The organism is Leclercia sp. UBA5958, assembly GCF_002430365.1.
In the GTDB taxonomy this organism is placed as follows: Bacteria; Pseudomonadota; Gammaproteobacteria; order Enterobacterales; family Enterobacteriaceae; genus Enterobacter; species Enterobacter pneumoniae.
This window is the reverse complement of record NZ_DJCE01000001.1, coordinates 510,409-694,844: the sequence shown is the minus strand read 5'-3', so window position 1 is coordinate 694,844 and position 184,436 is coordinate 510,409. Positions and strand designations below refer to the sequence as shown.

Sequence of the window (184,436 nt, the reverse complement as noted above, 5' to 3'; positions counted from 1 at the left end):
ACAGAGCCTGTACAATCTGACCCAGCGTACGGTTGAGCTGGAGGTCATTCCGGCGCTGCGTCATTACGGCATTGGCCTGATCCCATGGAGCCCGGTCGGGATGGGGATGCTGGGTGGCGTTCTGAAAAAAATTGCCGGTGGCCGCCGGGCAACACCGCAGCTGCAGGCACAAATCAACCGCCTGCGGCCGCAACTGGAGGCCTGGGAAACACTGTGTGATGAGCTGGGGGAAACGCCATCAGACGTCGCGCTGGCATGGCTGCTGCAGAACCCTGTGGTTAGCGCCGTGCTCAGTGGTCCGCGTACAGTTGAACAGCTCCGTCAGAATCTCAATGCCCTGACGCTTTCTCTTTCAGACGATACGCTAAAAAGGCTTGATACCATCTGGCCGGGACCAGGCGGAGAGGCACCTGAAGCTTACGCGTGGTAAACGGTTATCAGTGTTAACAATTACCGGCCTTCGGGTCGGTAATTACATTATTTCGGCGAAGTTTATTACCTGAAGATGATGTACTTTTCATCAATTCTTAGATGTCCTCTTTTCGCTCAAAGCGGACCTTCCATTTCCACCTGCCTTTTGCTTTTAATTCCTTCCTGCCGTATCTCATTCGCCCTTCCATACGATTAATAAGTCCAGATCCGAGTTTAGCTTTTTTCGGATCTCCTGAGAGGAGAAGAAGGATTGCTGCTGCATAATCACAAATTCAGGTTGATTATTGCGATTTGGGGATTATTGTCTTTCAGGAAGGTAAGGGCGCTGATTATTGCCCTGAGTGGATAAGTGATCCTAACGGCGGATCAGCGACGAAGCGATACTTATCATTTTCACCCTCAACGTCCAGCCTGGCATCAGGCATCGTGTCTGGTAAGTAAAGTCCGCTTTGTGCCAAAAGCGGACATCTGAACAGAACTAAACTTCAAGTCCCGTATGCATTCTATCAACCCTGTTGAAAATGACCGGCAACATCCGGTAAAAGGAAGCGAAACGGAGCCGATTTAAACCGATGACAGCGTGCTTTGCGGGCATTTTTCATCCTCCGCGCATTGACCCCATTTACGCTTCGTGTACAGTAAAAAGGCTTTTTGCTGGGACAGTTCTGACTGTGATCTGCCCTGCGGGCATTCGTGACCAGCGCTGAAAGCCTGTACAGCCGGTCTTTCTGGTTCCTTAAGGTGCATAAATGCCTGTAAAGGAGTTAAAAAAATTATCATGCGTATTACGCCACCCTGAGTCGTACCCCTCTCTGTCGCACTGAGTAACCTCAGTCGCGCACTCAAAAACATCCCATCTGCGGATGTGCTTTTTCGTACATAAATTTTGCCCTCACGGGCTGACTGCATTCAAAAACTGAGAAACTACTATGTTGCTGTCCTCGACGCGTAAGGACTGGCTGGGTAACGTCCGTGGTGACGTCCTCGCCGGTATTGTGGTCGCGCTCGCGCTTATTCCTGAAGCGATCGCCTTTTCCATCATCGCTGGCGTAGATCCGCAGGTCGGTCTCTATTCCGCTTTCTGTATCCCCATCGTTATAGCCTTCTTTGGTGGCCGCACGGCGATGATTTCCTCCTCCACCGGTGCGATGGCGCTGCTGATGGTCACGCTGGTGAAAGACCACGGGTTGCAGTATTTACTCGCCGCCTCCGTGCTGACCGGCGTGTTCCAGCTGATTGCTGGCTACCTGAAGCTCGGCAGCCTGATGCGCTATGTGTCACGCTCGGTGGTAACCGGCTTCGTGAATGCGCTGGCGATACTGATATTCATGGCGCAGCTGCCGGAACTCACCAACGTCACCTGGCACGTATATGCTCTTACCGCTGCCGGCCTTGGTATCATATATCTCTTCCCGTACCTGAATAAAACCATCCCCTCACCCCTGGTCTGCATCATCGTGCTGACCGCCATTTCCATTTGGCTGCACCTTGACGTGCGCACCGTGGGCGATATGGGCAAATTGCCGGACAGCCTACCGGTATTCCTCATTCCTGACATCCCGCTTAACCTCGACACGCTGCTGATTATTTTGCCGTATTCCGCCGGGCTTGCCGTGGTGGGGCTGCTGGAGTCGATGATGACCGCTACCATCGTGGACGACATGACCGACACGCCGAGCGACAAGAACCGCGAGTGTAAGGCGCAGGGTATTGCCAATATCTGCACCTCGTTCATCGGCGGCATGGCGGGTTGCGCCATGATTGGCCAGTCGGTGATTAACGTGAAGTCCGGCGGACGCGGGCGTCTTTCCACGCTGACCGCCGGCGTGGTGCTGCTCTGTCTCATTATCTTCCTGCGCCAGTGGGTTTCGCAGATACCGATGGCGGCGCTGGTTGCGGTGATGATTATGGTCTCCATAGGTACCTTCTCCTGGCGCTCCATCAGCAACCTGCGATCCCATCCTCTGTCAACCAGTGTGGTGATGCTGGCAACCGTGGTGGTGGTGGTGGCCACGCATAACCTGGCATTTGGCGTGCTGACCGGCGTGCTGATTGCCTCGCTGAACTTCGCCACCAAGGTCGCCCGCTTCATGGCAGTTTCCTCTGAGCTGAAGGGCGATACTCGTACTTACACCGTGACCGGCCAGGTCTTCTTTGCGTCGTCTGACCGGTTTACCAGCCACTTCGACTTCCGCGAGGCGCTGGATCGCGTGGTGATCGACGTGACGCACGCCCACTTCTGGGACATTACGTCGGTCAGCGCGCTGGACCGCATCGTGATCAAGTTCCGCCGCGAGGGCACGGAGGTGGAAATCAGGGGTATGAACGACGCAACCCGGACCCTCGTTGACCGCTTTGGCGTGCATGACAAACCCGAAGAAGTTGAGAAGCTGATGGGCGGCCATTAATTCACAGGAGAATTCAACATGAATAACACCGTTATTGCCTGCGTGGACGGCTCGCCGTCAACCCGCCCGGTCTGTGAGTATGCGGCTTGGGCGGCCGGTAAGCTGGACGTGCCGCTTGCCCTGATGCACGTGCTGGAAAAAAATGATCCTCCCGCCGTGTCCGACCTGACCGGCACCATTGGCATCGACAGCCGGGAGCAACTGACTGAAGAGCTAGTCCGCCTCGAAGGCGAGCGCAGTCGCCTGCTGATGGCACAGGGAAAGGCCTTGCTGACTGATTGTGCGGCGCTGCTGAAGCAGGCCGGACAGCCGGAGACCCGGCTGATGCAAAAGCACGGCGCGCTGGATGAGATCCTGGCAGAGCTGGGCGATATCCGCCTGATGGTGCTGGGCCGCAGAGGCTCCCGGAATCCGGTTGGCAGTCACCTGGAAAGCGTCATCCGGTTGCAGAAGCGGCCGGTGCTGGTCGTGCCGGAAACCTTTTCGACGCCGTCACGGGTCATGTTTGCGTATGACGGCAGTGAGGCGAGCCGGGAAAACCTGATGCGCCTGACCGTTAGCCCGCTGCTGAGCGGCCTGACCTGTCATCTGGTCATGGTTAACGGCGAAGCGTCGACGCTGCAGGATGCGCAAGCGATCCTGCAGGATGCTGGGATCGTCACGGCAGCCCAGCTACTGAAGGATAAATCTGTCACCGGCGCGTTATGCCGGTATGCCGATGAGAATGGCATCGACCTGACGGTGATGGGGGCTTATGGCCATTCACAGCTGCGCCGGTTCTTTATCGGCAGCCACACCACAGAGATGCTGTCAGAAAGTCGTCAGGCTCTGCTGATGCTGCGATGAAGCGCACGGGCCTGGCTTTCAGGCCCGTTATCCGAACGTCCGCTTTTCGCTCATAGCGGACCTTGGGTCCCACCGGCATTTTGCGCTGAACCACCCCCTGTAATTGAATTTCATTTCTCTCAGAGAAGATAATAAACAAAAATGAATTTCACATATGTTTAACTTATTTTGATTGCCCGTTGTTGCAATAGTCGCTTACTTAAAAATTCATTTCTTGTAACAAAACACCATGGATATAATTAACTGGTTGTTTTTAAACATAATCTTTCCCATTGCGAACTTTTCTTTGTAAAGAAAAAGCACATCCTGTGTAAATTTAATATTGTGTTTGTGATAGTTTTGTAAATTACAATGTGAGTTCTATTGTTTTATTTGGCTTAAGGGTTTGAGAGATTGTGTTTAATAAACCAACAACCAGGCGTAAGTTTTTATTAGGCGCTCTGGTAGCACTACCAGTTACGACACTAATTGCAAAAGGTCTTACGGCAGCACAGGCGGCTGAAATGGCAGCTCCTGAACTATCAGACTATAACCCCATCTTTTTTTCAGCAAATGAATGGCAATTTATTCTTGCTGCGACAGACCGGCTAATTCCAGCGGGTGGAGCAGGCAAAGCGCCAGGCGCGCTTGAGACCAATGTTCCTATCTTTATCGATCAGCAGTTGCACGGCGATTTTGGTCGAGAAATTTATATGCAGGGTCCCTTCAGCCCGAATGCCCCGGCGTCTATGGGGTATCAGATTCCGTTCTATCCGCAGAATATCTACCATCGCGGCATTGAGCTGACCGAGCAGTGGTGTCAGCAACATTTCAATAAACCCTTCCATGCGTTAACGACGGAACAAAAAGACGACGTCCTGACGAAACTGCAAAAGAATGAGGTTGATTTTGCTGGCCTTGGCGAAAGCAATATGCACGCCTCCCACTTCTTCAGTCAGCTGCTCTCCGATACCAAACACGGTTACCTCGCCGACCCTATGTATGGCGGGAACAAAGGAATGAAGGCCTGGATAGCCATCGGCTTCCCCGGGGCCCGCGCCAGCTATCTGGAGTGGGTTAAACAGCACAACATTCCTTATCCTCTCGGTCCCGTGAGCATCAAAGGCGAACGCGCCTGAAGGGCAAAAATCAAACGTATCTGAGACAGAGTTATCATGGCACAAATCACAAAAAAAGAAGTTGACGTCGTCGTCTGCGGCCTCGGCTGGGCCGGTTCGTTGATGAGTATTGAACTGGCGATGGCGGGTCTGACCGTCAGAGCGCTTGAGAAGGGGCCCGATCGTAGCTATGACGAGTTCGCCTACCCAAAGCCTGCAGATGAATATGCCTACGCGGTGCGTAACCGTGTAATGACCACCCCTGCGGAGTCGGCGGTCACCGTCCGTTACACCATGAATGATACCGCGCTGCCGACGCGAAAGTGGGGTGCATTCGTCCCGGGCGGCGGCGTGGGAGGTTCTGGTCTGCACTGGACGGGAGTACTGATTCGCCCTACACCTACTGATATCAAGCTGAAAACCTACGCCGATCAAGCCTATCCGCCTGGCGTGCTTCAGAATGATATGCGGGTCATGGACTTCCCCTTCAGCTGGGACGAAATAGAGCCTTATTTCGACAAGTTTGAGCGCATTTGCGGTCAGTCCGGCAACACCGGTAACCTGCGTGGCCAGATCCTTGAAGGGGGGGACCCGTTTGAAGGTCCGCGCTCCGCGCCTTACCCTCTGCCAGCACTGGAAGACACGCTTAATAACGTGATGTTTGCAGAAGCGGCTAAAAAGCTTGGCTATCATCCCTTCCCGAACCCCTCTGCAGCGGTCTCCCGCGCCTGGAAGAACCCCTACGGTAACCAGATTGCGCCGTGCAACTACTGCGGCTACTGCAGTAAGTATCCCTGCCTGAACTACTCAAAAGCGTCACCGCAAACCGCCGTGATGGACGCGCTCAAGCGCATGGAAAACTTCTCCTATGAAGTGAATGCCAATGTCCTCAAAGTGGTGCTGCACGACGATAAAAAGACGGCGAAAGGGGTCATTTATATTGATGAGCAGGGCAACGAATGCTTCCAGCCTGCAAAAATTGTGGTGCTGAGCAGCTTCCAGCTCTACAACGTACACCTGATGCTGCTCTCCGGTATCGGTAAACCTTATAACCCGATCACCGAAGAGGGGGTGGTTGGCCGTAACTACGCCTTCCTGTCAAACGGCGGTGCCACGCTGTTCTTTAAGGATAAGCACTTTAACCCGTTTGTGGCCGCAGGCCCGACAGGCCAGATGTTTAATGACATCTCTCCGGGTAACTTCGACGGTCCGGGGCTCGGTATCCTTGGCGGAGCGAAAATTCACAGTTCGCAGGCAACCGGCACACCAATTGGTACCGCGTTGCCGAAAGGCACGCCGAGCTGGGGCACAGGCTGGAAAGAGGGGCTTGAGGAGTGGTATGGACACTCCATGAAGGTCAGCATTACCACAACCTGTATGTCCTATCGCGATGTCTATCTGGATCTCGATCCCACCTATACCAATGAACACGGGCAACCACTGCTGCGCCTCACCTTTAACTGGAAACAGAATGAGCTGAAGCTTCAGCAGTACCTGAAAGGCATCGTTGGCGATCTGGTTAACGAACTGAAACCGGACAGCTCCAGCATGAGCTTCCTGCCGATGGATGCCAATTTCGATCTGACCAAATATGTCTCTACCCATAACGTGGGCGGTGCCGTAATGGGGGACGATCCTAAAACCTCTGCCCTGAATAAATATCTGCAGAGCTGGGACGTGCATAACGTGTTCGTGCCCGGAGGAAATGCCTTCCCGCAGAACTTCCAGGCTAACCCGACGGATACCATTGGCGCGATTACGCTGATGTCCGCTCAGGCGATTAAAGAACAGTATCTGAAAAACCCAGGCCCATTGGTACAGGTATAAGTTATGAAGCTCTTGAACAAAAAACGCGTTTTCTTCCTTAATGCTGCACTGGCGTTCAGCGCGCTCTCCTTCCAGGCACAGGCCCAGGACGATGTTTCGCTGATCAAAAAAGGGGAATATCTGGCGCGTCTCGGCGACTGCATGGCCTGCCATACCGTGAAAGGTAAGCCGGACTACGCCGGCGGGCTGGCAATCGAGTCTGATTTAGGCACGATTTATTCAACCAATATCACCCCGGATAAAGAGCACGGTATCGGTAACTACACCGAGGAACAGTTTGCCAACGCGGTGCGTAAAGGCGTTTTGCCTGATGGCACCCGTCTGTACCCGGCGATGCCGTATCCGGATTATGCAAAAATCACCGACGAGGATATTCACGCCCTTTATGCCTATTTTATGCAGGGCGTTAAGGCCAGCAGCGAACAACCTGCGGAAACGGATCTCTCTTTTCCGTTTAACCAGCGCTGGGGAATGCGTTTCTGGAACCTGTTCTTTACGTCGGACAAACCCTTCCAGCCCATTGGCGGCGCCTCTGAACAGGTTAACCGCGGGGCCTATATTGTGGAGAGTCTGGGACATTGCGGCAGCTGCCATACCCCGCGCGGCATTGGCATGCAGGAAAAAGCCCTCGACAGCAGCGAAGCGAAGTTCCTGGCGGGCGGAAATCTGAACGGTTGGGAAGTGCCTTCACTGCGCGGACTGCCGCGCTGGAGCAACGAGGAAATTGTCGACTACCTCGAGACCGGGCGTAACGACAAAGCCGCGGTGGGTGGCGAGATGACCGCCGTTATCGAGCACAGCACTTCCCATATGACCCGTGACGATTTGCAGGCGGTGGCGGCCTATCTCAAGTTCCTCGGCGGAAACCCGGGGCTGCAGAAAGGCGATGAGCAAGCCCGGCAGAAAACCGAGGCGAAGCTGACTGCGGGACGCAATCTGACCGAAGGGGAGCGCCTCTATATCGACAACTGCGGCGCCTGCCATTTTGTCAGCGGTAAGGGCGCGCCGGGGGCTTTCCCCGAGCTGGATCAGGCTACCATTGTTAATGCTGAAGATCCTGGCGCGCTGATCCACACTATCCTTGCGGGCGCGCAGCTCCCGTCAACCGCGAAGGCGCCGTCAGAGCTGGCCATGCCTGGCTTTGCAAACCGCCTCAGCGATGACGAAGTCGCTAAGCTGGCAACCTTTATTCGTCAGGGCTGGAGTAACAATGCTTCCGCCGTCAGCGAAAAACAGGTTTCAGAGGTGCGTGAAAAGCTGCCTACCGATAAGTAAACACCCTGCTGATAGCCTTTGCTATCAGCATTTTTTTTGTGGTGTATCACCCCCGATCGCAGCAGATAACTTCAGTCTGTTCCGATCGGGTGTGCGCTTCAGTTTTGATCTTTTCAGGAATACAAAAATACTATGATCGAAGCAGATTCTCTCGCTTTTAGCTTTGATGACAGAGTGCTGTTTCATGCATTTTCTCTCCGGCTGAAAAAGGGCGAATTCGTTCAGATTGCCGGGGAGAATGGAGCGGGAAAAACCACGCTGCTGCGTATCCTCTGCGGCCTCGCGCGGCCAGAAAGCGGAGGGGTTTTCTGGGACGGTCAGCCCATAACCCGGGTGCGGGATGCCTATCATCGCCAGCTGTTATGGCTCGGCCACAAGCCGGGCATCAAGCAGGCGCTAACCGCCGATGAAAATCTTGGCTTCTTTTTTCCTCGCCTCTCGCAGCAAGAGCGTGCGGCGGCGCTGGCCGAAGTCGGCCTGGCTGGCTATGAAGATATTCCCCTGGGTCAGCTTTCGGCCGGGCAACAGCGTCGGGTCGCCCTGACGCGCCTGTGGCTCACGTCCGCCAGCCTCTGGATCCTCGATGAACCTTTTACCGCGCTTGATGCTTCGGCGATTGAGGTATTAACCCGCCGGCTTGAAGAGCATGTCCTGACGGGCGGGAGCGTTATCCTCACGACACACCAGCCCCTGCGAACGCTGCGCTGTCCACAAAGAGTAATACGGCTGGCAGATGACGCGGAGGTAGTGCCGTGATGCCCTTACTGATACGCGAGCTGCGGCTGGCCTGGCGCAACGGCGCTGAGATCCTCAATCCGCTTTGGTTCTTTTTAATCGTCATTACGCTGTTCCCGTTTGGCGTGGGCACCGATCCGCAAATGCTGGCGCAGATCGCGCCGGGAGTGGTATGGGTTGCAGCGCTGCTGGCGGCCTTGCTGGTGATGGATCGGATGTTCCGCGACGACTGGCTAGATGGTTCGCTGGAGCAGATGCTACTGCTGCCGACGCCGCTGGTTGCCGTGGTGCTGGTTAAAATTATTGCCCACTGGTTGATGACCGGATTACCGCTGATGATCGTGTCGCCGCTGGCCGCGCTGCTGCTGGGGATGAACATTCATGATGCGGTCGTGCTGGCGTTAACCCTGCTGCTGGGCACGCCGACGCTGAGCTTTCTTGGGGCGATCGGCGTCGGGCTGACGGTGGGCCTTAAGCGTGGCGGGGTATTGCTGAGCCTGCTGGTGCTGCCGCTGGCGGTGCCGGTACTTATTTTTGGCACGGCGGCGGTGCAGGCTGCCGCTCAGGGGCTACCGGTCTCCGGTTACATGGCGATTCTGGGGGCTTTCCTGACGGCCAGCGCCACCCTGTGCCCCTTCGCAACGGCCGCCGCGCTGCGGTTAACGGTTCAATAATTTCCGCGCCTTCTGGCGCTGCTGTAAGAAGAGTGTGAGCAAGTTTATGTGGAAATGGTTACATCAGCTGGCGATACCCGAGCGTCTGTACGGACTGTGCGGCCAGCTTATTCCCTGGCTGGCGGCGTTGAGCACGCTATTGCTGGCGGTTGGGCTGGTCTGGGGCTTCGTCTATGCGCCAGCCGATTATCAGCAGGGCGAAAGCTACCGGATTATGTATCTGCACGTACCGGCCGCAATGTGGTCGATGGGTCTCTATTTCGCGATGGCGGTGGCGGCTTTCGCCAGCCTTGTCTGGCAACTCAAAATGGCCGAACTCGCGATTAGCGCTATGGCACCGGTGGGTGCGGTGTTTACCTTTATCGCGCTGATCAGTGGCTCGGCATGGGGAAAACCGATGTGGGGTACCTGGTGGATCTGGGATGCCAGGCTGACCTCGGAATTGGTGCTGCTGTTCCTTTATGTCGGAATTATCGCGCTATGGCACGCCTTTGACGATCGCCGCCTCGCCGGGCGTGCAACGGCGATTCTGGTTCTGGTCGGGGTCGTTAATCTGCCCGTCATCCACTATTCAGTCTATTGGTGGAATACCCTTCATCAGGGGTCTACCAATATGCAGCAGACCATCGATCCCTCAATGCGAATGCCGCTGCGCATCTGTATCTTCGGTGTTATGAGCCTGGCGGCTACCCTGACCCTGATGCGCCTGCGTAATCTGATCCTGCGTCAGGAACGCAAACGCCCCTGGGTGGTCGCGCTGATCAGAGGAGCTACCCAATGACGCCAGCGTTCTCTTCGTTTGCCGCATTCCTGGCGATGGGCGGTTACGCCTTTTATGTTTGGCTTGCCTGCGCCGTGTCACTGGCCGCGCTGGGCATGCTGACGCTGCATACGATCTGGCAGCGCCGGGTACTGTTCAGGGAGGTGCGGCGTCAGCAGGCACGCGAGTTGCGTATGGCCGCCGCCCGTCTTAAAAAGGAGAGTGCTGATGCAAACGCGTCGTAAAACTCGCCTCTATATTGTGCTGGCGGTGCTTGGCGGCCTTGGGCTAACCATCAGCCTGACGCTTTATGCCCTCAGTTCTAACATCGATCTCTTCTATACGCCGGGAGAGATTATCTACGGCAAAACCGAGTCCCTGGCGAAACCGCACGTGGGTCAGCGTCTGCGTATCGGGGGCTACGTCCAGCCGGGTAGCGTGATCCGCGATAAGCACACCCTTGATGTGCGCTTTAAACTCTATGACGCGCGCGGCGTTATTGAGGTTAGTTACAGAGGCATATTGCCGGATCTGTTCCGCGAAGGGCAGGGCGTGGTCGCCCAGGGCGTGCTGGATAACAGCCGACATATTACCGCCCGGCAGGTGCTGGCGAAGCATGATGAAAATTACACCCCCCCTGAAGTGAAAAACGCAATGCAAGCCGCGCAGAAGGAGGCACAGCCATGATGCCGCTCCTGGGAAATTACCTCCTTTCGCTGGCTGCGGGGCTGGCCTTGCTGCTGAGTATCTACCCTATGTGGGGCGCCGTCAGGCAGGATGCGCGGCTGATGGCGCTTGCCAGACCTCTGGCCTGGGCGCTCTTTGCCGCTATTTTGGGGGCGTTTCTGCTGCTGGTCTGTGCCTTTGTCGGAAACGATTTTACCGTGCGCTACGTGGCAGACAATTCCAACAGCGCACTGCCGGTCTGGTACCGGGTTGCTGCCACCTGGGGCGGCCACGAGGGATCGTTACTATTGTGGGTGCTGTTGTTAAGCGGCTGGATGTTTGCGGTGGCGCTCTTTAGCCGACGTATGCCTCTTGATGCCGTGGCGCGGGTGCTGGCCGTTATGGGCATGATTGCCGCAGGTTTCTTACTTTTCCTGCTCTTTACCTCCAATCCCTTTGCCCTGGGGCTGCCGAACTATCCTGTTGATGGGCGCGATCTCAATCCCCTGTTGCAGGACATTGGCATGATTTTCCATCCGCCGATTCTCTATATGGGCTACGTGGGTTTGTCCGTCGCCTACGCCTTTGCCATTGCCTCCCTGCTGGCAGGACGGCTGGATACCGCGTGGGCGCGCTGGTCGCGCCCCTGGACGCAGGCCGCGTGGATGTTCCTTACCCTGGGTATCGTTCTGGGTTCCGCATGGGCCTATTACGAACTGGGATGGGGCGGCTGGTGGTTCTGGGATCCGGTTGAAAATGCCTCTTTTATGCCATGGCTTGCCGCAACGGCGCTTATGCACTCGCTGGCGGTTACGGAAAAACGCGGCAGCTTCCGCTCATGGACGGTGCTGTTGGCTATAGTCGCCTTCTCCCTCAGCCTGTTGGGAACGTTTCTGGTTCGTTCCGGCGTTCTGGTTTCGGTGCACTCATTTGCCTCCGATCCCTCCCGCGGGATCTTTATTCTTCTGCTGTTGACCCTGGCGATTGGCGGTTCACTGATCCTTTACGCGATCAAAGGCGGGCAGGTTAAAGCCCGTGTGGAACATAGTCTATGGTCGCGGGAAAGCTTTTTACTGGGCAATAATATTTTCCTGATCGCCGCCATGCTGGTGGTGCTGCTGGGGACTCTGCTGCCGCTTGCGCATAAAGCGCTGGGGCTTGGCAGCATCTCCGTCGGCGAGCCTTTTTTCAACACCATGTTCACTCTGCTGATGGCGCCTTTTGCGCTGCTGCTTGGGCTGGGGCCGCTGATTCGCTGGCGGCGGGATAATGCGGGGCGGCAGATCAAACGCCTGATGTTCTCGCTTCTGCTGACGCTTTTGTTGTCCGCGGTGCTGCCGTGGCTGCTGCAGGACAGTATCACGGCCATGTCCTTTATCGGCCTGATGATGGCGATTTGGGTATTTATCTTCGCTCTGCTCGAACTCCATGAGCGAGCCACCCACCGGCATGGCTTCTGGCGCGGGCTGCGCTCACTGTCGCGTAGCCAGTGGGGGATGGTGCTTGGTCACGTTGGCGTCGCGGTGACGGTAACCGGCATCGCCTTTAGCCAGAACTTCAGCCTGGAGCGGGATGTAAGAATGAAGGCGGGCGACAGCCTCGATATTCATCACTACCACTTTGTCTTTGAAGGCGTGCGTGATGCCATTGGCCCAAACTGGAGCGGTGGCGAAGGGATCATCAGGGTAACACGCGACGGCAAGCCTGAAGCCACGCTGCATGCCCAGAAGCGATTTTATCCCGCCAGCCGGACAATGATGACCGAAGCGGCGATCGACGGTGGGCTGACACGCGATCTCTACGCCGCGCTGGGCGAAGAGATGGATGACGGCAGCTGGGCGCTGCGCCTTTACTACAAACCCTTTGTTCGCTGGATCTGGTACGGCGGGGTGCTGATGGCGCTCGGCGGGTTATGCTGCATGCTCGACCCGCGCTACCGGATGCGTAAGAAGTTGCAGGAGTCCTCATGAAACGAAAGTTACTTTTTATCCCGTTGGCTCTTTTTTTAATGCTGTTTGCGCTGCTTTTCTGGCAGCTGATGCGCAATGCCGATGGCGAAGACCCCACTGCGCTTGAGTCGGCACTGGTGGGTAAACCAGCGCCTGCGTTTCGCCTGGAGTCGCTGACAAATCCTGGAAAAATCTATGACCGCTCTGTTTTGCTAAGCGGTAAGCCGCTATTACTAAATGTCTGGGCCACCTGGTGTCCGACCTGCCGGGCCGAGCATCAGTATCTCAAAGGGCTGGCGGAGCAAGGTGTACGCATCGTCGGTATGAACTATAAAGACGATCGCCAGAAGGCGGTGAACTGGCTGGACAGCCTCGGCAACCCCTATGCCCTAAGCCTCTTCGACGGTAGTGGCATGCTTGGCCTTGATCTTGGCGTCTATGGCGCACCGGAGACATTTTTAATTGATGGGCACGGCATTATCCGCTGGCGTCATGCCGGAGAGCTAAATGAAAAAGTCTGGCGCGAGCAGTTACAGCCTTTGTGGAAAAAATATTCGCAAGAGGCAACATCATGAGGCGCCTGGTAATGGCGCTGATGTGCCTGTTGCTGGTAGGCCACGCGCAGGCGGCAATAGAAGCGTGGCATTTCCGAAACGAGACGCAGGAGCAGCAATTCCGCGATATCACCTCAGGACTGCGCTGCCCCAAATGCCAGAACACGAGTATTGCAGATTCTGACGCGATGATTGCCGCGGATATGCGGCAAAAAGTCTTTGAACTGTTGCAGCAGGGGCAATCTCCCTCGCAAATTACCGCTTACATGGTTTCCCGCTATGGCAATTTTGTCAGCTATCGGCCACCGGTCACTGCCAGTACTCTGCCGCTCTGGCTGGTACCAGGGCTGTTTATCCTCGCGGGCATCGCATTTCTGGTGCTGCGCGTCCGGCGGCGGGAGGCGGGAGACGAAAGGCTGAGCGACGATGAACGTGCACGGCTGAATGAATTACTGGAAAAAGGATCGGAACAATGACGCTTTTTTGGGTACTGGCCGTCGCGATACTGGTCGCGGCGTTGGTCGTTTTCTGTTTTCCCTGGCAGGCTAACGGGGAAGTAGATCGTAATACTCTCAACAGAATCTTTTACCAGTCGCGGTTGCAGGAACTGGAGCGCGAGGCAAGCGGTCGCGACGAACTGATGGTGGAGCTTCAGCGTAAACTGCTGGCCGATATCCCGTCGCAAAACGTCCATGCCTCGCGTCCGCTAAGCCGTGGATGGCTGCTGCCCGGCGTGTTGGGACTGGTGATTCTGAGCACGGGTATATTTATGAAGACCAGCGGTATCCAGCAGGTCAGCCAGCTGGAGCAAGCTGAACGCCAGTTTCCGGCGCTGTACCAGCGGGCTGAAACTGCTAACGCAAAACCTCTTAGCCTGTCAGAAATGGCAACGCTCAGCATGGGGTTGCGTGCGCATTTACAGACACACGCCGATTTTATTGCCGGCTGGCAGATGCTTGGACGGCTTGGCATGGTATTGAACGATGCGGCAACGGCGAAAGGTGCATTTGAGCGCGCCTATCAACTCTCGCCAGAGGACAGAAAAATAGCCTTCGACTATGCCAGCGTCTTGATCCGTCTGGGTGATCGGGAGCAGGTGCGCCAGGGAGAGTTGCTTACGGAGGATATGCTCAAATCACAGCCTTCAAGCCCGGCGTTGCTGGAATTACAGGCTTTGAGCGCGTGGCGGCAGGAAAGATACTCACATGCTGCTGAACTCTGGCAGCGCGTATTGAACGTCTTACCCGCAGACTCGCCTCTGCGCAAGTCGATTCAGCTGAACATAGATGAAGCACACAGGCACATGGCAAGTGGTCCAGATCGCTAGCAAAGGGGTAGCGGGGCAGGATTTACCCAAGGCTTTCATCCCCAATCCATTGCGTGAGCAGTCGTAAAAAAACGGGCAGAACTGGATTGGTATTCACACGCGAATACACCAAAAAATTATGTGCCTGTATATCCACGTCATCCAGAGCCATATAAGTCACGTTCGGAAAGCCCAGCGTTCTGGCTGACGCCGGAACAATGGCACAACCTAAACCTGCGTTTACCAGTCCGAGTATGGTGTGAGTCTGCGCCAGTTGATACTTATAATCTGGCACGATGTTATGGAACGCGAAAAGATCGGTGATGCGGTCAAAAAAATAACGCGCCTCATCCGGGCTGTACAAAAAGAAGGGCTGTCCGGCAAAAGCGCTGAGCTGAATTTTACGTTTTCTGGCCAGCTCATGATCGATATGGAAAGCGCCCACCAGTGCTTCACTTTTTAATGGGAGGTAGTCAAGTGAAGGATTTAGTGGGACTTTGCGCACAAATCCCACATCAATAGACTCATTTTCAATCGCGATGATTTGTTTGTTAGACACATTCTCGTGCAGCTGAATATTCAGTCCAGGCAACGCGGCATGTAAATTCTTGAGCAATGCAGGGATAAATGCCCACGAGAAAACTGCTGTAAATCCAATAGATAAGGTCCCACTTTCGCCATTCAAACATGACTGCGCAGTAAACGTGAATTGCTCAGCCTGCTGCAAAAGCTGATTCGCTCTTCCCAGCAATTGTTCGCCAAGAAATGTCAGTCTGACGTGACGGTTGTCACGTTCAAAAAGCGCGCCTCCCAGGCTTTTTTCTAACAGCTGTATCTGTCGGCTAAAAGGGGGTTGCGTCATGTTAAGACGCCTGGCAGCGCGCCCAAAATGCAATTCTTCCGCGAGTACTACAAAGCAGCGAAGCTGGTGAAGATCCATGATTTAATTTTTGAATTAAAGTATGCCGTATTTATATTATACAGGTATTACTGGTCTGTTCATGCTCAATGTTAATTCACCTCACAAAGAGATATTTCATGACAGACTACATCGACCCTCCTCATATTCTCCTGACACAGCCTGTTCCTGAGGAAACCGACAGGGTTCTCACCCGGGATTATATTGTTCACCGTTTATACCTGGACGCTGACCCTGAATCACTGCTGGAGCAGGTCGGGCCGTACATTTCTGGTGTCATCACCGGTGGCGCAAAAGGATTGTCCCGCAACATGATGGAAAAGCTGCCGCAGCTTAAAATTGTCGCCATTAGCGGCATTGGCACGGATGCGGTGGACTTGAATTATGCTGCGCAGCGGGGCATCAGCGTGACGACCACGCCGGGCGTACTCACGGACGACGTAGCGGATATGGCCTTTGGTTTACTGATTTCCACGCTGCGTCAGATGGGAGAAGCGGAGCAGGTCGTCCGTAACGGTCTGTGGCCACAGACCAACCTGCCTCTTGCCAGAAAAGTCACCGGCATAACCCTGGGGATCGTCGGTATGGGACGAGTGGGGCAGGCGATTGCCCGCCGGGCTGAGGCCTTTAATATGACGGTCCTTTATAACAGCAATAATCCTGTCCCCGGCCTCGCGTACCGTTTTATAAGTGATATCAATCAGCTCGCGCGCGACGCTGATGTTCTTATACTGGCCGCATCTGCAGACGGCGGGCAACTCATTATCACCGATGCGGTTCTTGATGCTTTAGGCCGGGACGGTTATTTCATCAATATTGCCCGCGGCAAGCTGGTGGATGAAGACGCACTGCTTGCCGCTCTCACGCAAGGGCGTATCGCCGGTGCAGGACTGGATGTTTTCGCTCACGAACCTCATGTTCCTGAGGGTTTTTTAGCTTTAAAAAATGTCACTTTGCAGCCACATCGGGCCAGCGCCACCTTACAGACCCGAATTGCAATGGGCGAGATCGTGCTGGAAAACCTGGCTGCCTGCTTTAACGGTAAGCAACCACCGCATCAGGTTTAAGTTCATGTCTACCTCTTTCCCTACATCTATATAAAAGAGAGCCATCATGACAAGTAAAGACGCTGATCTCACCGGGGCGGTAACGTACAGCGTTCCGCGTTACCGTTACCGGGTATTAGGGCTGATTTTTATTATCACCGTAATCAATTATGCCGATCGTGCCACGATGTCGATTGCCGGTACGTCAGTGGTAAAAGCGCTTCAGTTGGATCCTCTCATGCTGGGTATGATTTTTTCAGCATTTGCATGGGCGTATGCGCTGGGGCAGATTCCTGGAGGGTGGTTGCTGGACCGCTTCGGTGCTAAACGGGTTTATGGCACAAGTCTGGTGTTATGGTCACTTTTTACGGCGCTACAGGGTACTGTCGGCTGGATGGGAATGACAGGGGCAGCCGCCGCCATGACGCTTTTCATCATGAGATTCATGCTCGGATTGGTAGAATCGCCTGCGTTTCCGGCTAATTCACGTATCGTTTCAAGCTGGTTTCCAACAAGTGAACGTGGGCTCGCCTCTGCATTGTTCAACTCGGGTCAATATATGGCTGTGGTTGTATTCGCCCCCATTATGGCCTGGCTGACGCATGCGTGGGGATGGGAACACGTTTTTCTGTGGATGGGGGGCGTTGGCTTCGTCCTGGCAGTCTACTGGTTCATCTTTTATCAGGAACCGCATAAGGATCCGCGCCTGAGCGACGAGGAGAAGGCGTTTATGAAATCAGGCGGGGCCCTGATTGATTTGGATGCCGAGCGTGGAAAAAGCAAAAAAGGGGTGACCTGGCATGAAGCGAAACAACTCTTTATGCATCGTAATTTATGGGCTGTTTATCTTGGACAATATTGTATCACCGCCTTGACCTATTTCTTTATCACATGGTTCCCGGTGTATTTAATTCAGGGTCGCGGCATGACCATCATGGAGGCTGGATGGGTGGCCGCTTTACCGGCAATTTGTGGTTTCAGTGGCGGTATTCTGGGCGGTTTTCTCTCCGACAGGCTCATTGCCAGAGGCGTCCATCCCTCCAGAGCGCGTAAGATTCCATTTATTATCGGGATGATGCTTTCAACAATGCTGGTGTTCGCCAATTTTGTCGATGCCAATAGTGCCGTTATTTTTCTGATGGCAATGGCGTTCTTCGGCAAAGGCTTTGCCGCTGTTGGATGGGCCGTATTATCTGATATCGCACCCAAAAATATGATTGGTTTGTGTGGCGGGGTATTTAACGGTATCGGAAATATTGCCGGTATTATAACGCCTGTTGTTATCGGCTATGTCGTTGCAGTCACTGGATCTTTCAATAACGCACTCTGGTTTGTTGCTGCGCACGGTATTTTGGCGGTGATCAGCTATCTAATTGTGGCGCGTCAATTTGAACGCGTTCAGGTATCAACGTCTTAATTGTTGGCCCCTCGCTGCGCTACCGATAATAGCGCAGAATAATTTCAATGCTGACATCGATCGCATATTAAGCGCGGTTTAGTCTGTACCCGAAAGGAAATTATTATGAATATCTTTAATTCAACGCCTGTAGTGACCGAAATGAAAGTCATCCCCGTAGCGGGCTATGACAGTATGCTGATGAATCTGAGTGGCGCTCATGCGCCATTCTTCACGCGGAACATCGTCATTATTAAAGATAACTCAGGTCATGCTGGCGTGGGCGAAGTTCCGGGTGGCCAAAAGATCCGTCAGACCCTGGAAGAGGCGGCTACGCTGGTGATAGGCAAGAGCATAGGTGAATATAAAAATGTGCTGAAGGCCGCGCGCAGTCATTTTTCTGGCCTTGATGCAGATGGCCGTGGTTTGCAGACCTTTGACCTGCGCACCGCTATCCATGTTGTTACGGCGATGGAGGCGGCATTGCTGGATTTGTTAGGCCAACACCTGGGGGTTAACGTCGCGTCGCTGTTAGGTGAGGGTCAGCAGCGCAACGAAGTGGAAATACTGGGGTATCTTTTCTTTGTTGGCGATCGCAAGCGTACGCCGCTGCCTTATCAGAGTCAGCCAGACGATGCTTGCGATTGGTACAGGTTACGCCACGATGAAGCCATGACGCCACAAACGGTTGTACGACTGGCGGAAGCAGCGTATGAAAAATACGGCTTCAACGATTTTAAGCTCAAAGGGGGTGTCCTTGCAGGTGAAGAAGAAGCAGAGACAATTGTGGCGTTGGCAAAACGCTTCCCACAGGCCCGCGTGACGCTGGATCCGAACGGCGCATGGTCACTGGATGAAGCTATTAGCATTGGTAAATACCTGAAAGACACCCTGGCCTATGCGGAAGATCCGTGTGGCGCAGAGCAGGGCTATTCCGGGCGTGAAGTCATGGCGGAGTTTCGACGTGCCACCGGCCTGCAAACCGCGACCAATATGATCGCCACCGACTGGCGTCAGATGGGCCATACCCTTTCGCTGCAATCCGTAGATATACCGCTGGCGGATCCGCACTTCTGGACTATGCAGGGCTCGGTGCGCGTGGCGCAGATGTGTCATGACTTCGGTCTTACCTGGGGCTCGCACTCTAACAACCACTTTGATATCTCGCTTGCCATGTTCACCCACGTGGCCGCCGCCGCACCGGGAAACATTACGGCCATTGATACACACTGGATCTGGCAGGAAGGCAACCAGCGCCTGACCAAAGAGCCGTTTGAAATTAAAGGGGGCATGGTACAAGTGCCCACAGCCCCGGGCCTGGGGATTGAGCTGGATATGGATCAGGTAATCAAAGCCAATGAGCTCTATCAAAAACACGGTCTCGGTGCGCGGAATGACGCTATGGGTATGCAGTTTCTGATCCCCGACTGGACGTTTAATAACAAACGCCCGTGTATGGTGCGTTAATCTTCAAACAGAGACGATTCAGGTCCCTGAATCTGACTTATTGATCCGGTCATGGTTCTTTTATTACCGACCAGACGATGAGACACATCTTCCTGTTACTGCAAGATTCGGCACCCCGGCAGGGTTTACGCTCGCCAGGGTGTCGATGATTTCCATACCCGTTGAAACGCTATCAATTCCCAGGCTTTCAAAGCCGGGGCGTATTCCTGGGTTACATACCCTGATCTCCGCTGCGTGCCAAAAGCGGACATAGGGGAGCCTCTTCTTCAATGTTCGTAATGCGTATTCTCTCCTTTAATTGCATCTATTTTTAAGACGGCCCTAACATAATTCTCATCAATATCATAGAGTTAATAAGGCGTTTTATCTGTGGGAGGGATAAAGAAAGCTGATGCCTTATGAAACATTTTAATAATCACCTAATCCCATGCACTTCGTAATGACCTTTATTTAGGGATGAGATATAACGAGCTTCGAAAATAATTAACATTCTCATAACGTTGTTGAGGTTAAGCATATGAAGCAAGTTGGCATTGTGGGTTGGCGAGGAATGGTCGGTTCTGTTTTGCTGCAGCGGATGCTGGAAGAAAATGATTTTAAGGACATTTCTGCGCATTTTTACAGTACCTCCAGCGTAGGGGCTGCGGGACCTGTCATTGATGGCATAAGCTATACGCTTAAAGATGCGTACTCCATTGATGCGCTTGCGGAAATGGACATCATCATAACGTGTCAGGGCGGCGATTATACTAAAGCGGTTTACCAGGCCTTGATGGCTCATGGTTGGGAGGGCTACTGGATTGATGCGGCCTCAGCGCTGCGGATGGATGAAAGAGCCTGCATTATTCTCGATCCCGTGAATCGCACCCATATCGATCGTGCCGTCAAAGAAGGTATCAAGCTCTTTGTCGGTGGCAATTGTTCGATCACGCTTAGTCTGATGGGGCTCGCCGGGCTGATAAAGGCAGATCTCATTGAATGGATGAGCGTGATGACCTATCAGTCCGCATCGGGTGCCGGTGCTCAGTATGTACGGGAATTAATCACGCAATGCGCCTATATAAGCAGCCATTTGTCCGCCGATGAACTGGCATCGTCAGGTTCAGTACTTCCGTTAGTTAATAAGGTCAGTGAACTGATTAATAGCGCTGAAATGCCGACTCAGAACTTCGGCGCGCCTCTAATGGGTAGCATCATTCCATGGATTGATAGCGATTTAGGCGATGGCAACAGCCGTGAAGAGTGGAAGGGTGAGGCAGAAACGAACAAAATCCTTGGCCTGTGTCCCGGAACGATCCCGGTAAACGGTTTGTGTATACGGGTCGGCGTGATCCGCTGCCACAGTGCTGCCATAACCCTGAAGCTCAAGCGAGAAGTTAGCGAAGCGGAATTTGCAGATTTAGTGGCGCATGCTCATCCCTGGGTTAACTATGTGCCTAATAACAAGGAAAAGAGTGTCAGCAAATTGACTCCTGCCTATATCAGCGGTTCGCTCCAGGTGGGCATTGGCCGTTACAAGAAAATGTCGCTGAACAATGACCCGATTTATTCGGTTTTCACGGTAGGTGATCAGCTCTTGTGGGGCGCGGCCGAACCTTTGCGCCGCATGTTAAATATTCTGCTCGGCAGAGTTTGATTCATTTTATTAAGACCAAAGCACCTACCCGGCAGGTGCTATTGTTGTGTGGCGTCGCGTTATAGTCTGCTCCGCCGCAAAATTGATGAGCATAGATGGCTTACGTCATCGTCCGCTTTTGCCAGAAGCGATAACCGACAGCTTCATGATGGCTTGCCGATAACATCTTTTGAAGCAGGAGGGTGTTTAATGGCGATTTGGGCGCGTTGCCAGGAAGACCACCGCGGCTCCGAGAGCAACGATGAGCGTATCTTCAATCAGACCGCTTCTGGTCTGACCTATCCCGGCGATGGCCTTTTTACGCGCCGCAAGTGTGGCATAGGCGAGTGGCACAGCGGCAGAAATCGCGACGGCTGCGCCGGTTTTCTCTTTTCCGCGGGGTGCCAATGCGGCGCCTGCAATCCCGGCACTCGCTACGCGTGCTGACAAACCCAAAAACACAGTGCGGTCTGGCGCTGACTTCATCTTGTCGCCAAAGAGTTCACCTATACCCATCGCTAACGCGCCGAATTTGAATAGCGGACGATCCAGCAGTAAAAGACGGCCCGACGTGTTGCGCCCGACAATGCGTGCTGCAGCGATGGATGCCATCGGCGTCATGGAACGGCAGCTGGCAACAATGCCGATTAAGGCAGAATAGACAAACTCAGTGACTTTCATTAATTATCTCCCGGAGAAATAGACGCTTTGCAATTTTAAGCCTGATGAGTGTGTAGACCAGGGACCCGCTGTTTAATTAACGCATCGATACGATCACCTGATTTAAGCGTTTTCTGTTGAGCACGGGTAGGCCAATGATCGCTGCAATAGTCAGTATAGATGAACGGCACGAGAGAGCAGCCATGGCGCAAGCGGGAGGGGCTGTGCACTGCTTGCCTTGAGTTGTAGGGGTGTCTTCGCTTGCTCTCGATTTCCGCTTTGTGCCAGAGGTCGGCATTGGTTGAAATTAGTCTGCGAAATGGCTTTTCTTTTAATTAACTGAATGTGCTGCGCGACTTGCGAGTGAACAAGGATTGCGTAAAAATGAATGAACGATCATTCATTTTGAGTCGTAACTTTACTCTAATCAGTCCGTTGACAAGGCATGCAGAGACACATTATGACCAGTAAAACGCTCAGACTTCTATTCCCTCAATGGCAAGGTGGCAATAATCCACCCTATCATCTTGGCTCACAACTTCTCTCGTATCTTTCCCCCGAATCAGACGGGCCTGTTGAATCTGTTCCGGTGGTTGAGCCCACAACGGAGCCACAAACTGATGTGGATGGCATTACCGCTAAACCGCAAATTATCAGGCAGCTCAACGATGCTGCCAATCTGATTGAGAAACATAATCCCGATGCAATTGTCGTTTTTGGTGGTGATTGCCTGGTATCGCTGGCTCCTTTTTCACACCTGCTCAATAAATACGGTGATAAACTGGGTGTGCTCTGGATTGACTCACACCCTGACGTGCAGACTGCAAAGCAATATGCGAACGCCCACGCCCATGTTCTGGGTGCGCTAATTGGAACGGGTGATAAAGATTTAGTGGCTCACGTAGCCACCAGGCTTCATCCCTCGAAAGTAATGATTGCAGGTATTCACGATCCACTGACCTATGAAGCTGAATACCTTAATCGTCATAACATTGCGACTATCAGTCCCGAACAAGTCAAAAATGATGGCAAAGATGTTTTGCAGTGGATTGAAAGGGAAAGTATTGAGTATCTGGCGATACACCTGGATCTGGACGTTCTCGATCCATTACTTTTCCGTTCTGTTCTTTTCGCCAAACCTGGCAGGGGAGAGCACGATTTTGGCGACGTGGCAGAAGGTAAACTGACTATTCAGGATGTACTCAACTTGATCGCTCAGGCATCTTCAAAAGCGCAACCTGTCGGCCTTACTATTGCAGAGCATCTACCCTGGGATATGTTGAACCTAAAGAATATGCTCAGTGAGTTGCCGCTTATAAGGTAATATCCGATTCTGGAGCCAGAGTTCAACATTGGCTCCAGGAATAAAAGCGCGCTAATGGCTTGTTACCGGATTAAATCTAATAGTCAATATGTTAAAGAAAACAGAAACCTACCATAAGTTAATTGCCGCAGCGGCTGCCTGCTTCGCAGAGAAAGGCTTTAGTGCGACGAGCGTACGTGAAATTTCTTCCCGGGCAGGGATCAGTCAGGGAGCGATGTACACATATTTCAAAAGTAAGGATGAACTCATTAAGGCAATCGTTCTGGAAGAGCAAAATTCAGCGTTGACCGCCCATAATGCGTCGTGTAACGGTACTTACTTCGACCGCCTTTGCACGCAGGTTACTTCGTGTATAAGTGATGTAGGGTACCCAGTTACGCATAAACTATGGATTGAAATCATGGCGGAGTCTGCGCGGAACCCGGAATTACAAAAAACGTATATATCCAGTGACATCATCATGCGGCAAAGTATTGCAGGAATCATCGCGGAAGGTATTGCGGCGGGAGAATTTCGTCGGGATATTAATCTTGAGGAAATCACGATTATACTTTTTGCATTTATTGACGGTTTAATTACACGCAAGGCTATAAATGCGTCCTTCTCTTTCACCCGTGATCTGCCAATGTTTTTTGAATTTATGGCTAAACTATTGAAGTAAAGTTAGGTAGGGGGGTAAAAAAATATATCACGAATCATAAATACGATATCCCGTCTCCCGAATGGAGTGATTGCGCATGCAGGAGCGCAATTCATCCCCAATGTAACGATGTAGATTAACTATAATAAAATCAAAGTGATGTTAGTTAATCTTTCACCCAAATATCCCATGGTATCGCCCTTTGCTTGCCAAAATTGGTAAAACCTGCTGATTTAAAAAGCCTGCTGGAAGAATAATTTTCAGGCTTAATTGCAGCGGTTAAAACATGGGTTGTATTGTTTTCAATTAACCAGTTCAGGACTCTTTTCCCGATGCCTTGATGAGCGTGATTTGCTGAAACACCTATTCCTAAAACATGCACCGAACCGGGAATTTCGCTTATGGTGTTATAGGATATCGAGCACCACGCTACAGGCTCAGAAAACGCTGCTACATGCACAAACCAGGCTTTACCTTCTTCGTTGGCAATCATTTCTCTCAGTTCATCAGCAGAAACAAAATCTTCCGGATCCATGATGTTGACCGCAAAGGATTCATAATATTTGAAATCACTCTCTGCTTTAATTTCCACAAAATTTAGCTGCATTTAATCTCCTTTGGTTAAGCTTTTGATAGTTGAATTATGTGTGTGTTGAGAATCCAGGGTGAATTTTATTGTCTATATTAAGGCCCTGGAGTTCAGGGTCTCAAAAATAGAATTTCAATTATCCCTGGAAGCTCTTTTCACAAGTGATACGATCGTCACGTAAAATACAGGAACGAAGTAAATAGCCAGTAAAGTCCCGCTTATCATCCCGCCAAAAACGCCTGTTCCTATTGCATTTTGAGTACCTTCACTCGCGCCGGAAGCAAGCATCAGCGGAACTACCCCCAGCGTAAAAGCAAGAGAAGTCATGATAATTGGCCTGAGGCGTAAACGCGCAGCTTCGGCTGTGGCTTCAAGTAATGTTGCGCCCTGGGCATAAAGCTGACGAGCAAACTCAACAATCAGAATCGCATTCTTAGTCGACAGACCAATTAACGTTATCAGCCCTACTTTGAAGAAAACATCATTTGGCATCCCGGCGATATATACGGCCAGAAGTCCCCCTGCAATACCCAGCGGTACAACCAGCATTACCGACAACGGAACCGTCCAGCTCTCATAAAGTGCAGCCAGAACCAGAAATACAACCAGGACCGACAGGGTCATCAGCATGGGCATCTGAGCTGCAGTGTCTCTTTCCTGTAAAGATGAACCTGTCCATTCAGCAAGATACCCGGACGGCAACTGGGATGCTAACTGCTCCATTTCATCCATTGCCGCGCCACTCGAATACCCAGGCGCTGTACTTCCCGTTATTTTGATAGCCGGGTAACCCTGATAGCGGATCAATTGTTGGGGAGCTTGTGTCCAGCTTGCAGAGACAAATTCGGAGAGGGGAACCATACCCCCTTCAGCGTTTTTGACATACAGCTTCATCAGATCGCTGAGCTGCATACGAAAGGGGATATCAGCCTGCACGATCACCTGCTGGACCCTGCCTTTGTCTACGTAATCATTCACGTAATTGGAGCCCGTCGCTGCTGATAGCGTCTGATTTATTTCCTCAAAAGTGACGCCCATAGCCTGTGCTTTCTCTCTGTCTATACTGAGATCGGCACTGACGCCTGCAGGTAGTCCATCAATATAGACATCACTTACAATTTCACTGGCGTTGGCGAGGTCAGTTAGCTCCGATGCAGCCTGAAGTAAAGATGCGTAATCGCGCCCTGCGCGATCTTCCAGATATAAGGTGAAACCGGATGAGGTGCCCATATCTGAGATAGCAGGAGGCATCAGACTCATCACGTTCGCCTCAGGAATTCCCTCCATTTCAGCCTGAACAAAGTCAGCTTCACCCGATGCCGTGGCGCCATTCCTCTCCCCCCAGTCTTTCAGGGTCGTGAACGCCATGGCAGTGTTAGGTCCTGAACCGGAAAAACCAAAGCCAAAAATCGAAATGTTGCTGTTAACAGAAGGTCTGCCGGCAATGACGCTTTCAAGCCGACTAACAACATCCCGGGTACGCTCCTGCGTCGCTTCTGAGGGCAACTGTATTGAAGTCATAAAGTAGCCCTGATCCTCATCAGGCAGAAAAGAAGATGGCAAAGCGCGGTAAGCAAGAAATATGGCTCCACAAAGGGCTGCATAGATAATCAGGACGCGGACTCCACGACGAAGTGTGTATCTCAACCCTTTTTCATACCCAGTGGACAATCTGTTAAATTTGTTGTTGAACCACCCAAAAAAACCTGCCTTAGAGTTTTCGTGCTGCGTTACAGGCTTGAGCATGGAAGCACATAACGCTGGCGTCAGTGTGAGGGCCAGGAACGCTGAGAATAATATTGATACCGCCATTGAGAGAGTAAATTGCCGGTAAATAACGCCTACGGAGCCACTCGCGAATCCCATCGGTATGAATACAGCTGTTAATACCAGCGTAATACCGATAATAGCGGGTGTAATTTCTCGCATGGCTTCCCGGGTTGCATCTTTCGGCGAAAGCCTTTTTTCAGCCATCAGGCGTTCAACGTTTTCCACCACCACAATCGCGTCATCAACGATGATTCCTATGGCAAGCACCATGCCAAACATTGTCAAAACGTTGACTGAAAAGCCGCTGATGAGCATGACCGTAAATGTACCCAGCAGTGCTACAGGGGCCACAATAGCAGGAATGAAGGTATAGCGAAGATTCTGCAAGAACAGATACATGACCAGAAAGACCAGTATCATCGCTTCGATAAAGGTATGGAGTACTTTCTCAATGGATAGTTTCACAAAGGGGGCTGTATCGAACGGGACTGAGAAAGCCATACCTTCCGGCAAGACTGTTGATAACTCGTCTAGCCTTGCGCGTATCCCTTCTGCAGTGCTGACTGCATTAGCCCCAGGCTCAAGCTGAATTGCCGCTGCGGTAGCAGGTTGACCATTTTCACGAATGGCAAACGCATAACTTTGTAAACCTTGCTCAATCCGCGCAACATCGGCGAGCTTAACGCGTGAACCGTCTGTCTGCGCTTTCAGCGTTATATTGCGAAATTCTTCCAGTGAGTTTAACTGCCCCCGAACGATCAGGGGGTAGGTTACACTCTGTCCCTTACGAGTTGGCTCGTCGCCAATTCTACCCGGAGAAACCTGGGCATTCTGCTGGCTTAGTGCGTTAACAACGTCCGTTACTGACAGCTTGTAGTTATACAGTTTGACGGGATCAAGCCATATTCTCATCGCTTTTTCAGCACCAAAAAGCTGTACTTTTCCAACCCCCGGAACGCGTCGTAGTTCTTCTGAAACGTTACGGGCAAAGTAATCACTCAGATCCTGATCGGTATACTGACCACCGGGCGAGCGCAATCCCACTATCATCAAGAATCCTGAGCTGGCGGCTTCAACATCAAGGCCATTTTGCCTGACAGTCTGCGGCAGACGTGATTCAACCACTTTGATTTTATTCTGAACGTCAACCTGTGCCAGTTTGATATCTGTGCCGGGTCTGAAGGTGATGGTGATACTGGCTGTTCCCGAAGTGTCACTCGACGATTCGAAATAAAGAAGATCATCGACACTCGATATCTCTCGCTCTATCAACGAAATGACGGATTCATTCATTGTCTCCGGTGTAGCGCCAGGATAGCTGACCGAGATACTTACACTCGGCGGCGCAACAGAAGGATACTGAGCGACCGGAAGTTGCGGGATAGCTATCAGACCGCCCAGCACAATAAATAGAGCAATAACCCAGGCGAAAACAGGCCTGTCGATAAAAAACTGAGGCATATTGAATAAATCCGATGTCGGGTAAATTAAGAACGGGTAGTCATGTTGGGAGATTGTTCAGCCCAGACGTTGTAAGGTTCATGAGGTAGATACGCGCGAACCGATATCTTTGAGCTGCGAATACTTTTCCAGCAGTTGAGGGCCATCATCCAGGCTCATGGCAAACATCCATAAATAGGTCATAACTGCATAGATATGACCAGCATCTTGAACACCGTTCTTGGCCATAAAGAATATCGTCGTTCCGAACAGGAGTGAGACGGCTAAACCTATTATCAGGTAACCGCAGGCTTCACGATCTGACAGACGCACACGTAATGCTGCGAGAACGCCATAATGTTTGAGCAATGCCGCACTTCTGGCGTGGCTGACAATAGTAATTTCTTTCTCGAGGCGGTTATTCAGACGGAAAAAAAGAGACTCGTTTTTCCGGGAAAAACCGGGCAAAAAGCAGGCGAAAACAATAAGCACGGCGATACATCCTATCCCTGACCAGAACTGGATCATCATAAGCATGAAAGCTGCTCCGACGATTGAAGCCGCTGAAGTGATCAGTACCGGCAGATGTAACTCAAAAAAATCGACAAATTCACGGGACAACATAACGCGAGCGGCAATCACCGAAGCCTCTTCTTTTTTTTCGCGCTGCGCCAATATCACCGGTACTGCGAGCTGTGCGTAAATGCGTGTAAAAACGCGAGTATCTACACTCCGACGTGCCGCACCTACTGTCCACATCAAAAAAACTATCGCCCCGTAAAACAGTGCATGCAGCGCTTCTCCATTCACAATTGCATTGATAGCAATACCAGCTAGCAGGGGATAAAGAAGGTAGATAGCGTTCTCTACAGCAACCAGCAAGAAAGTAAAAGCCAGTTTTTTGAAATGAAGGCGACCAAGCAGGCTAAGCGTCTGATATGCGCCACGGTTTCTGGTAGCCGGTTCTGGTAATCTAATAAATTGCATGTTTAACTTTATCTCAGGAGCTTGAGCATTTGCTCAAGGTTGATTTTTAGTCTATTTGAGCGGTTGCTCAAAGTCAAGGCAGGGCAAATATGAAAGCTGCGCCAGTTGAAGGCACGCGTTTAAAGATACTGGAGAGTGCAATCTCGCTCTTCCTCGCTAGAGGGTTCAATAATGTCAAGACAAGAGATCTGACTGATCATATGGGTATTTCCCGTAGCCATATCTATCATTATTTTGCTGACTGGCACACTCTTCGTCATGAAGCAATCGCGCTGTTTATGCGAAGGGATATCGAAAATTTCAGTAATGAAGCTATAGGCAAAAGTCCAATAGAAGCCTTGCAGTTCTATATTGAACAACACTTGCCTGACAAAATTGATGATGAATGGCAGTTGTATAACAGCGTCTGGATAGCTGCGGCACATGAAGAAACGTATTCTTCTTTGGCAACCCATATTATGAATGAGTGGGCTGAATTGATAGAAAGTTTCATCAGGGCTGGAGTCATCCAGGGCATGTTTCATGATATCGATACTGCTCGCGTAGCCCGTTTGATTGGAGGCGCTGTAAACGGTTATGCGGATATCCTCACTGTGAGTCCCACTCAAGAACTCAGAATTCAGGCCCGCGAGGATCTTAACTTTCTTATCCATAATTTACTCAACAAAGAATAAACCCTGACATCAAAACGGTATAAAATAATATTTCTGAGCACTAAGGATATATCTGACGGTCGATACCGTCAGATATATCCATGTGATTAGAAACTATAGAATGCGCCTATCGTGAAGGTGAAAAAATTATCCTTATCTACAATTGGACTTTTGCTTATTCTGTCTGCCAGAACGGTATAGTTGAGGTCAGCATAACCAGTCCACGCGTCCGAAAAAGAATGTTGCCAGTTAATTCCGTAGTTAGTGTTATTTAATCCAGAACCAGATTTGTATTGTTTGTAGCCAGACTGGACGCTTTGACTTTCATTAACGCCATACCAGGTGTTATTATACCGGGCGTCACCGTAATTTCTTTCCACATTGAAGGTCACCGTATCATTGTGACCTTCGAACATAATGAGATTCAGTTTTAAATTATACTGCATCCCCTGACTATCGGTAAGAGGTGCTATTACATCACCCTCAAACCCTATCCAGTGCGCCATCCACCAACCCACTTTTGAAGTTGACGTCATGGCCATCTTTATTTTACCCATCCCCTTTAATTTCCGGGAGCCATCCTGAAGCCAGGTTTCATTATCATCAGAACGCCCAAGGGAATAACCAAGAGTTTGCCCGAGGTAGATACCATCGTTGAATTCTTTGCTATAACTGATACCATTTACAACATCAATTTGAAATGTTTGGTTGCGCCACGAAAAATAAGGCGCCATATCAGCGTCATATTTATCCGAACCAGCGTACTCAGGCGCATACTGTCCAGCCAGGCCTATAACATACTCTGATTCAGCAGGCTTCAAGGACGCCATTGCGAATAATGGTGCAACAATCAACGGTAAAAGACACAGACTTGATTTATTCATAATCATCCCAGAAAATACTACACATAGCATAGGCTCTGAGTTTGAATTCATTGCATCAATTTATTCACAAGAATCCGTCAAGATTCTGTCAAGGCGCAAAAATGAAACGTGTATTAATTATTGAAGATGATCTGGATGCCGCCAATGTTCTTGAGGCATATCTCAAGCGAGATCAGTTTCATACCTCTATAGCGTCAGACGGCAAAAGGGGGCTGGATCTTGCATCCAGCTGGAAACCGGACATTATTCTCCTGGATGTTATGCTTCCCTTAATGAACGGTACTGATGTTCTTCTTGCCTTGCGCCGGCGCAGCGACACTCCTGTTATCATGATCACGGCGATTGGTGATGGCAGTGATAAAATCAGTGCACTACGTTTCGGTGCTGATGATTACATTGTTAAACCCTATAACCCCGCTGAAGTCGTTGCGCGCGTACACGCGGTACTCAGACGTTCTAACAGTAGTCATAATATTGTTCTACTTGAATATAATGGGATTATCGCCGATACCGAGTCGATGCAGGTCACGGTTAAAACGCCAGCGGGTAGCCGTGAAACACTTGATCTTACGCCTACTGAATTAACCTTACTGATAACGTTCCTAAAATCACCGACAAAAGCTTTCTCTCGACAGGCACTGCTGGAAGCATGTCTGCCTGAAAGCGACGCCCTGGAACGTGTTGTGGATACGCATATCTATAACCTGAGAAAGAAACTCGAGTCGCTTGGGCAGGACGGTATATTAATAAATGTCAGAGGCATCGGTTACAGGTTCGCCAACGTATGAATTCAAATAAAAACGCCAGTCTTCCGGCTTCCGAATCTCTTTGGCGGTGGATTTGCATCAGGCTCATTTCACTTGCAGTTGGCAGTATTATCTTAATCTGTTTTTTTATGTGGCTAAGATTTTACGCTGAAAATTTATGGCATGAATATAAAATGCCAGAATCTGTTCGCAATGAGTTATCAGTGTTAATTGAAAATCCTGAAAAAAACCTGATGCGATATCATGAAATTATAGATACGTGGTATGGACTGTCATATTCAGATCCGACTATGGGTTTAGCTGACTGGTTTATCGTTGCGGTCCTTGTTCTAATATTTATACCTATTATACTTTTTCTTACCCTGAGAACGGTGAGGCCCATTTCGCAGCATATAAGTTTTATTACCAGGGCGGCTCGCTCCGTTTCCGAAGGTGGGTTCGGCACACAAGTACCAGTACCGCAAAATTTTCCGTCTGAACTGAAGAGTTTAAGCAAAAATTTTAATGTAATGTCCCAACAGTTGTCGAAATATGAAAGTGAGATGCGAAAATCACATGTTATACTCGCCCACGAACTCAGGTCGCCGCTGACCGCAGCAATTGGCAGATTACAGGGGATTTTAGACGGTGTCTTTGAACCGAATCAGAACCAGCTCAGCATGATAATGCGACAAATGGAAGATCTAAATCGGCTTATTAACGATCTGCATATGCTTAAACTTGCCGAGGCCGGCCAATTAAATCTGATGAAGGTGCCAACTGATCTTGGGGTAATTATTAAGGAGAAAATTGCCTGGACATACCTTAACGCGAAAAAGGCCGGAATTAATATTGTTCAGACTTCATCTGAATCAGTGACCGCCCTGGTAGACCCTTATCGTATAGGCCAGGTTTTTCTTATTCTTATTGATAATGCTATACGTTATGCTGCAGAAGGAGGTGTTCTTGAAATATCTTTTAATCTCAGTCGGCAGAATATTTGCATCAGCTTTATAGATAAAGGACCCGGCGTACGAGACGAGTTTCTAAAGGACATTTTTTCACCCTTCATTCGGGAAGAACAGTCCAGGTCGAGGCATTCGGGCGGCTCTGGCCTTGGGTTATCAATCGCGCGGGCTATATGTCACGCGCATGACGGAACGATAGAAGTTAACAAAAATTTCGACACTGGGCTGAGTTTTACGGTAATTCTTCCCCGTTTACTGGTTTGAAAAATCGTTGCGATTAAAAGCCGCATTTTTTCGGACTGGTTAAGCACTGTGTGCGGGTCACAGTGCTTAATCAAATCTCTTAAAATTGGCTGTGAACTGATGACCTTAGATGAAAGGTTTTCCGGTTTTAAATGGATCTGCCCATCTGAGCTTATACTTCCATCGCGGACGTAATGCTCCGATTGAAAAACGCATAATCTTCTCTTTTTCTTCACATAATTCACGTGCTTTTTTTATATTGAGCCACATAAGAACACTGCCCGGACTCCATACTGAGTGATGAGGGTCAACTCCACCATTGGGGACGTCAAAATAGATGAAATTATTGCACTCATTGAACAGGATTAGATCGATGGCGCATGGAGTGTTGTTTATATAGAGAACGTAGCCAAAAATCATCTTACGTAGATGATTGATAAAGCTAAAAATACGGTCAAAGCTATAGCATGGTACGCTCTCACCGAATCTGGCTTTAAAGAGAGTAATGTAGATATTACTTAATTCTTCAGCACTCAAGTTCACTTGATCCACATAACTTCCTCCGGCTTTAATGAATCGGTTAAATTCATGCCTCCTGTTTTTCTCTGTTTTGACGGAGAAAGTATCTTTCACAATACATATCTCATTTTTTCTGGCGATAATGAAATTACTATTGAATGTGTTGGTCCTGTGCAGTGGGGAAAGTCTGTTTGTCCTCTCTGGGATAAAGAGCCTTTTATCATCACGTGTCGGCAATAGCACTTCATCATATGAAAGCGGATATTTTTTGTTTATCTTCAAACCAAGCGCACCGTATAAAACCCCATTTCGAGAGTTCTCATAATATTTTACATCGGCACCTGTTTGAGTCGAAATAAAGTTAATAACATCAGGATGTGTGTTAATACTACCACCATGTAATTGATAGCATTCCCTATAGGTTTCGCTATTACTAACAGACCAACCAAACAATCTACGCTTTAGATTCCGCATAACCCTTACCCTCTATTAAACTGAGGATTAAATAGCCTGGAAAAATCAAGTTTTTGTCAAAAAATTGTTCATGTACCTATAAGTTTTCGAGAAATATGAGGTTAAAGTCATTTCTTCCCTGTCTTGACAATAAATTGACATGATATTGATTCAATATTGATACCGGGGGAGCATGATGGACAAACCTCATGCACCGAAATTTTTTTCGGGGTAATGACTGAGGGCGATACTATCGACATTAAATGATGTTATACGTAGGGAGTTTAAATGGCTCAGATAAGTAACGAAAGGGCACTGAGTAAAATACCGTCCTCACCATTGGGGCTTTATTTCGCGCTTTCTCTGGGTAATTATGTTCCTCATGAGCTATGGAATCGCGCAAATTTCCGTAAAAAGTTCTGTCTCAGGGCGCTGGTAATGCCAGTATTGACATATCGCTTATTAAAAATGCTGACTGCACATCCGTATTATGAAGCTCTTCTGTATTGCCAGCCAAGAATTCCCTGTCGTATACACCGACCCTATCTTAGTATCAGGTTGAGCAGGCGTGAGAACGTTGATGCCCTTAATGTGCATTATAACAAGATCACCGCATTCCTGAGTAAAGAAGATTTTCTTACTCACCTGAGTCCATCCGGCCTGAAGCTCGCTTATCTTACTGGTAAGGATGGAAGTCTTTATCGGTTAAGCCTTAAATCGACGCACAAACTGGATCAAGAAGGAGAGATGAGTGTGATCCTTACTGATTCACTGGGCAATATGTTATCCGAAATGACATTTACGGTTTGCCAGCGCTTCGAGGAAGACTGCTTTATCATCGGTGGGGTCCAGGGGCCTAATACTGATGATGCGCTTGATTCTATTCAGTATGCGACAAAACAGCTGCATGGTCTGTTCCCAAAGCGAATCCTCACCGATGCGGTACTTTTCCTGGGGCATTTGATGAACGTAAGACGTGTATATGCTGTGGCTAATAAAAACCATGTCTATCAGTCGCTGCGTTATACAAACAGAAAAAAACAAATTTTCTCCAATTACGATGAACTGTGGGAAGCATCAGGAGGACTACGTACGCCTGATAACTATTATCAGCTTCCTCCAGTCATTAAGAGAAAAAGGATAGAAGATGTTCCCAGTAAAAAGAGGTCGGAATATCGTAAGCGTTTTGAGCTTCTCGATGCCATCGGTTATGAGATAGCTGCCTCTCTGGGAAAGAGATCAATGTTTCCGTGAGTTAATTTACTGTTCGTCATGGTTTATATCCGCGTGGTGAACACGACCAGTCTAATAATCATTAAGTATTTTTCCATGAAACAAAAAAATATCTTTTCTTCTCTAATTATATCATTTGTATTATCCGGATGTGGGAATGCGACACCTGGTATTGTCTCAAGCCTTAATCAAATGCAAATCCCTGCGGTTCAGCCTGATAGTGATGCGTCCTTCGACAAAATCAGAGCACACGCTATTTACACATCTAATTTTTCCAGGATGGAAAAATTGACTACGCAGCTAAAACACGATTTCTTAAACGATACACGTTCCAGGGATATTTTCGACACCCACAGTGTGGCGCATCAGGTTTACAGGGCATTAACGAACATTGAGCAAGCTCAACTGGTTAATGAACAATATTATCAGGAGGGTAACTTACCAGGTTTGCAAAAGATACAAACCATGCTAAATGAATATAAAACAGACATTGAGTAATGCTAAGATGATATTTTTGAAGTTCCAGTAAAAGATATTATTTCATTATGCTTTGTTTACAACTCAACTTCTGGCTTAAACATCTTAACCGATGCGTAGCTTTGTCTCGAAATGACACTTCTTTTGGGTATGATATATGATTTGGGTTGTCCTGTTTCTTGTTGTGGCAGCAGCTGGGTTTAAGGGATTATCATCACTTTTAACCGCTTTGTTATCTTTATGGTGTGGATTAAATACTTGACAGAAACAATGGATTCACATTCTTCTTTTACTTACCGCTGGGTGGTTTGCTACAGTTGATATTATTGAGCTGAATGGTTGGAGTGCCTTAAGGCGAGTTTTTGGTCAGACTTGGGCTTATGAAATCGGGCTGACCGCAATAGGGAACCGGATCCCTCAAATATATCATTGTCATATAAATGAATACATTTCGTATCAGAGATATTGTTATCCTGCGTTTCATGAGTTTTGTTTTGTTCGTCGGCGACGGCCGCGTTTTCGCAGGGACTGACAAACGGCTACCTGACCATGGATACGATGGCCCAGGGTGGCTGAACGTGGGCAGATAAAAACCTGAATGTCCGCGTTTCGCTTTTAGCAGTCCCCCCGTCTCTTCAAACGGTCTGCTTCGTGCATTGGCGGAATCTGTAATACCACGTGTATGCTACTTGTACGCCTACAATGCCCCTGAACACGTTATTAACTCGGGAGAATGTCATGCAGCGCAAATCAGTCAATGTGAACGGAATAACACTTTCGTATCTCGAAGCAGGTGAAGGGTCGGTTGTACTGTTTTGTCATGGTTTTCCAGAGACGTCGCATTCATGGCATAACCAGATCCCAGCAATGGCAGCGGCAGGCTACCGCGCCATTGCGCCTGACATGCGTGGTTACGGTGATTCATCCACGCATCTCGCGACGGACGAGTACACATTGTTTCATATTGTGGGTGACCTGATTGGCTTAATGGATGCGCTCTCGATTAAACGTGCCGTTATTGTCGGTAGCGATTGGGGCGCTACCATCGCATGGCAGATAGCACTCATGCGGCCGGATCGCGTCAGTGGCGTTGTCGCATTTGGGGTGCCGATGATGGCGCGCCCGCCCATGCCCCCAACGCAGATTTTTCCACGCACGGCCGACGCGCTGTTCTATACGCTGTATTTTCAGGAGCCAGGGGTCGCTGAGGAGGAGTTAGAACAAGACGTGACGACGTCGTTGCGCAAGATATACCATGCTGCGTCAGGGGAGGCAGGTGAACGCCTGCCGGGAGACGGCACCCCAAATCCTTTTGGCATGATCACGCCTGCGCATGGAATGCTGGAAGACCTTCCCGAGCCAGGCAGTCTGCCCGAATGGCTCTCGACAAGTGATTTTCAGTCGTACGTCACCTCATTTACACGCAGTGGTTTTCGTGGCGGCCTGAATTATTACCGAAATTTGGATCGCAACTGGCAACTTCAGGCCAGTCTGCAAGGTATGCGAATCGAAATACCAGCGCTGTTTGCCGTTGGGTCTCGCGATGTCGGGCTTGCGATGCCCGGTATGGATCAAATCATCGCCGATATGCCAGGGCTCGTTCCGCGCCTGCGTGATTCGGTCATCATTGAAGGCGCGGGGCACTGGATACAGCAAGAACGGCCTGAAAAGGTGAATGAGCTTATCCTGGCTTTTGCCTCCACATTGGGCGATCCCGAGGATGCAGTATCACAGACCGGAAGTTAAGTTCGTTTTAATACCGTATGTGATCTAAAAAGAGGGAAAACTAATAAGCCGCCAGTCGGCGGCTTATTAGTTGAAAGGTAAATTTAGTTATATTCAACAATATCAAAACCTTCATCTGCCGTTGGCTCTGAAAAATAACGCGTTATAGTTTCAAATTGTTGATCTGTAGCCGAAAATTCATGCCCACCTTCCGTATTACGCACGCGTAAGCGGGATTTACATACCTCATCTGATACGTTCAGATAGTGCAGCTTATGCCTGGCACCTGACTCCTTAATGATGTGCATCATCCATTCACGATTTGCCTGTGTGTTTGCCGGAAAATCCAGAACAACCGATAACCCTGCTTTGAGAAGTGATACCAGATGAGGCTTCATAGCATTTTTCAGCCTTGAGGAATACTGGACATAATCAGATATGGAGTGCATTTCTTTAGCAAAGAGGGCAGCCAGCCAATGATCCTCACTGACAACGACGGTGCCGGGTGATGCTCCCAGCTTTGCTGACAGTGTGGATTTACCTGATGCAATTTTTCCACATAACAGATGCAAAGTAGGTTGTTCTGATGGGGTTACTGTAGCGGTGTCCATTGTTTACCTCACTGGTTAATTTCCGGTAAGGCCCGCCTTACCGGCGGGAAAATGGCGAACGTTATCCCACCTGAGTCAGACAGGTGATAATAATTGAATTGAATAGAGCGGAGTGTGTTTTCATATTCATTCAAGTTAACAGAGCTTGAAGGGGAAAACAGATTTTTTTCATTTATACACATAACGTGGGTGTTTCACTCTAAGCTGACATTATTCAATTACATTATGCGGACCCTGATAAGGTTCCATGTTCGTTATAACGGAACGGCTAAAGCAAAATCGTCACTCAACTTGCCGCCTTATTAGCTCTACAAGCGGCTCAGGAATCGGGCTGTCGTGCGTGTTGTTAACTGACGGAAGGCCTCAGTTCAAATTGTGTTCTGAAACCTACCAGGGCAGCGGTAGCTGTTGCTCGCCTGAAAATGATGGAAATAGTACGCCGCCCCCCGTAATGTTGAAGGTCACGCAGCTTTGCAATAAAGGAACAGAGATGCCTGAGTTTTTCTTTTTCAGAAAAGGGAATACCGTTAAAGCATTGCCAAAAAGCGATCTTCAGGGCGCGACGCAATTAAAGCAGCAGGGATATCAAAAACTGTTTGAAGAGGTCAATGCGCGGGATGAGAAGAGGGCGCTTGCCCGTCTGGCGGATATTAAAAAAGAAGAAGAGATGACAGTGCATGCTTTTATGACATGGCCCGTCGTCGTCTCGCTTGTGGCGCTAGTGTGCTTTGTTATCGCGTGGTTATCAGAGGGTCTGAAGTAAATCAGGCAGAAAATAAAACCCTCCCACCGGGCGGTGAGAGGGGAGAAACTTAGGCTGCGACAAAGCCGTCGATTGCCGCTTTTGCGTCATTCTGCGCTTTGGTCGCCACTTCCGGACCGTAAGCGATACCTTCAGCGAACACGAAGTTCACGTCGGTGATACCGATAAAGCCCAGGAACACGGTCAGGTACGGAGCAACCAGGTCGGTTGGGGTATCTTTGTGAATACCGCCGCGGCTGGTCAGCACGATCGCACGTTTACCTTTCACCAGACCTTCCGGGCCGCTCTCGGTATAACGGAAGGTTACGCCAGCACGCGCCACCAGATCGAAGTAGTTCTTCAGCTGGGTTGGGATGTTGAAGTTATACATTGGGGCGTTAATCACGATAACATCGTGGGCCTGCAGTTCAGCAATCAGTTCATCAGACAGCGCCAGCGCTTCCTGCTGACGTGGCGTCAGAGGGGCATCGCTCGGACGAAGTGCGCCCACCAGTTCGCCATCCAGCACAGGAATCGGGTTTGCAGCCAGGTCACGCACGGTGATTTCGTCAGCGGTGTGCTGTTCACGCCACTGTTCAACGAAGTAATCAGAAAGCTGACCAGACTGAGAGTACCCTGCCAGAATACTGGATTTCAAAACTAATACTTTACTCATGGGTGATTCCTGTTTTTGTTTGATTGAAGGGGGGTAACCCCGTTGCTTGATGACACTCTATTCACAATCCTGCCATAGGGATAGCGCAATATATCGAAGCCTATGTTCGAATTTTTTGAATAAGGCGCGTAATGCCTCGGTGTGGTACTCTATAACAATCATTAAAATGAGATTTTATCCGGCAGTGCACTGCCCCTTAACGCTATGACAGAACAACAGAAATTGACCTTCCCGATGCTCCAGCAGCAGCTCGACGCTTTAACGTTGCGCGACAAGCAGCGCTTTGCGCGACGCCTGCACGGTGTGAAAAAGGTTAAAAATCCTGATGCACAACAGGCCATCTATCAGGAGATGGCGAAAGAGATTGAACAGGCGGCCGGGAAGGTCGTGCTGCGCGAAGCCGCGCGCCCGACCATCACCTACCCGGAAAATCTGCCGGTCAGCCAGAAGAAACAGGACATTCTCGAGGCCGTACGCGACCACCAGGTGGTGATCGTGGCGGGGGAGACGGGCTCCGGTAAAACCACCCAGTTGCCGAAAATCTGCATGGAGCTGGGGCGCGGGGTAAAAGGGCTGATAGGCCACACCCAGCCGCGCCGTCTGGCGGCACGTACCGTGGCGAACCGTATTGCCGAAGAGCTGCAAACGGAGCCCGGCGGCTGCATCGGTTATAAGGTGCGCTTTAGCGATCACGTCAGCGATAACACCATGGTCAAGCTGATGACCGACGGTATCCTGCTGGCGGAGATCCAGCAGGATCGCCTGCTGATGCAGTACGACACCATCATTATCGATGAAGCCCACGAGCGTAGCCTGAACATTGACTTCCTGCTCGGCTACCTGAAAGAGCTGCTGCCGCGTCGTCCGGATCTCAAAATCATTATTACCTCCGCGACCATCGACCCGGAGCGCTTCTCAAAGCATTTTAACAACGCGCCCATCATCGAAGTGTCGGGCCGCACTTATCCGGTCGAAGTACGCTATCGCCCCATTGTTGAAGAGGCAGACGATACCGAACGCGACCAGCTGCAGGCGATTTTCGACGCCGTTGACGAACTGGGTAACGAAAGCGCGGGCGATATCCTGATCTTTATGAGCGGCGAGCGCGAAATCCGCGACACCGCCGATGCGCTGAGCAAGCGCGACCTGCGCCATACCGAGATTCTGCCCCTGTATGCCCGCCTGTCGAACAGCGAGCAAAACCGCGTGTTTCAGTCGCACAGTGGGCGCCGCATCGTGCTGGCTACCAACGTGGCGGAAACCTCGCTCACCGTGCCGGGCATTAAATACGTTATCGATCCGGGTACGGCGCGCATCAGCCGCTACAGCTACCGCACCAAAGTGCAGCGTCTGCCGATTGAGCCGGTCTCCCAGGCGTCGGCCAACCAGCGTAAGGGCCGCTGCGGCCGTGTGTCGGAAGGGATCTGTATTCGTCTCTATTCGGAAGACGATTTCCTCTCGCGCCCGGAGTTTACCGACCCGGAAATTCTGCGCACCAACCTGGCGTCCGTTATTCTGCAGATGACCGCGCTGGGGCTGGGCGATATCGCCGCGTTTCCGTTCGTTGAAGCGCCGGATAAACGCAACATCCAGGATGGCGTGCGCCTGCTGGAAGAGCTCGGCGCCATTACCACCGATGAGCAGGCAACCGCTTATAAACTGACGCCGCTGGGCCGCCAGCTCAGCCAACTGCCGGTCGACCCGCGTCTGGCGCGTATGGTGCTGGAAGCGCAAAAACATGGCTGCGTGCGTGAGGCAATGATTATTACCTCGGCGCTGTCGATTCAGGATCCGCGCGAACGCCCAATGGATAAGCAGCAGGCGTCCGACGAAAAACATCGCCGCTTCCACGATAAAGAGTCCGATTTCCTCGCCTTCGTGAACCTGTGGAACTACCTGGGTGAGCAGCAAAAAGCGCTCTCCTCGAACCAGTTCCGTCGCCAGTGCCGGGTGGATTTCCTCAACTATCTGCGCGTGCGCGAGTGGCAGGATATCTATACCCAGCTGCGTCAGGTGGTGAAAGAGCTGGGCATTCCGGTGAACAGCGAGCCGGCGGAGTACCGTGAGATTCACATTGCACTGCTGACCGGGCTACTGTCCCACATCGGGATGAAGGATGCGGATAAGCAAGAATTTACCGGTGCACGCAATGCGCGTTTCTCCATCTTCCCGGGTTCTGGTTTATTCAAGAAACCGCCGAAATGGACCATGGTGGCAGAACTGGTCGAAACCAGCCGCCTGTGGGGGCGCATCGCGGCACGCATCGACCCGGAATGGGTTGAGCCAGTCGCTCAGCACCTGCTGAAACGCTCCTACAGTGAGCCGCACTGGGAGCGGGCGCAGGGGGCGGTGATGGCAACCGAAAAGGTCACCGTCTACGGCCTGCCGATTGTCGCTGCACGTAAGGTGAACTACAGCCAGATTGACCCGGCCCTCAGCCGCGAGCTGTTCATCCGTCATGCGCTGGTGGAAGGCGACTGGCAGACGCGCCATGCGTTCTTCCGCGAGAACCTGAAGCTGCGCGCCGAAGTGGAAGAGCTGGAGCATAAATCGCGTCGCCGCGACATTCTGGTGGACGACGAGGCGCTGTTTGAGTTTTACGACCAGCGCATCAGCCACGACGTGATCTCTGCCCGCCACTTCGACAGCTGGTGGAAGAAGGCGAGTAAAGAGACGCCGGACCTGCTCAACTTTGAGAAGAGCATGTTGATCAAAGAGGGGGCGGAGTCGGTCAGCAAGCTCGATTACCCGAACTTCTGGCATCAGGGCAATCTCAAACTGCGTCTCACCTACCAGTTCGAACCGGGCACGGATGCGGATGGTGTCACCGTCCACATTCCGCTGCCGCTGTTAAACCAGGTGGAAGAGAGCGGGTTTGAGTGGCAAATCCCTGGCCTGCGCCGCGAGCTGGTGATTGCCTTGATTAAATCGCTGCCAAAACCGGTACGGCGTAATTTTGTGCCTGCGCCAAACTACGCCGAGGCGTTTTTAGGCCGCGTCACGCCGCTGGAGCTGCCTCTGCTGGATGCCATGGAGCGTGAATTCCGCCGCATGACCGGTACCACCATCGACCGGGAAGACTGGAACTGGGATCAGGTGCCCGATCACCTGAAAATCAGCTTCCGCGTGGTCGACGACAAAAACAAAAAGCTGCAGGAAGGTCGCTCCCTGACGGCGCTGAAAGAGGTGCTGAAAGGCAAGGTCCAGGAGACGCTCTCTGCTGTGGCCGACGACGGTATCGAGCAGAGCGGGCTGCATATCTGGAGCTTTGGTCAGCTTCCGGAAAGCTACGAGCAGAAACGCGGTAACTACAAGGTAAAAGCCTGGCCGGCGCTGGTGGATGAGCGTGACAGCGTGGCCATCAAGCTGTTTGATAATCCGCAGGAACAGCAGCAGCAGATGTGGCGCGGGCTGCGTCGCTTGCTGTTGCTGAACATTCCGTCGCCTATCAAGTACCTGCACGAGAAATTGCCTAACAAGGCCAAGCTGGGGCTCTACTTCAACCCCTACGGCAAAGTGCTGGACCTGATTGATGACTGTATCGCCTGTGGTGTGGATAAGCTTATCGACGAAGCGGGCGGCCCGGTCTGGAGCGAAGAGGGCTTTGCGAAATTGCACGAAAAAGTACGCGCAGAGCTGAACGACACCGTGGTAGAGATCGCGAAACAGGTCGAGCAGATCCTCACCGCGGTCTTTAATATCAACAAACGGCTGAAGGGCCGCGTGGATATGACCATGGCGCTGGGCTTGTCTGACGTGAAAGCGCAAATGGCAGGGCTGGTGTATCGTGGCTTCGTTACCGGCAACGGCTTTAAGCGCCTGGGCGACACGCTGCGGTACCTCAATGCGATTGAAAAGCGCCTGGAGAAGCTGGCCGTCGATCCGCACCGGGATCGCGCCCAGATGCTGAAAGTGGAGAGCGTGCAGCAGGCGTGGCAACAGTGGCTGAACAAGCTGCCGCCAGCGCGCCGCGATGATGAAGACGTGCAGGCGATCCGCTGGATGATTGAAGAGCTACGCGTCAGCTTCTTCGCCCAGCAGTTAGGCACGCCTTATCCCATATCCGATAAGCGTATCCTACAGGCGATGGAGCAAATCACACCTTAAGCATGCGAAGCGAAAAAGGGCATTTCGCCCTTTTTCGCTTTCTTGTGCGCTGCATTATCAGAGCATCTCAACGACGCTATCCAGCCAGTCAGGAAGAGGGGGGTTTGGTCGTTAAACAGCGCTGCCCATCCTTGATAAATCCCCGGCTGACATAGCGGCTCCTTTTTTGTTAATCGACGCTGCTACGCGTTTTTTGATCGGACGCGATCACCATGGCGATGCCTGCCAGCACGATCAGGGTGCAGAGTAAGAGGCGCCCGTCCGGCACTTCCCCCAGAAACAGCACGCCGCCGAGTGCCGCAAGGCATGGGACGCTTAACTGCAGGGTGCTGGCGGTGACAGAAGAGAGGCGGGCCACCAGCTGATACCAGAGTACATAGGCGATACCCGACGCCAGGGCCCCTGAGAGCAGCGCAAGGAAAACACCGTGGCTCTCGATATGAGCGGGTTGCTGTCGAAACAGGCTCAGAATCAAAACGATGGGCACGCTGAGGATGAAATTGCCCGCCGTACTCCCGGCCGCAGAGGTGATATTTTTCCCGCGCACAGAGTATGCCCCCCAGGCCATGCCTGAAACGACCATCGTTAAGGCGGGAATAAGGGGAGGGGCGGTGGCGCCAGGAAGCAGCAGCATAATAAGCCCGCCGATGGCAGTCACGATCCCGACAGATTTGAAATGGCTTAGTTTTTCCCCTTTTAACAGGCTCCAGCCGATCATGCAGACCTGCACCGCGCCAAATAGCAGCAACGCGCCGGTGGCCGTATTGAGCCGGACATAGGCGATGGAGAAAAATAATACGTAGGCGCACAGCAGTAGTGCGTCGGTGATGTTCCAGCGGATCTCTTTGACTCTTCCCAGAACACCATGCCAGAGAGACAACGCAGCTGCCCCCCCGATTAATCTCAGCAGGCTAAAGGTTTCGGGGTCGGCGTAGCCCTGTTTTAAGGCGATACGACAGAGCACCGAGTTGGCCGCAAAGGCGGCCAATACAAAGAGAACCAGCACAATCTTTTTCATTATTCTTCGCTCGGGACAGGTTTTTGGTCTGCGCAAAAATGCTCAGCCAGCGAGTCGATACCGTTCCGCGCCGGACTTCGTCACCTCGTCCAGACAGGCGCCCAGGCTCATTGCCTGAACGCGATCCGCTTCGCGGGCTGCTACGTCAAATCGTGAAGCGCTTTCCCGTTAGGGGGGCCCAGTATGAAATCGCTGAACATCACCTCCAGACCCGCTCTTTCCGGGGTGCAGGCCATTACCCCGACGAACTGTTTTCTACCGCGTGGCCAGGGGCAGAGTCTCAGCAGCGGCCAGGTTTGACCATCGGTAGAGTACTGAATGCGCAGGGCCTCATTCTGTACGGTGGCGCGCATCCAGAATGTCGTTGGATCGCCTGGAAAGAGGCCCGTCGACCAGTCAGAGTTGCCGCGGGTTACGACGCTGCCGATCGCCGGTTGCGCGTCATTAAACTCAATGCCCGCTTTCACCCAACAGGTTTCACTTTCACCGATGAACAGCCCAGCCTGATCGTACAGCCGGGAAAATTCACCCTCTATTTTGACCTGAACCGTGAAATCCTCCGACAGATAAAAGCCGAACGCATGCCCGCTGTGTCGGTGAAAGCCATACCAGGTCCCTTGCCAGAAGTCGGTATTGGCGTCGCTGGTCAGGCGTAATGTCTCACCGTCGAGGTGGTGATCAGCTGGCGGGTTAATCCAGACTCCGCCTGGCGCGCTCAGGGATTCAATGCTCTGCATAAGGGGCTCTCCTCATTAACCGTTCACGAGCGCCAGCGTAAACCCATCCCAGCCTTTAACCCCTACGGTTTGCAGCGCGGTGGCGCTCAGGCGAGGGTTATCGCCCATCATCTCGATAAAGCGCCTCACACCTTGTACGCGCGCGTCGTCGCTTTGGCGGTTAATTACTTCGCCGTCGCGCACCACGTTATCTCCGACGATTAACGTGCCAGGGCGCGAGTAGTGCAACGCCCACTCCAGATAGCCGGGGTTGTTAGGTTTATCGGCATCGATAAAGATCATGTCGAAGGGCGCAACGTCGCCGAAATGTTCCAGGGACCGTAACGCCGGGCCTTCAATGAGCTCAATGCGATCGTCCAGACCGGCCAGGTGGATGTTTTGCCGGGCAATCCGGGCATGGGTCGGGTCGGCCTCCAGCGTTGTCAGCTTGCCGTCAGCGGGCAGGGCGCGCGCCATCCAGATGCTGCTGTACGCCCCCAGCGTGCCAATTTCCAGTATGCGCCGGGCCTGCGTCATGCGCACAAACAGGGCCAGCAGTTGCCCCTGGTTAGCGGCCACATCGTGTTCGGGCAAGCCCGCGCGCTGGTTGTTTTCAAGTACTTTCTCCAGCACCTCATCCTGGGGGATAAGTTCAGAAATCATATAATTATCTACTGCCGACCACTGCTGCTGCATAGACTGACCCCTTAGTTTTTATCAGACCATCCGCCGCCCAACGCTTTATACAAATCGATCTGCGCCAGCAGCAGGTTATTTTTGGCTTGTACCACGCTGGTCTGCACCGAGAACAGCGTGCGCTGGGCATCCAGCTCGTCGAGATAGGAGGAATACCCATTGCGATAGCGGTTCCGGGCAATGCGCAGCGTCTCTTGCGCCACCTCTTGCTGCGCAAGCAGCTCTTGCAGCTGCTCGCGGTAGCGGGTAATGGCGTCCAGGCTGTCATTCACCTCGGCAAAGGCGTTACGGACCACTTTCTCATAGCGATAGAGTGCCTGGTTACGCTGAGACTGGGAGATGTCCACCTGCGCATTTAACGCCTGGCGGTTCAACAGCGGTGCCAGAATGCTGCCGCCGATGCTCCACAGCTGCAGGGGATTATCCAGCAGGCCGGGCAGGGTACGATCCTGTACTGAACCGGTGGCGGTCAGGTTGATGGATGGCAACAGGCTGGCGCGCGACGCGGCCAGCGTTGCGTCAGACGCAATAAGCTGACGCTCGGCCTGCACAATGTCCGGGCGGCGATTTAACAGGGTTGAAGGAAGCTGCGACGGCAGGCGCAGGGGCGTCAACGTGTCGAACTCTGCGCTGCGGGCCACCTCTCCCGGATTTCCCCCCAGCAGCAAACTCAGTGCATTCTCCTGCTGCACTATCTGATGTTGCAACTGCGGGATCTGCGCCCGCGTTGAGCGCAACTCGGAGTCCGACTGCATCAGCTCAAGCCGCGAGCTGTAGCCCGTCTCAAACTGCCGCTTCGCCAGGTTGTACGCCTCTTCACGGGATTTCAGCGTAGATTGCGTCACCCGCAGCTGTTCATCCAGCGCCAGCAGGGTGACATACCCCGACGCGACCGACGAGGCGACCGTCAAATCGGCGGCCGCAGCCGCTGCTTTCTGCGCCGCCAGCGACGCTTCGGCAGCCCGGGCGTTGTTACGGTTCACGCCCCAGATATCCACGTCATAGCTGGCCGTCAGGCTGCCTTTATAGAGCGCGCCGTAAACAGGCTGGCCGGTCGCGGCAGATTGCGACCTCGCCCGCGTGCCGCTGACGCCAGCATCCAGCGACGGGAACAGGCTTCCTTCGGAGGCATACACCTGCGCCTGATACTCATTGATCCGCTCTCTGGCGATCAGCACATCACTATTATTGCGCAGCGCCTGATCCACATACTGGTTGAGATGATTATCATGAAAATTGCGCCACCAGAGCTGCTCTGCCGGGCTGGCGGGGCCAGTCGTGGCGCGCCACTGGGCCGGGATCTGCAGCGAGGGTTTGGCCGGCGTGACGTCCACCGACTGGCAGGCAACAAGGGCCACGGCGATCGTCAGCGCCGCCATTGGACGAAGAGTCATTTCTCCTCCTCCGTATTGATCGTCACCTGGACCGACATTCCCGGGCGCAGCAGGGCAGACGCCTCCGGTTTACCCAGCACCTCGATGCGCACCGGGATCCGCTGAGCAATCTTCACAAAGTTGCCGGTAGCGTTATCCGGCGTGATGGCGCTGAACTCGACTCCTGTCGCCGGGGAGATGCTCTCGACGCGGCCCTCATAGGCCTTGCCGTTCAGGGCATCCACCGTGAACTTCACCGACTGACCCACCCGCAGGTTGGCCAGCTGCGTCTCTTTAATATTGGCAATGACCCAGTGTTGCGGTGGGACAAGGGTAGTGAGGTGGGTGCCGGCCGTCGCGTAGGCGCCCAGCCGCACCGCAATCTGCCCGAGTTGACCATCGCGCGGGGCGACGATACGGGTGTTTTGCAAATCGATTTGCGCCAGTTCCAGCGCCGCTTTAGCGTTTTCGACATCGGCCTCCAGCGAGCCGCGATTCACAATGACCGTCTGCAAATCCTGACGTGACATCTCCAGCGTCGCTTTGGCCTGGTCGATATCGGCGCTGCCCTGTGCCGCGCTCGCCAGGGCAGCATCGCGCTCACGAATCGAGAGCGAGCCGTCGGCAGTCAGATCCTTCACCCGCTTCAGGTCGGCCTGAGTTTTCAGACTCTGCGCCCGGGCGTTTTTCAGCGCCGCGTCGTTACGCAGGATCACCGCTTCGGCACTTTTACGCTGTTGCTGGTTATTTTTCAGCGCCGCGATTTTCATCGCCAGCTGCGCCTCAGCCTGATGTACGCGCTGGCGATAGATGCGGTCATCAATCTGCAGCAAGAGCTGACCTTTTTTCACCCGGTCAAAATCTTGTACATGCACCTCGGTGATATAGCCGTTGACCTGTGGGCTGATAAAGGTGGTCTGCCCGCGCACGTAGGCGTTATCAGTAAACTGCGTATGGCGAGTGAAAGGGGGCAATTGCCACGCGTAGAGAATCACCAGCACGCCAACGATGACGATGGCGGCGGCGGCGAACACGGATACCACGCGCAAATTGTTACGGGTATTGGCCTGCTCTTTGGCGGCATCCTGCTGACTCATAACCACTCCTGAAATAACGCATTGATCATTGTTTTAACATCCATTATTTACTGCCTGTTGCCCTTTTCAGCGCCAGCCTGGCCGTGATACGCAGCCGCAGCAATCGCCATAAAATCCAGAGCAGGGTGACGGTCGCAATTCCCGCCGTCAGAAGATAAGTATCGTTATAAGCCAGAATATTTGCCTGCAGCGTGCTGACAGTTTGTAGCTGGGTGGCGGCCTGGGTGCTCAGCAATGCGCTGTCGCCAATCAGGCTGCGATACATCTGGCTGTAGATCTGCAACCGTTCATTCACCAGCGGATTCAGGGTCGTGAGTTGATCGGCCAGCATGCTGGAGTGGTACTTCTCGCGCCAGGTCTGGAAGGTCCCGAGGATCGCCGAGCCCAGCAAGCCGCCAATGTTCTGGCTCATCCCAAACAGCACCGAAAAGCTCACCAGGTTACGCGGATCGGCAATGACGCCGCCAATGCCGGCCAGCATCGCAGGGGCAAGGAAGAAGGCGCTACCGAAGCCGAGCAGGAACTGGCTCAGCATGAGCTGATCCGGGCGGGTCAGGCTGGTGGACTGGCTATCGAGCAGCGAGGCCACAATCATCAACACCAGCGAGGTAACAATCGGCCAGGCGAGCTTTGTGGGTTTGATGGTCAGGCAACTGACGGTGATGCCGCAGGCGATACCGGCGAAGATCGACCAGGCCAGGTGGGTCATCTGCTCGTTTTGCAGTCCCACATATTGCAGCCAGCCGATCACACCGGTGTTCTGTTCCGCCAGCACAATGCGGATCAGCAGCATAATCAGCCCCAGGCGCACAATGCTGCCGCTGGAGAGCCAGCGCGTGTTCAGCAGCGGATTACTGCGGTTGTGCTCAAAGACAATCGCCGTCACGATCAGCACCAGCGACAGCGCCAGAGACCAGCCGATCCAGGGGGTTTCAAACCACCACTCAAGCCTGCCCAGCGACAGCACCGCACACAGCAGCGCCATACCCGGCGCCAGCAAAATAAAGGTGATGAAATCTTTCTTCTCAAACACTTTTCGCCGATCGCCGGGGGGCAGCTTCAGGGCGATAACGCAGCCCAGCGAAATCAGCGCCAGCCCCAGTTCAAACAGATACAGGCCGCGCCACTCTTCTAGCTGCAACAGCTCGGTAGAGAAGAGGCGGGCGATAGGGATGGCCAGTGACGAACCGGTGATGCCGATGGTCAGGGCTTTTAAGCGGTGTTTGGCGGGCCAGGCCTGAATCTGATAATAGATCCCAAGCGAACTCAGCGCCGCCGCTACCATGCCGTGAGCGGCGCGCACCATCAGCGCAGAGCTAAGATCATTCACAAACAGGTGAAAGAACGTCACCAGCACATAGAGCACCAAAAAACCTTCGGTGAATGCGCGCAAGCCAAATTGCTGGCGAAACTTCACCAGCAGCAAGTTAATCGAGACGTTCGTCATGACGTAAACCGCAGGTAGCCAGGCGATCTCCGTTGACCAGGCGGCAAAGGTGCCCTGCAGGTTTTGCAGGTTCGCCGAAACCATCGCATTGCCCAGCGCCCCGGTCAGGCAGACCAACAGCCCGACAATGCCGTAAGCCACGCGTTTGGGGGTGCTGTGCACGGGGGTTGACGGCGATCCCAGCAGCATCGGTTTTTCATGGGGCTGCCACTCGCGAGGAGCATAGGGGTCGCGTTGAGGCAGGCGCATAAGGGTTGTTACCTATAGTTTTGTTGAATAGTTAGAGGGCTAATGATTCTATGTCTGACGCAATTACAAATTCAAGTGAAGATGATACGAGTCAGTTAATCAAATGTGCTGCAATTTACATGATTAGCGGGCCGGTCTGCCGCTATTTCTCTTCCAGGCACGCTTTTACCCTCATTTTCAGCATATCCTTAATGCAGCGGCGGCAAGCCTCTACCACGCTTATCTTTTTCACTATAAGGATAGCCATAATATGAGACGTATATTCAGCTCCCTCTTTTCCAGTCCGGAATCTTTACTGCAGGTCATGAGCCAACAAGAGATCATCGAAGCCGTCGAAGACGGCGATCGTATTATTATCGATCAAGATGGTAACGCATCGGTTAACTTCAAAAGCAAAGCGGTGCGCGAGGATTTTCTGCGCCATGTGACCGCGCTGAAGAGGGCGTAACGTGGGAACGGCGATATTTATGGTGTTGATGGTCTGTGGATACTGGTACACCAGCCGCGACCTCTCCACCCGATTTAAGATCAAGCGCTCTTTCGGTTGGGATGTCTATTTCCTTGTCGCCCTTTACGGCTGTATCTTCGTGTTGCAAGGGGTTCTGGCGACAGGGCTGCTCTGGTTACTGCTGCTGATGCTCTCCTTCCTCGCCAACAAATTCCACTTCGCACCTGAACGCTATGCCGACTGGCAAGTGGACTTTATGAACTGGAGTTTTCTCGGTATCCAGGCGCCGGTGGTGGTGATGCTGGCTTTTGCCATCCTCTTTTGTCTCTACCGCTCAAACTGGGCCGGTAGCGCCCGGCTCGATGGTGAAGGCAGGAAAATGCTCTATAAACGGCTGGCGCAATCCAGCGGGATTGAGCAGCTGCTTTATCAATGTATGGAGGCGGGGGAGCTGGCACTGGTGACCCTCAAGTCGCGCCGGATTTATGTCGGGATGGTGCATACCGCGAGTCTGGAATATGAAAAAACGGCCAATATCGTTCTGATCCCGATGTTAAGCGGCTACCGCGATGGCAAGACGATGAGTCTGTGTATTGAGCATAACTACAGTCGCTGGTATGCCGATCATGACATTACCCTGGATTCAGAACCCGAAAGCGCGATGGCCTTCAGAAGGGTGATTATGCTCGATCAGGTTGAGAGTCTGGCGCTTTTTGACCCAGCCAGCGCGAGTTCGCTGGAGCTGGCGCAGCGTGCCGACGTCAATAATGAAGAGTCAGAAGGTCCAGCGGAGGAAGAAAAGCCTGATATGGCGGAGAGATGACTAACGAATAAATAAAAAAGGGCCCGAAGGCCCTTAGTCTTACTTACGGCCCAACAGCAGGCCCAGTACGACACCCACTGCACCCGCGGCAATTAAGCCACTCAGTGGATTATTTTTCACGGTATCCGTCACGTCAGTCAGGACATCGCTGGCTTTCGCAGCGTATTTACGACCCGCGCCTTTGAACTCATGCTCAGGGGAGTCGAAAACTTTACCAAATTGCTGCTGCGCAGCGCCGGCTGCTTCATCCAGTTTGTTTTTGGCTTTTTCGCCCGCATACTTTGCGTCATTGTCGATATTTTGGTCTGACATAGCATTCTCCTTTGATGTTCAGGATTAAGCATAGACCCGAATTTAGATCAGCATCGAAGAATGAGAATCATACCTGGAGCAACTCAGGTAAATAAGCCGAGGCTATGCCCGTTCCACTATCCTTATAAGGTAACCCTCGTTTCGGCTTTCAGAGAGATCCTCTATTCATGGCCGACCTGCACGTTACCCTGAGCTAAAGAGATGGAAGGAGGTAACGATGACGCTAACAATCTTCCCGTGTTTGCCGGATAAAACGCTGGCAGCGGTAAATACCCTTGGCGTGTGGCTTGCGGAAGAGCACTTAACGCACTCGGCGGCGCCTCCACAGGCCGATCTGGTGGTGCTGGCAGGGAATGCGGTGATCCCGTCAATCGATGCGGCCTGCCGTCTGGCAGCCGATCTCAACGTTCCGCTGTTGATAAGCGGCGGTATTGGCCACTCCACTACCTTTTTATACGCCGCCATTGCGCAGCACCCGCTTTATAACAGGGTGCGGACCACCGGTAAGGCCGAGGCCGCCATCCTGGCGGAGATCGCTCAGCAGTTCTGGCATATTCCGGCTGAACGGGTGGTGATAGAAGATCAGTCCACCAACTGCGGTGAGAATGCGCGCTTTAGCTGGGCGCTGATGCAGCATCATCCGCTGCCGGCGAGCCGGGTGATTGTGGTGCAGGACCCCACCATGCAGCGCCGCACCATGGCGACCTTCGCTCGCGTCTGTCGGGATGAACCGGCTGCGCCGCAGTGGATCAGCCATCCTGGCCTCGTACCGCAGTTGCAGAACAGTGAAGATGGCCTGGTATTCAGCGGCGGTGGCGAAGGGCTGTGGCCGGTAGAGCGCTATTTATCGCTGGTACTGGGCGAGCTGCCGCGCCTGCGCGACGATATCAATGGCTATGGCCCGGCAGGACACGACTTTATCGCGCACGTTGATATTCCCCGGGATGTGGAGGCGGCCTGGCAGATCCTGCGTAACGACGCCGTTCTCACCGACGCCCTGACCAGTCGCTCACTGTTGTAATTTTCTGCCCGTTTGCGATGGCTTTTTCGCAAACGGGCATTCTTTGTTACCGAGATGTAATGACAATAGGTTGCTGACGCGATTCTTTTTTGAGATGTCTCACAAAAACAGCGCGATACAGTAGGAATGCGGGTCTGTATCTGTAGTTTTTAACAATAATTTTACTTGTTAAAAACAGTGTAATTACAGGAGCAGGTCATGACAGTACCCGTACAACATCCTATGTATATCGATGGACAGTTTGTAGCCTGGCAGGGTGATGCCTGGATTGATGTGATCAACCCGGCTACCGAAGAGGTCATTTCCCGTATTCCCGATGGTAGCGCTGAAGATGCCCGCAAGGCGATCGACGCGGCTGAACGCGCTCAGGCTGGCTGGGAAGCGCTGCCTGCTATCGAACGCGCTGGCTGGTTACGTAAAATTTCAGCGGGCATTCGTGAGCGCGCCAGCGAAATTAGCGCCCTGATTGTCGCTGAGGGCGGCAAGATCCAGCAGCTGGCCGACGTTGAAGTGAACTTCACCGCTGACTATATCGACTATATGGCCGAGTGGGCGCGTCGCTACGAAGGAGAGATCCTGCAAAGCGATCGCCCGGGTGAGAACATTTTGCTGTTCAAACGTGCTCTCGGTGTCACCACCGGCATTCTGCCGTGGAACTTCCCGTTCTTCCTGATTGCCCGCAAACTGGCGCCGGCGCTGCTGACCGGTAATACCATTGTCATCAAGCCGAGCGAGTTCACGCCGAATAACGCCATCGCCTTCGCTAAAATTGTGGATGAGATCGGCCTGCCGAAAGGGGTCTTTAACCTGGTGCTGGGTCGCGGTGAAACCGTGGGTCAGGAGCTGGCGGGCAACCCGAAAGTGGCGATGGTCAGCATGACCGGCAGCGTAGGGGCGGGCGAGAAGATCATGACCGCAGCGGCGAAAAACATCACCAAAGTTTGCCTGGAGCTGGGCGGTAAAGCCCCGGCCATCGTGATGGATGATGCTGACCTGGAGCTGGCGGTGAAGGCTATCGTCGATTCACGGGTGATCAACACCGGGCAGGTCTGTAACTGCGCCGAGCGCGTGTATGTCCAGAAAGGGATTTACGACCGCTTTGTCAATCGCCTGGGCGAGGCGATGAAAGCCGTGCAGTTCGGCAATCCGGCCGAGCGCAACGATATTGCTATGGGGCCGCTGATCAATGCCGCGGCGCTGGAGCGCGTCGAGCAGAAAGTGGCGCGCGCGGTGCAGGAGGGGGCGAAAGTGGTGCTCGGCGGTAAAGCGGTAGAGGGCAAGGGCTATTACTACCCGCCGACGCTGCTGCTGGATGTGCGCCAGGAGATGACCATCATGCACGAAGAGACCTTCGGTCCGGTGCTGCCGGTGGTGGTGTTCGACACCCTGGACGATGCGCTGGCCATGGCGAACGACAGCGACTACGGTCTGACCTCGTCTATCTACACCCAGGATCTCAACGTGGCGATGAAAGCCATCAAAGGGCTGAAGTTCGGCGAAACCTACATCAACCGCGAAAACTTCGAGGCGATGCAGGGCTTCCACGCCGGCTGGCGGAAATCGGGGATCGGCGGGGCGGATGGCAAACATGGTCTGCATGAGTATCTGCAGACGCAGGTGGTCTATTTGCAGTCCTGATAGCAACGGCAACCCGAAGTTAGTTATGCCTGGCAGTTAAGCACGGTGGAAGGGTTCCGTTCACCCCAGAAGAGATGCCTGAGTGAACGGAATCTTTCCACTTGAGTGACGTAGAAACACCGAATTGCTTAACTGACGGGCATGACAACCGCCAGGTGGCCGTTTTACTTATACCTTTGTCGCAATCCAGTTCATCATCAACTCCGGCCAGATGGCCGCCGGCAATCCCTGCGCATCGCGTATGCCGAATCCATGCTTGCCGCGCTCAAACAGATGCATCTCCACCGGTACGCCCAGCCGACGCAGGGCGTTAAACATCACCAGACTGTTCTCCACTTTTACCGCCGGGTCGTCCACGGCATGCAGCAAAAACGTGGGCGGGGCGTCGGCACTGGCGCGATCCTCCAGCGAGTAATGGCGAATCTGTTCCGCGGTTGGCGTATCTCCAATCAGCTCATGGCGCGAACCGGGATGGTCGATATCTGCGTGCATCGTGATCACCGGGTAGACCAGCGCCATAAAGGCCGGGCGGGCGTCATGCTCGTCGATGGCATCCCGCGGTGTGTAGACCGGTTCATCATGCCGCGTACCGAGGCTCGCGGCGACGTGCCCCCCCGCCGAGAAGCCGAGTACGCCGATGCGGCTTGCGTCGAGCTTCCACTCGTCCGCTCTGGCGCGAAGGGTGCGCATGGCGCGTTGCACGTCGGCCAGCGGCGCATTGGCACCCTCCTCGTGGCCGTCGCCGGGCATCCGGTAGGTCATTACAAACAGGGTATAACCGCGCTGATTAAAGAACGAGGCGAGGGCGCTGCCCTCTTTATCCAGCACCACGCGGCGATAAGAGCCACCCGGTGCAACCAGGATCCCCACGCCGTTCGGCCGGGCAGGGGCATAGACGGTGATCTGCGGAGCGCGCACCCCGGTCACAGAACGATCGTAGTCAGAGGTGCCAGTATGTTTCGGTTCGGGGGTAAAGACCGCATCGCTGGCGGCGGCACCCGGCGCTTCGCCTTCGGGCCAGATGTGGAAGGTCGTGGCCTGGCTGACGGCCTGCGCCATCTGGCGTTCGAGTGTTTCGCGGCTGAGTGATTCCATAACAACGCTCCTTCTGAAGTAAGTGGTTGTTATAACAGAGTCACGAAAGAGAAAACTTGCACCTATTCACAAGGCGCGGACAGCAGGGCTGCCCGCGATGCGATTACAGTGCGGCAAATTTATCCAGCGTGCGCACCAGCTGGGTGACAAAGCCATATTCGTTGTCATACCAGGCAACGGTTTTTACCAGTTGCACATCACCGGCGTCGGTCACTTCGGTCTGGGTGGCATCAAATACCGAACCAAAATGCGAGCCGATCACGTCGGAAGAGACAATCTCTTCGTCGGTATAGCCGAAGGACTCATTGCCCTCGGTGGCTTTTTTCAGCGCCTGGTGGATCTCCTCCACGGTCACTTTTTTCTCCAGAATCGAGACCAGTTCAGTCACGGAGCCGGTCTTCACCGGTACGCGCTGGGCGTGACCCTTCAGTTTGCCGCTTAGCGCCGGGATCACCAGCCCAATGGCCTTCGCCGCGCCAGTGGTATGGGGAATAATATTCTCTGCCGCCGCTCGGGAAGCGCGCAGATCCTTACCGCGCGGGCCATCCACCAGCGCCTGGGTGCCGGTATACGCGTGGATGGTGGTCATGGTGCCCACCTTTATGCCGAATGCGTCATGCAGCACTTTGGCCAGCGGCGCCAGGCAGTTGGTGGTGCAGGAGGCGACGGAGATAATGGTGTCGCTGGCGTCGATGGTGTCGTCATTGACGTTAAAGACGATGGTTTTCATCTCCCCGGCCGGCGCAGAGATCAGCACTTTTTTCGCGCCCGCCTCAATATGTGCCTGTGATTTTTCTTGAGAGGTGTAAAAACCGGTGCACTCCACCACCAGATCGACCCCGGCCGCTTTCCACGGAATATGGCTCGCCTCTTTTTCGGCATACACCGAGATCGATTTTCCATCGACAATCAGCGAATCTTCGGTGAAATCCACATTCCAGGGGAAGGGGCCATAGTTTGAATCGTGCTTCAACAGGTAGGCCAGAACTTTGGGGGAGGTTAAATCGTTAATTGCGACTACGGTGTTGCTGTCTTTCGTCTCCAGCAGGCGGCGAAGTACCAGGCGTCCAATGCGTCCAAATCCGTTAATACCAATTTTACTCATGGTGTGCTCCTGAATGAACGTAACGATACGTTGAACCTCTCCAGGATTAGACTATGAATCTTGCCAGGGCAACTGAATATGCTTCATGTGACGGGAAGTTTTTGAAAACGCATAGAGAAAACTTAATGAATTTTTAAGTAAAGGTGGTTATGTTGACGCTTTCGACGTTTCGTTCAGGAAAATGTATGCGCAATAAATATACCGGCCTGCAAATCAGCATTCACTGGCTGGTCTTTCTGCTGGTGATCGTGGCCTACTGCGCCATGGAGTTCCGCGGCCTGTTTCCGCGCTCGGCCCGCCCAGTCATTAACATGGTTCACGTCTCTTGCGGCATCTCTATTCTGGTGCTGATGGTGACGCGCTTGCTGGTGCGCCTGAAATACCCGGCGCCGCCTATCGTGCCGAAGCCGAAATCGATGTATATCGGGCTGTCGCATCTGGGGCATCTCCTCATTTATCTGCTGTTTATTGCGCTGCCGCTGATTGGGCTGGTGATGATGTATAACCGTGGCAATACCTGGTTTGCTTTTGGGCTGGGTATGCCGCACGCGGCAGAGTCCAATTTTGAGGTGGTGGATCTGCTGAAGAGCTGGCATGTTACCCTCGCGAAGGCGGGTTACTTTATTATTGGCATTCACGCCTTTGCCGCGCTACTGCACCACTATTACTGGAAAGACAACACCCTGCTGCGTATGATGCCGAAAAAGCGTTCCTGACCGCACGCCAGGCGCCGTTCAAACCCGCTCCCCGTAGCGGGTTTTTGTTTTTCTCGCGCCAGTTCACATTTTCATCTTTCGCGCTGGGTATTTTACGCTTAAAGGGTATATCTATAATAGAAACACTGTCGCGCGTTCATCCTGTCCGGCATTTGCTGGTATGATCGTCAGGCCGCTTCGCGTTCCACCGCCCGCCAGTCGGCACCCTGCAAAGGAGAGAGTATGAACCCCTCAGCTCAGCCCTCATTAGATCGCGCGGTATCCGAAAAGGAGATCCCCGTGGCCCGCAAACTCCGTAAGGTGCTGCTCGCCACCGGCGTTGGCCATTTTGTCGAATGGTTCGATTTTGGGCTTTACGGTACGCTGGCCGCGATCATTGGCCTGCAGTTCTTTCATGCGGAGAGCCCCGCGGTGGCGCTGCTGTCGTCGTTTGCGGTATTCGGTGCCGGCTTTGTCATGCGCCCGCTTGGGGGACTCTATTTCGGCTCGCTTGGGGATCGCATAGGCCGACGCAAGGTACTGGCGACGGTGATCCTGCTGACCTCTGGCGCGACCTTTGTAATGGGGCTGCTGCCCACGTTTTCGCAGATTGGCATCACCGCCACGGTGCTGCTGGTGATCACCCGCCTGATTCAGGGATTTGCCGCCGGGGGCGAAAGCGCCGGTGCGACCACGTTCCTTGCGGAATATGCGCCTGACGCGCGCCGCGGTTACTTTACCTGCTGGATAGACAACTTTGGATTCATGGCCTTTGTTGCCGGTTCCGGGCTGGTGTTCTTGCTTACCGCAGGGTTGGGTGAGGCGGCAATGAACGACTGGGGCTGGCGCATTCCGTTTTTGATCGCCGGGCCGCTGGGTTGGGTGGGGCTATACCTGCGAAACCAGCTTGAAGACTCCCCCGAATTTCTCGAAACGCTCAAGAGCGGTAAAACCGAAGCCGCACCGCTGCATGCTGCCGTAACCAAAGCCTGGGGCGCGCTCTTCTTCTGCGTCGGTTTTGTGGTGATCAAAGCGGTAGGGCACTGGACGCTGCAAACCTTTATGCCCAGCTATCTCTCTACCGAGATGCACTATTCGAAGCTGGATTCTTATGCCATCACCACCCTCGGGCTGTTTGGCATTGCGGTCATGGTGCCTTTTATGGGGTATCTCTCGGATAAATTTGGCCGTAAGCCGTTAATGCTGGCCGGGTGCGCCGGTTTTATCCTCTTTACTTACCCGGCAATGATGGTAATGGCCAATGGCGATATGCTCTCTGCGGTGCTGGCCATGCTGCTGCTGGGGGCCTTTATCGCCGCCTTCGATGGCGCCTGCAGCGCGGCAATGGCCGAACTGTTTCCTACCCGTATTCGTTACGGTGGGATGGCGATTGCTTACAACCTGGCGGTGGCCTTCTTTGGTGGCATCACGCCGTGGTTCTCTGCCTACCTGATGACCGCGACCGGCAATCCATTCTCGCCAGCGCTGTATGTGATGGGCGCGGCGCTTATCACCTTCCTGACGGTGCTGCGCGCCAGAGAGACGGCAGGGCTGCCGCTGCGCCGCTAAGGCCATAAAAAAAGCCCGGAGTGACGCGCCGGGCTAAGCAAAAAACACAAAACGCATTTCACTACTCAACAGCTGATTACTTGATTTCACGTCTGGCCATGGTGTCTACCAGCCAGTTCTGGAGCGGGTCGAGCTCCAGCGTAGATTCGTGGGTAGGGTCGTCCAGCTTTCTGGCGACCTGCATCCCGGGGCCACTTTCCGGCGAACGGAGCAACTCGCTATCACCCGCCATCATCCAGCCAACATCGTCACCGCAACGATGACTGTTACGCACATTACGAACTCGTCGTCTTAAATGCAGCATAATCAACCTCCGCAAATTCAATCAGGTCTCAGGGCATTTATTTACGCATATTTACGCACGGTGCTTAATTTATTTCTGGCTACCAATAAGAGCGGCCAAAGAATATATTGGAACTGTTATTCTGCAGCTTTACGACCACCGCCGCGGCTATTTTGTCCGCCTTTTTTGCCCGCTTCAGATGCGCGCTGTGGATCGTTTTTAAAGTTGCCACCACTGCGCTGTCCACCTTTGCGCCCGGCCGCGGACGCACGCTCACGGTCTGCTGCAAAATTACCGGAACCGCCTCGATGTGTTGTCATAAACGTTCTCCTGTTTTCAATATAGATATTCCAGTGTAGGGAATGAAACACTCCGCAAGGTTGCAGAAATAAATGTAGACCGAACGGCGAAATGATCAAGTAAGCCAGCCAGGGCATTATTTTAGTGCGCATTAAATATTCTAAGAATATATCGCTGTAGATAAAGGAGTTAGCGCGGGAAATATAAGTTTCGCCTGGTTTACCGCCGTAGGGGAGGAGTGGAAAACCTGACAAAAGTGAAGGTTTTGTGGAAAATTAAGATTTGTCCTGGATGCGCTAACGCCGATTCCGGAGGCACGCAGGGTGACATTTTCTTAGGCTGAACTGTCAATTACGCGCCAGGCCGCGGTGTACAACGCATGGATAAATCTGTCGAAAATCTGAACGGATTGATAAATGCGTAGGGATCAATTTCTCTTTGCTACCCCTTATAGCCGTTTTCTTATTCATTTCAGTGGTCATGATTAGCCTGCTGTTTTTTTATTCTGCCCCGGATTTACAAATTTTAATTTTCTGCAAAGAGAAACAGTTAGCTGCGGCCTGGCGAAAGCATAACCAGCCGCGGCAAAAATGCCGCTTGATCGTCTTCGTCATTGAAACTACTGTATATAAAAACAGTATAAGAGGCGTGTATAATGATGTTGTACAGACCCGCAGAGTTGCGCGAAGTAATAGCGCTCCCCCTTTTTAGTGATTTAGTTCAGTGTGGCTTCCCCAGCCCGGCGCAAGATTATGTCGAGCAGCGTATCGATCTGAATGCACTTTTAATCCAGCACCCCAGCGCGACCTATTTTGTGAAAGCAGCGGGGGATTCGATGATTGACGCCGGGATTGGCGACGGCGATTTGCTGGTGGTTGATAGCGCCAGAAAGGCGGACCACGGAGATATCGTGATTGCCGCCATTGAAGGCGAATTTACGGTGAAGCGCCTGCAGCTGCGCCCCCGGATCCAGCTCAACCCCATGAACAGTGCCTACTCACCGATTGTGATCGGCAGCGAAGCGTCGCTCGATATCTTCGGCGTGGTCACCTATATCATCAAAGCGACCCACTAGCATGTTTGCCCTCTGTGATGTGAATTCATTTTACGCATCATGTGAAACCGTCTTCCGCCCGGATCTTCAGGGACGGCCGGTGGTGGTGCTGTCGAATAATGACGGCTGTGTGATTGCCCGCAGCGCCGAAGCAAAGGGGCTGGTAACAATGGGAGCGCCGTACTTTAAGCAGAAAGAGATTTTTCGCCGGCATAACATTGTGGCCTTCAGCAGCAACTACGAGCTGTATGCCGATATGAGCGCCAGGGTGATGGATACCCTGGAGCTGCTGACGCCGCGCGTAGAGATCTACTCCATCGACGAAGCCTTTTGCGACTTGACGGGGGTACGTAACTGCCGTGACCTCACGGAATTTGGCAAGGAGATCCGCGCCACCGTGAAGCAGCATACTCACCTGACCGTCGGGGTCGGAATTGCACCCACGAAAACGCTCGCCAAGCTGGCGAATCATGCGGCAAAAAAATGGCAGACCCAGACGGGCGGCGTGCTGGATCTGTCGAATATTGATCGTCAGCGCAGGCTGATGGCCGCGCTGCCAGTCGAGGAGGTATGGGGCGTGGGGCGACGCATCGGCAAGCGGCTGGAGGCGATGGGGATCCGCACGGCGCTGGATCTGGCCGATACCCACATTGGGGTGATCCGCAAACATTTCAGCGTGGTGCTGGAGCGTACCGTGCGGGAGCTGCGCGGGGAATCGTGTCTGGGGTTTGAAGAATTTGTTCCCGACAAGCAGGAGATCGTCTGCTCGCGCTCCTTTGGTGAGTGGGTGAGCGACTATGAGTCAATGCGCCAGGCGATATGCAGCTATGCCTTTCGCGCGGCGGAAAAGCTGCGTAAAGAGCATCAGTACTGCCGGTTTATCTCCGCCTTTGTGAAAACTTCGCCCTTTGCCCTGAACGAGCCCTATTACGGGAACAGCGCCTCGGTAAAATTGTTGACGCCCACCCAGGACAGCCGTGACATCATCAACGCGGCGACCCGCTGTCTGGATAAAATCTGGCGAGAAGGGCATCGCTATCAAAAAGCGGGGGTGATGCTGGGCGATTTTTTCAGCGTTGGCGTGGCGCAACTGAATCTCTTTGATGAAGCGCCGCCCCGGCATAACAGCGAAGCGCTAATGACGATAATGGATAAGATGAATGAGAAAGGGCGCGGCACGCTCTATTTTGCCGGGCAGGGGATTCAGCAGCAGTGGCAGATGAAGCGGGAGATGCTCTCACCGCGGTATACCACCCGAATAGGGGATTTGCTGCGCTGTCGTTAAACCGATGAGGGCCATCCAGGTTCGCCGTACAGGCGGACGTAAGAAGACGATACTCAAAGCCCTACGCCCGGTACTGGCGTAGGGCTTATCCATGACGGCGCCGACAGGCCTCAGACTGTCGCCTTTCCGGTTGCCATGCCCGGCACCAGGATGATTTTGCGACACATCTCCTCTTTCTTTTCAAAGATCTCATACCCGCGTGCCGCCTCTTCCAGAGGAAGATGATGGGTAACAATCTCTTCTGGCGTCAGCAAGCCTTGCTCAATCAGATTTAATAAGTCCGGTAAATAGGCATGCACATGCGTCTGCCCCATTTTGAAGGTCAGCCCTTTATCGAACGCATCGCCAAACATAAACGCATGAATGAAACCGGCGTATACGCCCGGCACGCTGACGATCCCGCCCCGGCGAACCGCGGCGATACACTGTCTTATCGCTTTCCCGCTGCTGCCTTCAATTTTCAGGTTACTGAGCACCGTCTCGGTGAGGCTGCCTTTCGCTTCAAAACCAACGGCGTCAATTACGGCATCGACGCCACGATGGCCCGCGGTGTTCTCAATAATCCACTGGGCCGGATCGTCGTTTTTATCGAAATTGACAGGAATGGCACCATAACGCTGTTTCGCAAATTCGAGCCTGTAGTCGTTATGATCGATGATGAAAATCTGCTCTGCGCCACTGAGGCGGGCACAGGCTGCGCTTAAGAGCCCGACAGGCCCGGCCCCATAGATCGCCACGCTTGAACCCTGCGTGACTTCGGCATTCTTAACCGCTTGCCAGGCGGTAGGCAGAATATCTGAAAGGAAAAGCACTTTTTCATCGGACAGGGTGTCAGGGACTTTAAATGGCCCGGTATTAGCCTTCGGCACCCGGACATATTCCGCCTGACCACCGGGGATGCCACCATACATATCGCTATAACCAAACAGCGCGGCGGGCGGGGTAATGCCCTTACGGTTTAGGATTGCGCCCCTGCCGCTGTTGGTACTTTCACATGCCGCGTATTGATGCAGATGGCAGAAGAAGCAATCGCCGCAGGCGATAACAAACGGCACCACCACCCGATCGCCTTTTCGCACCGCAGTGACCTGTGACCCGGTTTCAACGACTTCACCCATAAATTCATGGCCAAAGATATCGCCATGGTGGGTGCCGGGAATTTTTCCGCGATACAAGTGAAGGTCTGAACCGCAGATGGCCGTCGCCGTCACGCGAAGGATAATGTCATCAGCTGCCTGCAGCCCAGGATCGGGCTGATTGTCGACGCTGACATGATGAGGACCATGGTAGGTAAGTGCTTTCATTAATGATACTCCAGTGAATATTCGATAGCGAGTTCAGGAGGAATATTCATTCAGGGATGCTGGCAGAATGAATCTTATTAACTATAAAGCCTAGAGCAAAAGTGACGCATTCACCTAAAAAACCTGACGGGAGAGATTAACCTCTTTGTATTCAATGGCTTTCTGCAGCTTAAATAATCCGTTATTAACGCAGCGGTAATATGGAAGTATTAAGCGAAGCGCAGATTGAGCTTGGGGATATTACTGCCTCCCTTTTAATTTAAGCATTCCAGCCATAAGAGTAATCCTAATATTCTGGCAACGAGCGAACCTCCGTGGCGGCATTTTATTAAAGCGATGCGGTAATGCGAGATATAATAAGAAAAGTCTGGTGCGCCTTAGCGAAATATAGAGTTGACTGTAGATAGATAGGGGCTAAATTTAACTATCGAACGACGAGCGATACAAATAAGCAGGTTTATTTGTATCTACTGACATAAACGAAACGAAAGAGGTTTAAGATATGGCAGAACATCGTGGTGGTTCCGGTAATTTCGCTGAAGACCGTGAAAAGGCATCTGAGGCCGGACGTAAAGGCGGTCAGCACAGCGGCGGGAGTTTCAAGAACGATCCGCAGCGTGCGTCGGAAGCAGGGAAAAAAGGGGGGCAGAACAGCCACAGCGGTGGCCGTAGCTCTGGTAAGTCATAATTCCCTGAACTGATAGTGATATCAGATAAAATACTGCGAGTCTTTCGGCTCGCAGTTTTAATTTGTGCAGGCAGAAACTTTTAATCAAATGAATGAAACTCTTTAAGTCACTTGACCATAGTACCAGCGTTCTCCCGTGAACCACTCATCCCGATCTTCACTTCCATAATAAGCGAGTGAGATGCCTATTTCCTGTACGTTATCTGGCAAAACGAGTCCCCATTCGGCTGCAAGGCTACGATCTTTGATCAAAGCGGAAGCACCATTCTCAGAACGATGTTCAGTTATAAAGCCTTGATAATATTCTTCGGAGCGATAAAGACAGACCTCGCTTGTAAACATATCCGGCAGACATACTACAGCGGTAATTCGAGGCCTATAATTTATACTGGCAGTAGCAGTTATAAGGTTTGAACAAGCATTAATTAAAGCTTGTGCACAAGCTGCTTTAGTTTTAAACGTGCTGTATTTCCCCTCAACGAGATTGATATCCACTGGGATTTTGAAATTCCAGTAATGCTGTTCTTCTGGAAAGACGCTACGTTCAAGGTTATGAAAAGTACCAGCCCAACGATTAAGCGCTTTTATGCGTCGAGGTATATTTCTGACTTTGGTTCTATAATCTCTATTAAGTCGTCTACTCATGAATAATGTACCTATTATCTACCTCAACGATTCACGTTCTGCCTTCTATACAAGATATTGCCTTAACATTTATACCGTCCAGGCGTCACGCCAAATACACGGCGAAATAGGGCAATAAAAGCGCTCACATTGTCATAGCCCAGATCCAGCGCGATTGCCGTTACAGGCTGGCCCGCAGCCAAAAGCTCGAGAGCCCTGAGCAAGCGCACGCGTTGTCGCCATTCAGTGAAATTAAAGCCAGTTTCAGCGCTGAATCGCCGCGTGATCGTCCGTGGCGATGTCCCGGCCCAGGCTGCCCACTCTTCAAGACTGCGGTTATCGTCTGGCCGTTCTGAAAGAGCGCGTGCAATCTTGCGGAGTCGGACATCCTTGGGCATTGGCAGACCGAGATGAGTCAGCGGAAGCGATTGGATCTCGTCAAGAATGACACCGGCCAACCGTGCCTGCGATGCAGTAAAAGCATTTCCTTTCCAGCTCGCCGCCCGCATTACGGCTTCGCGCAGCAGGCCTGTAAAAGAGAAAATACAGGGTTTCTCAGGTAACTCTTTGCAGGCAGAAGCGGCGACATAGACACTCCAGCCTGAGTAGGGGCCATGCGAATATAAACCGTGCGGTAAAGCTGGAGGTATCCAGACTGCATGCGTTGCTGGCACTACCCAGAGACAATTACCGGCATCAACTGTTAGCAGTCCATGTTCGGCTCCCAGTAACTGTCCACGAGCATGGTGATGACGGGGTGTTTCCCTTACCACACCTGACTGGCTTATCACGGCGAAGAGATCCGGTCCTTCATGAGAGGAAGCCAGAGATAATGGAATCATGGGAACAGTCATATTTGGCGCTTTAAGGGTATTGAATGTCTTTTATAACGCATCAAGGCCAGTAATTCGACTGTAAAATGCTCGCAACATTTAGTGAGGAGCACACATGGAAACCATTACTATTGATAAGGTTCTGGATGAACTAATTAACCAGCAGAAGCTGCCCCTTGAAAAGGTCATCGATCGGTACTTTAGCCCCAGCTATCGGCAGCGTACAAATGGCTGCAGGGAAGATCGTGAAGGGTTTGCTCAACATGCACGTAAGCTTCGGGAAATCTGCGCTTTTGCACGGATCGATGTACTTGACGAGCTTCGTGAAAGAAATCTTTACGCCACCAGGCACCGCGTACTGTGCACTAAGCGCGACGGTTCAGAAGTTGTCATGGAAGTCTATATGTTCGCAGAGACAGACGAGTCCGGTCGCTTCCTGCGGATTGAAGAAACCACGCTTATGCTTAAAGGTACAGAAAGCGATCACGATTTAGGGAGTGCCAAATAAGAGCCTTCAAAACAGCAATGAGGTAGGTTTTTCGCTTATAGCGGACCTACAGCTCCGTATGTTCGTCCGCTTTGTGCCAGAAGCGGACATATTAAAGTTAGTGTGATAGCTTTTAAGCAATTACCCTTGTTTCCGGGAATAAATAAATGAAAACAGACTGGCATGGTTCTTCTTTAGATCGCACAACTGTCGTCGATGACAACTACAAAAATACACAAAATGTTCGTCGTTTCATGATTGATGAATGTGGTCCAAATTTTAAATTTGATCGTGCATTTATGGGCTGGATAAGAAATGATATTCCCAAAAATTTAGGTGATGTGGTAGATGAGTGGAAGCGCAGAAATTCACTATAAGAGTAATCCTGTAGGTTGTTCACAGATGCTATAGACCAGCGTACATATCCGCTCCGCGCCGGAAGCGGACTTTACTTAGCTACGGAGCCAGGGTGTTACCGTAAGTCCGGTGAGTAATCCTTCCGGGCTGAGTAAGCGCGTAACTGTTTGCCCCCAGGGTTCTGTGCGTTTAGCTACCAATAAGTGATAACCTTTATCACTCAAGATATGGGTGGCCAAATCAAGATCCTGAACCTCGTATTCAATCCAGCCCTGCGGCTTACTCAGATGAGACGGCCACTGCGGGATACCAAAACACGAGGTAGCAGCCTGTGAAAGTGGCCATATCGCAAAATGTTTAACGCCCTCAAGCTTACCTTCTTCAGATAAAAGATATTCACTGTTGCCATCCATTGCTTTGAGCGGCAGGCCCAGCGTATCGATATAAAACGCGGTGCCCGATTCTGCTGTTACCGAGACGGGACCAAATCCAGCAATAAATAACACTTCGATTCCTGATAAATTCAGCGCCATAACTCTTCCTTTGTTGTCAGAAAACTGATTTAAACGTATACACCAGTTCTGCTGAACTAATTAATATTTAAGTCAAAATCATACGTTCACCATGCATGATTTCCTTTCTGCTTCAAAGCAGGAACCATCCTGTATGGCCTTAAAAGATCGAGCGTTGATAAAGCCGCCAGTTGGCGGCTTATCTGTTGAAAGGAAAATTCAGCTGTATTCAACAATATCAAAACCTTCATCTGCCATCGGCTCTGAGAAATAACGCGTTATAATTTCGAATTGTTGATCTGTAGCCGAAAATTCATGACCACCTTCTGCATTACGTACGCGTAGGCGGGATTTACATACATCATCTGATACGTTCAGATAGTGCAGCTTATTACTGGCACCTGACTCCTTAATAATGCTCATCATCCATTCACGATTTGTTTGTGTGTTTGCCGGAAAATCCAGGACTACCGATAAACCTGCTTTGAGTAGTGATACCAGATGAGGCTTCATAGCACTTCTCAGCCTTGAGGAATACTGGACATAATCAGATATGGAGTGCATTTCTTCAGCAAAGAGGGCAGCCAGCCATAGATCCTCTCTGACAATTACGGTGCCGGGGGATGATCCCAGCGTTGCTGACAGTGTGGATTTACCTGATGCAATTTTTCCACACAACAGATGCAAAGTAGGTTGTTCTGATGTTGTTACTCTAGCAGTGTCCATCGTTTACCTCACTGGATAATTGCCGGTAAGGCCCGCCTTACCGGCGGGAAAATGGCGAACGTTATCCCACCTGAGTCAGACAGGTGACAATAATTGAATGGAATAGAAATGATTGTGTTTTCATTGTCATTCAAGTTATCAGGGCTTGAATGAAAAATCAGCACTTTTTTACTTATACATATAACGTCCGCTTCTCGCTCATAGCGGACCTGCAACGCAGTGAGTTTGTCCGCTTTGTGCCGGGCACAGGCGTCATCCACAGTGGCCTCAGGCATTTCTGCGGGAACACAGCGTAACGGCATTCAACTACACTTATTGATTCGTCCTTAGCAGAAAAGCATTCCACTGCATCAGCCAGTTGTATTTGATATCGCGAAGTCTGGAGTATTTAAACCAACAAGTTGCATGGTCCTTAAACGATGATAGTGATCTTTGTTCGACACGCGGAAACAGAGTGGAATTCGAGAGGAATTATTCAGGGACACAGTGATAGTGCACTGACCCATCGGGGTGTGCGCGAAACATCTGCCTTACTGGCAGCGCTTGCAGCAAGTGATTATCAGATAGAAGGCATTTACGCGTCTCCGCTTGGGCGTGCCTGGCAAATGGGGCAGCGCCTGGCTGAGTGCTTTCACTGCTCGTTGCTGGCAGAAGCAGCCCTTAAAGAACAGGCATTCGGGCAGTTTGAGGGGATGTCAGCAAATCATCTCCTACAAAATCATCCTGACGACGCAGATGCGTTATTCAGGTTTGATGCCGCGTACTGCCCACCTGGTGGAGAGTCTCTTGCGCATGCTTCTCAGCGAGTCATAAGTTTTTTACACAGTCTGGAGGCAAGCTCACATCATCAAACAATATGTATTGTGTCTCACGGGCACGTCAGTCAGGGCGTTATTGCCACCTTCAAAGAAGGTGCTGTCGATAATTTCTCCTGGTACGCTCAACCCAACGCGAGCTACTCCGTTTTCGAGTTGATAAATGGACGATGTATTGCTGTAAGATGGGGGATTGCTACACATTTACTTCATCTCGAACGATAATGCTTTGGGCTTCGATATTCCATAGTGGCGTTGGTGCAGACATCGTGAATAAGATCCTTATCCATTTCTCGCTCATAAAGGATCTTCAATGCCAGTGCATGCCTGCCTTGTACCTGAAATGGACAACAAACACATTTATTATCTTACCTTCTCAAGGATGGCTCTGAACAGTTCGATGGTTCTCCAGATGTCATCATGTGTATCCCCATCCCATTCAGGAACTGTCGCCAATTCAGCTTTGAGCTCCTTTAGCAAGATATGCGCATCGGCAATTTCATCCTTTCTACATTTAGATGCAATACGAGATATCGCACTCGAAGGGAGGCGAGAGTATGGTGAAAAGGTGGTGCGCTCGGCCGCAATTAATTTTTGTAATTTACGCATATGATCGATATACCCAAAGCACTGGTTGGGATAATAAAAAGTTATGCCAGATGCTATTTTTCCTGAATCAGGGAGTTAAGGAAATAGTAGAAACTTAAATTTCTGCTTCTCACTCATTATAGACCTTCAGCTTCAGGCAGTTGTCCCACTGGTACCATTACCTGACGTTATATTCTTTTATGTTAATACCTTTTCTACGCGCAGCCCCATAACGTACTGCAACCCTCTTACCGAACGCCTCTCCACAGAACCCCCTTCCCGCGAGGGATGTTTACATAACGCAAATCGCAATTGTAAATATTCATATTTTCTTTGTAAGGTTATTTGAAGTTCACGGCTTTTAAATCTACTCTTATTTTTCATCGCGAAATTACGCAGGGGCTCATAGAAGCCTTATGACAGGCACAAAAGAGTATCAGAACAGCAATGAAAGGGGTTTTATGGAGTGGAAGATAGTTGAGATTGTTGCCAGCCCGGATACGGGTACGATTTTTGGAAAGGTAGAGACACCCTATGGCCTCAATTATATCCTGTGGTTCAAAGGGGATTATTACGTAAGTACCGGGGAAGTCGTCACGATGACTGAGAAAGGGATCCTGATTAATAATCGACGGAAACGCGTATGGATTGCACATGCAATGCCTTATTCATCAATACGTTGGCTGGGTTTTCGGATGAAGAATGAATGTCCGGGTAACCGCCGGGAAGTGGGTCAGGTATGCGATCGTGAATTGCCGTGCCAGTTTAAACATTGCCCCTTTGGACTCATGAGGGACAACGCAGTGAGTTATTATCCTTTGAAAATTAACAATTCTGGAAGAAATACTCTCTGAGTTACAAACCACGGTACCGTATTCGTCGTCATGTGCCCCGGGCAAAATGGTTAATACGGGATAGCGTGAGCAAGGGAAGTTGGTGACTGTCGAGGGGGCGGGGCTTTCTCAAAAGGGATTCAGCTTATCTTATGAGAAACACCCATTCCCCGCTCAACATCGATCTACTACACAGCTAAACCACGACCTCATCGCCATAGCGGTCGGATTTACACCATGCCATTGTTACCATGCCGCAAAAAGGCCGGACGTTGATTCAGTTTTTCAAACCATACGTCGATAGCGGGAACATCTGGATGGGGGAAGGGCGTCATTTTCCAGCGATTTACCGATAACCCGAGCACAATATCCGCGAGGGTAAAGGTGTCACCCGTGACCCAGGCGCCGGTACGCTGAAGTTGTTGTTCGACGATATCAATACAGTGATTCCATTCGGTAATGCCGTTGGCAATCGCATTTTGATCGTTAAAGGCGGGGTTTTTGCGGGCAAGCGCCGGAAAGGCATAGCGCCAGGCGTTGTTAAACTCTGACGCCTGCCAGTCCATCCAGTGCTCAACATTCGCTGCCGCCTGCGCTTCAAGGGGGAGCAGATCATCGCGGCTGGCTTTGCGCGCCAGATAGCGGCAAATCGAATTGGACTCCCACAGCACGAACCCCTCATCAACAATGACCGGCACCATGGCATTGGGGTTAAGGGCTTTGAACTCAGGCGTTTGGGTTGAGGCAAAACCACTGCCGTAATCTTCCTGAAGATAATCGATGCCCGCCTCTTCACAAGTCCAGAGCACCTTACGCACGTTGATGGATGATTTTTTTCCCAAAATTCTGAGCATGCTGCGAGCCTCCTCGACTATTTTTTCTTGCCAATCATCGCTTTTAAATCGGCAAAGGGATTGTATGTTGCCGCCCCGATATCTTTTTGCGCATCTTAACCCGCCACTACCGTGGAGCCATACTGGTCCGCCTCGGTGTATTTCGAGTGTTCATGATCATGGCAAAACAGGCACAGCAACTCCCAGTTGCTGCCATCGGGCGGGTTATTGGTATGGTCGTGGTCGATATGGTGGACGGTTAATTCGCGCAGGTTGGAGTAGACAAACTCGCGCGAGCAGCGTCCACATACCCAGGGATAAATTTTTAAGGCTTTTTCGCGGTAGCCGCTTTCCAGCTGCGTGTAGTTTTTTGGGATCAGCGCCATGGCAGATGTTACCTGTGGTAATAAATTTGCTGACCACGATAACCGAAAAGGGGGCAGAAGGAGAATGCTGTGCGGTAGAGAAAACCGCTTTTAATTCACCTTTGCCCACGATAGTGGCTAATTATCTTCCGGCTAGCTCAGCGCGTACGATGTCGGCACCTGCGCTTAGGGCATTGAGTTTGCCATTGGCAACCCGGCGGGAGAGGGGCGTCATCCCGCAGTTGGTCGAAGGATAAAGTTTATCGGCATCAACAAACTGCAGCGCTTTTCGCAACGTATCCGCCACCTCTTCCGGCGTTTCGACCGTATTGGTTGCGACGTCGATTGCTCCGACCATCACTTTTTTACCGCGGATCAGTTCGAGCAGATCCATTGGCACGCGCGAGTTATGGCATTCCAGGGAGATAATATCGATGCTGGAGGTTTGCAGTTTAGGGAAGGCCTCTTCGTATTGTCTCCACTCGGAACCCAGCGTCTGTTTCCAGTCGGTGTTGGCTTTAATGCCATAGCCGTAGCAAATATGCACAGCGGTTTCGCACTTCAGCCCTTCAACGGCCCTTTCTAATGCCGCGATACCCCAGTCATTCACTTCGTCAAAGAAAACATTAAAAGCAGGTTCATCGAACTGGATAATATCGACGCCAGCCGCTTCTAACTCTTTCGCTTCCTGATTCAGGATCTTGGCAAATTCCCAGGCCAGCTTTTCGCGGCTTTTATAATGGGCATCGTAAAGCGTATCGATCATGGTCATCGGGCCGGGCAGGGCCCACTTAATGGGCTTATGGGTTAATTGACGTAAAAAACGGGCATCTTCCACGAAAACCGGTTTTTGGCGCGCAACAGCCCCTACCACGGTAGGAACGCTTGCGTCATAGCGGTTACGAATTTTCACGACTTCGCGTTTTTCAAAATCTACGCCGCTCAGGTGTTCAATAAAGGTCGTGACAAAGTGCTGACGCGTCTGCTCACCATCGCTGACGATATCAATCCCGGCACGGAGTTGATCAAACAGGGCCAGGCTCAGCGCATCTTTTTTCCCCTCGATTAACTCTTCATTTTGCAATTTCCAGGGGGACCACAGTTTCTCGGGCTCCGCCAGCCAGGAAGGTTTCGGTAAGCTGCCAGCCGTTGAAGTGGGTAGCAAGATTGTCATAATAAATCGCCTTGTACTTTCGGTTAATTAAAGAGCGTAATGCGCAGACCACTGCTCAAGAACATGCTTATAGGGTTTGATAAAGTGCTCTTCAGTAAATTTGCCTTGCTCAATAGCCAGTTGACTCCGCTCTTCCCGGTCATAAACAATTTTCGTTAATGAGTGATCCTGGTGAGTCAGGCTGGGTTGATAGAGCTGGCCTGCCGCGGAGTTAGCATTGTAAATTTCGGGGCGGTAGATTTTCTGAAAGGTCTCCATCGTACTGATGGTGCCGATCAATTCCGGATTGGTGTAATCACGCAGTAAATCACCGGTAAAATAGAAGGCTAACGGCGCGACGCTATTTTTGGGCATGAAATAGCGAACCTGCAGCCCCATTTTATTGAAGTATTGTTCAGTGAGTGACACGCCATTCTGCGCATATTCATGACCCAGAACCGGATGTTCATTGCCCGTACGGTGATAAATATCTTTACTCGATACACTCAGGCAGATCACCGGCGCCTTTTTGAAGTGCGCTTTATACGCGTCTGAATGGATAAAGTGCTTAAAGATATTGCCGTGCAGATCGCCAAAATTGTCCGGAATGCTGAAGCCGGGCTTGTCTTTGTTGTGATCCAGCAGCACGACGCTGAAGTCATAATCGCGGACATACGAGGAGAAGTTATTCCCCACAATGCCCTCTGTGCGTTCATGCGTTTTATGGTCGAGGATCCAGGTTCTCAAAACTTCGATTGCCGGGAAGCTTTCGCCGTTTGGCCCCAGATTCATCTCAACGGAAATAATATCCAGTTCGATGGAATAGCGATCGCCTTTTGGATTATCCCAGTGCGCCAGAGTATTAAAACGATTATTCATCATCACCAGCGTATTGCGCAGATTCTCCCGACGATTATCCCCTCTGGCGAGATTGGCAAAGTTAGTGGTAATACGCGTATTCTCAGAGGGGTTATAGTTCTCATCGAAACGGCTGCTTTTAATCGTAAAGGTGAAATCAGTATTCATCGCAATTCGGTATCCTGGACGTAATAAGAAAACGACATTGGGAAGAGCCTTGACTGTGCGTGAGTTAGCTCAATGCGATCTTCTTGTTATTAATTGGTTAATAGGGATATTTTATGCCAGAGCCTCGGGAGGAGTGAAAGCGACTAAATTTCACGACAACATGAGTTCTCTTCATGTTCGGGAGAGGTGTAGGGTGGTCTCATCCGGACAATGTTTAGCCTCAAGGAGAACACGCATGCAGATACCCGCGTTAACCACAGAGCGTTTGCTATTAAAACCGCTGGTCGAGGACGATGCCCGGCAAATTCAGCATGCTTTTCCCCGTTGGGAAATTGTGCAGTATCTGGTCTCAACGGTGCCCTGGCCTTACCCCGATAATGGCGCGGAGTATTATGTGAATCAGGTTGCCCTCCCTGATGTGGCAAAGGGTATTGCCTGGTTCTGGTCAATCCGCCGCCGTGAAGATCCCGATACGCTTATCGGGCTGATCTGTTTATATGATGTGGAGGATAATAACCGGGGCTTTTGGCTGGTCCCGGAATGGCAAGGGCAGGGATATATGCGTGAAGCCAGCGAGGCCGCAACGGATTACTGGTTTAATACCTTGAATAAGCCAGTATTACGCGCACCAAAAGCCGTAGGTAATAGCCGCTCAAGGCAAATATCAATTCGAAGCGGTATGCGGCTGATTAAAACCGAAAAGAAACAGTATGTCAGCGGACTTCTGGACTCTGAAATATGGGAGATTACCCGCGATGAGTGGAATGCCAGGCGTCTATATGGATAAAGCGGTAATAAGAAAGTCCCATAACTTCGTTAAATATTCATAATATTTATGATTATGGCCGCGCAATCAGACGATATATCCCTCAAGGCCTGAAATTTACGTTAAGGTAGAGGTTCAATACGCCTGACTGGAGGGGCCTATCCCCAACATCAAGTTTGAATGTCCGGTTTGCACGAGCAAGAGATTCTATTTCACCTCTTTTGGCGGCTCGTTACATAACCAACCTCATGGTGCCGTGTGCTCCATCTGTGGAACCCGACTCACCACGCATTCATGTGTGCCGAAACTCCGCCGCCGGCGGTGGCCAAAACAAGTGTCGTAAATGGAGGCCTCACGAGAGGCCTCTCTGGAACGCCATCTTCCCCCTCATAAATCATCACTCCCACATTAAAACCGGTAAAAAGTTACGGTTTACAGCCGTTCATAACCTATATAGTATACCCCCCTACAGTATATGGAGGGCGTATGCCGCATTCACCCGAAGATAAAAAACGTGTCCTTACCCGCGTTCGCCGCATTCGTGGGCAGGTTGATGCCCTTGAGCGCGCGCTGGAATCCGGGGAGCCCTGCCTGTCCATCCTGCAACAGATTGCCGCGGTGCGCGGTGCTGCGAACGGGCTGATGGGCGAAATGGTCGAAATTCACCTCAAAGATGAGCTGGTCACGGGCGAAACCACCCCGGATCAGCGGGCAGTACGGATGGCAGAAGTCGGCCATTTGCTGCGCTCTTATCTAAAATAAAAATCAGACATCACTAAAAGGAAAGCGTTATGAAATCACGTGCTGCTGTTGCATTTGGCCCTGGTCAGCCGCTGAAAATCGTTGAAATTGATGTCGCACCGCCGAAAAAAGGCGAAGTGCTGATCAAAATCACCCATACCGGCGTTTGCCACACCGATGCGTTCACGCTCTCGGGCGAAGATCCGGAAGGGGTCTTCCCGGCGGTGCTGGGGCATGAAGGCGGCGGCGTGGTGGTGGAAGTAGGCGAAGGGGTGACCAGCCTGAAGCCGGGCGACCATGTTATTCCGTTATACACCGCGGAGTGTGGTGAGTGTAAGTTCTGTAAATCCGGTAAAACTAACCTCTGCCAGGCGGTTCGCGCCACCCAGGGTAAAGGGCTGATGCCGGACGGCACTACCCGTTTCTCTTATAATGGTGAGCCGATTTACCACTACATGGGTACCAGTACCTTCAGCGAATACACCGTGGTGGCTGAAATCTCGCTGGCAAAAGTGAACCCACAAGCACCGCTGGATAAAGTTTGTCTGCTGGGCTGCGGCGTGACCACCGGTATCGGTGCGGTTCACAACACCGCAAAAGTGAAAGAGGGTGATAACGTCGCGGTCTTTGGCCTGGGCGGTATCGGTCTGGCGGTGATTCAGGGTGCAGTCCAGGCGAAAGCGGGGCGCATTATTGCCGTGGACACCAACCCAGAGAAGTTCAAGCTGGCGGGTGAAATGGGCGCGACCGATTTCATCAACCCGAAAGACTACGACAAGCCGGTGCAGGATGTGATCGTAGAACTGACCGACGGCGGCGTGGAGTTTAGCTTCGAATGTATCGGTAACGTCAACGTGATGCGTTCGGCACTGGAATGCTGCCACAAAGGCTGGGGCGAGAGCATCATCATTGGCGTGGCGGGCGCAGGTCAGGAGATCAAAACCCGTCCATTCCAGCTGGTGACCGGTCGCGTCTGGCGCGGTTCCGCTTTCGGTGGGGTAAAAGGCCGTACGCAACTGCCTGGCATGGTTGAAGATGCAATGGTGGGGAAAATCAATCTCGACCCGTTCATCACTCACCGTCTGCCGCTGGAACAGATCAACGAGGCCTTTGATCTGATGCACGAAGGTAAATCCATCCGTACGGTTATCCATTTCGGCGATAACTGATTATTCTGCCAGCGGTTTCCGCCGCTGGCATTTCTTTAATAATCTTTTCTAAAGTGTGACCTGGCTGGCGATTTTAGCCATAAGCTAATTCTCTGCCGTGCCGATGACTCTATTACGGGCGTGTTTTTTGCGCATCTTACTTATAAGAGAGTCGACGGTCATGGATACTTCATCAACGATGCGGGCGCAACACAAGTTGAGCTTCCTGCATCACATCAGGTTGCTTCCGCTGTTTTCCTCCATTCTCGGCGGCATTATTTTGCTGTTTGCCCTGAGCTCAGGTCTGGCTGGTTATTTCCTGTTACAGGCTGATACCGACCAGCAGGACGTGACATCAGAAATCGAAGTGCGCACCGGGTTGTCGAACAGCTCGAACCATCTGCGCACCGCGCGTATTAATATGATCCACGCGGGTGCGGCCAGCCGTATCGCTGAAATGGACGCAATGAAGCAAAACATCGCGGAAGCAGAGCGCCGTATTAAGCAGTCGCAAGATAGCTTTAAAATCTATATGAACCGTGCGGTGCGTACTCCTGCCGACCAGGCGCTGGATAACGACCTCAAAGCACGTTACGAGGCCTATATTAATGGGCTGCAGCCGATGCTGAAATTTGCCAAAAATGGCATGTTTGAAGCTATCATCAATCATGAAAATGAGAGCGCCCGCCCGCTGGATGACGGGTACAACGAAATCTTGCTGAAAGCGATTAAAATCCGTACCGATCGCGCGAATCAGCTTGCCGAACAGGCGCATTCCCGTACGCAGCTTGGGCTGATGTTTATGGTGGGTGCCTTCGCGCTGGCGTTGATCTTAACTGCCATCACCTTCCTGGTGCTGCGCCGCACGGTAATCAATCCGCTGCAGCGCGCCGCTAATCGTATTGCGCATATCGCCAAAGGCGATCTGACGCTGGCCGATGACCTGACCGGGCGCAGCGAGATTGGTCGTCTGACGCAGGATCTGCAAACCATGCAGCACTCCCTGGTGAAAACCGTCGGCACCGTGCGTCAGGGGGCAGAAGAGATTTATCGCGGTACCAGCGAAATCTCCGCCGGCAATACCGATCTCTCCTCCCGTACTGAACAGCAGGCTGCGGCAATCGAAGAGACCGCCGCCAGCATGGAGCAACTGACCGCTACCGTGAAACAGAACGCGGACAACGCCCACCACGCCAGCAAACTGGCGGAAGATGCCTCAGGTAAAGCCAGCCGTGGCGGCCAGATGGTCTCCGGGGTGGTGAAAACCATGGGTAACATCTCCACCAGCTCGAAGAAAATCTCTGAGATCACCGCGGTAATTAACAGCATTGCCTTCCAGACTAACATCCTGGCGCTGAACGCGGCGGTAGAAGCGGCGCGTGCCGGTGAACAGGGGCGCGGCTTTGCCGTAGTAGCAAGCGAAGTCCGTACCCTGGCCAGCCGCAGCGCGAATGCGGCCAAAGAGATTGAAGGGCTGATTAATGAATCCGTTACCCTGATCGATCAGGGCTCGGGTGAAGTCGTTGCTGCAGGCAACACCATGAATGAGATCGTTGAGGCGGTGAAACGCGTCACCGACATCATGCTGGAGATTGCCGCCGCATCCGATGAACAGAGCCGCGGCATTGTGCAGGTAAGCCAGGCCATTTCCGAAATGGATAAAGTCACCCAGCAGAACGCCTCGCTGGTGGAAGAGGCTTCTGCCGCCGCCGCCTCGCTGGAAGAGCAGGGTGCGCGTCTGACCGAAGCCGTAGGGGCATTCCGTCTTAACGGCGCGGCGCAAACGCGCAGCAGCGCGGCCTTCACCCCCAGCGCGCCATCGACGCCGTTACGCCCGGCAGCGGTGAACGCCACTTCCAGCGATAACTGGGAAACGTTCTAATCCCATCGCGGTAAGTCGCCAGAGGGTTCATGCGCCAGCATGAGCCCTTTTTTTTCGCCTGCGGTCAGCAACAGCTATGCTCTGTGTAAGAGATGATGAGGAACGCAAAGATGCAGCTATCAATACAAATTACGCAGGTTGCCTGTATGGCGCTGCTGGTGGCGGGCTGTTCGTCAGGAGGCAGCGTCGGGATCGGCGGCGTTGGCATTGGCGGCGGCAGTAGCGGGGTGGGCGTCGGGCTCTCGTTTCCGGTGGGCGGCAGCACGGCGGATAACGATGCCCTGGCAGATTGCGAGGGAGACGTTTACCGGATCACCCCACGCTATCCGCAGCAGGCCGCGGCGCAGCAGTTTTCGGGCCGGGTCACGGTGTCATTTAACGTCAAGCTGAACGGGCGAGCAGCAGACTACAACGCGGCAGGAGATAAGGCCTTCTTCGAGGAGACGAAACGCGCCGTGCTTCGCAGCTGTTGGCCAGAGGGGGTAAGACAGAATCTGGTGGTGAGCTACAGCAATGGTAAAGAGGTTACCTGGCAGGAGAATTCGCTGTAAAAAAACCGGCCACAAAGGTGGCCGGTTGCGGATTGAAACGGTTTACGACTTATCTGGCAGGGCGTAGGCGATAATGTAATCGCCGCGATCCGGAGACTGACGCGCGCCGCCTGCATTGATAATGATGTACTGTTTGCCGGTCTTCGGCGAAACGTAGGTCATCGGGCCGGACTGGCTGCCCACTGGCAGACGATCTTTCCAGATCTCCTTACCGGTGGCGGTATCAAACGCGCGCAGGTAGAAGTCCTGAGTGCCGGCAAAGAACAGCAGGCCAGACTGGGTTGAGAGCGATGCACCCAGGGTCGGCATCCCGATAGGGATGGGCATATGCATTCGGATACCCAGCGGACCGGTATCCTGCACCGTGCCGACCGGAACCTGCCACACCAGCTTGCCGGACTTCAGATCCACCGCCGACATGGTCCCGAAGGGCGGTTTTTGACACGGGATCCCCAGCGGCGAGAGGAAGCGTTCCCGCATCGCACCGAACGGGGTGCCATCCATCGGCACAATGCCCATCTCAATACCGCTGGCGTCCTTCGCAACGTTGGCGCGCGGCACCATGTAGTTGGCCAGCCCCAGACGCATATCATTCACAAACATCAGGCCGTTGTTCGGGTCAACCGACACGCTGCCCCAGTTCATGCCGCCGAGCGACCCCGGGAACTGCAGGGAGCGATCGAGGCCTGGCGGGGTGTAGACCCCCTGATGGCGCATCTCTTTGAACTGGATACGGCACAGCAGCAAGTCAACCGGTGTTGCGCCCCACATATCGGATTCGGTCAGGGTCTGGTTGCCAATCATCGGCATACCCACGGAGTACGGCTGGGTAGGTGAGTAACGCTCGCCTTCGACGTTGCCCGCCGGAACCGGACGCTCTTCCACTTTCGCCACCGGTTCGCCGGTTTCGCGGTTGAGCATAAAGATCATGCCCTGCTTGCTGGTCTGGACCAGTACCGGCGTGGTCCCGCCCTTGCCGTCAGGCAGATCGTACAACAGCGGCTGAGCAGGCAGGTCAAAGTCCCACAAATCATGGTGCGTGGTCTGGAAATGCCAGCGTACTTTACCGGTGGTGGCATCTACCGCCACCACGGAGGAGCTGTATTTATCGTCCAGCGCGGTGCGGTTACCCGCATAGAAATCGGGGGTGGCATTACCTGTCGGCAGGTAGATCAGGTTCAGCTTCGCGTCGTAAGACATCGCCGACCAGACATTCGGCGTCCCGCGCGTATAGGTCTGGCCTTTCGGCGGCAGGCCGGTGATCTCCGGATTACCCGGATCCCAGGCCCACGCCAGTTGACCCGTATGCACGTCATAGGCCCGCACAACACCCGGCGGCTCACCAGTAGAGAAGTTATCCGCCACGCGGCCGCCTACCACCACGACATTACCCGCAACCAGCGGCGTCGAGGTTTGCTGATAGTAGCCCGGTTTGATCTCACCCATGCCCACGCTCAGGTCAACCACACCGTGCTCGCCAAACTCCTCACACACCTTACCGTTATCGGCATTAAGGGCAATCAGGCGCGCATCGGTCGTGGGCAGGAACAGACGGCGTGAACAGGCGGCCGGCTGCGGCTCGTTCTGTGACGTTGTCACGGAAGAGTTATCTTCAAAGTAACCCAAACCACGGCAACGTTGCCAGTTTGGCGCGGTCGCTTTGGCATCGTAACGCCATTTCTCTTTACCGGAATCCACATCCAGCGCCAGCACCTTGCTGTATGGGGTACACACGTAAAGCGTATCGCCAATCTGTAGCGGGGTGTTCTGGTCCTCGGCACCAGAGCCGTTGCTCTGCGGGATATCCCCGGTATGGGCGACCCAGGCGACTTTCAGCTCACTGATGTTTTGCTTGTTAATCTGGTCGAGCGCCGCAAAACGATCGCCGTGGGTGGTATTGCCCCAGTGCGCCCAGTTTTTCTGTTGTTGCCCTTCGGCGACCGGTTTCACCGGTACCGGCTCGTTGGCCGCGACCAGCGTTTGTGGTTTAAACATCCAGCCGAAACTGAACAGCATCGCCACTGCCAGCACGGCTGCAATCGCAAAAGCCGGGCCTTTACGGCTACCACGCAGGAACGGCCAGACAATCGCCGCGAGGAACGCCAGCACCGTGAAGGTGAACAGGCGTGAGAAGAGCGGCCAGAAGTCCCAGCCCGCATCGCTTACCGCCCAGAACAGCGAGGCGATGAATGCCACAGCGTACAGGATGATGCCGCTGACGCGATGGCGTGCAATTAAGAACGCGGCGATAAGCATCACCACGCCCATAATCAGGAAGTAAAACGTTCCCCCCACGGTGGCGAGCTTTAAGCCCAGCCCCCCTACGGCCAGACCGATAATTACCATCAGTCCGACCAGTAACCACAGCAGGAATCGGGGGATCCCGCGTGGCGTGTTACCTAAAGCCATTTCTATCTCCTGAACAACCTCAACGTCTTTAAACCATTGCCAGTGGCTTGCGTACCAAATGGATAACAGAGGTGGAGGGTTATCATAAATAATGCACTATTAGCCAGCTAGTGGGCCGTGTAATTCACCGTTTTAAAGTGTTAACGAACCATTTGGTGAATTGGCGGCTATGATAAATCTGTTAAATTGTTTTACGCAATTGTTAATGAATGATTTCGCATTATTTGATTAAGGCGAGAAAAAGCCCGTCGACAAGACGGGCCTGAGGTGGGGTGATTAGACCGGCATGGATTTTCGTATCGAGCTTAGTAGCGTTTGTGCGGCGGAAGAGAGAGGGCTATCCACCCGCGTCAGTACACCAATAGGTTCACCCGCGCCGGTGGAGGGGACAGGGAGTGAGACCAGGGTGCCCTGGCGTAAATCTTCTTTAACGGCGCCAGAAGGCACAAACCAGACGTAGTCGAAATCAACCGTAAGCTGACGAGAGAGCGAGGCCGATAGCGTCTCGATACAGCCCGGCGGAAGTTTGCAGCCCTGTGCCTGAAGCAGGGTTTCGGCGGTCTGACGCGGCACCGTACCTTTCGGCGACACCACCACCGGCCACTCCATCACCCGGCTCAGGGTCACGGTATCGTTAAGCAAGGGGTGATTGGGGCGAACCACCAGCTTCAGGGATTCGAGGAACAGCAACTCATAATTCAGACCGCTCATCAATTCGGGGTCTGACATGCGGCCAATGCCCAGATCCAGCTCGCCAGATTTGAGCCCCGCCAGCAGCATGGGGTTATTCATGGTCGCGACCTGCAGCGTAATGTTGCGCTGCTGCTTATGAAACTGACCTATGACCGCAGGTAAAATGCCCAGCGCGGCGGTGGGCAGGGCGCCAATACGCACCACATCCGGGGTGTGTTCATCTTTGCGCGTCAACGACTGCCCGGCGGTGTTCAGGGCGTCCAGCACCTTAACGGCATGGGTCAGAAATTGTTCGCCCATCAACGTAAGCTGCGCCCCCAGCCGCCCGCGCTCAAACAGGCGGGTACCGGTAAGTTGCTCCAGCTCATTGAGCGTTTTTGATAACGCCGGCTGGCTTAAATTAAGCGTTTCAGCCGCTCGCCCCAGCGTTCCCTGTTGAGCGACGGCCACGAATGTATGCAGATGGCGCAAGCGAATGCGCTGACTAAACAGACCATTTTTTTCCATAGGCGATGTTTAAAGCAGAGCGATGAGAGAGACAAGAAAAGTTGTTTAATTTTGATAACCTGCTAGCAAAATATCATTAACATTTACTCATTTTATGCAAAGTGTCAGTTTACCGCCTTGTAAAAAGCGTGTGCCACCAGGCTGTTGTTTCGACAGGATTAAATCTGCGGCAGTAAACGAAAAGAGGATCTTTACCCCGAACCGGCACAGCCGGGAGACGGGGCGAGGGCATAAAGGGAGGTTATGCTTCGCGCATGGCGTGGCGATGTTGCTGACAAATATGACAGCGCTCAGCCTGAGGCGAAAAGGTAGAAAAGGGGTGGCGACAGACGGAACAGACCTTCTGCATCAGCGGAAACCGCTGCGCATGCGCTGCGGCGATCTCTCGCCGGAGAGTGATTGCCCCGGTAAAACAGACCGCCGTACAAGCATGGCATCCGGTGCAGACAGAAGAATTCCACTCCAGTGCGGTCTGGGTGAAGCGCAGCGCTTTTTCCGCGCATGCCCGGGCGCAGGCCCCACAGGCCACACAGCGTGATAGCGAAAAGTCCAGTTCGTAAGGGGTAAAAGGGTGGTAAGCCTGCAGGCGTGTAGGCTGATCTGCCGTGACGCTTGCGGTCTGGTGCGCATCATCGGGAACGCGAAGCCAGTGCCGACGAAAGCCATCCACAGGGCGCGACGGCGGTGGAAAAATCTGCCACTCCGCCTCGTTCAGTTCCCTCAGGATCACATTGAGCGCAGCCACCGCACGCAACCAGGCGGAGTGGGCCGTGTAATCCATCTCCACGCCCACTATCGCGTACTGGCGATGCCATAGCAGCAGCTCTTCTGGGGTAATAGTGGTCGAAAAGGGGCCGACCAGTCGGTTGTTGCGCAGGTTGCGTCTGGGGGGCTGAAGATGAGTCAGCGCATCGGTCGGACAGACGAAGAGACAATTACCGCAGCGCAGGCAAGCGTCAGCGTCGAGATGCGGCCCGTCAGAACCGATGTTGATTGCCGCCACCGGACAGGCAACTGCACAGGCCTGGCAGCGGTGGCGCGAGAACGTTTTACGCAGGCAAGAGGCCCCCACGCCGGGGGGCGGTGAGGGCTTGATGGAGAAAGGACGCATCACAATCAGCCGATGCTAAAGAAAACAAAGCGGAAGAGGATCTCTGCCAGGATCAGCAGCAGCCCTCCGAACAGCACGCCGTTTCTACGGTGACGCCAGGCGCTGAACGCAAACAGGATGGCGCCCAGGACGCTGGCAACCCAGCTAAACAGTCGCAGCCCGCCATGCTGATTGAAAGCCTCAACCGGCTGATGCGGCAGGGTGACGACGCCATTCAGCGGCGCGCTGGCCAGATAGTGCACGTAGGCTGGCTGAGCCAGCAGACGCACCGCCACAATAGCCACAACCAGCATCGCCGCCAGACGCAGAAGCCGCGTGCGGGCCTGCATCACGCCAGGGGTATTCAGTAGGGGCAGCCAGGCCATCGCCACCGCGCCGAGTATGCCCACCGCGCCATAAAACATCAGCCAGGTGTTGAAATGCATCCAGGTTATCACCGTACTGCTGGCGTAGATCGCGCTCATGCACCAGACGTCAATCAACCCTAGCTGCGTGGCAACCGGCAACAACAGCGCCAGCGGTGATTTTCTTACCAGCATGCTGAGCGTGCAAAGACCAAGCACCGCGAGATAGAGACTGGCGAAGACGATTTCACGGCTTAACCACGAGCTGGCTACATGGCGCAGCGCGTTAAACGCATTCAGCGGATAACCCAGGTGCAGCGTCGAGGCCACCAGACCCAGCCCGCCGGCAATGCAGGCCAGCAGCATGGCCGGCAGCAGTTGACGCTGGGCCGCAGGCAATGTTTTCGCCTTTCTGACGGCGAGAGTTAAAAACAGCGTGATACCGACCGAGCCTTGCACCAGCAGGGTGAAAATCAGTAATGGCAACTCATGCATGCGGCGGCTCCTCTTTTTCTGCCCCAGCGTGGGGTTTTATCACCAGGTTCGGCTGCGTAATGGACGAATCCGGCAGCCCCTGAACATCGCAAACCGTACCGTACAGGGCGCGGAGCTCATCGATGGGGCCAAACTTGATGGCCCCCAGCGGACAGGTTGCTACGCAGATGGGCTGCTCGCCTTGCGCCAGTAAATCTACGCACAGGTCGCATTTCGACATCTGTCCCGTCTCCTCATTCATCTGCGGTGCGCCGTACGGGCAGGACCAGGCGCAATAGCCGCAACCCACGCATTTGCGGGTATCGACGCGCACGATGCCGTCGCCGGGCCGTTTGTGCATCGCGGTGGTGGGGCAGTTTTTAGTGCAGATAGGATCGGCACAATGGTTACAGGAGATAGAGAGGGTATAAGCGAATACCGAGTTGCTCACGCCCCCCTGACCGGTCGGGACAAATCCGCCGCCATTCACCTCGTATACCCGACGAAAGCGTCGACCCACCTCAAGGTTATGTTTGTCTTTGCAGGCCACCTGACAGGCTTTACAGCCCGAGCAGCGCGAAGAATCGATGAAAAATCCCAGCTGTTTATCGCTGACTGCGGGGAACTCTTTATACTGCTGACTCATACTTGACGACCTCCACAAGCAGGGTTTGATGCGCGTTACCTTTAGCAAGCGGAGTAATTCGCGCCGAGCTTAGTACGTTTGGACAACCGCCGAGATCGACCCCGTCGGCATCCGGCTGCCACCAGGCACCCGCCTGCATGGCCACAACGCCGGGAATGATGCGCGGCGTCACTTCAGCCGGCACCTGGCAGACGCCACGCGCATTGTGAATGCGCACGAGGTCGCCCTGGCGGATACCCCGTTTTTGCGCATCCAGCGGGTTGATCCACAGTTTTTGGATCTGCACCTCCTGCAGCCAGGGGTTGGCATATTGCGTGGAGTTCGCGCGGTTCTTTCCTTTCCAGGTGATCAGCTGCAGCGGATACTGTTTGACCAGGGGATCTTCCGGGCCTTCCGCCGCCGGGACGTAGTGCGACAGGGCAGGAATGTCGGGATGCTTCATGTCGTACAGCCGTTTGGAGAAAATCTCGATTTTGCCCGACGGCGTGGAGAACGGGTTCGCCTCGGGATCGCGAATGTTGGCTTCAAACGCCACGTAGGGTTCGCTTTTAAACAGATGCTGGCGCGTTTGCTGCAGCTCAGTAAAGGTGGGCAAATGCTCATCCGGCATCGCCAGGCGGGTCTGCTCCCAGATGTGTTCGATCCACTCTTTTTCACTGCGCCCTTCACTGAATTGCGGCTCAACGCCGAGCTTGGCGGCCACTTCGCGCTGCCAGTCGTAATCCGAACGGCGTTCAAATTCCGGCTCAATTAGCTTTTCAGAGAGGATCAGATAGCTGCCGGTCCCCCAGGTTTCGCCGATGTTCCAGCGCTCCATAAAGCTGGTTTCGGGGAGCAGCAGATCGGCGTAGCGTGCGCTGGGGGTCATATAGAGATCGCTGACTAGGATAAACTCTATTTTGGATTCATCCTCCAGCACCTTTACCGCCTGGAGCAGGTCGGGGTTTTGGTTTGCCAGATAGTTACCCGCCAGCGACACCAGCATGCGGATGTTGCTTTTCAGCTGTGTGGCACCGGTGAGGCCGTCCTTCGGCGTAACCTTGCTGGCATCGTCGGCGGCCTGCACCCAGTTCATGATAGAGATTTTCTCTTTTACCGGGTTGTCGGGCATCTCGGGGCCGGTCGTAAACTTACGGTTGCCACAGCCGCCGTAGCCTGCCGCCCAGCCGCCTTTCACGCCGACGTTACCCGTCAGGGTGGCCAGCAGGGTAGAGCCACGGGCGGTACGCTCGCCGCAGATATGGCGTTGAGGACCCCAGCCCTGAATCAGCGCCGCCGGTTTGGTGGTGGCATAGTCACGTGCGAGCTGGCGAATGGTTTGCGCCGGGACGTGGGTGATTTTCTCGGCCCATTCCGGCGTTTTTACGATGCCGTCTTTTTTACCCGTCAGGTAAGCGACCAGCGATTCGTTGGCCGGTACCCCCTCTGGCATGGACGCTTCATCAAAGCCGAGGGTATATCGTTCAATAAAGGCCTTATCATGAAGGTTTTCGCTGACGATGACATACATCATCGCATCCATCAGCGCATTATCCGTTGAGGGCAGAAGCGGCACCCATTCGTCGGCCAGCGATGACACCGTATCGGAATAGCGCGGGTCAACCACAATAAAGCGCGTACCTTTTTGCTTCATTTGCTGGAAATAGTGGTTGCTGTGGCCAAAGATGGTCTCAGTCGGGTTATGTCCCCAGAGAATGACCAGCGGGGTATCGGCCAGCGTATCCAGTGAACTGCCGCTGGCAGCGGTGCCGTAGGTATAAGGGGTGGCGGCGGCCGTATTGCCCATGCTGACGGAGTGATAATATTGAAGATAGCCGCCGGTAAGATTAAATAAACGGCGCATCATTTTATCGCCGGAAAAAGTCCCTCCGCTGACGGCGGTATTATTATGAACAAAACGCGACTCTGGACCGTATTTGGCGGTAATACGTTTGATGTTATCCGCAATAAGGGTGGTGGCTTCGTCCCAGGAGATGCGTTCGAATTTACCTTCGCCGCGTTTTCCTACCCGCTTCATCGGATATTTAAGACGATCGGGATGATAAACGAATTTACGGTAGCTGCGGCCGCGAACGCAGGCGCGCATTACCGGCATTTGCGTATCAAGTGCGCTGTCCGGACGCGTGGTAATTTGGGTCACCACGCCGTCGGCAATGTGGGCCCGAATGTCACATTTACCGCCGCAATCGAAGGTACTGCAGGTTTGCACTACGCGTTCCGCTGCGTGAACCTCGTTGATGACCGTACCGGCATCACTCCCCGTGGCATTTGCTCGTTGGTTGAACAAAAAAGGGAGGGCTACAGCGGCCGAACTCGCTTTCAGGAATCCCCGTCGGGAGACGCCGAGCGGGAGGCTGTCGTCATTGTTTTCAGGTGCAGACATAATTGTTCCTCTTTTAAAGAGCGCGTATTTTGTCTTATAGCCCAAAGGGGGTAATTGATATTAATCAAGCGGCGGGAGGGGAATATAACATACTCATTTAAATGATAATTGTTAGCAATTAAAATGGCGTAAAAAACGGCTGAAAAAGTCTTGTATTATTCAGGTGGGTGATAGCGTAAACCGTTTTTCGCGGGTGCTATGTCGAAATAAAAAATATTACATTTTATATTGTTATGTCATATTTCATTTCTCCCGGAAATATTAAAGGGGAGTCGATTATAAATTCTCCATCCAGCAATCGGGATCACACTTCAGAAATTCTCTCAAACGTCCGCAGCAGCCTTCTCTACACTCCAGGTAATATTCACTGGAGGCATGACATCATGGCGAACACCATCACGGCAGATGATATTCGGGAACACTTTTCGCAAGCTATGTCGGGGATGTACCAGCAGGAAGTTCCGCAGTACGGCACCTTGCTAGAGCTGGTGGCGGATGTGAATCTGGCCGTTCTGGAAAATAACCCACTTTTACATGAACAACTGGCGAATGCCGACGAACTGGCGCGACTGAACGTGGAGCGCCACGGGGCCATCCGCGTGGGCACGGCCCAGGAACTGGCGACCCTGCGCCGGATGTTTGCCATCATGGGGATGTTTCCGGTCAGCTATTACGATCTTTCGCAGGCCGGGGTGCCGGTACACTCAACCGCGTTCCGCCCGGTGGATGACGCCGCATTATGCCGCAACCCGTTTCGGGTCTTTACCTCATTGTTACGCCTGGAGCTGATTGAAAATGTGGCCCTGCGCGAGAAGGCGGCGGCAATTCTGGCCCAGCGCAACATCTTCACCCCGCGCTGCCTGGCATTGATCGATCTGTACGAGACGGCTGGGGGATTTACCGAAGCCCAGGCGCATGAGTTTGTGCAAGAGGCACTGGAAACCTTCCGCTGGCACCGCCATGCCACCGTGGATCAAGAGACTTATATGGCGCTGCACAACGAACACCGTCTGATAGCCGACGTGGTCTGCTTCCCCGGCTGTCATATCAACCATCTGACTCCGCGAACCCTGGATATCGATCGGGCACAGGCGCTCATGCCTGAATACGGTATTGAGCCGAAGATCCTGATCGAAGGGCCGCCACGCCGCGAGATCCCGCTGCTGCTGCGTCAGACCAGCTTTAAAGCGCTGGAGGAGCCCGTCCATTTTGCCGGGGAACATTTGGGCACGCATACTGCCCGTTTTGGCGAAATTGAACAGCGGGGCGTGGCGTTAACGCCGAAAGGGCGTGAACTCTACGATCGCCTGCTGGCTGAAGCGGGTACCGGTAAAGATAACCTTACGCACCAGCTACATCTGCAGGAAGTGTTCCGCGCCTTCCCCGACAGTGAAATGATGTTGCGCCGTCAGGGTCTGGCATGGTTCCGCTATCGTCTGACGCCGAGCGGTGAAGCACATCGCCACGCTTTTGGTCCCGGTGACGATCCGCAGCCGCTGATTGAGCGCGGTTGGGTGGTGGCACAACCTATTACCTACGAGGATTTTCTGCCGGTGAGCGCCGCCGGGATTTTCCAGTCAAATCTGGGCAATGAAACCCAGGCGCGCAGCCATGGCAACGCCAGCCGTGAGGCGTTTGAAACCGCGCTGGGCTGCCCGGTACTGGATGAGTTTGCCCTCTATGAAGAGGCGGAATCACGCAGTAAACGGCGTTGCGGTTTGCTCTGAAACCGTTACTCTGCTGGGGTGTTTTGTTAAGAGAAGGCGTGAATGGAAAACCTCTCCACCCCAATAGTGACGACCCGTCATGGCGCGCTGCTTGGCGCGACGGACGATAATGTTCAGGTCTGGCTCGGCATTCCGTATGCCGCGCCGCCCGTTGGTGCGCTACGCTGGCGGTCGCCGCAGCCTGTTGAGAGCTGGCAGGGCGTACGTCCGGCGCAGGAAATGGCCCCGTCCAGCTGGCAAAACAGTGAATATTGCCAGGAACTGGGGGGCGGCGATCCGGGGCGTTTCTCGGAAGATTGCCTCTATCTGAACGTCTGGGCACCGGTAAAACGTCCTACACCGCTCTCCGTCATGGTCTGGCTGCACGGCGGGGGATTTACCATTGGTGCTGGTGGCTTACCGCCCTATAACGGTAAGGCTCTAGCCCGGCGGGATGTGATTCTGGTGACGCTCAACTACCGCCTCGGCCATCTCGGGTTTTTTGCCCATCCGGCTCTGGAGGGGGAAGAGGGGCAGGTGGTGCACAATTTCGCGCTGTTAGATCAAATAGCGGCGCTGGAATGGGTGCGTGACAACATCGCCGCATTTGGCGGCGATGCGCAAAAGGTAACGTTGTTTGGCGAATCCGCAGGGGCGCGCAGCGTGTTGTCATTAATGGCCTCGCCGCTGGCGAAAGGGCTGTTCCATAAAGCCATTATCCAGAGCGGTTATACCTTGCCCGATACGCCTCGCACGCAGGCGCTGGAAAAAGGCGTCGCGCTGGCGCGCCACTTTGGTCTGGAAAACGCAACGGCAGAGCAGCTGAGGGCCCTCCCGGCCGAAGCCTTCTGGCCGCTCACGGCACCCTTGAATGTCGCGCCTGCGCCTATCGTGGGCGATTGCGTTCTGCCGGAGCCGATGCTGGAGTGCTTCTATGCTGCCCGCCAGCACCCGATGCCGGTGATAATTGGTTCCAACAGCGATGAGGCCAGCGTGATGGGAATCTTTGGCGTCGATCTCGCCGGGCAGATCCAGAAGCTGCGGCAAGAGCGGCGGCTGGGGCTGGGCCTGATTAAACTGCTCTATCCGGGCGTGAAGGGGGATGAAGCCCTGGGGCGCGAGGTCTGTCGTGATATGGCTTTTACTACGCTGGGCTATGTGGTGATGCAGGCGCAGCAGCGGGTCGGCGAGCCCTGCTGGCGCTACTGGTTTGATTACGTGGCGGAAGCAGAGCATGACACCTACGCCAACGGCGCCTGGCACGGTAATGAGGTGCCTTACGTGTTTGATACCCTAACGCTGGCCGAGCCGGCGCGGGAGTATGTTAATGAACGCGATCTCGCTTTTTCGGCCAGGGTCGCGGATTACTGGGTCAATTTCGCCCGCCACGCCGGCCGGGACTGTGCCACGCTGAATGGAGCCATTCGCTGGCCTGCCTGCATTAAAGGGCGGGACGTCTTGCTACGCATTGGTTTGAATAAAAATGCAGGATTTAAGCTTGAGACCCGCTTTATGCGCGCCCGACTGGCGCTATTTAAGCGGGTGATGAAACACCATGTCAGCCTCGATTAAGCAGACAGGCGCGAAACGCCGTCAGCGCCATCGCTTTGTCAGGTGATTCTCGCAATACCAGACGATAACTCGCACCGGTCTTGACGCTGCTGGAGTAGGGCCGCAGCAGCCGTCCGGTGCGGAGATCTTCTGCCACCAGCGTCTCATCGGCAATCGCCACTCCCAGCCCCTGAATCGCGGCGGTAATCGCCAGGTCCATGGTGTCGAAGTGTTGATTTTTGTGCATGGCAGGGGGCGGCATACCCTGTTTTTCCAGCCACAATGACCAGTCGGTGTTATCCCGGGTCGGGTGTAAAAAGGTCAGGTTTTCGACGTCGGTACCCTCTCGCAACGGGCTGACCACCGGCGTTAACGCCTCTTCGAACAGCAGATCGCCTGCGCTCAGCTGGGCACCAAAGACAATCGCTGCGTCATAGGACTCTGTTTTGAAGTTCACGCTGTGATCGATGGTCGTGGTCAGGGCGATTTGCAGCTCAGGCTGCTGGTGCTCCACCTCAATCAGGCGGGGTATGAGCCAGCGCATGGCACAGGTCGGCGCCTTCAGACGCACCACCGTCTGTTGGGCGCGCGCCTGGTCGGCCACCGTCAGGAAGTGCTCGAAGGCGCTGCGCAGATCCGGCAGCAGAGCGCTGCCCTGGGAAGATAGCCGCAGGCCGCGGGCGTGGCGCTCAAAGAGGGGAAAGCCAAACCAGTTTTCCAGGGCGGCAATCTTTCGACTCACCGCCCCCTGGGTCAGACATAACTCTTTCGCCGCATGGGTCAAATTGAGATGCCGGGCGGTGACCAGGAAGGTCTCGACGGCGTTTAGCGGAAAAGTACGACGCGCCATAGCGCCTCCAGGTATGTTTTTTTCTCATGGCTATTATGACAACAATTCGATTGTCGCCGCAATCCGCTTCAGATTGAATAGTTATGCACTCTCCACGAGAAAGGACTACCGATGACTCTACGCACGCCAATCCAGACCCGTTCCAAACTGCCGGATGTGGGCACCACTATCTTTACCGTTATCGGTCAGCTTTCGGCGCAGCATAACGCCATCAACCTCTCTCAGGGCGCCCCGAACTTCTCCTGCGATCCTAAACTGATCGCCGGCGTAACCCGCGCGATGGAGGCCGATCGCAATCAGTATGCGGCGATGACCGGCCTGGCGGCGCTGAAAACCCGCATCGCCGATAAAATCGAAGGTCTGTATGGCACCCGCTACGATGCCGAAAGGGAAGTACTGGTCACCGCCAGCGCCAGCGAAGGGCTTTACTCTGCCATCAGCGGTCTGGTGCATCCCGGGGATGAGGTGATCTATTTCGAGCCCTCGTTTGACAGTTACGCGCCGATTGTCCGTTTGCAGGGGGCGACACCGGTCGCCATCAAGCTGACGGTGCCAGATTTTGCCGTCAACTGGGATGAAGTGCGGGCCGCCATTACGTCCCGCACCCGAATGATCATCATCAATACACCCCACAACCCGAGCGGGCAGGTCTTTTCGGCGGATGACCTGACGCAGCTGGCAACGCTGACGCGCAACACCGATATCATCATTCTTTCCGACGAAGTGTATGAGCATGTGGTCTTTGACGGCGTGCCGCATCATGGCATGGCGACGCATCCGCAGTTGGCGGAGCGGAGCGTCATTATTTCGTCATTTGGCAAGACCTACCACGTCACCGGCTGGCGCGTAGGCTATTGTGTGGCCCCGGCAGAATTGATGGATGAGATCTGCAAGGTCCATCAATTTTTAATGTTTTCTGCCGATACTCCTATGCAGTACGCGTTTGCCGAGCACATGGCCGATCCGCAGACCTGGCTCTCGCTGGCGGCTTTCTATCAGCGTAAGCGCGACCTGCTGGTGAGCCTGCTGGCGGACTCGCCTTTCCGTCTGCTGCCGAGCGCCGGTTCGTTCTTCCTGCTGGCGGATTACAGCCACTTTAGCGATGAACGCGACATCGAGATGGTGAAACGGCTGATTGTCGATTGTGGCGTCGCGACCATTCCCCTGTCGGCGTTTTATACGGATGGTACAGATAACAAACTGATTCGTCTCTCTTTCGCGAAAGATGAGGCCACATTACGGGCAGGTGCGCAGGCGCTATGCCAGGTTAAACCACGCTAAGGAGTACGGGTATGAAAATAAATGCGTTCGTCGTCGGCCTGGGATTGCTCTGTTCTTTCTCCACCTTTGCCGCCACCGAATTACGTTACGGGGTCGAAGCGGAATATCCGCCGTTTGAAAGCCGCAATGCCTCAGGCGAACTGGAAGGGTTTGATATCGATCTGGGTAACGCCATCTGTGCCGCCGCTGCGCTGAAGTGCAGCTGGGTGGAGACGTCGTTTGACGCGCTCATCCCTGGGCTGGTGGCGAAAAAGTTTGATGCCATTAACTCGGCAATGAACATTACTGAAAAGCGTCGTGAAAGCATCGACTTCACGCAGCCCATCTACCGTATTCCCTCCCAGTTGGTGGGCAAATCGGGGATGGCGGTGGATGCCACCCCGGCCGGGCTGAAAGGAAAAACCATTGGCGTACTGCAGGGTTCTATTCAGGAAACCTACGCGAAAGAGCACTGGGAGAAGCACGGTGTCACCGTGGTGTCTTATAAAGATCAGAATATGGCATGGGGTGACCTGCTGAATGGCCGCATTGACGCTTCGTTGGTGATGTCGGCGGCCGGGCAGGCAGGTTTCCTTAGCAAGCCGCAGGGTAAAGGGTTTGGTTTTATTGGCAAACCCGTGTCTGACGACACGATTCTCGGCAGTGGTATCGGCTTTGGGTTGCGAAAAGGGGATGAAGCGTCCAGAAAGCAGCTCGATGCGGCTATCGATAAAGTCCGCGCTGATGGAACGATCGATAAACTGGCCCAGAAGTACTTCCCGGGTATCGATGTCAGCGTAAAATAATAGTGCGCCATACTGGCCCCTGCTGATGATGTCAGGCAGGGGTCCTTTTTATACGTAACTTTACCTCCGATTCAGCCTTTTCCCCTCGACAGAAAATATTTCTCGCTTTGTTCAGATAAACACCGACCAACAATTGGATTATTAACCGTTTTTGTTTAGGCTGTGCCCCTCTAAGGGTGCTCTTTTTTGCCGTCGTTTCGATCAACGCGAAACTCACATCCACGACCATAAGGACGTTTTTCCAGGCATGAATCGCAGACGTTTTTTACAAGGCTCACTGGCGGTCGCCGCGCTTAGCGGCACATCGGGTTTTGCGGCGCTGTTCTCCCGCGCAGCTAACGCAGCTGAATCGGATATTGCCGACGGTCTGAGCCGTCGCTTCGACTTCTCAGTGTTGCAGTCTATGGCCCACGACCTGGCGCAAAAACCCTGGGGAGGCGCACCGCGTGCGCTGCCTGAAACCCTGGCGACCCTCACGCCGCAGGCCTACAACAGCATTCAGTATGATGCAAAACACTCCCTGTGGAATAACATCGATAATCGTGAACTGGACGTGCAGTTTTTCCACGTCGGGATGGGTTTCCGCCGTCGCGTGCGGATGTTCTCTCTGGACTCCGCCACCTCCCAGGCGCGCGAAATCCACTTCCGTCCGGAACTGTTTAACTATCACGACGCGGGCGTGGACACACGGCAGCTGGAAGGGCAGAGCGATTTAGGCTTTGCGGGCTTCCGTGCCTTTAAAGCGCCCGAGCTGGCACGTCGGGATATCGTCTCCTTCCTGGGGGCGAGCTACTTCCGCGCGGTGGATGACACCTATCAGTACGGTTTGTCCGCCCGTGGCCTCGCCATCGATACCTTCACCGATTCGCCGGAAGAGTTCCCGGACTTTACCTCGTTCTGGTTCGAAACGGTCAAACCGGGTGATACCACCTTTACGGTCTATACGCTGCTCGACAGCCCGAGCGTAACCGGCGCTTATAAGTTCGTGATCCACTGCGAGAACGATCGGGTGGTTATGGAGGTGGATAACCATCTCTTCGCCCGCAAAGACATTAAACAGCTCGGTATTTCGCCGATGACCAGTATGTTTGCCTGCGGCAACAATGAGCGCCGCATGTGCGACACCATCCATCCGCAGATCCACGACTCCGACCGTCTGGCCATGTGGCGCGGTAACGGTGAGTGGGTATGCCGTCCGCTGAATAACCCACAAAAGCTGCAGTTCAATGCCTTCCAGGATAAGAACCCAAAAGGTTTTGGTCTGCTGCAGCTGGATCGCGACTTCTCGCATTATCAGGACATTATGGGCTGGTATAACAAGCGTCCAAGTCTGTGGGTGGAGCCGCTGAACAAGTGGGGCAAAGGAGCCGTAGGCCTGATGGAGATCCCCACCACCGGCGAGACCCTGGATAACGTGGTCTGCTTCTGGCAGCCCGAAAAACCGGTGAAGGCGGGGGATGAACTGGAGTTCCAGTATCGTCTGCACTGGAGCGCCAAACCTCCGGTGCGTTCACCACTGGCCAACGTGTTTGCCACCCGTACCGGCATGGGGGGCTTCCCGGAAGGCTGGGCACCCGGTGAGCACTACCCGAAAGTCTGGGCCCGCCGTTTCGCCATCGACTTTATCGGCGGCGACCTGAAAGCGGCCGCGCCAAAGGGGATCGAGCCGGTCATTACCCTCTCTAACGGCGAAGCGAAGCAGGTTGAGATCCTCTACGTCGAGCCCTTCGATGGCTACCGCATTCTGTTCGACTGGTATCCCACCGACGACTCGACCGATCCGGTTGAAATGCGCATGTTCCTGCGCTGCCAGGGGGATGCAATCAGCGAAACCTGGCTGTATCAATACTTCCCGCCGGCGCCGGACAAGCGTAACTACGTGGATGACCGCGTAATGCGCTAAAGGATGAAGCCCCTCTCTGACCGGGAGGGGCCGTAAACCCTCAATCCTGGGCGTAGCCGCCGTGGTCATGGTTCAGTAGACTGACGCCACGTAAATCCACAAAACGTAGGCCCTATGACCGCTATCCCCCCTGAAATTATCCCCATTTCCTCCTCGCTTGAACTGCGCGCGGTAGAGGAAAGTCACGCCGCTGAGCTGTATAACCTGGTGATTAAAAATCGCGACTGGCTGCAGCAGTTTCTGGAGTGGCCGCAATATGTGGGGAGTGCAGAAGATTCGCTAAAAAATATCCAGAGTAACCAGATGCTGCATCAGCGCGGTTACGCCAAAATGTTCCTGATCTTTCTCGATAACGTGCTGGTGGGGGTGCTGTCGTTTAACGCCATCGAGCCACTGAACAAAACCGGGTATATCGGCTACTGGCTGGATGAGGCGCATCAGGGGCAGGGGATCCTCTCGCAGGCGTTGCAGGGCTTTATCCGCTATTACGCTGAACGTAAAGAGATTCGCCGTTTCGTCATCAAATGTCGCGTGGCGAACGCGGCCAGCAATCGCGTGGCGCTGGCCAATGGCTTTGAGCTGGAAGGGTGCCTGAAACAGGCTGAGTTTCTCAACGGGCACTACGACGACCAGAATATCTACGCCCGGATTGTCGAACTATAAGGCCCCCAGCAGCGGTGTGCGGATAATACGCTGCGCGCCGTTAATCACCTTCGCGCCGCGTAGATGAATGGCCTCGCCATCCAGGGCCTCGATCACTGCATCGTCGGTAATATCAATATGATGCTCGATCAGCACTTCGCCACGGATGCGCGCGCGCCCCTGAATCACCACCTTGTCATCAATAAGAATCGGCCCGCCACTTAGCCACGCCTCGCCGCCAATCAGCACATGATGTTTAATGACGCAGTTGCCTTCCACGAGCGCATTTTCCGCCACCTGGGAGCTGTAACGCAGGGTGGGGATGGCATCCTCCTCGCGCCCGGCGCGCAGGCGCGCATTGCCGTAGACTTTGGCGCAGTCACATACCCAGACGTTATTCAGCTCATTGCCTTCCAGCAGCGCATTGTCGAAGACCTCAGCGCGATGCTCAATAAACGCCCAGTTCACAATAGCATTGCCGTAGATCTGCGCCTGATGTACCACGCGCGACTCGCTGACCGTGGCGTTGCCGTAGATTTGCAGAATCAGATCCCGATCCGGAGTTAACCCTTTGGCGGCTATGACGACGCTGTTATGCAGAATGCGCGCATTACCGTAGAGATGACATTCGCCGCGCACTACGGATGCCTGGACCGTGACGTTGTCACACAGGCGGGCACCGTGGCTGACCTCTGCGCTATCAACCCAGACGTTGTCCCCAATGCGGGCGTGATGGCTGATCACACAAGGCTGAGTGATCCGCGCGTTGCCGGTGACTTGTGCCCCGGCAAATACCACGCTGTTCTGGTCGTAGAGCCAGCAATCTCCCTCTTGCGATAAGGCTGACTCGTCCTCAACCCAGCCGCCACGGCTGCCGCAGGGGACGTCGGCAAAATCCCGGGTGGCGATCAGCTGGCGGAGCGTCACGGACGATTTGTGGTCGCCGTCATGCCAATGGTGCAGGCGCGTTTCATGGCTAAGGCGGTATTTATTCATCAGGGTTTCCGCAGTTGTTCTCTTTACTAAACGTAGCAAACTTTACGTTGATCGAAAGAGTGGCATCCACAAATGAAACCCCTTAAAATAGCATTTCAAATATACTTTATAATTTAAAATAAATGTATAAAACTAACAAATCTGAACAAGTTCTTAACTTACCCTCCGGCTATTACGGCATGGTGCTGGGGATCATCGGCATGGGTTTCGCCTGGCGTTATGCCGGAACAATCTGGCCTGTAACGCGCTGGCCGGGGGAGATCCTCGTGGGGCTGGCGATAACCCTCTGGCTGCTGCTGACGGTGGCGTTTATGACCCGTGCGGTGCGCTTCCCGCAAAGCGTGCTGACGGAGATGCGCCATCCGGTGATGAGCAGTTTCGTCAGCCTCTTTCCCGCCACTACGCTACTGGTGTCAATTGGTGTGGTGCCCTGGTATCGCCCGTTGGCGCTGGTGCTGTTTAGCATCGGTGTAGTGGTGCAACTCAGCTACGCCGCCTGGCAGAGCGCCGGGTTGTGGCGCGGACGCCATCCGGAGGAGGCCACCACGCCGGGGCTGTATCTGCCCACGGTGGCCAATAACTTCATCAGCGCGATGGGCTGCGGAGCCCTGGGTTTTCACGATGCCGGGCTGCTGTTTTTGGGGGCAGGTGTCTTCTCGTGGCTGAGTCTTGAGCCGGTCATTTTGCAACGCCTGCGCAGCGCCGGAGAGCTGCCCCAGGCGCTACGCACTTCGCTTGGCATCCAGCTTGCCCCCGCGCTGGTGGCCTGTAGCGCCTGGTTTAGCGTGAACGGCGGCGAAGCGGATACCTTTGCCAAAATGTTGTTCGGCTACGGCCTGCTGCAACTGCTGTTTATGCTGCGCCTGATGCCCTGGTACTTGTCGCAACCCTTTAATGCCTCGTTCTGGAGCTTCTCGTTCGGCGTCTCGGCGCTCGCCACTATCGGCCTGCATCTGGGGCAGAGCAGTAGTACCGGATTGTTCCACGTTATTGCTATTCCGCTGTTTATTTTCACCAACGCGATTATCGCGCTGTTACTGGTACGCACATTTATTCTGCTGATGCAGGGCAAGCTGTTAGTTCGTACAGACAAAGCCTTACTGATGCAGACTGAGGAAAAAAAATGACTGTGATTGATGAGAACTACTTCACCGAAAAATATGGCCTGACCCGCACCCATTCCGAGGTGCTGTACAGCGCCGGGATTGTCAAACCGGGTAAAACACTCGACCTCGGCTGTGGTAACGGACGCAATAGCCTTTACCTGGCTGCGAACGGTTTCGATGTCACCGCCTGGGACAAAAATCCGGCCGGCATTAGCAACATCGAAAGCATTAAAGCCAAAGAGGGCATCACAACGCTGCAGACGGCCATCAAGGATCTCAACACCCTGCGCTTTGACGGCGAATACGATTTTATCCTCTCAACCGTGGTGATGATGTTCCTCGAAGCGAAGACCATACCGGGCTTGATTGCCAACATGCAGGAGTGCACCAAACCGGGTGGGTACAACCTGATCGTGGCCGCGATGGACACCGACGATTACCCCTGCACGGTGGGCTTCCCGTTTGCCTTTAAAAGCGGGGAGCTGAGTGCGTATTATGCGGGCTGGGATCTGCTGAAATATAACGAAGACGTCGGTGAGCTACACCGCACCGACGCCGAGGGGAATCGCATTAAATTGCGTTTTACTACTATGCTGGCGCGCAAACCGGCTTAACGGGCCGCCATCAGGCAGATTTGCAGCGCCGTGTTGTAAGAGGCCTCGAACGACGACAGCGGCAAGAACTCGAACTTCGAGTGGAAGTTATGCGCACCGGTGAAGAAGTTCGGGGTCAGCAGCCCTTTGGCGGAGAGTGCAGCCCCGTCGGTACCGCCCCGCATTGGCGTCGGTTTCGGCGTAATGCCCAGGCTCTCCATCGCCGCAAACATCAAGTCAATGGCGCGACGGTCGTCACCCAACGCATTGCTGATATTGCTGTAGGTCTCTTCGATATGCCAGCTCACCCGTGCGGTGGGGTGTTGAGCCGCAATTTTCTCGGCTACGTCGGCAATCTGCGCCTTACGAGCAGCAAAGCTCTGCTGGTCGAAGTCGCGGATATTCGCCTTCAGAATGGCTTCGTTCTGTCCGGCCTGCATCCCCTGGAACCAGATGTAACCTTCCCGTCCTTCGGTGCACTCTGGCGTTTGCTGGCGATCGAAATGGTTGATGTAATCCATGGCCATCAGCAGCGGGTTCACCAGCACCCCCTTCGCCGACATCGGATGCGCGGTCACGCCGGTAAAGCGGATTTCCGCCGTGGCGGCGTTAAAGTTCTCGTAGACGATCTCGCCGATCTCGCAGCAGTCTATAGTCCAGGCGAAATCCACGTCGAAGCGTTTCAAATCCAGGGCTTTGGCCCCTAATAGTCCAATCTCTTCATCCGGCACGAAGGCGACCACGATATCGCCATGCGCATGTTCAGCGGTAAGGTTCTCCAGCAGAGTCATCACCACGGTGACGGCGGCTTTATTATCTGCCCCCAGCACGCTGGTGCCGTCGCTAAAAATAATCTCTTCATTCGGGTAAGCCCGTATTTCAGGATGCTCATCGACCCGCAGCCAAATATCTTTCTCTTTATTCAGACAGAGATCTTCACCTTTAAAGGTTAATATTTGTGGATGAATATCCGGTGATAATCCGACGTCTACAGTATCAATATGGGTAATAAAACCAATGCGCGGAGCGCCTGGCACATTCCCTTTTTTTACCGCGGTAACGGTAGCAAATTCATCGATCACAATCTCATCCAGACCCAGTGATTCCAGCTCCTTCGCCAGTTCGCGCGCCATGTCATGTTGGCCTGGCGTAGAGGGGAGGGTTTTTATTTGAGCATCGCTCTGGCTGGTGATGGCGAGATAGCGAAAAAAGCGATGGGTTAATTGTCTGGATAGCGTCGAAGCCATAGTGAATCCTTCTTTATTCGTATTATCAGGTGTTTGCATGGTCACTTTAATGTTATTTATGAAATGGCAAAAGAATGATTAGCCGTCGAATTAAAAGACAGGAAAACGTGATGAAAAGCAAGCTCACAACTTTAGCTCTGGCCCTGGCCGCGCTGACGGTCAGTTCCACCGTTGCCGCCAAAACGCTGGTTTACTGTTCTGAAGGCTCTCCTGAGAACTTTAATCCGCAACTCTATACCTCGGGTACCAGCGTGGACGCCAGCGCGGTGCCGGTCTATAACCGTCTGGTCGATTTCAAACCCGGTACCACCGAGCTGGTACCGAGCCTCGCTGAAAGCTGGGACGTGAGCGATGATGGCAAGGTCTACACCTTCCATTTACGCAAAGGGGTGAAATTCCAGAGCAACAAATTCTTTACCCCAACGCGCGACTTTAATGCGGATGACGTGATTTTTTCATTCATGCGGCAAAAAGATGCGAAACATCCCTATCACAACGTCTCTAACGGCAGCTATTCCAACTTTGAAAGTCTGGAATTTGGCACGCTGATTACCGCCATCGATCGCGTTGACGATAACACTGTGCGCTTTACCCTGGCGCACCCGGAAGCGCCGTTTGTAGCCGATCTGGCCTGGTATTTCGCCTCAATCTTGTCGGCAGAGTATGCCGATGCGATGTTAAAAGCCGGTACCCCTGAGAAGGTCGATATGAATCCAATCGGTACCGGGCCGTTTAAACTGGCGCAGTACCAGAAAGACTCCCGCATTCTGTTCACTGCCTTCCCGGAATACTGGCAGGGTAAAGCGAAGCTCGATCGATTGATCTTTAGCATCACTCCGGATGCCTCGGTGCGGTTCGCAAAACTGGAAAAGGGCGAGTGTCAGGTGATGCCTTTCCCGAACCCCGCCGACCTGCCGCGAATGAAAGCCAACAAAGATCTTAACCTGATGAGTAAGGCGGGGCTGAATACCGGCTTCCTGGCCTTCAATACGCAAAAAGCGCCGCTGGATAATCTGAAGGTGCGTCAGGCGCTGGCCATGGCGATCAACAAACCGGCGGTTATCGACGCGGTCTTCCACGGTACCGGCACCGCCGCGAAAAATCTGCTGCCGCCGGGCGTCTGGAGCGCAGATAGTGAACTGAAAGATTACGACTATGACCCTGAAAAAGCGAAGGCGCTTCTGAAAGAGGCTGGCTTTGCTAACGGTGTGACTATCGATTTGTGGGCCATGCCGGTACAGCGCCCCTATAACCCGAATGCGAAACGGATGGCCGAAATGATTCAGGCCGACTGGGCGAAAATTGGCGTGCAGACCAAAATCGTCACTTACGAATGGGGCGAATACCTGAAGCGGGTGAAGAGCGGAGAACATCAGGCGGCGCTGATGGGCTGGACCACCGCGACCGGCGATCCGGATAACTTCTTCGGGCCACTCTTTACCTGTACCTCTGCAAACGGGGGATCGAACTCGGCGAAATGGTGTTATCAGCCCTTTGATAAAATCATTGCTGAAGCAAAATCGATTACCGATCAGGGTAAACGCGCGGCGCTGTATCAAGAGGCGCAACAGATGATGCACGACCAGATGCCTGCGGTCATGATTGCCCACTCAACAATATTCGAACCCGTACGTAAAGAGGTTACAGGTTACGAAATTGATCCTTTCGGCAAACATTTATTCTGGCAAGTAGATATTAAATAACCCAAAAAAGCTGCCTGTTGCCCTGGCGGGCAGTTTTTTTCCGAAATATATTCCGTCCACCTTTTTTGTCACAACGCGTGATTAATAGTTTTGCTATAACTTGAAATGCATATCTACAATCCACAGGGACATACCCATTATGCGTACCAAAACTTTATTCAAAGTTGCAGCGCTCTCTGGCCTGCTCATGTTGGCGGGTTGTGCATCGAAAGTGGCAGAACCTAATCAATATTCAGGCTTTTTAAAAGACTACTCCGGCCTTAAGCAAACCACCTCCGCGTCGGGTAAACCCACCCTGCGCTGGGTCGATCCTGCTTACGACGAATCTAAATATGACAGCATTATCTGGACGCCAATTACCTATTATCCAACGCCAAAACCCACCACGCAGGTAGGTCAACGCACGCTGGATGATATTCTGGCGTATACCAATACCAAAATGAAAACGGCGATTGGACAACGGAAACCTATTGTGACCACCCCCGGGCCGCATAGTCTGATCTTCCGCGGCGCCATTACCGGTGTTAGCTCGCAGAAAGAGGGGCTGCAGTTCTATGAAGTGGTCCCTGTGGCGCTGGTGATTGCCGGTACGCAAATTGCCAGCGGCCACCGCACCATGGATACGCATCTCTTCTTTGAAGGCGAGCTGATTGACGCGCAGACCAATAAACCGGTCATTAAGGTAGTGCGTATGGGCGAGGGTAAAGAGCTCAATAATGAGAAGTCGCCAATGACGCTGGCGACGTTGAAACAGGTGGTGGACGACATGGCGACAGACGCCACCATGTTTGATGTCCACAAAACGATGAAATAATGCCTCTCTTCCGGCCTGCACGCAGGCCGGAATTTTTACGCCAGCCGTGGGCGTCTGAACCAGGTTTCTGGTTTCGCAAACATCACCAGGTTTCCGGTTAAGATCAACAGTAAGCCCGCAATCGCATTGGCATGCCAGACATATCCCTCATAAACCGTTGAAAATGACAATGCCACCAGCGGGAACAGCAAGGTGCTGTAAGCCGCTTTGCCCGCGCCAATACGCCCAACCAGAGTGAAATAGGCACCAAAGGCAATCACCGAGCCAAACAGCGCCAGATAGAGCAGCGCGCCCATATAGCTCAGGGTCCACTCGGGTGCGAAGCTATCCCCGCGAATGAGTGCAATCGCGCCCATAACCAGTGTGCCATACAGCATCGCCCAGGCGTTGGTGGTCATGGTCTCGAGCCCGTTACGCTGATGACGTAAGCTGATCATATTCCCCAGCGAGAAACCGTAGGTACCCAGCGCCGACAAGGCGATACCGAAGAGGAGACCTGCATTCCAGCCGCTGGCGATGAGATCGCTCCAGAAGAGGGTGATAATACCGAGCAGGCCCATCGCCGCCGCCAGGTAAAAGCGTGCAGGCGGGCGCTGACCAAAAAACAAAAAACTATTCAGCGCGTTATAGAGTACCGCCATTGAGAAAATGACCGACTCCAGGCCGGTATTGATATAGGAGGCGGCGGTATAGAAACACCAGAAATTAAAACAAAAGACGCAGCAGCCCTGTAATAGACAGAACAGGTGGTCGCGCAGGTGAATTTTACGCAGGCGTCGCAGCGCCAGCAAAACGAGCATGATGGTAGCGGTCGCGACGGCAAAGCGCCAAAAAATAGAGACGGGTGCCGCAACGGGCCCTTGCTGTAAATAGATCGCAATCCAGGTTGTTCCCCAAATGATGACCACCAGACCGTATAATAGTGCGTTCATATTCTCTCTCCGAGCCTGACATCAATGGCTCTCTTCGTTGTCTGTAATGGCCTGAGTATGCGTCTTGCGGTCCTGGGCGGCTTGCACCGTCTTGCGCAGAACTTGCAAATTCTTGCGCTTTTTTATCGCCATAGCGAAGTGAGGGGTGGCACTGGTACAACGTTCTTTTTAAACTGATGAGCTCTGGTTAACGGGAGTGTTGGGCGATATGGCTGAGATGTACGGTGCCTTTGAAAATCTGCGCAGACATAAAGCGGTGCTGCATAACGCTGTTGCGCTCAATTCGGGGATCCAACTGGCGGCCTGGTCCAACAAACGCGATACCATCACCCAGTATTGCGATCACCACACTCTGAGTTTGTATGTGGCCGACGGCTACGAGAGTTACCATAAAACCTCGGCCGGGTGGAAAAACGGCGGCGGGCCGGACCGCTTTTGCCTGATGCCAAAAGAGAGTGAGTCGAGCTGGGATATTCGCGATGACTTATCTTTTGTGCATCTGTATTGCACCGATGCCCATCTGCGCGAGGTGGGTGAAAAGATCTGGGACAAAAGTCCGTATGGCTTTACCCTGGATGAAAACCTGTTTGGTGACGACGAAAAAATTACCGCGCTCTATCGCCACTTCATTCTGGGCTGCGACTGGGGGCAAAAGGCGAATCAGCTAACCCTGAGCAGCGCCTCCACGCTGTTGCTCACCCATCTGGTACAGCATTACAGCAATGTGCAGTGGCGGCTCCCCACCGTCACCGGGGGGTTATCACCTTTTACGCTGCGCAATGTACTCAGTTATATTGAAGAGAACCTGGCTGCCGCATTAACTCTTGCGGATCTGGCTACCCAGGCGAGCCTGAGTGAGTACCACTTCGCGCGCATGTTCCGCCAGTCGATGCAGATGGCACCGCATCAGTACGTGATGCAGCGCCGGATGGATAAGGCCAGAAGGCTGGTCACTTCTACCCAGCTTCCCCTGACGGAGATTGCGCTGGCCTGCGGTTTTAGCTCTGCAAGCCACTTCAGTAATCGCTTTCGCAGCGTAATGGGAATGACGCCCTCGCAGCTACGCGCGGCGCAGGCGTAACAGCACCAGATAACACACCCCGCCTGCCGCCAGCCCCCAGAACGCCGAACCAATACCGCCCAGCGTGACGCCGCTTGCCGTTAGCAGAAAGGTCACGATAGCCGCATCACGTTCCCGCTCATTGTGCAGGGCCTGATAGAGGCTCCCGCTAATGGTGCCCAGCAGCGCCAGCCCAGCCAGCGTCTGGATCCAGCTTAGCGGCAGCGCCGCCATGACGCCGGTGATCGACCCGCCGAACACTCCCGCCAGCAGATAAAAAACGCCTGCGGCAGCGGCGGCCAGCCAGCGTTTGTCAGGATCGGGATGGGCATCCGGACTTTGACAGATCGCGGCGGTGATCGCGGCAATGCAAATCGAGTAGACTCCCAAGGGTGCGAGCAGCAACGCCAGGCCGCCGGTGGCGATGATGAGCGGCGAGACGGCAACCGGGTATCCTGATGCTTTCAGGGTGGCGAACCCCGGCGCGTTCTGAGAGGCCATGGTCACAAGGAAAAAAGGGATGCCGATGCTGATCAAGGTTGTCAACGTGAAAGAGGGGGCAATGAACTGGGGCATCACCAGCGTCAGGGTTAACTTTTCTGTGACAACGTCACCATTAAGACCTGCCACCGCTGCGCCCACCAGCAGCGTAGCGACAATGGCATAGCGTGGGGCCACCGCCTTTGCCGCCAGCCACGCCAGCAACATGCTGCCACAGAGCACCAGATGCCCGTCCATATTGCTGAACGCCTGCAGGCCAAAGCGCAGCAAGACCCCGGCCAGCATGGCGGCGGCCAGCGAGTGGGGGATGATTTTCATCAGGCGGGCAAATAATCCAGTGACACCGCAGAGTAAGATGAGCGCATTGGCAAAGATAAATATGCCGATGGTTTCCGCTAAAGTCACCCCCTGCAGGCTGGTCGCCAGCAGCGCGGCGCCCGGAGTCGACCAGGCGGTCAGCACCGGGGCTTTATACCACCACGAGAGGAGCAGGGTGCTGATCCCCATCCCCATTCCCAGTGCGGTCATCCAGCCTGCGATTTGTGTTGGCGTTGCCCCCGCCGCCGCAGCTGCCTGCCAGATGATGGCGGCAGAGCTGGCATAGCCGACCAGCACGGCAACGAAGCCGGATAACACCGTGGGAAAAGTGAGGGAAACGGCCCGCATAGCGGCTCCTTGTGCGTTATAGCATACGAGGAATGTATCACTGTGCGCTATAGCATACAAGTGGTACACTCGGGCCAACGGGAGGGGTTATGGACATCACGCAACATCTTGCTACAACACTGAAAACATTACGCCAGGCGCGAGGCTGGAGTCTCTCCAGGCTGGCGGAAGAGACTGGCGTGTCGAAGGCGATGCTCGGTCAGGTGGAGCGCAACGAATCCAGTCCGACGGTCTCGACTTTGTGGAAAATCGCCACCGGCCTGAATGTCCCGTTTTCGACTTTTATTAGCCCGGAGGCCGAAGCGCAGCCGGTATTCGACCCTCAGCAGCAGGCGATGGTGATTAAACCGTTGTTTCCCTGGGATGATGAACTGAAATATGACCACTTTTCCATCACCCTGGCCCCGGGTGCCTGCAGTGAATCCACGCCGCATGAGGCGGGCGTAGTGGAGCATGTTGTGGTGATCAGCGGCGAGCTGGAGATGAAAATCGACGGCGAATGGCGGCGTATTCTCTCGGATACCGGCGTCCGTTTTGCGGGCGATAAACCGCACGCCTACCGCAACAGCAGCGAGCAGCAGGTGCACTTTCACTCGCTTATCCATTATCCCCGCTAAACCTACGCAAAACGATTCCGTTGCCGCAGACTTCTGACTACAATAGCCGCCATTTTGACCATAACGGATAACGACGAAGTATGCGCCTGCAATCCCATCATCTTGAACTTTTGAGCCCGGCTCGTGACGCCGCTATTGCCCGTGAAGCGATTCTTCACGGTGCCGATGCGGTCTATATCGGCGGCCCGGGTTTTGGCGCTCGCCATAATGCCAGCAACAGCCTGCGCGATATCGCCGAGTTGGTGCCATTCGCCCATCGCTACGGGGCGAAGGTGTTTGTGACCCTGAACACCATACTTCATGATGATGAGCTGGAGCCGGCGCAACGCATGATCGCCGACCTGTACCAGACCGGCGTGGATGCGCTGATCGTGCAGGATATGGGCGTAATGGAACTGGATATTCCGCCGATTGAACTGCATGCCAGTACCCAGTGCGACATCCGTAGCGTCGAAAAAGCGAAATTTCTCTCTGATGCCGGCTTTAGCCAGATTGTTCTGGCGCGTGAACTGAACCTGAATCAGATTCGTGAGATCTACCAGGCCACCGACGCCACCATTGAATTCTTTATTCACGGTGCCCTGTGCGTGGCCTATTCGGGTCAGTGCAACATCTCCCACGCGCAGACCGGGCGCAGCGCCAACCGGGGTGACTGCTCGCAAGCCTGCCGCCTGCCGTATACCCTGAAAGACGATCAGGGGCGCGTCGTTGCCTTTGAAAAGCATCTGCTGTCGATGAAAGATAACGACCAGACGGCAAACCTGGCGGCGCTGATCGACGCGGGGGTGCGCTCCTTCAAAATTGAAGGGCGCTACAAAGACATGAGCTACGTTAAGAATATCACCGCGCACTATCGTCAGATGCTCGACGCCATTATTGACGATCGCGGCGATCTGGCGCGCGCCTCGTCCGGCCGTACCGAGCACTTCTTTATTCCTTCTACCGATAAGACGTTCCACCGCGGTAGCACAGACTACTTCGTGAATGCGCGCAAAGGTGATATCGGCGCATTTGACTCGCCGAAATTTATCGGCCTGCCGGTGGGCGAAGTGCTGAAGGTATCGAAACAACACCTGGACGTGGAAGTGACCGAGCCGCTGGCGAACGGTGATGGTCTGAATGTGATGATCAAACGTGAAGTCGTGGGCTTTCGCGCCAATACGGTGGAAAAAACGGGTGAAAACCGCTATCGCGTCTGGCCGAATGAGATGCCCGCCGATCTGCACAAAATCCGCCCGAATACCCCGTTAAACCGCAACCTGGACCATAACTGGCAGCAGGCGCTGCTGAAAACTTCCAGCGAGCGCCGCGTGGCGGTGGATATTGAACTGGGCGGCTGGGAAGAACAGCTGATTCTGACTATGACCAGCGAAGAGGGGGTGACCGTTACCCATACGCTGGACGGACAGTTCGATGTGGCAACCCATCGCGAGAAGGCGCTGAGCAACCTTAAGGATGGCGTGGCGAAACTGGGCCAGACTATCTACTACGCGCGCAATATCGAGATTAACCTGGCGGATGCCCTTTTTGTGCCTAACAGCTTGCTGAACCAGTTCCGCCGTGAGACGGCAGATAAGCTCGACGCGGCGCGTCTGGCAAGCTACCCCCGCGGCAGCCGTAAGCCCGTCTCGGTGCCGCCGCCGGTCTATCCGGATACCCATCTCAGCTTCCTGGCTAACGTCTATAACCACAAGGCGCGGGCATTTTATCAGCGTTATGGCGTTGAGCTAATTGACGCAGCCTATGAGGCGCATGAAGAGAAGGGCGACGTGCCGGTGATGATCACCAAGCACTGCCTGCGTTTTGCCTTTAACCTCTGCCCGAAACAGGCGAAGGGCAATATCAAGAGCTGGAAAGCGACCCCGATGCAGCTGGTGAATGGTGACGAGGTTCTGACCCTGAAGTTCGACTGCCGCCCCTGCGAGATGCACGTGATTGGCAAAATGAAGAATCACATCTTCAAAATGCCGCAGCCGGGCAGCATTGTGGCTTCAGTCAGCGCGGACGAGTTAATGAAAACCCTGCCGAAACGCAAGGGCGTGTAATTAGCGAAAATGGGTGTCGGGTTTGCGTGACTTCTGCCAGTGTTGATGTTCGCGCAGCCCCTCGGCAGACTCTTGTGCCACGGCCCGTAGCTCATCGCTGTCGGCTTCATGACGCAGCTGATGTTCGACACTCTTTACCCAATAATACTCGTGCCCTTTATGCCCGGCCATTAACTGACCGGAGAAGAGGGCGCAGGTCAGCATCACAATTGATAACGTTTTTGTATACATCAGGCCACCATCGGTTTACGTTTCCGGGCTATGATGCCGATAGTTCCTTCAGGTTATTATTCAACTCTTCAAATCCAGGCAAGGATTTGTCAGGATTCGTGCAAAGCCCTCCGCAGAGGGCTTTTTTCAGTGCGATTTGAATCCGGCGGCAGTCATCAGCAGGCGGAAAAACATCCCCACCAGCGCCAGTGCCAGTACGCTGCCACCCCAGATCACGGCCAGCCAGAACAGGCGTTTCCAGACAGATTGCTGCATCAGTGATATCCCTCCCCGGGTTGTACCTTCCCACGAAATACGTAGTAGCTCCAGAAAGTGTAGACAAGGATTATCGGGATAATGAGTAGCGCCCCCACCAGCATAAAGCCCTGGCTTTGCGCCGGCGCGGCGGCCTGCCAGAGGGTGATGGAAGGCGGAATGAGATGTGGCCAGATGCTGATCCCCAGCCCACTGAAGCCGAGAAAGACCAGCCCTAAGGTCAGGACGAACGGCAGCGTATGGCTGCGCGGATTATGCAGGCAGCGCCATTGCCAGAGACTCAGCGCCGCCACCAACACCGGCACGGGCAGCAGGAAGAAAAGATTCGGTAGCGTAAACCAGCGGTCAGCAATGGCCGCGTGTGCCAGCGGGGTCCAGAGACTGATGATAGCGATCACCCCCAGCAGCGCCATCAGCAGGCGTCTGGAGAGCTTCCGCATCCGCTGCTGCAGCGGGTTTTCACTTTTCATCACCAGCCAGCTGGCACCTAACAACGCATACGCCACTATCAGCCCCAGACCGCAGAAAAGATTGAAAGGGGTGAACCAGTCAAAGGGGCCGCCGCTGTAGGCGCGATGGGTAACCGGAAAGCCATTGATTACCGCGCCGACCACAATCCCCTGGGTGAAAGTGGCAAGCAGCGAACCGCCGATAAAGGCTTTATCCCAGAACGGCCGGTGGGCAGGGGTCGCTTTAAACCGAAACTCAAAGGCCACACCGCGAAAAATCAACCCGATCAGCATCAGCGTCAAAGGAATGGTGAGCGCATCGATGATGACCGCGTAGGCCAGCGGGAAAGCGCCAAACAGCGCAGCACCGCCGAGGACCAGCCAGGTTTCATTGCCATCCCAGACCGGGGCGACGGTGTTGACCATCACGTCGCGATCGTCCGGATCGCGCACGGCGGGAAAAAGAATGCCAATCCCCAGGTCAAAGCCATCCATCACGATATACATCAGGGTGGCAAAGACGATAATGACAAACCAGATCAGGGAGAGATCGATACCCATTATGGTGTCTCCTTTGTATCAAATGCTGTACTGGCGGCTGAAAGCGGACGCGCGGGGCGGCCATCGGTTTCGCTCGGGAAGGTTTCGTCATCCTGCGGCCCTTTTTTGATCAGGCGTACCATGTAGCTGTAACCCACGCCAAACACCGAGGTGTAGACGAGGATAAAGGCCAGCAGGCTGACGCTCATATGCAGGTCGCCATGTGCAGAGACCGCATCTTCGGTGCGCTGCAGGCCATACACCACCCAGGGTTGACGGCCAACCTCAGTCGTCACCCAACCGGCCAGGATGGCGATCAGGCCTGACGGCCCCATCAGCAAGGCAAACCACAGGAATGGCCGGGATTGATATAGCCGTTTTCGGTAGCGCAGCCACAGGGCGACGGCACCAAGGGTGAGCATTAACATGCCCAGCCCGGCCATGATGCGAAATGACCAGAACACCAGGGTGGAATTAGGACGATCCGCTTTCGGGAACTCTTTCAGGGCCGGAACTTGCTTATCCAGACTGTGGGTCAGGATCAGGCTGCCCAGGGCTGGGATCGCCAGACCATAGCGGGTGCGCTCCTGCTCCATATCGGGCAGACCAAACAGCAGCAGTGGCGTCGGTTCGCCTGGCAGGTTTTCCCAGTGTCCTTCGATAGCGGCTATTTTCGCAGGCTGATATTTCAGGGTGTTGAGACCGTGCATATCGCCAATCATGGCCTGCAGCGGAGCAACAATGAGCGTCATCCACAGTGCCATGGAGAACATTTTGCGGATCGCCGGCGTGTTATTGCCGCGCAGCAGATGCCAGGCCGCCGAAGCACCCACGAATAGCGCGCTGCTCAGGAAGGCGGCAATCGACATGTGTAGCAGGCGATAGGGGAAAGAGGGGTTAAATACGACGGCGAACCAGTCTACCGGAACGACCACGCCGTTGATGATTTCATGGCCTTGCGGCGTCTGCATCCAGCTGTTGGAGGCGAGGATCCAGAAGGTGGAGATCAGCGTGCCCAGCGCCACCATACAGGTTGAGAAAAAGTGCAGTCCAGGCCCGACTTTCTTCCAGCCAAAGAGCATCACCCCGAGGAAACCGGCTTCGAGGAAGAAGGCGGTCAGCACTTCATAAGTGAGGAGGGGGCCGGTAATACTGCCAGCGAACTGCGAAAAGCCGCTCCAGTTAGTGCCAAACTGATAAGCCATGACCAGGCCGGAGACCACGCCCATGCCAAAATTAACGGCAAAGATCTTCGACCAGAAATGATAAAGCGAGCGCCAGACCGGATTTTTGGTTTTTAGCCATAATCCCTCCAGAACCGCCAGATAGCTGGCGAGCCCGATGGTGATCGCCGGGAAAATAATGTGGAAGGAGACCGTAAAAGCAAACTGGATCCTTGCCAGGTGAAACGCATCTAAACCAAACATGCACAACCTCAAAGTCAATCGTTGTGCAGACAGGGTATAGCGGGATGATGAGAAGTATCAGACGCAGAAAAGGGAAATTTACCTATAACAGTTGAAGTAAAGTGGGGGAATGGGAAAGTCTGTTATGGTATTGCGGCGGGGCGTGTGCCCCGCCAGTTAGCCAGTTTTTATTCTTTTCCAGAAATGGGAGAGTAACCAGACAAGCAATAATGTGAAGAGTAATGACAATATCATCAGAGCGGTGATATAGCGGTCATACCATTCGGTTTCCGTCAGAAAACCAAATTTACTGGTGTAGAGATCATATAAGTAAATATCTGGCATGAATGCGCAGAGTAGCGAGAATAAAATGCTAAGAAGGAATAATGATCCTACCCCTGTCAAAACGCTATCTATAGGCTTCATTAATACACCTGTATCGTACCGAAAGCGCTAAGTTCTGCCGTTATTAATCCAGGCATCGAACTTAATAGAGCATGGTGGAGAATTCGATAATGAGCATGGCTGGGTGATGTAATACATCCTTCACTTATTCCCGAACTTCCCGCCGGATCCAGGCGAAAGGCGCCTCGCTCAACGTTTTCTATAAAAGTTGAGTCGTTAACGTCATTATCATCCCTATAAAGCGCCAACCAGTGATCGCGATTAGAACTACTCTCAAGTTCTTTTATCATATCATGCCAGCGAGTAAGTAAACCTCCACGTGGCCGGGCGACAATATAATATCCTCTCCCTGGGCCAGTTAAATCGGACGTTACTTAATACCGTTTTTTGGCTAATGTCCAGGCAGTGTGTGCTATAAATATTTGAGATATGTCAGTTGGTTTATATCAAACCATATTATTAGAGCCCCTGAACTGATGTATCCTTCAGGGGCTCTAAAATTAAAATATTAATCCCGCCAGCCCATCCCCGGCGCAACATGCTTCAGTATGGACTCAATAACATGCACGTTATACTCCACGCCCAGCTGATTCGGTACGGTCAGTAATAACGTATCCGCTTCAGCGATGGCTTCGTCCTGTTTAAGCTGTTCGATCAGCTTATCCGGCTCAGCGGCGTAGCTGCGTCCGAAAATAGCGCGGGTTTTCTCATCCAGATAGCCCACGCTGTCGCTTTCGTTGCGGCTGGCACCGAAATAGGCGCGATCCTGCTGATTCATCAGGGCAAATATACTGCGGCTAACCGAGACGCGCGGCGTGCGAGTATGGCCGGCCGCAGCCCAGGCCTCGCGGTAGGCACGAATCTGTTTTGCCTGTTGAATATGGAATGGCTCGCCGGTCTCGTCGTCTTTTAACGTCGAACTTTGCAGATTCATTCCCAGCTTCGCTGCCCACTCCGCCGTCGCATTCGATCCTGCGCCCCACCAGATTCGCTCGCGCAACCCTTCGGAATGGGGTTCCAGGCGCAGCAGGCCAGGTGGGTTAGGGAACATCGGCTGCGGATTTGGCTTCGCAAAGCCCTCTCCACGCAGGACATCCAGCAGCACCTCGGTATGACGACGCGCCATGTCTGACTCGTTTTCGCCTTCGGCAGGGACATAGCCAAAGTAGCGCCAGCCATCTATGACCTGTTCCGGTGATCCACGACTAATACCCAACTGAAGCCGCCCACCCGAAATGAGATCGGCCGCACCCGCATCCTCCGCCATATAGAGGGGATTTTCATAGCGCATGTCGATAACGCCGGTACCTATCTCGATTCGCTGGGTCTTTGCGCCAATTGCAGCCAGCAGCGGGAAGGGGGAGGCGAGCTGACGGGCAAAATGATGCACCCGGAAATAGGCGCCATCGGCTCCAAGCTCCTCCGCTGCGACAGCCAGATCGATGGACTGCAACAGCGCGTCGGCGGCAGAGCGGGTACCGGACTGCGGAGAGGGAGTCCAGTGACCAAAAGACAAAAATCCAATCTTTTTCATGACAGGGGTATCCTGGTTAAAGGTGTCATCGACAGGCGACTACCCGCCGGAATTGATCTTTACTTTACCCCTAAGTCGATGAGAATAAATGCCATTTGTTTAACATAACTTTTCAAATAATTTGAATAAGGCCAGGTGGGAGACGATTATCATGACGAGCGTGGCTGCGCTGCTGGAGGGAATTTCTTTAGTTAAAAAAATAGCTTGCAACATTACTGCAACCATGCGTTAATGGCTCTTCGGTTTGAAATCCAAAAGATATCGTAGCAGTTTCTTAAAGCATCTCTCATCACGTTGTGCCTCTCCACAGCCTCTCCTGGGTTTTTTCTTTACGCTCTGATTAGTTTTGTCTCAGACCCTTATTGCCTTAAAGGCCCATTAGTTTATAACGTTTAACGTTCTGGAGATTTTCATGACTAACATTCATTTTCGTTGCCCATGCTGCCATGGTTCGCAATACCGCACGTCGGTTTTCGACGTCTCATCAAAAAACCCGATGGGTGCCAAGTGCATCTTCTGCAAGTCGGCCATGATGACGTTTGACCATATTGCCGTATCACAGCACGCGCAGCGCGTCCCTTTTGAACTGCGTAAGTAATTGCCCGCGGCGCCGTCACGCCCGGCTTTTCCCCCTCTCGTAACCATAACAGTTCATTAATTCTTCCTTTTTTCTCCTGCTGATATAGAGTGTTTCGCAGCAAGGAGAGAACGATGAAAAAATATCAGCGCCTGGCGCAGCAAATCATTTCGCAGATCGAGTTGGGTGTCTGGCAACCCGGCGATAAATTGCCCTCGCTGCGAGAGCAAGTGGTCAGCAGCGGCATGAGCTTTATGACCGTTGGCCATGCCTACCAGATGCTGGAAAGTCAGGGCCGCATCGTTGCCCGTCCGCAATCAGGTTATTACGTCGCCGCACGGCCGATGGGCCAGCAGCCTGCGCCCCCTGCGCAAGTGATGCGCGACGAAGCCGTGGACATTAATACCTATATTTTCGATGTGTTGCAGGCCAGCCGCGACCCGTCCGTCGTTCCCTTCGCCTCTGCCTTTCCCGATCCGCGACTCTTTCCACTGCAACAACTCAACCGCTCGCTGGCGAACGTCAGCAAAACGGCCACCGCCATGAGCGTGATCGAAAACCTTCCCCCCGGAAACAGCGATCTGCGCCATGCCATTGCCCGCCGCTATGCCCAGCAGGGGATGAACATCTCCCCGGAGGAGATAGTGATCACCGCCGGGGCGCTGGAGGCGCTCAACCTCAGTTTGCAGGCCGTGACCGAGCCGGGCGACTGGGTCATTGTTGAAAATCCCTGTTTTTACGGCGCTCTCCAGGCACTGGAGCGGTTAAAACTTAAAGCACTGTCGGTGGCGACGGATGTGCGCGATGGGATAGACCTTCAGGCGCTGGAACAGGCGCTGAACGACTATCCGGTGAAAGCTTGCTGGTTAATGACCAATAGCCAGAATCCGCTGGGATTTACGCTCAGCCCAGAAAAAAAAGCGCGGCTGGTGGCGCTATTAACCCAGCATAACGTCACCCTGATTGAAGACGACGTCTATAGCGAGCTGTACTACGGTCGGGAAAAACCGCTGCCGGCGAAGGCGTGGGACAGCAACGACATGACGCTGCACTGTTCGTCATTTTCGAAATGTCTGGTGGCCGGGTTTCGTCTTGGCTGGGTGGCGGCAGGCAAACATGCCCGCCGCATTCAGCAACTGCAGTTAATGAGCACCTTGTCGACCAGCTCGCCCATGCAGCTGGCGCTGGTAGATTACCTGGCGACCCGGCGTTACGACGCCCATCTGCGCCGGCTTCGCCGCACCCTGGCAGAACGCAAACAGCAGGCCTGGCAATCGCTATTACGTCATCTGCCTGCCGAGGTGGTTATTCACCACAGCGACAGCGGTTACTTTTTATGGCTGGAACTGCCCCCGACGCTGGATGCCGGTAAACTCAGTGAGCAGGCCCTGCACCACCACATCAGCATTGCGCCGGGCAAAATGTTTTCGACCTCCGATGCCTGGACCCCGTTTTTCCGGTTTAACACCTCGTGGGCATGGGGGGAGCGCGAAGAGCAGGCAGTTATTCAACTGGCGAAATTAATCCGCTCCATGCTGTCCCCGAATTAATTCTCTCTCTGCACTGCCGGGTTTATTCATCTTCATCTCTCCTCGCCGCGATAAATTCGCGGCGTTTTTCTTTTCGCTGTCATAGGAAATTTGCATACCGCCCGTCAGCGCTAACTCCTTGTCTATAATCCAGTTAACGGGGAATGCGCCCTCGGTCACAACCTGATGAAATATCTACAGCGTGCCGGGTGCGCCGCATTCGCGCGGTCTACGTTTAATACAGGAGATATTTTAAACGGCACGGCCGCCGCCAGATTGCATTGCGACAGGAGTAACGTGTATGAGCAAAAAATTTGCCCGTAGCAGCCTGTGTGCGCTCGGCATGACGATTCTGACTGCACAAGCGGCCGAGCCACCCAAAGAGATCGGAAAAGGCGAAGGGCGGCTGGATATTATTGCCTGGCCTGGCTATATCGAGCGCGGCCAGACCGATAAAGCCTACGACTGGGTTACTCCGTTTGAACAGGAGACGGGCTGTAAAGTCAACGTGAAGACTGCCGCCACCTCGGATGAGATGGTCAGCCTGATGGCGAAGGGCGGCTATGACCTGGTCACCGCCTCCGGCGACGCCTCCCTGCGCTTAATCATGGGTAAGCGCGTGCAGCCAATAAACCCTGATTTAATCCCCAACTGGAAAACCGTCGATCCGCGTATGGTGAAGGGGGAGTGGTTTAACGTCGGCGGTAAAGTCTACGGCACCCCGTATCAGTGGGGACCAAACCTGCTGATGTATAACACCAAAACCTTCCCGACGCCGCCCGATAGCTGGAGCGTGATCTTCGTTAAGCAAAATCTACCCGACGGCAAAACCAATCAGGGTCGCGTGCAGGCCTATGACGGCCCGATTTACATCGCCGATGCGGCACTGTTCGTCAAAGCCACTCAGCCCGATCTCGGTATTACCGACCCGTATCAACTCACCGAAGCACAGTATGCCGCCGTGCTGAAAGTGCTTCGCGACCAGCATGCCCTGATCCACCGTTACTGGCACGATACCACCGTGCAGATGAGTGATTTCAAAAACGAAGGGGTGGTGGCTTCCAGCGCCTGGCCGTATCAGGCTAACGCCCTGAAAGCCGACAACCAGCCCGTCGCTACCGTCTTTCCAAAGGAGGGGGTGACCGGCTGGGCGGATACCACCATGCTGCACAGCGATGCCAAACATCCAGTGTGCGCCTATAAGTGGATGAACTGGTCGCTCACGCCAAAAGTGCAGGGCGATCTGGCCGCGTGGTTCGGCTCGCTGCCGGTGGTGGCGGAGGGATGCAAAGCCAGCACCCTGCTGGGTGAAAAAGGGTGTGAGACCAACGGCTACACCTACTTCGACAAAATCATGTTCTGGAAAACCCCGATAGCCCAGGGCGGCAAGTTCGTCCCTTACAGCCGCTGGACGCAGGATTACATCGCCATTATGGGCGGCCGTTAATCGCCCGGGAGCAGAAGATGACGTACGCGGTAGAGTTTAACGACGTCTCCCGACGCTATGGTGAAGTGCGCGCGGTGGATCGCGTCACCATGGGGATCCGTGACGGGGAGTTCTTCTCCATGCTGGGGCCTTCGGGCTCCGGCAAAACCACCTGTCTGCGCCTGATTGCCGGGTTTGAACAGCTGAGCGGTGGGGCCATTACCCTGTTCGGTAAAGAGGCTAGCGAACTCCCTCCCTGGGAGCGGGATGTGAATACCGTCTTTCAGGACTATGCGCTCTTCCCCCATATGTCGATTCTCGATAACGTCGCCTACGGGCTGATGGTAAAGGGCATCGACAAAAAAACGCGTCATGCCCGGGCGCATGAGGCGCTGGAAAAGGTCAGTCTGGGCTTCGCTGTGGCCCGGAAACCTTCTCAGCTTTCGGGCGGCCAGCGTCAGCGAGTGGCGATTGCCCGCGCGCTGGTCAATCAGCCCCGGGTATTGCTGCTGGACGAGCCGCTGGGAGCGCTGGATCTAAAACTGCGCGAGCAGATGCAGTTCGAACTTAAAAAGCTCCAGCAAGAACTAGGGATAACCTTTATCTTCGTGACCCACGATCAGGGCGAAGCGCTCTCGATGTCGGACCGGGTCGCGGTATTTAATAACGGCCGCATCGAGCAAATTGACACACCCCAGGCGCTCTATATGCGCCCACGCACGCCTTTTGTCGCCGGATTTGTTGGCACCTCGAACCTGTTTAATGACGAGCAAGCCCAGCGGGTCTGTGGCATGCCGGGCCTCTTCGCTCTGCGCCCGGAGCATATCCGCCTGAACGTGGGCGGTGAAGTCCAGGTGCAGGGGGTGGTGCAGGCGGTACAGTATCAGGGGGCCGCGACCCGCTTTGAGCTGCGGCTGGCCGATGGCGCAAAATTGCTGGTGAGCCAGGCCAATCTCAGCGATGCGTACTTACCCGCCGGGCTGGAGATTGGCCAGCCGGTCACCGCCTCATGGGCGCGGTCGGCGATGGTGCCGCTCCATGGGGAGGGATGAGATGGCGATGAGTACCTCACCGGGAATCGCATCGCAGGGGATGGTCAATCGGCTCTCCGGCCTGTTCTGGCGCAGGCCATCGCTGGGACTTTTCCTGCTGTTGTTAGGGCCGCTGATGTGGTTTGGCATTGTCTATTTAGGGTCGCTGCTCACCCTGTTGTGGCAGGGGTTCTATACCTTCGACGATTTCACCATGTCGGTAACGCCGGATTTGACCCTGGCGAATCTTTACGCGCTCTTTAACCCGGCGAACTACGACATCATCATTCGCACGCTGGTGATGGCGATGGCGGTAACGCTCGCCAGCGCGGTGCTGGCGTTTCCAATGGCGTGGTATATGGCACGCTATACCCGCGGCAAATGGAAAGCGTTTTTCTATATTGCGGTAATGCTGCCGATGTGGGCCAGCTACATTGTTAAAGCCTACGCCTGGACGCTATTGCTGGCCAAAGATGGCGTGGCGCAATGGTTTCTGGGCCATATGGGGCTTGAGCCGCTGCTCACCTCACTGCTGACGTTACCCGCCATTGGCGGCAATACGCTGTCCACCTCCGGGCTGGGGCGTTTCCTGGTCTTCGTCTACATCTGGTTGCCCTTTATGATCCTGCCGGTGCAGGCCGCGCTGGAGCGTCTGCCAGCCTCGCTGTTACAGGCCTCCGGCGATCTCGGGGCCCGCCCGCGTCAGACTTTTCGTTATATCGTGATGCCGCTGGCGATCCCGGGCATTGCTGCCGGGTCAATCTTCACCTTTTCATTGACGCTGGGCGACTTTATCGTGCCGCAGCTAGTGGGGCCACCGGGCTATTTTATTGGTCAGATGGTCTACTCCCTGCAGGGGGCGATTGGCAACATGCCGATGGCGGCCGCGTTTACGCTGGTGCCCATCATTCTGATCGCGGTCTACCTGGCGTTCGTGAAACGCCTGGGAGCCTTTGATGCACTCTGAACGCGCACCGCTATTTCTCAAAATTGCCACCTGGGGCGGGGTGATCTTCCTTCACTTCCCGTTATTGATTATTGCTATCTATGCGTTTAATACCGAGGATGCCGCCTTCAGTTTTCCACCGCAGGGGCTGACGCTGAAGTGGTTTAGCGTCGCGGCAGCGCGGGGCGATATCATTGAATCCGTGACGTTGTCACTAAAAATTGCTGCTCTCTCCACCGTGACTGCGCTGGTGCTGGGTACGCTGGCGGCCGCGGCGCTATGGCGCAGTGACTTCTTTGGCAAAAATGCGATCTCACTGTTGCTGCTACTGCCCATCGCGCTGCCGGGAATCATCACCGGCCTGGCACTGCTCACCGCCTTTAAAACCGTCAATCTTGAACCGGGTTTCTTCACCATTGTGGTTGGCCACGCCACCTTCTGCGTGGTGGTGGTGTTCAATAATGTGATTGCCCGCTTCAGGCGGACTTCATGGAGCCTGGTCGAGGCCTCGATGGATTTAGGGGCCAACGGATGGCAAACCTTCCGCTATGTCGTGCTGCCCAACCTCGGCACGGCGCTGCTGGCCGGCGGAATGCTGGCCTTTGCTCTCTCATTCGATGAGATCATCGTCACCACCTTTACCGCAGGACACGAACGGACATTACCGCTGTGGTTGTTGAATCAGCTGGGTCGCCCGCGCGACGTGCCGGTGACTAACGTGGTGGCACTGCTGGTCATGCTGGTAACAACCATCCCCATTCTGGGAGCCTGGTGGCTCACCCGCGACGGCGATAGCGTGGCCGGTAGCGGAAAATAACGTTTATTCAACGGGACAATGCTATGCAAACTCAATTGTTGATCAAGGGTGAACTGGTAAATGGCGCTGGGGAAAAACAGCCGGTCTACAATCCTGCCACAGGCGAGGTGCTGGTAGAAATTGCCGAAGCCAGCCCGGCGCAGGTCGATGCCGCCGTGCAGGCCGCCGATGCCGCCTTTGCCCTCTGGGGGCAGGCCACGCCGAAAACGCGCGCCGACGCGTTACTGAAACTGGCGGAGGTCATTGAGCAGAATGCCGGGACGTTCGCTGAACTGGAGTCGCTCAACTGCGGCAAACCGCTGCACTGCGTCAAGAGCGATGAGATCCCGGCGGTGGCTGATGTGTTTCGCTTCTTTGCCGGAGCCGCCCGCTGTCTGAACGGGCAGGCCGCAGGCGAATATCTTGAGGGGCATACCTCTATGATTCGCCGCGATCCGGTCGGGGTTGTGGCGTCTATCGCCCCCTGGAACTATCCACTGATGATGGCGGCCTGGAAGCTGGCACCGGCACTGGCGGCGGGCAACTGTGTGGTACTCAAACCCTCTGAAATCACGCCGCTCACGGCTCTGAAGCTCGGCGAACTGGCTAAAACCATCTTCCCGGCAGGCGTCCTTAACGTACTGTTCGGGCGCGGAAAAACGGTGGGTGATCCCCTGACCGGGCACGAAAAAGTACGCATGGTGTCGCTCACGGGCTCCATCGCGACCGGGGAGCATATTATTGGTCATACCGCGTCGTCGATAAAACGCACCCATATGGAACTGGGCGGCAAAGCGCCCGTCATTGTGTTTGACGATGCCGATCTCGACGCCGTCGTGGAAGGGGTACGCACTTTTGGCTTCTACAACGCCGGGCAGGACTGTACCGCCGCCTGCCGTATCTATGCTCAGCAGGGGATCTACGCCGCGCTGGTCGAAAAGCTGGGCGCCGCTGTCGCCAGCCTGAAATTGGGCGCACCGGACGAGGAGACAACCGAGCTGGGGCCGCTCAGTTCACAGGCGCATCTTGACCGCGTAAGCCACGCGGTGGAGGAGGCGAAAGCGCTGGCCCATGTGCAGGTGATTACCGGCGGCAGCAAGCATGATGGCAAGGGTTACTATTTCCAGCCCACGCTGTTGGCGGGAGCAAAACAGGAGGACGCTATCGTCCAGCGCGAAGTTTTTGGCCCGGTGGTCAGCGTCACGGCGTTTGAGGACGAAGCGCAGGTCCTGGCCTGGGCCAACGACTCGCAGTACGGGCTGGCCTCGTCCGTCTGGACGCAGGACGTAGGACGGGCGCATCGCGTCAGCGCACGTTTGCAATACGGCTGCACCTGGGTCAATACCCACTTTATGCTGGTGAGCGAGATGCCGCACGGCGGAATGAAAATGTCGGGCTACGGCAAGGATATGTCGGTCTACGGGCTGGAGGATTATACCGTGGTGCGCCACGTCATGTTTAAACATTAATTTGCCTTGCCGCCAGGAGTGATCCTTCTGGCGGTCGCTTTTTATTATGAATATTTTATATATTCTTTGAAGAATATATCGTCATGCCTTTACAATCCGCGCCCTAAATTAAATTGCGTCCTCGCCGATAATGTCATTAATTACCTTTTCTGCGATCCAACATCATGCTGGCTATTAATCATAATGAAATGACCGGGCTCTTGCTTAAATCCCGGAAAAATAACGAATCATTACTCGCGCAGACGGTAGAGCGACTCTCATCAGGGTTACGTATTAACGGTGCTAAAGATGATGCGGCCGGTCTGTCCATTACTAACCGTATGCTCTCCTCCATCAACGCAGACAGCGCGATCTCGCGGGGCATGGATGATGCGATAAGCCTGGCGCAGACCGCTGAGGGGGCATTGAGCGAAGTGAGCAATATGCTGATTCGGGCCAAAACGCTGGCGGTTCAGGCAGCAACCGATACGCTTTCCGAAACCGATCGCATCAGTATAAATAATGAATACCAACATATTCTTGCCGGTATTACGCATATTACTGAAACGACAGAAATATTTGGTCAATATCCACTGGCGACGGATAACCCCACTTTTCCGCCGCAATTAATCGGCGATGTCAGCCCGTTAAATACAAAATTCCCGATTCAGGGTAATAGTTATGCTTTTTCCTCGGGCATTATTCCCCTGGCCTATATTCCGGCCGGCTCGACTACTATTGCGATAAATATTAACTCGTTAGGACAGGATGACGATCTCCAGCTCTTTACTCGCGACGGTAAACATCTGGTCGGGACGCCACTTGAAGGGGTCGATGCCGATTACACCTGGGTCAGCCGTGGCATCAGCGATGCCGCCACGGCGACCCACGCCTTTATGACGCCTGAAAACGGTTTTATCGCCGGGGCCACCTACGACGGCTCCCAGTTAGTCGAAGGGGGGGCAAGCTGGGATCCTACCGGTGCAACCCTCAACTATAACGGTATGAACATCACCTATAGCGGCGATGGTGACCGCTATGAAGACAGCACCAACGGCGGGTTCAACGACGGTACCAATGGCAGCAATATGGTCGAGCGCATCACGCTTGATAACGTCACGGAAGATCTGCTGGTGGTGGTGGTAGGTAATGGCTCTTTCACCAGCGCCATTACCTGGGGGAATCTGCCGACACCGACCATGCCCCCGACGGTGCCGCCAAAGCAGAGTCGCGCGATCGAAGTGGTGACCAGCGCCAATTTTGGCGAGGAGGTCCAGCAGATGACGATCGAACCCACGCCGACCGACCTTAAAACGCTGAAGCTGGAAAACAGCGAAATGACGACCCAGGCAGGGGCCAGGAGCTGTATGGCGACTCTGGATGCGGCGCTGGAAAAAGTCAGCGGTTACCGCAGCCAGTACGGCGGGCTGATCAACAGCTTTGAATCGCACAAGTCGGTATTATCACAGCAGGGTATTGCGTTGCAGGCCAGCCGGAGCCGTATTCAGGATGCGGACTACGCTGTCGAAGCCAGCCGTTTAGCCCGGGCGCAGACCATCTCTCAGGGGCAGAACGCGGCGCTAAAAATCGCAAATCAGAGCCCACAAACCGTGCTCGACCTGCTTAAATAAAGGCTCACGCAGCGGCGAGGGCGCCGCTGCGCAACGATTACCATCCGCAGACGTTATGCTCATTCTCACTGTCGTAGGCGCGAACGGTGTTAACCAGATCCTTCACCACGTCGGCGGCGACGTCCGGAATCAATAGCTCCATTGGGGCTTCTGTCTCGTAGTCCACCGACACACCGTTGCTGTTGTTGGTCACGGTGACGGTATACGTTGCCTTGCCCATGGCTTACTCCTTATGTGTATTGACCACTTTACCCAGTCCTGCGCCTTCGAGAGTCGCTGCCGGGTCAGCGAAAAAGTCGATATTAAAGTAGGTGTCGTCCGTCAGTAATTCAATGCGATGCCACTTCTGCGGCGGGGAGATACCGAAACTGCCCGCTTCAATCACCAGCTCCAGATCCGGCTCGGTGGCATCGGCATCGGCAAAACCAAAGTAACGCACTGCACCCTGCATCACGGAGAGTCGACCATACACGCCGGCTTTGGTGTTGTGATGGGTAAAGAGCGCTTTAGGGGCGGTTGTCTGGTTCCAGAACGGGGTCGCACGGGTGTGAACATAGTTTTCAGGAATACGTAACATAGTCAGTTCCTTATCAGCGGCAGGGCGCTTAAAGTGATTTCAAAACATCGGGCTCGACGAAGAAATCGATATTGAACAGCGTGTCATCGCTCATCACCTCAATGTGATGCCAGCGCTCCGGCGGAAAGACGCCGAAATGACCGGCTTCAATGATCAGGATGCTGTCGGGCTCGGGGGTGGTTGCATCAGCATAGCCGAGATAGCGTACAGTGCCCTGCATCACGCTCAGGCGAGGATAGACGCCGGGACGGGTGCCCTGGTCAAGATGGCGCTGGAAGATGCCAGCGGGAGCGGTCTCTTTGTTCCAGAACGGCGTGGAACGGGTATGAATACAACTTTGCGGAATAGGTAGCATCGTTTTTTCCCTCTAAAGCCTGAGACCATTACACCACGCTTCAGTAAGGGGTATTTTGCATAAAGTGCATTTAAAATGCAACTTTAAAGTGGTACCTCTCAGGTGGTCTATACTTACCCATTCCGATGGCAATGCAGGAGATGCTTATGCAGTATGTTGAAAAAGACGATCCTCAGAATGCGCCCGAGTCGGGTGATAAACAGCCACAGCCGGTGAAAAAATAACACCGTGTAAAGGTCGCTTCGGCGACCCTTTTTATATAGCGGGTTATACTCATTTGTTATTACCACACAAATTTCATGGATAACTTGTAACAAAAAAACTTGATCTGTATCAACGTATACCGCATATTGCGCGCGGTTATTTTAAACAGATTGGGTGAATGCGATGACGTTGTATCAAAAAATGTTGGTGTTTTACGCAATCATGGCCTCCATCTGCGCGCTGATCACCTGGTTCCTCTCCAAAGATCGTAAGCGTATCCGCTTCCTGAGCGCCTTTCTTGTCGGTTCAACCTGGCCGATGAGCTTCCCGGTGGCGCTACTGATCTCGCTTTTTTAGAGCCCTGTTCCGCGCCGACAAAAGCCGCTCTGCTCTCGGGACGGTGAATGTCCACACGCTGGACGCGCAGTGTCATAAGCGATCTCCTCCGTTCTGGCGAAGGCACTGGCTGACGGCAGGGGTGAAGAGACGACCCGCTGGTGAGCGGGCCGCCGTGAGTGTTACGACAAAATCGCTTTTAACTGCTGGCGTGCCGCTGGCGTCACATCCTGTGGATGCTGGTAGCCGATGTTCTCGCACGCCTGGGTATAAAGCGCGACCAGCCAGTCGTAAACATACGCCGTGGCCGCATGAACCGGTTGTTCGCCAAGACGGCTCAGGCGCGGCGCGGTGCTGTCCACCGTCGGCGTGACGAAAATCGGCTGCCCTTTGCGAATACGGCTGGCCGGGCGTGCTTCGGCAGGGGTCTGCGCATAACCCACCCAGCTTACGAAGTTACCCAGCGCGGCATACAGTTGGGCGGCGCTGCCCTTGTCAGTATCAACGATCTGCTTCAATTGCCCTGTCAGATTCAGTCGGTAGCTGCTGGTGACCAGCACATCAGCAATCTGTTGCAACACCCTGGCTTCCAGTCCCAGACGATGGGCGGCCCCGTCGTCGCGGCTCCACTGGCGAACATGGTTAACCCATAATTTGTGTGCCAGCCGGGCTTTGTCTTGCGGCTCCCAGCGCTCATCGCTCTGCTGGGCGCTGTCGGCAAACAGATCAATGGCATCGGTGAAGAGACCATTGACCTGCTCTTCACGCGGTTGTTGCACGGCCATCAGAGTTTCAAAGGCCTTCAGCGGCGGCAACAGCCCCTCCAGTAACTCACCATGACGACCAGCCATCCCCTGCAGGGCGCGAACTACCTCTTCTGCGGCGCTACGCTGTGCCGCGGGCTCGTGAGTCAGCGGAGCCAGATAACCCTGCATCATCGTCCGCAGTTCGCGGTGCAAGCGCGCGCGCAGCGCCTGTAAGCGCGCCTGACGCTGACCGGCAAGCGTCGCTTGCGACAGCCATTCAATGACGCGCTGCATGCTACTGCTGTCCAGTGCCTGCAGCGTGCCCCAATGCTGACCCGGTTTGCCCAGCAGCTGCTGAACCGACTCGTCGAGATTCGAGCGGGTGGTAAAACGGGCATCCTGCGGCGTAATCGCCCATACCAGCCCTGGCAGCGCGGCCTCTTCGCCGGGTTGGGTATCCTGAACCCAGTTCAGCAGCGCGCGGGCGGTGCTGGCGGTCTGGCTATGCTGGAGAGTAGCGTTACAGATCACCAGCACATCCGGTTGCAACTGCTGGCGGTAGTGCTCCAGCAGCCACTGACGCTTCGCCAGCGCCAGCGGGGCTTCGCTCTGCGCCGCGGGGGCGGGAATATCAATCATCGCCACGCCATCCAGCGCGCTGCTCTCCACCGGGAGCACCACTTCGCGGGTGAGCAGGGCCAGCACGTCCAGAGGGATACTGATGGCGTTCATCAGTTCGCCGTTCTGCACGGGGTGCAGTACCGCCTGTTGAACATCCGGCTGGGCAAGATCGCCCTGAGTGAGAAAACCTTCGGTCGGAAGACCAAAATTATCGACCAGCAGGCTGACCGGTGCTGCCAGCTCCGGAGCATGGCTGGTCTGATGCAGAATATGCGCCAGCGCCAGCCAGGCCTGGGTTAGTTCCTGCTGTTCACCCCACAGCAGCGACCAGACGCTGGCGCGGGTACTGAGATCCAGCGAAGGCAGAAGCAGCGCGAACTGATGCCAGAGGGCGTCGTCCATTTGCTGTACTGCGGCAGGCACGGTGTCACGCCAGTAGCGGGCAATGGATCCCACATCGGCGGCGGAGATCCCCGGCACCGCCTGAGGTTGTCGCAGGGCGCGCCATTTTTCCAGACGCGCTTCAATCACCGCTTTATCCACCGCCGGCACGGTTGCACGGGTGATAAAGAGCTGCACAAGTTCGGCCTCGGTAATCAGGCTCAGACGCAGCGGGAAGGCATCGTCGGCAGGCGCTTCGGCGGTCGGCGTAAAACGGATCGCCATATTGGTCAGGGCATGACCGGGGTTGATATGGGTGAAGTAGTCAAAAGTCCGTGCGCCCACGGTCACGTTCATACGTCCGTTGCCGCTGCCGCACAGGGAGGCCAGCAGATGCGCTTTCGCAGCCTGAGCGTGGCCATACAGCCCGATGGTGCTGCCTGCATGCAGCGCACGTTCGATGGCGCTCTCCTGGGCTTCTGCTGCGGCCAGTCGCGCCAGCAGGGCGTCGGCGTCGTTATCCAGTATCGGAGCGTGCTGGCGGGTCTGATTAATCCAGTCGATGACTGCCTTAGTAATAGATGCACTCATTTCAGGTATACGCTCCCGCTGTCGATCCAGTAGTGGCTACCGCTATGACGGCGATCGGCCAGGGTGTTCAGTTTAAAGGTGAGGGCGTCGGGCGGTACCGGCGTACCGTCCTGGAGCCAGGCATCGCTAAGCTCAAAGGCCTCCGGCCCTTCATGTCGGCTGCCGCCGCGCAGTTGCAGGCGCACATTCAGCACCCCGTCGCCCGCGATGGACTTCGCCAGATCGGCGGAGTTGATGCTCAGGGTATAGAGCGGCGTCGCAGGCCAGCGGGCGTTTGCCAGCTGGCGGAAGCCGAGCGTGACGTTGCCGCGCAGCGGGAAGTGCAGCCGGGTGTCCAGTTTCGCACCGGGCTTATCGAGGTCGATATCCTGATACCAGACGTTCTCTTCGCGCAGGGTATTCACGGTGTTATCCAGCACGCCGAGATAGCGCACGGTCGAGTAAGCGCCGATATCTGCCGCTTTGAAGTTGAAGCGCGGCAGACGCAGATCCAGCGCCAGGCTACAGAGCATGGCGCCGACGGCGGCGGTGGATTTTGGATTGCCGATGCGCCCTTGCTGACTGAAGGGATACCATTCGTGGACGCGGTACTTATCCAGCCACACCATACGGCTAACGGGAACAGGCTGCAGGTGGCGGATCAGCGCCTGGACGCCCGGCAGGCAACCCGGGCGGCCGGTAATCAGCAAAACATCGCAGGCGTAATGGGAGATCGCCTCAGATACCGCGTGCAGCGGGGCGGCGAGGGTGAAATGACCCGCCAGCATCGCCTCCTGCATTTCGCGGAAGTTAACATGCAGCGGCACCGCGAAGAGGTCAAACGGCGCTGAACCAGCCGGCAGTGCATGATCGATAGCCTGTTGAAGATAGTTCATGACGTTGCGCGTCGGTTTGCGACTCAGCAGATCGCCAAAGGTGGCATGCAGTCCGTCCAGCGGGTCGTCGATATCACTGGCTTCCCAGGCGCCAAGAATGGCATGACCGATCGGCATAAAGAGCTGCAGGGCCGTCTGCTGGCGCAGCACCGCCTGGGTATCAATACGCCCGGAGTCGCCAAACAGCGAGGCCATCAGCAGCGAAGCGTCGGCAATGCCTGCTTTTTGCAGCTCTGTCTGCAGGGCCGGCAGTACATAGCGCTGGATCACATCCAGCAGGGTGTCATCACCGGCCACCTTAAAGCCTTCGCGGAACAGCAGTTGCGGGGTGATTTTGACATTGCTACCAGAACCGTCATCCAGCTGATAATGGGTGATGGCCATGTCGGTAGTGCCACCGCCAATATCGATAGAGGCTACCCGCAGCGCCCGCCCTGGCGCACAGCCAGGCTCCGGCTCGCGGTCAGGACGTGCAACGGAGGCAAAGAAGGTTTCGGTCTGGCCAGCGTAATGCGAGATGGCTTCGTTATAGAGCCAGACCAGTTGGCCGCAGCTCGCCTCGTCCCACTCCATCTGGATTTCCGGCACCGGTACCACGCTCTTTTCCTGCTGCTTGCGGCTGGCGAAATCTTCATCCTGTGGATGCCAGCCCATCGCCTTCCAGACAATGGCGATAGCTTCAAACATGCGGCGACGGAAGATCTCACGCTCCTGTTTGGGCATTGCCGACGGCAGGGTAAGGATCAGGGTGCGCAGCTGACGCGGGGAGGCCGGGAAGCCCAGACGCAGACGGGTGGCGACGCTATTGATCTGCCCCAGCGCCTGTGCCAGCAGTTCGCACAGCATGTGGGTCATCAGGGTGCTGCGGCTGTACTGCGGCGAGAAGACCGGCAAGCGCTCGTCCTGCGGCAGGGTAAACAGCGGCTCTCCGTCGTCATTCATCAGGTTCATCAGCGGGAAAGCGGTCGCCAGCGGTTCGCGCTGGGTTTTGGCATTCATCTGACTAAAACGCCAGTCCTGCACCACCGGGGTCTCATCCCACAGATAGCGGCGCGGGCTTGAAATCCCGCTGTTGCCTTCGGTTCCCAGACGCTGGGTCGCCAGTTTACGGGCTTCATCGCCCACGCGCACAATCGACGGCCAGACGAACGCGTCTTCGCGTCCACTCTCTACCGAGAAGTGCTGCTTGCCGAAGCGGGCTTCAGAAAACTCGAGACGGCTGGTAAACAGCGGCTCATTCAGGAACTGGGGTTCGCTCAGGGAACGCACCTGGAGCTCTGCCGTCTGGCGCAGCCCATCGTTGGCGTCGCCATGATCTTCAATGATCACGCCACAGGTATGAGTATTCCCCACATCCAGAATCAGATCCACCGGGATAGCCGGGGTGCTGAGGGTATGAGTGACAAATTTCACTTCCGGTATGGTGAGCTGTTCACCGAGCATGGCCAGCACGTTGAGCCAGTGAGCCTGGTACTCAAAGTTACGCATCGCCAGCTGCAGATCGCGGTCGGCACGGTTCTCTACGCCGGAAGCGTATTGGGTAAAGGCTTCTCGCAGCCAGCCATCAATCCAGGTCTGGTCGAGGAAATCCGCCACTTCGTCATCACGCCAGGCGAGGGAGAAACGGGTCCCGTTCAGGATATCGTTTTCCACCGGTGAGAGTTGGGAGGTAGCATGCGGCGCTATCTGGCTATCCAGAGCCAGCGTCACCCGGTGGGTATGGCCTGCGCTATCCGGCGCTTCCAGCTTACGCACCTGCACTCGCGCCCAGTTGTCCGGGCCTTCTACGAAGGTACGCGGCGGGTTGAAGCGCAGGAAGGGCACTGGCAGCCAGACGCCATCCAGCACCGTCAGGGAGTGCTGCAGCGAAAGGGTGCTTTCGGGTTTAACCACTTCCGGCTGGCCACCACCGCTGGCGGGCAGCGTGTAGCGGTTGTTAATCACGTCAAAATTGAGACGCAGCAAGGGGCCGTTGGCGGTTTTACGCACAAAACGTCCGCTCTGGGCACTGTCCTGCGGCGTCAGGCCAAAATCAAGAAACTGTACGCCACTGTTGGCGATAAGCGTGACGCTCTGTTTATAGTCGCAAAGAGTTACCAGCATGGGATCACGCACCTGCTTTTCTGAATGTCAACGGAACCACGGTCTTGGCGTCGTAACGGGCGGTACATTCCGCCACATCGTTCACCCCGGCTTTGCAGGCGATCTCCGGCATCGGATAGCGAGAACCGTCAGTGCAGCGGGCATTGCCGCGCGTTTTAATCATCAGCTCACCGTTGCTGTGCAGCCCGGAGAAGACCTCCGTACGGCAGACGATATTGTCGCCATGCACCACGCGCGCGGTGCCTTTATTGTTCTGGATTTGGTAGCGCAGTGAGGGCGGTTTACCGGTGATAGGATCTTTCACATCCAGCATGACGCGCCAGCTACCGTTAAGGAAGCGGGTTGAGCCGGCTTTCACCTGACCGGCCTCCATCACCAGCGCCTCTTTCGGGATAGCGGCAATCACTACCGGCTCGGTTGGGGCGGCAGGCTCTGGCGCTTTTTCCTGCGCGGCCACCACTTCCGCCTGGTGCAGAGGCAGCGTTAAGGGCAGGGGCTTCACCGCCGCGACGGGTTTAGGTGCAATCTCTACGGCCGCAACAGGGGCGGGGGCAGGCTGGGCCTCAGCGGTCTCTACCGGGGCGCTATGGGTAGACCACAAGAGTGGCGCAGCCACGGCTACGACGACCAGCGCGGCCACCGGCAGTGGCCACAGCGGGAAGCGGCGTTTTTTCATCACTACAGGCGTGGCAAGCGGCGCTTCGGGCTCGGGTTCAGGCTCTTTAACTAACACCTGCGGGGCGGGTTGGGCGGTGTAGAGATCGTCTGCGGTGATCTGAATCGTGGCCGGGGCTGAAATCAGCGGTTCATCGGCTTTTTCGAAGATGATCTCCTGCACCGGTTCCGGCTCGGGCTCTTCTACCGGGGCGGGGATCTCCACTGGGCGCAGGGATGCGCGCAGGCACTCGAGCACATCGTCCCTGGCGTTTTCGTTAAGATTAACAAAACCCCAGAAAGTGATGACCGGTTTGCCACCCACCAGGAATAAAAAGTTTTCGCCGGGGAACTGGAAGGCTTTGGACAGCAGGGAGCCAAACAGCTGTTGAGCGGTTTTGGGGGACTGCAGCGATTTTTTGCTCAGGGACTCGACGCTGGAGAGGGTGCTTTCCAGCAGGCGCAGGGCGCGATAGCGGGCATCTTCATCGGCGGCCTTCCAGCTACTTACGCTACCCTCAACAGGGGCATACCAGTCAACCCTGTCACCCTCGTCGTTGACTTGCGGAATCGCCAGGCAGTCGACGATGGACTGCTGTTTGCGCAGGCGCAGCGCCTCGCGGATTTGCAATGCAGATTCGAAAACGGCCTGACCGCCGCCGCCAACGGCCTGAAAATCATCCAGATTACCGCTACGTAAAAGTGTTTTTGCCACGATTTGATCCCATAGACTTCTTCACCCTTGTACTTTACGGAATCCGTTGGCAACTAAACGGCAGAAGAGACAACAAAAGGGGCGATTTCTTACCGCATTGCGTGGACGAAAAGTGCTTGACGATGAATGGCACTTAAGGCAAATCACCCTGGAGCAGCGGTGAGAAAACCAGCGAAAATAGCGCCTTTAGAATATCCTGATAGTGTTTCGTTATTTGCCAGTACGAATGTGCTGTGCTGTTATTACGGTTCTTCATAATAAATCCGCAAAGGGTAATAACGATGTCTACAGGGAAAACGCTCCTCGCGCTGGCATTCAGCGCGCTGTTACCGGCAAGCGCGGCATGGGCCGCGAATAACGATACGATTATTTACTGTTCAGAAGCCTCCCCGGAGTCTTTCAACCCGCAAATCGCCAGTTCAGGCCCCACTTTTGTGGCCAGTTCGCAGGTGCTCTATAACCGCCTTATCAACTTCGATCCGGTGAAAAACACCCCGGTTCCGTCGCTGGCGGAGTCCTGGACTATTTCGCCGGATGGTAAAACCTATACCTTTACGCTGCGTAAAGGGGTGAAGTTCAACAGTAATAAATTCTTTAAACCTACCCGCGACTTTAATGCCGATGACGTTATTTTCTCGGTTATGCGTCAGAAAGACCCTAAGCACCCGTATCACAACGTCTCCCAGGGCAACTACGAATACTTTAATGATGTCGGGCTGGATAAGCTGATTCAGGACGTGAAGAAGATTGATGATTATCACGTGCAGTTTGTACTGAGTGAGCCGAATGCCGCCTTCCTGGCCGACTGGGGGATGGATTTCGCCTCTATTCTCTCGGCTGAGTATGGCGACGCAATGCTGAAAAAAGGGACGCCGGAAAACGTAGACAACTGGCCAATTGGCACCGGGCCGTACGTCCTGCAGCAGTATAAAGTCGACTCCCTGATTCGCTATATTGCCAACCCGAACTACTGGGACGGGGCGGTTCCGACTAAGCACCTGATCTTCTCCATCACCCCCAACGTAGAGACCCGTCTGGCTAAGCTGCAGACGAACGAATGCCAGATCATTCCTGCGCCGTCGCCGGTGCAGTTCGACGTCATTAAAAAGAATAAAGATCTGACCCTGCATACGGTCGATGCGCTGAATGTCGGTTATTTGGCATTTAATACCGAGAAAAAGCCGTTTGATAACGTGCTGGTGCGACAGGCGCTGAACTACGCTACCGATAAAAAAGCAATTATCAATGCCGTCTTTATGGGCTCGGGTACGGTAGCAAAATCCCCGATTCCGCCGAATATGATGGGCTTTAACAAAGATCTGAAAGACTACGCGTACGATCCGGAAAAAGCGAAAGCTCTGCTGAAGCAGGCCGGGCTGGAGCAGGGGGCAGAAGTTACTCTCTGGTCTATGCCGGTGCAACGCCCTTATAACCCCAACTCTCGCCGTATCGCCGAGATGATTCAGAGCGACTGGGCGAAAGTGGGCGTGAAAGCAAAAATCGTCTCGTATGAATGGGGCGAATACCTGTCCGGTATGCGCAAAGGGGAACACGACAGCGCCCTGTTCGGCTGGATGTCGGATAACGGTGACCCGGATAACTTTGCCGACGTGCTGCTGGGCTGCGACAGCATTAAAACCGGTTCCAACGCTGCACGCTGGTGTGACAAGGGGTATGATGAGCTGGTCAACAAAGCGAAGCTGACCAGCGACCCGGCTGCACGCGCTAAGCTTTACAGCCAGGCGCAGGAGATCTTCTACCAGCAGGCGCCGTGGATCGCGCTGGCGAATGGCAAGACTTTCTTTGCCACCCGCAGCAACGTGAGCGGTTATAGCGTCAGTCTGATGGGGAGCGATTTCTCGAAAGCGAAGCTCAACTAAGCCTGTGCCGGGTGGCAGGGTGCCACCCGGTGAACCGATAAGGAGTGACAATGTCACATTTAGAGGAAGTGATCGCCCGCGTAGATGCCACCCTTGAAGAGAGCGTGATTACGCATATGAATGAGTTGCTGATTGCGCTCAGCGATGACGCCGCCCTGAGCCGCGAAGATCGCTATACCCAACAGCAACGTCTGCGCACTGCCATTGCCCATCATGGTAAACAGCATAAAGAAGAGATGGAGGCCCGCCACCAGCAGCTGACAAAAGGCGGCACCATTCTCTGAGTCAGAACTGGCGCCTTGCCACCAGCCAGGCGCCAATCACCAGCATGATCGCACCGGATACCGGCCCAATCAGCGCCCGCAGGGGGATCCCCTGACTGCGTACCACATCCATCACCAGCCCCCCGATCAACTGACTGGCAACCAGCACCGCAATGGTGGTGGCGGCACCCACATACTGATAACCGCTGATGCTGGCGAAGACAAAGAACGACCCCAGCAGTCCCGGAATTAAGGTCCACCACTTCAGGGTGTGCACCAGCTCGCTAAATCCCGCCACGCCATTTTTAATCAGCAAGATCGAGACGAACAGCACAATGCCCACCAGCGAATTTAGCAGCATGGCGATCAGGATGGTGCTGGAGGACTGGGTGATCCGCACCATCAGGGTGTTTTGCACGACCAGGCCAATGCCTGCCGCCACCAGAAATACCAGCGTTAATGACTGATTCATCCGATGGCGTCCGGGTCGGTGCGCTCATCAAGCTGCAGCTGCATAAAGGTGAGGTCCAGCCAGCGGCCAAACTTGGTGCCCACCTGCGGCATCTGGCCCGTGGTGATAAAGCCTAAGGTTTCGTGCAGATGAATAGAGCCGCGGTTTTGCGCTTCGATACCGGCGACCATCACATGCTTGCCAATGTTCCGCGCTTCGATAATCAGCTGTTTCATTAACGCCCGACCGATCCCTTTGCCCTGGTGCTCAGGATGAATATAGACAGAGTGCTCCACGGTGTGGCGGAAGCCATCGAAAGCACGCCAGTCGCCAAAGGAGGCATAACCGACAACCCGACCCTCCTGCTCACAGACCAGCACCGGGTAACCCATCAAGGTTCGCGCTTCAAACCAGGCGATACGGTTGTCGGTATCAACGGTTGTATCATTCCAGATCGCGGCGGTATGCAGCACCGCGTGGTTATAAATCTCGCCAATGGCGGCGCAATCTTCTTTAGAGGCGTGACGGATAAGCATGGAGAAACCTCGGCGTGTGTTGTTCACTATAGTAGTACGGTGCGTCACCATATTACACAAGCGGGCGCCGCTCTCGCTACGGTATAAACCATATCTTTTTGTTATCAAAAACGGCGTTGAAATAGATTTTCTAAACTATAGTATTACGCCATGAATACTATGTCAGACAACATCAATCATCGCATCAGCGCGCGTATTCGCCTTGAGCGAGAGTCCCGGGGATGGTCGTTAAGCGAGCTTGCCGAGCGTGCGGGCGTATCGCGGGCGATGATCCACAAAATCGAACGCGCCGACAGTAGCCCAACGGCGACATTGCTGGCGCGTCTGTCCGGTGCGTTTGGCATTAGCATGTCCACCCTGATTGCCCGCGCCGAGATGCAGGAGGGCAAGCTGCTGCGTCTGGAAAATCAACCCGTCTGGCGTGACCCGCAAACGCATTATCTACGACGACATGTTTCGCCGCGCACCGACCTGCCTATCGATCTGGTGCAGGTAGAACTGCCTGCCGGGAGTGATGTGCCGATGCCTGCGTCGTCGTATGCGCTGGCACGCCAGCTGATCTGGTTACAATCGGGGGAACTGATCTTCCAGGAAGGGGATACCCGCCACGAGATGCACGCCGGCGACTGCCTCGAACTGGGGCCGCCAAATGACTGCCGGTTCATCAACGAAAGCGACGCTCCCTGCGTTTACCTGATCGTTCGGCTTAATCAATCCGGCGCATAATGGCCAGGCGAACCTGGGAGGTTAACGCTAGTCTTTAAAGACATTTGCATAAACAGGAGTGATGTATGAGTCTGTCTTCAACACAGAATCGTCAATGGGTTCTGGCCTCCCGTCCCCATGGCGCACCCACCGTAGAGAACTTTCGTCTGGAAAAAAGCTCGGTCCCTCAGCCTGAAGAGGGCCAGCTCTTACTGCGCACCGTTTATCTCTCGTTAGATCCCTATATGCGCGGGCGTATGAGCGATGCCCCCTCCTATTCACCGCCGGTTGAGATCGGGGCGGTCATGGTGGGTGGCACGGTCAGCCGCGTTGAACAATCCCAACACCCTGACTATCCCGTCGGCGAGTGGGTGCTGAGCTACAGCGGCTGGCAAGATTATGCGTTGTCGGACGGTACAGGCCTGGTGAAACTGGGCAGCAACCCGCAGCACCCTTCCTGGGCGCTGGGTATCCTGGGAATGCCGGGCTTTACCGCCTACATGGGCCTGCTGGATATTGGCCAGCCGAAATCAGGCGAAACCCTGGTGGTGGCTGCGGCTACCGGGCCGGTGGGTGCCACCGTCGGGCAGATTGGTAAAATCAAAGGCTGTCATGTGGTCGGGATTGCCGGTGGAGCGGAAAAATGTCGCCATGCCGTCGAGGTCCTGGGCTTTGACCGCTGTATCGATCACCACGCAGACGACTTTGCGCAGCAGCTGAAACAAGCCTGTCCAGAGGGTATCGATATCTATTATGAGAACGTCGGTGGCAAGGTGTTTGATGCGGTACTGCCGCTGCTGAATACCTCGGCCCGCGTTCCGGTCTGTGGTCTGGTTAGCGGGTATAACGCCACCGATTTGCCGCCCGGACCCGATCGTCTGGGACTGCTGATGGGCACCATCCTGAAAAAACGCATTCGCATGCAGGGTTTTATCATCGCTCAGGACTATGGCGATCGCATCGACGAGTTTCAGCAGGAGATGGGGCGCTGGGTGAACGAAGGTAAAATACACTACCGCGAACAGGTAACGGACGACCTAGAAAATGCCCCGCAGGCGTTCATCGGTTTGCTGGAAGGGAAGAACTTCGGCAAAGTGGTTATACGCGTGGCGAAAGATAACTAACTTTTGCAGATATGGCGGATGATTCCGCCATATTAAGTTGTGCAAATTTCCAAATAACGTCTTTAATTATACAAGCAAAGATTACTCCAGTCGTCCCTGTGGATTGAGTTAATTCAATCACTTAGGCAGGTTTGCTGTTATTTATTGTTTCTCTTAGCACGAACCAGGCATGCAGATACAGGACATATCATACCCGCAGTGGCGAATTTCCCGCCGCTGCGGCTAACAAAGGTAAGTGTTAGTTACAGGAATAGAACATGCTGGATTTGGACAACTTAGAAAAAGCTCAACGAATGAGCCTGACGATGCAGGTTGAAATGAGTCTTAAAAGCGCCCTGATTGCAGGCGCGCTGAAACCAGGCGCCCGGCTCGTCACCAAAGAGATTGCGGATAAATTAGGTACCAGTATTACTCCTGTGCGTGAAGCGTTGCTGCGGTTGGTCTCCGCAGGTGCACTGCACGCGACCCCGGCGCAAGCGTTTCTGGTGCCGGAAGTGTCACTCGAGCGTTATAGAGAAGTTAACGCCATTCGTAAGACGCTGGAGGGCATGGCCGCTGAAGAGGCCTGTTTGCAAATGTCCGCCGAGAAACTGACGACGTTGCGAAACCTGTCAGAGAAATTCCATGAAGCGATGCACAACGGTGAAGTTGAGCGAGCGCTACATGCCAACCGGGCCTTTCGCTTTACGCTGTATCACTATGCCGGTATGCCCACGCTGATGTCGCTTATCGAGCAGCTATGGGTACGCATTGGCCCCTGCTTTAATTGCCTCTATGACGAGAATATCGATCTCCCGTCGTCTACGTATCGCTATGATGCACTGCTCCGTGCGCTAGAAAAAGGCGATGTCGAGGGCTGTCGGACCGCCATCGATAAAGTAATAGATGAAGCGAACGACATATTGATTCTGCAATATTTAAGCTAAGTCATTTTTTAAACCGGGCTCGGCGGTAATATCGCTCGATATTGCGCTGTCAATAATTTCCGGCAGACTTTGTGCTGCCGGAAACGTTATTTCATTTCTCGACTGATAAGACCAGACTGACGCTGAAATAACCAATTGTCCTGCCGATAACCTTAAAAGGCACAGTTGCCTTTTAAGGAGCCAGGAATGAGTGTCAGTCAACGATTACGTAATATAAAAATGAGCAAAAAGCTCGCCGCAGGTTTTGGTCTGGTGCTGCTGTTAGTGGCGGTATCAACACTGATGAGCGTATTGCGCTTTAAAGAGATCCGCGATGTCTACCAGCAAACCAATCTGATCTACAACATCAACATCGAGGTTTTCCAGGCCAAGATTAACCGTCTCAAATTCCTCTATACCGCTGACGAGAAGTCGGGTCAGCTGATGGCAAATTATGTCAAACACGCCGCTGAATTAACCACCGAAGCGCAGCAGCTGGAGTGGACCACGCAAGAGAAGGCGATTGTCGATGATGTGGCGGGGCACCTGGCCCGTTTTGGCCGTAGCGTAAGTGAAATGCAGACCGCCATGACGGCCTATACCGCTGACAAGAACGACCCGGCAGCCGTTGCCGCGCTGAAAGCGGCAGAAGATAACGTCAAATCCGCAGGGGATGACAGTAGCGCCTCTCTGCGCGCCATTATCGCCCTGGTGAAAAAGCACAACGATGCGTTGGCTTACAGCTCCAGTACCATCACTGCCATTGTTGGCGTGGTGGCGATTCTGTTCGGGATCATCGTCTCCTGGTGGGTCACCCGCCAGATTACCCATCCGGTGAAACACAACCTGCAGCTGGCAGAACGGATTGCCAGCGGTGACCTCAGCTCCGAAATCCATCCGCAGGGTGAAGATGAGCTGGGTAAACTGACCGGGGCGATGGGCCGGATGAACGAGAAACTGCGCGCCATGATTGGCGAAGTACGCAGCAGCGTGGCGCAGGTGTCGCTGGCGGCTTCCGAAATCGCCGAGGGCAACACCGATCTCTCTTCCCGTACCGAGCAGCAGGCAGCTGCCGTCGTCGAGACCGCCGCCAGTATGGAAGAGCTCACCGCCACGGTAAAAAACAACGCCGACAACGCCCGTCACGCCAGTCAGCTGGCGGCAGAAGCCTCGCAAACCGCTACCCAGGGCGGACGCGTGATGCAGGATGTGGTCAGTACCATGAGCGACATCAATACCAGTTCGCAGAAAATTGCCGATATCACCGCGGTGATTAACAGCATCGCCTTCCAGACCAATATCCTGGCGCTGAACGCCGCCGTCGAGGCCGCCCGCGCGGGTGAGCAAGGGCGCGGCTTTGCCGTTGTGGCGAGCGAAGTGCGCAGCCTTTCGCAGCGTAGCTCGCAGGCGGCGAAGGATATTGAACTGTTAATCAGCGAATCGGTCTCGCGTATTACCACCGGTAGCGACCTGGTGGCGAAAGCCGGGCAGACCATGGAGCAGGTGGTGAACTCGGTCACCCGGGTGAATGACATTATGGGAGAGATCTCCTCGGCATCGGAAGAGCAGAGCCGCGGCATTGAGCAGATTTCGCGTGCGGTGATGGAGCTGGATACCACAACCCAGCAAAACGCCTCGCTGGTGGGCGCCTCGTCAACAGCGGCAGAGGCGCTGGAAGATCAGGCGCGTCTGCTGGAGACGCTGGTCGCCGCGTTCCGCCTGGATCAGAAGGCGCAGCTGGCTTAAAAATAGCACCGGCAGCGCAAGGCTGCCGGTTTTTTATTACTCGAAACGGTACGACACCGACAAGCCGACGCCGTAGTTACGTCCCGGCGCGGGTTCGTAGTAACGCCCATTCGATTCATTGACAATAACCGAACCGGCATACTCTTTGTCGAACAGGTTATCCACGCGACCAAAGAGGTCCATTCCCCAGTTACCGTAGTTAAACTTGTAGCCGGTGTTCAGGCCTACAACGGTATAGGACGGGGCTTTCGCCGTGTTTTCATCGTCCGCCATAATGTCACTCATATAGCGCACATCGGTGCCGGCGTACCAGCCCTCAACAGGCTGCCAGCCAAAGGAGGCAAAGCCCATATTACGGGCGATGCCCGGCATACGGTTACCGTTGCAGTCGCTGTCGGAACAGACGTTCGTGCGGTAGGTGGCATCCAGATAGGTCCACGCCATTTTCAGCTTCCAGTTCTCGGCGAACTGCTGATCCAGGGCCACTTCGACCCCCTGACGGCGGGTTTTCCCGGCATTTTTATAGCTGGTACGGCCGCCGCCGCTGGCATCGACCACAATCTCATCATCGGTATCGGTACGGAACAGCGCGGCGGTCAGCAGACCATTACCAATGCGCGTTTTGCTTCCCACCTCCCAGGTATTGTTGGTCGATGGTTTCAGGCCGAAGTTAAGCCCGCCCTGGCCGTCTGAGCGGTAGGATAGTTCGTTGATGGTCGGGGTTTCGAACCCGCGTCCGGCCGCGGCATACAGATTCCAGCCGTCGGTCACCGCATATTTCAGGGAGCTGGCCGGCAGCCATTTGTGGTAGCTGGCGTCGCCGCTGTCATCGCCATTTTTGCCCTGAATATAGTGGTCGTTGGAGTCAAAGTAGACCGAGCTGTAACGCACGCCCGCGTCCAGGGTCAGCTTCTGGGTTAGCTGCCAGCTAGTCTGCAGATAGGGGTCGACGTTCCACATCAGGTTGCGCTCTTTGCGACGCAGGTTACCTTTTTCACCGAAAGTAGGCACGCCGTTATTGCGCACATAGTTTTCATAGCCGCGGCGATTTTCACTCATGTTCTCGTAATTAAGACCGGTGGTGAAAGTCAATGGCACCAGCAGCTCGCCCCGGTGGGTCCAGCGGGTGTCGATACCCTGATAATGACGCTGCATATCAATCACGCCGCCGGAGTGCGTTGGATTCTGCTGCGGACCAATGGGGATCGACTGGTACTGGGTCATTTCACGCTCACCCGCGTACATCATCACGCTCAGGTCGTCCTGCTGACTCAGTTGACGCTCATAGCGCAAGCCGGCCTGCGTCTGTTTGATGTTTTTGCGGGTATTGTACTGTTCGGCACGCGGCGACTGGGTCGGATTAGCACGCCACTCCTGTTCGGTCAGCCCGCCCGGATCGTCGGCTTTAATATCCACGCTGTTGAACAGCAGGGTCAGCTTACTGACATCGTCAATGCGCACGCCCAGTTTGGCGTTGGCGAGATTTTTACGCGCGCCGCTGTGGTCGCGATAGCCTTTGGTGGTGAAACGGGTGGTAGAAACGGTGTAATCCACGTCGCCCGGCTGGGTGCCGTCGCCCATCGCTCCGGTGGCCTTCATGCCATAACGCCAGCTGCCGAAGCTGCCATAGTAGCTGCTGGCTTCAATGGTATTGGGTTGTTTGCCGGTCTCGGTGGCGACGTTGATCACCCCGCCGGAGGCATTGCCATACAGGGCAGAGAAGGGGCCGCGCAAGACTTCCACGCTCTCGACGCTGCTGAGATCGATATTGGAGGTCTGCCCCTGGCCATCCGGCATCGTCGCGGGGATGCCGTCGACATACATACGGATGCCGCGAACGCCGAAGGTAGAGCGGGCGCCAAAGCCACGCATCGACAACTGCAGATCCTGGGCATAGTTCTGGCGATTCTGAATCTGCAAGCCCGGCACGCTGCCCAGCGACTCCGACAGGTTAATACGCGGCGTAGCCTGACGCATATCTTCGCCGTTCACCACGCTGACGGCGGCGGGGGTGTCCAGTTCTGAAACGGTTTGCGGCGTTGCGCTGACGATCATGGTCTGTTCGTCGGCAGCCATGGCGTTAACGGGGGTAAAGACGACAGGAACCAACAGCAGGGGAAACGTTGCCTTACTGGCAGAAATGATTTTCATGAATAGTTGCCGATAGTGGAATTAAACGTACCAAATGGAACATGTGCGTGTATGTTAAATGTTTTGTAAATGTATTGAAAACCATAAACGCACATTGCGTTAATCGAAGTGTAGATAAAAAAGACGGATCGCGACGGAAGCGGCAAGATTTACTCCACATTCATATAAATAATGATTAGTATTCGCATTCAATAAATGCAAAGCCATGACTTTGCAGCCGGAAGCGATGTCAGCCATTCCACCTATGTTTAAAAGGGAGTTGTTATGAATTTACGTCATCTGTGCTCACCGCGTCTGCGTGGTTCTTTGCTGCTGGGTTCTCTGCTGGTAGCGGGTACGTTCAATGTCCATGCCGCCGAAGAGATGCTGCGTAAAGCGGTGGGAAAAGGCGCTTACGAGATGGCCGTCAGCCAGCAGGAGAACGCGCTGTGGGTTGCCACCACCCAGAGCCGCAAAACAGATAAAGGCGGGGTGGTCTATCGTCTTGATCCCGTCACCCTCGAAGTGACCCAGGCCATTCATAACGATTTGAAACCTTTTGGCGCGACCATCAACAACGCCACGCAAACCCTGTGGTTTGGCAATACCACCAACAGCGCCGTCACCGCGATCGATGCGAAAACGGGTGAAGTAAAAGGGCGCCTGGTGCTGGACGATCGTCAGCGCAGCGAAACAGTTAAACCGCTGCAGCCGCGCGAGCTGGTGGCCGATGACACCACCAACACCGTCTATATTACCGGTATCGGCAAAGAGAGCGTGATCTGGGTTGTGGACGGCGCCACGCTGAAGCTGAAAGAGACCATCGCCAATACCGGTAAGTTCAGTACTGGTCTGGCGCTGGATGCACAGGCAAAACGCCTTTACACCACCAATGCCGACGGTGAACTGCTGACCATTGATACCGCTACCCACAAAATTCTCAGCCGTAAAAAACTGCAGGATGACGGGAAAGAGCACTTCTACCTGAACCTGAGCCTGGACGTGGCGGGCCAGCGCGCTTTCCTTACCGACTCCAAACAGCCGGAAGTGCTGGTTGTCTCGCTGAAAGATGGCAGCGTGATCAAGAAAGTGGCGGCGCCAGAGTCGCTGGCCGTGCTCTTCAACCCGACGCGTAATGAAGCCTACGTGACGCATCGCGAAGCGGGTAAAGTGAGCGTGATCGACACCAAAACCTATAAAGTGACGAAAACCTTCGAGACCCCGACCTTCCCGAACAGCCTGGCACTCTCTGCCGATGGCAAAACCCTGTACGTGACGGTGAAGCAGAAGTCTACCCGTCAGCAGGAAGCGACCCAGCCTGACGATGTGATTCGTATTGCGCTGTAAGGGTAGTTGACCTTACGCAGGCAAATAAAAAGGGAAGGCGCTATGCCTTCCCTTTTTTTAGTGGCTAAGTTTGATTAACGCGAGGTCTCTTCAACCAGCGGACCATCCTGATTTCCCTCTTCAGCATGAACCGGGGCTGTGCTGTGGATTTCATGCACGCGCTTACGCACCCGAACCAGCCGGCAACTAGCAGAATAGCCAGCAGCGGAATGGTCGCGATGGTGTAGGTCCCGTTCGGGTAGTCAAAGGCCATCAGCACCAGCACGCTAAACAGGAACAGCAGAGTGAGCCAGGAGGTCACCGGTGCGCCCGGCAGCTTGAATTTCACCTCGGCGGCTTTACCCTCTTTGATGGCTTTGCGCAGACGCATCTGGCACACCACGATAAAGGCCCAGGAGGCGATAATGCCCAGCGCGGCAACGTTCAGCACAATCTCAAATACCTGAGAAGGCACCAGATAGTTCAGGAACACGCCAAACACATAGACTACCAGCGTGGCGAGGATCCCGGCATAAGGAACCTGCTGCTTGCTCATCTTTGACATGAACTTCGGTGCAGAGCCACCCATCGACATAGAGCGCAGAATACGGCCGGTGGAGTAGAGGCCTGAGTTCAGGCTGGAGAGCGCGGCGGTAAGAACCACGATGTTCATAATGCTGCCCACATACGGCACGCCCAGCTTCGAGAAGAAGGTCACGAACGGACTCTGACCTGCCTGGTACGCATTCCACGGCAGCAGCAGTACCAGCAGCACCACGGAGCCGACATAGAACAGGCCGATACGCCAGATCACGCTATTGATCGCTTTCGGTACCATCGTCTGCGGATCTTTACATTCGCCTGCCGCGGTACCGACCAGCTCAATGGAGGCAAAGGCGAAGACCACGCCCTGAACAAGTACCAGCGCAGGCAGCAGGCCGTGCGGGAAGAGGCCGCCGTTATCAGTGATTAAATGGAAGCCGGTGGCGTTGCCGTCCAGCGGCTTGCCGGTACCGAGAAACACGGTACCCACCACCAGGAAGATCACAATCGCCAGAACTTTTACCAGCGCAAACCAGAACTCCATCTCGGCGAACCACTTCACGCCAATCATGTTCATGGTGCCCACAATCGCCAGCGCGCCCAGCGCGAAGACCCACTGTGGAACATCGCCAAAGGCGCCCCAGTAGTGCATATAGAGCGCCACGGCGGTGATATCGACAATACCGGTCATCGCCCAGTTGACGAAGTACATCCAGCCGGCAACATAGGCGGCTTTTTCACCCAGGAATTCACGGGCATAGGAAACAAAACTGCCGCTGGAGGGGCGGTGTAAAACCAGTTCGCCCAATGCGCGTAAGATGAAGAAAGAGAAGATGCCGCATACCAGATAGACCAGCGCCAGCGCCGGACCCGCCATCTGCAGGCGCGCGCCTGCACCTAAAAACAACCCCGTACCGATTGCGCCGCCAATTGCGATCATCTGCACCTGACGGTTGCCCATCGCCTTGTGATACCCCTCTTCGTGGGCATCCAGCCAGCGACGTTTTGCCGCCTGATGGTCGGCTGCGCTTTTATTGCTTGTTTTCATTGAGTTACCTGTTTACCTGTCTGAATCATCCTCGGATGTCCTCTCTCCGGCCCCGGCGACACAAACGATTGCCTTTGGCCGGAAACATGCTCCCTTTCCAGTTATTCTTCGTGTGGAATAGGCGAAACATGGCGAAGCATCCTACCCGCAATTAATAAGTGACGCAAAATATAACGGGTCGAAAGTGATGGAGCTCGAAAAAATTCGTCTGGTCAGAGCAGGCGCGGGTTACAGAGGGCTGAATCGGTTAAAATTTTGAAACTGTATTTCGCTTAAATGGCGTACAACTCATCAGGTTTGCTTAATTATTGGACAGTGAAATTGATGAATTGAATTCATAACGTTAAGCATATTACTGGCGTGGTATTCATTAAATTTTCCGTTCACACTTGTTGAGGTCATTTAACAACCTCATGAGGCAAACAATGCAGCAGCGACAGTTAGGTTCAAACGGTTTACAGGTATCCGCCCTCGGGCTGGGCTGCATGGGGCTAAGCTATGGCTACGGCCCGGCAACCGATAAAGCGCAGGCCATCTCTCTGATTCGTAACGCCGTAGAAAACGGAGTGACCTTGTTTGATACGGCAGAAATTTACGGCCCGTTCATCAATGAAGAGGTGGTCGGTGAGGCGCTGGCGCCGGTACGTGATCAAGTGGTGATTGCTACCAAGTTCGGCTTCGACTGTACACAGCCGGGCCAGGTATTGAACAGCCGACCGGCGCACATTCGCGCCGCCGTGGAGGGATCGCTGAAACGGCTGAAAACCGAGGTTATCGATCTCTATTATCAGCACCGCGTCGATCCGGATGTGGGCATCGAGGAGGTGGCCGGTACTCTCAGGGATCTGATTGCAGAGGGGAAGGTTAAGTATTTTGGCCTTTCTGAGGCGGGGGTGGAGACTATCCGCCGCGCCCATGCTGTGTGCCCGGTTTCTGCTTTACAGAGCGAATATTCCCTCTGGTGGCGGGAGCCGGAGAAAGCCATTTTACCGCTTCTGGCTGAGCTGAATATCGGCTTTGTCCCCTTCAGCCCGCTCGGGAAAGGTTTTCTGACCGGCGCGATTAACGCACAGACCACGTTTGATGCGCAGGACTTCCGTAATCAGGTGCCGCGTTTTAGCGAAGCCTCGCGGCTAGCGAATCAGCAGCTCATCGATGTGGTGCAACGCCTCGCCAGAGAGCAGGGGGTGACCCCGGCGCAGATTGCCCTGGCGTGGCTGTTGGCGAAAGCGCCATGGATAGTGCCCATTCCCGGTACCACCAAACAGCACCGTCTGCTGGAGAACCTCGGTGCCGCAGAGGTGACGTTGTCACCTGACGCGCTGGCACGAATTAACCAGGCGCTGGAGGGCATTGATGTAGTGGGAGATCGCTATCCGAAACATCTTCAGGCGCGCGTCGGCAAATAAACTATTGCTGACGTAACGCCTCAAGAAACAGGGCAAAGGCCGTGGTGTGCTGACGGCGGCTGGGGTAGTAGAGGTGATAGCCATCGAAAGGCGTGCACCACTCCTCCAGTACCCGAATCAACTGACCTTCGGCGAGTGCCTGCTGGACAGTATCATCCGGCACGTAGGCCAGACCTAACCCGGCCTCGGCGGCATCCAGCCGCTGAGGCAGGTTATTGAGCGTAAGCTGCCCGTCAACCCGCACCCGCAGCTCCCGGCCCTCTTTTTCAAACTCCCAGGCATATAATCCACCGCGCGTCGGTAAACGCATATTGATGCAGCGGTGGTTTTCCAGCTGTTCTGGCGTTTCTGGCACGCCGTAACGGGCAAAATAGGCGGGCGAGCCGACGACTGCCATGCGCATATCCGGGGCGATCCGTACCGCGATCATATCTTTCGCCACCTGCTCACCAAGCCGTATCCCCGCGTCAAAGCGGCCATCAACAATGTCCGTCAACCCGTTGTCGACCGTCACCTCAATATGGATATCGGGATACTGCGCCATAAACGGCTTCAGTACCGGCCACAGCACCGCCGACATGGCATGCTCTCCGGCGGTGATACGAATATTCCCGGCCGGTTTGTCACGCATATCGCGCAGGGCTGTCAGCTCTTGTTCAATCTCCAGCAGATGGGGACGCAAACGGAGAAATAACTGCTCGCCCGCTTCGGTGGGGGCCACGCTGCGGGTGGTGCGGGTCAGCAGGCGCACATCAAGGCGCGCCTCCAGATTACGCATCGCATGGCTAAGCGCCGACTGAGAGACCCCCAGCTGCGCCGCCGCACGGGTAAAGCTGCGCTCGCGTGCCACCACCATAAAGGAGAGCAGATCGTTAAAATTGTCTTTCAGCATGCCGGGCTTCCCATTAATGAATTTGGCTCATGGTTCCTTTCTGATTATGCAGTCTAATCGGCGCAGCAGAGGTGCGCTACTGTTAACGCATCAGCTAAACAGGAGCGAAAATGAAAATTATCCGAAATGGTTCACTGCCCTCCGTGCGCGGCCCCGAAGCATGGTTTACCGGCGCCGTACGCATTGATGCCCCGTTTCAGGCAACCGGGCCCGCCACCGTCGGTGGCGCAACTGTCACCTTTGAACCCGGCGCTCGCACGGCCTGGCACACCCATCCGCTGGGACAAACGCTCATTGTCACCCAGGGGCGCGGCTGGCTGCAGGCATGGGGCGAAGAGGCGCAGCAGCTGAATGCAGGGGATATCGCCTGGATCCCACCCGGCGTAAAACACTGGCACGGGGCGAGCAGCGAAACGGCAATGACCCATATTGCTATTGCGGAATCGGTGGACGGCAGCCCGGTGACGTGGATGGAAAAAGTCAGCGACGAGCAGTATCAGGGCCGCTAACGGCCCGATACCTGGCGAAGGGCGACCGTTTAGCCGCCAAATACCGCAATCGCGTGCTGCAGGCGGGTGGTGCGTTGGGTGAGGTGATTTGCCGCCTGGGTGACGTTATCAACCATGGCGGTATTGTTATGGGTCATCACGCCAATACGTGAAATGGCGGTATTGATAAGGGACAACGCCTGCGTCTGTTCCTGAGTCGCTTGGCCTATCTCTTTAATCAATGTCGACATGGTCAGCACGTTGCCGATCATTGCGCTCAGGTGGGTTTCAGTCTGCTCCACTTTATCCACGCCGGCGTTAACGCTGGCGACGTTTTTCTCAATCAGCGCTTTGATCTCTTTTGCAGCGGAGGCAGAGTGCTGCGCCAGGTGGCGCACCTCGGCTGCCACCACCGCAAAGCCCCGACCGGCGTCCCCGGCGCGCGCGGCCTCAACCGCGGCGTTCAGCGCCAGAATATTGGTCTGAAACGCGATACGATCAATCACCCCGATAATGTCGACAATTTGGCTATTATCCTGTGATACCGCCTGCATCATGCCAATGGTCTGCTTCATGATCGCTTCGCTATGGTCTGCGCTGGTACGGGTCTGGTCGGCCATCAGAATCGCTTCACGGGCTGTTTCGGCGGTCTGTTTTACCGCACTGGCTATCTCTTCTACGGCGGCGGCGGTTTGCTGCAGATCGTCAGCCATCTCCTCCGAACGCGCCTGCAGCGCATCGCCCTCGGTGGCAACCCGCTGACTGATCTCGCGAATACCGGCAATTTGAGTCCCTACGTCGTCAACCAGCGAATTGAGATTCAACCCGGACTGGTTTACCAGGCGCATCATCAACCCAATTTCATCCACGCGGTCAAAATGGTAATAATCGGTTTTTCGGCCCGAAACGACGCGCTGCATCTGTTTAACGATTGTTTTTAGCGGGCGGCAAATCTGGCTATTGAGATAGCACGCCTGCAAGACAAATAACAGGGCCAGCACGGAGGCTTGCCAGAGCGGCTGAGTAAATAAAAAAGGGGTCGTCATTGCCAGCGCGGCGAATACCACCATTGCATAATTGACCCGGCTGGCGGTGCTAATACGCTTAAATAATGATAAGAAGGAGAGAAGACCCCGGCGTATCAGCACTCCTTTGTAAAAGCGATGCCCTTTTAATTCATTATTGCAGACGCGCGCGTATAATTTTTCGCTGGCGGCGATTTCGTCGCGCAGGGGAATATTACGCACCGAAATATAGCCAGTCAGCGTGTCGTTCTGATAAACGGGCGTCACGTTGGCTCGCACCCAGTAGTGATCGCCATTCTGGCGACGGTTTTTCACCAGCCCTGTCCAGCTCTCGCCTTGTTGCAGGGTGTACCACAGATCGCGAAAGGCCTCCGGCGGCATATCCGGATGGCGAATCACATTATGCGGCTCGCCAATAAGTTCTTCTTCTTTATAACCGCTGGCCGCAATAAAAGCCGAGTTGGCGTAAGTAATATGACTTTGCGTATTCGTGGTCGACATTAACGTCGTGCCATCGTTAAGCAAATACTCGTTTTGTGTAACAGGACTGTTACGCCTCATACGTTACTCCAGGGTGGTGTCGTCATAAATAGCGATTACCCGATAAAGTATCAGGCAAGATAAAGTATTTATTTTTTATAAACTAGGCGGCGTATTCTCCACAAAATATCTGGAATTAGAAAGTGCCTAAATTAAATAATTTTTAATACCGTGCCGACGATAATGTAATAAAAATGAAAATAACATCACCATGTTAATAAGCAGGGCGGGTGAATGAGGTGACTTAAGTGAAATAAAAAGCGCGAAATGAATCCGTGGGCAAAACTATTGTTTTGAACTGCCGTTTCATTAACAAGGTGAAAACGCTATTATACGCCCCCGATAATCCCTGACGGAGCCCGTTTGTGAAGATCAATCTTATTGGTACCAGCGGCAGTGGCAAAAGCACCCTGGCGCGACGCCTCGCCGCCGAACTGCATCTCCCTTATATCGAAATGGATACGCTCTACTGGCGGCCAGCGTGGCAAGGTACGCCTGATGAGGAGCTCTTTGCAAAGCTGGAAAACGTCCTCAGCGCTACGCCGGGCTGGGTGCTGGATGGCAACTACAATCGCACGCGTCCCGTAAAGTGGCGCGATGTGGATCTGATTATCTGGGTTGACTACGGGTTTATGCGTACGCTTCGCCAGGCGGTAGTGAGGGCAGCTAAACGCGCCTGGAGCCAGCAAGAGTTATGGCCCGGCACCGGCAATCGCGAGAGCTTTCGCCGTTCCTTCTTCAGCCGCGAATCGGTTCTGCTCTGGACCATTAAAACCTGGCGCAGCAACCGTGCGCGCTATGAAGCCGACATGGCTAACCCGCAATTTTCCCATATTCGCTTTGTGCGGATAACCCGACGCCAGCAGGCCGACGATCTGATTGCCGAGCTGCGCACAATGGCGTAATTCGTTGCGCTATTTCTGATTTCCGGCAAACCAAATGTAAATTAATTGTTTCTCAGCGCTGAAATCGCCCTTTAATAATGACGACATGTTAAGTCAAACGAGAACAAAACATGTCCTGGCGAATCAGCATTCTGGATAAAAGTCCCGTCGCGGAAAACGACACCGCCGCCGATGCGCTGGCGCGTACCTTACAGCTGGCCAGGCAGGCCGAAGCCTGGGGTTACCACCGCTTCTGGATTGCCGAGCACCACAACACCGCGCAGCTGGCCAGTCCATCCCCGGAGTTACTGATTGCCTGGATCCTCGGGCAGACCTCCCGCATCCGCGTCGGCTCTGGCGGCGTAATGCTGCAACACTACAGCCCTTATAAAGTGGCAGAAAACTTCAACGTGCTGGCTAATCTCGCCCCTGGCCGGGTCGATCTCGGCGTCGGCAAAGCCCCGGGCGGGCTGCCGCTCTCGACCCGCGCCCTGCAACAGGGGGTGAATCCGCAGGAGAAGGGCAGTTTCGCCGAACAACTGACCCAACTGGACGGCTGGCTAACCCCCTCTGATAACGAACTGCGTGCCACTCCGCTGCCCGCCATTCCGGCACAGGGGTATCTGCTGGGGGCCAGCATCGAGAGCGCACTGCTGGCGGCGCGCCTTAACTGGAACTTTGTCTTCGCCGCGCACCTGAACGGCGACCCCGATCTGCTACGCGATGTCATTGCCACCTGGCGCGCCAGCAGTGCGCTGGATGTGATAGTGGCCGTGCAGGCCATCGTCGCGCCGACCCAGGCCCAGGCCAATGCCCTGGCGGAAAAGGTCGAGGTGTGGGGCGTGGAGCTGGTGAACGGCCAGCGCGTGTCGGTAGCCAGCGAAGAGCAGGCTTACGCTTTCGCACGCCAGGCGGGTAGCGAACCGCTGCGCATTGCCCGGCGCGCCCAGTCGCTGCTGGCAGGCACCGCAGAGTCAGTGGCGGCGCAATTGCAGGCGCTGCATGACCGCTGGGGCATCGACGAATTTATTATCGATACGCCGATCGCCGACGGGCAGAGCCGGGCGCAGTCCTTACGTCTGCTGGCGCAAACTCGCGAGGTGCTGGCATGAACTTCAATGAACAACTGATCGCCTGGCGGCGCGAGCTGCATCGCTACCCGGAGCTGTCGGGCGAGGAAGTGGAAACCACCGCCCGTATTCGCCGCTGGCTCGATAACGCCGGGATCGCCGTACTCCCTTATGACATCCCGACGGGCGTGATCGCCGAGATCGGCACCGGGCCGAAACAGATCGCCCTGCGGGCCGATATTGATGCCTTACCCATCGACGAGCGCAGCGGTGTTGCGTTTAGCTCGCAGCACGCCGGGGTGATGCACGCCTGCGGTCACGATATTCACACCAGCGTGATCCTCGGCGCGGCCCTGCAGCTAAAAGCCCGTGAAGCCACGCTGCCCGGTCGCGTGCGTATTCTGTTCCAGCCCGCAGAAGAGAACTTTGGCGGCGCGAAAAGCCTGATCCGCGCGGGAGCCCTGCAGGGTGTCAGCGCTATCTTTGGCATGCACAACGAACCCGGTTTGCCGGTGGGCGCCTTTGCCACCCGTGGGGGCCCGTTTTATGCCAACGTCGATCGCTTTGTCTTTCGTATCACCGGTAAAGGTGCCCATGCGGCGCGCCCGCATGAGGGCTCAGACGCTATCGTACTCGCCAGCCAGTTAGTTACGGCCCTGCAGAGCGTGGCCAGCCGTAATGTCAATACGCTGGAGTCGGTGGTGCTCAGCGTAACCCGTATCGAAGGGGGCAATACCTGGAACGTCCTGCCGGAAAGCGTCGAGCTGGAGGGGACCCTGCGCACCCACAGCACCCAGGTGCAGCAGAAGGTAAAGGATCGGGTCAGTGAAATTGCCGCCGGCTTTGCCAGCGCGTTTAACGCCCAGATTGATATCACCTGGTATACCGGCCCGTCGGCGCTGGTTAACGATGCGCACTGGGCTGATTTCGCCACCGCCGTGGCCAGGGAAACCGGCTACGAAACCCACCACGCCGAACTGCATATGGGGGGAGAAGATTTTGCGGTCTACCTGCAGCAGATCCCTGGTGCGTTCGTCAGTATTGGCAGCGCCAGCGCGTTCGGACTGCACCATCCGGCGTTCAATCCGGACGAGGCATTAATCGAGCCCGCCGCCCGATATTTCGCGCAGCTTGCCGAGAAAGCGTTACAACACATTTAATCGTTAAGGGGTGAATATGTCTGCAACACGACAATTGCGACTGGGGACCATACTGCATGGCGCTTCCGGAAATATGTCGGCCTGGCGCCATCCGGCGGCGATTGCCGATGCCAGTATTAATTTTAACTTTGTTAAAGAGACGGCATTAAAGGCGGAAGCGGGCAAGCTGGACTTTATTTTTGTCGCCGACGGTCTTTATATTAATGAGAAGTCGATCCCGCATTTTTTAAATCGCTTCGAACCCCTGACGGTATTATCCGCTCTGGCGACCCTGACCTCACGCCTGGGGCTGGTGGGCACGCTCTCCACCTCCTATAGCGAACCCTTTACCGTGGCCCGGCAGTTTGCCAGCCTCGACCACCTGAGCAAAGGGCGCGCGGGCTGGAACGTGGTGACCTCGCCGCTGGAAGGCTCGGCGAAAAATTTCTCCCGGGATAAACATCCGGAGCACGCGCTACGTTATCGCATCGCCGACGAGTATCTGGAGGTGGTAAAAGGGCTTTGGGACTCCTGGGAGGCAGACGCTTTTATTCGTGATAAAGAGAGCGGTCAGTTCTTTAATCCTGAAAAGCTGCATACCCTCAACCACCGGGGCGATTTCTTCCAGGTAGCAGGGCCGCTGAATATCGGGCGCACGCCGCAGGGGCGACCGATTGTATTTCAGGCCGGGGCGTCAGACGACGGCAAAAAGCTGGCGGCGAAACATGCCGACGCCATTTTTACTCACCACGACAGCCTGCAGGAGGCCCGCGCCTTCTATCAGGATGTTAAACAACAGCTCGAATTACACGGCCGCCGCCCCGAGGAGTTACATATTTTTCAGGGGGTGAGCGTCATCGTGGGCAAAGATGCCGATGACGTAGAGCAACAATATCAAACCACGGCGGCGTTAGTGTCCATTCATAACGCGCTCAACTATCTGGGGCGTTATTTCGAGCATCACGATTTCGCGCAATATCCTCTCGACGACCCCTTCCCGGACATCGGCGATCTGGGGCAGAACAGCTTTCGCAGCACCACCGATGAGATCAAGCGCAATGCCCGCGAACGCAATCTCACACTGCGCCAGGTTGCGCTGGAGGCGGCCTCACCGCGCCCGCGCTTTTCCGGCACTCCGCAAGAGGTGGCAGACGGTCTGCAGCAGTGGTTCGACGCCCGGGGCGCGGACGGTTTTATCATTCAGGGCGGCACGCCAGAGACCTTCCCGCGCTTTGTCGATGAGGTGGTGCCGATCCTGCAGGCCCGCGGCCTGTTCCGCACCGACTATCCCGGCTCCACCCTGCGCGACAGCCTGGGGTTAACGCAACCAGAAAACCAGTTCGTAAAATAATAAAAGAGACATCCGCTATGCAGAAAACATCGCTTGTTCTGGCGCTCGCGCTGGCCTTTACCCCTGCCGTCTGGGCAGAAAATGTCAATATTAACGGCACCGGCGTGAGCCTTGAGGCCAATAAAACCCCGATCCATACCCCGAAAAACGACGAAGCGGTGGCACAGTTGCCAAAAGACTACCGCTTTGCGGTGCCGGGGAAATTTACCGTGGCGGTAGCAGCGCTAAATTCACCGCCGCTGACCGTTTTTTCTGATGACAACAAAACGCTGCTGGGCAGCGAAGTCGACGTTGCACGGCTCGTCGCCGATAGCCTTGGGCTGGCGCTGAACGTGGTGCCAACCTCCTGGGAGGACTGGCCGCTGGGGGTCTCGTCCGGCAAATATGATGCCGCAATCAGCAATATTACCGTGACCAAAGCGCGCAAAGAGAAGTTCGACTTTGCCACCTATCGAAAAGACTCCCTCGGTTTTTACGTTAAATCCTCCAGTCCGATCCACGCTATTGAGAAAGCGGAAGATATCGCCGGGCTGCGCATTATTGTGGGCTCCGGCACCAATCAGGAGGCCATCCTGCTGGCGTGGAATGAGCAGAACCTCAAAAAAGGGCTGAAGCCCTTTATCCCGGTCTATACCAAGGATGACGCGGCGCAAACCCTGGCGATCCAGTCGGGTCGCGCAGATGCCTTTTTTGGCCCGAACGTGATTGGGGCCTGGAAAGCCGCGCTCACCGGTAAAACGAAATTGGTGGGCAGCGTGGATGGCGGCTGGCCGAAGGCGGCGCACATCGCCGTGACGCTGAAAAAAGGCGGTGGCCTGGTCGAGCCGGTGCAGACCGCGCTCAACGGAGCGATCAAAAACGGCGATTACGACAAGGTACTCAATCGCTGGGGCGAGGGTGTGGAGCGTATTCCGCACTCTGAAGTTAATCCGGCCGGACTTGGCGACTAAGGAGGCCCCATGAGCGAGCTATTTCGCGACGTTTCGCCGCAAGATGCCGATCTGCAGCCGATTCTCGAAGGACTGTTCCAGGAGTATGCCGACCGCTACGGCGACTACTTCTCGAAAGATGAGGAAGTCGAACTGACCGAGTGGTATTTACCGCCGCAAGGGCTGTTTATCGTGCTGGAGCGCAACGGGGTGATTATCGCCACCGGCGCATATAAAGCCCTTGATCCCCAAACCGCAGAGATCAAACGGATCTGGACGGACAAAACGCTGCGTCAGCAGGGACTGGCGGCCAGGGTGGTGCAGGAGCTGGAGCGCAGGGCAGTGCGTGCAGGTTACAGCCAGATGTACCTTACTACCGGTTTTCGCCAGCCAGAGGCGGTGCGGCTCTATCTCAGTCAGGGGTATCAGCCGCAGTTCGATCTGAATCGCGATCCGGAAGAGTACAGCCAGCCACCGTTCGATGGCCGTCTGCGCTTCACCAAAACGCTGGTGCGCGAAGCGCTCAGTAAAACCGCATGAGGAAGTGACAATGAACAACGTTGAAACCATCAAAGTGGTCCCGGCGCGTTACCCGCTGCGTACCCTGGGGGCCGTTGTGGCGCTCTTTGTGCTGGCTGTGGTCGTACAATCGGTGGCCTTTAACCCGCGCTGGGAGTGGGCGGTGTTTGCCCACTGGTTCTTCGACCCGGTCATCCTGGAGGGGGTGGGGCAGACGCTGTTACTCACCCTGATTGGCACCGCGCTTAGCGTGGTAATTGGCGGCATGCTGGCGCTGGCGCGTCTGTCGTCGTCGTGGTTGCTCAGTGGCCTCGCGTGGGGCTATATCTGGCTATTCCGCTCGCTACCGCTGATCGTGGTGCTGATTATTCTCTATAACTTCTCGTATCTGTACGACACGCTCTCTCTCGGAGTGCCTTTTACGCATATCACCTGGGGCCGTTTTGAGACCATTAACGTGCTCGGGCAGTTCTCCACCGCGGTAGTGGGGCTGACGCTGGTGCAGAGCGCCTATACCGCCGAGATCATTCGCGGCGGCTTTCTGGGGGTGGATCACGGTCAGTATGAAGCGGCCGCCGCGTTGGGGTTACCCGCCTCGCGTCGTACCCTGCGCATCATATTGCCCCAGGCGCTGCGCACCATTCTGCCGGCCGGGTTTAACGAGATCATCAGCCTCGCCAAAGGGACGGCAATGGTTTACGTGCTGGCGATGCCTGAGCTCTTTTACACCATTCAGATGATCTACAACCGTACCCAGGAGGTGATACCGCTGCTGATGGTGGGTGCCGTCTGGTATCTGGCGATCACGACAGTCCTTTCGGCTATTCAACACCTGGTGGAGCGCGGCCTCGCCCGCAGCGAGCGTCGCTCCGCGGTCAACCAGAACCGCAGCGCCAGCCGCAGCCGTTCCGTTACTACTACCCAGACACAGGAGCCTATCCATGCCAGCCTCTCCTGAAGGACATATTTCGATCACCGGCGTCAGTAAGTATTTTGGTCGCCACAAGGCGCTGGATAACGTCTCGCTGGAGATCCCGCCGGGTTCCGTGACGGTGATCCTCGGCCCCTCCGGCTCGGGCAAATCGACCCTGCTGCGCACCATTAACCACCTGGAGCGGGTGGACGAAGGGTTTATCCAGATAGATGGCGACTACATCGGCTATCGCCGTCAGGGCGACAAGCTCTTTGAACTGAAAGAGAAAGCGATCCTCAAACAGCGGGTGAACGTGGGGTATGTGTTCCAGAACTTCAACCTCTTCCCGCATTTGACGGTGCTGGAAAACCTGATTGAAGCCCCCGTGGCGCACAAAAAGCTGACCCGTAAAGCGGCAATAGAACGCGCTTACGAGCTGCTGGATGTGGTAGGGCTGCGCGATAAGGCCGACGCCTGGTCGCGCCATCTCTCCGGTGGGCAGCAGCAGCGCATTGCCATCGCCCGCGCCCTGGCGCTGCGACCGCGCGTCATGCTGTTTGATGAACCTACCTCGGCGCTTGATCCTGAGCTGGTGGGCGAAGTGCTGGATGTGATTAAAAAGCTGGCCCGCTCGGGCACCACGCTGGTCGTGGTGACTCATGAGATTGGCTTTGCGCGTGAAGTGGCGGACCAGGTGGTGTTTATGGTCGATGGCAAAATTGTGGAGCAGGGTAGCAGCGACGAAGTTTTGAACCGCCCTTCCCATGCGCGTACGCGTCAGTTCCTCTCGAAAGTGTTGTAAGGAGCGTAGATGAAATATGGACTTCTGGCCGGGCTACTCGTATCCACCGCCAGCCACGCCAGCATTGATCTGCAGGCCAATGAACAGCCGCTGAGCGTAACCCTCGATAAACAGGCGGTGGCGAAGATCCCGGCAGATTATCGCTTTATCGAGCCGGGTACTCTGACCGTTGCAATCTCGGCCCTCAATTCGCCCCCGCTGGCGCTCCTGGCCAGCGATAACCGCACCCGTATCGGCAGCGATCCGGATATTGCCCGGCTGGTGGCGGGCAGTCTCGGGTTAAAGCTGAAGCTGGTTCCCGTGGCCTGGGAAGACTGGCCGCTGGGGATCATCGCCGGGCGCTACGACGTGGCGCTGGTGAACATAGCGGTGACGGAGCAGCGTAAGCAGAAGTTCGACTTTGCCACCTATCGCGTGGATTCGCTGGCGTTTTCGGTGAAATCCACCAGCGAAATAGCGTCGATCAACACGGCCGCCGATCTGGCGGGCAAAAAAGTGATTGTCGGCTCGGGGACGAATCAGGAGCGGATCCTGCTGGGCTGGAATGAAGAAAATATTCGGGCGGGGCGCCAGCCGGCGTTGCCGGTCTACCTGACGGACGATGCCTCGGGCAACCTCTATATACAGTCCGGCAGGGCGGATGTCTTCTTCGGGCCGCAGTCGGTCTCAGCTTACAAAGCGGCCCTCACCGGCAAAACCCGCGTGGTCGGGTTAGGGCCGAAGAAGGCCTATGTGGCAACCACCACCAGGAAGGGCAATGGCCTGGTCTATGCCCTGCAGGCGGCCCTGGACGGGGCCATCCAGCGCGGGGAGTATCAGCAGGTGCTGGCGCGCTGGGGCGAGCAGGGCGAAGCGGTGGAACGATCGGAGGTCAATCCGCCGGGGATAACCTACTAATGCTGCTCTACACTTAGGGTTTCTCTTGCGTGGAGGCAGCGTGATTAAAGTCTATGGCGTACCCGGCTGGGGCTCGGCAATCAGTGAGGTGATGCTGACCCTCGCCGATATTCCGTATCAGTTTATCAACGTAGAGGGCTTTGACGCCCCCGGGCCGCAGCGCGAAAGGCTTGAGCGGCTTAACCCGCTGTGCCAGGTGCCCACGCTAGAACTGGAGAATGGCGAGATCATGACGGAGACCGCCGCGATTGCGCTGATGATCCTCGACCGCTGCCCCGAACTGGCGCCGCCGGTAGGGCACAGTGAACGTCAGCAGTTTCAGCGCTTACTCATCTGGCTGGTCGCTAACGTCTATCCCACCTTTACCTACGCCGATTATCCGGAGCGCTGGGCGCCTGATGCACCGCAGCAACTGCAAGAAAACTGTCGGGAGTACCGCAAATCGCTCTATCTGTGGCTGGATAACCATCTTAAGGCCACGCCGTGGGCCCTTGGCGAACAGCTCACCTTACTCGACGCCTACCTTGTGGTGATGCGTAGCTGGGGGCCGCGCGGCGAGTGGTTCGCGGCCAATACCCCCAATATCGTCGCCATCGCCGATAAGGTGAGCCAGCTCGCTAAACTGCACAAGGTGCTAAAAGCTAACGAGATAATCTGATAGCGTGAAAGGCTAACTGATAGAGGAGCCCTGCTTATGCCACACGTTGATATTAAATGTTTCCCGCGCGATCTGAATGACGAACAAAAAACCGCTCTGGCAGAGGAGATCGCCGAGGTGATCGTTCGTCACCTGAACAGTAAAGATCGCGCTGTTTCCGTGGCGCTTAACGAAGTTCAGGAAGCAGACTGGAAAGCGCAGGTCTGGGATACGGAGATTGGCCCGAAGCTCGACGAGCTGATTAAGAAGCCGGGATATTCTCTGTAAGGCAAAGACGGTAACGAAGGTTACCGTTTTTTTTGGCGGAATTGCGGCGCACAGGAGGAGGGCGACATCGGGTCATTCTCTTACGCCATTCACCTGGAAGGTTTGTGAGTTAATACCATCGCCGCTCTCCGCGTACTGTTTCTTTCAGGATAATAATCTTTTAAAACCCCCGGATTTCGCGGCAAAAAGCTCGCTCAGCCAGTCGATAAAGACCCGTACTTTAGGTGTCAGATAGCGTCGGTCCGGAAAGAGAACCGAGACCGGTTTCGATGCTGTGGTGTACTCAGAGAGCACTTCCACCAGTTGGCCGGCGGCGAGATGAGGGGCCATAACCGCATGGATACCCTGGATTATCCCCAGCCCCGACAGCCCGCAGGAGAGCATAATATCGGTGTTGTCGACCAGCATGTGTCTGGCCGGGTGTACCGTCACCGGCGTACCTTCTTTTATAAATCGCCACTTCATCACAACCCGATTGTGCCCGCTGAAAAACATCACGGTCTGGTGTCTGGCGAGATCCTCCGGCGTGCCGGGCACGCCATAGTGCGCCAGATATTCCGGCGTAGCGCAGGTGACCAACCGCACATCGCCCAGACGTCGTGACACCAGCGTAGAGTCCTGCAATTCGCCAAGGCGGATCACGCAATCAATGCCCTCAGCCACCATATCAACCCGATGATCGGAAGAGGTCAGCTCCAGTTCAATATCCGGATAACGTGCCTGAAAGTCCCTCAGCGCCGGGATCAGTACGGCATGTGCCAGCGAGAGTGGCGTATCAACGCGTAGTCGACCGCGAGGAGGACGCGTCGGCGAAAACGATGCCATCACATCCTCCATCTCATGCAGCAACCCTTTTGCCCGCTGGAAAAAGAGCTCGCCCTCAGAGGTGAGGCTGACTTTTCGGGTGGTGCGATGCAGTAAGCGCGTACCCAGCTCCTCTTCCAGCTGCTGGATGGCTTTGGTCACGGCGGGGCGATGCAGGTGAAGCACATCCGCCGCCCGGGCGAAGCTTCCCCGTTCGGCGACTTCAACAAAAATGGTCATCTGTTCATACATTCTGGCACGCATCGGGATGGCCTCAGCTAATGATTATTACTATGTGGATAACAGTGTAATACGAAAACGCCTCTTTTTACTGCCCCACCAACGACTTATGCTTAAGCCACACCAACCAGAGAGGTCATATTATGCCGTTAACACACCAGGTTCAGGCACCCATGGTCAACCGGAAAAAAGTGGGCGACAGCATCGTTACCATGCTCAGCGATGGCTACCTGGATGGGTCGTTTGAGCTGCTTTCGGGGATCACCGGCTCAAAAGCCGAAGCCCTGCTGCAGGCGCGGGGCGTGAGCACGTTGCCACGTATGAACATCAACATCTACGTGCTCCAGACCGGGCAGCATACGGTGTTGGTGGATAGCGGCGCGGGCAACTTCAAAGGCTGGGGCGGGCGGCTGCCGGTGGCGCTGGCGGCGGCAGGAATTGATCCCTTGCAGATCGACACCGTCCTGCTTACACATGCCCATCCAGACCATATCGGTGGCCTTGCCGGGCCGCTCGCCACGCCCCATTTTCGCCATGTTGAACGGCTCTTTGTGCACGAGCGTGAACTGGCGTTCTGGCGCAACAAAACGATGCAGGCCAGCGCACCAGAGAGGTTTAAGCCCTCGTTCGAGCTGGCACAAAATGCCTTTGCCGCGTATGACGACAGACTGGTGACCTTCACACAGGAAGATATTTTGCCCGGTATTCAGGCGGTGCCACTGCCTGGTCACACGCCGGGGCATACCGGCTATGTGGTCGGGAACGCGCAGGATTCGCTATTAATCTGGGGCGATATCGTCCATTTCCCGCATATTCAGGTAGAGCAGCCAGATGTCACCATTGCCTTTGACAGCGATCCGGAGGCCGCGGCGGCAACGCGCAAACGCCTGCTTGAGCGGGTAGCGACAGATAATCTCAGCGTGACCGGTATGCACTTCAATTCACCGGTAAGCGCCAGCGTAAAGCGCGGCGATGCGAAATTTAGCCTGCATTACGACCGCGGGTCCCCGGCGTTCTGATGTCGCTGGCGCGCCTGACTCAGGCGCGCGGAGCCTCGTTATTCATCACCCGCAACAATGTTTCCAGCAGGCCGGGAAAGCGATTATCGAGATCCTCGCTGCGCAATGAAATCATATTTTCTCGCCCCTGTGGCCGCTGCCAGATGACCCCGCTGTCGCGCAGTACGCGCCAGTGGTGTGTCATGGTCGATTTCGCGATATCCGGCGGTCGCAGGGCGTTGCAGCTTGCTTCGCTGCCGTCTGCAAGCTGGCGAATGATGGCGAGACGCAGCGGATTACCCAGCGCTAAAAGCACGTTTTCCAGCTGTATCTGTTCCGGTTCGGGATGGTTAGGGATCATAAGGCTCCTGGATAAGACATCAGCTTGAGCTATACCAATGATAGCGCAAACCTTAAAAAATAGTTCGTACATACTCGTACAGTAGGACTATGATAGCAGACGAACTCAGACGCGACCATCCCGGTCGCTTACTCACAGTCAACTGACTAAGGACGCATCATGCCCCGACCCATCCCTCTCGAACGTTATCGCAACATCGGTATCTCCGCGCATATCGATGCCGGTAAAACGACCACCACTGAGCGCATCCTGTTTTATACCGGAATGAGTCACAAACTGGGTGAAGTCCACGATGGCGCGGCAACAACCGACTGGATGGCGCAGGAGCAAGAGCGAGGTATCACCATTACCTCTGCGGCGGTGAGCTGCTTCTGGCCCGGTATGGACCGTAGCTATGAACCGCACCGGATTAATATCATCGATACCCCGGGGCACGTGGATTTTACCATTGAAGTAGAACGCTCCATGCGGGTGCTGGACGGCGCGGTCATGGTGTATGACTCTGTCGGTGGCGTGCAGCCCCAGTCGGAAACCGTCTGGCGGCAGGCCAATAAGTATCACGTGCCCCGTATCGCGTTCGTCAACAAAATGGACCGCCCGGGTGCCGATTTCTTCCGCGTGGTCCAGATGATGGTCAACAGGTTAAAAGCTCACCCGGTGCCGATCGTGATTCCGATCGGGGCGGAAGAGCATTTCACCGGCGTGGTCGATCTCATTAAGATGCGCGCTATCGTCTGGGACGATGCCACGCAGGGCATGACCTTCAGCTATGCACCGGTGCCGGATGAGCTGCAGGCCACCGCGCAGACCTGGCGTGAGCAGATGGTCTCGGCGGCGGCTGAAGCCAGCGATGCGCTCATGGATAAATATCTGGAAACGGGCGATTTGGACGAAGCTGACATCATCAGCGGGTTGCGTCAACGCACCGTGGCGGGGAAAATCCAGCCCATGCTCTGCGGCAGCGCCTTTAAAAACAAAGGGGTGCAGCGGATGCTCGACGCGGTGATTGAACTGATGCCCTCGCCGCTGGACGTCCCGGCAATTGACGGGGTGGATGCGAAGGGGCAGGCTGCCGAGCGCCACCCGAGCGACGACGAACCCTTCTCGGCGCTGGCGTTCAAGCTAATGACCGACCCCTACGTGGGCCAGTTGACCTTTATCCGTGTCTATTCCGGCGTGCTGAGAAAAGGCGACGCGGTTTACAATCCGGTGAAAGACAAGAAGGAACGTATTGGCCGCATTGTGCTGATGCAGGCTAACGATCGCCACGAGGTAGACGAGCTGCGCGCCGGGGATATCGCGGCCTGTGTCGGGTTAAAAGATGTCACCACCGGCGACACGCTCTGCGATCCGTCAGCCGTGATTACCCTGGAACGGATGGAGTTCCCGGACCCGGTGATTTCGCTGGCCATTGAGCCAAAAACCAAAGCGGATCAGGAGAAAATGGGGATCGCGCTGCAACGTCTGGCTGCAGAAGATCCGTCGTTCCGCCTGCACACCGACGAGGAGTCAGGACAGACGATCATTTCCGGAATGGGTGAGCTACATCTGGAGATTATCGTTGACCGGATGAAACGCGAGTTTGGCGTGGAGGCGAATATCGGTCGGCCGCAGGTAACCTACCGTGAAACCCTGCGCAAAGCGGTGAAAGAGATCGAGGGCAAATTTGTGCGTCAGTCCGGCGGTAAAGGGCAGTACGGCCATGTTGTCCTCAGCCTCGAACCCCTGGAGCCGGGTAGCGGTTTTGTCTTTGAAGATGCCACGAAAGGCGGGGTGGTGCCGCGCGAATATATCCCTTCGGTGGAAAAAGGGCTGCGCGAGGCGATGAACAGCGGCGTGCTGGCGGGCTATCCGGTCGTGGACGTGAAAGCGACCCTGACCTTTGGTTCGTATCACGACGTTGACTCCTCGGAGATGGCCTTCCGAATGGCGGCGATCTTTGGTTTTAAAGAGGGGGCGCGTCGGGCCGATCCGGTCATCCTGGAGCCGGTGATGCACGTTGAGGTCGAGACGCCTGAGACCTATGCCGGGAATGTAATGGGCGATCTCTCTTCCCGCCGCGGCATGGTGCAGGGCATGGAAGAGCGGTACGGTAGCCAGATTATCCGCGCCGATGTGCCGCTGGCAGAGATGTTCGGCTATGCCACCACGCTGCGCTCGATGTCCCAGGGCCGCGCGACCTACAGCATGGAGTTTCATCACTATGCCGAAGCGCCGCGTAATGTTGCAGAAGGGATTATCGCCAGCCGTTCGAAAGGTTAATTGTTGCAGTAAATACCCTCGCTCCATTGGGGCGAGGGCCAGGCGGCTATTCCGCCGCCTTCACCATCCTGCCGCTGGCCACAAAGGTCCCTGCGCCCAGGTGATGCAGCGTATTGCGCTTATCCTCATCAAACTGCCAGCGTCCGGCGACAAACGCCCGTTCATCTGCGGCCGCGGCCACCACTTCGCCAAACAGGGTGTCATATTTCTCGGCGGCGGAGGTCACCGGTAATAGCCGACACTCCATCCATGCCAGACACTTCTCTTCAACGACCGGCAGCCCCAGCACCGGGCCGTTAATAACCGGGATCCCGTAGCAGTTAAATTTATCTTCATCCCGCCCGCTGACGCTACCCACCGCGTAGGTCCAGTTGGCGGCAGCAACGCCCGGCACCACAATGCCAAACATGCCGCTGCGCTCAATCAGCTCGCGAGACCAGGCGCTTTTATCCACCACGATGGCGATACGCGGCGGTTCAAACTCGACCGGCATCGACCAGGCGGCCGCCATAACATTACGTCGGTCAATCTGCTCATCCCGGCTGGTGATCAGCACCGTAGGGCCGTGATTCAGCAGACGGCTGGCGTGTTTTAACTCGACGGGGCGAAAGTGGCTCATAACAACTCCTCAGTATTAGCGCCAGGCCATTAAACCTCTGAAGCGCAGACAAAATCAATACGCAACATTTTGTTCATGGTTTCGTCACATAGCCCCCCTACAGTGACGGCACTAAATCCCAAAGAGGATAACAATATGCTCACCCCCATCACGCTCAAAGGCGTCTCGTATGCGTTTGGCGCGAATACCGTATTAAACCAAATCGATCTGCACATCGAGGCGGGTAGCGTGGTTGCGCTGCTCGGATCCTCGGGCTGTGGAAAAAGCACGCTGTTACGTCTGCTGGCCGGGTTAACCCACCCGCTGCAGGGCGATATCCATTTCGGCGATCGTCAGGTGGCGAGGGCAGGCTGGTCGTTACCGCCCGAGGCCCGCGATATCGGCATGGTCTTCCAGGACTACGCGCTCTGGCCCCATATGACGGTGGCGCAGAACGTGGCGTTTCCACTGAAGATGCGCAATGTCTCAGGCAGCGCGCGTGACGATCGCGTCGCGCAGGCTTTACGACGCGTGGGTCTGGCCGACTTTGCCGACCGCAAACCCGCCGGGCTCTCCGGTGGGCAGCAGCAGCGCGTCGCCCTGGCCCGCGCCATTGTCGCCGAACCCCGGGTACTGCTCTTTGACGAGCCGCTCTCCAACCTCGATAGCGAACTGCGCGAATCTCTCTGCCTGGAGATGGCGTCGCTACTGCGCCAGCTTGGCACCACCGCCGTTTACGTTACGCATGACCGCCGTGAAGCCGAGATTCTGGCCGATCGCATCGTGCACCTTTCTGCTGGCAGCGTCGCTGCCGATCGTTTGATTCAATCCTCAGGGGAGTTTGCATGAAAATTACACTGTCCGTAAAAAAAGGAGTGCTGGTAGCCATGGCATTATCGTCCGTCATGATGTCGAGCGCCCACGCGCTCACCCTCTATACTGCCGGGCCGGGATCGCTGGCGAAGAACCTTGCAAGCGGCTTTGAAAAGAAAACCGGCGTGAAGGTGGATATCTTCCAGGCCACTACCGGTAAAGTGATGGCGCGCCTCGAAGCGGAGCAGGCGAACCCGCAGGCCGACATTCTGATCTCCGCCTCCTGGGATACGGCGGAAGATCTGCATAACCGCGGCTGGCTGTTGCCGTACCAGAGCGCCAACGCTGAACACGTGCCCGCCGACCTGAAATCTACCGATTTCGTGGCCCAGGGGGTATCGGCGCTGGGCATCGTCTGGAACACCAAAAGCGGCACCCCGGAGCCGAAGGAGTGGCAGGACCTGACCACCGACGCCTTCAAAGATAAAGTGACGACGCCAGACCCGGCGCTGTCAGGCGCCTCTCTCGATCTGCTGATCGGGTTACAAAATGGGATGGGCGATAAGGCCTGGTCGCTATTTGATAACCTGAAGAAGAACGGCATGGTGGTTAGCGGCCCGAACGCTCAGGCGGTCACCCCGGTCATGCAGGGGGCAAAAGCGGCAGTATTTGGCGCGGTGGATTACGTCTCTTACGGCAATATTCACCAGGGGGAATCTCTGAAGGTGATCTTCCCGGCCAGCGGCACGGTCATTGCCCCACGCCCGATGATGATCCTCAAATCTACCCCGCATGCGGATGACGCGAAAGCTTTCGTTGATTATGTGTTGTCGCCGGAAGGCCAGGCGATGGTGGCCGACGCCTGGCTGATGCCAGCCCGCGAAGACATCAAGGCGAAACGCCCGCTGCTGAACGAACTGAATATCCTGCCGACCAAAAGCGACGGCAGCAGCGAGCGCAGCGCCATTCTGAAGCGTTTTAACACGCTCTTCTCTCTGTAACTTTTCCGACGGGGGCAACCCCGTCTTCAGGATCGCGTGTGAAACACTCCTTTCTTTCAGGGGCGACGCTGGCCATGCTGATGGTACTGGTGGCGCTTCCGCTACTGTTTATTGTGCTACAGGCGGTCTTCCCGCAATTTAGCGCTGGCTCTTTTTCGGCCGCCTTTGGTGGCGTACGTCAACTGCTGGCCGAGCCGCAGCTCCCGGGGATGCTGGGGGGAACTCTGCAGATCGCCCTGGGCGTGGCGCTGGTCAGCGCGCTGATTGGTTTTCCGCTGGGAGTCGCGCGCGGGCTACTGACGTTGCCGCTGCCGCGCCTGTGGGATCTGCTCTTCCTGATCCCCTTTTTAACGCCGCCCTATATCGCGGCCTTGTCATGGATGCTGGTCCTGCAGAGTAATGGCTACCTGCAACAGCTAACGGGTATCAATCTGAACGATCTGCTGTTCAGTAAAACCGGTATTGTGCTGGTGATGGCGCTCAATATCTTCCCGGTAGTCTATTTTGCCGTCTCGCGCAGTCTGCTGGCCAGTGGGCAGCGGCTGGCGTGGGTTGCGCGGGTGCATGGTGCCAGCGCAGGGCGGGCCTTCTGGCATATCACGCTGCCCTTGCTTTCACCTGCGCTGGCGGCAGGCATGCTGCTCTCGTTTACGCTGGCGATTGAAGAGTACGGCGTGCCGGCGGCGCTGGGCACGCGGGCAGGGGTGTTGATGCTGACCACCGATATCGAGAAAAAGCTGGCCGACTGGCCTATCGATCTCTCGGGGGCATCGATGTTGTCCGTGGTACTGGTGGCGATCGCGCTCTTCGCCTGGGCGTTGCAGAAAAAGCTAACGGGCCAGCACGACGTAACCAGCGTTACGGGTAAGCCGACAGAGAACAGAGGGGCGGATGCCGGGATCTTTATATTACCCGTCGTCGTGCTGATGGGGCTGATTGGGCTGATTGCTGTGGTGCTGCCCGCGGCCTCGATGGCGCTTTCAGGCGTGCTCGGCACCTTATCGGCGGGTGTCACTGCGGATAACGTGACGTGGTCACATTACGCGGCACTCTTTAGCCAGCAGGGAGATGCCCTGGCTGCGCTGGGTACCAGCCTGTCGCTGGCGCTGGGAACGGCGTGCATTACCGGGCTACTGGGGCTGCTAGCCGCCTGGCTGGTGGTGGTGCAAAAAATCAGAGGCCGGGCGCTGGTGGATGCGTTATCCCTGATGCCCGCCGCGCTGCCAGGCATTGTGGTAGGTGTGGGGCTTATTTTACTGTGGAACCGCACCTTCTGGCCGCTATCACCTTATAACAGCTGGGTCATACTGCTGCTCTCTTACTGCTGCCTGCTATTACCCTGGCCGGTTCGCTACATTGGCAGTGCGCTGCGCCAGTTGGGTGGTAATCTCGAACCGGCGGCGCGGGTACACGGCGCGTCGGCGCTGCAGGCGCTACGTTTTATCGTGATACCGCTGGTGTCACCGGCCATGCTGGCGGCGATGTTGATGGTCTTCGCCATTGCCTCTCGCGAGCTGGTGACATCGCTATTACTGGCCCCGGCGGGGACGCAGACCGTCTCGGTCTTTATCTGGCGCCAGTTCGAACAAGGCTCGATTGGCCAGGGAATGGCGATGGCCACCCTGACGTTAGTGACCGGACTGATATTGATGCTGAGCGCGCTGGGTATCATGCAGCGCACGACGGGACGCTAAAAAAGCACTTTTACGCAGGTGGCGACGCAAAAATAGTTTATAAACAGGGAACATCATTGCAAGGAAGTTCACTATGTCTCCATTTCTGACTGCGTATTTCGCCCGCACGGGCTGGCAACAGCCCGCGATCCCGGATATCGACACCCTGCGCGGGCTGCATCTCCACCATAACTGCAGCATTCCGTTTGAGAATCTTGACGTGGTGTTGCCACGCGAGATCCAGCTCGACGAGGAGAGCGTGCAAGACAAACTGGTTACCGCCCGTCGCGGTGGGTACTGCTTTGAGCAGAACGGACTCTTCGAGCGCGTGCTGCGTGAGGTGGGTTTTACGGTCCGCAGCCTGCTGGGCCGTGTGGTGCTGGCGAATCCGCCGCAAATGCCGCCGCGTACCCACCGACTGTTGCTGGTTGAGCTAAACGGCGACCGCTGGATTGCCGACGTGGGCTTTGGCGGCCAGACGTTGACCGCGCCGGTTCGCCTGATTGCCGACCTGGAGCAGCCCACGCCGCACGGCATGTACCGCCTGCAGAACGAGGGGGATAACTGGGCCTTACAGGTTCACCATCACGATCGCTGGCAGTCGATGTACCAGTTCGATCTCGCAGAGCAGCATTTCAATGACTATGTGATGGGCAATTTCTGGTCGGCTCACTGGCCGCAATCGCATTTTCGCCATCACCTGCTGATGTGCCGACACCTGCCCGAGGGGGGCAAACTGACCTTAACCAATTTTAATTTCACCCGCTGGCAGGGGGCGCTGGCGGTTGAGCAGCGTCATCTCGCCGATGCCGCCGAGCTGTATCAGGTATTGCAGGAGCAGTTTGGGCTGGGGGTATCTGATCCGAAAAACGGTTTTTCACTGGCCGAGCTGACGGCGGTGATGGCGGGGTTCGAGACGCATCCGCAGGCAGGGAAATAGCCGGGTGGCGGCGACGCCACCCGTATAAATTAGCGCCGTGACCGAACAACCTGATACCGGCGGGTGAAATATTCAAACGGCGCGCTCCACACATGCACCAGACGGGTGAAGGGGAAGATCAGGAAAATGGTCATCCCCAGCACCAGATGCACACGGAAGATAAAGTCCACGCCGTTAAGCATCTCCGATGAGCCGCCGCGGAAAGTGACGATACCCTGCGCCCAGCCCACCAGTTTCATCATCTCGCTGCCGTCCGGAAAACGGGCGGAGAAGGGAATCGTGCTCAACCCCAGAATGCACTGAAGCAGTAAAATACTCATGATGATGATGTCCGGCGTGGTGGAGGTGGCGCGCACCCGCTGGTTAAACAGCCGGCGGTAGAGCAGCATTGACCCACCAATCAGCGTTAACACACCGCACACGCCCCCGGCGAACATGGCCAACTGCTGTTTCACGGCGATAGGTAAAAACCAGGCGTACATCCAGTGCGGGGTCAGCATCCCGAAAAGGTGGCCGAAGAAGATCCCCAGAATACCGATATGAAACAGGTTAGAGGCCCAGTTCATGCCGCGCTTGCTCAGCATCTGGCTCGACGAGGCACGCCAGGTGTACTGACCATAGTCATAACGCAGCCAGCTTCCGAGGAAGAAGACGGTGGCGCAAATATAGGGATAGATGTCATAGAAAAACACGTTCAGGTAGTGCGTCATTTGGGGCCTCCGGCGCCGACGTCCACGTACTGCGGTGCAACGTCCTGGCTAAAGCGTCGTTGATATTGCTGCATCGGCGAACTGTCGCACGACGTGGCGTTGTCTTCGATAAACTTCACCTGCTCTTCTTCCCACACCGCATCCAGCGCCTGACGGGTGTCATCACGCTTCTCGGTGGCAACCTGTGCCGCTACGCTATCGCTGGAAAGCCGGGTTTCGGCCAGTCGTAGCAGAGCGTCAAACAGCTGATAATGGGCAACGTCGCGCTGCTTCAGTCGCCCACCAATCAGCGCCAGGATCGGGGCGACGTTCTGCAGCCCATCGCGCGCTTCCGCTTCGCCCACAATACTGAGATATTCCAGATAAAGGGGCAGATAATCGGGGAGCTCCCGGCAATCCAGCTGCAAACCAACCTTCTCGTACTGCGCCATCAGGTCGACCATCGCCTGGCCACGATCCCGCGACTCCGCGTGCACATGTTCAAACAGCAGCAGCGAGGTGGCCCGGCCACGTTCAAACACTTCGCACCACTCGGCCTGCCTGTCCAGCAGCGGGGCGCTGAGATAAGTTCGCGTAAAGGGCAATAGCGTGGGGGCATCCTGGGCAATGAGATCTAACGCCTCATCGCGGTTCTCCCATAACATCTCGTCGGGATACTCCATTAACAGCGCAATGATTTTCAGAATCCGCATTACTCTCCCTCCCCGTGTTCACGCACCTCGGTAATATTGATGGCGTCGATACGGCTACTGTTGAAGAGGTTGAATTTGGTGTCTGAGCCATGGCAGCCATCGCCGAAGGTAAAGCCGCAGCCGTTCTTCTCGGGGAAGGCATCACGGGCCATTTCACGGTGGCTGGTGGGGATCACGAAGCGATCTTCGTAGTTGGCAATGGCGAGATAGCGATACATCTCTTCCACCTGTTCGACCGTCAACCCGACCTCTTCAATGGCGCGGGTATCGGTCACGCCTTCCACGGTTTGTGAACGTTTGTAATGGCGCATGGCCATCATCCGCTTCAGGGCGCGCAGCACCGGGCCGGTATCGCCCGCGCTCAGCATATTTGCCAGATACTGGACCGGGATACGCAGGCTCTCCACGGCGGGGAGCACGCCGTCGGTTTTGGGCAGGCCGCCCGCATCGGCGTAGGACTGAATCGGTGACAGCGGCGGCACATACCAGACCATCGGCAGGGTACGGTATTCCGGGTGCAGCGGCAGGGCCAGCTTCCAGTCCATCGCCATCTTGTAAACCGGCGAGCGCTGGGCAGCGTCAATCACATTCTGCGGAATACCTTGCTTAACGGCCTCTTCGATCACCGCCGGATCGTGCGGATCTAAAAAGACATCGCACTGGCGCTCATAGAGATCGGTGACATGTTCGGTGCTGGCCGCCTCCTCAATGCGATCCGCGTCGTAAAGCAGCACGCCGAGATAGCGAATACGCCCGACGCAGGTCTCTGAGCAGACCGTCGGCTGGCCGGATTCAATACGCGGGTAGCAGAAGATACATTTTTCTGACTTACCGCTTTTCCAGTTGAAGTAGATTTTTTTGTACGGGCAGCCGCTGATGCACAGACGCCAGCCGCGGCACTTATCCTGGTCAATGAGCACGATGCCATCTTCTTCGCGTTTATAGATGGCGCCGCTGGGGCAGGTAGCGACGCAGCTTGGGTTCAGGCAGTGCTCGCACAGGCGCGGCAGGTACATCATGAAGGTGTTTTCAAACTGGCCGTACATCTCTTTCTGCATCTTGTCGAAGTTGCGGTCGCGGGCGCGCTTTTCGAACTCACCGCCGAGCAGCTCTTCCCAGTTTGGCCCCCACTTGATTTTATCCATCCGCTTGCCGTCAATCAGCGAGCGTGGACGGGCGGTAGGTAAGTGATCTCCCTGCGGGGCGCGGTGCAGATCCTGGTAGTCAAAGGTGAAGGGTTCGTAATAGTCGTCAATCTGCGGTAAGACCGGGTTGGCGAAGATTTTCGACAGCACCCCCATTTTGCCGCCGAGGCGGGGAGTGAGCTTGCCGGTGATACCGCGGATCCAGCCGCCTTGCCACTCCTCCTGGTCTTCCCAGTTTTTGGGGTAGCCGATGCCCGGCTTGGTCTCAACGTTGTTAAACCAGGCATACTCCATCCCTTCACGCCCGGTCCAGACGTTTTTGCAAGTGACCGAGCAGGTATGACAGCCAATACACTTATCAAGGTTCAGTACCATGCCAACCTGTGAGCGGATCTTCATTTTTTCGCCTCCTGTACCTGGTCCCGACCTTCACCATCCAGCCAGTTAATGTTTTTCATTTTGCGGATCATGATGAACTCATCGCGGTTCGACCCGACGGTGCCGTAGTAGTTAAAGCCGTAGGCCAACTGCGCGTAACCGCCGATCATGTGGGTCGGTTTCGGGCAGATGCGGGTGACAGAGTTATGAATACCGCCGCGTCGGCCAGTCACTTCCGAACCTGGAATGTTCAGAATGCGCTCCTGGGCGTGGTACATCATGGTCATGCCCGGCGGCACGCGCTGGCTCACTACGGCGCGAGCGGTGAGGGCGCCGTTGGCATTAAATGCCTCGATCCAGTCGTTATCCTCAATACCCAGCTCCCGGGCATCCGTTTCGCTTATCCAGACAATCGGACCACCGCGCGACAGGGTCTGCATCAGCAGGTTTTCGCTGTAGGTCGAGTGGATGCCCCATTTCTGGTGCGGCGTCAGGAAGTTCAGCGCTTTCTCCGGGAAGCCGTTCGGCGGAATGTCACGCATGTGCGTCACGCTACGGGTATCTATTGGCGGACGATAAACCACCAGACTTTCGCCGAAGGCGCGCATCCACAGGTGATCCTGATAAAGCTGCTGGCGACCCGAGAGAGTGCGCCACGGAATCAGCTCATGGACGTTGGTGTAACCGGCGTTGTAAGAGACATGTTCGCTCTCGAGGCCGGACCAGGTGGGGCTGGAGATAATCTTGCGCGGTTGCGCCTGAATATCGCGGAAGCGGATTTTTTCATCCTCTTTATTCAGCGCCAGGTGGGTATGATCCCGTCCGGTCAGCTGCCCCAGGGCTTCCCAGGCTTTTACGGCAACCTGACCGTTGGTTTCCGGGGCGAGGGCGAGGATCACCTCTGAAGCGTCGATGGCGGTTTCGATACGCGGGCGGCCTTTCGCCGGGCCATCAAGCTTGACGTAGTTCAGCTTGCCGAGGAAATCGATCTCTTTCTCGGTGTTCCACGAAATGCCTTTCCCGCCGTTGCCCAGTTTATCCAGCAGCGGACCGAGGGCGGTGAAGCGCTCGTAGGTTTCCGGGTAGTTACGTTCCACCACCGCAATGGAGGGGGCAGTCTTGCCGGGAACCAGCTCACACTCGCCTTTGCGCCAGTCCTGAATATCAAAAGGCTGCGAGAGCTCCGCCGGGGAGTCATGCTGCAGGGGTTGCAGCACCACATCGGTTTCGGTACCGAGATGGCCCACGCAGACTTCTGAGAAAACTTTAGCGAGCCCTTTGTAAATCTCCCAGTCGCTGCGGGACTCCCAGGCGGGGTCAACGGCGGCCGAAAGCGGATGAATAAACGGATGCATATCCGAGGTATTCATGTCGTCTTTCTCGTACCAGGTGGCGGTCGGCAGGACAATATCCGAGAACAGGCAGGTGCTGGACATGCGGAAATCGAGGGTCACCAGCAGGTCAAGCTTCCCTTCGATGGCGGGGGTCTGCCACTCTACCTCTTCCGGTTTCACATCATCCGTCGAGCCCAGATCTTCGCCCTGAATCCCGCTCTCGGTCCCCAGCAGGTATTTCAGCATGTACTCGTGGCCTTTACCGGAGGAGCCCAGCAGGTTAGAGCGCCAGACGAACAGGTTACGCGGATGGTTTTTACCGTTATCCGGCTGCTCGCAGGCAAAGCGGACGTCGCCCGATTTTAGCCCCTGCACGGTGTACTCCTGCGGCGTCATGCCGGCAGCATCGGCGCGGGCTTTAATATGCAGCGGATTAAGATTGAGCTGCGGGGCGGAGGGGAGCCAGCCCATACGCTCCGCGCGGACGTTGAAGTCGATCAGGTGCCCGGTAAACTGCCCCGGATCCGCGAGCGGCGAAAGCAGCTCCTGCGCCGTCAGCTTTTCATAGCGCCACTGGCTGGCGTGGTTATAAAAATAGGAGGTGCTGTTCATCTGGCGCGGCGGACGGTTCCAGTCCAGGGCAAAAGCCAGCGGCAGCCAGCCGGTTTGCGGACGCAGTTTCTCCTGGCCCACATAGTGCGACCAGCCGCCACCGCTCTGGCCTACGCAGCCGCAGAAGACCAGCATATTGATCATCCCCCGGTAGTTCATATCCATGTGATACCAGTGGTTCACCCCGGCGCCGAGAATGATCATCGAGCGGCCATGGGTTTTATTGGCGGTATCGGCAAATTCCCGGGCGATCTGTTCGATATGGTGGCGCGGCACGCCGGTGATCTGCTCGCCCCAGGCCGGGGTGTAAGCTTTTATCTCTGCGTAATCGGTGGCGGCGTTGCTGTCGTCCAGCCCACGGTCGAGGCCATAGTTGGCCAGCACCAGGTCATAGACGCTGACCACCTGTTTGGTGGTGCCGTCTGCCAGAGTCAGCGTTTTTGCCGGTACTTTGCGCAGTAACACCGGCTCCTGCTTCACGCTGCGGAAATGGGGATTTTCGTTGCCGCCAAAGTAGGGGAACGCCACGTTCGCGACGCGATCGTGGGTGATCAGCAGCGAGAGCGTTAGCTCCGTCTCCTGGCCTGCCGCAAGAGGTTCCAGGTTCCATTTGCCTTTTTCTCCCCAGCGGAAACCAATAGAGCCATTTGGCGCCACCAGTTCACCGGCCAGGGTAAAGGCAACGGTCTTCCACTCCGGATTATTGGCCTCTCCCAGCCCGTCGGCGAGGTCCGAGGCGCGCAGCATCCGGCCTGGCACATGGGTCCCGTCCTCACGCTCATCGAGCATCACCAGCATCGGCATGTCGGTGTAGCGACGACAGTAGTTCAGGAAGTAGTCGCTGGGGTTATCGAGGTGGAACTCTTTCAGAATGACATGGCCCATCGCCATGGCCAGCGCGCTGTCGGTACCCTGTTTAGGGGCAAGCCACTGATCGCTAAGCTTTGCCACTTCCGAAAAATCAGGGGTGATGGCGATGGTTTTGGTGCCTTTGTAGCGCACTTCGGTAAAGAAGTGGGCGTCCGGGGTACGCGTCTGCGGCACGTTGGAACCCCAGGCGATGATGTAGCCGGAGTTGTACCAGTCGGCCGATTCCGGCACGTCGGTCTGCTCGCCCCAGGTCATCGGCGAAGCGGGAGGAAGGTCGCAATACCAGTCGTAGAAACTGAGACAGGTACCGCCCAGCAATGACAAATAGCGGGTGCCGGCGGCGTAGGAGACCATCGACATCGCCGGGATGGGCGAGAACCCCGCCACGCGGTCGGGGCCGTAGTTTTTGATGGTCCAGACGTTGGCGGCGGCAATCAGTTGATTGAGCTCCTTCCAGCCCGATCGAATAAATCCGCCTTTCCCACGTGCCTGTTTGTAGCGCTGGCATTTCACCGGGTCGCTCTGGATGGCATCCCACGCCAGCACCGGGTCGCCATGCTGCGCCAGCGCTTCACGCCAGAGTTCAATCAGGGCGCGGCGCACCAGGGGGTACTTAAGGCGGTTTGCGCTATAGAGATACCAGGAGTAGCTGGCACCGCGCGGGCAGCCTCGCGGCTCATGGTTAGGCAGGTCGGGGCGGGTGCGGGGATAGTCGGTCTGCTGGGTCTCCCAGGTCACCAGGCCATTTTTAACGTAAATTTTCCAGCTACAGGAGCCGGTACAGTTAACCCCGTGGGTGGATCGCACAATCTTATCGAACTGCCAGCGCTGACGATAGCTGTCCTCCCAGTCACGGTTGGTGTGGTACACCTGTCCGTGCCCATCGGCGAAACTGTCGCCTTTTTGTTTGAAGTAACGGAAGCGATCCAACAATTTACTCATGACGTCTCTCCTGACGGGGCGACTCCCGCCCCGTGGTTACACTGCTCATAACGTAATTAATGGCATGTTTATGATTTGATGTGCTTTTGACGGCGGCCATACACCAGCCAGGTGATGAATACACAGACGATGTAAAAGACGAGGAACACTTTCATCGCGCCTACCGGGGACCCGGTCATTGCCAGCGAGGTGCCGAAGGCCTTCGGAATGAAGAACCCGCCGACTGCGCCAATGGCGGAGATAAAGCCCAGCGCGGCAGCGGTGTCAGTTACGGCCTCTTGTTGCGCCTGCTGTTCACTACCGCCGCGCAATTTCACTTTATAAATCGTAATTTGCCGAAAGATGACGGCGATCATCTGGAAGGTCGATCCGCTGCCCAGCCCGGCGGTGAGGAACAGCCCCATAAAGACGATGTAGAAGGCGGTAAAGTTGCCGGAGCCTGAGCCCGGTAGGGTGAAGAACAGCAGGGCGGTGAAGATCGCCATCAGAACAAAGTTCACCAGCGTCACGCGCACGCCGCCGAGTTTGTCAGAGACCACGCCGCCGGCCGATCGCGCCAGCGCCCCTATTAGCGGACCGAAGAAGGCGAGGTGCAGAATATTCACATCGGGGAACTGCGTTTTTGAGAGCATCGCAAAACCGGCGGAAAAGCCGATAAACGAGCCGAAGGTAGCAAGATAGAGCAGGCTCAACAGCCAGAGGTGCGGCTGTTTCAGTACCGGTAACTGACTGGCAATCGAGGCCTTAGAACTGGCGATATCGTTCATGCCAAAAAAGGCGGCAAGGGTTGCCAGCACCAGCAGCGGTACCCATATCCAGGCCGCGTTGGCCAGCGACAGGAGAGAGCCGTCCTCCTGCGGCACGCCGTGCACGCCGAGGAAGGTAAACATCGGCAGGAATATCACGACCGGAGCGACCATTTGCATGACGCTCACGCCCAGATTACCCAGCCCGCCGTTGATACCCAGCGCGCTGCCCTGTTTCGCTTTCGGGAAGAAGAAGCTGATGTTGCCCATGCTGGAGGCAAAGTTCGCCCCGGCGAAACCACACAGCAGCGCGATGATAATAAATACCCAGTACGGAGTAGCGTTATTCTGTACGGCGATGCCCAGCCAGACGCAGGGAACAATCAGTATTACGGTGCTCAATACCGTCCAGTAGCGACCACCAAAAATAGGCACCATAAAGGAGTAGGGGACGCGTAATATTGCGCCTGAAAGAGAAGGGAGGGCCGTTAACATAAAGAGTTGATCGGTGGTGAAATTAAAACCCACCTTATTCAGGTTTACGCTCACCGCGCTAAATAACATCCAGACGCAGAAGGCTAAAAGTAAACAACTGACGGAGATCCATAAATTACGACGGGCGATATGTTTGCCTTTATTTTCCCAGAAGGCGGGGTTTTCGGGTTTCCAGTTGTTTAATAGATAATGATTATTCTTCTCATTAAGTTGTGACATATCGCCCTCTTAAATGTCCATAAACAGCAGAAAAAGCACCGGGAATCAGGCGGTTGCCTGCAGGTTTGTTCTCTTGAATTATCAGGAAATTTTGGGATATGTCTGAAAGGATAGATAAGAATGGGAATCCATGAGCAATGAAGGGTTAAGAAGCGTCTGCTTAAGTGTTACTAATTGTAAAATTATAATTTTGTAACGCGGTTTAATATAATTCCAGAGTAATGACTTTATGAAGATGCTTATTAAATGCAGCTTCATCCATACCAGCAATATTTAACATATATATTCCGTCTAAACCGCAAACCAGGCTTATCAATCGCCAGGCTATATTCTCTGGCGTGTCATGAAGATTAAAGACTTTTTCCTCTGCACCCGCTGCAATAATGGCTACCGTCTCCTTGTGCCACATCTCCATCGTCAGGACATAGGCACCTTTAATTTCTTCATCGCGGGCAGCAAGGATTTGCGCTTCGCGCCATAAACGGATGTAGGGTTCAAAGTGGCGGTCGTCGCTACCCAGCATGGCGTGAAGCTTGTCGTGCCAGCTGGCATCGGCGGGCACCACCTCTGCATCCAGCAGGTCGCGGATAAGATGAATGAAAGCCTGTGATTTTAACTCACCAATGCTGGCGAAATGGTGATGGACCTGGCCTGCGGCGACGTCGGCCTCGGCCGCGATACGTCGAACCGTCATGCTGGTTAATCCCTCACTTAATGCCACACGCATGGCGGCATGCAGGATCGCTTCCCGACGTTCATCCTTGTTTAAATAGGCCATTCTGTTCACCCTCAATCGCGACGCAACGAGTGTAACAAAAAGCTGGACAGTTGTTCAGCTTTCCGTAGGATCGCATTTCTGGACATGTGTCCAGGTTTGTAATGAAAAGGACATGTATGTTTCGTCAGTGGTTAGCGTTAGTGATAATCGTGCTGGTTTATATCCCTGTGGCCATTGATGCCACGGTACTGCACGTGGCGGCGCCGACATTAAGCATGACGCTGGGCGCCAGCGGCAACGAACTGCTGTGGATCATCGATATTTATTCGTTGGTCATGGCAGGTATGGTGCTGCCAATGGGGGCCCTGGGCGATCGTATCGGATTTAAACGCCTGTTAATGCTGGGCAGCGTGCTCTTTGGTCTCTCTTCCCTGTGGGCGGCAGCGTCCAGCTCTGCCGGCTGGCTGATTGCCGCGCGTGCCAGCCTGGCGATAGGGGCGGCGATGATTATTCCGGCTACCCTCGCCGGGATCCGCACGCTCTTTACCGAGGCGCGTCAACGCAACATTGCCCTCGGCGTCTGGGCCGCGGTAGGGTCAGGCGGCGCAGCCTTCGGGCCGCTGATTGGTGGGGCATTGCTGGAACACTTTTACTGGGGATCGGTCTTTCTCATTAACGTTCCTATCGTGGCGATTGTGGTGGTCCTGACGGCGCGTCTGGTGCCGCCGCAGCAGGGGCGCCCGGAGCAGCCGCTCAATATCAGTCACGCCATTATGTTGATAGTGGCAATCCTGTTGCTGGTGTTCAGTGCCAAAACCGCGCTGAAAGGGGCGCTCTCGCCCTGGATGGTTGCCACTACGCTGTTTATCGGGGCGATGCTGCTGTTTATATTTGTCCGCATCCAGCTGCGCGCCGCGATCCCCATGATCGATATGCGTCTTTTCGGCCACCGCATCATCCTGAGCGGGGTGGTGATGGCCATGACGGCGATGATTGCGCTGGTGGGATTTGAGCTATTAATGGCGCAGGAACTTCAGTTCGTGCATGGCTTTACCCCCTTCGACGCAGGCATGTTTATGCTGCCGGTGATGGTGGCCAGCGGATTTAGCGGGCCGATTGCGGGTGTGCTGGTGAGTAAGCTGGGGCTACGTATCGTTGCGGCCGGGGGAATGGGACTGAGCGCGCTGAGCTTTATCGGCCTGTCGATGCTCGATTTCAGTACTCAGCAGTGGCTGGCCTGGGGCTTAATGGTATTGCTCGGGTTCAGCGCGGCCAGCGCCTTGCTGGCATCGACCTCGGCCATTATGGCCGCCGCGCCGAAGGAGAAGGCTGCGGCCGCAGGCGCCATCGAGACCATGTCCTACGAACTGGGTGCCGGTCTGGGCATTGCTCTGTTTGGCTTGCTGCTTACCCGCAGTTTCTCCGCCGCGATTGCCTTACCGCAGGGGCTGGAGAGCAGGGTGGCAGAACAGGCCGCCTCGTCGATTGGCGAGGCGGTAAAAGTGGCGCAGGAGTTGCCACCGGCCCTGGCTGAGTCGGTCATCCAGGCGGCGAAAACGGCGTTTATCAGCTCCCATAGTGTGGCGCTGGGGAGTGCTGGCGGAATGTTGCTGTTACTTGCCATTGGCATCTGGTTTAGCCTGGCAAAGGTACCGCGTTCGGCATAACTTATTAGTTACAACATACTATTAGCTTTTGTTTTAATAAGGTTCCCCGGCCTGTGGCCGGGGAAAGTGCAAAACTAACACTCCTGCGCCGCACTCAACAGGCTATGCAGCAATACATTGGCCCCTTTCTCAGACCATGCCGGTAAAATCCGCTCCTCTTCGTTATGACTGATGCCCTTAACGCAGGGGATAAAGATCATACTCGCCGGGGCGATTTTACTGATGTAACAGGTATCATGACCGGCACCGGAAACCATCGGTTTTGCCGTATACCCCAGCGCTGTGACCGCCGCTTCACTGCGTGCCAGACAGTCGGCGTCAAACGTAATAGGGGCGTAGTCAAAAATGCGTTCTACATCAGCCCGCACGCCGCGGGCCGCCAGCCCCTCAGCGGCCTGTCGCAGCGACGCTTCCATTGCCGCCAGTGCTTCGCTGTCGGGATGACGAAACTCCACGCTGCACACTACGCGGGAAGGGACCACGTTTCGGGAGTTAGGGGTGACCTGCGCCATGCCGATAGTCGCTCGTCCATCTGGCGCATGCTGATAACCAATCGCCTCCACCTGCAGCGCCAGCTCCGCAAACGCGGTGAGGGCATCCCGACGGCTGTGCATCGGTGTCGTACCCGCATGTGCGGCAAATCCTTCGAGGGTGAGCGTAAACCAGCGCTGACCCATCGCCGCGCGAACCAGCCCGATATCTATGCCTTCATCTTCCAGGATCGGCCCCTGTTCAATATGCAGCTCATAGCATGCGTGAACCGGAAACGCGCGGGCGGGCAGTTCGCCCCGGTAACCGATAGCTTCCAGCGCCTCGCGGACGGTGATTTTTGCGCTGTCGCTCCGCGCGTAAGCGAACTCCTGCGTAAGTTGTCCGGACCAGACGCCAGAGGCCAGCATTGCCGGGGCAAAGCGGGCGCCTTCTTCATTGGTCCAGTTCACCAGTACGATATCGCGTTCCGTTTCCGTCTGGTTGTCATTCAGCGTACGTAGCACCTCCAGCCCGGCGAGAACGCCGTAAATGCCGTCGTAATTGCCTCCCAGCGGCTGTGAATCCACGTGCGAACCGGTCATCACCGGCGGGAGCGCGCGGTTTTTGCCCGCGCGGCGGATGAACATGTTGCCCATGCTATCCACATCGCAGCTGAATCCGGCCTCCAGAGCCCAGTCGCGCAGAAGGGTGCGCGCCATGCGATCCTCTTCGCTCAGGGCCAGACGGGTAACGCCGCCGGCAGGGGTTCCACCGATGTGTGCCATCGTTTCAAGCGTGGACCAGAGTCGCGCCGCATCGATGCGTATCATGCGTTGTCCTTTTTCTGGCTGCGGTAACGGAAGTCACAGCATTTACCGCCCTGCATGATGGTGGTAGTGCGGGTCAGCTTCACGTCAGGTGCATAGCCGACGATAAATTTCTCATCGCGGGCGCACGACAGCAGATGACCAATCTCCCCCAGCCCCATCTCGTGATACATCTCGGCGTAGCGGCAGCGTGTGACGTCGTAGTTGTACTGCTGGTCATCGGCGTCGATGACTTTTACCTCCAGCGCATTATCTTTTTCCCAAAGATACTGCAGGGCGATAAAGCTCTTAACATCCGCACCGTTCGGCTCTTTACTGGCAAACGACTTTCCCGCATCGATCGCGGCCTGCTCAATGGCCTCGCCGATCACCGCCTGCGCGCGCGTTTTGCCTATCTCACGCACCAGGATTTCGTAAATTGGTTTAATAATTTCTGCTTCAATTTTGCGGCGGGCGAGAATACCCAGCTCATTATTATTGCTCATCACATTGCCTCACTACGTTACTTCGTTTTTGCGCCACCCAGCACGGTTTGCGGTTGCCATTTCCCGTCCACCACTTTGTAAACGGTAAATGACGGCGCCTTCAGATTGCCCTGACCGTCAAAGGCGATCTGACCGGTGACGCCAGAGTAGTTAATCGCGCGCAGGGCAGGCAGATAGTCAGCGGGATCGACAGAGTCGGCTTTTTCCATGGCAGCAACCAGCACGCGGGTAGCGTCATAGGCGAACGGGGCGTGGAGTTCGATATGGGTGTGATAGCGAGACTGATACGCCTGTTCAAAGGCTTTACCGCCAGGCATCTGATCAACAGGCAGGCCTGGCTCCAGGGCAACAACGCCGTCACCCTCTTTTTGCGCCAGCTGCAGGAAGGTCTGGCTAACAAAACCGCCTGCGCCCATCAGCGTCGCTTTCATCCCGAGTTGTTTGATACGGCGCGCCAGCGGCGCGGCCTGGCTATCGACGCCGCCAAAGAAGATCAGATCGGCGTTTTTACTGCGAATGGCGGTCAGCACGGCGCTGAAATCGACGGTTTTATCATCCACATACTGGCGATCGACAATTTTTACCCCCTGCGCCTCGAGCGATTTGATGAACTCATCGGCCAGCCCCTGGCCAAAGGCGGTACGGTCATCGATCACGGCAATGCGTTTTGCTTTCAGAGTATTTACCGCGTACTCACCGGCAAACTGGCCGCCGTCATCGTCGTGACCCATCACGCGGAAGCTGGTATCAAACCCCTGTTTGGTATAGGCGTGTCCGGTGGCAACCGGTGCGACCTGGGCGATGCCCGCATCGTGGTAGACCCGCGCCGCCGGGATGCTGGTACCGGTATTCCAGTGACCGACAACCCCGGCCACATCACTATCGACCAGACGCTGAGCGACGGCTACCGCGGTACGTGGGTCAGATTGATCGTCCTCAGACTGCAGTTTGAACGTGACTGCTTTGCCGCCGATGGTGGGGTGCTGCTTATTGATGTCGTCAATGGCCAGCTGCGCCCCGTTTTCCAGATCTTTACCGATACGGGCAGAAGGGCCGGTTAACGGGCCAGCCAGTCCGATAACCACGGTCTCGCTGTCGGCAGCCCAGCTGGTAGCGGTGCCAAATCCGCCGAGCAACAGTGCTGCGCTCAGTGCGCTAATTTTGATTGTTTTCATTATGTTTTCCCTGATGTTGGTGTATTAAACGGGCATTTCGCCCAAATAAATCTGTGCAATATGATCGTCGTCGAGCATCGCTTTTGACTCGCCGTGATGCACGATGCTGCCGCTGTCCATCACCCAGGCGCGGTCGGTAACCTCCAGCGCCAGACGGGCATTTTGTTCAATCAGCAGTAACGCCACGCCGCGTTCCCGCAGTCCGGCGATTACCGCAAAAATGTTCTCAACCATCCGCGGTGCTAGCCCCATTGAGGGCTCATCCAGAATGAGCAGGCGCGGGCGGCTGAGCAGGGCGCGGTTTAGCGCCAGCAGCTGTTGTTCACCGCCAGAGAGCAAACCGGCGAGTTGATGCTGGCGCTCGCCAAGGCGTGGGAAGCGGTCAAAAATTTCTGCCATCTCCTGCCTGACGGTGACAGTGTCACGGCGAAGCCACGCCCCCATCTGCAAATTTTCCAGCACGGTCATACGGGCAAAGATCCCGCGACCTTCCGGCACCATCACCAGTCCGTCGCGAAGCAGCGCTTCGGCTTTATGTTTGCGTAACGATTTACCGTTAAAAGCAATATGGCCGCTAAAGTTCTCCAGCCCGGTAATGGCCCGCACCGTGGAGCTTTTACCGGCGCCGTTAGCGCCAATTAGCGTGGCCTGTTCACCTTCGTGGAGGGTGAAAGAGAGATCGCGCACGGCCTGAATACCGCCGTAATGCACATCCAGATGCTCAACTTTTAATAACTCAGACATGGGCACTGCCTCCAAGCCAGGCGGCGATGACCGCCGGGTCGCGACGGACGATATCCGGCGTGCCGCTTGCCAGGGTTTTACCGTAATCGAGTACCGTGAGACGATCGCAAATCCCCATCACCAGCTTTACGTCGTGCTCAATCATCAACAGAGTTTTGCCATCGTCGCGAATACGAGTCAGAAGCTCGCCTAACGCCATTTTTTCGACGGCATTCATCCCGGCGGCCGGTTCGTCAAGCGCCAGCAGCAGCGGGTCGGTTGCCAGCGCACGGGCAATCTCAAGTCGCCGTTGATGGCCATAGGCGAGGTCACAAGCGCGATAATGGGCATATTTGGCGATACCGGTGTACTCCAGCCAGTGCCATGCCTGCTCACGGGTTTGCGCCTCTTCTTCCCGGGCGCGTTTATGGCGGCTCAGCGCGGCCCACAGCCCATTTCGGGTGCGGACATGGCGGCCTACCATCACGTTTTCCAGTACCGACATCTCGTTAAACAGCCGCACGTTCTGGAAGGTGCGGGCGATGCCGACGGCGGTCACTTTCTCAATCTGCTTCGGGTAATAGGGTTTATCGGCAATAGAAAATTCACCGCTGTCCGCCGGGTAAAGGCCGGTGATGAGGTTAAAACAGGTCGTTTTGCCCGCGCCGTTAGGGCCAATCAGCCCGTAAATCTCACCGCGATTAATCGACAGCGAAACATTATCGACCGCCGTCAGGCCGCCAAAACGTTTTGACATATTGCGCACCGTTAACAGGCTCATGCTTTAACCTCCTTGTGGCGCATCGGCCAGATGCCGGAAGGGCGCACCAGCATTACGCCGACCAGGGCCAGGCCGTAGAAGAGCTGGCGTAATATTTCCGGGTCAACCAGCACGGAACCAAACAATGCCTGTTGCAGCGGGGCCGCCTGGCTGCGCAGCACTTCCGGCAGGGCGGTCAGCAGCACGGCTCCGAGGATCACGCCGGGGATATGACCCATACCGCCCAGCACGACCATCGCCAGTACGGCAATGGATTCCTGCAGGGTGAACGACTCTGGCGACACAAAGCCCTGGAACGCGCCGAACAGCGCGCCCGCCACGCCACCAAACGAGGCGCCCATGGCGAAAGCCAGCAGCTTATAGTTGCGCACGTTAATTCCCATTGCCCGGGCCACGTCTTCATCTTCACGGATGGCGTGCCAGGCCCGGCCGATGCGCGAGTGTTGCAGGCGCAGGCAGACAAAAATAATGCCGACGATGACGACCATCAGCAGGTAATACCAGAGCCAAAGCGCGGGAACCTTCATGCCAAACCAGTGATAAACCCCGCTAAACTTCAGGCCAAACAGGTTCAGGGTATCGACGCCGGTAATGCCTTTTGCGCCGTTGGTGATGTTGACCGGACGGTCGAGGTTACGCATCAGAATACGAATGATCTCGCCAAAACCGAGGGTGACAATCGCGAGGTAGTCTCCTCGTAGCTTTAAGGTCGGCGCCCCCAGCAGGATCCCGCATACCGCCGCCACCAGCGCGGCAACAGGGATAATCAGCAAGTAAGAGGTGTGCAGCCCGTCCGGGAACCAGACGGCAAGGATCGGGAAGACCTCCAGCAGATGCGGAGAGGCCAGCAGCGCGGCCAGGTAGGCGCCCACCGCGTAAAAGGCGATGAATCCCATATCCAGCAGGCCGGTATAGCCCACAACAATGTTGAGCCCGAGCGCCAGCATGATATAGAGCAGCGCGAAGTCGATCACGCGCACCCAGTAGTTGCCGCCGAGCTGAGAGGCCACCACGGGGGCAACCAACAGGGCAATGATAAACAGCGTCATGCCGGACCAGAATCGGCGGGTAGAGGCGGGTGCCTGTATTTGTATGGTTGTCATAAATTTCTCTACGCCCTGTGCGCTACGCGCTCGCCCAGCAGACCTGCCGGACGGAAGACCAGCACCAGAATCAGCACAATGAAGGCAAACACATCCTGGTAATTACTGCCGAACACGCCATGGGTCAGATCGCCAAGGTAGCCTGCGCCGAGCGATTCGATAAGGCCGAGCAGGATCCCGCCCACCATCGCGCCGCGAATGTTACCAATGCCGCCTAATACCGCAGCGGTAAAGGCTTTAATCCCCGGCAAAAAGCCCATCGAGAAGCTGGCATTACCAAAATTGCTGGCCATCATCACCCCGGCCAGCGCGGCGAAGATGCCTCCAATGGCAAAGGTGAGGGTGATAATGGCGTTAGGGTTAACGCCCATTAAGGTGGCGACGCGCGGGTTTTCCGCCACTGCGCGCATCCCACGCCCGAGGCGGGTGTATTCCACCAGCAACCAGAGGCCGATCATCACCACCAGCGCCAGCGCAACCGTTACCATCCCGGTAACGGTGATAATCGCGGGAGGATTGGCATCGCTACCGGCGGTAACGGCGATCGGATCCATGGGCAGGATCTGCGGGAACATCAGCGGATTGCGCGTCCAGACGATCATCGCCACCGTCTGCAGCAGTACGGAGACGCCGATACCGGAGATGAGCGGCGCCAGGCGCGGGGCATTACGCAGGCGGCGGTAGGCGAAGCGTTCTACCGCCATCGCCAGCAGGGCACACACCGCCATCGCGATGATCAACGCAAAACCGAGCTGTAACAGCAGCGGCATTTCAGGGAAATGGTTATTCAGGGCGTTAATGGCAGAAAGCGTTGTGAGCGCGCCAACCATCAGAATATCGCCGTGGGCAAAGTTAATAATGCGCAAAATGCCATACACCATGGTATAGCCCAGCGCGATCAGGGCGTAGATGCTGCCAAGCATTACCCCATTGATCAGTTGTTGTATGAGAGTGTCCAACGTTCCTACCCGACAAATTGCTCTTTCAGCGGGTAACATCTGATAAATGAATTAAATTGTAAAATACGCATATATTATTTCTTATGATATTTAATGATTGATTTATCTGCATGATTTTAAACAAAATAGCGCAATGGACCCTCAGGGCAATTTCTTCATTAAAATCAATATATGAATAAAACAGAACAATCAGTGATGCTTGCCGCTTACGCAGAGAGCCGTCTGGCCAACGATCCCCCTTTACGGGCGGTACGCGCTTTTGAGGCCATCGCCCGGCTCGGCAGCGTTACGCTCGCGGCACAGGAGCTGGCAATCTCTCCTTCAGCGGTCAGTCATCAGCTGCGGGTGCTGGAGGGATATTTGCAAATGCCGCTGACTGAACGGCAGGGGCGCAAGCTGGTACTCAGTCAAAATGGTCGCGACTATTACCGCTCGATACGGGCGGCCTTCAATGTGCTGCGCCAGGCCACCGAGCATCTGGTGGAGCAGGCGCAGACCCGGCAGGTCACGATCAGCCTGATCCCGCTGTTTGGTATGGGGTGGTTTATTCCGCGCTTACCGACCTTTATGCGTGCCAATCCCCAGACCGAGATCAACGTGGTCTATGCCAACCACCGTAACTACCTTAGCGACGCGTCGGATATGTCTATCCGCTTTGGTAACGGCCAGTGGACGGGCTATCAGAGTGAAAAGCTGATCTCGGGCCAGATGGTGCCGGTCTGTAGCAGGGCGTTCTTGCGGATCCATGGCCATATCGATACCCCGGAACAGCTCCTGCAAATGCCACTTCTGCATGACGAAGAGCGTGCAACCTGGCAGATGTGGTTCACCCAGCAGGGGGTAAAACGTCCGGCGCGCCGCAGCGGGCCGATGTTTGAAGATGGTTTATTGACGCTGGCGGGGGTGCAGGCGGGGTTAGGGTGCGCCCTCATGCGCGAGCCGCTGATTGCACCCTATCTGGAGAGCGGTGAACTGGTGAAAATTTTTGATGCCCCTATCGATGACGGCCGCGATTATTACCTTTGTGTGCGCCAGGATTCTGATATGACCCAGGATGGCAAACTGCTGCAATCGTGGCTGCGCCGAGCGGCGGGGGGCGGTGACGTTACGGCGTAAGCGAACAGTGATTATCCAGCGCTTCGATCTCGGTGCCGCTGAAGCGGGCATATTGCCCGGTCAAACGCCAGAAGGCGGGCTGCGTTTCGGTGTAAATTTCGGCGGCCAATACCAGGCGGCGGCGTTCATCTTCGCTCAGTTCCAGCAGCGTCCAGGGAACAAAATAGCGTCCGACGGTGGTGAGTGTGGACCAGAGCGGACAGCCGCAGCCGGGGCAGAACCGGCGCTCCCCGCGTTCGGAGGAGTGAAAATGCGAGGGGGCGATAGAGCCCTGTTCTACCTGCGGCTCGCCCTCAGTTTCAAGGTACATTGCCACCCCGCCAGACCATTTCTGACAGAGGGTGCAGTGGCACGCATAGACGTCGAAGTTCTTGATCGTAACGCTGAAGTGGCTCATCCCGCATAAACAGCGCCCGGTAAAACGTTGCATGGCATATTCCTTTATTACGCCCAATAAAAAGGCCAGCTCGGAGGCTGGCCTTAGACATGATATGTCGATTAGAACTGGTAGGTCAGACCCAGTGCAACGATGTTGTCGGTTGCAATACCGGCAGTATCGGTGAAGGTGCTGTCGTCCAGCAGGTTGATTTTGTAATCAACGTAGGTAGACATGTTTTTGTTGAAGTAGTAGGTTGCGCCCACTTCAATGTACTCAACCAGATCCTGGTCGCCGTAAGAACCGATGTCTTTACCTTTGGACTTCAGGTAAGAAACGGACGGACGCAGACCGAAGTCGAACTGGTACTGAGCAACCGCTTCAAAGTTCTGGGTTTTGTTCGCAATATAACCGTCACCGAAGCTGGTCATGTTGCGAGTTTCAGAATAGGTGGTTGCCAGGTACAGGTTGTTTGCGTCATATTTCAGACCCGCTGCCCATACGTCTGCGTCATCGCCGCCAGCGTTCAGTTCGTTAACTGCTGCACGAACCTGATCGTCGGTACGGTCAGATTTCGCGTAGGTTGCACCTACACCGAAACCGTCCATTTCATAGGTAGAGGAGAGACCCCAGCCATCGCCATTGGATTCGGCGATATCATCACGGTCGTTTTTACCCTGATACTGAACCGCGAAGTTCCAGCCTTCCACCAGACCGAAGAAGTCGGTGTTACGGTAGGTCGCTACGCCAGTAGTACGGCCAGTCATAAAGCCATCAGTCTGGGTCCAGGTATCGCCGCCGTATTCCGGCAGAACGTCGGTCCATGCGCCGATGTCATATGCAACACCATAGTTACGGCCGTAGTCGAAGGAGCCGAACTCGTTGAATTTCAGACCAGCAAAAGCCAGACGAGTTTTGTTACCGTCAGCGCCCTGGGACTCAGAACGGTTACCTTTGAAT

Annotated in this window: 170 protein-coding genes and 4 pseudogenes (1 of these 174 running past the window's edge); 97 read left to right on the top strand and 77 right to left on the bottom strand. The window is 54.9% G+C overall.

Annotated elements, in window-relative coordinates; genetic code table 11:
* The 15 genes from B2Q93_RS03410 to ccmI all read left to right on the top strand — a co-directional run.
* The coding region (locus B2Q93_RS03410) for an aldo/keto reductase (RefSeq protein WP_286931811.1) at positions 1–430 on the top strand (430 nt) is incomplete at its 5' end.
* Between the two features lie 931 nt (positions 431–1,361).
* A complete protein-coding gene (locus tag B2Q93_RS03405; protein WP_286809051.1) occupies positions 1,362–2,840 on the top strand; it encodes a SulP family inorganic anion transporter in 1,479 nt (492 codons plus the stop codon).
* An 18-nt stretch (positions 2,841–2,858) separates the two neighbouring features.
* Positions 2,859–3,686, top strand: coding sequence for a universal stress protein (locus tag B2Q93_RS03400; protein WP_286931810.1), 828 nt, complete (start codon positions 2,859–2,861; stop codon positions 3,684–3,686).
* Between the two features lie 392 nt (positions 3,687–4,078).
* Positions 4,079–4,804: a gluconate 2-dehydrogenase subunit 3 family protein gene (locus tag B2Q93_RS03395; protein WP_046885285.1), complete on the top strand. Its 726-nt coding sequence runs from the start codon at positions 4,079–4,081 to the stop codon at positions 4,802–4,804.
* A gap of 36 nt (positions 4,805–4,840) precedes the next feature.
* Positions 4,841–6,610 carry a GMC family oxidoreductase gene (locus B2Q93_RS03390; protein WP_212475837.1) on the top strand — a complete coding sequence of 590 codons (1,770 nt, stop codon included), beginning with the start codon at positions 4,841–4,843 and terminating at the stop codon, positions 6,608–6,610.
* Between the two features lie 12 nt (positions 6,611–6,622).
* Complete coding sequence (locus B2Q93_RS03385) at positions 6,623–7,885, top strand: c-type cytochrome (protein WP_286931818.1); 1,263 nt, start codon at positions 6,623–6,625, stop codon at positions 7,883–7,885.
* A 132-nt stretch (positions 7,886–8,017) separates the two neighbouring features.
* Entirely contained in the window at positions 8,018–8,641 is a 624-nt protein-coding gene (ccmA, locus tag B2Q93_RS03380) for a cytochrome c biogenesis heme-transporting ATPase CcmA (RefSeq protein ID WP_286931809.1), read from the top strand.
* A complete protein-coding gene (gene ccmB, locus B2Q93_RS03375) occupies positions 8,641–9,294 on the top strand; it encodes a heme exporter protein CcmB (RefSeq protein ID WP_263617083.1) in 654 nt (217 codons plus the stop codon). Before ccmA ends, ccmB begins: the two co-directional genes overlap by 1 nt.
* 46 nt (positions 9,295–9,340) lie before the next feature.
* A complete protein-coding gene (locus B2Q93_RS03370) occupies positions 9,341–10,075 on the top strand; it encodes a heme ABC transporter permease (protein WP_286931817.1) in 735 nt (244 codons plus the stop codon).
* Positions 10,072–10,299: a heme exporter protein CcmD gene (gene ccmD / locus B2Q93_RS03365; protein WP_046885290.1), complete on the top strand. Its 228-nt coding sequence runs from the start codon at positions 10,072–10,074 to the stop codon at positions 10,297–10,299. Before B2Q93_RS03370 ends, ccmD begins: the two co-directional genes overlap by 4 nt.
* Positions 10,283–10,741 carry a cytochrome c maturation protein CcmE gene (ccmE, locus tag B2Q93_RS03360; RefSeq protein WP_286931808.1) on the top strand — a complete coding sequence of 153 codons (459 nt, stop codon included), beginning with the start codon at positions 10,283–10,285 and terminating at the stop codon, positions 10,739–10,741. Before ccmD ends, ccmE begins: the two co-directional genes overlap by 17 nt.
* Positions 10,738–12,690 carry a heme lyase CcmF/NrfE family subunit gene (locus tag B2Q93_RS03355; protein WP_046885292.1) on the top strand — a complete coding sequence of 651 codons (1,953 nt, stop codon included), beginning with the start codon at positions 10,738–10,740 and terminating at the stop codon, positions 12,688–12,690. The genes ccmE and B2Q93_RS03355 overlap by 4 nt, the downstream gene beginning before the upstream one ends.
* Complete coding sequence (locus B2Q93_RS03350) at positions 12,687–13,244, top strand: DsbE family thiol:disulfide interchange protein (RefSeq protein ID WP_286931807.1); 558 nt, start codon at positions 12,687–12,689, stop codon at positions 13,242–13,244. Before B2Q93_RS03355 ends, B2Q93_RS03350 begins: the two co-directional genes overlap by 4 nt.
* The gene (locus tag B2Q93_RS03345) at positions 13,241–13,699 is read left to right on the top strand and encodes a cytochrome c-type biogenesis protein (RefSeq protein WP_286809048.1); all 459 of its coding nucleotides are present in this window, start codon (positions 13,241–13,243) and stop codon (positions 13,697–13,699) included. The genes B2Q93_RS03350 and B2Q93_RS03345 overlap by 4 nt, the downstream gene beginning before the upstream one ends.
* Positions 13,696–14,550: a c-type cytochrome biogenesis protein CcmI gene (gene ccmI / locus B2Q93_RS03340; protein WP_286931806.1), complete on the top strand. Its 855-nt coding sequence runs from the start codon at positions 13,696–13,698 to the stop codon at positions 14,548–14,550. Before B2Q93_RS03345 ends, ccmI begins: the two co-directional genes overlap by 4 nt.
* Positions 14,551–14,572: 22 nt before the next feature.
* On the opposite strand, the gene B2Q93_RS03335 is transcribed toward ccmI, so the two are convergent.
* The gene (locus B2Q93_RS03335; protein WP_212475850.1) at positions 14,573–15,469 is read right to left on the bottom strand and encodes a LysR family transcriptional regulator; all 897 of its coding nucleotides are present in this window, start codon (positions 15,467–15,469) and stop codon (positions 14,573–14,575) included.
* A gap of 98 nt (positions 15,470–15,567) precedes the next feature.
* Here B2Q93_RS03335 and B2Q93_RS03330 point away from each other — a divergent pair, with 98 nt between their 5' ends.
* The 4 genes from B2Q93_RS03330 (at position 15,568) to asd (ending at position 20,993) form a co-directional block, all read left to right on the top strand.
* Positions 15,568–16,515 (top strand): 2-hydroxyacid dehydrogenase, encoded by a 948-nt coding sequence (locus B2Q93_RS03330; RefSeq protein ID WP_046885297.1) that lies wholly within the window; start codon positions 15,568–15,570, stop codon positions 16,513–16,515.
* A gap of 46 nt (positions 16,516–16,561) precedes the next feature.
* Positions 16,562–17,911, top strand: a complete 1,350-nt coding sequence (locus tag B2Q93_RS03325; RefSeq protein WP_286931805.1) for an MFS transporter — start codon at positions 16,562–16,564, stop codon at positions 17,909–17,911.
* Positions 17,912–18,016: 105 nt separating this feature from the next.
* Entirely contained in the window at positions 18,017–19,357 is a 1,341-nt protein-coding gene (gene gudD / locus B2Q93_RS03320) for a glucarate dehydratase (protein WP_286931804.1), read from the top strand.
* A gap of 517 nt (positions 19,358–19,874) precedes the next feature.
* On the top strand, positions 19,875–20,993 hold the full coding sequence (gene asd / locus B2Q93_RS03315) for an aspartate-semialdehyde dehydrogenase (protein WP_286931803.1): 1,119 nt from the start codon (positions 19,875–19,877) through the stop codon (positions 20,991–20,993).
* 186 nt (positions 20,994–21,179) lie between these two features.
* Here asd and B2Q93_RS03310 read toward each other — a convergent pair whose 3' ends face one another.
* Positions 21,180–21,653 carry a hypothetical protein gene (locus B2Q93_RS03310; protein ID WP_286931802.1) on the bottom strand — a complete coding sequence of 158 codons (474 nt, stop codon included), beginning with the start codon at positions 21,651–21,653 and terminating at the stop codon, positions 21,180–21,182.
* 439 nt (positions 21,654–22,092) lie between these two features.
* On the opposite strand from B2Q93_RS03310, the gene B2Q93_RS03305 reads away from it, so the two are divergent.
* Together B2Q93_RS03305 and B2Q93_RS03300 are read left to right on the top strand one after the other, a co-directional pair.
* Complete coding sequence (locus tag B2Q93_RS03305) at positions 22,093–22,956, top strand: arginase family protein (RefSeq protein ID WP_286931801.1); 864 nt, start codon at positions 22,093–22,095, stop codon at positions 22,954–22,956.
* An 88-nt stretch (positions 22,957–23,044) separates the two neighbouring features.
* Positions 23,045–23,617, top strand: a complete 573-nt coding sequence (locus B2Q93_RS03300) for a TetR/AcrR family transcriptional regulator (protein ID WP_286931800.1) — start codon at positions 23,045–23,047, stop codon at positions 23,615–23,617.
* Between the two features lie 145 nt (positions 23,618–23,762).
* Here B2Q93_RS03300 and B2Q93_RS03295 read toward each other — a convergent pair whose 3' ends face one another.
* The 3 genes from B2Q93_RS03295 to B2Q93_RS03285 all read right to left on the bottom strand — a co-directional run bounded on the left by B2Q93_RS03295 (position 23,763) and on the right by B2Q93_RS03285 (position 28,382).
* Positions 23,763–24,203, bottom strand: a complete 441-nt coding sequence (locus B2Q93_RS03295) for a GNAT family N-acetyltransferase (protein ID WP_286931799.1) — start codon at positions 24,201–24,203, stop codon at positions 23,763–23,765.
* Positions 24,204–24,317: 114 nt separating this feature from the next.
* Complete coding sequence (locus B2Q93_RS03290) at positions 24,318–27,416, bottom strand: efflux RND transporter permease subunit (RefSeq protein WP_286931798.1); 3,099 nt, start codon at positions 27,414–27,416, stop codon at positions 24,318–24,320.
* 78 nt (positions 27,417–27,494) lie between these two features.
* The gene (locus tag B2Q93_RS03285) at positions 27,495–28,382 is read right to left on the bottom strand and encodes an ABC transporter six-transmembrane domain-containing protein (protein ID WP_286931797.1); all 888 of its coding nucleotides are present in this window, start codon (positions 28,380–28,382) and stop codon (positions 27,495–27,497) included.
* Positions 28,383–28,471: 89 nt separating this feature from the next.
* On the opposite strand from B2Q93_RS03285, the gene B2Q93_RS03280 reads away from it, so the two are divergent.
* Complete coding sequence (locus B2Q93_RS03280) at positions 28,472–29,056, top strand: TetR/AcrR family transcriptional regulator (protein ID WP_046885307.1); 585 nt, start codon at positions 28,472–28,474, stop codon at positions 29,054–29,056.
* An 86-nt stretch (positions 29,057–29,142) separates the two neighbouring features.
* Here the strand turns inward: B2Q93_RS03280 and B2Q93_RS03275 are convergent, their stop codons facing one another.
* The gene (locus tag B2Q93_RS03275) at positions 29,143–29,919 is read right to left on the bottom strand and encodes a MipA/OmpV family protein (RefSeq protein ID WP_286931796.1); all 777 of its coding nucleotides are present in this window, start codon (positions 29,917–29,919) and stop codon (positions 29,143–29,145) included.
* A 101-nt stretch (positions 29,920–30,020) separates the two neighbouring features.
* On the opposite strand from B2Q93_RS03275, the gene B2Q93_RS03270 reads away from it, so the two are divergent.
* On the top strand, positions 30,021–30,707 hold the full coding sequence (locus B2Q93_RS03270) for a response regulator (RefSeq protein WP_046885309.1): 687 nt from the start codon (positions 30,021–30,023) through the stop codon (positions 30,705–30,707).
* On the top strand, positions 30,704–31,897 hold the full coding sequence (locus tag B2Q93_RS03265) for a sensor histidine kinase (protein ID WP_046885310.1): 1,194 nt from the start codon (positions 30,704–30,706) through the stop codon (positions 31,895–31,897). Before B2Q93_RS03270 ends, B2Q93_RS03265 begins: the two co-directional genes overlap by 4 nt.
* 105 nt (positions 31,898–32,002) lie before the next feature.
* Here B2Q93_RS03265 and B2Q93_RS03260 read toward each other — a convergent pair whose 3' ends face one another.
* On the bottom strand, positions 32,003–32,869 hold the full coding sequence (locus tag B2Q93_RS03260) for a hypothetical protein (protein WP_286931795.1): 867 nt from the start codon (positions 32,867–32,869) through the stop codon (positions 32,003–32,005).
* A 267-nt stretch (positions 32,870–33,136) separates the two neighbouring features.
* Between B2Q93_RS03260 and B2Q93_RS03255 the strand changes: the two genes are divergently transcribed.
* The 3 genes from B2Q93_RS03255 to B2Q93_RS03245 all read left to right on the top strand — a co-directional run bounded on the left by B2Q93_RS03255 (position 33,137) and on the right by B2Q93_RS03245 (position 36,304).
* Entirely contained in the window at positions 33,137–34,102 is a 966-nt protein-coding gene (locus B2Q93_RS03255; protein ID WP_286931794.1) for a VirK/YbjX family protein, read from the top strand.
* A 75-nt stretch (positions 34,103–34,177) separates the two neighbouring features.
* A complete protein-coding gene (locus tag B2Q93_RS03250; protein ID WP_286931793.1) occupies positions 34,178–34,579 on the top strand; it encodes a hypothetical protein in 402 nt (133 codons plus the stop codon).
* Positions 34,580–35,296: 717 nt separating this feature from the next.
* Positions 35,297–36,304, top strand: coding sequence for an alpha/beta fold hydrolase (locus tag B2Q93_RS03245; protein ID WP_286931792.1), 1,008 nt, complete (start codon positions 35,297–35,299; stop codon positions 36,302–36,304).
* A gap of 83 nt (positions 36,305–36,387) precedes the next feature.
* Here the strand turns inward: B2Q93_RS03245 and B2Q93_RS03240 are convergent, their stop codons facing one another.
* Entirely contained in the window at positions 36,388–36,894 is a 507-nt protein-coding gene (locus B2Q93_RS03240) for an AAA family ATPase (RefSeq protein WP_212475862.1), read from the bottom strand.
* 490 nt (positions 36,895–37,384) lie between these two features.
* On the opposite strand from B2Q93_RS03240, the gene B2Q93_RS03235 reads away from it, so the two are divergent.
* Positions 37,385–37,657, top strand: coding sequence for a hypothetical protein (locus B2Q93_RS03235; RefSeq protein WP_040075470.1), 273 nt, complete (start codon positions 37,385–37,387; stop codon positions 37,655–37,657).
* Positions 37,658–37,706: 49 nt separating this feature from the next.
* Here B2Q93_RS03235 and azoR read toward each other — a convergent pair whose 3' ends face one another.
* Entirely contained in the window at positions 37,707–38,312 is a 606-nt protein-coding gene (azoR, locus tag B2Q93_RS03230; protein WP_040075472.1) for an FMN-dependent NADH-azoreductase, read from the bottom strand.
* Positions 38,313–38,516: 204 nt separating this feature from the next.
* Between azoR and hrpA the strand changes: the two genes are divergently transcribed.
* Complete coding sequence (gene hrpA / locus B2Q93_RS03225; RefSeq protein ID WP_212475864.1) at positions 38,517–42,419, top strand: ATP-dependent RNA helicase HrpA; 3,903 nt, start codon at positions 38,517–38,519, stop codon at positions 42,417–42,419.
* Between the two features lie 169 nt (positions 42,420–42,588).
* Here the strand turns inward: hrpA and B2Q93_RS03220 are convergent, their stop codons facing one another.
* From B2Q93_RS03220 to B2Q93_RS03195, 6 genes are all read right to left on the bottom strand, one after another.
* Positions 42,589–43,437, bottom strand: coding sequence for a DMT family transporter (locus B2Q93_RS03220; RefSeq protein ID WP_286931791.1), 849 nt, complete (start codon positions 43,435–43,437; stop codon positions 42,589–42,591).
* Positions 43,438–43,577: 140 nt separating this feature from the next.
* A complete protein-coding gene (locus tag B2Q93_RS03215) occupies positions 43,578–44,174 on the bottom strand; it encodes a DUF1349 domain-containing protein (protein ID WP_286931790.1) in 597 nt (198 codons plus the stop codon).
* Positions 44,175–44,189: 15 nt separating this feature from the next.
* On the bottom strand, positions 44,190–44,849 hold the full coding sequence (locus B2Q93_RS03210; RefSeq protein ID WP_286931789.1) for an O-methyltransferase: 660 nt from the start codon (positions 44,847–44,849) through the stop codon (positions 44,190–44,192).
* Positions 44,850–44,860: 11 nt separating this feature from the next.
* Positions 44,861–46,243 (bottom strand): efflux transporter outer membrane subunit, encoded by a 1,383-nt coding sequence (locus B2Q93_RS03205; RefSeq protein ID WP_286931788.1) that lies wholly within the window; start codon positions 46,241–46,243, stop codon positions 44,861–44,863.
* Positions 46,240–47,319: an HlyD family secretion protein gene (locus B2Q93_RS03200; protein ID WP_046885320.1), complete on the bottom strand. Its 1,080-nt coding sequence runs from the start codon at positions 47,317–47,319 to the stop codon at positions 46,240–46,242. Before B2Q93_RS03200 ends, B2Q93_RS03205 begins: the two co-directional genes overlap by 4 nt.
* A 43-nt stretch (positions 47,320–47,362) precedes the next feature.
* Complete coding sequence (locus B2Q93_RS03195; RefSeq protein ID WP_414672028.1) at positions 47,363–49,015, bottom strand: MFS transporter; 1,653 nt, start codon at positions 49,013–49,015, stop codon at positions 47,363–47,365.
* A 250-nt stretch (positions 49,016–49,265) separates the two neighbouring features.
* Between B2Q93_RS03195 and B2Q93_RS03190 the strand changes: the two genes are divergently transcribed.
* The gene (locus B2Q93_RS03190; RefSeq protein ID WP_046885321.1) at positions 49,266–49,463 is read left to right on the top strand and encodes a hypothetical protein; all 198 of its coding nucleotides are present in this window, start codon (positions 49,266–49,268) and stop codon (positions 49,461–49,463) included.
* 1 nt (position 49,464) lies between these two features.
* Positions 49,465–50,286, top strand: a complete 822-nt coding sequence (locus tag B2Q93_RS03185) for a hypothetical protein (protein WP_286931787.1) — start codon at positions 49,465–49,467, stop codon at positions 50,284–50,286.
* Between the two features lie 39 nt (positions 50,287–50,325).
* Here B2Q93_RS03185 and B2Q93_RS03180 read toward each other — a convergent pair whose 3' ends face one another.
* Positions 50,326–50,598, bottom strand: coding sequence for a CsbD family protein (locus tag B2Q93_RS03180; protein ID WP_040075486.1), 273 nt, complete (start codon positions 50,596–50,598; stop codon positions 50,326–50,328).
* Between the two features lie 217 nt (positions 50,599–50,815).
* Here B2Q93_RS03180 and B2Q93_RS03175 point away from each other — a divergent pair, with 217 nt between their 5' ends.
* Together B2Q93_RS03175 and aldA are read left to right on the top strand one after the other, a co-directional pair.
* Positions 50,816–51,619, top strand: a complete 804-nt coding sequence (locus tag B2Q93_RS03175) for a YdcF family protein (RefSeq protein ID WP_040075487.1) — start codon at positions 50,816–50,818, stop codon at positions 51,617–51,619.
* Positions 51,620–51,817: 198 nt separating this feature from the next.
* The gene (gene aldA, locus B2Q93_RS03170) at positions 51,818–53,257 is read left to right on the top strand and encodes an aldehyde dehydrogenase (RefSeq protein ID WP_040075488.1); all 1,440 of its coding nucleotides are present in this window, start codon (positions 51,818–51,820) and stop codon (positions 53,255–53,257) included.
* 168 nt (positions 53,258–53,425) lie between these two features.
* Here aldA and B2Q93_RS03165 read toward each other — a convergent pair whose 3' ends face one another.
* On the bottom strand, positions 53,426–54,352 hold the full coding sequence (locus tag B2Q93_RS03165) for an alpha/beta hydrolase (RefSeq protein WP_233803427.1): 927 nt from the start codon (positions 54,350–54,352) through the stop codon (positions 53,426–53,428).
* A 103-nt stretch (positions 54,353–54,455) separates the two neighbouring features.
* Positions 54,456–55,457 carry a type I glyceraldehyde-3-phosphate dehydrogenase gene (gene gap, locus B2Q93_RS03160; protein WP_286931786.1) on the bottom strand — a complete coding sequence of 334 codons (1,002 nt, stop codon included), beginning with the start codon at positions 55,455–55,457 and terminating at the stop codon, positions 54,456–54,458.
* A 185-nt stretch (positions 55,458–55,642) separates the two neighbouring features.
* Between gap and cybB the strand changes: the two genes are divergently transcribed.
* Entirely contained in the window at positions 55,643–56,173 is a 531-nt protein-coding gene (gene cybB, locus B2Q93_RS03155) for a cytochrome b561 (protein ID WP_040075490.1), read from the top strand.
* Between the two features lie 222 nt (positions 56,174–56,395).
* Positions 56,396–57,721, top strand: a complete 1,326-nt coding sequence (locus B2Q93_RS03150) for an MFS transporter (protein WP_052452747.1) — start codon at positions 56,396–56,398, stop codon at positions 57,719–57,721.
* Positions 57,722–57,797: 76 nt separating this feature from the next.
* Here B2Q93_RS03150 and B2Q93_RS03145 read toward each other — a convergent pair whose 3' ends face one another.
* Together B2Q93_RS03145 and B2Q93_RS03140 are read right to left on the bottom strand one after the other, a co-directional pair.
* On the bottom strand, positions 57,798–57,995 hold the full coding sequence (locus tag B2Q93_RS03145; RefSeq protein WP_207291795.1) for a hypothetical protein: 198 nt from the start codon (positions 57,993–57,995) through the stop codon (positions 57,798–57,800).
* Positions 57,996–58,141: 146 nt separating this feature from the next.
* The gene (locus B2Q93_RS03140) at positions 58,142–58,324 is read right to left on the bottom strand and encodes a general stress protein (RefSeq protein WP_040075491.1); all 183 of its coding nucleotides are present in this window, start codon (positions 58,322–58,324) and stop codon (positions 58,142–58,144) included.
* A gap of 635 nt (positions 58,325–58,959) precedes the next feature.
* Here B2Q93_RS03140 and B2Q93_RS03135 point away from each other — a divergent pair.
* Positions 58,960–59,379, top strand: a complete 420-nt coding sequence (locus B2Q93_RS03135) for a translesion error-prone DNA polymerase V autoproteolytic subunit (RefSeq protein ID WP_040075493.1) — start codon at positions 58,960–58,962, stop codon at positions 59,377–59,379.
* Position 59,380: 1 nt separating this feature from the next.
* Complete coding sequence (locus B2Q93_RS03130; protein ID WP_046885326.1) at positions 59,381–60,643, top strand: Y-family DNA polymerase; 1,263 nt, start codon at positions 59,381–59,383, stop codon at positions 60,641–60,643.
* 110 nt (positions 60,644–60,753) lie between these two features.
* Here the strand turns inward: B2Q93_RS03130 and B2Q93_RS03125 are convergent, their stop codons facing one another.
* Entirely contained in the window at positions 60,754–61,947 is a 1,194-nt protein-coding gene (locus tag B2Q93_RS03125) for a zinc-dependent alcohol dehydrogenase (protein ID WP_040075495.1), read from the bottom strand.
* A gap of 502 nt (positions 61,948–62,449) precedes the next feature.
* Between B2Q93_RS03125 and B2Q93_RS03120 the strand changes: the two genes are divergently transcribed.
* Positions 62,450–62,635, top strand: a complete 186-nt coding sequence (locus tag B2Q93_RS03120) for a general stress protein (protein WP_040075496.1) — start codon at positions 62,450–62,452, stop codon at positions 62,633–62,635.
* A 102-nt stretch (positions 62,636–62,737) separates the two neighbouring features.
* Here the strand turns inward: B2Q93_RS03120 and B2Q93_RS03115 are convergent, their stop codons facing one another.
* Complete coding sequence (locus B2Q93_RS03115; protein ID WP_233803418.1) at positions 62,738–63,280, bottom strand: DUF3916 domain-containing protein; 543 nt, start codon at positions 63,278–63,280, stop codon at positions 62,738–62,740.
* A gap of 62 nt (positions 63,281–63,342) precedes the next feature.
* Positions 63,343–63,768 (bottom strand): helix-turn-helix domain-containing protein, encoded by a 426-nt coding sequence (locus tag B2Q93_RS03110; RefSeq protein ID WP_040075497.1) that lies wholly within the window; start codon positions 63,766–63,768, stop codon positions 63,343–63,345.
* A 439-nt stretch (positions 63,769–64,207) separates the two neighbouring features.
* Here B2Q93_RS03110 and B2Q93_RS03105 point away from each other — a divergent pair, with 439 nt between their 5' ends.
* On the top strand, positions 64,208–64,600 hold the full coding sequence (locus B2Q93_RS03105) for a nuclear transport factor 2 family protein (RefSeq protein ID WP_286931785.1): 393 nt from the start codon (positions 64,208–64,210) through the stop codon (positions 64,598–64,600).
* A gap of 146 nt (positions 64,601–64,746) precedes the next feature.
* Positions 64,747–64,956 carry a DUF6434 domain-containing protein gene (locus tag B2Q93_RS03100; RefSeq protein WP_072056342.1) on the top strand — a complete coding sequence of 70 codons (210 nt, stop codon included), beginning with the start codon at positions 64,747–64,749 and terminating at the stop codon, positions 64,954–64,956.
* Between the two features lie 75 nt (positions 64,957–65,031).
* On the opposite strand, the gene B2Q93_RS03095 is transcribed toward B2Q93_RS03100, so the two are convergent.
* Together B2Q93_RS03095 and B2Q93_RS03090 are read right to left on the bottom strand one after the other, a co-directional pair.
* Complete coding sequence (locus B2Q93_RS03095; RefSeq protein ID WP_286931784.1) at positions 65,032–65,469, bottom strand: glyoxalase; 438 nt, start codon at positions 65,467–65,469, stop codon at positions 65,032–65,034.
* 198 nt (positions 65,470–65,667) lie between these two features.
* Positions 65,668–66,174 carry an AAA family ATPase gene (locus B2Q93_RS03090; protein WP_286931783.1) on the bottom strand — a complete coding sequence of 169 codons (507 nt, stop codon included), beginning with the start codon at positions 66,172–66,174 and terminating at the stop codon, positions 65,668–65,670.
* A gap of 419 nt (positions 66,175–66,593) precedes the next feature.
* Between B2Q93_RS03090 and B2Q93_RS03085 the strand changes: the two genes are divergently transcribed.
* The gene (locus tag B2Q93_RS03085) at positions 66,594–67,214 is read left to right on the top strand and encodes a histidine phosphatase family protein (RefSeq protein WP_286931782.1); all 621 of its coding nucleotides are present in this window, start codon (positions 66,594–66,596) and stop codon (positions 67,212–67,214) included.
* A gap of 138 nt (positions 67,215–67,352) precedes the next feature.
* Here the strand turns inward: B2Q93_RS03085 and B2Q93_RS03080 are convergent, their stop codons facing one another.
* Positions 67,353–67,598: a hypothetical protein gene (locus tag B2Q93_RS03080; RefSeq protein WP_286931781.1), complete on the bottom strand. Its 246-nt coding sequence runs from the start codon at positions 67,596–67,598 to the stop codon at positions 67,353–67,355.
* Positions 67,599–67,993: 395 nt separating this feature from the next.
* Between B2Q93_RS03080 and B2Q93_RS03075 the strand changes: the two genes are divergently transcribed.
* Positions 67,994–68,431 (top strand): hypothetical protein, encoded by a 438-nt coding sequence (locus B2Q93_RS03075; RefSeq protein ID WP_286931780.1) that lies wholly within the window; start codon positions 67,994–67,996, stop codon positions 68,429–68,431.
* A 209-nt stretch (positions 68,432–68,640) separates the two neighbouring features.
* Here the strand turns inward: B2Q93_RS03075 and B2Q93_RS03070 are convergent, their stop codons facing one another.
* The 4 genes and pseudogenes from B2Q93_RS03070 to B2Q93_RS03055 form a co-directional block, all read right to left on the bottom strand.
* Positions 68,641–69,264 (bottom strand): glutathione S-transferase family protein, encoded by a 624-nt coding sequence (locus B2Q93_RS03070; protein ID WP_286809022.1) that lies wholly within the window; start codon positions 69,262–69,264, stop codon positions 68,641–68,643.
* Between the two features lie 17 nt (positions 69,265–69,281).
* Positions 69,282–69,629 (bottom strand): annotated as a pseudogene (gene yajD, locus B2Q93_RS03065) (HNH nuclease YajD).
* A gap of 121 nt (positions 69,630–69,750) precedes the next feature.
* Positions 69,751–70,782, bottom strand: a complete 1,032-nt coding sequence (locus tag B2Q93_RS03060; protein ID WP_040075515.1) for a methionine synthase — start codon at positions 70,780–70,782, stop codon at positions 69,751–69,753.
* A gap of 27 nt (positions 70,783–70,809) precedes the next feature.
* Positions 70,810–71,787: a DUF1852 domain-containing protein gene (locus B2Q93_RS03055; RefSeq protein ID WP_046885336.1), complete on the bottom strand. Its 978-nt coding sequence runs from the start codon at positions 71,785–71,787 to the stop codon at positions 70,810–70,812.
* Between the two features lie 235 nt (positions 71,788–72,022).
* Here B2Q93_RS03055 and B2Q93_RS03050 point away from each other — a divergent pair, with 235 nt between their 5' ends.
* From B2Q93_RS03050 to B2Q93_RS03030, 5 genes are all read left to right on the top strand, one after another.
* Positions 72,023–72,574, top strand: coding sequence for a GNAT family N-acetyltransferase (locus B2Q93_RS03050; RefSeq protein ID WP_286931779.1), 552 nt, complete (start codon positions 72,023–72,025; stop codon positions 72,572–72,574).
* Positions 72,575–73,039: 465 nt separating this feature from the next.
* Positions 73,040–73,315: a metal/formaldehyde-sensitive transcriptional repressor gene (locus tag B2Q93_RS03045; RefSeq protein ID WP_040075518.1), complete on the top strand. Its 276-nt coding sequence runs from the start codon at positions 73,040–73,042 to the stop codon at positions 73,313–73,315.
* Between the two features lie 29 nt (positions 73,316–73,344).
* Positions 73,345–74,463, top strand: coding sequence for an S-(hydroxymethyl)glutathione dehydrogenase/class III alcohol dehydrogenase (locus B2Q93_RS03040; protein ID WP_040075519.1), 1,119 nt, complete (start codon positions 73,345–73,347; stop codon positions 74,461–74,463).
* Positions 74,464–74,623: 160 nt separating this feature from the next.
* Positions 74,624–76,324: a methyl-accepting chemotaxis protein gene (locus tag B2Q93_RS03035; protein ID WP_286931778.1), complete on the top strand. Its 1,701-nt coding sequence runs from the start codon at positions 74,624–74,626 to the stop codon at positions 76,322–76,324.
* A gap of 110 nt (positions 76,325–76,434) precedes the next feature.
* Positions 76,435–76,875 carry an energy transducer TonB gene (locus B2Q93_RS03030; protein ID WP_286782200.1) on the top strand — a complete coding sequence of 147 codons (441 nt, stop codon included), beginning with the start codon at positions 76,435–76,437 and terminating at the stop codon, positions 76,873–76,875.
* A 42-nt stretch (positions 76,876–76,917) separates the two neighbouring features.
* On the opposite strand, the gene B2Q93_RS03025 is transcribed toward B2Q93_RS03030, so the two are convergent.
* The 6 genes from B2Q93_RS03025 to B2Q93_RS03000 form a co-directional block, all read right to left on the bottom strand.
* Positions 76,918–79,284 carry a glucose/quinate/shikimate family membrane-bound PQQ-dependent dehydrogenase gene (locus B2Q93_RS03025; protein ID WP_286931777.1) on the bottom strand — a complete coding sequence of 789 codons (2,367 nt, stop codon included), beginning with the start codon at positions 79,282–79,284 and terminating at the stop codon, positions 76,918–76,920.
* 276 nt (positions 79,285–79,560) lie between these two features.
* The gene (locus tag B2Q93_RS03020; protein WP_040075523.1) at positions 79,561–80,484 is read right to left on the bottom strand and encodes a LysR substrate-binding domain-containing protein; all 924 of its coding nucleotides are present in this window, start codon (positions 80,482–80,484) and stop codon (positions 79,561–79,563) included.
* A 241-nt stretch (positions 80,485–80,725) separates the two neighbouring features.
* On the bottom strand, positions 80,726–81,595 hold the full coding sequence (locus tag B2Q93_RS03015) for a 4Fe-4S binding protein (protein ID WP_286931776.1): 870 nt from the start codon (positions 81,593–81,595) through the stop codon (positions 80,726–80,728).
* Between the two features lie 5 nt (positions 81,596–81,600).
* Positions 81,601–82,434 carry a dimethyl sulfoxide reductase anchor subunit family protein gene (locus B2Q93_RS03010; RefSeq protein WP_286931775.1) on the bottom strand — a complete coding sequence of 278 codons (834 nt, stop codon included), beginning with the start codon at positions 82,432–82,434 and terminating at the stop codon, positions 81,601–81,603.
* The gene (locus B2Q93_RS03005; protein WP_286931774.1) at positions 82,427–83,059 is read right to left on the bottom strand and encodes a DMSO/selenate family reductase complex B subunit; all 633 of its coding nucleotides are present in this window, start codon (positions 83,057–83,059) and stop codon (positions 82,427–82,429) included. Before B2Q93_RS03005 ends, B2Q93_RS03010 begins: the two co-directional genes overlap by 8 nt.
* Positions 83,043–85,442, bottom strand: coding sequence for a DMSO/selenate family reductase complex A subunit (locus B2Q93_RS03000; RefSeq protein ID WP_286931773.1), 2,400 nt, complete (start codon positions 85,440–85,442; stop codon positions 83,043–83,045). Before B2Q93_RS03000 ends, B2Q93_RS03005 begins: the two co-directional genes overlap by 17 nt.
* Positions 85,443–85,825: 383 nt before the next feature.
* On the opposite strand from B2Q93_RS03000, the gene hglS reads away from it, so the two are divergent.
* Both hglS and B2Q93_RS02990 read left to right on the top strand, forming a co-directional pair.
* Entirely contained in the window at positions 85,826–87,169 is a 1,344-nt protein-coding gene (gene hglS, locus B2Q93_RS02995; protein ID WP_233802264.1) for a 2-oxoadipate dioxygenase/decarboxylase HglS, read from the top strand.
* 42 nt (positions 87,170–87,211) lie between these two features.
* Complete coding sequence (locus B2Q93_RS02990; protein ID WP_286931772.1) at positions 87,212–88,720, top strand: carboxylesterase/lipase family protein; 1,509 nt, start codon at positions 87,212–87,214, stop codon at positions 88,718–88,720.
* Here B2Q93_RS02990 and B2Q93_RS02985 read toward each other — a convergent pair.
* A complete protein-coding gene (locus tag B2Q93_RS02985) occupies positions 88,707–89,549 on the bottom strand; it encodes a LysR family transcriptional regulator (RefSeq protein ID WP_286931771.1) in 843 nt (280 codons plus the stop codon). The genes B2Q93_RS02990 and B2Q93_RS02985 overlap by 14 nt on opposite strands.
* A 111-nt stretch (positions 89,550–89,660) precedes the next feature.
* Here B2Q93_RS02985 and B2Q93_RS02980 point away from each other — a divergent pair, with 111 nt between their 5' ends.
* The 4 genes from B2Q93_RS02980 to rimL all read left to right on the top strand — a co-directional run bounded on the left by B2Q93_RS02980 (position 89,661) and on the right by rimL (position 94,181).
* Positions 89,661–90,830, top strand: a complete 1,170-nt coding sequence (locus B2Q93_RS02980) for a pyridoxal phosphate-dependent aminotransferase (protein ID WP_286931770.1) — start codon at positions 89,661–89,663, stop codon at positions 90,828–90,830.
* An 11-nt stretch (positions 90,831–90,841) separates the two neighbouring features.
* Entirely contained in the window at positions 90,842–91,615 is a 774-nt protein-coding gene (locus B2Q93_RS02975; protein WP_212475911.1) for an ABC transporter substrate-binding protein, read from the top strand.
* Between the two features lie 247 nt (positions 91,616–91,862).
* Positions 91,863–93,518, top strand: a complete 1,656-nt coding sequence (locus tag B2Q93_RS02970) for a glucan biosynthesis protein D (protein ID WP_040075534.1) — start codon at positions 91,863–91,865, stop codon at positions 93,516–93,518.
* Between the two features lie 123 nt (positions 93,519–93,641).
* Positions 93,642–94,181 carry a 50S ribosomal protein L7/L12-serine acetyltransferase gene (gene rimL / locus B2Q93_RS02965; RefSeq protein ID WP_154298827.1) on the top strand — a complete coding sequence of 180 codons (540 nt, stop codon included), beginning with the start codon at positions 93,642–93,644 and terminating at the stop codon, positions 94,179–94,181.
* Here rimL and ydcK read toward each other — a convergent pair.
* Positions 94,176–95,156 (bottom strand): YdcK family protein, encoded by a 981-nt coding sequence (gene ydcK, locus B2Q93_RS02960; protein ID WP_286931769.1) that lies wholly within the window; start codon positions 95,154–95,156, stop codon positions 94,176–94,178. The genes rimL and ydcK overlap by 6 nt on opposite strands.
* A 122-nt stretch (positions 95,157–95,278) precedes the next feature.
* On the opposite strand from ydcK, the gene tehA reads away from it, so the two are divergent.
* Both tehA and tehB read left to right on the top strand, forming a co-directional pair.
* Positions 95,279–96,283: a dicarboxylate transporter/tellurite-resistance protein TehA gene (gene tehA / locus B2Q93_RS02955; RefSeq protein WP_286931768.1), complete on the top strand. Its 1,005-nt coding sequence runs from the start codon at positions 95,279–95,281 to the stop codon at positions 96,281–96,283.
* Positions 96,280–96,876, top strand: a complete 597-nt coding sequence (gene tehB, locus B2Q93_RS02950) for a tellurite resistance methyltransferase TehB (RefSeq protein ID WP_286931767.1) — start codon at positions 96,280–96,282, stop codon at positions 96,874–96,876. Before tehA ends, tehB begins: the two co-directional genes overlap by 4 nt.
* Here tehB and pepT read toward each other — a convergent pair.
* Positions 96,873–98,102, bottom strand: a complete 1,230-nt coding sequence (pepT, locus tag B2Q93_RS02945) for a peptidase T (protein WP_263616915.1) — start codon at positions 98,100–98,102, stop codon at positions 96,873–96,875. The genes tehB and pepT overlap by 4 nt on opposite strands.
* Before the next feature lie 110 nt (positions 98,103–98,212).
* Between pepT and B2Q93_RS02940 the strand changes: the two genes are divergently transcribed.
* Positions 98,213–99,805 (top strand): ABC transporter substrate-binding protein, encoded by a 1,593-nt coding sequence (locus B2Q93_RS02940; protein ID WP_286931766.1) that lies wholly within the window; start codon positions 98,213–98,215, stop codon positions 99,803–99,805.
* Between the two features lie 139 nt (positions 99,806–99,944).
* Complete coding sequence (locus B2Q93_RS02935; protein WP_286931765.1) at positions 99,945–100,619, top strand: DUF3313 domain-containing protein; 675 nt, start codon at positions 99,945–99,947, stop codon at positions 100,617–100,619.
* 35 nt (positions 100,620–100,654) lie between these two features.
* Here B2Q93_RS02935 and B2Q93_RS02930 read toward each other — a convergent pair whose 3' ends face one another.
* Positions 100,655–101,551, bottom strand: coding sequence for a DMT family transporter (locus tag B2Q93_RS02930; RefSeq protein WP_046885357.1), 897 nt, complete (start codon positions 101,549–101,551; stop codon positions 100,655–100,657).
* 208 nt (positions 101,552–101,759) lie between these two features.
* On the opposite strand from B2Q93_RS02930, the gene B2Q93_RS02925 reads away from it, so the two are divergent.
* Complete coding sequence (locus B2Q93_RS02925) at positions 101,760–102,632, top strand: helix-turn-helix transcriptional regulator (RefSeq protein ID WP_286931764.1); 873 nt, start codon at positions 101,760–101,762, stop codon at positions 102,630–102,632.
* Here the strand turns inward: B2Q93_RS02925 and B2Q93_RS02920 are convergent.
* Complete coding sequence (locus B2Q93_RS02920; RefSeq protein WP_286931763.1) at positions 102,612–103,778, bottom strand: benzoate/H(+) symporter BenE family transporter; 1,167 nt, start codon at positions 103,776–103,778, stop codon at positions 102,612–102,614. The two genes, B2Q93_RS02925 and B2Q93_RS02920, sit on opposite strands and share 21 nt — an antisense overlap.
* Before the next feature lie 89 nt (positions 103,779–103,867).
* Here B2Q93_RS02920 and B2Q93_RS02915 point away from each other — a divergent pair, with 89 nt between their 5' ends.
* The gene (locus B2Q93_RS02915) at positions 103,868–104,395 is read left to right on the top strand and encodes a helix-turn-helix domain-containing protein (RefSeq protein ID WP_286931762.1); all 528 of its coding nucleotides are present in this window, start codon (positions 103,868–103,870) and stop codon (positions 104,393–104,395) included.
* Between the two features lie 80 nt (positions 104,396–104,475).
* On the top strand, positions 104,476–106,440 hold the full coding sequence (locus B2Q93_RS02910) for a peptidase U32 family protein (protein ID WP_286931761.1): 1,965 nt from the start codon (positions 104,476–104,478) through the stop codon (positions 106,438–106,440).
* On the opposite strand, the gene B2Q93_RS02905 is transcribed toward B2Q93_RS02910, so the two are convergent.
* The 6 genes and pseudogenes from B2Q93_RS02905 to B2Q93_RS02880 form a co-directional block, all read right to left on the bottom strand.
* Positions 106,441–106,671, bottom strand: a complete 231-nt coding sequence (locus B2Q93_RS02905) for a DUF2554 family protein (protein WP_046885362.1) — start codon at positions 106,669–106,671, stop codon at positions 106,441–106,443.
* Between the two features lie 126 nt (positions 106,672–106,797).
* Positions 106,798–106,926: a DUF2474 domain-containing protein gene (locus B2Q93_RS02900; protein ID WP_046885363.1), complete on the bottom strand. Its 129-nt coding sequence runs from the start codon at positions 106,924–106,926 to the stop codon at positions 106,798–106,800.
* The gene (gene cydB / locus B2Q93_RS02895) at positions 106,926–107,936 is read right to left on the bottom strand and encodes a cytochrome d ubiquinol oxidase subunit II (protein ID WP_286931760.1); all 1,011 of its coding nucleotides are present in this window, start codon (positions 107,934–107,936) and stop codon (positions 106,926–106,928) included. The genes B2Q93_RS02900 and cydB overlap by 1 nt, the downstream gene beginning before the upstream one ends.
* Complete coding sequence (locus B2Q93_RS02890; protein ID WP_040075553.1) at positions 107,936–109,342, bottom strand: cytochrome ubiquinol oxidase subunit I; 1,407 nt, start codon at positions 109,340–109,342, stop codon at positions 107,936–107,938. Before B2Q93_RS02890 ends, cydB begins: the two co-directional genes overlap by 1 nt.
* Before the next feature lie 404 nt (positions 109,343–109,746).
* Positions 109,747–110,067 (bottom strand): annotated as a pseudogene (locus tag B2Q93_RS02885) (tlde1 domain-containing protein); the annotation flags it as partial.
* A 167-nt stretch (positions 110,068–110,234) separates the two neighbouring features.
* Positions 110,235–111,260, bottom strand: coding sequence for an LLM class flavin-dependent oxidoreductase (locus B2Q93_RS02880; RefSeq protein ID WP_040075554.1), 1,026 nt, complete (start codon positions 111,258–111,260; stop codon positions 110,235–110,237).
* A gap of 412 nt (positions 111,261–111,672) precedes the next feature.
* On the opposite strand from B2Q93_RS02880, the gene B2Q93_RS02875 reads away from it, so the two are divergent.
* The 8 genes from B2Q93_RS02875 to B2Q93_RS02840 all read left to right on the top strand — a co-directional run bounded on the left by B2Q93_RS02875 (position 111,673) and on the right by B2Q93_RS02840 (position 120,644).
* A complete protein-coding gene (locus tag B2Q93_RS02875; protein WP_046885369.1) occupies positions 111,673–111,858 on the top strand; it encodes a hypothetical protein in 186 nt (61 codons plus the stop codon).
* Positions 111,859–111,971: 113 nt separating this feature from the next.
* Complete coding sequence (locus B2Q93_RS02870) at positions 111,972–113,387, top strand: PLP-dependent aminotransferase family protein (RefSeq protein ID WP_286931759.1); 1,416 nt, start codon at positions 111,972–111,974, stop codon at positions 113,385–113,387.
* Positions 113,388–113,667: 280 nt separating this feature from the next.
* On the top strand, positions 113,668–114,813 hold the full coding sequence (gene ydcS, locus B2Q93_RS02865; RefSeq protein ID WP_040075558.1) for a putative ABC transporter substrate-binding protein YdcS: 1,146 nt from the start codon (positions 113,668–113,670) through the stop codon (positions 114,811–114,813).
* 17 nt (positions 114,814–114,830) lie between these two features.
* A complete protein-coding gene (locus tag B2Q93_RS02860; protein ID WP_212475946.1) occupies positions 114,831–115,844 on the top strand; it encodes an ABC transporter ATP-binding protein in 1,014 nt (337 codons plus the stop codon).
* Between the two features lie 7 nt (positions 115,845–115,851).
* Positions 115,852–116,790, top strand: coding sequence for an ABC transporter permease (locus B2Q93_RS02855; protein WP_286931815.1), 939 nt, complete (start codon positions 115,852–115,854; stop codon positions 116,788–116,790).
* The gene (locus B2Q93_RS02850) at positions 116,780–117,586 is read left to right on the top strand and encodes an ABC transporter permease (RefSeq protein WP_286931758.1); all 807 of its coding nucleotides are present in this window, start codon (positions 116,780–116,782) and stop codon (positions 117,584–117,586) included. Before B2Q93_RS02855 ends, B2Q93_RS02850 begins: the two co-directional genes overlap by 11 nt.
* 23 nt (positions 117,587–117,609) lie before the next feature.
* The gene (gene patD / locus B2Q93_RS02845; RefSeq protein ID WP_212475948.1) at positions 117,610–119,034 is read left to right on the top strand and encodes an aminobutyraldehyde dehydrogenase; all 1,425 of its coding nucleotides are present in this window, start codon (positions 117,610–117,612) and stop codon (positions 119,032–119,034) included.
* A 164-nt stretch (positions 119,035–119,198) separates the two neighbouring features.
* Positions 119,199–120,644 carry a flagellin gene (locus tag B2Q93_RS02840; protein ID WP_286931757.1) on the top strand — a complete coding sequence of 482 codons (1,446 nt, stop codon included), beginning with the start codon at positions 119,199–119,201 and terminating at the stop codon, positions 120,642–120,644.
* A 37-nt stretch (positions 120,645–120,681) separates the two neighbouring features.
* Here the strand turns inward: B2Q93_RS02840 and B2Q93_RS02835 are convergent, their stop codons facing one another.
* The 3 genes from B2Q93_RS02835 to B2Q93_RS02825 are packed head-to-tail and all read right to left on the bottom strand — an operon-like array spanning position 120,682 to position 121,576.
* Positions 120,682–120,864, bottom strand: coding sequence for a DUF1869 domain-containing protein (locus B2Q93_RS02835; RefSeq protein ID WP_040075565.1), 183 nt, complete (start codon positions 120,862–120,864; stop codon positions 120,682–120,684).
* Positions 120,865–120,867: 3 nt separating this feature from the next.
* Positions 120,868–121,221 (bottom strand): DUF1971 domain-containing protein, encoded by a 354-nt coding sequence (locus B2Q93_RS02830; RefSeq protein WP_040075566.1) that lies wholly within the window; start codon positions 121,219–121,221, stop codon positions 120,868–120,870.
* 28 nt (positions 121,222–121,249) lie between these two features.
* A complete protein-coding gene (locus B2Q93_RS02825; RefSeq protein WP_286931756.1) occupies positions 121,250–121,576 on the bottom strand; it encodes a DUF1971 domain-containing protein in 327 nt (108 codons plus the stop codon).
* Between the two features lie 131 nt (positions 121,577–121,707).
* Between B2Q93_RS02825 and B2Q93_RS21250 the strand changes: the two genes are divergently transcribed.
* Together B2Q93_RS21250 and B2Q93_RS02820 are read left to right on the top strand one after the other, a co-directional pair.
* Complete coding sequence (locus B2Q93_RS21250; protein ID WP_411815355.1) at positions 121,708–121,800, top strand: hypothetical protein; 93 nt, start codon at positions 121,708–121,710, stop codon at positions 121,798–121,800.
* Positions 121,801–121,963: 163 nt separating this feature from the next.
* Positions 121,964–122,137: a GhoT/OrtT family toxin gene (locus tag B2Q93_RS02820; protein WP_046885377.1), complete on the top strand. Its 174-nt coding sequence runs from the start codon at positions 121,964–121,966 to the stop codon at positions 122,135–122,137.
* A gap of 161 nt (positions 122,138–122,298) precedes the next feature.
* Here B2Q93_RS02820 and B2Q93_RS02815 read toward each other — a convergent pair whose 3' ends face one another.
* From B2Q93_RS02815 to B2Q93_RS02805, 3 genes are read right to left on the bottom strand one after another with little or no spacing between them, the layout of a single operon-like run.
* Positions 122,299–124,455, bottom strand: a complete 2,157-nt coding sequence (locus tag B2Q93_RS02815; RefSeq protein WP_286931755.1) for a virulence factor SrfC family protein — start codon at positions 124,453–124,455, stop codon at positions 122,299–122,301.
* Positions 124,452–127,433 carry a virulence factor SrfB gene (locus tag B2Q93_RS02810; RefSeq protein WP_286931754.1) on the bottom strand — a complete coding sequence of 994 codons (2,982 nt, stop codon included), beginning with the start codon at positions 127,431–127,433 and terminating at the stop codon, positions 124,452–124,454. The genes B2Q93_RS02815 and B2Q93_RS02810 overlap by 4 nt, the downstream gene beginning before the upstream one ends.
* Positions 127,434–127,437: 4 nt before the next feature.
* Positions 127,438–128,802 (bottom strand): SrfA family protein, encoded by a 1,365-nt coding sequence (locus B2Q93_RS02805; protein ID WP_286931753.1) that lies wholly within the window; start codon positions 128,800–128,802, stop codon positions 127,438–127,440.
* Positions 128,803–129,083: 281 nt separating this feature from the next.
* Here B2Q93_RS02805 and B2Q93_RS02800 point away from each other — a divergent pair, with 281 nt between their 5' ends.
* Positions 129,084–130,682: an ABC transporter substrate-binding protein gene (locus B2Q93_RS02800; RefSeq protein WP_286931752.1), complete on the top strand. Its 1,599-nt coding sequence runs from the start codon at positions 129,084–129,086 to the stop codon at positions 130,680–130,682.
* A 50-nt stretch (positions 130,683–130,732) separates the two neighbouring features.
* A complete protein-coding gene (locus B2Q93_RS02795; RefSeq protein ID WP_040075575.1) occupies positions 130,733–130,966 on the top strand; it encodes a YdcY family protein in 234 nt (77 codons plus the stop codon).
* Position 130,967: 1 nt separating this feature from the next.
* On the opposite strand, the gene B2Q93_RS02790 is transcribed toward B2Q93_RS02795, so the two are convergent.
* Positions 130,968–131,417, bottom strand: a complete 450-nt coding sequence (locus tag B2Q93_RS02790) for a DMT family transporter (RefSeq protein ID WP_040075577.1) — start codon at positions 131,415–131,417, stop codon at positions 130,968–130,970.
* Positions 131,414–131,932, bottom strand: a complete 519-nt coding sequence (locus B2Q93_RS02785; RefSeq protein WP_286931751.1) for a GNAT family N-acetyltransferase — start codon at positions 131,930–131,932, stop codon at positions 131,414–131,416. Before B2Q93_RS02785 ends, B2Q93_RS02790 begins: the two co-directional genes overlap by 4 nt.
* A gap of 150 nt (positions 131,933–132,082) precedes the next feature.
* Here B2Q93_RS02785 and B2Q93_RS02780 point away from each other — a divergent pair, with 150 nt between their 5' ends.
* The 4 genes from B2Q93_RS02780 (at position 132,083) to B2Q93_RS02765 (ending at position 136,412) form a co-directional block, all read left to right on the top strand.
* Entirely contained in the window at positions 132,083–132,658 is a 576-nt protein-coding gene (locus B2Q93_RS02780; RefSeq protein ID WP_040075580.1) for a helix-turn-helix domain-containing protein, read from the top strand.
* Positions 132,659–132,723: 65 nt separating this feature from the next.
* Positions 132,724–133,761, top strand: coding sequence for an NADP-dependent oxidoreductase (locus tag B2Q93_RS02775; protein ID WP_046885383.1), 1,038 nt, complete (start codon positions 132,724–132,726; stop codon positions 133,759–133,761).
* A 257-nt stretch (positions 133,762–134,018) separates the two neighbouring features.
* Positions 134,019–134,687 carry a GntR family transcriptional regulator gene (locus B2Q93_RS02770; RefSeq protein WP_046885384.1) on the top strand — a complete coding sequence of 223 codons (669 nt, stop codon included), beginning with the start codon at positions 134,019–134,021 and terminating at the stop codon, positions 134,685–134,687.
* A 186-nt stretch (positions 134,688–134,873) separates the two neighbouring features.
* On the top strand, positions 134,874–136,412 hold the full coding sequence (locus B2Q93_RS02765) for a methyl-accepting chemotaxis protein (RefSeq protein WP_040075584.1): 1,539 nt from the start codon (positions 134,874–134,876) through the stop codon (positions 136,410–136,412).
* 36 nt (positions 136,413–136,448) lie between these two features.
* Here the strand turns inward: B2Q93_RS02765 and pqqU are convergent, their stop codons facing one another.
* Positions 136,449–138,563 carry a TonB-dependent receptor PqqU gene (gene pqqU, locus B2Q93_RS02760; RefSeq protein WP_286931750.1) on the bottom strand — a complete coding sequence of 705 codons (2,115 nt, stop codon included), beginning with the start codon at positions 138,561–138,563 and terminating at the stop codon, positions 136,449–136,451.
* Positions 138,564–138,827: 264 nt separating this feature from the next.
* On the opposite strand from pqqU, the gene B2Q93_RS02755 reads away from it, so the two are divergent.
* Positions 138,828–139,889 carry a YncE family protein gene (locus tag B2Q93_RS02755; RefSeq protein WP_207293740.1) on the top strand — a complete coding sequence of 354 codons (1,062 nt, stop codon included), beginning with the start codon at positions 138,828–138,830 and terminating at the stop codon, positions 139,887–139,889.
* 74 nt (positions 139,890–139,963) lie between these two features.
* Here B2Q93_RS02755 and ansP read toward each other — a convergent pair.
* Positions 139,964–141,459: pseudogene (ansP, locus tag B2Q93_RS02750) on the bottom strand (L-asparagine permease).
* Positions 141,460–141,884: 425 nt separating this feature from the next.
* On the opposite strand from ansP, the gene B2Q93_RS02745 reads away from it, so the two are divergent.
* Entirely contained in the window at positions 141,885–142,868 is a 984-nt protein-coding gene (locus B2Q93_RS02745; RefSeq protein ID WP_046885389.1) for an aldo/keto reductase, read from the top strand.
* A 1-nt stretch (position 142,869) separates the two neighbouring features.
* Here the strand turns inward: B2Q93_RS02745 and B2Q93_RS02740 are convergent, their stop codons facing one another.
* Positions 142,870–143,760: a LysR family transcriptional regulator gene (locus tag B2Q93_RS02740; protein ID WP_286931749.1), complete on the bottom strand. Its 891-nt coding sequence runs from the start codon at positions 143,758–143,760 to the stop codon at positions 142,870–142,872.
* Positions 143,761–143,870: 110 nt separating this feature from the next.
* Between B2Q93_RS02740 and B2Q93_RS02735 the strand changes: the two genes are divergently transcribed.
* A complete protein-coding gene (locus tag B2Q93_RS02735) occupies positions 143,871–144,269 on the top strand; it encodes a (R)-mandelonitrile lyase (protein ID WP_046885391.1) in 399 nt (132 codons plus the stop codon).
* Positions 144,270–144,298: 29 nt separating this feature from the next.
* On the opposite strand, the gene B2Q93_RS02730 is transcribed toward B2Q93_RS02735, so the two are convergent.
* Complete coding sequence (locus B2Q93_RS02730; protein WP_286931748.1) at positions 144,299–145,834, bottom strand: methyl-accepting chemotaxis protein; 1,536 nt, start codon at positions 145,832–145,834, stop codon at positions 144,299–144,301.
* Between the two features lie 344 nt (positions 145,835–146,178).
* On the opposite strand from B2Q93_RS02730, the gene B2Q93_RS02725 reads away from it, so the two are divergent.
* From B2Q93_RS02725 to pptA, 10 genes and pseudogenes are all read left to right on the top strand, one after another.
* The gene (locus B2Q93_RS02725; RefSeq protein ID WP_046885393.1) at positions 146,179–146,718 is read left to right on the top strand and encodes an AAA family ATPase; all 540 of its coding nucleotides are present in this window, start codon (positions 146,179–146,181) and stop codon (positions 146,716–146,718) included.
* Positions 146,719–146,828: 110 nt separating this feature from the next.
* The gene (locus B2Q93_RS02720; RefSeq protein WP_286931747.1) at positions 146,829–147,809 is read left to right on the top strand and encodes an LLM class flavin-dependent oxidoreductase; all 981 of its coding nucleotides are present in this window, start codon (positions 146,829–146,831) and stop codon (positions 147,807–147,809) included.
* Positions 147,806–148,927: an amidohydrolase gene (locus B2Q93_RS02715; protein WP_212475984.1), complete on the top strand. Its 1,122-nt coding sequence runs from the start codon at positions 147,806–147,808 to the stop codon at positions 148,925–148,927. The genes B2Q93_RS02720 and B2Q93_RS02715 overlap by 4 nt, the downstream gene beginning before the upstream one ends.
* Positions 148,928–148,943: 16 nt before the next feature.
* A pseudogene (locus B2Q93_RS02710) lies at positions 148,944–151,207 on the top strand (NtaA/DmoA family FMN-dependent monooxygenase).
* Positions 151,208–151,216: 9 nt separating this feature from the next.
* Complete coding sequence (locus tag B2Q93_RS02705) at positions 151,217–151,726, top strand: GNAT family N-acetyltransferase (protein WP_286931746.1); 510 nt, start codon at positions 151,217–151,219, stop codon at positions 151,724–151,726.
* 10 nt (positions 151,727–151,736) lie between these two features.
* Positions 151,737–152,663 carry an amino acid ABC transporter permease gene (locus tag B2Q93_RS02700; RefSeq protein ID WP_286931745.1) on the top strand — a complete coding sequence of 309 codons (927 nt, stop codon included), beginning with the start codon at positions 151,737–151,739 and terminating at the stop codon, positions 152,661–152,663.
* The gene (locus B2Q93_RS02695; protein WP_040075606.1) at positions 152,647–153,420 is read left to right on the top strand and encodes an amino acid ABC transporter ATP-binding protein; all 774 of its coding nucleotides are present in this window, start codon (positions 152,647–152,649) and stop codon (positions 153,418–153,420) included. The genes B2Q93_RS02700 and B2Q93_RS02695 overlap by 17 nt, the downstream gene beginning before the upstream one ends.
* 9 nt (positions 153,421–153,429) lie before the next feature.
* Positions 153,430–154,317, top strand: coding sequence for a transporter substrate-binding domain-containing protein (locus tag B2Q93_RS02690; RefSeq protein WP_286931744.1), 888 nt, complete (start codon positions 153,430–153,432; stop codon positions 154,315–154,317).
* A gap of 40 nt (positions 154,318–154,357) precedes the next feature.
* Complete coding sequence (locus B2Q93_RS02685) at positions 154,358–154,975, top strand: glutathione S-transferase family protein (protein ID WP_040075609.1); 618 nt, start codon at positions 154,358–154,360, stop codon at positions 154,973–154,975.
* A gap of 36 nt (positions 154,976–155,011) precedes the next feature.
* Positions 155,012–155,242 (top strand): tautomerase PptA, encoded by a 231-nt coding sequence (pptA, locus tag B2Q93_RS02680; protein ID WP_040075610.1) that lies wholly within the window; start codon positions 155,012–155,014, stop codon positions 155,240–155,242.
* Positions 155,243–155,386: 144 nt separating this feature from the next.
* Here the strand turns inward: pptA and B2Q93_RS02675 are convergent, their stop codons facing one another.
* Entirely contained in the window at positions 155,387–156,310 is a 924-nt protein-coding gene (locus B2Q93_RS02675) for a LysR family transcriptional regulator (protein WP_286931743.1), read from the bottom strand.
* A 119-nt stretch (positions 156,311–156,429) separates the two neighbouring features.
* Here B2Q93_RS02675 and B2Q93_RS02670 point away from each other — a divergent pair, with 119 nt between their 5' ends.
* Positions 156,430–157,305, top strand: a complete 876-nt coding sequence (locus B2Q93_RS02670) for an MBL fold metallo-hydrolase (protein ID WP_286931742.1) — start codon at positions 156,430–156,432, stop codon at positions 157,303–157,305.
* Positions 157,306–157,324: 19 nt separating this feature from the next.
* Here the strand turns inward: B2Q93_RS02670 and B2Q93_RS02665 are convergent, their stop codons facing one another.
* Positions 157,325–157,645 carry an ArsR/SmtB family transcription factor gene (locus tag B2Q93_RS02665; protein WP_040075613.1) on the bottom strand — a complete coding sequence of 107 codons (321 nt, stop codon included), beginning with the start codon at positions 157,643–157,645 and terminating at the stop codon, positions 157,325–157,327.
* Between the two features lie 159 nt (positions 157,646–157,804).
* Here B2Q93_RS02665 and fusA point away from each other — a divergent pair, with 159 nt between their 5' ends.
* Entirely contained in the window at positions 157,805–159,907 is a 2,103-nt protein-coding gene (gene fusA, locus B2Q93_RS02660; protein ID WP_286931741.1) for an elongation factor G, read from the top strand.
* Positions 159,908–159,953: 46 nt separating this feature from the next.
* On the opposite strand, the gene B2Q93_RS02655 is transcribed toward fusA, so the two are convergent.
* A complete protein-coding gene (locus B2Q93_RS02655) occupies positions 159,954–160,526 on the bottom strand; it encodes a flavin reductase family protein (RefSeq protein WP_286931740.1) in 573 nt (190 codons plus the stop codon).
* 135 nt (positions 160,527–160,661) lie between these two features.
* On the opposite strand from B2Q93_RS02655, the gene B2Q93_RS02650 reads away from it, so the two are divergent.
* The 4 genes from B2Q93_RS02650 to nhoA all read left to right on the top strand — a co-directional run bounded on the left by B2Q93_RS02650 (position 160,662) and on the right by nhoA (position 164,932).
* Entirely contained in the window at positions 160,662–161,354 is a 693-nt protein-coding gene (locus B2Q93_RS02650) for an ABC transporter ATP-binding protein (protein ID WP_286931739.1), read from the top strand.
* A complete protein-coding gene (locus B2Q93_RS02645; protein WP_040075619.1) occupies positions 161,351–162,319 on the top strand; it encodes an ABC transporter substrate-binding protein in 969 nt (322 codons plus the stop codon). The genes B2Q93_RS02650 and B2Q93_RS02645 overlap by 4 nt, the downstream gene beginning before the upstream one ends.
* Before the next feature lie 38 nt (positions 162,320–162,357).
* Positions 162,358–164,013, top strand: coding sequence for an ABC transporter permease (locus tag B2Q93_RS02640; protein ID WP_286931738.1), 1,656 nt, complete (start codon positions 162,358–162,360; stop codon positions 164,011–164,013).
* A 73-nt stretch (positions 164,014–164,086) separates the two neighbouring features.
* Positions 164,087–164,932 carry an N-hydroxyarylamine O-acetyltransferase gene (gene nhoA / locus B2Q93_RS02635; RefSeq protein WP_286931737.1) on the top strand — a complete coding sequence of 282 codons (846 nt, stop codon included), beginning with the start codon at positions 164,087–164,089 and terminating at the stop codon, positions 164,930–164,932.
* Between the two features lie 29 nt (positions 164,933–164,961).
* On the opposite strand, the gene narI is transcribed toward nhoA, so the two are convergent.
* The 6 genes from narI to B2Q93_RS02605 all read right to left on the bottom strand — a co-directional run bounded on the left by narI (position 164,962) and on the right by B2Q93_RS02605 (position 173,853).
* Positions 164,962–165,642: a respiratory nitrate reductase subunit gamma gene (gene narI / locus B2Q93_RS02630; protein WP_212476028.1), complete on the bottom strand. Its 681-nt coding sequence runs from the start codon at positions 165,640–165,642 to the stop codon at positions 164,962–164,964.
* The gene (gene narW / locus B2Q93_RS02625) at positions 165,639–166,334 is read right to left on the bottom strand and encodes a nitrate reductase molybdenum cofactor assembly chaperone (protein WP_212476029.1); all 696 of its coding nucleotides are present in this window, start codon (positions 166,332–166,334) and stop codon (positions 165,639–165,641) included. The genes narI and narW overlap by 4 nt, the downstream gene beginning before the upstream one ends.
* Entirely contained in the window at positions 166,334–167,878 is a 1,545-nt protein-coding gene (narH, locus tag B2Q93_RS02620; RefSeq protein ID WP_207293762.1) for a nitrate reductase subunit beta, read from the bottom strand. The genes narW and narH overlap by 1 nt, the downstream gene beginning before the upstream one ends.
* A complete protein-coding gene (locus B2Q93_RS02615) occupies positions 167,875–171,615 on the bottom strand; it encodes a nitrate reductase subunit alpha (RefSeq protein WP_286931736.1) in 3,741 nt (1,246 codons plus the stop codon). Before B2Q93_RS02615 ends, narH begins: the two co-directional genes overlap by 4 nt.
* Before the next feature lie 68 nt (positions 171,616–171,683).
* On the bottom strand, positions 171,684–173,075 hold the full coding sequence (locus B2Q93_RS02610; RefSeq protein WP_040075627.1) for a NarK family nitrate/nitrite MFS transporter: 1,392 nt from the start codon (positions 173,073–173,075) through the stop codon (positions 171,684–171,686).
* A gap of 202 nt (positions 173,076–173,277) precedes the next feature.
* Positions 173,278–173,853 carry a TetR family transcriptional regulator gene (locus tag B2Q93_RS02605; protein ID WP_046885414.1) on the bottom strand — a complete coding sequence of 192 codons (576 nt, stop codon included), beginning with the start codon at positions 173,851–173,853 and terminating at the stop codon, positions 173,278–173,280.
* Between the two features lie 116 nt (positions 173,854–173,969).
* Between B2Q93_RS02605 and B2Q93_RS02600 the strand changes: the two genes are divergently transcribed.
* Entirely contained in the window at positions 173,970–175,460 is a 1,491-nt protein-coding gene (locus B2Q93_RS02600) for an MFS transporter (RefSeq protein ID WP_286931735.1), read from the top strand.
* Between the two features lie 74 nt (positions 175,461–175,534).
* On the opposite strand, the gene B2Q93_RS02595 is transcribed toward B2Q93_RS02600, so the two are convergent.
* The 7 genes from B2Q93_RS02595 to B2Q93_RS02565 are packed head-to-tail and all read right to left on the bottom strand — an operon-like array spanning position 175,535 to position 181,984.
* Positions 175,535–176,761 (bottom strand): Zn-dependent hydrolase, encoded by a 1,227-nt coding sequence (locus B2Q93_RS02595; protein ID WP_286931734.1) that lies wholly within the window; start codon positions 176,759–176,761, stop codon positions 175,535–175,537.
* Positions 176,758–177,243 (bottom strand): L-2-amino-thiazoline-4-carboxylic acid hydrolase, encoded by a 486-nt coding sequence (locus B2Q93_RS02590; protein WP_040075631.1) that lies wholly within the window; start codon positions 177,241–177,243, stop codon positions 176,758–176,760. Before B2Q93_RS02590 ends, B2Q93_RS02595 begins: the two co-directional genes overlap by 4 nt.
* 17 nt (positions 177,244–177,260) lie before the next feature.
* The gene (locus B2Q93_RS02585) at positions 177,261–178,418 is read right to left on the bottom strand and encodes a branched-chain amino acid ABC transporter substrate-binding protein (protein WP_286782091.1); all 1,158 of its coding nucleotides are present in this window, start codon (positions 178,416–178,418) and stop codon (positions 177,261–177,263) included.
* Between the two features lie 24 nt (positions 178,419–178,442).
* Positions 178,443–179,162: an ABC transporter ATP-binding protein gene (locus B2Q93_RS02580; RefSeq protein ID WP_286931733.1), complete on the bottom strand. Its 720-nt coding sequence runs from the start codon at positions 179,160–179,162 to the stop codon at positions 178,443–178,445.
* Positions 179,155–179,922, bottom strand: coding sequence for an ABC transporter ATP-binding protein (locus B2Q93_RS02575; RefSeq protein WP_040075634.1), 768 nt, complete (start codon positions 179,920–179,922; stop codon positions 179,155–179,157). Before B2Q93_RS02575 ends, B2Q93_RS02580 begins: the two co-directional genes overlap by 8 nt.
* Positions 179,919–181,025 carry a branched-chain amino acid ABC transporter permease gene (locus B2Q93_RS02570; RefSeq protein WP_040075635.1) on the bottom strand — a complete coding sequence of 369 codons (1,107 nt, stop codon included), beginning with the start codon at positions 181,023–181,025 and terminating at the stop codon, positions 179,919–179,921. Before B2Q93_RS02570 ends, B2Q93_RS02575 begins: the two co-directional genes overlap by 4 nt.
* Positions 181,026–181,033: 8 nt before the next feature.
* Positions 181,034–181,984, bottom strand: coding sequence for a branched-chain amino acid ABC transporter permease (locus B2Q93_RS02565; RefSeq protein ID WP_286931732.1), 951 nt, complete (start codon positions 181,982–181,984; stop codon positions 181,034–181,036).
* A 171-nt stretch (positions 181,985–182,155) separates the two neighbouring features.
* On the opposite strand from B2Q93_RS02565, the gene B2Q93_RS02560 reads away from it, so the two are divergent.
* A complete protein-coding gene (locus tag B2Q93_RS02560; protein WP_233802366.1) occupies positions 182,156–183,100 on the top strand; it encodes a LysR substrate-binding domain-containing protein in 945 nt (314 codons plus the stop codon).
* Here B2Q93_RS02560 and B2Q93_RS02555 read toward each other — a convergent pair.
* Complete coding sequence (locus B2Q93_RS02555) at positions 183,090–183,530, bottom strand: GFA family protein (protein WP_046885422.1); 441 nt, start codon at positions 183,528–183,530, stop codon at positions 183,090–183,092. The two genes, B2Q93_RS02560 and B2Q93_RS02555, sit on opposite strands and share 11 nt — an antisense overlap.
* 68 nt (positions 183,531–183,598) lie before the next feature.
* Positions 183,599–184,436: the 3' portion of a porin OmpC gene (gene ompC, locus B2Q93_RS02550; protein WP_046885423.1), read on the bottom strand. 239 nt of this gene lie beyond the right edge of the window; only the last 838 of its 1,077 coding nucleotides appear in the window; its start codon lies off the right edge, out of view; the stop codon is at positions 183,599–183,601.

Coding starts and splice junctions, on each gene's coding strand:
- B2Q93_RS03405 (WP_286809051.1), top strand. CDS start 1,362: ATGTTGCTGTCCTCGACGCGTAAGGACTGGCTGGGTAACGTCCGTGGT.
- B2Q93_RS03400 (WP_286931810.1), top strand. CDS start 2,859: ATGAATAACACCGTTATTGCCTGCGTGGACGGCTCGCCGTCAACCCGC.
- B2Q93_RS03390 (WP_212475837.1), top strand. CDS start 4,841: ATGGCACAAATCACAAAAAAAGAAGTTGACGTCGTCGTCTGCGGCCTC.
- ccmA (WP_286931809.1), top strand. CDS start 8,018: ATGATCGAAGCAGATTCTCTCGCTTTTAGCTTTGATGACAGAGTGCTG.
- ccmB (WP_263617083.1), top strand. CDS start 8,641: ATGCCCTTACTGATACGCGAGCTGCGGCTGGCCTGGCGCAACGGCGCT.
- B2Q93_RS03370 (WP_286931817.1), top strand. CDS start 9,341: ATGTGGAAATGGTTACATCAGCTGGCGATACCCGAGCGTCTGTACGGA.
- ccmD (WP_046885290.1), top strand. CDS start 10,072: ATGACGCCAGCGTTCTCTTCGTTTGCCGCATTCCTGGCGATGGGCGGT.
- ccmE (WP_286931808.1), top strand. CDS start 10,283: ATGCAAACGCGTCGTAAAACTCGCCTCTATATTGTGCTGGCGGTGCTT.
- B2Q93_RS03355 (WP_046885292.1), top strand. CDS start 10,738: ATGATGCCGCTCCTGGGAAATTACCTCCTTTCGCTGGCTGCGGGGCTG.
- B2Q93_RS03350 (WP_286931807.1), top strand. CDS start 12,687: ATGAAACGAAAGTTACTTTTTATCCCGTTGGCTCTTTTTTTAATGCTG.
- B2Q93_RS03345 (WP_286809048.1), top strand. CDS start 13,241: ATGAGGCGCCTGGTAATGGCGCTGATGTGCCTGTTGCTGGTAGGCCAC.
- ccmI (WP_286931806.1), top strand. CDS start 13,696: ATGACGCTTTTTTGGGTACTGGCCGTCGCGATACTGGTCGCGGCGTTG.
- B2Q93_RS03335 (WP_212475850.1), bottom strand. CDS start 15,469: ATGGATCTTCACCAGCTTCGCTGCTTTGTAGTACTCGCGGAAGAATTG.
- B2Q93_RS03330 (WP_046885297.1), top strand. CDS start 15,568: ATGACAGACTACATCGACCCTCCTCATATTCTCCTGACACAGCCTGTT.
- B2Q93_RS03325 (WP_286931805.1), top strand. CDS start 16,562: ATGACAAGTAAAGACGCTGATCTCACCGGGGCGGTAACGTACAGCGTT.
- gudD (WP_286931804.1), top strand. CDS start 18,017: ATGAATATCTTTAATTCAACGCCTGTAGTGACCGAAATGAAAGTCATC.
- asd (WP_286931803.1), top strand. CDS start 19,875: ATGAAGCAAGTTGGCATTGTGGGTTGGCGAGGAATGGTCGGTTCTGTT.
- B2Q93_RS03310 (WP_286931802.1), bottom strand. CDS start 21,653: ATGAAAGTCACTGAGTTTGTCTATTCTGCCTTAATCGGCATTGTTGCC.
- B2Q93_RS03305 (WP_286931801.1), top strand. CDS start 22,093: ATGACCAGTAAAACGCTCAGACTTCTATTCCCTCAATGGCAAGGTGGC.
- B2Q93_RS03300 (WP_286931800.1), top strand. CDS start 23,045: ATGTTAAAGAAAACAGAAACCTACCATAAGTTAATTGCCGCAGCGGCT.
- B2Q93_RS03295 (WP_286931799.1), bottom strand. CDS start 24,203: ATGCAGCTAAATTTTGTGGAAATTAAAGCAGAGAGTGATTTCAAATAT.
- B2Q93_RS03290 (WP_286931798.1), bottom strand. CDS start 27,416: ATGCCTCAGTTTTTTATCGACAGGCCTGTTTTCGCCTGGGTTATTGCT.
- B2Q93_RS03285 (WP_286931797.1), bottom strand. CDS start 28,382: ATGCAATTTATTAGATTACCAGAACCGGCTACCAGAAACCGTGGCGCA.
- B2Q93_RS03280 (WP_046885307.1), top strand. CDS start 28,472: ATGAAAGCTGCGCCAGTTGAAGGCACGCGTTTAAAGATACTGGAGAGT.
- B2Q93_RS03275 (WP_286931796.1), bottom strand. CDS start 29,919: ATGAATAAATCAAGTCTGTGTCTTTTACCGTTGATTGTTGCACCATTA.
- B2Q93_RS03270 (WP_046885309.1), top strand. CDS start 30,021: ATGAAACGTGTATTAATTATTGAAGATGATCTGGATGCCGCCAATGTT.
- B2Q93_RS03265 (WP_046885310.1), top strand. CDS start 30,704: ATGAATTCAAATAAAAACGCCAGTCTTCCGGCTTCCGAATCTCTTTGG.
- B2Q93_RS03260 (WP_286931795.1), bottom strand. CDS start 32,869: ATGCGGAATCTAAAGCGTAGATTGTTTGGTTGGTCTGTTAGTAATAGC.
- B2Q93_RS03255 (WP_286931794.1), top strand. CDS start 33,137: ATGGCTCAGATAAGTAACGAAAGGGCACTGAGTAAAATACCGTCCTCA.
- B2Q93_RS03250 (WP_286931793.1), top strand. CDS start 34,178: ATGAAACAAAAAAATATCTTTTCTTCTCTAATTATATCATTTGTATTA.
- B2Q93_RS03245 (WP_286931792.1), top strand. CDS start 35,297: ATGCAGCGCAAATCAGTCAATGTGAACGGAATAACACTTTCGTATCTC.
- B2Q93_RS03240 (WP_212475862.1), bottom strand. CDS start 36,894: ATGGACACCGCTACAGTAACCCCATCAGAACAACCTACTTTGCATCTG.
- B2Q93_RS03235 (WP_040075470.1), top strand. CDS start 37,385: ATGCCTGAGTTTTTCTTTTTCAGAAAAGGGAATACCGTTAAAGCATTG.
- azoR (WP_040075472.1), bottom strand. CDS start 38,312: ATGAGTAAAGTATTAGTTTTGAAATCCAGTATTCTGGCAGGGTACTCT.
- hrpA (WP_212475864.1), top strand. CDS start 38,517: ATGACAGAACAACAGAAATTGACCTTCCCGATGCTCCAGCAGCAGCTC.
- B2Q93_RS03220 (WP_286931791.1), bottom strand. CDS start 43,437: ATGAAAAAGATTGTGCTGGTTCTCTTTGTATTGGCCGCCTTTGCGGCC.
- B2Q93_RS03215 (WP_286931790.1), bottom strand. CDS start 44,174: ATGCAGAGCATTGAATCCCTGAGCGCGCCAGGCGGAGTCTGGATTAAC.
- B2Q93_RS03210 (WP_286931789.1), bottom strand. CDS start 44,849: ATGCAGCAGCAGTGGTCGGCAGTAGATAATTATATGATTTCTGAACTT.
- B2Q93_RS03205 (WP_286931788.1), bottom strand. CDS start 46,243: ATGACTCTTCGTCCAATGGCGGCGCTGACGATCGCCGTGGCCCTTGTT.
- B2Q93_RS03200 (WP_046885320.1), bottom strand. CDS start 47,319: ATGAGTCAGCAGGATGCCGCCAAAGAGCAGGCCAATACCCGTAACAAT.
- B2Q93_RS03195 (WP_414672028.1), bottom strand. CDS start 49,015: ATGCGCCTGCCTCAACGCGACCCCTATGCTCCTCGCGAGTGGCAGCCC.
- B2Q93_RS03190 (WP_046885321.1), top strand. CDS start 49,266: ATGAGACGTATATTCAGCTCCCTCTTTTCCAGTCCGGAATCTTTACTG.
- B2Q93_RS03180 (WP_040075486.1), bottom strand. CDS start 50,598: ATGTCAGACCAAAATATCGACAATGACGCAAAGTATGCGGGCGAAAAA.
- B2Q93_RS03175 (WP_040075487.1), top strand. CDS start 50,816: ATGACGCTAACAATCTTCCCGTGTTTGCCGGATAAAACGCTGGCAGCG.
- aldA (WP_040075488.1), top strand. CDS start 51,818: ATGACAGTACCCGTACAACATCCTATGTATATCGATGGACAGTTTGTA.
- B2Q93_RS03165 (WP_233803427.1), bottom strand. CDS start 54,352: ATGGAATCACTCAGCCGCGAAACACTCGAACGCCAGATGGCGCAGGCC.
- gap (WP_286931786.1), bottom strand. CDS start 55,457: ATGAGTAAAATTGGTATTAACGGATTTGGACGCATTGGACGCCTGGTA.
- cybB (WP_040075490.1), top strand. CDS start 55,643: ATGCGCAATAAATATACCGGCCTGCAAATCAGCATTCACTGGCTGGTC.
- B2Q93_RS03150 (WP_052452747.1), top strand. CDS start 56,396: ATGAACCCCTCAGCTCAGCCCTCATTAGATCGCGCGGTATCCGAAAAG.
- B2Q93_RS03140 (WP_040075491.1), bottom strand. CDS start 58,324: ATGACAACACATCGAGGCGGTTCCGGTAATTTTGCAGCAGACCGTGAG.
- B2Q93_RS03135 (WP_040075493.1), top strand. CDS start 58,960: ATGATGTTGTACAGACCCGCAGAGTTGCGCGAAGTAATAGCGCTCCCC.
- B2Q93_RS03130 (WP_046885326.1), top strand. CDS start 59,381: ATGTTTGCCCTCTGTGATGTGAATTCATTTTACGCATCATGTGAAACC.
- B2Q93_RS03125 (WP_040075495.1), bottom strand. CDS start 61,947: ATGAAAGCACTTACCTACCATGGTCCTCATCATGTCAGCGTCGACAAT.
- B2Q93_RS03120 (WP_040075496.1), top strand. CDS start 62,450: ATGGCAGAACATCGTGGTGGTTCCGGTAATTTCGCTGAAGACCGTGAA.
- B2Q93_RS03115 (WP_233803418.1), bottom strand. CDS start 63,280: ATGAGTAGACGACTTAATAGAGATTATAGAACCAAAGTCAGAAATATA.
- B2Q93_RS03110 (WP_040075497.1), bottom strand. CDS start 63,768: ATGCGGGCGGCGAGCTGGAAAGGAAATGCTTTTACTGCATCGCAGGCA.
- B2Q93_RS03105 (WP_286931785.1), top strand. CDS start 64,208: ATGGAAACCATTACTATTGATAAGGTTCTGGATGAACTAATTAACCAG.
- B2Q93_RS03100 (WP_072056342.1), top strand. CDS start 64,747: ATGAAAACAGACTGGCATGGTTCTTCTTTAGATCGCACAACTGTCGTC.
- B2Q93_RS03095 (WP_286931784.1), bottom strand. CDS start 65,469: ATGGCGCTGAATTTATCAGGAATCGAAGTGTTATTTATTGCTGGATTT.
- B2Q93_RS03090 (WP_286931783.1), bottom strand. CDS start 66,174: ATGGACACTGCTAGAGTAACAACATCAGAACAACCTACTTTGCATCTG.
- B2Q93_RS03085 (WP_286931782.1), top strand. CDS start 66,594: ATGATAGTGATCTTTGTTCGACACGCGGAAACAGAGTGGAATTCGAGA.
- B2Q93_RS03080 (WP_286931781.1), bottom strand. CDS start 67,598: ATGCGTAAATTACAAAAATTAATTGCGGCCGAGCGCACCACCTTTTCA.
- B2Q93_RS03075 (WP_286931780.1), top strand. CDS start 67,994: ATGACAGGCACAAAAGAGTATCAGAACAGCAATGAAAGGGGTTTTATG.
- B2Q93_RS03070 (WP_286809022.1), bottom strand. CDS start 69,264: ATGCTCAGAATTTTGGGAAAAAAATCATCCATCAACGTGCGTAAGGTG.
- B2Q93_RS03060 (WP_040075515.1), bottom strand. CDS start 70,782: ATGACAATCTTGCTACCCACTTCAACGGCTGGCAGCTTACCGAAACCT.
- B2Q93_RS03055 (WP_046885336.1), bottom strand. CDS start 71,787: ATGAATACTGATTTCACCTTTACGATTAAAAGCAGCCGTTTCGATGAG.
- B2Q93_RS03050 (WP_286931779.1), top strand. CDS start 72,023: ATGCAGATACCCGCGTTAACCACAGAGCGTTTGCTATTAAAACCGCTG.
- B2Q93_RS03045 (WP_040075518.1), top strand. CDS start 73,040: ATGCCGCATTCACCCGAAGATAAAAAACGTGTCCTTACCCGCGTTCGC.
- B2Q93_RS03040 (WP_040075519.1), top strand. CDS start 73,345: ATGAAATCACGTGCTGCTGTTGCATTTGGCCCTGGTCAGCCGCTGAAA.
- B2Q93_RS03035 (WP_286931778.1), top strand. CDS start 74,624: ATGGATACTTCATCAACGATGCGGGCGCAACACAAGTTGAGCTTCCTG.
- B2Q93_RS03030 (WP_286782200.1), top strand. CDS start 76,435: ATGCAGCTATCAATACAAATTACGCAGGTTGCCTGTATGGCGCTGCTG.
- B2Q93_RS03025 (WP_286931777.1), bottom strand. CDS start 79,284: ATGGCTTTAGGTAACACGCCACGCGGGATCCCCCGATTCCTGCTGTGG.
- B2Q93_RS03020 (WP_040075523.1), bottom strand. CDS start 80,484: ATGGAAAAAAATGGTCTGTTTAGTCAGCGCATTCGCTTGCGCCATCTG.
- B2Q93_RS03015 (WP_286931776.1), bottom strand. CDS start 81,595: ATGCGTCCTTTCTCCATCAAGCCCTCACCGCCCCCCGGCGTGGGGGCC.
- B2Q93_RS03010 (WP_286931775.1), bottom strand. CDS start 82,434: ATGCATGAGTTGCCATTACTGATTTTCACCCTGCTGGTGCAAGGCTCG.
- B2Q93_RS03005 (WP_286931774.1), bottom strand. CDS start 83,059: ATGAGTCAGCAGTATAAAGAGTTCCCCGCAGTCAGCGATAAACAGCTG.
- B2Q93_RS03000 (WP_286931773.1), bottom strand. CDS start 85,442: ATGTCTGCACCTGAAAACAATGACGACAGCCTCCCGCTCGGCGTCTCC.
- hglS (WP_233802264.1), top strand. CDS start 85,826: ATGGCGAACACCATCACGGCAGATGATATTCGGGAACACTTTTCGCAA.
- B2Q93_RS02990 (WP_286931772.1), top strand. CDS start 87,212: ATGGAAAACCTCTCCACCCCAATAGTGACGACCCGTCATGGCGCGCTG.
- B2Q93_RS02985 (WP_286931771.1), bottom strand. CDS start 89,549: ATGGCGCGTCGTACTTTTCCGCTAAACGCCGTCGAGACCTTCCTGGTC.
- B2Q93_RS02980 (WP_286931770.1), top strand. CDS start 89,661: ATGACTCTACGCACGCCAATCCAGACCCGTTCCAAACTGCCGGATGTG.
- B2Q93_RS02975 (WP_212475911.1), top strand. CDS start 90,842: ATGAAAATAAATGCGTTCGTCGTCGGCCTGGGATTGCTCTGTTCTTTC.
- B2Q93_RS02970 (WP_040075534.1), top strand. CDS start 91,863: ATGAATCGCAGACGTTTTTTACAAGGCTCACTGGCGGTCGCCGCGCTT.
- ydcK (WP_286931769.1), bottom strand. CDS start 95,156: ATGAATAAATACCGCCTTAGCCATGAAACGCGCCTGCACCATTGGCAT.
- tehA (WP_286931768.1), top strand. CDS start 95,279: ATGTATAAAACTAACAAATCTGAACAAGTTCTTAACTTACCCTCCGGC.
- tehB (WP_286931767.1), top strand. CDS start 96,280: ATGACTGTGATTGATGAGAACTACTTCACCGAAAAATATGGCCTGACC.
- pepT (WP_263616915.1), bottom strand. CDS start 98,102: ATGGCTTCGACGCTATCCAGACAATTAACCCATCGCTTTTTTCGCTAT.
- B2Q93_RS02940 (WP_286931766.1), top strand. CDS start 98,213: ATGAAAAGCAAGCTCACAACTTTAGCTCTGGCCCTGGCCGCGCTGACG.
- B2Q93_RS02935 (WP_286931765.1), top strand. CDS start 99,945: ATGCGTACCAAAACTTTATTCAAAGTTGCAGCGCTCTCTGGCCTGCTC.
- B2Q93_RS02930 (WP_046885357.1), bottom strand. CDS start 101,551: ATGAACGCACTATTATACGGTCTGGTGGTCATCATTTGGGGAACAACC.
- B2Q93_RS02925 (WP_286931764.1), top strand. CDS start 101,760: ATGGCTGAGATGTACGGTGCCTTTGAAAATCTGCGCAGACATAAAGCG.
- B2Q93_RS02920 (WP_286931763.1), bottom strand. CDS start 103,778: ATGCGGGCCGTTTCCCTCACTTTTCCCACGGTGTTATCCGGCTTCGTT.
- B2Q93_RS02915 (WP_286931762.1), top strand. CDS start 103,868: ATGGACATCACGCAACATCTTGCTACAACACTGAAAACATTACGCCAG.
- B2Q93_RS02910 (WP_286931761.1), top strand. CDS start 104,476: ATGCGCCTGCAATCCCATCATCTTGAACTTTTGAGCCCGGCTCGTGAC.
- B2Q93_RS02905 (WP_046885362.1), bottom strand. CDS start 106,671: ATGTATACAAAAACGTTATCAATTGTGATGCTGACCTGCGCCCTCTTC.
- B2Q93_RS02900 (WP_046885363.1), bottom strand. CDS start 106,926: ATGCAGCAATCTGTCTGGAAACGCCTGTTCTGGCTGGCCGTGATCTGG.
- cydB (WP_286931760.1), bottom strand. CDS start 107,936: ATGGGTATCGATCTCTCCCTGATCTGGTTTGTCATTATCGTCTTTGCC.
- B2Q93_RS02890 (WP_040075553.1), bottom strand. CDS start 109,342: ATGTTTGGTTTAGATGCGTTTCACCTGGCAAGGATCCAGTTTGCTTTT.
- B2Q93_RS02880 (WP_040075554.1), bottom strand. CDS start 111,260: ATGAAAAAGATTGGATTTTTGTCTTTTGGTCACTGGACTCCCTCTCCG.
- B2Q93_RS02875 (WP_046885369.1), top strand. CDS start 111,673: ATGACTAACATTCATTTTCGTTGCCCATGCTGCCATGGTTCGCAATAC.
- B2Q93_RS02870 (WP_286931759.1), top strand. CDS start 111,972: ATGAAAAAATATCAGCGCCTGGCGCAGCAAATCATTTCGCAGATCGAG.
- ydcS (WP_040075558.1), top strand. CDS start 113,668: ATGAGCAAAAAATTTGCCCGTAGCAGCCTGTGTGCGCTCGGCATGACG.
- B2Q93_RS02860 (WP_212475946.1), top strand. CDS start 114,831: ATGACGTACGCGGTAGAGTTTAACGACGTCTCCCGACGCTATGGTGAA.
- B2Q93_RS02855 (WP_286931815.1), top strand. CDS start 115,852: ATGAGTACCTCACCGGGAATCGCATCGCAGGGGATGGTCAATCGGCTC.
- B2Q93_RS02850 (WP_286931758.1), top strand. CDS start 116,780: ATGCACTCTGAACGCGCACCGCTATTTCTCAAAATTGCCACCTGGGGC.
- patD (WP_212475948.1), top strand. CDS start 117,610: ATGCAAACTCAATTGTTGATCAAGGGTGAACTGGTAAATGGCGCTGGG.
- B2Q93_RS02840 (WP_286931757.1), top strand. CDS start 119,199: ATGCTGGCTATTAATCATAATGAAATGACCGGGCTCTTGCTTAAATCC.
- B2Q93_RS02835 (WP_040075565.1), bottom strand. CDS start 120,864: ATGGGCAAGGCAACGTATACCGTCACCGTGACCAACAACAGCAACGGT.
- B2Q93_RS02830 (WP_040075566.1), bottom strand. CDS start 121,221: ATGTTACGTATTCCTGAAAACTATGTTCACACCCGTGCGACCCCGTTC.
- B2Q93_RS02825 (WP_286931756.1), bottom strand. CDS start 121,576: ATGCTACCTATTCCGCAAAGTTGTATTCATACCCGTTCCACGCCGTTC.
- B2Q93_RS21250 (WP_411815355.1), top strand. CDS start 121,708: ATGCAGGAGATGCTTATGCAGTATGTTGAAAAAGACGATCCTCAGAAT.
- B2Q93_RS02820 (WP_046885377.1), top strand. CDS start 121,964: ATGACGTTGTATCAAAAAATGTTGGTGTTTTACGCAATCATGGCCTCC.
- B2Q93_RS02815 (WP_286931755.1), bottom strand. CDS start 124,455: ATGAGTGCATCTATTACTAAGGCAGTCATCGACTGGATTAATCAGACC.
- B2Q93_RS02810 (WP_286931754.1), bottom strand. CDS start 127,433: ATGCTGGTAACTCTTTGCGACTATAAACAGAGCGTCACGCTTATCGCC.
- B2Q93_RS02800 (WP_286931752.1), top strand. CDS start 129,084: ATGTCTACAGGGAAAACGCTCCTCGCGCTGGCATTCAGCGCGCTGTTA.
- B2Q93_RS02795 (WP_040075575.1), top strand. CDS start 130,733: ATGTCACATTTAGAGGAAGTGATCGCCCGCGTAGATGCCACCCTTGAA.
- B2Q93_RS02790 (WP_040075577.1), bottom strand. CDS start 131,417: ATGAATCAGTCATTAACGCTGGTATTTCTGGTGGCGGCAGGCATTGGC.
- B2Q93_RS02785 (WP_286931751.1), bottom strand. CDS start 131,932: ATGCTTATCCGTCACGCCTCTAAAGAAGATTGCGCCGCCATTGGCGAG.
- B2Q93_RS02780 (WP_040075580.1), top strand. CDS start 132,083: ATGAATACTATGTCAGACAACATCAATCATCGCATCAGCGCGCGTATT.
- B2Q93_RS02775 (WP_046885383.1), top strand. CDS start 132,724: ATGAGTCTGTCTTCAACACAGAATCGTCAATGGGTTCTGGCCTCCCGT.
- B2Q93_RS02770 (WP_046885384.1), top strand. CDS start 134,019: ATGCTGGATTTGGACAACTTAGAAAAAGCTCAACGAATGAGCCTGACG.
- B2Q93_RS02765 (WP_040075584.1), top strand. CDS start 134,874: ATGAGTGTCAGTCAACGATTACGTAATATAAAAATGAGCAAAAAGCTC.
- pqqU (WP_286931750.1), bottom strand. CDS start 138,563: ATGAAAATCATTTCTGCCAGTAAGGCAACGTTTCCCCTGCTGTTGGTT.
- B2Q93_RS02755 (WP_207293740.1), top strand. CDS start 138,828: ATGAATTTACGTCATCTGTGCTCACCGCGTCTGCGTGGTTCTTTGCTG.
- B2Q93_RS02745 (WP_046885389.1), top strand. CDS start 141,885: ATGCAGCAGCGACAGTTAGGTTCAAACGGTTTACAGGTATCCGCCCTC.
- B2Q93_RS02740 (WP_286931749.1), bottom strand. CDS start 143,760: ATGCTGAAAGACAATTTTAACGATCTGCTCTCCTTTATGGTGGTGGCA.
- B2Q93_RS02735 (WP_046885391.1), top strand. CDS start 143,871: ATGAAAATTATCCGAAATGGTTCACTGCCCTCCGTGCGCGGCCCCGAA.
- B2Q93_RS02730 (WP_286931748.1), bottom strand. CDS start 145,834: ATGAGGCGTAACAGTCCTGTTACACAAAACGAGTATTTGCTTAACGAT.
- B2Q93_RS02720 (WP_286931747.1), top strand. CDS start 146,829: ATGTCCTGGCGAATCAGCATTCTGGATAAAAGTCCCGTCGCGGAAAAC.
- B2Q93_RS02715 (WP_212475984.1), top strand. CDS start 147,806: ATGAACTTCAATGAACAACTGATCGCCTGGCGGCGCGAGCTGCATCGC.
- B2Q93_RS02705 (WP_286931746.1), top strand. CDS start 151,217: ATGAGCGAGCTATTTCGCGACGTTTCGCCGCAAGATGCCGATCTGCAG.
- B2Q93_RS02700 (WP_286931745.1), top strand. CDS start 151,737: ATGAACAACGTTGAAACCATCAAAGTGGTCCCGGCGCGTTACCCGCTG.
- B2Q93_RS02695 (WP_040075606.1), top strand. CDS start 152,647: ATGCCAGCCTCTCCTGAAGGACATATTTCGATCACCGGCGTCAGTAAG.
- B2Q93_RS02690 (WP_286931744.1), top strand. CDS start 153,430: ATGAAATATGGACTTCTGGCCGGGCTACTCGTATCCACCGCCAGCCAC.
- pptA (WP_040075610.1), top strand. CDS start 155,012: ATGCCACACGTTGATATTAAATGTTTCCCGCGCGATCTGAATGACGAA.
- B2Q93_RS02675 (WP_286931743.1), bottom strand. CDS start 156,310: ATGCGTGCCAGAATGTATGAACAGATGACCATTTTTGTTGAAGTCGCC.
- B2Q93_RS02670 (WP_286931742.1), top strand. CDS start 156,430: ATGCCGTTAACACACCAGGTTCAGGCACCCATGGTCAACCGGAAAAAA.
- B2Q93_RS02665 (WP_040075613.1), bottom strand. CDS start 157,645: ATGATCCCTAACCATCCCGAACCGGAACAGATACAGCTGGAAAACGTG.
- fusA (WP_286931741.1), top strand. CDS start 157,805: ATGCCCCGACCCATCCCTCTCGAACGTTATCGCAACATCGGTATCTCC.
- B2Q93_RS02655 (WP_286931740.1), bottom strand. CDS start 160,526: ATGAGCCACTTTCGCCCCGTCGAGTTAAAACACGCCAGCCGTCTGCTG.
- B2Q93_RS02650 (WP_286931739.1), top strand. CDS start 160,662: ATGCTCACCCCCATCACGCTCAAAGGCGTCTCGTATGCGTTTGGCGCG.
- B2Q93_RS02645 (WP_040075619.1), top strand. CDS start 161,351: ATGAAAATTACACTGTCCGTAAAAAAAGGAGTGCTGGTAGCCATGGCA.
- nhoA (WP_286931737.1), top strand. CDS start 164,087: ATGTCTCCATTTCTGACTGCGTATTTCGCCCGCACGGGCTGGCAACAG.
- narI (WP_212476028.1), bottom strand. CDS start 165,642: ATGACGCACTACCTGAACGTGTTTTTCTATGACATCTATCCCTATATT.
- narW (WP_212476029.1), bottom strand. CDS start 166,334: ATGCGGATTCTGAAAATCATTGCGCTGTTAATGGAGTATCCCGACGAG.
- narH (WP_207293762.1), bottom strand. CDS start 167,878: ATGAAGATCCGCTCACAGGTTGGCATGGTACTGAACCTTGATAAGTGT.
- B2Q93_RS02615 (WP_286931736.1), bottom strand. CDS start 171,615: ATGAGTAAATTGTTGGATCGCTTCCGTTACTTCAAACAAAAAGGCGAC.
- B2Q93_RS02610 (WP_040075627.1), bottom strand. CDS start 173,075: ATGTCACAACTTAATGAGAAGAATAATCATTATCTATTAAACAACTGG.
- B2Q93_RS02605 (WP_046885414.1), bottom strand. CDS start 173,853: ATGGCCTATTTAAACAAGGATGAACGTCGGGAAGCGATCCTGCATGCC.
- B2Q93_RS02600 (WP_286931735.1), top strand. CDS start 173,970: ATGTTTCGTCAGTGGTTAGCGTTAGTGATAATCGTGCTGGTTTATATC.
- B2Q93_RS02595 (WP_286931734.1), bottom strand. CDS start 176,761: ATGATACGCATCGATGCGGCGCGACTCTGGTCCACGCTTGAAACGATG.
- B2Q93_RS02590 (WP_040075631.1), bottom strand. CDS start 177,243: ATGAGCAATAATAATGAGCTGGGTATTCTCGCCCGCCGCAAAATTGAA.
- B2Q93_RS02585 (WP_286782091.1), bottom strand. CDS start 178,418: ATGAAAACAATCAAAATTAGCGCACTGAGCGCAGCACTGTTGCTCGGC.
- B2Q93_RS02580 (WP_286931733.1), bottom strand. CDS start 179,162: ATGTCTGAGTTATTAAAAGTTGAGCATCTGGATGTGCATTACGGCGGT.
- B2Q93_RS02575 (WP_040075634.1), bottom strand. CDS start 179,922: ATGAGCCTGTTAACGGTGCGCAATATGTCAAAACGTTTTGGCGGCCTG.
- B2Q93_RS02570 (WP_040075635.1), bottom strand. CDS start 181,025: ATGACAACCATACAAATACAGGCACCCGCCTCTACCCGCCGATTCTGG.
- B2Q93_RS02560 (WP_233802366.1), top strand. CDS start 182,156: ATGAATAAAACAGAACAATCAGTGATGCTTGCCGCTTACGCAGAGAGC.
- B2Q93_RS02555 (WP_046885422.1), bottom strand. CDS start 183,530: ATGCAACGTTTTACCGGGCGCTGTTTATGCGGGATGAGCCACTTCAGC.